Consider the following 230,686-nt stretch of genomic DNA (forward strand, 5'->3'; position numbering starts at 1 on the left):
TTTTTAGCGAAAAAAAGATATAGCGGAAAGCCCGACCCGAAGGGGAACGCCCAAATTTTGATTTTCAACGATGTTTATTTTACTATGGTTTTATTTTAATACTAAAGGCCTGATAAGTAAACTTATCAGGCCTTTACACAAACTCACTATATAAACTACTTAATTTATTTTAGTAAAAACTGTATAGTCAAAATTATATTTAGGACTTCTCATAAATAACTTTAATTTATGAATACCAGCTTCTAATTGAATATTATTATTAGCAGGTTGAAGTTTATAAGTTCCCCAGTTACCTGTACCTTCCACCTCAATAAGTGTTACTTCAATATCATCGATAAACACAGCTAATTGCCCAACCGAATTACCAGACCCTGTACTAGAACTCAACATACCGTCTACCTGATAGGTTCCTGTTTCTAGAACATTTATTGTGTAGATCATCCATTCTCCATCTGATGTGTATCCTAAGTTACTTCTACCTGTTAAACTCCCCTCTACATCTACACCTTCAGACCTCCATCCTTTACCACGGTTGGCTGTATCTGCATCATTATAAGCTATGCCCTGACCACCAATATTAAAAAATTCCGCTTCAACGATACCTGGAACTTCAATTGGCCCATTATAAGGACCGGTAATATTTACAACCTTGCTAGTTGTTTCTACTATGATATCATAGGGTCCGTCATTAATATCCAATTGTATATTATCATTTCCATCATCACTGGTTCTCATAAAATCGGCAATTGTATTAAAGAAAGAAAAACCGTATTGTTTTTCTGACGTTAATTCTTTATCATGAAAAGCTCTAATAACATCATTAGCTTTTAAATAAATATTTTCACCAAAGTATCTTCCTGGTTCAAGAGCTGAAAGTGTTACAAATGACGCTGCATCCCATCCAATAGACTCTACTAACATAAAAATAGGATCTAAAGAATAATCAGCTGGCACAAACGTTATTTCACCAGACAACGGGGTTGTATCTAAAATAACTTTATTATCTATTTGAGGACTAAAAAGCATTTTATACGTAATTGTATAAGCTCTTTCCTCTTCTAAGTTAGGCACTATAATGGATAGTTTTCCATTTTCAACATTATTACTAATGTTTGCAGGATCAATTACTAGCGCGTTACCCTGATTATCCGTCATTGTAAATTCAAGTCCATCCTTGTATTTCATAACATCATTATCTAACGCCGCCCAACTAAAAGTAAGACTATTAACATTCACCCCGTCTGTAGGTAATATTTGGGGTTTAGCAATAAACATGTTTTTACTTACCCAATCTTCAGATACAGGGAACAAATCGGCATACTGCTTTATAGACTGGTTATCCTTTGCGTCTACACTAAAAACTTCAAAGTTGTAGGTTTCACCAGAATTAAGTCCTGTGACCACTATAGTATCTATAACTGTTTCGGAAATAATACTATCTGTAGCACTATACTTTATTACCATTCTTTCGGCCTTAGCATCTGTAGGTGCATCCCAAGCTAAATAGACTTTTTCTATACCGATGTATGACCTTAAACTATCTGCTTTTCCTGGGTATACAGTTTCCGTTAGGTATTGCTTATAAATCTCGTCTTGTTCTTCGCAAGAAAAACAGAAGATCAAGAGGAGTCCTATTATTATTAAGTTATTAATTTTCATAATATTTTGTTTTTATATTGTTAAATATAACATTGTATTTTTTGAACAAAAGTTTAGTTCACAGAATTCCCAAAAATAGAAATCTCAGATCCTACACATACACTAGTTCCGCCATCAAAACGTTTAAGTCCTCTGTACTCAAGGTATCTAAATGTTTTTGTAAACTGAGGATTCTCTGGATACGCAATAAAGTGATGTCCTGCAAGTACTTCTTCTCTAGCTTCAACTTCATCAAAAGGTTTGACAATGTTGGCTCTACGTACGCGTTCCCAATTCACTTTGTCATTACTTATCCATAATTCGAATATTTCAACATTTTCACCATCATAGGCATATCCTGATTGGTCTGCGCCTGATTTTCGATAATCCCAATCGCGTTGCCATACTTTAAATCTGCTCATTTGCACTTCTTCACCTAAATCAATATAATATGAAAACGGTATAGTTCCTGTAATACCCGTACTAAAAAAGTTCTTATTTCTTAAAATACCATCATCTATAATACCATCCCAAAAAAGTTGAATTTCTCCATCTAAACTACGTTCTCTTGCATTCCAATTAATCTCATCTCCCAATTCGCCTTTATATCCGCCTTCTTTTTCTGCACGAAGCAAAGTTCGAGTCATTGTAACTTCTTGCCCAGATTCATCAAGATCAACCCAGGTTTCGTTCATGGAGTCCGGTAATAATTCATCCCTTAGAAAAGTAAACTTTGTTTTATCAAGTAATTGATCACTAAAGGGTGTAATGTCATTATACTCCTTTAAGCCTGTTACATTACCAAAATCGTCAGCTATATCTACAGTAAAATTGTATGCTTTAATATCTAAATTATCAATTAAGAAATTATCTTTCAAATCATTAGTTGCATACTTAGCAACAATAGAGTGTCCGTCTACCTCATAAGTCACCCCTATAACCATGTTTTTTCTTTGTGGATTCTCCCAAGAAACATAAACACTTGAAAAGGAAGGAATTACTATCAATCCATCTAAAACAACATCTGTAGATGGTGTTAAAGGTGTGATTTCTTGAGTTACTGGTGCCGATTCGTTACCTGTTCTGTCTACAGAAACCAACTTTACATTATAAGGTTTAACCGAGCCTAAGCCTTCTATACCCAATGAATCTGCGTAAAAACTCGATGCTCTATATATGGTTTCATTATTATCTAAGGTATAAACTGCTTTTACAAATAAAATATCCTCATCTACAGGTACGTCGTAAAAAAACGTCCCTCCTCCATTATTAGGTTTAAATGTTACATTAGCTACCTGTGTAGGCGCTGTTGTATCCGTACTGCCGTCATCATCACTATTACATGAACTAAACATGAATACTATACTTATACAAACCAATGCCAAAAAACGAATAGCACCTATTTTATAATTTAATATGTTTTTTTTCATAATTATTATTTTGTTAATTAAAAAATTATCTATCCCAACCTGGGTTTTGAATTAACTTTGGATTTAACCTTAACTCGTTTAACTCTAGGGGGAAGAAATAATCACGAGGGGTAATCCATTGACGGGTTTGCTTAGTTTGTAACGTATAAAACTCTGTACTTAAGTTTTTCTCGACATCCCAACCAAGAATTGGTAATGTAAAAAATTCAGAACCACGTTTCCATCGTCTAATATCATCATATCGATGCCCTTCAAAACTAAGCTCAATAAGTCTTTCTTGATGAATAATATCTCTTAATCCTGATTTATCTAAATGCTTACCAACCGTTTTAACTATTGTTGGATTATTATAAACAATCTCAATATCCTGCAGTCCCGCACGTCTTCTAATAACGTTCAAATCACTGTACACTTGCTGAGAAGGCCCACTATATTCATTACGAGCTTCGGCACGCATTAAATAAAGTTCTGGCAATCTCATAAGTGGTTTTGCATAATGCACCACTGTAGTCCAATGATCGGATGTTGTTTCTGGATGAACAAACTTTTTAACTCCAATACCTGAAGCATAAAAATCTGTTGCATGCGCTCTTCCTCCTGGGAATTCGGCATTTCTCATTTTTAAATTATTACGAGCACCTTGCGCTCTCCAAACTCCTCTATCTGTAGCTAACCATGCATAAAAGCGAGGCTCTCTATCTAAATGTAAATTAATGGTTCGTTCTAAAGGTTGTAAATACCCTCTATAATAATCTTCCTCTTCTGGAACTACCGTAATTGCTAATCTATTATCGTAATCAAAGGTTATATCTTCTGTTATTGGCACACCGTTTTTGGTATAAAACATTTCGGCCATACGGTAACTAGCTCCTAACCATTGCCAAGCACTTCTATTATTTGTAGTATTAACAGCACTACGCATATTAGTTGCTACTTGAAATCCGGAAGTAGATCTATCATTGATATTAGAAAGCCCCCAAATAAGTTCGCTATTCCATTCTTCTACAATTGAAAATCTATTATTATATGCATATTTCATTACTCCTGAAACATCCCAATCTTCCTCATCATAAAGTTCAGCTCCTCCCTCATAGGTATATAGTTTATATCCTACTGATGATGCTTGAGCAATAGCTTCCTCAGTTGCATCTAATGCTAATTTCCATTTTTCTGGATCTGCTGTTAAATTAAAGTAAGGCACACCCTCTGCATTTACAAATGAACCATAATATTCTGTATTACCATTATATAACGGACTAGCAGCATACATAAGCACTTTTGCTTTAACACTCATAGCAATTGTTTTATCTATTTGTCCAAGAAAAGATAAAGACCTAGTATCTTCAAGATTATCAATAGCCTCATCAAACAAATTAATGATATAATCAAAACAAACATCAACTGGTTGACGCTCTTGTCTTACCTTATCAATACCTTCGGAAGCTTCAATATTCACATCTGCAAGTATAATTGGGCCATATTTATTTAATAAATAAAAATGATAATAGCCTTTAAGGAATTTTACTTGGGCAGTCCAATCTATTTTATCTGCCTCTGTCATATCTGGCACATCATTAATATTTTCTAAAAAAGTATTACATACCCTTATTCCATCATAAAGACCTGTAGCTCCATTCCTACCAGTCCAAAAGTTTAATAGTGGATCATTAGCTGTTTGCCAACCGCCTCTCATTATTTTTGAACCTCTCAATCGACCTGATTCACCGGCATATTCTATGTCTAATCTACCAAGAAACTCATCACCAGACATTAACATACTACTGTTTACGTCATCATTATGAGGCATAAAAGAATAACATGCCGCCAAAGCTTGATAGGCTTTTATTTCTGTTTCAAATAAATTCTCTACTTCTACTGTGTTATCTGGTACTACGTCTAGGTAATCTGAACAAGAGCCACATAATAAAAGCATTACTAAAACCTTTATATAATTTATAAATTTTGTCATATTTTTATTTTTTTCTAATTTAAAAAAGCTTGCTATTACAATGAAAGTTGTAACCCTACATTAAAGACACGTTGCACTGGGTAACCTAGGCCATTTCCTCCCATTTCTATATCCCATAAATCGAACTTACTTATAGTTAATAAATTAGTTGCACTAGCATATACTCTAAATTTTTCTAAGTGAAATCTAGTTAATATCTTTTCAGGTATAGTATAACCAACTTCTAAACTTTTAAGTCTTAAAAAATCACCATCTCTTAACCACCAAGTAGATTGTTGCGTATTATTATCGACTACAGTTGTAGACAATCTTGGCCAAAAGGCTTCTGGATTTGGATTATTTAAATTCCAATAATCATCAGCTACAATATCTAAAGCATTTCGTCTACCAACAAAAGGAGCTACTTTTTGCGAATCAATAAAGAAAGAAGATTTAGCCGACCCTTGGAAAAAGAAAGACAAATCGAAAGCCTTATATCCTCCCGATAACCCAAAACCATAAATAATTTCTGGACTTGTTGGATCTCCAATAGCCACTGCATCATTACTATTAATTAAGCCATCACCATTAATATCTTTATACTTAATATCTCCTGCTTGGTAAGGACCAAATTCTTGAACTGGAGAGTTCTCTATTTCTGCTTGATCTACAAATAAACGTTCTGCAACTAATCCCCAGGCTTGTTTTATAGAAGCTCCTTTACGATCTTGGTAATCATAAAGATATTGTTTTTCATCTTCAATTATTTTACTTTTTGCAAACGTAAATGTAGAACGACCGCTTAACCATAAATCTGGAGTAAAAGAGTGATTAAAATCTAAAGAGCCATCAATCCCTTGAGAGGTTGCTTCCCCTACATTACCATAAATAGCAGCACTTAATCCAACAGAATTTGGAATAAAATCACGAGTTAAATAAACATCCGATCTGTTTTCTTTAAAGAAATCTACATTAAGATTAATAGCATTTAATATTTTCATCTCAACTCCTAAATTAAATTTTTCTGCAACCTCCCAAGTAATTAGGTTGTTTGCATAGCGCTCTACAGTATACCCACTATAACTGGTTTGATAATTACTTCCCCACGTATACCCATTTCCTGAGTTACTAATTTGAGAAAGAAAGAAAAAACGATTGCCTGCTGAAGTAATAGCATCATTCCCTACTAAACCATAAGTAAATTTTAGTTTCATGGTATTAACAACATCTTCTAGCCCTTTCCAATATTCCTCGTTAGACATTAAATAACCAAACCCAATTGCTGGAAAAAATCCGTAGCGTTCTTTTTCTGAAAATTTCTCAGACCCATTATAGCCAAAGTTCGCTTCAATTAAATATCTAGAATCATAACCATACGTAAGTCTTCCAGAAATACCATTATTTCTAGACGGTAATGTTGCATAGATACCGCTGCCAGCACTTTGATTCATTTTCTCTTCTGCACGCCCTACAAGCAAACCGCTTACAGCATGTTTTTCGTCAAAAGTTTTATTGTATAACAAACGTGCTTCAAAATAATTACGTGAATTAGAATTACGACTTACCGATGGGTTACTTAAAGCAGCAGATCCATCATCATTAATTTGCTCCAACGTATACGTATCTGTGATTTGATCGTAATCTTTATATCTATAATAAAAAGGATCATAAGATCTTGAAGACGAAAACTCACCAAACGATTGAATTGAGAAATTACCGCTAAACGTTAAATTCTTCGTTATTTCAGATTTTATTGATAATTGAGACAATACCGTTGCAGAAAAATAATCTTTAAATCCTTTTACACTTTCTGCATATGGATTTGTAAAAAGATTCTCTGAAGTTGCCGTTGAAGAATTACCAAATAAAATATGTGTTGTAAACTCATTGGCTGGATCTGCCGCATAATACTTAGGAAACTCCACTGGATTTATAGCCATGACACTATTATAAATAGCTGTTCCACTAGAAGTAGGTGTATTAGATCTATTAAAATCTGAACTAATTTTTAATCCTACCGTAGTTTTAGGGCTTAGCTTAATATTTAAATTTGAACGCAGGTTATAATTGTTAATTTGAATATTTGAATTGAAATTATTCTTTTTATCTACTCTTAATAGCCCGTTATCACTAGTATAAGAACCCGCTAAATAATAGGTTGCCACTTTACCTCCACCAGTTACATTTATATTATATCTTGAATTTACTGTTTGCGATTTAAACAATTCATCATACCAATTCACATCTGGAAATGCGTATGGATTAAGTCCGTTTTTTGTATTTTCAATACGTTGTACATTATAAAACTTAGGCAATAATGGATCATCATTAAACTGCGCTTGATTATAAAGTTCCATATACTCTACCCCGCCAACCACTTGAGGTATTTGCGTTGGTCTAGAAAAAGAAGTTTCATGTCTGAAAGAAATTTGAGCTTTCCCCTCTTTACCTTCTTTTGTTGTTATTAAAATAACACCATTTGCCCCCCTTGCTCCGTATAGGGATGTTGCTGTAGCATCTTTCATTACGGAAAAACTAGCAATATCATCTGGTTGTACTCTAGAAAGCTCATTCGCTGAAATTTCAAACCCATCCAAAAGAATTAAAGGACTAGCCCCTTGACCAAAAGTAGATATCCCACGAACAAAAAACTCCGCATTATCGGCTCCAGGTTCTCCACTACGTTGATAAGATATTAATCCGGAAACACGTCCTGCTAAAGCTGTAGTTAAATTACTAGAAGGTATTTTAAGTTCACTTGGTTTAATTGTTGTAATTGAGGCAACAACACTTTCCTTTTTTTGTTCTCCGAAGGCCACAACAACCACTTCATCCAAAGCAGCAGCATCTTCTTTTAAGGTTAAATTAATAACATCTTTATCTACAACCGTTACTCGTTGGGTTTCCATACCCACAAAACTAAACTCGATAACTTCTCCTTTATCTGCCTTAATGTTATATAGACCATCAAAATCTGTTTGTGTACCACGTTTTGTACCCACGACTAAGATATTAACACCTGGCACTGGCATGCCTCCTTCGTCTAATATAGTTCCACTTATTGTTCTTGTTTGTAAAACAGGAGCTTCGGTAACCTCAAGGGGTTTCCCTTCCCTTTTATGAATTACAACTTGCCTATCATTTATAGTGTAAGCAAACTCATCGACACTTAATATTTTATTAAGAACCTCTCTAATGTTCTTATTTTTTACTTCAAAGTTTCGGACTCTTTTATTTAAAAGCCCCCAAACTTCATCGTCGTAAATAATAACGAATTCACTTTGTTTTTCAATTTCTGAAATCACCTTTTTTAAGGAAACATCTTTAAATTGAATATTAAATGTTTTAGTCTGCGAGTAAGAGTCTGTAAAAGCGTAACAGACATTAATTAAGAGAAAAACAGCAAAACACTTCACTGATTTTTTTATACTATCCCTAATTTTGTATTCAAAATTAAAATCGAATAATTTTTGTTTCATAAAATCTTATTTTATTTAGTTGGTTATAGTTGTTTGTTTTGTATCCGCTAACTGTTAACAGATACAGCATGAGAGCTTAGTATTTCCCACGCTTAGTGTTGCTACTCTATGATATATTCATTTTTCTTAAGTTTATTAATTGTTAATTTGGAAGCTAATCCTAGATTTTTTAGTGTAGTTTCTATATCGTCATTAAGATCTAATTTACCGGTTACTTTATTTTCTTTAAATGCGTCATTCTCAATTTTAATAGAAACATTATAGTACCTATTTAATATTCTAACAATTTTCTGTAATCGGTCTCTGTTAAACGAGAGATATCCATTTATCCAAGTAAAATAAACATCTGGATTTACCTCGTATAGCTGGATAGCTTTATTTCGTTTATTCCAGTGCGCTAATTGCCCAGGTTTTAACAAGGTTTCCGAAGTAGAAAATATATTTTCTTTCTTTAGTATTTTTACCGAGCCTTCTTTTAAAACGGTTTGAATTGTATTTTCCGAAGCATAGGCCGTAACATTAAATTTGGTTCCTAAAACACTAATCTCATAATCATCATTTAAGGTTTTTACTACAAAAGGTTGTTCTTTATTAGTAGCAACTTCAAAATAAGCTTCACCTTCTAAAAACACGGTTCTACTATCTTTTCCAGCAAAACTAGAGGGGAAAATAAATTTACTTCCGGCATTTAGGTGCACAATTGTATTATCTTCTAAAACAATTTTACTTCTTTTCCCGTAGGGCACTAATAATTGGTTGAGTTCCTCTTTTTGCTTAGTTGATTTTGCGGCTTCTTTATTGTTTACAACAATATTTCCATCATTTTTATACTCTACCTCAGATTCTTTTGAATCGCTAAGCTCATCAATAACTAAGGCGTCTTTATTTCCTAAAATAAGTTGCGTATTAGAAATGGAATCTAGATTTCCAATTTTTATATCGTCATAACTTAAAAATTGATTTCTTGTGCTAAAAAACCAAAAACCAGCCACTCCAAAAATTATAACTAAAATAGCAGCGTATTTATAAATTCGAGAAAACCCATGTGGTTTATTTCGTTGTTTTGCATTCGCTTCAATTTTAAGTTTTATAGCCTCGAAAACTTCATCCTTAAAATCGGGAATAGAAATTTTGTTTTCGTCTGCTATAGCTAACAAAATTGTTTTCAGATCGTTTATTAATTGTTCGTCCTTTGGATGTTTCAACAATAAATCTTCCATACGTTTGGAATTTTCATTGTTCGGGTTATATACCCAATTAATAAAGTCTGGATTGTTTAAATATTTTTTCATTTTTATGGAGCTAACTAACCTATAGATACACGAGAAGTAATTATGTGGACATTTTTTATGATTATTTTTAAGAAATCCATAAAAAAAGACAAAATATTTTATCTAGTTAATAACAAAAGCACCATTTAGCAACATAAGCAATAATGTTGAATTTTCACAAAAACGCACATATTTAATTACAGATAGTTATAAAAAAAAAGGAAGAATCGACTATTTTTAGAGATTTAGCCGTGTATAAAGTTGTAATCAAAACAACGTTATTTTAATTTAAAAAGAATACTATATTTTTTAATAAAAAGAAGGAATTAACATCAAAATAACATCGATAGATTTTGAAAAGTCCTGACTGTTTCGAATTTTTTTAATGGCTCTATAAACTTGTTTTCTAACCGAACTTTTATCTATGCCAAGTAAGTCTCCTATTTCTTCGTAATCAAAACCACGTGAAAATCTTAAAAACAAAATTTCTTGTTGTTTCTTTGATAAATTACGGATTAAAATAGATAAAACTTCTTTTTTTCTGTCGTAAATTTCCTCGTTAAAGGTTTCGTTTTCTACAATATGTTCGGATTTATCTACTTTTAAATCTTTATATTTATTTTCGCGTTCGAGTTTTCTGTAAGCACCATTTCGAACCGATTGATATAAATAGTTTCTTAAATTCTGAGGTTTGGAGAGAAATGCTCTACGCTCGTATAAGCTTACAAACACATCTTGCACACAATCTTTAGCGAAATCTTGGTTTGGAAAAATTTTAAAACTATAGCTGTAAAGTTCTTCAAAATAAGTGATATAAAATTGCTGAAAAGCATTTGCATTCCCCGACACAAATTCCTCCCATAATTTATCGCTTAATTCGTTGTTTTTCAAAATTTATATGTCGTTATTTCTTATCCTAATCTCTCTTATTCATCACACGTTGTACACTCACTGCATGAGTATAAAGGGGAATAAAACCGAATGTTTTTTTTATAATTTTAGTCATGATAATTGAGAGTATAAGAACCATGTGAAAACGGAAAAAGTAAAAAATTAAGAGAGCTAACAAATTATAATTTCAAATATATAAAATTGATTCACTAAAGCATTAATTATAACGGATATTGTTGTTTTTTTTTCTTACAACCTTAGAATCTCTAAAAGATCTAAATTTAATATTGTAATAAAAATCAAGTAATACATAACAATCACTAATATGATAGCTGCTAAACTTTAACCTTAAACTACAACACCAACTTTGGTAGCTTGGCCCGCGTTAGGGATTGAGGCGGCATCCTTTTTTGAGTTTTTTAGCGAAAAAAAGATATAGCGGAAAGCCCGACCCGAAGGGGAACGCCCCAAATTTTATTGTTGAAAGGATATTGATTCAATTTATATGACTATATATGTTGTACGTGGGGCTTTATACTATTATCTTTGCATTCGGATTTTAATTTATTTTATGATACATATTACATTACCTGATGGCAGCGTGAAAACGTTTGATGAGCATGTGACTCCTATGGATGTTGCAAAGAGTATTAGTGAAGGATTTGCTAGAAACGTGATTTCGGCAAAATTTAATGGCACAACCATTGAAACGGTTACGCCTTTAACTACCGATGGTTCGCTAGTTTTATATACTTGGAATGATGATGAAGGAAAAACGGCGTTCTGGCATAGTTCGGCTCACGTTTTGGCCCAGGCTATTGAGGAATTGTATGATGGTGCAAAATTAACCATTGGTCCTGCCATTGAAAATGGATTTTATTATGATGTAGATTTTGGTGAACATGCCGTTTCTGAAAAGGATTTTAAGGCGATTGAAACTAAAATGATTGAGATTGCCCGTGGTAAACATGAGTTTAAAATGCGTTCGGCGTCTAAAGCTGAAGCACTTGAATTATACAAAGGGAACGAATTTAAAACGGAACTTATTGAGAATTTAGAAGATGGCACAATTACATTTTGCGATCATTCTACATTTACCGATTTGTGTCGTGGTGGTCATATACCAAATACCGGTATTATTAAAGCTGTAAAAATATTAAGTGTTGCTGGTGCATATTGGAGAGGTAATGAAAATAACCCACAATTAACGCGTGTTTATGCTATTTCGTTCCCGAAACAAAAGGAACTTACCGAGTATTTACATATGCTTGAAGAGGCTAAAAAACGTGACCATAGAAAATTAGGTAAAGAATTAGAATTATTTACTTTCTCGAAACGTGTTGGTCAAGGTTTACCCCTTTGGTTGCCTAAAGGTGCTGCATTACGCGAACGTTTAGAAAACTTTTTGAAAGCTGCCCAAAAGAAGGCTGGTTACGAAATGGTGGTTACGCCACATATTGGACAAAAGGAATTGTATGAAACTTCTGGACATTACGCGAAATATGGTGCTGATAGTTTTCAGCCTATTACAACGCCTAAAGCCGATGAGGAGTTTTTACTAAAACCAATGAATTGCCCACACCACTGTGAAATTTACAACAGTGCGCAATGGAGTTATAAAGATTTACCAAAACGTTATGCTGAATTTGGCACCGTTTATAGATATGAGCAAAGTGGTGAATTACACGGTTTAACTCGTGTTAGAGGTTTTACTCAAGATGATGCCCACTTGTTTTGTATGCCAGAACAATTGGATAAGGAATTTAAGGATGTTATAGACTTAGTGCTTTATGTATTCGGATCTTTAGGGTTTGAAAACTTTACAGCACAGGTTTCTGTAAGAGATCCAGAAAATCCCGACAAATATATTGGTGATGTAGCAAACTGGGAAAAAGCAGAACAAGCAATTATTAATGCTGCTAATGATAAAGGTTTAAATTATGTTATAGAAACTGGTGAAGCGGCTTTTTACGGTCCGAAACTAGATTTTATGGTAAAAGATGCCTTAGGAAGAAAGTGGCAATTAGGTACTATTCAAGTAGATTACAACCTTCCAGAACGTTTCGATTTAACTTACAAAGGCAGTGATAACGAGCTACACAGACCGGTAATGATACACCGTGCACCTTTTGGAAGTATGGAACGTTTTATAGCATTATTACTAGAGCATACCGGTGGAAATTTCCCATTATGGTTAATGCCAGTTCAAGTAATTATATTATCTATTAGCGAGAAATATGAAAAATACTCTGAAAAAGTTTTAAATTTGCTAGAAAATGACGAAATTCGCGCCCTTGTAGACCATAGAAATGAAACTATTGGGAAGAAGATTAGAGAATCCGAAATGCAAAAACACCCGTATATGATTATTATAGGGGAACAAGAAGAGCAAGAAGGCAAAATATCTGTACGCCAACATGGTGGAGCAGATTTAGGAATGATTTCCGTTGAAGACTTCTCGCAAATTATAAAAGATGATATTAAAAAAACGCTAAAATCGTTTTAACAACAACAACAACACAACATATAAATAAGTTTAACTTAAATACATAAGGCCATAGCAATTAGAAGAAGACATCAACCGAGAAGGGTTTCGCAAGAGGATAAACATAAGATTAACTCTAAGATAACAGCACAAAAACTACGTCTTGTAGGAGACAATGTAGAGATAGGTATTTATACCAAAGGCGACGCATTGCGTCTTGCCGATGCACAAGGATTAGATCTTGTTGAAATTTCCCCGAATGCTGAGCCCCCTGTTTGTAAGGTTATGGACTATAAAAAGTTTCTTTACGAACAAAAGAAGCGTGATAAGGCTTTAAAATCTAAAGCTACCAAAGTGATTATTAAAGAGATTCGTTTTGGACCTCAAACCGATGATCATGATTACGCATTTAAAAGGAAGCATGCTGAAAAGTTCCTTAAAGAAGGCGCAAAGCTTAAAGCTTTTGTGTTTTTTAAAGGACGTTCAATTATCTTTAAAGAACAAGGACAAATTTTGTTACTACGTTTAGCTCAAGATCTTGAAGAACTTGGAAAAGTAGAACAAATGCCAAGACTGGAAGGTAAACGTATGACTATGTTTATTGCACCAAAAAAATAACACTCTATTTTTATAGAGTTTACAATACCGTACAGAAATCGTTTCTGTACAAAAGAGATTAAGCGAAATAATTAAAATCTAGGAGAAAAAAATGCCTAAAATGAAAACAAAATCTAGTGCTAAAAAGCGTTTCAAGCTTACTGGTACTGGTAAATTAAAAAGAAAGCACGCTTTTAAAAGTCACATCTTAACAAAGAAGTCTAAAAAGCGTAAGCTAGCACTGCGTCATGATACATTAGTACATAAAGCAGACGAAAATAACATTAAAACCATGTTGCGTTTAAAATAAACACAACCTGTTTTTAACGTTGGTTAAATAAATTATAAACCCTGGAGTTAGGCTTTAATTATAAAAAGTGTCTATTTATAGGCCGCCTACTACAAAAAAACAATTAAAATTATGCCAAGATCAGTAAATTCTGTAGCAAAAAGAGCCCGTAGAAAAAAGGTTCTAAAACAAGCAAAAGGTTACTTTGGACGTCGTAAAAACGTTTGGACAGTAGCAAAAAATGCGGTTGACAAAGCGATGCAATACTCGTACAGAGACCGTAGAAACAAAAAGAGAACATTCCGTGCATTATGGATCACGCGTATTAACGCAGGAGCCCGTTTACATGGTTTATCTTATTCTCAATTTATGGGAAAATTAAAAGCTAACAATGTGGAATTAAACCGTAAGGTTTTAGCCGATTTAGCTATGAACAACCCAGAGGCTTTTAAAGCTGTAATCGAGAAAGTAAAATAAGGCGTTTCGCCTATTGTAAAACATATTATTCGCTTAATAAAAAAAATCCGATTCTTAATTGAATCGGATTTTTTATGTTTTATAATGAACCGTTTTTATGGTTTAACCCTCACCTATCAGTCAGAAAAATTAAAAATAGACCAACTTGGTAACCTGAAAAACAGAAATGCATAACAACAACACACCTATCACGCGATTAACGCGAGTTGTAATGTGTTTAGTTCTTATTTTTAGTACATCACTAAATTTACCATATCCATATAATACCATTAACTTCCCAAAGTAAGCACCTATTAAAAACAGAATAATCAAATGGTATTCAACTGCACTATTTAAGTCTACAATATTTCTATTTAAATACGCCAATATAAATATCCAATACACCAACACCGTAGGATTTACCAATCCTAAAAAGAAACCCAGCATTTGTTTAGAAATAGGCACAGCTCTTTCTTTAATAAGAATACACTCATCGTTTTCATCTTTCACACATTCTGTACGCCCAAATACAAGCACAGTTCCAATAATTATTAAAAGTCCCACAATGGTATATTGTACCCAAGTATTCATTGCAATAAACACTTCAATTTGTGCATTAAACATGATGGCTACCACTATTAAAATAACTTCTGCCAATGATGCGGTGTAAATTATTTTTAAAGCATCCTGCACACTTTCTTTTATAGTGGTGTTAATTACAGCAACATTTGTGGTTCCCAAAGGTAAAGCCCCAAGAACCGCCGCGGTAAATCCAATAAAAAAATAAACAACTAAATACATTTACTGCTTTTTATTAAGTGTTTCCCAGTTGTTATCTGCCTGTTTTCTCAAATTATCTGGAGATTCTTCTATCCAGGATTCTAAGGTATTTGTGCCCCATGAATTATAAAAAAGATAAAGTTTACCGTCTCGTATTTCGTAAGTTTCCGGATCTATAGATACTTTTTTAGATTTCACAGCAACAGCATAAGCACAATACCCGCCATATTCTGGAATATATCGCTCTGGATTTTTATTGAAAACTTCTAAATTCTTTTGATTAATAAATTTAAAGCTACCACCCTTATAAGTTGCAACGTATTTTTCACTCCCTTCTTTTGGAGCATTATTAAAGTACGAAACCACATCGAAACCTTCAACTACAAACCCTCCTTTTGTGTAATAATCTACGTCTTGGGCTTGCATGACGTAAGTTGATAATGCGAATAAAATGATGAATACATGTTTCATTTGATAAATAAATTTAATGGGCTTTGTGTTTTTAATTCTGAACTATTAATTTTCAGACTAAGCAATCTAAAATTTTATTCTGAATGACTTTAAAACAAAACTGTTTATACAATTATCAATTAAGTCGCTTTAAGTAGAACGACCTTTCACACATAAAAACATCAAATTATGAAACAGTTTTTTTTGTAGAAACCACATGTCCTGTTACAGAACAATTAAATCGTAAAAAAAGACTTTAACATCTTACAAATCGATGGTTCTAAAAGTTAAATTTATCCTCGGAAATTTCACTTTTTTAGTCGGCGGTAATCGGTGGAGCCAATGGGTTTGCGTTTCCCCTTTCATAACTAACAAACTCCCTTTTTCCAAGTAAACTTCAACGGTTTGTTTTGTTTTTTTGTGTTTAAATAAAAATTTGCGTTCAGCTCCAAAACTTAAAGAACCAATAGCACCGTTAATTTTCAAATCTTTTTCACCATCACTATGCCACCCCATACCTTCGTCTCCGTTATGATATAGATTAAGCAGGCAAGAATTAAATGTTTCTCCTGTTTTATTTTCGACAATACTTTTGAGTTCTAACAGCTCTTTTGTCCATGGTAGCCCCGATTTAGTCGTTTTAGAATACGTATAATCGAATGCTTTATCTCCATACCAGGCCACTTTACGCTTGGTAATAACCAATTTCCCAAAAATGATGGCTTTATCATTCTCCCATTCAATATAATTTAATAATCTATCGAAATAATATTGTGATTTTTCTAGGTTCATTATAGAACCATAATACCGCGCTTCACCTTCAAAAGGTAAAATATTTTCGTTTTCTGAAGTACTAAACAAATCCATGATTTACAAAAAAATTATAGTGAGAACGAAAACCGACTAAAATATCGTGATTTCATTTCCATTAATCAATAAAAGCCGGTTGCTCAACTCGCATTATAAAATATATAACAAAATTGTATTTATATATTCTGAAGTGCTTTTGACAGTTTAAACCCCAAATGCCGTTATTACAATTGCTCTTGATCCGCCATAATCACGATGTTCGCAAAGGTAAACACCTTGCCAAATCCCTAAATTTAACTGCCCTTTAGTAATGGGAATTTCAACAGAACTAGACAACAACGATGCTTTTATATGCGCAGGCATATCGTCCGGTCCTTCATAAGTATGCTTATAATAAGGCGCGTTTTCGGGAACCATTTTATTAAAATGACTTTCAAAATCCAATCTCACCGTGCTATCAGCGTTTTCGTTAATGGTTAAACTTGCCGAAGTATGCTTAATAAAAACCTGTAATTGCCCGACATTAATTTGACTGAGCTCAGGAATAGCTTCCAAAATCAAATCTGTTATTAAATGAAAACCCCGTTTATGAGGTTTCAAAGCAATTTCCTTTTGAAAAATTTTCATCTAAAATATAATTGTTGACTTCTGTTTATGAGTAGATAGTTACTAAAACTGTCTATGTTTTCTGCTTTTTCTTTTTCGCTGCAGGAAACAATACGTTGTTTAAAATAAGGCGGTACCCTGGTGATGTTGGGTGCAAATCTAATTCTGTTTTTGGATCGCCAACACGATGCTGATAATCTTCAGGATCATGACCACCATAAAAGGTAAAAAATCCTTTTCCTTTTATACCATGTATATATTTTGCTTCACCATTTAGCTTGTTTTCCCCCATCACTAAAACATTCGATTTTATTTCTTCCCGATTGAAGGATGTGGTTTGCCCCATGAATCCTTTTACTAAGGCCGTATGGTTTTGGCATAACATCGTTGGAATTGGATCCCATTTTGCTGAAAAATCCATTAGCGAAAAGTAATCGGTAGTTTTAGAAATTTGTCGTTTACTCGTCATATCAATAGAAGAAAACTCGTAAGTTGTAGGGTCTCGTTCCAAAATATAATCGGTAAATGCAAAAGTTTTATTGTAATCTATTTTGTTTTGATAGCCTGCTTCGCTCCCATCTCCATCGAACATAGGCTCGCAAATATCAACACCATCAGCCGATAATGCGATATCGAAACTATCTGTTGCGCTACACATGGCAAACATAAATCCGCCACCTACAACATAATCCCTAATTTTTAAAGCCACTGCTCTTTTTTCTTCGGAAACCTTACTGTATCCCAATTTTGTTGCCAAAGCTTCAGCTGCTTTTTTCTCTGTAATATACCATGGAGCTGCTCTATAAGCACCATAAAACTTACCAAATTGCCCCGTAAAATCCTCGTGATGTAAATGCAGCCAATCGAATAACAAGAGTCCGTCGTTTAAAACTTCTTCATCATAAACGGTTTCATAAGGAATTTCAGCATAGTTTAAAACCATAGTAACAGCATCATCCCAAGGTAATTTTCCTTCTGGCGTATAAACCGCAATTTTTGGTGCTTTCTCTAAGACTACGGCTTCCATATTTTGGCTCGGACTACTGATATCTTCGAGAATACTTTCCGCTTTATCGTTGGAAATAACGCCAAAGGAAACGCCTCGAATTTGACATTCTCGTTGAATAGCTTCCGTGTCAGGCATTAAAAATGAACCGCCTTGATAATTAAGCAACCATTTTACCTTAAGGTTTTTATTGAGCACCCAATAAGTAATACCGTATGCTTTTAAATGATTTTTCTGATTGTCCACACCCATTGGAACCAAAATGTAGGATGCGTAGGTTTTACATGCAAAACATATAAATAAAAATGTGATAATTAACTTTTTCAACTTGTAGATGGCCTAAAAATAATATCTCAGTTAATTTTTATAAAAACCAACTGAGATATAGAATTATATAAGCGAAAGATACTTAATTTTTATGGGAAATAAAATGGTAATTCCTTCTTAAAATGGGACTTCGTTATCACTATCATCATTAAAAGAACTACCAAAAGCTTGATCTGGTGTTACTTTAAAATCATCGGCTTTAAAGCTATCATCGTTTGCAGCAGCATTCATTTTAGAGTGAAATTCGAAAGGTGAATCGAAATCCTCCAAGTTATCGAACTTACCTAAATTACCGATAAATTTCAGTCTAATATTTTCTAAACCACCATTACGGTGTTTGGCGATAATAAACTCGGCTTGACCTTCGGTTGGAGAGCGTTCATCATCATCCCATTCGTCAATTTTATAGTATTCTGGTCTGTAAATAAAACTTACAATATCGGCATCTTGCTCAATCGCACCAGATTCACGTAAATCGGAAAGTAACGGACGTTTACTGCCTCCACGTGTTTCCACCGCACGTGATAACTGCGATAATGCAATTACAGGCACCATTAATTCTTTTGCTAAAGCTTTTAAGTTTCTAGAAATCATCGAGATTTCCTGTTCACGATTTCCACCATGATTAGAACCACCAGTCATTAATTGCAAATAATCAATCATGATCAATTTAATACCGTGTTGCGACGATAAACGACGTGCTTTTGCTCTTAAATCGAAAATAGATAGCGAAGGCGTATCATCAATAAATAAGGGCGCTTTTTCTAAACTTTTCACTTTTACGTTAAGCTGTTCCCACTCGTGCTTTTCTAATTTTCCGGTTCTTAACTTTTCCGAAGACAAACCTGTTTCACTAGAAATTAAACGTGTAATTAACTGTACAGAAGCCATCTCTAATGAGAAAAAGGCTACTGGCATATTTTGATCTACAGCAATATTTCGTGCCATAGATAAGGTTAATGCCGTTTTACCCATACCAGGACGTGCGGCTACAATAATTAAATCGGAAGGTTGCCATCCTGAAGTTAATTTATCCAATTTGGTAAAGCCTGTTGCAATACCACTTAAACCTTCTTGGTTTGAAATTTCTTCAATTTTCTTTTTCGCCTGAATTACTAAATCTTGAGCGGTTTCACTCGATTTTTTAATATTTCCTTGGGTAACTTCGTATAATTTTGATTCGGCAGTATCTAGTAAATCAAAAACATCTTTAGTTTCATCGTAAGCATTTTCAATAATTTCATTCGAAATTTTAATTAAGCTACGCTGAATAAATTTCTGCAAAATAATACGTGCGTGAAACTCAATATGTGCAGAAGATGATACTTTTTGGGTTAAGGATATGAGGTAAAAATCGCCTCCCGCCTGCTCTAACTTCGCGTTCTTCTTTAACTGCGTAGAAACTGTTAATAAATCGACTGGCTCACTATTTTCGAACAAAGTAAAAATAGCTTCAAATATATGTTGGTGGGCTTCTTTATAGAATGCATCGGGCGATAAAATATCAATTACTTCATCGACACCTTTTTTATCAATCATCATAGCACCTAAAACAACCTCCTCTAAATCAAGAGCTTGCGGTGGTATTTTTCCTTTTTCAAGGCTGATTATGGTACTTTTATCGACTTTATATCCCTGAACGGGGTTTGGTTGTTTCATAACTACGAAAGTAATTAAAATTGAAGTAGGTTTATAGATTTAACGGGTTAGGAATGTTAACCGTTAGTTAACAATTTAACTGTTAATAACTTAAAAATATTGTGAATAAGCATAAAAAAATCTGAAGTTATACACTTCAGATTTTTTTAAAGTATGTTTTTTGGTCGTTAGTCTTTATAAACACCCATTTGCAAGTATTTATCCATACGTTGTGCCACTAAATCTTTTGGTGATAACTTTTTTAACACCTCAAAATGTTTTATAATGGCATTGCTAACAGAATTAAAAGTTTTAGTTCTGTCGCGGTGTGCACCTCCAAGAGGTTCTTTTATAATTTCGTCAACTAATTTTAGTTTTTTCATGTCGGGAGCGGTTAATTTCAAAGCTTCAGCAGCTTGTTCTTTATATTCCCAACTACGCCATAAGATAGACGAGCAAGATTCTGGAGAAATTACAGAGTACCAAGTATTTTCAAGCATCATAACCACATCTCCAACACCTATACCTAATGCTCCACCAGAAGCTCCTTCACCAACTACAACAGTGATAATAGGCACTTTTAAGCGTGTCATTTCTAAAATATTTCTAGCAATAGCTTCGCCTTGTCCACGTTCTTCAGCTTCTAATCCTGGGTATGCCCCTGGTGTATCTAAAAGTGTTACAACAGGAATTCCGAATTTTTCAGCAGATTTCATTAAACGTAAGGCTTTACGATACCCTTCAGGGTTTGCCATTCCGAAGTTTCTATACTGTCTTGTTTTAGTATTATACCCTTTTTGTTGGCCAATAAACATAAAACTTTGATCGCCGATTTTACCTAAACCACCAATCATGGCTTTATCATCTTTAAAGTTTCTATCGCCGTGTAATTCTAAAAATGAATTTCCACAAATAGCTTTAATATAATCTAAAGTATATGGGCGCTCTGGGTGACGTGACATTTGTACACGTTGCCATGCCGTAAGGTTTTTGTATATATCTTTTTGAGCTTCTTTAAGCTTTTTTTCTATTTGAGCACATGTTTCAGTAACATCTACTTCGCTCTCTTCACCAATAATTTTACATTTCTGCAATTGGTCTTCCAGCTCTTTTATTGGAAGTTCAAATTCTAAATATTCCATAGGAAATTTGTTTTGACTATATTATAAAGTTAGTGCGCAAATATAAAAACTTTAATTTTCTTAAAGCATTATGTGTGGCTTCTTTTTAGTTTTCTACTATTTTTAAATATGGCGTTTAAAATCACCACTGCAATGATCACCATGGCTCCATAATAAAACGATGGGCTCATTTTTTCTTTTTCAGGAAATAAAATTAAGGCTATAATAATGCCATAAACAGGTTCCAAATTATAGGTAAGTACTACAGTATAAGGACTTATACTTTTCATAATATAAACCGACGCTATAAAAGCATATGCTGTACAAACCGATGCTAAGATAAATAAATACCAAAAATCTGAGGTATCTAAGTTAAAAAATTCTTTTGAAAATCCATCTCCAAAAAAGAATATATATATGGTAATAAATAAGACGCCACTAATAAATTCGTAAAATGAAATGACTGTTGCCGAATGTTTTTTCAAAAAACTTCCATTTAAAACGGCAAATAACGAGGATAAAAAGGCGGAAATAATGCCCAATATAATACCGGTTAAATATTGCATTTCACTCTGTGTGATGATGCAAACACCAACAATGGCTAGTATTCCAAATAAAATTTCGTACCATAATATGCGACGCTTATAAACAACGGGCTCTATGATTGACGCAAAAAATGTTCCTGTTGAAAAAACAGCTAAGGTTGTAGAGACATTAGATGCATCTATGGCTCCGAAAAAAGTAATCCAATGTAAAGCAATGATGACACCCGCAAAAGAGAGACGTAAAAGTGATTTGGGTGTTACAGTTAATTTCGTTTTGCTAAACAGCACATATATACCCATTAACACTCCTGCCATAAGCATTCTAAACCAAACTAAAGGAATGGCCGTTATGCTTATTAACTCGCCTAAAATCGCTGTAAAACCAGCAATTAGCACGAGAATATGTAAATGAATATAATCTTTTAGATTAGCGTTTTGCATTATACAACAGGTAAGCTGCTAAAATACCGAAAAGAATGTTTGGAAACCAAACAGCTATCAATGGGTTAAAATCGGATTGCTCGGCCATAACGCCAAATATTTTGTCGAAAAACACAAAAACCATGGCTATACAAATACCTACAGCCAGGTTAACGCCCATACCGCCACGTCGTTTTTTAGAAGAGACTGCTACCGCAATAATGGTTAGTATAAAGACAGAAACAGGCAAACTCCATTTACGATATAAAACCAGCTTAAAACGGCCCACGTTTGACGATCCTCTAGATTCCTCCTTGGCTATAAATTGTTTTAAATCACCATACATTTTAGTTTCGGCGGCGTAAATTTCAGGAATTAAATCGTCCACATCAAATGACAACAACGTATCTTTTTGTTTTAAAATATCAAGTTCATCATCATTTTCACCAACAATACGTTTCATATAATTAGATAATTGGTAAATGGAGGATGTATCAGTTTCTATATATTTAATTTTATCTGCGGAAATTTTATAAACTAGTTTATCATCTTTAAAATGTTCTAGTGTAAAGTTCCTACCAATTTTATTTTTCACATCAAAACTACTTACGAAAATAATATCGCTATCGTTAATTTGACGAAATACGTCGGTATTATCAACCTTACTCTGACCTCTTTTTAAATATTTATAATTAAAATCGTTAAAGCCTTTACTTGCATTTGGAGCCAAGTATAACCCCAAAAGAATGGATAAAATAGCTACGATTGTAGCGCCAATCATATAAGGTCTAAGAAATCTTGTAAAGGAAACTCCAGAACTTAAAAAAGCAATAACCTCGGTATTGTTGGCTAATTTTGAGGTAAACCAAATAACGGATAAGAATAAAAATAACGGAAATAATAAATGGGCAAAATATATGGTAAAATCTAAAAAGTAAATAAGCACTTCGCCAAAAGGTACATCATTCTCTAAAATTTTTCCGATTTTTTCAGCTAAATGCACTGTTATTCCGATAGGAATAAACAATAATAACATCATTGAAAATGTAAACAAATAACGTTTTAATATGTACCAATCTAATATTTTCATCCTTTTACTAGCTCACTAAATACGTGGTATTTCAATATTTATAAAGAAAAAGAACGTATTAAAAATAATACTCCTTTTTACATTCATGTTTCTATTATAGTCTATTATCCATTTGTTTCACCATTTTCTCTTTCCATTGGTAAAAATCTCCTGCTAATATATGTTTTCTAGCTTCGCGAACCAACCATAAATAAAAACCTAAATTATGAATGGTTGCAATTTGTTTTCCTAACAACTCATTTACCGTAAATAAATGACGTAAATAAGCTTTGCTATACTCGGTATCAACAAAAGTTATTCCCATCTCGTCGATTGGAGAAAAATCTTCAGCCCATTTCAAATTTTTAATATTGATACTACCATGAGCTGTAAACAACATTCCGTTTCTAGCATTTCGAGTTGGCATCACACAGTCAAACATATCTACACCTAACGCAATATTTTCTAAAATATTGATTGGTGTACCTACGCCCATTAAATATCTTGGCTTGTCTTCTGGTAAAATGGCACAAACTACATCGGTCATAGCATACATTTCTTCCGCAGGTTCCCCTACCGATAAACCACCAATAGCATTACCTACAGCTCCTGAATTTGCAATATATTCAGCCGATTGTTTACGTAAATCCTTATAAGTACTCCCTTGTACAATAGGAAAAAAGGCCTGATCGTATCCGTATTTAAGTGGTGTTTTATCTAAGTGATTTATACAACGATCTAACCAACGATGCGTCATGTGCATAGAACGTTTTGCATAATTATAATCGCAAGGATATGGTGTACATTCATCAAAAGCCATAATAATATCCGCTCCAATGGTACGTTGAATTTCCATAACATTTTCGGGTGTAAAAGTGTGGTAACTTCCGTCGATATGCGACTTAAACTTAACGCCCTCTTCTTTTATTTTTCTATTTGCTGAAAGTGAATACACTTGATAGCCTCCAGAATCGGTCAAAATATTGCGATCCCAATTCATAAATTTATGAAGTCCGCCAGCTTTTTCAAGTACATGCGTTTGTGGACGTAAATATAAATGATACGTATTTCCTAAAATAATATCCGGATTAATATCATCCTTTAATTCTCTCTGGTGCACACCTTTAACAGTTCCAACAGTTCCAACAGGCATAAAAATAGGGGTTTCAATAACACCATGATCTGTGGTTAACTTTCCAGCTCTAGCTTTGCTTAGAGGATCTTTTGCTTTTAATTCGAATTTCATCTATTTCATTATATCAGTTGGCAAAGATAATTAACTAAAAACCGATAACAATATTTATCAACAAGGAAATAAATTATCTTTGGCAACGTTTTTGTAAGTATAATTGCAAATCTTAAAACGAACATTATGAAAAATTTATTTTTAATTTTAGTAGTAGCCATTGTTGTCCCATCAGCAGCTTTTGCTCAATCAGCAAGTGGCATTGGTATCAAAGGTGGTTTAAACTATAATGCCAATGGAAAATATGTGGAATCTATAAATGATAATGCACAAAATCCTGACAGAAATGTTGGCTATCACATTGGGTTATTTGGGAAAATTGGTGACAAATTATTTTTAAGACCTGAAATAGTTTACACGAAAACAAAAAGTGATTATGAGGATGATACATTCAGTATGCAAAAACTTGATGCTCCAATTTTAGTTGGATTAAAGATTTTAGGCCCTGTTAGTGTATTTGCAGGCCCATCATTCCAATATATTTTAGACACTGATTTTGAGGGAATTACTGTAGGAGATATTAAAGATGATTTTTCGGTAGGTCTTAACTTTGGTGTTGGGCTTAACTTTAAAAAAGTAGGTATCGATTTAAGGTATGAGCGTGGATTTACAGAAAATGAAGGTACCTTTATTGGGAATAACGGAATAAATGGTGGCCGTTTAGACACTCGACCAGATCAGCTTATTTTAAGTTTGGCTATTATTTTATAGTCTAAATCATGTAAAAACAAAAAGCCCTAGTAACATATTACTAGGGCTTTTTGTTTGATTTTTTTTTTTAAGATTATCGTGTTGCTGTACCCGATAAAGTTACTAAAGGGCCTGCTTCCATATTAATTACCGTATGGTTTACAGCATCTGTTGGCACACCATGAGCCAATGGTTTTAAAGTGAATGGAGCTGCGCTATTATCTGGACTTGGCTCTACAGAAATTACAATTGTTTTTCCTTTTAAATCTGTTGGAAACGTTAATCCTGTTGGTGCATTTTGAAGAAAATCTTCACCAGGATAACCTGGTCCATTACCAGCATCTCCTTTAAATAATGTTGTTGCAGCATTATCATCTGCAGCAGCTGGATCGGTAAAAGTTCCTGTACTTATTGGCGTACCATCAAAAACAACCCATCCTTCGTATTTCCATCCGTCAGATAAAACTGGTAAATCTAAACCTGCTATTGTAGTTTCAGTTGAATTATCTAAAAACCAAACACCACTTGCTTCGTTGGTTTCATCGTCATCTGTAGGAGTTGCTAAGATGTATTTACCTGTAGCTGTTGATAAATCGCCCACAATATTATTTGAGTTTACACTAGCTGAATTTCCTGAAAAATCGCCTGCTAAAATTTTTGTTGCTGCTGGAGCTGGGTCAGAATCTACAGCAGGTTCAATAGAAAGCACAAACGTGGTTGCTGCTTCTAATTGATCGGCATCTACCGTAAAAGATTGTGGAAACGTTACTGAAGAAAATGTTCCAGTAGATACAGGAGAGCCATCTACAATAATCCATCCTTCATAAACAAAACCAGAACCTAGAGCTTCCAATCCGGTAAGGTCTACGGTTAAATCTGCTGTGGTTACTTTATTATTATCGTCGTCGTTACTGCAAGAGGTAGCAAAAATTCCTAAGGCTACGCATGCTAAAATTGTTTTTCTAATCATGATCTATTTTTTTAGTGATTGTTATACATCAAAGGTATTTCACTAAAAGAATATAAAATGTTAGCCAACTAACATTAGGCCGTTTTTTTGTAGATTCTTATTTCTTTTCGGGTATAATCGAGTACAGATTCTTCCTTTAATTCATTTAAAAGAATATTTAACGTTGGTCGAGATGTGCCAATTAGAGATGCAATGTCTTTTTGAGTATAGGGATGATGCACTACGCGGTCGCCTGTTTTATCACAATCGTAACCATAATCGGTACATAATTCATGTAAAAACTCCAGAAGTCTGGTTTTAGCATCTTTAAAAAGTAGAAGTTGTAAACGGCGTTCTAATTTTTTTAACCGGAAACCAATAATTTTATATACTTTGAAGGTAAAGGTTTGATTATCTCGCATTAAATTGTGCATAGCGTCTACACCTACAGGACAAATACTGGTTGTGTTATCTATCGATTGTGCAAATTCTTCACGTTTATCGTCTCCAAGAATAGCGGTTTCACCAAAGAGTTCGCCACGGGTTAAAATAGCTTTAACCACCTCAACACCATCTTCATTATAATAACCAATTTTCACTTTTCCCTTTTCGATTAAATAAATTTTATTGGCGAAGTCTTGTTCAAAATAAATGTAATCCTGCTTTTTGTAAGCATCAAAACTATGATCTTTCTTATAATTTTTAAATTTATGTGGACAAAGCAATTTAAAGAGATTTACATCATCGAAAAACCAAAGAGAATTCATGTATTACAAGTATTGATTAACCCAATTTAAGTCGTATTAAAATGTTAAAAATTACATTTTTAGCATAAAAAAAAGCCTCCATATTGGAGGCTTTTTCATTTATACTTTTATGTTTTTTTATTCTTCTTCGTCGGCAGCGGCGCTTTCGGCTACTTCTGCTTCTAAATTATCAATCATATTGTGTTTTATCAATAGATTGTACCATGTAAGTACTTTTTTAATATCACTTGGGTACACACGATCTTCATCGTAATCTGGTAAAATATCAAAGAAATATTCTTCTAATTTATCTTTACCGTCTTTTGGTTTTACAGAACTTTCTTGTCCGTTTTCTTTTGTTTTAATATTTAATAAAACTTGTTTCAACGGCACTTCTTCTGTTAAAGTATAAATAGCAATTTCGCTTAAAACGCTAACGTTCTGTCTTACGTTTACCGTAATACGTTTTTTATCGATTAACGATTCTGCTACAAAACCTCCTCGTGTTTGTGCTACTAACTTGTACAAACCTGGTTTTCCTGATATTGATAATACTTTATCTAAACTCATATATTATTTTTTGAAAGTGGCAAATATCAAATGTTTATTGATGCCTTGCAAATATTAACGTCTCTTTTTTTGATCTGGGAATCGCATTCTATAATCTACCTTAATTTTTCCTTTAGAAATGTTAGAAAGACGTCCTTTAATTAAACGCTTTTTTAAACTAGAAAGTTTATCGGTAAACAAAACACCTTCGATATGGTCGTACTCATGCTGAATTACACGTGCTACTAAACCTTCAAATTTTTCGGTATGTGCTTCAAAGTTTTCATCTAAATATTCAATAGTAATATTAGGTTTTCTAAATACATCTTCCCTAACATCTGGAATACTCAAGCAGCCTTCATTAAAGGCCCATTCTTCTCCTTCTTCATTAGTGATTTTCGCATTAATAAAAACACGTTTAAAACCATCTAAACTTTTCTGTTCTTCTTCCGTTAAATCTTCATCTTCAGAAAAAGGTGTGGTATCTATTAAAAATAAACGAATTGGTAAACCTATTTGTGGCGCAGCAAGCCCAACACCATAAGCGTTGTACATGGTCTCGAACATGTTTTCTAAAAGCGTATCCAGGTTTGGATAATCTTTAGAAATGTCCTTTGCTTCTTTTTTTAAAACAGGGTCGCCGTAGGCTACAATGGGTAAAATCATTCTGTATTTTTTATTAGTAATTGCAAAAGTACAATTCTATACATTTACTTAGAACATTTTACTAAAAAAATTGTGAGAAGAAGTGGAATAATACTTAAAAATAAACCCAACCAATAGGTTAAAATTAACACTAATAAATTACTGATTTTTACAACAGCACCTTGTTGTTTTCTACCTTTTAGCTGGGGTTTGACTACTAAACTTTAAATTTAACTAATAATTAAAATTTGAAATACAAAGCTAGAAAAACAGAAACCATTAAATACTATCATTAATTAACAGATTTACAAGCACTTATAACGAATACAAATAACTTTGTAAAATTAAGGTCGCGCTTATTTCGTCTACTAGAGCTTTATTTTTACGTTGTTTTTTTTTGAGTCCGCTATCTATCATGGTTTGAAATGCCATTTTTGAAGTAAAACGTTCATCGACACGCTTGACAGGAATATTCGGAAATTGCTTTTCTAATTGACTTAGAAATTTTACAATAAACACCTCACTTTCCGATGCCGTGTTATCCATTTGTTTTGGTTCGCCTACTAAGAATAATTCAACAGATTCCTTAGCTACATAGGTTTTTAAAAAACTAAAAAGTTCCTTTGTATTTACTGTGGTAAGGCCAGATGCAATTATTTGTAACTCGTCGGTAATTGCAATACCTGTGCGCTTGGTTCCGTAATCTATTGCTAAAATGCGTGCCATAAATAAATTTTATGTAAAAATAGGTTATTATATCAATTTCAACCTAATAGAAATTCTTTTAAAACAAAAAAGGCTACCTTTTCAGATAGCCTTTTTAAATGGATATAATATATTTTTAAGCTTTTACTCGTTTTGCTAAAGAAGGAAATAACAAACCAATATTGCTTACTTGTCTTTCTCTATTTAAATAACTTCTAATATCACTAGTAGATTTAGCAAGTATAGCTTCAACCTCAGCACTATCTTTAATTATAGTTTTAGTTTCTACCGTAGTAGTGGCTGCTTGTTTTTTATTGTTTTCAACAGAAATTGTTTTACTTACTTCTACAACTACATCTTCTGTTTTGTTGCTTTGCGCATGCCCTACAGAAACTGTTAGTAATAAAATTAGAAGTGTTATAAAAGTAGTTTTCATATTGTTATTTTCTTTTGCTGGGACAAATATACATTGGGCAACCAGTTTGCAAACAATAAAATAGAGTAAGGGCTTAGATTTTCGTTTAGTAGAAAACAGGTACACTTTAAACGATAAACAGTTGATTTACATCATCTCAACGATGAAATACATGTTTTTCAAATAATTCTATGATAATACTACCTAACAAAAAGATAAAGCGCACATTTAAACGCTGTATTTTATTTCATTATTCGATATTTTACGCATACAGTAATCGATAATTATACTTTAATAGTTACCTTTTTTGAATGATACCTATTATATTTGCGGAAAATAAAGATATCAATGACACAATTACAACAGATCATAGAAAAAGCTTGGGAAAATAGAGATTTATTAAGCGAAGAAACAACGACAACTGCAATTAGAAACGTAGTTGATTTACTAGATAAAGGTGAATTAAGAGTTGCTGAACCTACTGAAAACGGATGGCAAGTTAACGAATGGGTAAAAAAAGCAGTCGTTTTATATTTCCCAATTCAAAAAATGGAAACTATAGAATGTGGTCCTTTAGAATTTCATGATAAAATTCCATTAAAAACAGGTTATGCTGCAAAAGGTATTCGTGTAGTACCTCATGCTGTTGCCAGACACGGTGCTTACATTTCGGCTGGCACTATTTTAATGCCAAGTTACGTAAATATTGGTGCTTATGTAGACGAAGGTACTATGGTTGATACTTGGGCTACTGTTGGAAGTTGTGCACAAATTGGTAAAAACGTTCACCTTTCTGGTGGTGTTGGTATTGGTGGTGTATTAGAACCTTTACAAGCTGCTCCGGTAATTATTGAAGACAATGCTTTTATAGGAAGCCGTTGTATTGTTGTTGAAGGTGTACACGTAGAAACAGAAGCGGTTTTAGGTGCTGGTGTTACTTTAACTATGAGTACTAAAATTATTGATGTTACCGGTGATGAACCTGTTGAATATAAAGGACGTGTTCCTGCTCGTTCTGTAGTAATCCCAGGAAGTTATGCTAAAGAATTCCCTGCTGGAACTTACAACGTACCATGCGCTATTATTATTGGTAAACGTAAAGAAAGTACCAACAAAAAAACCTCACTTAACGATGCTTTAAGAGAGCATAGTGTTGCGGTTTAATATGTAAATATTATAATTAAAAAATCTTCAGTTATCCTGTTTTTTAAACCTGCTAACTGAAGATTTATTTTTTATCCATGCTCATGAAAGTATTAGTTATACAGCAAAAAATGATTGGAGATGTGCTTACAAGCAGTATTTTGTTTGAAGCCCTTCGCCATAAGTATCCTAATGCCCAACTGCATTACCTAATTAACGAGCACACCTACCCTGTTGTTGAAAACAATCCGTTTATAGATCACTTTATCTTCTTTACTAAAAAAGAAGAGTGGAGTAAAAAAGCATTATTCAACTTTGCTAAAAAGATAAAACAACAGCATTTTGATGTGGTTATCGATGTGTATTCCAAATTATCGAGTAACATTATTAGTGCCTATTCTGGAGCTAAAACTAAAATTTCTTATCATAAAACGTACACAACTCCTGTTTATCATCATAATATAAAACGCTTAAAAAGTACGGATGAAAAATCGGGACTAGCCATTGTTAACAGACTACAACTACTACAACCTTTAGGAATAGAAAACGCATCCATAAAACCAAAAATTTATTTAACTGACGCTGAAATTGATTCGAGTAAACAATTCTTAACTCAGCACCATGTAGATTTTAGCAAGCCCACTTACATGATTAGTGTATTAGGAAGCGGTACCAATAAAACCTACCCATTCCCGTATATGGCAAAAATTATTGATGCCATTGTAAAACAAACACAAGGACAAATTCTGTTTAATTACATCCCAAAACAAGCCGCGGATGCTCAAGCTATTTTCGATTTGTGCCTACCGGAAACACAACAACATATTCTATTTGATGTTTTTGGAAAAAGCTTGAGAGATTTCTTAGCCATAACAACACATTGCGATGCTTTGATAGGTAATGAAGGTGGCGCCGTTAACATGGCAAAAGCGCTAAACATAAAAACCTTTACTATATTTTCGCCATGGATAGATAAAGCCACTTGGAATCTTTTTGAAGATAAAAATAATGTAAGCGTACATTTAAAAGATTTTAAGCCCCAACTATACACCAAGCCCGAAAAAGCACTCAAAAAAGAAGCACTCTCGCTTTACAATCAATTTACTCCAGATTTAATTCAACCCAAGCTAAAGACATTTTTAGAATCGCTTTAATTTTTTATAGCTGTTAAAAGGTTTATTTTTACAACTTAATTGATTTAAAAATTTGAATCCATCTAAAAAGATATCGGCTTTAATAATTACCTATAATGAAGTCAACCATATAGACCACGTTATAAAAAACATCGCTTTTGCCGATGAAATAATTGTAATAGATTCCTTTAGCACCGATGGTACTTTCGAAAAACTATCTGCCTTAAAACAAGTTACAACTATACAGCGCGAATTTAAAAATTTTGCCGACCAACGTAATTTTGCCATTGCACAAGCACAACACGATTGGATTTTATTCATCGATGCTGATGAGCGTATTACCCCAAAATTAAAAACCGAAATACTAGAAACCGTAAACACTTCGGAAAACATAGCAGCTTTTATGGTAAAACGCTTGTATTTTTTCAAACAAAAACGCATTCGTTTTAGTGGTTTCCAAACCGATACCACCTATCGCCTTTTCCGACGAAATAAAGTAAAATATATTGAGGATAAAATAGTACACGAATTACCAGAAATAGATGGAACCAGCGCGCTTTTAAAAAATAACATGCTCCATTATTGCTTTGATAGTGCCGCGCATTACAAAGCCAAAATGGAACATTACGCTAAACTAAAAGCTTTAGAACTTCATCAAAAAGGAAAAAGGCCCAATGCATTTCATTTCTACATCAGACCTTTTTATAAATTTATAGTCAATTATTTTTTCCGACTCGGTTTTTTAGATGGCAAAGAAGGTTTTACGATCTGTTATTTAAGTGCCTACGGCGTTTATTTTAGATATCAAGAATTAAAACGATTAAGCTGATTTCCAAAATTTCAGTTTCTTTTTTAATCGTATTTTTCGGTGGTACTTCTCCTGAAATGCTTCGGTTTCGCTCCACATTAAATTGAATATTTTATTATAATCTTCACCCGAACATTTAGCATATTCATCACTCATCACTTCAACCATAGATTTATGCGTGGTTAATCGGGCAAAATTTTTAATGCGGGTTTCAAAATTTAAGGGTTTAAATTCCATTCGGTTTAAATCTACCAAATAAAATTTATAGTCACCACCATTCAACTCAATTAAAGTATTTCCTGGTGAATGATCTAAAAAGTGAATCCCTTTATCATGCAGCTCATAAGTAAACCTTGTAAAAGCACGAAGTATGGCTTCATGGTTGGGAATATCAAAATCTGTAGTTAACTCTCTGTAGGTTAAATCGTCATTAACTTGAGCACTTATATAATAGCTTTTTTTGAATAAAAAAGGCGTTTCAAACTCATAATATGCAATGGGTTGCGGCGTCCCAATTCCGAAGGTTTTTAATTTATTAGCGTACTCAAAAGAGCGCTGTGCTTTACTTTTTCTGAAAAACTTATACGCAATTTGATTTACCAAATTAGGAACTTTAAAAGACTTCACATTTATAGTCTGATTCTCTAATTTGAAAAGTTTTAGAGAATTCCGGTCTTGATTGCCAAATGGAATTCCTTTCGAATCAAAACCATCTATAATATCATCTAAAAAAGGTTTATCTCCTAAAAACTCATCTTGTATTACTTCAAATTGTTTCATCTTAGCTTAAAGTTAGCATTTTTGCGAGTATTATTTACATCTGTAAAATTATAAATTTAAATTCTATATTTGTTGAAATTAAAATTAAATAATAATGCAAAAAAGAGTTGTGTATATTCTTCACAAGAATGGAGCTAAAAGCCACTATACTGCGCTAGATAACCTTCTGAAAAAAAATGATACAATTCTTAAACATAGAGAATTTTCTGTTTTTGGAACTTTGTTTAAATCAATTATCTCATTAAATGGTTCTTTATTAAAAAAACAATTGATCAATTTTATTTTTTTATTAGAATTATTGCTCTCTAAAAACAAAAAAATTGTTTTAGGAATAGCTCCTTTTGATAAGAAATTAGTCATTCTTAAAACACTTTTAAAAAGCCATCAAATATACTATCATACATCATGGACTTGTTGGGACGGAAGTTTTCATCCAAAACGAAAGAAAAACACTCCTAAAGTAAAAAAAAGTTGGAAACTATTTTTAAAAAATGATGTTAAACATATCTTTACAGTTACCGAGCAAAGTAAAAAACAACTAATAGAAAATTATGATATCAAAGAAGACAAAATAGATGTGGTTTACCATGCTCTTGACTCTGTTTTTTTTAATAATCATCAAGAAATTAATAAAAAACCTCTTAGTTTCATCTATTTAGGAAGACTATTACCACAAAAAGGAATTACAGAACTTTTAGATTTCTTTTCAAAGCAGAACAAAGCAACATTAACCATTATTGGTAATGGAAAAACAGAAAAAGAAGTAGCCGATTTTGCAAGTAAGCATGAATCTATTACCCATTATCCTTTTATAAAAGATCAACAAAAAATTATTAATTTAATAAGTAATCACGAATACCTCGTTTTAAATTCTAAAAAAACAACTAAATGGGAAGAACTTTTTGGACTAGTAATTATTGAGTGTATGTCTCAAGGAACAATACCTATTGCTACAAACCATTCTGGACCAAAAGAAATTATAACTAGCGACATAGGGTATTTATCTCGTGAAGGCGAAATTCTTTCAGTAATTTCCAAACTAATAAAAAACGAAAGTTTCGATGAGGAAATGTCTAAGAATGCCCGAAAAAAAGCGCTAATATATAAAGTAGATGCCATCTCTGAAAGGTGGAAAGCAATTCTAAACTAACCCATGATAGACGTAAGCTGTATTATTATTAATTATAACACTTCAAAATATACCTTTGAAGCTGTAGAATCCATTTTAAAGAAACAGAACGAAGATATTTCTTACGAAATAATTATTGTAGATAATGCTTCTAAACAAGAGGACTACATTCAATTAAAATCGAATTTAGATGCCTTAAATCTTAGTAATATCAAATTAATTAGAAGTAAAATTAATACAGGTTTTGGAGCCGGTAATATGATAGGTGTTCAACATTCCGCTTCATGTAAATATTATGCTTTTATAAACAATGATACTTTACAAATCTCGACCAATTTTTTAAAAGATTTAAAAGATTTTATGGAGCAAAATCCAGACACAGGTATTTGCTCACCTCAAATGTTAGATGAAGAAAGAAACTTTAGAGTAACTATAGATCATTTTTCAACTATAAAAAGAGAAATTTTTAGACGTCCCATTTTAGAAAAATTATTTCCTAAAAAATATTTAAACAGAAAAACAACCTATAATAAACCAACCAAAGTTCATTATGTACAAGGATCTTTTATGTTTGTCGAAGCAAAAACATTTAACGAAATTGGAGGCTTTGACAGAAATATATTCTTGTATTATGAAGAATCAGACCTAAGTTGGAGGTTTTTAAAACAAAAGAATAAAAACACTTATTTAATACCATCCATTGAATACATTCATTATAAAGGTATTAGCACTAAAAAAAACATAGATATAAAGATAGAGCAAAAAATATCTCTGTTATACTACATAAACAAGCATTATGGGTGGCTACATCATCAAGTATTATTAAAATGGTATATCATTCGATATTTTTTCACTTCAATTATAAAACCAAAATATTGGAAACTCTTTTATGTGCTTTTAATAGGGGCCCCTTTAAGCAAGTCATTAATGCAAAAGCAACGTGTTTTAAATTTGGATAAATAATTCTATATATTTAATAGACGTATTTATAGAAAACCCCGTGCTTTTCCATTAATTATTTCAGAATAAAACCAAATGCAAAAAAAAATAAATATCATACTTCCATTTCCTACAAAACGTCCAAATGGAGGTCCAAAAATCATGTACATCTATGCTAACTTTTTAGCTGCAAAAGGTTATGATATTCAAATATACCATTCATTAAACACATCACATAAAAGATATACAAAACCTTATTTTATAAGAGCTATACTGCATAAAATAAGAAAGACAGAAAGGCCTAATTGGTTTGAATTAGACCCCATTGTAAGATCTTGTAACATAAAAAATGTTTCAGATCAATTTATTAGAGATGCAGATTATATTTTGTCAACTTGGTGGGCTACAGCTCTAGAGGTTCATGAGTTAAATGAGTCTAAAGGAAAAAAAATAAACTTCATTCAAGATTATGAAAATGGCTTAGGATATGATAACTTACTATTTAAGTCTTACCAACTAAAAAAGACGACAAACATTGCTATATCGTCGTTTGTTTACGATATCATAGCGCCTTTATCTCATAAAAAACCATACCTTATATTAAATGCTATAAATGAATCTAAATTTTATTTAAAAAAAGATATTGAAGATCGCAAACCTTCCATATTAATGATGTTTTCTAAAGGCAAGAGAAAAGGTTCTATTTATGGTATTGAAGCATTAGTTTATATTAAAGAAAAATATCCTGATGTAACTATCACTTTCTTTAGCACAAGAAAACGTCCAAAAAACCTTCATAAAGACATCATCTTTTTGCATAAACCCAAAAACCTCATTGATATCTATAACTCACATTCCATTTTCCTAACTCCAAGTATAAAAGAAGGATTCGGACTTCCTGCGTGTGAAGCTTTAGCTTGTGGCTGTTCACTTATAGCTACAGATTTAGAAGGTCATAAAGATTTTGCTTTTAATAATGAAACCGCATTAACTGTTGCGCCTAAAAACCCAAATGATATTGTGGAAAAAATAGAAATTCTTTTAAACAATGATGATTTAAGAAAGGATTTAGCGAAAAAAGGAAATAAATTTTTATTGAGTAATTTATCTTGGAAAAAAAACATGGAGCAATTAGAAGATATACTTAATGAAATCTAATATTTTAATGAGTAATTAGATATGCAAAATGAAATAAATAAAGCCATAGACGTTTTAAAAAAAGGCGGACTTATACTCTACCCTACCGATACTGTTTGGGGCATTGGCTGCGATGCGACTAACGAAGATGCCGTAAAAAAAATCTATCAGTTAAAACAACGAGAAGATAGTAAAGCGCTCATTTGCTTGGTTACCGATGATAGAATGTTGAAAAAGTATGTAAAACACATTCCCGAAGCCGCATTAAACATCATCGATATTACCGACAAACCAACCACCATAATTTACGACGATGCCCAAAACTTAGCTAAAAATTTAATTGCTGAAGATGGCTCCATTGCCATAAGGATTCCTGATGACGATTTTTGTTACGATTTATCTCGTCGACTTAATGGTGCTGTGGTATCCACATCGGCAAATATTAGTGGTTTCCCTACTCCAAAATCATTCAAAGAAATAGCGCCTGAGGTTTTAAAAGGTGTGGACTATGTTGTAAATTTGCAACGCGAAAAAATTTGCAATCAACCATCGACTATAATCAAATTGAGTAATAGCGGTATTGTAAAAGTTATTCGTAAGTAAACCTACAATATTCAACCACGAAATCAACATTTGAAAATTCGTTCTTGAGTTTTGTAATTTGAGATGTATTGAATGAATTACAAAGAAGCATTATCGCACCCTATATTTAAAGTCATTTCACAATCGGCTAAAGAACTTAATTTAGACAGTTATGTGATTGGTGGGTTTGTTCGCGATTTTATTTTAAAACGTGGCAACGCCAAAGATATTGATGTGGTTGCTATTGGCAATGGTATTAATTTAGCTAAACAAGTTGCTAAAAACTTACCCAACAAACCAAAAGTACAGGTGTTTAAAACCTACGGTACCGCCATGTTGATGTTTAATGATATCGAAATTGAATTTGTAGGTGCCAGAAAAGAATCTTACACCGAAGATAGCCGAAATCCATCGGTAGAAAATGGCACATTACAAGACGACCAAAACCGTCGCGATTTCACTATAAACGCGCTCGCTTTAAATTTAAACGAAGCCCATTTTGGCGATTTATTAGATCCTTTTGGTGGTGTTGAAGATTTGAATAAAAAAATTATTCGCACCCCTTTAAACCCAGATATAACTTATAGTGACGATCCGTTACGTATGATGCGCGCCATAAGGTTTGCAACACAATTGGAATTCACTATTGAGAAAGAATCTCTAGAAGCAATCACCAAAAATAGTGATCGTATTAAAATAATTACCAAAGAACGTATTGTAACCGAATTGAATAAAATTTTGGAAAGCAAAACGCCCTCAATTGGTTTTTTACTATTAGAACAAACAAAATTATTACCCTACATTTTACCCGAATTAACAGCCCTAAAAGGTATCGATGAAGTTGAAGGCCAACTCCATAAAGACAACTTTTATCACACCTTGGAAGTGGTAGATAATATTGCTAAAAACACCGAAAATGTTTGGTTACGTTGGGCGGCATTATTGCACGACATTGGGAAAGCGCCAACCAAACGCTTTAGCAAAAAAGTAGGTTGGACCTTTCATGCTCATGAGTTCGAAGGCTCAAAAATGGTGTATCATTTATTCAAAAGATTAAAAATGCCGTTGAATGAAAAAATGAAATTTGTTCAGAAAATGGTCTTTATGAGCTCGCGACCTATTGTTTTAGCGCAAGACGTTACAGACTCTGCCGTGCGTCGTTTAGTATTTGATGCCGGCGAATATGTAGAAGATTTAATGACGCTTTGCGAGGCCGATATCACCACAAAAAACCCGAAGAAATTCAATAAATACCACAACAATTTCAAAATTGTAAGAGAAAAAATTATTGAAGTTGAAGCACGTGATCAGGTTAGAAACTTTCAACCTCCCGTGTCTGGTGAAGAAATTATGAAAGCTTTCAATATGAAACCATCTCGTGAAATTGGTATTATAAAAGATTTTATAAAAGAAGCCATTTTAGAAGGTGAAATCCCTAATGAATATGATGCAGCTTATGCGTTAATGATTGAAAAAGGAAAAAAATTAGGACTTACAGTAGCTCCTTAAATCTAGAAAAATACTGTAAGAATAAAAAATGATGTTCAATTAATAATATTCCTAATATCTATAGGAATGAAAGACATGAAAAAAGACAACAAAGCAGTAATTTACTGGTTATTAACAGGATGCTTCCTGATTTTTATAATGGTTGTTATTGGTGGTATTACCAGGTTAACCGATTCTGGTTTATCGATTTCTAATTACCGATTAATCACAGGAACCATTCCGCCAATTGGAGATCAAGAATGGCAAGAAGCTTTCGATTTATACAAAAAACACCCCGAATTTCATGCCTATAACAATCATTTCAATATTGAAGATTTTAAAAGCATTTACTTTTGGGAATGGTTGCACCGCGTTATCGGACGCTCCATCGGAATGGTTTTCATTATCCCTTTTCTTTATTTCTTAATACGTAAACAACTCACAAAAAGCACCATAAAAAAATGTCTAATTTTACTCAGTCTTGGCGCGTTTCAAGGTTTTTTAGGTTGGTATATGGTAAAAAGTGGCTTAGTTGATATGCCAGATGTTAGTCATTATAGACTTGCAGCGCATTTAGTAACTGCATTTATAACCTTTGCAGCAACGCTTTGGGTGGCTTTAGATCTTATTTATCCAAATAGAAAACCGGCCAATAAACCCATGCGTAATCTTATTTTTGGAAGCTATATTGTTATTACTATTCAAATTATATATGGCGCATTTATTGCAGGTCTAAAAGCAGGTTTAATGCACAACCATTGGCCATTAATGAGCGAAGGTGCCTTTATTCATCATACTGTTTATGTTTTAGATCCTTTCTACAAAAACCTTATCGAAAACCCTAGCGGTATTCAATTTATACATCGAATTCTTGCTTATGTTGTCGTTTTTCTAATATTTGCTATTTGGAGAAAATCTAAAAATTTCACCTTAACAGTCCTTCAAAAACAAGGAGTTAATGCCTTACTAATTTTAGTTTTATTACAATTTACATTAGGGGTATTCACTTTAATTTATCAAGTACCGTTATGGTTAGGTGTTGCACATCAAGTAGGCGCATTTTTCTTATTAACGGGTATGACATTTACGCTGCATCGTTTCAGTAGATAATTTTAATTGTATACTTTTGCCGTTCAAAATTAAATATTCTTAATATTTAAGGTTTATCAATTAATAACATGCTTTTTGAAAAAAAAATTTTAGAAGCATATTAACAAATACCAAAGTTTTTTATAAAAAACTACAAAAAATGATTTACAGATTTAGAGTTATACTTGACAATGATACCGACGAAGATGTGTTTCGCGATTTAGAAATTCGTGAAGATGACACACTTGAAGATTTACACAATATTATCACACAATCTTTTGGATTTGATGGTAGCGAAATGGCTTCATTTTATCGTAGTGACGACCAATGGAATCAAGGTGAAGAAATATCTTTATTTGATTTAAGTGAAGACGGATCAGCGCGTTTAATGAATGAAACCTCTATTAACGATGTTACTTTTGAAATGCAACCAAAACTGATTTATGTTTATGACTTTTTAAGCATGTGGACGTTTTATGTTGAATTAGCTGAAATTGTTGAAGAAACAGAAGGTTCAGATTATCCGAACTTAATGTTTGTACAAGGTCAAGTACCAGATGATGCTCCAGATAAAATATTTAAAGCTGAAAACGATGATGATTTTAACGAATTTGACGACGATTTAGATGTGGACGATTACGACAATCTAGACTTTGATGAACACTGGAATTAATTTGCAATTTTTATAGATAATTTCAAAACTAATTATTACGTTTGCCGCCAAAATAATTCTATTATTTTAAAGTGAAAATATTACATAACATACTGTCCAAAAAACCGATAGCCTAACATGAAGGCTCGGCACCACATACTAAGAGTTCTCATACTTCTTGCTGTGTATTGTTACGGTATTTACGTACCTGCAACAGCAATGCCCGCGGCGTTTACGCAAAGTGTTGCTGAAACGAATACGCCTAAAGAATCTGTTACTACAACTTCTAAAATTCTTTATGCACACACCCAACAACTTGATAACGTATATAGTGATTTTTCAGAGTATTCATTATCACAGTTTAAGCTAGCTCAAGAAGGTTTTTGGGCTATTTCGCATACATACAACTTGCTATTTCATGCGAAATACAAGCAGTATCAAAACCATTTAAAAACCATCCTAATCAGGCACCGAAAGTCTGATCTTATTTTTCCTTTCCATAATTTTTGGTAAACCTAACGGACTAAAAAATTCCATAACGGAGTTTACATTAGGTTATTCCCATTTGAATACGCTATACCGTATCAATCATTGATTTCTTTTTTTGAATCTTCGAAATTGAAAATTCTTAGCATTTCTATATACAGAAAGCTATCCATAATGATAAGAATTTTCAATAAAAACTCATTAAAAAGAACCGATTTACATACGTCTTATATAGCCTTCATTTGGTATAACTATGCTGCGGATTGCCGCTTCATAACACACTTACTTATATCAAAAATTAAAAAATAATAAAATGAATTTAGGATCAACCATTATAGGAATTATCTGCATTACTTTATGCGCGTTACCATTTATATTAACAAGTGCAAACAGAAAGAAAAAAGAAAAACAGCTATTAAACGCCCTTAAAGAAATAGCACAAGAACACCAATCAGGCATTACACAGCACGATATTTTTGGGTACTGCGCTATTGGTTTAGATGAATTGAAAAAATCAGTCTCATTTATATTAAGAACGGATGATGCTATAAAACCACAGTTTGTAAACCTTTCTACTATTTCAAGTTGTGAAATAGCTAATATTACAAAATCAAAACATTTAGATCGTCTTTATTTAAAACTGAAACCTATTGATAAAAACCAACCAGAAATGGCTTTAGAATTTTTCAATGCCGATGTTAATTATCAACTAAATGACGAACTACAATCTATCGGAAAATGGAATACGTTAATAAATAATTTACTAAAAAGCGAGAACACTTCAGCAAATTAGGCATATTCAAGTCTTTACTATAAAATAGTCCTTACGGATAACTATCAGCCTAAACACCTCTTCAAAATAAAGCGTTAAAACTCTAGAAGTTTTGACGCTTTATTATTTCTAAAATTATTTTTGGTCTTAATGTTTGCTCTCCCAGCTTAAAACAAATAACAATCTACATCATTAAAAACCGCACACCTTAATAACACATTAGCACCTAAAAGCGTACTAGCTTAAAAAAATCACAACATAAAGTGTTAAATAATTAAAAAACACAAACGGCATTATACATAAAATCAATAACTTGAAAGCAAAAACTAATTCAACTCAAAATGATTGCTAAAAATCTATTAAAACCAGTTATTTTTTGCGCCTTAATTACAGCTGCAAGTTGTAAAGACAGCGCAAAGGAAACTACAACTTCAAAGAGTGAAAACTTACTCCTTCAAGCATGGACGGGACCTTATGACGGCGTTCCTGCCTTTGACAAAATGAATGTTACCGACATTAAAGAAGCGATGGAAATTGGCATGGAAATCAGCCTAAAAGATACCGAAGCTATTGCGAACAACCCCGCAGCACCAACCTTTGAAAACACCATTGCAGAAATGGAACGTTCTGGTGCAGAATTAGATCGCGTTTTTAAATATTATGGCATTTTCAGTAGTAATATGAGTTCGCCAGAATTTAGAGAAATACAAGGTAAATTAGCACCTAAGTTATCTGACTATCGTTCTAAAATTTCTCAAAACGAACCGTTGTTTCAACGTTTAAAAGCGGTTTATGAAGCATCGCAAATCACACCTTTAGAAGCCGACCAACAACGTGTTGTTGAGTTAGTTTATAAAGGTTTCGAAATGAATGGTGCCAACCTAGATCCTGAAAAGAAGAAACGCTACGCAGAAATAAACAAAGCATTATCGAGTCTTTATAACGATTTTTCTAATCATGTTTTACACGACGAAGAAAACTACGTAACCTATTTAAACAAAGATCAATTAGACGGTTTAAGTGACGGTTTTATAAAATCTGCTGCAAAAATTGCTTCCGATAAAGGCCAAGACGGAAAATATGCTATCACGAACACACGCTCGTCTATGGATCCGTTTTTAACCTACTCTACCGAACGCGAATTACGCAAACAAGTTTGGACAAATTACTACGCTCGTGGCGATAATAATGACGACAATGATAATAAAGAAATTATTGCCGAAATTTTAAAACTTAGAAAAGAACGTGTAGGTCTTATGGGCTATGAAAATTATGCCGCATGGAGATTGCAAGACCGTATGGCAAAAACTCCAGAAAATGCCATAGCACTTATGGATGCTGTTTGGCCGGCTGCCATTGCTCGTGTTGCCGAGGAGGTTGCAGATATGCAAGCTTTAGCAAACAGCAACGGCGATAATATTGCCATCGAACCTTGGGATTACCGATTTTATGCCGAAAAAGTACGTAAACAAAAATACGATTTAGACAGCGACGAAGTGAAACAGTATCTACAATTAGATAAATTAACCGAAGCTTTATTTTACACTGCCGGACGCTTATTTAATTATAAATTCACTCCTGTAGAGCCGGGTAGCGTACCTGTATTTCATGAAGATGTAAACGTTTGGGAAGTTACCGATAAAACGACAGGCGCACACATTGGCTTATGGTACTTAGATCCTTTTGCTCGCGAAGGTAAACGTTCTGGAGCATGGGCCACAACTTACAGAAGTCATACTACTTTTGATGGTAAAACAAATGTATTAGCTTCGAACAACTCAAATTTTGTAAAAGCTGCGCCAGGTGAAGCCGTGTTGGTCTCTTGGGACGATGCTACTACCTTTTTCCATGAATTCGGACATGCATTACACTTCTTTTCGTCTAACGTAAAGTATCCTACTTTAAATGGCGGTGTTAGAGATTACACCGAATTCCAAAGTCAGTTACTAGAGCGCTGGTTATCTACCGATGAAGTTATCAATCAATTTTTGGTTCATAATAAAACAGGAGAACCAATACCTGCAAGTTTAGTGGCTAAAATAAAAAAGGCCTCAAGTTTTAATCAAGGTTTTGGTACTACGGAATATTTAGCTTCTGCCATTATGGATATGAAATTACACCTTGCAAATCCTACAAATATTGATATCGCTACTTTTGAGCGTGAAACATTAGCTGAAATGAAAATGCCAAAGGAATTACCAATGCGCCATAGAACACCACATTTTAGCCATGTGTTTTCGGGTGAAGGTTACGCTACGGCTTACTACGGTTACATGTGGGCCGATGTATTAACAAGTGATGCTGCTGAAGCTTTTAAGGAAGCTCCGGGCGGCTTTTACGATGAAAACGTAGCTAATAAATTGGTAAAATATTTATTCGCACCAAGAAATAGCATGGATCCTGCGGAAGCTTTTCGCCAATTTAGAGGTCGAGATGCTAAAATTGAAGCCTTGTTAAGAGATCGAGGCTTTCCTGTTCCTAAAAAATAAACTCATTGAGCTCCTGATGTCTTGTTTCTAAAATAAGTTTCAGGAGCTTTTTTTTTACTACTTTATGGTCTTCGGAAAATTCTATTTTGTGCGACTGTAAATAGACATTTTGTTCAGTAATCTTTTATGCTGAATAAACCTTCGCTTTTCTAAAGGTCAAACCTTGGCAAATATACCCGCGTTAGGGATTGATGCGGTATCCTTTTTTTACTTTTGATTAAACCTGCACTTACTTAAGAATCTCTTTTTCTATGATGAAAACTGTTTGAAGTTTATACGCTCTAAAAAAAGATATAGCGGAAAGCCCGACCCTTGGGTAACGCCCAAAATAAAGAGCATAAAAAAAGTCCAACCTTTCGGCTGAACTTTATTTGTAGTGTTTTATATAATTTACCTTGAATAATTTGGAGATTCTTTGGTAATGGTTACATCGTGTGGGTGACTTTCATTGATTCCACTTGACGTGATTTTAACGAATTGTCCGGTTTCTTTTAAAGTTTCAACATCTTTAGCTCCGCAGTATCCCATTCCGGCGCGTAAACCACCGATAAATTGGTGAATACTTTCGTATAAATCGCCTTTATATGGTACGCGACCTACGATACCTTCTGGTACTAATTTTTTAATATCGTCTTCTACATCCTGGAAATAACGGTCTTTAGAACCTTCTTTCATTGCTTCTACAGAACCCATACCACGGTAAGATTTAAACTTACGACCTTCGTAAATGATAGTCTCGCCTGGAGATTCTTTAGTACCTGCTAAAAGTGATCCTAACATCACGGTATCGGCACCTGCAGCAATAGCCTTAGGGATATCTCCTGTGTAACGAATTCCACCATCGGCAATTACAGGAACTCCACTGCCTTTAATGGCTGCAGCAACTTCTAACACCGCAGAAAATTGAGGAAAACCAACTCCTGCAACTACACGTGTAGTACAAATTGATCCTGGACCAATACCAACTTTTACGGCATCGGCTCCGGCTTCTACTAAATATTTAGCAGCTGCACCAGTAGCAATATTACCTACGATAACATCGAGGTCTGGAAATTTAGCTTTTACAGCTTTTAACACATCTACCACACCTTTGGTATGTCCGTGAGCAGTATCGATAACTACGGCATCTACACCGGCATTAACTAAAGCTTCAGCACGTTCTACAGCATCGGCAGTAACACCTAACGCTGCTGCAACACGTAAACGACCGTATTGATCTTTATTAGCGTTTGGTTTCTGACTTAGTTTTGTAATATCTCTAAAAGTAATTAATCCTGATAATTTAAAATTATCGTCAACAATTAATAACTTTTCAATTTTATGTTCTTGTAGTATAAGTTCGGCATCTTTTAAAGATGTTCCTACAGATGCAGTTACTAGTTTTTCGCTCGTCATCACCTCACTAATAGCACGTTTGCCATTATGTTCGAAACGTAAATCGCGATTGGTTACTATACCTTTTAATGTGCCATCTTCTGCAACAATTGGTATACCGCCAATACTATATTCTGCCATGTATTTTTTAGCATCGCTAACAATTGCAGTTACGGGAAGTGTTACCGGATCGATAATCATACCGCTTTCGGCACGTTTTACTCGGCGTACTTTTAAAGCTTGCGCTTCAATAGACATGTTTTTGTGCAACACACCAATACCTCCTTCTTGCGCCATGGCAATAGCCATTTTACTTTCGGTAACGGTATCCATTGCGGCCGATATTATAGGCACGTTAATGGTGATGTTACGGGTAAATTTTGTTTGAATATTAACCTCTCTTGGAAGTACTTCAGAAAAAGCTGGAACTAAAAGAACGTCGTCATAAGTGAGACCTTCTCCTACTATTTTATTTTCGTGTGCAGTCATGTTGCAATTACAGTTATAATTGCGTGCAAATCTAAGCTTTTTTTTCGGTTTATATTGGGTTTATTGGCATGAAATACTTAATAAACCCAATTCTTAACATTTATTTTACTTATCAGTACGCATTATATAAGATGATGAAGGTTTATCTGCCTCGTCTTCCGCCGCCTTGACCTCTACCTCCACCGCCGCCACCTTGACGATCTGGTCTTACATTCATATTTTGGCCTGCAATTTTCCCGAATTTAAATGAAAATGTAACCATGAAATATTGCTCTAAAATCTTGTTCTCTATATCTTGAATATAGGTTTCGGTAACCGAACGACGGTAGCCATTATTTTTTCCTAAAATATCATACCCTACAAGTGTTAATGTCCCTTTATTGTTCCAAAGTTGCACACCCAATCCGGCATTCCAGAATACGGCATCGCCATCAAAATCATCGCCAACTCTACTATTATAAGTATACGCTATTTTGTTAGAGAAGAATGCATTTTTCAAGAAAAATATAGAAGAGTCGAATTTAATGTTTTGAACAAAGTACTTATTATCGTTAAAATCGCCCGTATCATATCGCGTTTCGTTTGTTGAATAACTGTAGTTTACTCCAAAATCGAGTTTATTATTATAAGAATATTTAAATCCTACAGATGGCGTATAAACGGTGTTTTTACCAGAAAACTTCACCCCATTTTGAACCGAAATATTATTGTTATAAGCTGCCGCAAACTTAGCATTCATATTAATATTTGTGTTTTGACTGAAGTAGGACTTTGAAATAGAAGCGTTTCCGTTAAGTGAATAATCGCCATTCATATTATCGTAAGTGGTATACTTTATTAAATCGTCATCTGTAATGGTTGAATTAATAATTTTATCTTCTGTAAATACCGCTTTAGCTTCACCATTAATGGTAATGTTATTGAAAGCTAAATTATTTTGATATTGGAATCGTAAATTATGACTTAAGCCTGGCTCTAAGTCTGGATTTCCAGTATAAATATGCGTTTGGTTACTTACATTTTCTACCGGTTGCAATTGATTTGCTGATGGTAAATCGACGTTTTGATTATAATCTAACGAGATATTTTTATAACCATTTTGGTCACGATAACGAATTCTACTTGAATAAGTGAAGTAATTAAAATCGGCATTAAAATTACGTTCAGCAATCAGGATATCTGTATATTTTCTGAAGGTATTTGTGTAAGCCCCTTCTACCTCAAAACGAATATCTTTCCACTCATATCTAAAGCGTAAAGCGGGTTTAAGCGTTGTGGTAACATATTTACTGTCGAAACTTTGCAAGGTATTAAAATCGGTATAATCAGCATCTGTTTCATTATAATCGAAAACCTTTTTTTCGTTTTTATTATGATAAATAGTAGCGTTATATTTAGGGATAATTCTGAAATTGGTAAACAATTCTTTAAACCAATACCCATTTAAATTGATATTAGAAGTAGTATTATCTGTTGTTCTAATTTGATCTTGAATTTGTGTTGTATTTCTTTGATAAAGCACATTTTCAGAATAATTTTTAGAATCAGTTTCTGTACCACTAAAATTAGTACTTAACTTGAAGTTGAAAAAGTCTCTTCCACTACCCGTTCTAACAATAGCTCCAATACTATTATCAATACTATTTCCTACAGAATTAGATTCACTATTAGCATTATAATCGCTAATATCTTCACCTTCTTTAGATATCGATTCCGTTGTCGATTCTGAAAAAGAATCGCTTGTATCTCGATTAAATTTTAATTCGTTAGATATTTGAATTTTATTATTAGAACTCTTGTTTTTTGAAGGAATAATGAATTTTAAATCTAAATCGCCACTGTGGTTATCACTATCTGTACTACTATTACTTTCTGTTGTGGTGGTGTAATTTAAATTAGGTAAAAAATTATCTCTATAACGAAAACTACTATTGTCTTCATTACTTGCGCTATACTTATAATTTCCATTAACTCTAGTTTCATTCCATTTTCCTTTGGAATAATTAGCCCCAATAAAATCAGATTCTACATAACCATTACTCGATCTAGCATCGGGCAGCGAGGTAAAACCTCGTCGCATATTAATGTTATTCGTACCCGAAATAAATCCAATTTGCTTTCCATCTATCATCTGAAATAAATTGGCATTTCCTTGATACTTATCGTCAGTGCCATAACCGCCATTAATATCACCAAAAAAGGCTTTATTTTTACCTTTTTTAATTTTGATGTTGATTTCCTTTGTTCCAGAATCCGACTCTTCTCCTGTGAATTTTTGTAAGTTCGTTTTATAGTCGGTTACTTGTACTTTACTAATAACATTGCTTGGTAAATTTTTAAGTGCAATATCACCCATTTTTTCTCCAAAAAATGCCATACCGTCCACATTAATCGCTTCTACTGCAACGCCATTTACGGTAATATTTCCATCGATATCAAACTCAACACCTGGTAATTTTTTAAGCAAATCTTCGGCGCGATCATTCGCAAGCGTTTTAAAACTATCCGCATTATATTCAATAGTGTCCTTTTTTATAACAATTGGAGGTGCTTTACCTATAATAGAAACAACATTTAATTCTTCTATTTGATCGGCTAAAGTAACCGTCCCCATATCAAATTTATTTTCCGCAGGCACCGCGATATCCTTTGCATAAGGTTTATAACCTAAATAAGCCACATTAAATAGCAGTTTAGGTTCTCCTTCTGAATTAATATTAATAGAAAACTCACCCGCTTTATTGGTAATACCATAAGCCATGGTAATACTATCTTTAAGGCTTTGTACGTAAACGGTGGCGCCTTCTAAGGCTACAGCCCCTTCATCTTTTACATGGCCTTCTAGCGTAAAACGTTGTGCAAATAAGGCGGAACTTGATACTAAAAAAATAACTAATAATAAATGTCTCAAAACAGTTGGTTGTTGATCCTAACATTAAGAAAAATAACGGCAAAAAAAATTCCTTTATTAATTCATTTATAGAAAATGAACAAAAAAAAGCCTCGTTTTACTGTAATTTCAATTAATAATTGGTGTTAATTGAAGGTTAGACTTAAACCTTACCAAAAGGTTTAAAGAAAAATTAAATATTTTTTAAAATTTTATTTGAAGTGTGGTATACCAATTTCTAGGCGACGACGGAATAATACCTGGTCCCGGATATCCAGTAGCGCGACGCGTGAAATAACTATTATTTAAAAGATTATTAATTCCCGTTTCTAGTTTGAAATTTTTATAACTGTACGACAGCGAAGCATCTAAAATATCGTATTCTGGAATTTCTCCAACCACACCACTATCGCTCGCTAGTACCGAGTTTGAAGCATCGGTAAACTGACTCCCCAAATAACTGTATTGAATATTTGCCATTACATTTTTGTAACCCCCGTTAAGTCCCATTTTTAAATTTAAATCGGGTACAAATTCTACTTTATTTCCTGTAACACCAGCTTTCGAAGAACTTGTATATTCCGAGGTTATTATTGAAGTATTTACAAAATAATTCAGTTTGATATTGCTATTAAAGTTTAAAATTTTCTTCAAATTAAAATCGAATAGCGATTCTACACCATACATTACAGCGTCGCCAATATTGCCGCGTTCGTTTTTTATTCGGGAATCGGAATCAACAATGGTTAAAAATCCAATACGCTCGTTATAAAATAACCCGAACACACCAACATCAAATGAAACAAAGTTTTTATAGTTTCCTCGAATTCCTAAATCGGCAGTAAAACCACTTTCGTCCGTAAGGTCTCGGCTAATTAAAAAGGCTGGATTGTCGATATTGAGATCGGAAAAAGTTACCGAACGGTAATTTTGTGAAATATTCCCATAAGCTTCAAAATTGGCATCGTGTTTATAACTTAATCCTAAACCTAATAATACAAATGAACGCTCGAAATTTTGATTATCTTCAACCGTTTCTTCAAAAATAACATTACCTGCTCCGTCAACATTTATATTTTTAGAAAACCCGTTGCTTTGTGTTTTTATATACTCGAATCTAAACCCTGGCGTTACCGAAAACTTATCGGTAACATAAAATATATTTTCACCAAAAACAGAGGCATTTAAGTTGGGTAAATCAAACTGCTTTTGGCTTTGGTAATTTGGAAATTCCTCGGTGGCAAAACTAAAATCTGCGTCCGCTCCATCAGTTCCAGGCCCTTGTTCTTGATAATTATCCGCTTTGTAAAATTTAGCTCCAATTAAAAAAGTGGCGTCTTTATTCAACACTTTGTAATTCGTTAATAAACGCGACTCGAAACCAAAATTATTAAAATCGCCTTTTATTAAATCCCGCTCTTCATTAGGGTCTATGTCACTCACTCTATTTGAACGAAACCCGAGTGCTTTTCTCGATGCATTTAGTCCAAAAGCATTAAAAGTGAAGTTTGTTTTATCAGAAAATTTATGAGACAACTTCAAACTATATAGTAACCAATCTACCTTAAACCAATTACGCGCTCTATTACTTTGAAGTGGATCGTCGTTAAACATAGCATCGGTTAAACCACCTGCCTGTTGCGCCAAATAATTTAAGTAAGTAACCTCTCCGGTAAGCTTGGTCTTCTCAGTAAATTGATACCCCAAATGAGCAAAAATATTTTTAGATTCAAATTCTGAATTTGGACGAAACCCATCTCCTTTTTTATAGTTGAAATAACTATAATAACTCCATTTATTTTTGGTGCCACTAACACTAGTGAAATTGGTATACAATCCATAACTTCCTAAAGTATTTCGAGTAATTATCTCAAAAGGTTTATTCGGATTTGGTTCCTTCATTTTAAAATTGATTAAACCTCCAAACTGCGTTCCATATTGTAAAGATGCCGCTCCACGAATAACTTGAATTTCAGATAATCCTTCGGCAGCAGGCGTATAATAACTCTCAGGATAGCCCAAAACATCGGCACTAATATCGTAACCATTTTGACGTGTATTGAAGTTGGCAGTTCGGTTAGGATCTAAACCACGACCACCAATATTAAGCTGTAAACCCGCATCATCATTTTGATAAATATTTAAACCCGCCACTTGGCTATAAATTTGTCGCGCGTTATTAGACGCTAAATTTGCCATAGACTGTTCTACTAAAACTACTTCTGTTTTTTTTCCGGCGTAAATGGCCGTTTCTTCAACATCTTTTAAACGTTGTAATTCGAAAATTCGTTGCTTTCTGGCGGTAATTTCTACTTCCGATAAATTCTGAGTTAAATCTTTTAAAGTAATTTTTAAGGTTGAAGCGTTTTCTGTTTGAATGGTGATTTCTTCAACTTCATATTCAAAAGAAAAAAACACAAGCGTGATTTCCTTTTTAGATGTCTCAAACTGAAAAAAACCTTTATTATCAGTAGTTGCAATAACACCTGTTGCTTTATCATACACCTTAACATCTTCAACAGGTTGTTTATTTTCTAAAAATGTAACTGTTCCTGAAATTTTATGTTGAGCAAAACAAGACACGCTAAAAATAAGCGCGATTATAATTTTAAAGTCCTTTAATATCATCCTTAAATGGTAAAATCCAATGTTTGGGTTTAATTGATTCCTTTTCTGCGTACAAATCTACGGTTTTATTGATATACGCCGTACTTAATCGGCCATTTAATGCCACGTAACTTTCAACAAAAACTTGTACATTTTTATGTCCTTGTGCCATAAAATGATCGCCTAAATAATGGGCATATTCTAAAATAAAATCAGGTTGAAAACTCATTTGTTTTTCCTGAAATGGAGTTAAAAAATCTTTATTATCGACATAAAAAAAACTCCCCGTTTCTTTATTTACAATTTTGAAAGTTGCAATTCCCATTTTTTCCATCAGCATGACGCGCCATGAAAACCGATAACCTTCTTCCGTCCAAAACAACTCATTTGGGTAACACAGATAGCGAAATGGAAACACCAATTGAATGCTAAAAAATAACACGAAAACAGGAATAATTAACCTTTTATTTTTAAGTTGAAATTGAGAAATCACAGCTAACTTTGGATGGTTTCCAAAATGCTTCCGAAAAGATAATTGATTCAATATTCTTTTTAGAAAGGCTATAATTTTTTGATGAAAATCGGCTTCGAAAAAGATTAAAGTTGAAACAATCATGATAAACGGAAACATGCCGATAGGAAACAAAATCCTTGTAAACACATGAAAAACAACGACAATTGCAAAAGCAAACCAGCGCGTTTTTTTATATAACAATAAAAATGGTATGCATAAATCGTACAGCATACCACTCCAACTCATGGCAAAATGAAACCAATTTTGTTGCATAAGATTTTCGCCAATAAATGGTAAATCATATTTTGAAGGCAACCATATTTTTAAAGGCATAGCTCTAAACAGCCAATCACTATTTAATTTGGCTAAACCAGCATAAAAATAAACGATTCCTAAAAGGAGTTTAATGCTATCAATGCTCCATTTTGGAATGTTTTGATATGTTTTTCTTCGGAAGATATTATCTACTGAAAAATGTGCGTTTGCCGGTAAAAAAATCATTATAAAACTTAATAAGCTTATAAAGTAGTAATGATTTAAATAGGTGGTTTTATCCATCAATTCAATGTAAGTAAAACTTAAAAAGAAAGTGATAATAGCAAGCCGATATTTAAAGCCCAAAGCAACTGCAATGGCTGAAATACCGCAAACAGCAAACAATAAATATGTATAAATACCTAACGGTTTTACAAACTCAAAACCATAATAAGAAAAATGAAATTTGGGTTGAATATAAAAACTATCAATCCAGCCATGATACCAAAACCTAACGATACTTAAACACATCATAAACCCGAAACACAGACGAAATACCGCTAATGGCGCCGCGCTAGTGGTTTGTTTCAGGTATGTTTTAATATTCAACTTCATGAATGATTACGTTTTGCAAACGCCTGTTACGCAAAAAAGGTTGCCTCTTTAATGAGACAACCTTTTTAATGTTATTTATATTTTTTTAATCGCCATCGGCATCTTTATAATCTACACTAACATTGAAGGCTTGAAGCATATCTACCTTAAGTGAAATTACCACTAGTTGCAGCGCATCATAAGCTTCTGTCATTTTAGAGTTATCTGAATTAACTTGATCGTGAAAATTATCATCTAGCAAATTAATTTTGGTTCTAGCCCCATCCATCCGTGTAGTTAAAATTGCACTTAAATCGCTACGCTCTAATGCTACTAAATAGCTTTTTAAACTTTCGCCAGTTGTACTTGAGTTATAATATTTTCCGTTAAAGGTATTTTGCACCGCTAATAAAGCTTCCAATGCTAACTCTTTAGATACTTCTTGATTATAAAAAGCTTCCACTTTTTCTGGCAATAAATTACTATCGGAAAAGACACCTGCAGGAATCCCAAATTTATTGGCGCGCAAATTCTTTTCGAAATAAAAGATATAATCGTTTACAAATTTATTTAACGAGCTGGTTGCTGTATTAGCTGTTCCTGCTACAAAAACATCGCGATAGCTAGACGTCCAATCGGTTAAAACCGTTTCTGTTAAACTAGACATTTGGTTAACAAGATCGGATAAATACGTTTTATACTTAGCGTCTTCATACTTCGTTAAAATTTCAGCATCCGTATCGGCAATACCATATAACATATAATCTACTGCCGGAAAACCTACTGCATCATTATTATTCGCATGTGTTAAATCGTAATCGCCACTATCAACATTTGCCTCAACATCTGCTGTAGAAACAGGGTAAATATTCATTTGGAAACCGTACAAAATAGATTCTGCCTTACCAATATTAAACATTTCAACATGTTGCCAAACTTTATATGCCGCCAACCAAGATACTCTTAATTGATCTAAATTACTTTGATTTGCATCGGCTATAAACGCATCTTTATCAGCTTTAAACGTGGTTAGTTTTGAAGATAAATCTTGAAACGCAGGTACAATAATATTATCGGCCAAATTGGTTAATAAGGCCCCCCTATCAAAATCGTCACTAATACCTGATGGGCTATCATCCGAAGATGATGAACTACAAGCCACGATAAACATTATCGCTACTATTGGTAAAAAAATCTTTTTAATCATACTCTGTATTTTATTCTAAAGCGCTACAAATAACGCTAAAATTTAATTAGCAGCTTGCTCGGTAGTGAAACCAAATTTTGCAGAAATTTCAGCAGAAATGGCATCTAAAGTATCAGCCGTTACATCCCAAAAACCATCACCTTCCATAAGCGTTGCTAAATAAGCATCTACTTCTGATTTAGTAAAATATGGTACTGTATCGTTTGGCTTTCTGGTAAATTGAAGGCTATAAATAAATCCGTAAGCTTCTGATAAAGCATGAAAAGCACTAGCGTTATCTACTCCTAAATTGGCTTTTCCAGATTGTAAATAATACACCGCTCTAACAGCAGGAATTTTAGAAATATTTTCCTTAATGATATTAGCTTGCGCATCACGTAAACTATACTCTTGGGCAACAATGGCAGCACGACCTAATGTAAATGCGTCGTAAATATCATCATCAATATCATCAAAATCCTCATCGCTTTCTACACGGTCTAAATATTCACTTAAAAATGAATCTACATCTAATTCAGGATCTGTAGCATCTAATTCGGCACCATATAAATAACCAAAAGCTTCATCCCATTTATGCTCCATAGAAGTGTATGTTTTACCTTCTTCTAAAACCCCATTATTATTATCAGTAACATTTGTACCTGCATCTAAAACCGCCGGGCTTAAATAGTTATTTAAAATCTGATCTATCATTAAAGCGCCAATCAACCCTTTAGCAAAAGCTTGGTTGTACTCTAGTCCTTTTTCATTGATATAACGTATTGTTCCTCCGCCACTCTGTTGTAAGTTTCCTGCAACGCCGGCAGATGCTGTAAGGCTCCAATTTGTAAAAACATTATCTACTTGACCATCAATCCAGCTATCAAAATCGGCTTTAATTTCGTTCGCTTCTGTTGTATTCGCAGCAAAATAATCGGTGGAAGCGGCTACTTTACTTTTTACACTTTTATCAGAAGCGTTTAAATCTGCATCGCTAAAATCGTTTGCATCAGCAACGTGCGCAAACATAGCATTTAACTGTTCTTTTGTACTTGAGTTATCTTTTAATGCAGACACCAATTCTTCCGCCATTAAAATTCTTGTGGTTTGACCACTGTAGCTTACTGATGAATTAGCACCTCTGAAAAACGAATAGTTTTCAGGTGTTGCTATGTTACCACTTCCGTTTCCATCATCATCACTAGAACATGATTGAAACAACGCTGATACTACAAAAAGACTTAATACTATATTTTTCATACTAACTATTGAGTTTATTTAGACTTATTACAAATAATCTATTATTTTTAAGGTGCAAATATAAAACAGATAAAAACTTTACGCAATGTTTATTTAGAATTAATTAAAATAAAGAAAAAAAAACATGTCATTAATAAGATTTTAATGACAACTAGTTAATGATACACCTTGAAAATTTTGGACGCTTCGTTATATGCACTCTCAAAACTGAGCGCATTTAAACTGTTGTTTTTTTGAGTTGTAAAATAAGATAGTAATTTCTCGGTAGGCATATTCCCCGTTAGTTCGTCTACTGCCATCGGGCACCCACCAAAACCTTGGATGGCCCCGTCGAAACGAAAACATCCCGCTTTGTATGCCGCATCAACCTTTTCGAACCAAGACGATGGCGTAGTATGTAAATGTGCCCCAAACTCGATATCTGGATATAAAGGAATTAAATTAGAAAATAAATAATCGATGCTTTCCGCGTTGGATGTGCCAACCGTATCACTTAATGAAAGTATTTTTACTCCCATTTTAGCTAATTTTTCGGTCCACTCCCCAACAATATCAACATTCCATGGATCGCCATAAGGATTTCCGAAGCCCATAGAAATATACACTACCACTTCTTTATTCGCTTTATTGGCAAGCTCTAAAATTTCAGAAAGTGCATCTACCGATTGCGCAATGGTTTTATGCGTATTTCGCATTTGAAAATTCTCCGAAATAGAAAATGGATATCCTAAATAGTCAATAACATCATGTTTACAAGCATCTTCAGCACCGCGCGTATTCGCAATAATGGACAACAGTTTACTTGTTGTTTTACTTAAATCGAGCTGCGCTAAAACTTCGGAAGTATCAACCATTTGCGGAATGGCTTTAGGCGACACAAAACTCCCTACATCTATAGTATCGAATCCAACACGTAACAACGACTGAATGTATTGCACCTTTTTGGCTGTAGGAATAAAAGTCTTTATTCCTTGCATGGCATCACGCGGACATTCAATTATTTTTACAGGTTTGGTCATGAATAATTTCTAATTACAGTTGTTAAAAATACTATTATTTTTTCTGAAAGTAAAGCAGTAAAATTTCAAGACCTAAATGAATCAAGAAATCTAAGCTCTAAAAACGTGATATATTAAAAATCTAGTTGATTTTTTAAGCGCTAACCCCAAACTATGTTTTCATAAACTACTTACAACAAGCAAAATAACATGCTTTTAAGCTGATAAATAACGCACTTCATACGGTAATCGAGTATTTTCCGGTAGATGACGTTTATTTTCTTTTAACCTATATTATAGATATACATTTGATAAAATATTTACCCCAAAATGAATGTTTCTTTAAAAAATATACCTGCTTTAGTTTTCTTCATATTAACTTTACTTTTTAGCGCAAATGGTTTTGCTCAAACTGAAGAAGTTTTAGAATGTCAAACTGTAAATTCAGCCGAAGCTTTAAACTATTTTAATGCTCATAAAAAAGAATTAAAAGCTGTTGAAAGCTTGTTTGCTCAAAAACGTTCTGCAAATTCGAAAGGCGGTGACGCTCCTATTCTTGAGGATATTCCTGTAAAAGTACATATCATTAGATATTCTAACGGCACGGGAGGTTTAAATGAATTCGATTTAACTGAAACATTCAGGCATTTGAATAATGAGTTTAACGGTGCCAGAGTGGGTTTCTCTTTATGGGAAGGCATTAATTTTATTGATAACAGTACACTAATACGTTTTAAAAAAGGAGATGAAAAAACCTTGATAGACGACCATTATGTACCTGGTATTTTAAACATTTATTTTTCTGAATATGTAACCAACGCTTCAAAAGCTTCTATTTGTGGTTATAGTGAAAATACTGAAAACCGAGATATCGTGGTTTTAAAAAATAGCTGCGCTATGAACAGCTCTACTTTGGCTCATGAAATTGGCCATATACTATCTTTAGTACATACCCATGGTATAAACAACACCTCATTAACAACCGAATTAGTTGATGGTAGCAATTGCGATACCGATGGCGACGGAATCTGTGATACGCCTGCTGACCCAGGATTATCGGATGATAACGTAAATAATTTTTGTAAATATACAGGTAAAGAAACCGATGCCAACGGAGATGCTTTTACTCCAGACACATCGAATATGATGTCTTACTCTAGAAAAGCTTGTCGTAGCTACTTTTCAACACAACAAATTATAAGAATGTACACTTATTTTATTTTGGAAAAAAATAGGTTTACTAAACCGGGTATTGTTCCCGAAGTTATTACAGAAACACCTTTGGCTCCTGAAAGCTTAAAGGCTGTAAAACTATATCCAAATCCAATACAAAACGAAAACATCCATTTAACAACTAGCGATATTTCAGCAGATATTCAATTCCAAATCAGTAATTATCAAGGGCAAATTTTAGCTTCTGGCCGTGTTAAAAACAATGAAATTGAAGTAGGTAACCTATCTTCAGGAAGTTATTTATTGTATTTAAATAACGGAAATTCCACCGTTACCCGTAAGTTTATTAAGTAATACGACTTAAATCTCCTTCAATAAAACTAGAACACAAAGTGTTGTATGCTCATTTTGACGCGTTCTTTTTTTCTGAATTATTACTTCGGAATACATTTAGCTAAACTTAAAGATAACCACGTTTCCCTAGTAATTCTTGGTGTTTTTAAAGCCAGTTAAACTACACTGCATCTTTAAAACGATAAGGAGAATTAACAGCATCAATTAACTGTTTTTTCATACATACCTCTACCTCATTTAAAATTTAACAGAAATCAGGAAGTAGTAAAATCCCCTATATTCGTAAAATAAAAGACACACTCTATTTCAGCTTAATATTGTCGGGATACTATACTCTACACTTTAAATCAAATAAGAAGCCTCTTAAAATAGCATAACTACCTTAAGAGGCTCCTTATTTATTCTTCCCGTTTATCACTACATAAACAAGTTGATATTTAGTTTTTGTGCAATGGCGCCAATATAGGCATTCCCATTTTTAGTTTTTTCAATCTCAATAAAGCTTCAACATAATAATAATCGCCATAAATAATAGAATAATCTATTTCTGAACCAGCTGGTGCATGTCCTGTTGAATGTAATAAAAGTGCTGTATTAGCATCTTTACTTTGGTAATTTGCAGACAATTCTACTAACATTTTTTCACCTTTATCCATATACATCTTAGCCGTAGCTTCGTCTTCTGTAAAAGTTGCTAACTCTAATATAGCTGATGCTACAACGGCAGCTGCAGAAGCATCTCTTGTAGTATTCGGGATGTCTGGTGAGTCAAAATCCCAGTACGGAATTAAATCTTCTGGTAATCTATCTAAATACACTTGTGTTACTTTATGTGCAAAATCTAAGTATTTTGGATCTTTTGTTTCTCTATAAACCATAGTATATCCATAAATAGCCCACGATTGTCCACGTGCCCACATACTGCTATCACTATAACCTTGGTGTGTAACTGCTTTTATTTTTTCGCCAGTATCCTTATCATAAATAACTACATGATACGATGTATAGTCTGGTCTAAATTGATTTTCCATAGTTACATCGGCATGACTAACAGCCATATCATAAAGCGCCTTATTACCGCCATTTTTTGATGCCCAGAATAACATTTCTAAATTAATCATGTTATCCATAATGGTGTTATGTTGCGGCCATTCCATATTTGGCACATCTCTAGGCCAAGACAAAATAGTCCCTACATTAGGGTTAAAAAGTGTTGCCAATGTATCGGCTGTTTTAAGAATAACATCTTTATACTCAGGGTTACCAGTTAAACGGTATCCATTTCCAAAACTATTATGAACCTGAAAGCCTAAATCGTGATCTAAGGCAGGTGTTACAGAAAGCGGTTTTAAGTATTGTGTAAATTTATCTGCTGTTTGCTCCCAACCTATTTCATTCGTGAATTCATATAAATACCAAAGTTCTCCTGGCCAAAACCCGCTGGTCCAATCTTTATAATCAACATAGCGCCAAGTTTTACTATCTGGGGCTATATTTCTTGGAATATTGCCATCTGCTGGCACCAGTTTTACTGCTTTAGACGTTTGTTCAACACAGTATGCTAATTGTGCATCGATATCAAAGCCCGTTTCAGCTTTAACTTCACTCTTTTTTTTGCCACAATTTACCATAAGTATGGTTACAAAAAATGCTCCTAGTATTTGTAATTTCATATTCATAATATTTCTTAATATATACGTTTTTATTTTTATTCAATGTCAAATTTCCTCTTCTCGTTTTTCTAAAATTCAAAAAACGAAATTGCTGTTTCCATAATTAAAAACAGACTACATAATTGGAAAACCAATATTACCAAGAATATCATTTCATTAACATAAATTATAACTTTATTAGTATAAATTATAGACATATTTCGGCCAAAACCGCTTTAAAACATGATGATTCTAATTTAATTCTCTAAAAATTGAAATATTTATCCCCGCACATCTACTTATATAAAAAGACTAAAAAGCAATCATTAATTAACATAATTACTTCAAGTTTTTCACCTCTAAATTTTGAAATAAATCAATTTACATTTTAAAAATAAAACAAAAAAAACCTCTGATTATCTCAGAGGTTTTATTGTAAGAACTAACAATTATTATATTTTAATTACTGCTAGTTCTACCTTTTTAATTTAATATTTGCTATTAATTAAGAAATCAAATAGGTGTGTTATTTAGTCGCTACTATACTGCTTTTATTTTTTTACGAAAATGTTGGTGTAATACCATCTTCCATTTTCATTTTTTTCTGCTGAAATATCAAAGTTTGTAAAATCACCTTCCATTGTTTTACGATGTCCTTCACTAGCAATCCAAGCTTTTACTAAAGTTTTTGCTGAGCTAAAACCATAGGCTACATTCTCAGAAACAGTCTCTACACCCGTATGTGTTTTTAAATATTCGCTTCTTTTAAAAAAGTTATCGTGAGAAATTTTATTATTCTCCATCATATAATCCGTATGGCTAAAAGCGACAGATTTTATAATATCCATATTATCTAAAGTCTTTAATCCTAAAGAATCTCTATATTCATTAATTAATTCTAAAGTTTCTAACTCAATACTTTTAGTAATTAGAGCTTCCGAATTGATTTGAATATCGTCAAATGTTTCGTTAGTATTCTCAGGTGAACATGAAAATGAAAAAAGGGCTAAAAGCGCAATTAAAGGTAGTTTGGTTAAGATTTTCATAAGTAGCTATTTTAAAGGTTTGATGACTTGGTGTCAACAAAGTTAAACGGCAACCTAAAAGAAAATGTTAAGGAAATGTTAAAATCGATTAAAAACATGTATTTCAACGATTTTTAATGCTTTTAATCGTTGAAATACACATTTTGAATTACATAAAGTGCATTTCAGCGATATTTTACGGAGATAAACGATCGATTTTCCATGAATAATCATTTTGAAGTTGATATCGGATTCTATCATGTAATCTATTCGGTCTGCCTTGCCAAAATTCCATTTCAACAGGCTTCACAATATACCCCCCCCAAGTATCAGGACGCACAATTGCTTTATCTTTATATTCTATTTCTAATTGAGATAATTTGTTTTCCAAAAAAGCACGATCTGGTATTACTTCACTTTGGTTTGACACCAATGCGCCCAATTGGCTGCCCGTTGGTCTCGACTCAAAATACCCATCGCTCATGTTTTTTGCAATTTTTTCAGCTTTACCTTTTATAATAACCTGACGTTCGGCACCATGCCAAAAAAAGGATAAACAAACGTTGGGGTTTTCAGCAATAGCCTTTCCCTTTTCACTCATATAATTGGTGTAAAATATAAAGCCTTCAAAAGTATAGCGTTTTAAGAGTACAACTCTACTTTTAGGATAACCATCTTTCCCTAAAGTAGAAACCGTCATCGCATTTGTTTCATTTTCAGTAAAAAACGAATCGACTTCATGAAACCATTTCTGAAATAATTCTAAAGGGTTTTCCGGTACCTCTTCTAAAAGTAACTCCCCTTTACTATATGTTTTTCTATAATTACTTAAATCGTTTTCCATAATTCAAAATAACGAAAAAAAACGATTGGTATTAACAGTTTGCTTGTACGATTTTTCGAATATTTCTTTTATAATTGATTATAAAATGAGATTTCAAGATTCAGACTACTATAAAATACTAACGTACAAACGGATAGAAAAGCCTTTTGACACCTATTACCTATGTGATAAATTTTATATTTCAGATATAAATAGAGGCATTAATTTTTCTTGGATTCATGCCCAAACAATGATTGACATTATACTTAATTTTTATGGTGAACAAGCCAAGCTCGGTTTTATTACAAACCGGGTAAATAATTATTCTGTAGATCCTCAAAATTGGGTTAAAGCACAAAAAGAACACAATTTTATGACAATAAATGCCATTGTAACCTATAGCGAACCAAGTTATAAAGTGTCCACTCTAGAAAAGCATTTTATCAAAAATACTTTAAAACGTTGTTTTTCTCTTGAAGAAGCGATTAAATGGGTACAAAACCATGATGCTCTTAAATAATAAATAATTTAGCTTATTATTTTTGAGTTTTAATATGGTTTAGCTAAAATCGAATACTTTACCATCTTCACTAAGTTCTACGTTTTCAAAAACTTCTTGAGCTTCAGCTTTAAAGGGTTCTAAACCGCCATAACGTGTAGAGAAGTGTCCTAGAACCAAAGTACCTACATTAGCTTGTTTGGCTATACTTGCAGCTTCTTTTGCTGTAGAATGCTTGGTTCGTGGACCTAAATGCGCATGTTTTTCTAAAAATGTGGATTCGTGATACAATACATCAACATCCTTTATAATAGGTACAATATCTTCTTTATAAACCGTATCGCTACAAAAGGCATAGCTCTTTGGTTTTTGGCCTGGTTTGGTAACGGATTCGTTTCTTATTAAAATACCATCTTCATTTTCTACATCGAAACCTTGTTTTAATTTTCGGTAATACGCCACATCTATATTAGCTTCTTCTGCTAAATCGACATCTAATTTACGCTCGCCTTCTTTTTCTTTAAATAAATAGCCGTTGGTATATATGCGGTGTTCTAGTGGAATGGTGTGCACTTCAACCAGCTCATCTTCATAAATTAATTCCGATTCCTTTGAAGTTAGCTCATGGAAATATAAATTATAATTGGTCCAAGAATCGGCCAATTTCATTTGTAAAGTCACAATTTCCTTAATCCCTTTTGGGCCATAAACATGCAAATCGGCTTCTCGCGTTAATAGTCTAAATGTAGAAATTAAGCCTACTAACCCAAAAAAATGATCGCCATGTAAATGAGAAATAAATACATGTTTAATTCTATTAAACTTTATTTTATGCCTACGTAAATGCACCTGTGTTCCTTCTCCACAATCTATTAGAAACATGTGATTGTTAATTTCTAAAACTTGTGCTGTGGTATTGGTTAAAGCTCGTGGAGTTGCGCTATAACAGCCTAAAATAGTGAGCTTCATAATTTAAGTTGGGGTTTATAGTTTAAAGCATCTTCCGCAGTAAATTTACTTTTAAAAGAAAACGCATAAGGAGTTTCGCCGTGTGTATTTAAATAATCTAATCGGTTTTTAGCATCTTGAAACGTAGGCTCTAGACCTTCTGGACTATACCAAAATGCCATGTGCATCATCTTCATTTTACTAAACCATTCTTTTTTGCGTTTAAAAACTTGGTTGTGTCCCGATTGGTACGTGTATGCAAAAAGAGATTCTAAATCGGTCCAAACCGACATATTAATAATTAAGCTTTCATCCTGAAAAACGTTTACCGCTTCGTCTTTATCTTCATCTTTTAATCGCCAAATAAAGCCATTACTGTTATCTGCAAGCGCATTCATTTTATCAACATGATTAATAAAATCTCGCATAATGGGGTCGTCCATTGGTGCTAAGCGCTTAGCAATATTAACTTGATTCAGGTGCCATTTAATCATATTACAACCCTAAATCGCGCTCCATTTCTTCCATTTCAATGATATCGAAAGCTTCCTGTATAGTAGGTACCACCACCAATTCTTCTGGCGCGGTATCCAAATCTATTTTACTAGATACAATAACAAACGATTGATTTGATGCTCTATGTGTTTTCGAAATGGCTAAAAATTCAACCACATCTTTTACCCCCACATCTAATAGCGGTGTTAATGCCACAACAATGTTATTGTTTTTAAATTTAGGATATAAAGCCTGTATTTTTTTTACCAACTCAATGCTTGTTGCTTTTTCTTGAGTAATGATGGATATGTTATCTCTTTTATCAATTATCATAACTATTGTTTTATTTTAGACGCTAATAAATAAATTACGGCCATTCGAACTGCTACCCCGTTTTGTACCTGATCTAAAATTATAGCCTGGTCAGAATCGGCAACATCACTCGTAATTTCCACTCCACGATTTATTGGACCGGGATGCATAATGGTAATTTCCTTATCTAAACTATTCAACAACTCTTTAGTAACCCCAAATTGTTGTGTATATTCTCGCGTAGATGGAAAATAACTAATATCCATACGTTCGTTTTGCACACGCAACATATTAGCAACATCGCACCAATTTAACGCTTTTCTTAAATCTGTCTCAACTTTAACACCTAATTTATCAATATATTTTGGTAAAAGTGTTTTTGGTCCGCAAACCATAACTTCTGCGCCTTGTAATTGTAACGCAAAAATATTAGATAAAGCCACTCTACTATGTAAAATATCGCCTACAATAACTACTTTTTTCCCTTTAACTTCACCTAACTTTTCACGAATAGAATACGAATCTAAAAGCGCTTGCGTTGGGTGTTCATGGGCGCCGTCACCGGCATTTATAATACTCGCCTTAACATGCTTAGATAAAAACACACCAGCACCAGGGTTGGGGTGGCGCATAACCACCATATCCACTTTCATTGATAAAATATTGTTAACCGTATCAATAAGTGTTTCTCCTTTTTTAACGGATGATTGTGCCGAAGAAAAATTAAGCACATCGGCAGACAGTCTTTTTTCGGCCAATTCGAACGATAGTTTAGTACGTGTCGAATTTTCAAAAAATAAATTAGCAATGGTAATATCTCGAAGCGAAGGCACCTTTTTAATCGGTCGGTTTATCACTTCTTTAAAATGATCGGCCGTTTCAAAAATAAGTTGAATATCCTTTTTGTTAAGGTATTTTATTCCTAATAAGTGATTTACACTTAATTCGCTCATGTTTTCTGTATTCAGTTAGACGCCAAAACGTCCGTTATTCTTTTAATTTAACCGCTAGGTCCTACATTCTCTTTGCATCGTTTATAACTGTTCAGTTAAAAACGCGCTACTTTTCAATCAAATAAACTGCATCCTCACCATCTTGTTCGGCCCAATTTACTTTTACTTTTTCATTATTTATCACATCTACCTGTCGGCCACGATAATCGGGCTGAATAGGCAAGTGCCTACTAAAACGTCTATCAATTAACGTTAAAAGTTCAATTTCTTTGGGTCTTCCAAACGACTGAATAGCCGTTAAAGCTGCACGAATACTACGTCCGGTATACAACACATCATCAACAAAAACCACATTTTTATCCTCTACCAAAAAATTAATTTTAGTAGCATTAGCTTCCAACGGTTTGTCGCTACGTCTAAAATCGTCACGATAAAATGTAATATCTAGGCGCCCTAAATTAATATTTTTCACCTTATAATCTTCGGTTAAAATCTTGGTAAGCCGGCTCGCTAAAAATACGCCACGCGGTTGTAGCCCAATAATAACAGTATTCGAAAAATCGTGATGTCTCTCAATAAGCTGGCAAGCCAATCGGTGAAGAATGATGTTTATGGCTTTAGCGTTAAGTAAAACTTTTTGACTCATATAGTGTTCCAAACGGATTTGGTAAACAAAGATAACGCAAAAAATTATAAGTATAAACCCTGCTAATAACTTTATTTTGGGCGCACCCCTACCGGGTCGGGCTATCCGCTTCAAGTCCGCGCTCACCCAATTCGCATTGGGTGCGCTGTGGGCTTTTCACTACTATCCCTTGCGCACTAATTGCAGCGGCAGTTATTAAACCGCTAAAGCAAGTAAAACAAACCGTTATCCAAAAATTGAAACAAAAAAAACCTCAAGAATAAACTTGAGGTTTTATTAAGTTTTAATTAATTGAGTCTATTTTAATGTAAACTCAGAACTTGATACTAAATCTTTATCGTTATATACATTAACAATATAACGTCCTTTTTCAAATTTCTTATCATCATTAGAAGCAACAAACTCACAAACATTAAGGCTTGCATTTTCGTAATTAAACTTACTAATCATACTGTAATTTAATATTTTATTACCAAACTGAACTTGTTCGTTTAAACCTAAAGTTTGGTTTAATGGGTCTACAACTTGAACATATAATTCTTGATCACCAGATTGCACCAACGTGTTTTTTGCTACCGTAAAGCATACTCTAATTTTATCGGTACGGCTAGCACGTTCTGTAGGAATTAATTTCCCAGAATTACGTTCTATAACACCAAAACCTTTTAAGCCAATAGCACCTAAAACAGATGCATTATTAACCACTTCGGCCAATGCTGTGTTTTGTATTAATAAAGAATCTGTAAAAACAGTACGTTCCTCTAATCTTACTCTTGTACTATCTAAAGATGTTGCTAAATACGCGTTCTCTACACGTAACGAATCGTTTTGTGCCATTAACACATCCATTTCTTTCTGTAACGACACATACTTTTGCTTATATCTCCACAAACTTTTAACGTTTGTTTCGGATACTTTTAAAGAATCTATTAAACCTTGAATTCTTCCTCTAGCTTCAATTAAATTATTGTTCGAAATTTGATTTTCATTAATAGCTTCATCGTACTGTTTAGCCATGGTGTTTAAATCGTTCATAACCAATTCCTTTTGTTCGGTTAATTCCTTTTGAACATCGTTACTCTTTTTATTAAGGTTCATGGCATAAAAACCTGTTGCTAAAAATAGAACTAATGCAATCCCCAAAGCAACCTTAAGTCCAGTACTACTTGTTGTATTTTCCATAATTATATATTTAATCTTATTTGTTTCTTAGTTTAAACTTTATATTTTGTTAGCACTATGTTTATATACGGTATTTGTTTTAATTTGGATGTACTTAATTGTTAAAAAACCAATAATTATGTAATCTCTTACAAGGGCTTTAAAACAGCCTAACACCTTAAAAACAAACACTTATTACTTATTACTTATGAATTTTAAAATAATACCTTTTGAAAACCAATACACTAAAGACTTTTACCATTTAAATATTGAATGGTTAGAAGCGCTTTTTAAAGTAGAAGCTTACGATAAAAAAGTTTTAAGCCAACCACAGCAATATATTATAGATACTGGCGGATATATTTTTTTAGGACGTAAAGATGATGTCATCATAGGAACTGTTGCATTAATGCCTATTATCAATTCTAATTATTTTGAGCTCACAAAAATGGCTGTTTCACCTAAGTATCGTGGACTAAAAATAGGTCAAACCATGATGGAACATGTTATTGAATTTGCAAAAACAAAGCAGATTCCAAAACTTATTATTTGTTCGAGCACCAAACTAGAAAACGCCATTTACATCTATAAAAAATATGGTTTTGTTGAAATACCTATGGAACCAAACAATCATTACGAACGATCTGATATTAAAATGGAATTATTTCTTATGCGCTCCTAGTTAAATAAAAAATCTAACAATTATTATCCTATGACTCTAACGGTATTTCTGGTAATTTATTTTTAAAACTTGCCGCATTCTCTCTGTAGGTTACATTTTTCTTTTTAGAAATAAGCACTAGCAAATCTTCCTTTAAGGTAAATAACGTTCCGCCTCTAAAAGTATCTGTTAGTAAGGTTTCTATTTCTGCAATTGCTTCCTTTAGGGTAAATTGTTTGTAAAGCTCTTCTTCAGTATAACGGTATTTTAATTGAAAAACCGTTTTTCCTTCAACTACAAACAAACGCATGTAAACATTTACTAAGCCTTCGCTTTTTCGAACGGGTTTACTTAAGGTTAGTTTTACAAACTCATCATTGATTACACTTTGCTGTAATCTTTCAAAAAATTCTTTAAATTCACTCATGTTGCAAAGATAGAAAATGCTTGAATATAGTTGGTAGTTATTAGGTATTTGTTGCTCGTTAACTATACTAAATGGACGGAAAAGTAATTTTATTAGTACACCCGCGTTAGGGATTGATGCGGCATCCTTTTTAAAATGAGATCTACACTAACTTTAGCTAGACACGAACGTTTTAAAAAACGAGAGTTTATGCTGTTTAATTAAACCTACTTTTTAAAAAGATATAGCGGAAAGCCCGACCCTTTTCGGGTAACGCCATAAAAAAACGATTGATAAACTAAGATGTCTATCAATCGTTTTTATATGATTTTTTTGAACTGTTATTAGCCTTTTAACCAAGCTGATTTTAATGTTTTTTGAGCTTCGGTTGCATCTGCTTTTTCAAAAATGCCTTCGCCCATAGTAAATGCTGGCGTGGCGGTGGTTTTAATTTCGATGTTTTTACCGGCACGCTCTAAGGTAATATTTACCTCGGAACCTGGCTCCCACATATTCATTTTTTGTAAAAGTCTGTTGGCGTTTAACATGGTTAACGGCTCCCCTTCTATGGCTTTTAAAATATCATTTCCTTGCACGCCTTGAGCTTTCCAGAAACTGTTGTTTTCTACATCGTCGATAAAAAAGACTTGTCCTTTTTGAGGGTCGGCGCCAAATAACAGGTTTCCTGCGTTTTGCACATAACCCGTTTCTACTTCTCCTTCTCCAATTTCTAACCCTACTTTACCTAAAAATTCGTTGTAGTTAATTGGAATATCGCCGATAACATGGGCATCGAAAAATTCGCGTAACGACGGGTAAGTCATGGCTACAATTTCGTCTATTAATTTATCGTCTTCGAAAGGTTTATTTTTTCCGTATTTATTAGAAAGTTCTTTCATTAGCGATAAAATACCGCGGTTTCCATTACTTTCCTCACGCATTAAAATATCGATACACATCCCTATTAACGCACCTTTTTGGTACACGTTGGTGTATTGATCTTTATACGGTGCCTTTAATACATTTTCACTCATAATGGTGAAACTCATGGCATCGTTCATATTTGAAGATGCTTGTACTTTTTCCATTATTTTATTGAAAAACTCATCTTCTGAAACTAAGTCTTCACTAACCTGAAATAAAGTTGCAAAATATTCGGTTACGCCTTCGTACATCCATAAATGTTTGGAGAATGTTGGGTTGTTGTAATCGAAATAATGCACATCTTCGGAATGTACGCTTAACGGAGTTACAATGTGGAAAAATTCGTGCGATACCACATCGGTCATGCTGCTAGCCAAACTCGCTTCGTCCATTTCTTCTGGCAATACCACTACAGTAGATGTGTGATGCTCTAAGGCTCCAAAACCTTTTGGAGAATCTTCATTTCCTTCTGATAAATACAAGTAAATATCGTAACGTGGTGTTGAATTTATATCGCCCAAAAACACTTTTTGAGCTTGCATCATTTTAAAAACAGTTTCTTTTAAAGACGCTGCAGAATGTACTTTGTTGGGAGAATATACACTTAAAACAATTTTAATATCGCCTACCATAAATTCTTCAACATCCAGATTTCCGTACATCATTGGATTATCGGTAATGTCGAAATAACGTGGCGCAAAATAACTTGTAGTTATGCTTTTACCATCATCGCTAGTTTTAGAGTCTACAGTTTGTAATGCTGAAGTACGAACAAAATCGGCTGCTCCCGTAACATCTAACTTATATTGATTGTTTTTTAAATTATCGAAATACCCAATAAAACCATGTAAATTAAGGACGTAGTTTTCGGGTTCGATATTGGTTCCCGATGGTGAAAATGGCTCTTCGCCACCAATACCACCTTTGGTTTCAATATCGAAAGTATCGTTTACTAAATATGTAATTTTATCTAATTCCTTAGCATTTTCAATAGTCCAAGTATTTTTATCTACCTTAATTACCGGCATACTTTCACCTTTGTAGTTTAGCGCTTTAAAATCGTCTACATATTTTCCAAAATCACTTACCGAATATGTCCCTTGCACTACTTTTGGTAATCTATACGTTACGCTAGATTCGGTAAAACGACCTGGGTTTATTACAACAGGCGCTTTATCGTTGGTCACTTCATTTAAATTAATTGAAGTTTCAATAGGTAAACTCACGGCCAAATCGTTACTCGTTTTTTTAGAAGCAGTACAACTTGCTAATAAAAGGCCCATCATAATAGATGTAGAAAGGAACTTGGTATTCATAATACTTTTTGTGTTAATTTATGCTTTGTTTAGGTGGCGCTTAATGCGACTTTTCAATTAAATACAACAAAAAAATAACGCAAATAGAATCCTTAATTATTGAAAATTCGAGTAGGTTATTTAGGGTGTAAATAAGTGAGCCCGAAATTACTATTATGATATATAATTATCTCCTAAGGTTTTGTTAAATTCGCATCATGCAAAAACCTTTAGTTAGTATTTTAATTCCGTTTAAAAACACAGGAGCGTATTTAGAGCCTTGTTTGTTATCCATTTTAAATCAGACCTATTCCAACTGGGAATTATTAATTATTGATGATGGATCTACCGACAATAGTTTCGGAATTGTGAACACTTTTGCTATAAAAGACGAGCGCATCAAACTTTTTAAAAATACCGGCCAAGGAATTATCGATGCTTTAAAACTGGCTTTTGAAAAAAGTACAGGCGAACTCATTACCAGAATGGATAGTGATGATGTAATGCAACCCAACAAAATTGAAGTTCTAAGCAACCATTTAATTTTGCACGGCACAAAACATGTAGCGCTTGGTTTAGTAAATTACTTTGCTGAAGGTGGTATTAAAGACGGCTATAAAAGTTATGAAACTTGGCTAAATAGCTTAACATTAAAAGGACGTAATTTTTCTGAAATTTATAAGGAATGTGTTATTCCATCGCCTTGCTGGATGGTCTATCGAAGCGATTTAATAGCTTGCGATGCCTTTAACCCCAGCCGTTACCCAGAAGATTACGACTTGGCTTTTCGTTTTTACAAACATCAATTTAAGTGCATTCCTTGCGATGTTGTTTTACATAATTGGCGCGATTATAACAACCGCACGTCGCGCACGCATGTACATTATGCCGAAAACCATTTTATAGATATCAAATTGCTTTACTTTTTAGAACTTGATTATAATCCAAGAAAAACACTAGTGGTTTGGGGCGCCGGAAATAAAGGAAAAACTATTGCAAAAAAACTGATTGCTCAAAATATCCCTTTTGAATGGATTTGCGACAATCCTAAAAAAATTGGTCGTGATATTTATGGTGTTATTCTGAAACCATTCCGCGATTTAGAATCCATTACAAACCCGCAAAGTATTATTACAGTGGCCAATAAAACCGAACAAAAAACTATTTTAAACTATATGAATGGGTTGAATTTAAAATCAATTTCTGATTATGTTTTTTTCTGTTGACAAGCCACAAACCTGCCTTTTATAAAAACAGGAATTCGTGATTAAGAAATATTTTAAAATTCAATTGCATTTTCTATCTTTGACTAATCAGAAAAAACCATGCAGTTTAAACACCCCGAACTTCTTTACGCCTTATTTTTACTGCTAATCCCTATTATTGTTCATTTATTTCAATTAAGAAAATTTGAAAAAGTAAGCTTTACAAACGTCGCTTTTTTAAAAGAAGCCAAACTCCAAGCCCGAAAAAGTTCGCAAATAAAAAAATGGTTGGTGCTTTGCACACGACTCTTATTACTCGCATGTATTGTTTTAGCTTTTGCACAACCTATTATTGCGAATAAAAACGTTTTCAAGTCGAAAAAAGAAACGGTTATTTATTTAGACAATTCCTTTAGTATGCAGGCCAAAGGCAATCAAGGCGAATTGCTAAAGCGTGCCGTACAAGATATTATTGAACAGGTTCCGGAAGACGATAATATTTCGATAATTACCAACAGTCAAGTCTTTAAAAACACCACTATAAAAAGCATAAAAAACGAATTATTACAACTTAATTATGCTGAAACACCATTAACCACAACTGCTGCTTTATTAAAAAGTAACACCTTTTTTTCTAAAGATAAAAACAGTTTAAAAAAATTAATTTTTATTTCTGATTTTCAAGAAACGGAACATCCTATTTTAGTTGACAAAGATTCGTTAAAATTGACTCATTTTGTCCAACTTCAACCTGTAAACGTTGAAAATATTTCAGTTGACAGTCTTTATATTTCTGAAAAATCAGCTTCCGAAATCACATTAAAAGTCCTTTTGAAAAATAATGGAAAAGCTATCGAGAATTTACCTGTTTCCCTTTTCAATAATGATACTTTAATCGCAAAAACATCAGTTCCTGTTAACAAAGAAGCCTTTACGGAATTTACTTTACCCTCTAATAAAATCATAAATGGTAAAGTTTCGATAAACGATATTAGTTTACAGTTTGATAACAGCCTATTTTTCAATATTAACAACACTTCAAAAGTCAATGTTTTAGCAATAAATGCGGCTGACGATGGTTTTTTAAAACGTATTTACACCAATTCTGAATTCAATTATACAGGCACCGCGCTCAATCAATTAAATTATAATATTTTAGAGTCGCAAAACTTGATTATTTTAAATGAAATTAACGCTATCCCTAATGCATTAACAGCGGCTTTAAAACAATTTACAGATGAAGGTGGCTCATTATTGATTATTCCTTCCATTAATATTTCCGTTGCGTCTTACAATGCTTTATTTCAAAATAACCAAACAACTTTCGGGCCCATAAATACTTCTGAAAAACGAATTACCAGCATCAATTATTCGCATCCTTTATATAGCAATGGTGTGTTCGAAAAACAGGTGAGTAATTTTCAATACCCCAAAGTGAACGGTTTTTATAATGTGCACTCCAACAGTATATCGTCCATTTTAAAATATGAAGATACTAAGCCATTTCTTTTTCAAAATAAAAACACCTTTGTTTTTACATCGGCTTTAAATAGTAAAAACTCAAACTTTAAAAATTCGCCGCTGATTGTGCCAACCCTTTACAATATTGGAAAATACAGTTTTAAAATTCCTGAAATATATTACAACATTGGTAAAAACAATAGTTTTGAAGTAAACACGCAACTGCAACAAGATGCGGTTTTATCGCTTGTTAACGAAACAGCAAACAACATTCCCGAACAGCGTATTTTCAATAATAAAGTTCAGATTAAAACATCAGAAACACCAAATACAGCTGGTATTTATGCGATTAAAAACAAAACAGAAACTATAAAAAACGTCAGTTATAATTACGGTAGAACAGAAAGTAAGTTGGTTTACACCAATTTATCACACACCAAAAACATGCATTTAAGTCATTCGGTTGCCGATGTTTTCGACACCATAAAAAGTGATACAAAAATTAATGCCCTATGGAAATGGTTTGTTATTTTTGCACTAGCGTTTTTACTTATTGAAATGTGCATCTTAAAATATTTTAAATGAACATACTTATAAAATCGGCCACGATAATAGATTCCAAAAGTGAATTTCATAACAGCACTCAAGATTTATTAATTGAAAATGGACTGATTACAAACATTGCTAAATCCATTAAAACCCCGGGAGATTATCAAGAAATAGAACTTGATAATTTACATATTTCACAAGGCTGGTTTGATAGTAGCGTGAGTTTTGGAGAACCTGGTTTTGAAGAACGAGACACTATTGAAAATGGACTAAAAACGGCTGCAGCATCTGGTTTTACTACCGTTGCAATGAATGCAAACAGTAACCCTGTTATTCAATCGAATGCCGATATTACTTTCGTAAATGCCAAAGCTCAAAACCATGCGGTAAAATTATTACCTATTGGAGCCTTAACTATTGGGAGTAAAGGTGAAGATTTAGCTGAGCTTTATGATATGAAATCTGCAGGAGCAGTTGCTTTCTACGATTATAAAAAATCTATTTCTAATCCGAATTTAATGAAAATTGCGCTGCAATACGCAAGTAATTTCAACGGATTAGTTTGCGCATTTCCTCAAGAAAACAAAATTGCAGGTCATGGTGTTATGAATGAAAATATAACAAGTACCACTTTAGGATTAAAAGGCATTCCTGCCTTAGCCGAAGCCTTGCATGTTGCCCGAGATTTATTCTTATTAGAATATACTGGTGGAAAATTACACTTTCCTACTATTTCTACAGCAGAATCTGTATCATTAATTCGTGAGGCTAAAAAGAAAAAACTAGACGTTACTTGTAGTGTTGCTATTCATAATTTATATTTTACCGATGCCGCTTTAACCGATTTCAATACTCATTTTAAGGTATTACCTCCTTTACGTATTCAAAGTGATGTAGATGCTTTAATTGAAGGTATAAAAGATGGTACAATCGACATGGTAACTAGTGACCATAACCCGATTGATGTAGAACATAAGAAGATTGAATTCGACCACGCCAAATATGGTACCATTGGTTTAGAATCGGCTTTTGGAGCATTACAGAGTCTATTCACAATAAAGAAAACGATTGATATTTTAACCAAAGGAAAATCAAGATTCGGGGTAGAAAATACACCTATAAACATCGGAAATAAAGTGAATATTTCACTCTTTAATCCAGATACTAAATACACGTTTTCTAGAAATAACATATTATCAAAATCGAAGAACGCCATTTTTGAAGAAGCAACTTTAAAAGGAACCGTTTACGGTATTATCGCTAATAATAAAATAGCCATTAAAAATTAATAATGAACGAACAAGATATTGAAAAAGGACGCAAAAATGCCATCATAAGTTATTTGACTTTAATTGGGGTTATCGTGGCGTACTATATGAATAATGAACCAGATAAAAAAAGTGCTTTTGCTAGTTTCCATATTAGGCAATCTTTAGGCTTATGGCTTACTTTTTTTGCTCTTGGACGCATGGCAGGAAGTTTTGATAGTTGGTTAATCTCTTCTAGCTTTTACCTTTGTTTTGCCGTACTTTTTATCTATGGATTTTCAAATGCCATCGGAAGAAAAGCGCAAACGGTGCCTTTAGTTGGGCCATTATATCAAAAATTCTTTAAAAATTTAGGAAATTAAATGTCAGCAACAACACTTTCATTACATCATATTATTCGTAAATCGAGCCTCGCAGAAAACGCACCATTACTGATATTACTGCATGGTTACGGTAGCGACGAAAACGATTTATTTTCATTTGCTAACGAATTACCAGAAGAACTTTTTATTATCTCGGTAAGAGCGCCATACCCGATGCAACCGCAAGGAAATGCTTGGTACGCCATTAATTTTGATGCTGAAAAAGGAAAATGGAGCGATAATGATCAAGCCATCCTTTCACGCGATTTAATCTCTAAATTTATTGACGAAGCTATTGAAGCTTATCCTGTAAATAAAAATTCGGTATCACTTTTAGGCTTTAGTCAAGGTTGCATTTTAAGTTATGCTGTGGCTTTAACTTATCCAGAAAAAATTAAAAACATTGTCGCTTTAAGTGGTTATGTAAATCCTGATATTTTCCCGAAACCACTTCAAAAAGAAGATTTTGCACATCTAGATTTTTACTGTTCGCACGGTAGTGTAGATCAAGTAATTCCCGTAGATTGGGCACGTCAAAATGCGCCTTATTTAAGTAAATTAAACATAAAACATAAATATTCTGAGTTTCCTGTTGGGCACGGCGTTGCACCGCAAAACTTCTACGAATTAAAAGAATGGTTGGCTGCTAGAATTTAAAATCAGACTAATCATTACTTATTTAAAACGCTAAAAAAAACCTGTCGATGTTTATAAAACATGACAGGTTTTTTAATATAATTTATGTTGAAATATTAACTATTCACAACGAGTCTAAAACCTTCTCCATGAATGTTAAGGATTTCTACTTTTGGATCTAATTTTAAATACTTACGTAATTTTGCAATGTACACATCCATACTTCTTGAGGTGAAATAATTATCATCTCTCCAAATTTTGGTAAGTGCTAATTCACGTGGCATTAAATCATTTTCATGCAAGGCCAACAAACGCAATAATTCGTTTTCTTTTGGAGATAACTTTACCGGATCGGCACCGTTATGACTTAAAAAACGAAGTTTAGAATTTAAGTCGAAACCACCTATTTTAAATTCAAACTGCTTACTATCAGAAACTGTTTCTGTAGCTTTACGTTGGATAATAGCCTTAATTTTCATTAAGAGTACTTCACTATCAAACGGTTTATTTAAATAGTCGTCTGCACCTACTTTATAGCCTTTTAAAACATCTTCCTTCATGGTTTTAGCCGTAAGGAAAACAATAGGCACATCGGTGTTTTTTTCACGTATTTCTTTCGCTAACGTAAACCCGTCTTTATAAGGCATCATGACATCAAGAATACACAAATCGAAATCGTCTTTCTTAAATTTTTCAAAACCTTCCATACCATTTTTAGCATGAGTTACGTCGTAATCATTCATCATTAAATAATCCTTAAGTACGGTTCCAAAATTCGGATCGTCTTCTACTAATAAAATTCTTTTTTTATGCTCTTCCATAATTTACGATATTAAGGGAAGTCTTACTGTAAAAGTACTTCCTTTGTCTTTTTCACTTTCTACTGTTATATAACCTTGATGGTCATCTACTATACGTTTCACGTATGCTAAGCCCAAACCATGGCCTTTAACATTATGTATATTTCCAGTATGTTCTCTATAAAATTTTTCGAACACACGTTTCACGGCAGCTTTACTCATTCCGCTACCCTGATCTTTTATTTTTATTATGATGTTGGTACCCACATTTTCTGTGTACACATCTATTTTCGGCTTTTCAGGCGAATATTTAATGGCATTATCCAAAATATTAACAATCACATTGGTAAAATGTGTTTCGTTTGCTAAAACGGTGGTGCTTTCGGCATCCAAATGCGTATTAATATAACCTTGTCTATCCTCAACAATAAGTTGTACATGCGTCATCGCATCTTCAATTAAGTCGTGTAACTCAACAGGTTCCTTACTTATATTAAGCTCATTTTTTTCAAGCTTAGAAATTCGTAATACATTTTCAACCTGAGCATGCATGCGTTTATTTTCTTCCTTAATCATATTCAGATAACGAATTACCTTTTCCTTATCGTTAATGATCTTTGGGTTTTTAATTGAATCTAAAGCCAAATTTATAGTTGCAATCGGTGTTTTAAACTCATGCGTCATGTTATTTATAAAATCGGTTTTAATTTCCGAAATCTTACGCTGTTTCATTAACTGATACAATGCACCAGAATAAGCCATAATAATAATGAGCGTAAACACTATCGATAATAAAATCATTCCGATAATTGTCGATAAAATAAATTTACCATCCTCTGGAAAATTCACCAATAATTTATAAGGACTTCCGGAATTTACACTCGAAAAAATAGGCACAGAAAATGTTGACGCTTTATCATTTTCAAAAGCTTCACTTTGAATTTTTGTTGCCAAATCGTTACTATAAATAGCGAATTCAAAATGAATATTAATGGAATCCTCTTTCAGTTTACGCGTTAACAACTCTTTAATGGTCGCCTTACTTACACGCTTATGAATAGGCTGCCTCTCCGCCATATCTTTATACAAATCTTCATATAAAATTTTATCGGTAGTCGACATTTTTTCAATAACCAACAACTTATCATTCGAACTTAAATCTAAATCAGATTCTTTATTACTATAAACCTTCGTTTGGCGCTCGTTATAAATACGCTTTACGTTTATAGTGTCCGAACCCATATCAAAGAGCGGTGAACTTAGCTTGTAATTTTCCTCCAAAATACCACTGCTATAAACAATAGTTTCATTAGAGTCGGAGTCTTCCTGAATAATATTTAAACTTCGTATGGCCGCCGAATCTACAGCTGCTCCATTTAAAACTATATTCTGTAATTTGTAAACATACTCCGCTTCTTCCCTAGTTTCAATCGTGTTAGACACATAATACAATGCCGTTTTTACAATACTTCTAAAGCGCTCCTTTTCGTTTTGAACCGAATTATTAATGTAGTAAGCCTGAATGGATATGATACCAATCAAAGACAAGCTCATTAATAAAATTAACAGGAAAATTATGCGTTTACTCATTAGTCAAAATTAACATTTTAACATTTACAAAAGTAGCTTTTAACCTTACATTAACAAAAATGTTAAAATTCTATGATTTCGATAATTTTTTAAGGATTTCCGCATGTACAGCAGTCACTTGATTTCTAGTTTTTTCAATGTCTACATTCTCAATAACAAACTGCGAAAGCTTCACTTTTTCAGCGTCTGTCCATTGATTTTTCATAATGGCTTCTATTTTTTCTTCGGAAGAATTATCGCGCACCAAAAGCCTTTCTATTCTCAACTGTTTTGGAGCCGTTACAGCAATCACATAATCACACGCTTTATGCCCTCCATTTTCAAACAAGATAGCAACTTCTTTTATAACGTATGCGCTAGTTTGTTTATTTGCCCATTTTTCAAAATGACTGGCTACTCTAGGATGCACAATAGCATTCATCTCTTGTAAAACCTGCTCGTTATTAAAAATAATATTTGCAATAAAAGGTTTATTTAAGTCGCCATTAACATACACGTTTTCGCCAAATAAAGCAATGAGTTTGCGTTTAATAACTTTGGAAGTACGCATTAGCTTTTTAGCTTCATCATCAGCAATATAAACCGGTACACCTAATGCTGAAAACATTTTTGCAACCGTAGTTTTCCCACTACCAATACCGCCTGTAAGCCCAACTATAATCATTTTGTTATGATGAATTCTATGCGTTGCTGATTAATTTTTGCATTTTTAACTTGCTTAGGAAATGCCACTAACTCCGGAGTTAAAGTCGACGTTTTTCCTACTTTATTATAATCGCAAATTATTTCAAAATCTTTTACTGTTACGCTGTTAAAGTTATTTAAACTTACGTAATAAGATACGTTTATTTCTTTCGGAAAATATTTAATTCGTAATGAATCGGGACTGTTTATTACATGAACAGGCACTTTCAATTTTCCTTCCGTAAATTTTTCAACCTTCCCCTTTAAAAGAATGCTTTTATTTGAAAACTTTAAATCGGCCGTATTCGGAAGGCTTAATGTCATCACTTTAGAAATATCGCTTTTTACATCCACTAAAGTCACTGGTTCTGTTTCTATAAAATCTAATTTAGACACTAAAATATCTGGTCCAATTATCGATATAGAATCCGGTGATATTTCAAAATCGCCAGCCACATCATAACCTAATCCAAAATTAATATCCGATTTTAATACCACGGGCACTTTCTTAACCAAGTTTGTGCCATATTTAAAATATAGCGTATCTGGCGAAATATTAAGAACTTCAACCTGATCTTCAAATTGTGTATTTTTTAAATATTTAATGGACTTATGCCAAATGTATTCGGAATCTTTTCGGTACACATCCTTCTTGAAATCGACTACAATTTCAGGCTCTTTCATATAATAATTCAGCCATTTAAAACCATGCGTTTTTAATGTGATGTACAGCAAATTAGAACTATCATTCAAAATAACATGTTCCAGAGGCACGTTGATTTTTTTTACATGAAAAACCACAGTATTCGTATATTGTTTTGATAATTTATTGAAAATTAAAATAACAAATGCAGACAACAGAAAAAGCATGAAAACATTAATTTTCTTGCTTTTAATAGAAGCTAATAAGTGTGATTTTATTTTATTTATCATTACGCTTTAAAAAATAATTTTGGAAAGTGATCTTCAGGGTTTTTATTTAAAACCGCTACGGCAATCGTAGATTTTAAAAACCCATACCCATAACCAACAAACTGAATAATTATTGCAGGAATTGCCAACACGGAAACTACAATATTTTTAGTTGAAATTAAAGCTAACAAAAAGGCTACTCCGAAATAAAACGAATAAGCTATTAAGCCTAAATTATTACTAAAAAGAAGCAATAAAACAGCAAACACAAACCCCAAACAAAACAGCGTTGGAAACCAATACGTAATTTTTTTAGTTGAAGGGTGCCAGTTGTTTAAAATAGGCCGTACCATTCCAAATTTATTTACCTGCGTATAAAAATTAGACCAAGAAATTCGGCGTTTATGATATACAAAAGCTTCAGGTATTAAAGTGGTTTTAAAACCTAAATTCCATAAACGAATAGATAAATCGGGATCTTCACCAGGATGTATACGTCCAAACCCTTTAGATGCCTGAAAAGCAGCTTGAGAAAGCCCCATATTAAAACTTCGCGGCTGAAAAGTATCTACACTATTTTTATTCCCACGAATTCCACCTGTGGTAATAAAAGAAGTCATAGAAAAGTTAATGGCTTTTTGCAAATTAGTAAACGAGGCATGCGCGGCATCTGGCCCGCCAAAACAATCTACAAAATGTTGTTCTAAAGATTGTTCTACCTTGGTTAAATACTGCTCTGGCAAAATACAATCGGAATCTAAAATAATAAAATAATTTCCTTTTGCGCGTTGCATCCCATAGTTTCTAGAATCTCCAGGACCTGAATTTTCTTTAAAATAATACGAGATATTTAATTGATTTTTAAAAGCATCAACAATAGCTTTTGATGATAACTTAGAGCCATCTTCAACAATAACAATTTCGAAGTTTGTATTGGTTTTTAAGCCTACAAAACTCTCTAAAAGTTCTTGGGTTTCATCGGGACGATTATAAACCGGAATTATAAATGAAAACTCTAATTGCATAACACAAAAGTAACAAAAAAAGCCACCTTTTTAAGGGTGGCTTTTCATTATATAAATAATATTTTTACTATTTTTCTTCTGCAGCAACAAATGCACTCATAACTTCGTCGCTAACACCCATATTGCTAAAACCTCCATCATGGAATAAGTTTTGAAGTGTTACACGTTTAGTTAAATCACTAAACATAGAAACGGTATAGTTTGCACAATCTAAAGCTGTAGCATTACCAAGTGGCGACATTTTATCTGCGTAAGCAATAAAACCATCGAAACCTTTTACACCGCTACCTGCTGTAGTTGGTGTTGGCGATTGAGAAATTGTGTTTACACGTACTTTTTTATCTCTTCCGAAGAAGTATCCAAAACTACGAGCTACACTCTCTAAATATGCTTTATTATCAGCCATATCATTATAATCAGGAAACACACGTTGTGCAGCCATATAAGTTAAAGCAACAATAGAACCCCACTCGTTCATAGCATCTGCTTTGTAAAGCGTTTGCATCACTTTATGAAAAGACATTGCAGAAACATCTGTTCCTTTTTGGGTCCATGCATAATTTTGATCGGTATAGTGCTTTCCTTTACGTACGTTAATAGACATTCCGATAGAGTGTAAAACAAAATCAATTTTACCTCCAAGAATTTCCATAGATTGCTCTACTAAATTCTGTAAATCTTCTTCCGAAGTCGCATCAGCAGGAATAATTTGAGAACCAGTTTTTTCAGCCAATTCATTAATCTGTCCCATTCTCATGGCAACTGGCGCGTTTGTTAAAACAAAAGTTCCGCCTTCTTCATGAACACGTTCTGCAGTTTTCCAAGCAATTGAATTTTCATCTAATGCTCCAAAAATAATTCCTCTTTTTCCTTTTAGTAAATTGTACATATTAATTGGTTTATTTCCCTAATTCAACAAAACGCTTATTTTGGTTTGTTTCGTTGTTATCTCCTTTTACAAGGCTATAATACAGGTCGTATTTTTAATTTATTGATTAATTTAACGCCGCAAAAATACTAAACTTTAAACTTTAAAGCTTAAAAGCTTTAGTTTTTTTAATTTAGTAACTCCTTAGCATGTGCAATGGCTGATGACGACATTTCTATTCCTCCCAACATTTGTGCAATTTCCACAATACGTTCATCGTGATTTAATTTTAACAAATTGGTTCGGGTAACATCGTCTACATCTTCCTTATAGACTTTAAAATGCGAATGGCCTTTAGCTGCAACTTGCGGTAAATGTGTAATAGAAAACACTTGCATGGTTTTACTCATGTCCTGCATAATATCTCCCATTTTGTTAGAAATTTCACCAGAAACTCCAGTATCAATTTCATCAAACATAATGGTTGGTAATTGTATGTAATTTGATAAAACAGATTTAATAGCAAGCATAATTCGGGATAACTCACCACCAGACGCTGCTTTTTTAAGCTCGTTAAATTGGCCTCCTTTATTTGCAGAAAACAGAAACGTTAGTTCGTCTTGGCCATTTGCAAAAAAGGCATCTTTTAATGTCGCTTCAATTTTAAACTGAGCATTTGGCATCCCTAAGCTCGCTAAAATAGTTTCTAATTCCTTTTTTAACTGCGGAATTACAGCAACACGTGTTTTATTTATTTCTTTTGAAATCTTATTAATTTGCTTGGTTTTAGTTAAGATTTCATTTTCTTTTTTCTGAATATTTTCATCTAAACTCTCTGTTGCGGAAACCTTTTCTTCTAATGCATTTTTAATTTGAATAAGCTCTGCTACATCTTCCGCAACGTGCTTTTGCATTAAATTGTGAATGGCTTTAAGTTTAGCATCTACAACTTCTAATCTGGCCGGATCGGCATCTAATTCCTCTTGCAAAGTATCTACCTCGCTAAAAACATCGTCCATTTCAATAAGACTGCTATTAACGCGATTAAATAAATCTTCATATTTAGAAGATATACCTGATAACTTCTGAAATACATTCTTCAAATTAGTTAAACTCCCTAGAACGCCAATTTCTTCTTCAGAAAGTAATTGATGTGCTTCCGATAGTTTTTCCTGTATGCCTTCAATATTATTTAAAGTCTCATACTCCTCCTCTAGTGTTTCCACTTCACCATCAACTAAATTAGCTTCTACCAATTCACTTAATAAAAAGGAGTTGTAATCGTGCTCTTTAATGGCTTCCGCCTGAAAGGTTAAAAGTTCTTTTAAATCCTTCTGAAGTTTTTTATAGCTTTTTAATTCAACCTTATAATCTTGTAAAATAGCATCGTTATTAGCTAAAGCATCAATTATTTGAAACTGAAAACCATTATCGGTTAACTGCATGGTTTGATGCTGAGAATGGATATCGATTAACCGTTCGCCCAAAATCTGTAACCCTTTTAAATTCACCGGAGAATCGTTTACAAAAGCTCGTGATTTGCCTGAAGGTAAAATTTCGCGACGGATAATAGTTTGCTCTTCATAATCAAAATCTTCGGCTTCAAATAAGGCTTTCAATTTATAGTTTGAAACATTAAAAACAGCTTCAATAATGCACTTTTTTGAAGTGTCTTTTAAATTACTTAAATCGGCACGTTTTCCTAAAATTAAAGATAAACCACCAAGTAAAATGGACTTTCCTGCTCCAGTTTCACCAGTAATTATAGAAAACCCATCGTTAAAATTAACTTGCAAATGATCTATTAAAGCGTAATTTTTTATTGAAAGCGATGTTAACATGTGTTAGACTTTGTATAAGCTTTTAGTGATTGTGTTTTGTGCTTTTATATGGAAAATACAACGCAAATTTAAAACGTTATACTATTCCATTTTGTGCTATGCATAGGTGCTATGCTCTGTAAATTCTCTTTTAAAGTAGCAATATTTACTTTTGGACCATCGCTAAATACTTGTACCACTTCATCTGCTTTTGCATCGAAAAACGTACGTAATAAAAAGGAATTGGGTCTACGACTATTCATTTCCTTAAATGAAGAAAGCGCTTTGGATATATTTTCTTTTCCTTCGGAAGCTTTATCAGCCATCAAATCTAATCCTGTTCTGTGATATGCATAAATTACAGATCGGTATTCTTTAAATGTTGGCGATAAAAGATTGTCGATAAGTGCAAAACGGCTTTGTAAACCATCTTCTAATTTCCATCCCGCAGCATTGCCTTGTTGAGAATAATTAGTTATAATTTGAGCTTGCTTAAAATGTGCATCTCCACCTTTTTGAGCGTAAGAATCGGCATCAATACCCAATATCATATACACATGAAATGCTAAAACAGAAACCAAATTAGACTCGTATTGCGTTGGGTTATAAATTAAATTTTGAAATTCTAAGTAATTGAAATTAAAATTTTTATCGTTAAAATTATAAATTGGTGAACTATACGACGAGCCAAAAATAGGACGCGCAGCCTGCACTTGTAGTGTGGCTTTAAACGATTCGCCACTATATTCCACCACACTAATAAACATACTACAATCTATACGTTCTTGTGGTGCAAATTTCTGGTTAGTCCATTTGGTTTTATTGACAAACTCGTTAAGTTGCTTTTCTAAAGATTTAAAAATACTAAGATTTTCGTTTCCCGTTTGTTCCGCATTAACCACAACTTTGCAGTTTAATTCTTGCGAAATTCCTGTGAAACTTACTAAAACCAATAAAACAACTAATAGTTTACGCATCTGTCTTTTCAATAATTTTGTTTAATAAATCTATAGCTACATCGGCTTTAGACTTTAGGCTGTTTTCGGTAATATTACCCGCATCATCAATAAATGTGACCTTATTAGTGTCGCCTTGAAAACCTGCACCTTTATCGTTTAACGAATTTAAAACAATTAAATTTAAATTCTTCTTTTTTAATTTTCCTTTTGCATTTTCGAGCTCGTTATTCGTTTCTAAAGCAAAACCTACTAAAAACTGATTGGTTTTAGCAGCGCCCAAAGATGCAAGAATATCTTTTGTTCGTCCCAACTCTAAAGTTAACGTATCACTCTTCTTTTTTATTTTCTGATGCGCCACTTCTTTTGGTGTAAAATCGGCTACAGCGGCAGAAAGTATAGCCACATTTGAAGTGTTAAAGTGCTCATGAACGGCCTGATACATATCTGCAGCACTTACCACAGGAATCACATTAATTAAACTATGTGATGCTTTTTGATGCGTTGGTCCAGAAACCAAAACCACTTCGGCCCCTAAGTTCGCAGCTGCTTTTGCGATCTCAAATCCCATTTTACCACTAGAATGATTACCTATAAAACGAACTGGATCTATAGCTTCATAAGTTGGCCCAGCGGTGATTAAAACTTTTTTTCCGTGTAACGGAAGATTTCCTAAAATATCATTTTCTATAAATGAAACAATATCCTCGGGTTCAGCCATACGTCCCTCGCCTACTAATCCACTTGCTAATTCGCCTGTTCCCGCAGGAATCATAATATTTCCAAAAGCTTCAAGTTTAGAAAAAGATGCTATAGATGATGGGTGCTTATACATATCTAAATCCATTGCTGGCGCAAAATACACTGGGCATTTTGCCGATAAATACGTCGCAAGTAATAAATTATCGCTATTTCCATTCGCCATTTTAGACAAGGTATTTGCCGTTGCTGGAGCTATAACAAAAACATCTGCCCATAACCCTAAATCGACATGATTATTCCAAATGGCATTATCGTCTTCCTCATTCGTGAAGGTAGAATGCACCGGATTTTTTGATAGTGTAGATAAGGTTAGCGGCGTTATAAAATCTTTGGCACTAGGCGTCATGATAACTTTTACCTGCGCTCCCGATTTCACCAATAACCTAACTAACGATGCTGTTTTATATGCAGCAATACCTCCAGTTATGCCTAATAGTATGTTTTTACCGTTTAGTATACTCATAGAAAAGGATTCTGTTTTTAAATTTAGGTAATAACCTAAGAAACTCCAAACCCATATATAGTATCGGTTTGGAGTTTAAAAAAGGTAATAAAATGCTAAAGATTACTCTTGAGTATCTTCTTCAGTATTTCTAAAATAGATTTTATCTGTTAACCATTCTTGAACGGCTAACGAGTGAGGTTTTGGTAATTTTTCGTAAAACTTAGACACCTCAATCTGCTCTTTATTTTCAAAAATCTCTTCAAGACTATCGTTGTAAGTCGCAAATTCTTCTAACTTATCGATAAGTTCTTTTTTGATCTCTGTATTTATTTGCTCTGCACGTCTTGATATAATTGAAATTGACTCATAGATGTTTTCTGTAGGCTCATCTATTTGATTTCTATCATACGTAATCGTATTTACTGGAGCATTGGTTTTCTTTAAATCCATTTGGTATCGTTATTTAACTTTTTGTGCTATAATTATTCAAAGCTTCATTTAATTCAATTGCCATATCATCTACTTCTGCAATATACTCAGAATTTACATAGCTCTTTTTAAAGCTTTCGTAATATTCTTTAGCTTGATTTAAACGGGCTTGCTTTTTACGTTCTACACTATTCATTGCCAATTTATAAGCGGCATCCAATCTGTAAAACAAAGCTTTTTCTCTTAATGAAGATCCTGGAAAATCGAAAATGAAATTATCAAACGATTTTATAGAGGCTTCATAATCGGCTATTGTATTATATTGTTTAGCAATACTGTAAGCCTTAGTTTCTAATTTTAAATCTAATTCTTGCACCAAAGCATTCGCATCGGCACTATATTCAGAATCAGGAAAAAGATTAATAAAAGTTTGTAGCTTTTCTATTGCTGAAACCGTTTCTTTTTGGTCTTTCGAATAAATAGGCGAAAGCATAGAATAACTTTTTGCGCTTAAAAAAGACGCTTCTTCTAACTTTTCACTTTTTGGGTAACTCGATGCAAAACGCTCAAACTGATAACCTGCAACATAGTAATCTTTCATTTCGTAAAACGAATTAGAGTACAAGTACATTAATTTTTCAGCCTGTGGTTTCCCTCTATAATTAGGTACAATTTGTGCAAACAAACGATTTGCTTTTGCAAACTTACCTTCATTATATAATTCTTCACCCATTTTAAATTTGGTCGCGATATCTTCAGATTTTAAAACCTTTTGATATTCGCCACAACTACTTAAAATCGTGGATGCTAGTAAAATGTAAAAAAACTTTTTCATAAACATAAAAGAGGATGCAAAATTAAGTTAATAATATGGATTTTAAAAATATAATTTTTAATCCAAACTTTTGCTAAAATAACGGCTTAAACCCAGCAATCATAAGGTTTAAGTTATATTTAACACACTTTAAACTATACGTAAGCCTTTACAAAATTGTTGATTTTTTGTTTTAAAGCGCCAGATGCAGGCACTAACGGCAACCTCACAGTATCTTCGCATAAATTTAAAGCTTGAAAAACGGCTTTAATACCAGATGGGTTGTTTTCTTCAAAAATATAATCTATCGCATCCATTAATTTAAAATGAAGTTGATACGCTTGAGTGTTTTTCCCTTGTAATCCTAAACGAATCATTTCAGAAAAATCTTTAGGAAACGCTTGCCCTATTACAGATATAACACCCGATCCGCCGGCTAAGACAATGGCTAATGCTAAATCGTCATCACCAGAAATCACTAAAAAGTCTTGTGGTTTGTTTTTTATCAATTGTAAATACTGCGCCACATTATTACCCGCTTCTTTTACTGCGATAATGTTTTTAAAATCGTTAGCCAATCTTAAAGTCGTATCTACATCCATATTTTTAGATGTTCTTCCAGGCACATTATATAGGATAATATCAACCGGACAAGCCTCTGAAATAGCTTTAAAATGCTGATAAATTCCTTCTTGAGTAGGTTTACTATAGTATGGAGACACCGATAAAATAGCATCTATACCACTTAAATCTGTGTTTTTAATTTCCTCTATAACTTGCATGGTGTTACTACCACCAATACCTAAAACTAATGGTACACGCCCATTTGCTGCTTTAGAAATAGTATCTACAATGGCTTGTTTTTCTGCTTTGGTAATGGTAACACTTTCAGCCGTCGTACCGCTAATTACTAAATATTCCACGCCGTTTTCAATATTGAAATTTACAATATTGGTTAAGGCGTTATGATCTACCGTTAAATCAGTCTTAAATGGCGTTACCAATGCAACTCCTGTCCCAAGAAACTTACTATTCATTCTTAATTTTATTTAATATTTTTAAGTATTTAAAAGCTTCGTTTTTAAACAAATCGAACTCTTTTAAGTTTGTTTTTATAATTAAATCGTTTAATCGTTCGTCGGATTGTAAAATTCCAATTTTCAATTTCGCTTTAGATTTTGCTGTAATTAGCTTTAGTTCTAACGCTTCGGTTAGATAATAACTTACTAAAACATCAAATTCAGTATCTAAAAACCGTTGTAATTCGGGATTTTTAACACTCCCTTTCCATCCAAAATCTTTTGGATTAAAGCAATCGTCCCAAGTTTTTAAATCGTCTTTTAAATTTTTAGAAAACGCAATGATTTTCAATTTATTAGACCTCACATTAAAGGCACTGGCTAAGTTTTTAAACATATCGAAATTATCAATTTCGTCTATATTTAAAATAACACCTAAACTTTCCACATCACCATCAGCAACCTCTAGCTGACGTTCCGATAACAATTTGTTCAAGTATTTTTTATTAGATTTTTCTTTAAAACCCTTTAAAATCATTTACCTTTATGCTTTGCGCAAAGGTAGCAAAAGTACATTCAAAAAATTAGTTTAATATATGAGGATTACATATTTATTTATTTTGTTAAATATTTTTGTTTTTTCGAGTTGTAAAGAACAGAATTTACACCTTTCGAAAATCGAAGGCAAGCAAATTGCAATTACAGATTCTATAGAAAATAATACCGAAATTGAAGCGTATATTAAACCTTTTAGAGACCGCATTGAAAACGATTTAGATAGTGTTTTAGCATACTCCGTTGATACTTACACAAAGAAAGACGGCGAATATAATACAGCTATAGGTAATTTTATGGCCGATGCAGTTTATAGTGAATCTAATCCTATTTTTAAAAGCCGAACAGGCCATGATATTGATATGGTTTTACTAAACCATGGTGGTATTCGTTCTATTTTATCGAAAGGTAATGTATCAAAAAGAACAGCTTTCGGATTAATGCCTTTTGAAAACAGTATTGTAGTTGTAGCCCTAAAAGGAGAACAAATGAACGCTATGATAGATTACTTATCTCAAGGAAAACGTGCACATCCCGTTTCTAATTTAAAATTAAAAATAGACAAAAACAGTAAAGTAATTGAAGCCAAGGTTAATGGTAAACCCATTGAAAAAGAAAACACCTACTATGTGGCTACAAACGATTACTTATACAATGGCGGCGACAATATGTCCTTTTTTAAAACCAACGATAGTTTATACGTTTTAAATTATAAAATTAGAACGGCATTAATTGATAAGTTTATAAAACTCGACACCATTAACCCCGTTATAGACGACAGATTCACCCAAATTAAATAAGATATGAAACGTAGAAACTTTATACAACAAGCTGCAGCAGGAACAGCATTGGTTACTTTGGGCACCACCGGATTACAATCGTTTACAACGCTTGGCAAAACAACTAAAATAACAATATTACACACCAATGATGTACACAGCCATATTGACGCCTTTGGTCCAGAAGATGGGCGAAATGCTAACAAAGGCGGTGTAGCACGTAGAGCCACTTTAATTGACACCTTCAGAAAAGAAAACCCGAACACCTTATTATTAGATGCCGGCGATATTTTTCAAGGCACGCCGTATTTTAATTATTATGGCGGTGAATTGGAGTTTAAACTGATGAGTAAGTTGAAATATGACGCAGCTACTATTGGTAATCATGATTTTGATAATGGTATCGAAGGTTTATATGCACAATTACCACATGCGGAATTTCAATTTATTACAGCTAATTACGATTTCTCGAATACCATAATGGACACCCATACTAAACCTTATACTATCTTCGTAAAGGACGGTATTAAAATTGGCGTTTTTGGCTTAGGAATTAAACTTACCGGATTGGTAGACCCAGCGATGTATAAGGAAACACAATACCTAGATCCGATTGAAACAAGCCAAGAAATGACCCGCATTTTAAAAGATGACGAACATTGCGACTTAATCATCTGCTTATCGCACTTAGGATATAATTATACGAATAGTGATAAAATTGGCGATTTAAAACTAGCCGAAGCGACAAAAGACATCGATTTAATTATTGGCGGACACACCCACACCTTTTTAAAGAAACCAACGGTGGTAAAAAATAAAGCAGGTGTTAATACTCTAGTCAATCAGGTAGGTTGCTATGGTATTAATTTAGGAAAAATTGATTTCTACTTTGATGCTGATAAAAATAAATCGGCTAACGGAACTTCTATTATTGTATAGAAGAGCAACATTACTTATCTTAAAATTCATTAGAAACACCAGTTCTCAATACTTCGAAAAACACTATAAATAGCTTATTTTTTTTTCCGAAACTCCCGACTTAAATTAGACTGTTTTGTTTGCTCATAAAAGAAATAAAATGCGCCCAAAATAAGTGTAGTTACTAAAAAGCTCAACAAGTTACTTTTAGAAATAAATATGTTTGCCACAAGAATCACTTCAGCAAAAACAATACATAATACACCACAAAACAGGAATAATGATTTTTCGTTATCGCGATAGAAGTAATTTAATAAAGAAACTGAAAGTAATAATAACATCATCACATTATAAAGACATTCAAAATAATAATCGATATTATAAATGATACCAGGCTCTTGTATCGCTTGTAAAACATATATTAAATAGACATTTAAAGCTGAAAGCACTAATAAATGTATTCTACAATGGCGTAAAACATACTTGATTGATAACGATTTTAACAACATCACCAATAACATCGCGTAAGCCGAAATAGATAAAATATTCCCTAGATAATACCTCGTTTGAAAAAACATCGATCCGCGATTAAAGTGAATGAAATGACCTGCAAACCGCACTAAATCCGAGAGGCTATAAAGCACCATAAACAATAAAAAGAAACGTTCTCGAGACTTAACATATAACAAATAACGAACAGTGATAATGGGCACTATAAAAGTCTCCAAAATACTCGCCATATCCTCATTTCCACTAAATTCAAAAAAAACAAATAAAGCATAAACGATTAATACTAAGACTACAAAAAATTTCGATTTGAACATATCCCCAACTAAAACAGTTCGCTAATATAATCAAAAATAACGAGTTAACAGATTTAATAAGCATTTAATCGATATGATTTACTCAATACTTAACATTTGTAAGAACTCACTTTCATTTATAAGATTGATATTTAATTTTTCTGCTTTTTCTTTTTTACTCGGCCCCATATTCGCTCCAGCGACTATAAAACTTGTTTTAGAAGATATAGAACTACTCACTTTTCCGCCATTATCTTCAATAAGCTTTTTAAGTTCATTTCGCGATATATTCTCAAAAACACCTGTAATTACAATAGATTTACCAACTAACAAACTCGTTTTCCCAACAAGTTCTTCAGCAGACATCTCGAGTTGCAGCCCGAAAACTTTTAAACGATTAATGGTATCCATATTTTCTTCGGAAGTAAAAAACTGACTAACGCTCTCGGCTATCTTAACACCAATTTCGTCAACGTTTACTAATTCCTCTTGCGTGGCAACACTTAAAGCATCGATACTTTTGTAATGTCTCGCCAGCTTTTTTGCAACAGTTTCACCTACATAGCGAATACCAATTGCAAAAAGTACGCGTTCAAACGGAATATTCTTTGATTGCTCTATACCGGCAATTAAATTATCTGCACTTTTTTCAGCCATACGTTCTAACGGAAGTACTTGCTCTTTGGTTAGTTGGTACAAATCGGCATAATTAGAAATTAAATTCTCGTTCACCAAAAGCGCCACCGTCTCCCCTCCTAAACCATCGATATCCATAGCTTTTCGTGAAATATAATGTTGAATTCTACCAATAATCTGAGGATTACAACCGTTATAATTTGGGCAGTAATGCTGAGCTTCACCAGCCTTACGTTCTAACAACGTATTACATTCTGGGCAATGTGTAATGTATTGCGTTGGCACAGAATTCGCTGGACGTTGCGATAAATCGACTCCTAAAACTTTTGGAATTATCTCGCCTCCTTTTTCCACGTAAACACAATCATTAACACGGATATCTAATTTCTCTATCTGATCAGCATTATGCAAAGAAGCACGTTTTACCGTAGTTCCTGCCAATTCTACAGGTTCTAAATTAGCCACTGGGGTTATAGCTCCCGTTCGCCCAACTTGATAGGTTATACTATTTAATTGCGTTGAAATTTGTTCAGATTTAAATTTATAAGCCATAGCCCAACGCGGGGCTTTCGATGTAAACCCAAGATTTTCTTGCTGCTCGAGACTATTCACTTTCACAACAACACCATCGGTTTCATAAGGTAAATCGTGACGATGCACATCCCAATAATTTATAAACTCAAAAACTTCATCTATAGAATTCACCAATTTAGCCACTTCAGGCACCTTAAAACCCCATTGTCGTGATTTTTCTAAACTTTCAAACTGACTACTCACACCTAAATTCGTCCCCGTTAAATTATATAACAAACACTCTAAAGGGCGCTTAGCAACTTCTGCACTATCTTGTAACTTTAAACTTCCTGAAGCTGTATTTCTAGGATTTCGATAAGGCTCCTCGCCTATTTCAATTCGAGCTTCATTCATTTTATGAAACCCATCAAAAGGCAATACAATTTCTCCACGAATGTCGAATTTCTGCGGAAAATCACCTTTCAACTGTAACGGCACCGATTTTATAGTTTTTATATTCGTCGTTACCACGTTACCCTGCACACCATCACCACGCGTTACTGCTTTGACCAACGCTCCGTTTTCATAAGTTAAACTGATGGATGCGCCATCGTATTTTAACTCGCAAGTGTATTGCACATCATCTTCAATTATTTTTTTAATTCGCGTTTCCCAATCAAGCAAATCTTCTTTAGAATACGAATTATCCAAAGAGTACATGCGATGTTCATGCTTTATAGTTTCAAAATTTTTAGTCACCTCGCCTCCAACACGTTTTGTTGGCGAATTAGCATCGGAAAATTCAGGATACTTAGCCTCTAATGCTTGAAGTTCTTTTAATTTTATATCGAAATCGTAATCAGAAATCGTAGCATTATCCAACACATAATAATTATGATTATGTGCACGTAATTCGTTCTGTAAATCTTGAATTTGCTTTTTAATATTACTCATTGAAAGAGGTGTACTTAATGTGAATTTTTAATTTTGATTGGGGTGTTATTTGGTAAGCTTGCATTTTAAGTTTTCAAATTTAGCAAATACAAACTAAATACAAAACCTTAAGCTGTTTTACAGACGCCTTCAGCAATGAAGACTTAGCATTTAATCAATTTTCCAAAACCCCACTAATCATTCTATCCTTTCTAAACATATCTTGTTTTAGATGAATATCTTCAAACTGATTCCTTTTTAATAATTGAATCATTTCGTTTCCTAGATATTCATTTATTTCAAAAAACAGCGCTCCATTTTTATTTAAGTTCTTTACAGCAAACTCAGTAATGGCTTTATAAAATTTTAATGGATTTTCATCTTCAACAAACAAAGCTAAATGTGGCTCGTTTTCCAAAACGTTCGCTTGCATCAGCTCTTTTTCTAAATTCCGAACATATGGCGGATTAGAAACAACAATATCAAATTTAAGAGCTATTGCCAATCCAGAATCATTAACAGATAAAATATCTTGATTAATAAAAGTAACATCAACCGAGTTCAATTCGGCATTTTGCTTGGCCATTTTTAAAGCTTCCGCACTTATATCTAAAGCAAAAACCTTAGCGTTTGGCAAATGTTTCGCAATAGAAACCGCTATACAGCCACTCCCCGTACCAATATCTAAAATGTTCAAACTTTCATTTTCGGGAGCATATCTTAATACCCAGCTCACCAACTCTTCCGTTTCTGGGCGCGGGATTAAGGTTGCTTCATTCACTTTAAAAGGTAAACCGTAAAATTCGGTTTCACCTAAAATATACTGAATGGGCTTTTGCTGTTTTAATAACTCCAACGCTTCTAAAATAAGAACCTCATTTTGGGTTTCTAAATCTAAATCCATAGCCAGCTGCAACCGCGTAACCTTATCATAAGTTTCAATTAGAATATAAAAAAAACTATCGACTTCTTCACTTTGGTATAATGCATCTAATGCTTGATGGAACGTATTTTGAATATCCTTTAACTTCATCTTATTTTTTTCAGTGCAACTAAAGTTACAAATTTTTAGTCATCCAAACACCACAAGAAAAATGCCCCGTATTACCAAGCGCTTTATCTAAATGCTTAAACCCGTTTGCTTCGTAAATATGAATAGCTGCTTTTAATTGTGTTGCCGACTCTATATAACAAGTTTTATAGCCCAAACGCTTCGCTGCTTCCAAACATTTATCAAAAAGCAATTTACCAAAACCTTTCCCTCTAATTTTAGGAGAAAAATACATTTTTTGAATTTCGCAAACCGAAGTCTCAAAATCCTTTAACGGCTTTATACCTCCTCCGCCTAACACTTCTCCATCAACATCTATAACAAAATACACATCGTTTGCGCTTTGGTACGCTTCAAACATTTGTTTTGTTTCCGGATCGGTATATGCCGTGCCTTCCAACGGAATTTTAAACTCATGAAAACAACCTCGGATAACTTGTTCAAGTTCCGCATTATCATTTGACCTAATTTCTCGAATAACTATATTATCTTTGTGTTCCATAATACCGTGCTTTTGGCAGGTGAAGATACAGTTAATCGCAAAATGTTCTCATGAAGAAACTCATAATTTTATCAACAATTCTAATCTCTTTTTTAAGCTGTACCGTAACCGAAAAACCTACTTTTATTGGAGTAGAAAACATTAAACTTCTAAAATCAACTTCTAGAAATGTTACTTTTACAGCCGATGCCCTATTTCTAAACGCTAATGATATTGGAGGCACTCTGCAAACTGATGAAATTAAAATTTTTGTAAACAATAATGAAATGGGCTACATTTCAGCCGAGAGTTTTGATGTTCCTGCTAAAAAAGAATTTTCTATTCCGTTAACTGCACAAATCCCTACCGATAGTATTTTTAGCGATAAAAGTTTAGGTGGGTTACTAGGAAGTTTATTCAGTAAAAAAGTAAAAATTCAATACACCGGGGAAATTAATTATAAAGTTTTCGGTTTTTCGCATAGTTATGCGGTTGATGAAACTGAAGATGTCAAAATAAAATTTTAAGATTGAACACTAACGAAACTTACATAAAACGCTGTTTACAAATTGCAAAAAACGGATTGGGCAGTACGCGTCCAAACCCCATGGTTGGCAGTGTTATTGTTCATAATAATAAAATTATAGGCGAAGGATACACTAGCACATACGGTGGAAATCATGCCGAAGTGAACGCTATAAATTCGGTAAAAAATAAAGCGCTTTTAAAAGAAGCTACCATTTACGTTACACTAGAACCTTGCGCACACTATGGAAAAACCCCGCCTTGTTCCGATCTTATTATTAAGCATAACATACCCAAAGTAGTCATTGGTTGCGTGGACGATTTTGAAAAAGTAGCCGGTTTAGGTATTAAAAAATTAAAAGCAGCCGGTTGCGAAGTTATAGTTGGTGTTTTAGAAAACGAATGCCGCCTGCACGACAAACGGTTTTTCACCTTTCACAATAAAAAGCGCCCTTATATTATATTAAAATGGGCCGAAAGCAGCGATAGTTTTATTGCACCGAAAACTAAGAACGAACAAAAACCGGTTTGGATAACAAATACATTTTCACGACAATTAGTGCATCAATGGCGCGGTGAAGAACATGCTATTTTAGTTGGCACCAATACCGTTTTAGCCGATAATCCATCTTTAACTACACGAGATTTCGTTGGCAAAAACCCGATTCGAATTGTTTTAGATCGATCGGAAAAATTATCTAATAAACTTGCTGTTTTTAATGACGAAGCTGAAACTATCGTTATCAGCGGAAACAATCAAAATAAGAAAAACGAATCTATTAATTGGGACTTAAAAAACGAGATTGCAAAACAAATATGCTCCGTTTTATACCACAAAAATATCAACTCTGTCATTATTGAAGGCGGCGCAAAAACGCTTCAAACCTTTATAGATGAAAACCTTTGGGACGAAGCTCGAGTTTTTACAGGCGAAACTCAATTTAAAACAGGTGTAAGAGCCCCTAAGTTTTCAGGACAAGTTATTCAACAAGAAAAAATAATATCAGACGTATTAAAAATTTACAAAAATGATTAAAACCTTAATATTCGACTTCGGAAATATATTTATAAACCTAGACATTGAAGGCGCAGCAAAATACGCTTTTGAAACTCTTGAAATTGATACCTTTTCGGAAGAAATAAGCGCTTTCAATAGTCTTTATGAGCAAGGTTTAATTTCAACTGAAGAATTTATTGAATTCTATGCCGAAAATTTTCCAAACCTTTCAGATGACGAACTTATTTACACCTGGAATTACATGCTTAAACATTTCCCAAAAGAAAGACTAGAGTTTATAAAAGCATCAGCTAAATACAAACTTATTTTATTGAGCAACACCAACGAACTTCATATTAATTGGATTAAAGAAAGTGTCTCGTTTTTCGAAGATTTCAAAAATTGTTTTGATGCCTTTTACTTGTCTCATGAAATAAACTTAAGAAAACCAAATGCAGATATTTTTGAATTTGTTTTAAAAGAAAACAAACTTAAAGCTGAAGAATGCCTCTTTATTGACGATAATAAGGATAATATTGAAACAGCAAACGCTTTGAATTTTAAAACTTGGCATATAAACCCAGAAACGGAAGACGTTTGCTCTTTGTTTGAAACCAAATCCACTTTATTTTAATTTTATTGACAAAGTTTGATTGAAAAAGACACTTATAAAACCATAACATCGGCAACCGAACCTGTTTTATTTAAAGATAAAAACAGTAAGTTTTTTGGCTACGCCTTCCCAGTTTTAGATGAAGAGACCATCAAATTTCATATTGAAACTCTAAAGAAAGAACACCACTCGGCGCGTCACTGGTGTTACGCCTACCAAATAGGCACCCAGACCATAAACTACCGCGCTAATGATGACGGAGAACCCAACAATAGCGCAGGCATGCCCATTTACGGACAAATACAATCTTTCGATGTTACTAATATTTTAATTATTGTGGTTCGGTATTTTGGAGGTGTAAAACTTGGCGTTGGCGGTTTAATAAATGCTTATAAAACTGCAGCACAACTCGCTTTAGATTCGGCTAAAATCATAGAAAAAACCATCAACATCGATTTTCTAATCACGTTCGATTACAAAAACATGAACAAGGTGATGCGGGTTATAAAAGAGCGAAAATTAAACATAACGAACCAAAAACTAGAATTGGATTGCCAAATCACGATTTCGGTTCGTATATCAGAAGCTGACTCTGTTTTCGAAGCTTTCAATCACCTTTTTGAAATAGATATTAAAAAATGTTCAGACGAAAATTAGCTCATAAGACAAAAAAACCTTCTTTTCATTCTTGATTTATCAGCAATTATTGAAATCAACTATTTTATCAAAAGATTAAAACTCTCCATCAATAATATCTAAAATATATTGAGGTGCTTTGGTAGGTCGTTGCGTTTTCATATCAACAAATACCAAAACGGTGCTTGCGGTAGATAAAAGTTCACCTTTTTCATTGGTTATTTCGTACTCAAATTCAATCTTTGCAGTAGGTCGATTTTTGAGTTGTGATTTTACATTAATTAAGTCATCATAACCTGCTGGTTTTTTATAGTTTATGTTTAAAGATACCACTGGTAACATAATTCCGTTTTCCTCCATGGTTTTATACGAAATCCCCCTTTTACGCAACCACTCAATTCGTGCCTCTTCCAAATATAATGCGTAATTACCGTGATAAACCACGCCCATTTGGTCGGTTTCCCCATATCTTACTCTTATTTGTATTTTATCACTTTTCTCGCTCATATTTGAATATTTTTTTGTAGTTTCGACATGTGCTCAACTTGCGAAAAAATTTCTAATTATTCAATAGTAAATCATTTTTTTTTTAAGAATTTTGTTCACATATTTGCCAAACATAAAAATGGAGGGATATGAGATGTTTTTCTCATCCATTAAATTAACAATCAACAAGAGTATTTAAAATGAGTGTAACTGCGCAAACGGTATGGGATAATTGTCTAAAATTCATAAAGGATAATATTCAACCGCAAGCTTATAAAACATGGTTTGAACCAATACTGGCAGTTAAACTAACTGATAATGCCTTAAGTATTCAGGTGCCAAGTAAATTCTTTTACGAATGGCTAGAGGAGCATTATGTTAAAATCTTAAAAGTATCTTTAACTAAAGAATTAGGCGAAAAAGCTAAACTGGTTTACATTATTAAAATGGAAAACACGTATGGCAACAAACAACCTTTTACAGAAAAAATACCGAGTTCTAACCGTAGTGGTTTAAAATCTCAAAATGTTGATATTCCTTTAAACAATAAAAGTCCAGAATTACGCAATCCGTTTGTTATTCCTGGAATTCGAAATGTAAAAATTGAATCGCAACTAAATCCAAATTATAGTTTTGAAAACTTTTTAGAAGGCGATTCTAATCGTTTAGCAAGAAGTGCCGGATTAGCGGTTGCTGCTAAACCAGGAGGAACCTCTTTTAACCCGTTATTAATTTTTGGTGGTGTTGGTTTAGGTAAAACGCATTTAGCTCATGCTATTGGTGTTGATATTAAAGACAAATACCCAGAGAAGACTGTTTTATATATTTCTGCTGAAAAATTTACGCAACAATATATAGATTCTGTAAAGAAAAATAATAGAAACGATTTTATTCATTTCTATCAAATTATAGATGTTTTAATTATTGATGATGTGCAATTCCTTACAGGAAAAACAGGAACACAAGATGTTTTCTTTCACATTTTTAACCACTTACACCAAAACGGAAAGCAAGTTATATTAACAAGTGATAAAGCACCTGTAGATATGCAAGATATTGAGCAACGCTTATTATCTCGTTTTAAATGGGGCCTTTCGGCGGAATTACAACATCCCGATTTTGAAACTCGTGTTTCTATTGTTAAAAACAAATTATATCGTGACGGTGTTGAAATGCCAGAAGATATTATAGATTACGTTGCTAAAAACATTAAAACTAATGTTCGCGAATTAGAAGGTGCTATTATATCTCTAATTGCGCAATCGTCTTTCAATAAAAAGGAAATCACCTTAGATTTAGCCAGAACCATTGTTGAGAAGTTTGTAAAAAACACAAAACGTGAGGTTTCTATAGATTATATTCAAAAAGTAGTATCCGATTATTTCCAAATGGACATCGATACGTTGCAATCTAAAACGAGAAAACGCCACATTGTTCAAGCGAGACAACTAGCTATGTTTTTTGCTAAAAAATTAACCAAAGCATCTTTAGCCAGTATTGGTTCTCAAATTGGTAAACGTGATCATGCTACGGTTTTACATGCTTGCAAAACGGTTGATAACTTATCTTCAACAGATAAGCAATTTAAAAAATACGTTGAGGATATCACAAAAAAACTTTCTGTTTAAACTCTTTTAAAAATGACTAAAATTCTGATGGTATGCCTGGGAAACATTTGTCGTTCTCCACTTGCCGAAGGTATTTTAAAAGCTAAATTACCCGATAATTTTATTGTTGATTCTGCTGGAACCGCAAATTACCATACGGGGAATGCTCCAGATCCACGATCGATTGCTATAGCGAAAACATACGGTTTAGACATTTCAAACTTAAAAGGAAGACAGTTTACCGTTTCAGATTTTGACACTTTTGATGTGATTTATGTGATGGACGATTCTAACTATAGAAACGTTAATAAACTGGCTCGCAACAACTCAGACACTTCTAAAGTAAAATTCATTTTAAATGAAGTCTACCCCAATGAAAACTTCGATGTTCCCGATCCGTATTACGGAGGAGACGATGGTTTTCTAAATATTTACAACATGCTAAACGAAGCATGTACCGTTATTGCAAACCATTTAACTTCAGAAAACTAATGACATCAGGCGCAGGCAAGTTATTTTTAATACCAACCACTTTAGGAGACAATAACCCTTTAGATGTTTTACCTATTACAGTAAAAAACACTATTGATAATATTGATATTTTTATTGTTGAAAACGAAAAAACAGCCCGTCGATTTATTAAGAAAATTAGTCCGGAAAAATCACAACCATCACTTCAACTATTCCTTTTAAATAAACGCACAGAAGCTAGCGAATTACCTGCTTTTTTAAATCCTTGTTTAGAAGGTCTTAATGTTGGTTTACTATCTGAAGCTGGTTGTCCTGGCGTTGCCGACCCTGGTGCCGATGTTGTAAAACTAGCCCACGGAAAAAACATAAAAGTAGTACCTCTAGTAGGACCATCGTCAATTTTAATGGCCATGATGAGTTCTGGAATGAATGGCCAAAGTTTTGCTTTTAACGGCTACTTACCTATTGATAAAGGCGAACGAAAAGCAGAATTAAAACGTCTAGAGCGTTTATCTTTTGAGCACGACCAATCTCAGCTTTTTATTGAAACACCTTATAGAAACAATAAAATGTTGGAAGATTTGTGCAACGTTTTAGAAAATAACACAGACATCTGTGTGGCTTGCGATATTACTCTAGAAACAGAGTTTATAAAAACGCAAAGCGCACAAGCTTGGAAAAAAAATAACGTTGACCTTCATAAAAGACCAACGTTATTTATTATACATAAAAGCTAATTTAAAACCCCTTTTAAATGGCTTTCGCTAATTTGTTCGGTTTAACAAACGACGTATCGTAACCAGAAAAACGTTTCATATAATACTGTACTGTAGTTCCAAAACCATCAGCAAAATTATCTAAACCGTAACTTCTTAAATACGTTTTAACACTTCCCGGTCCCGCTAAATGCGCTGCGGCTAAAATACCAGACTCTGTTACAAGCACACCATTAATTCGGCGACCCACAAAGTTTTTAATGTCACGTCTTAAAATCCATTTATTTCTTGCTGCATTAGCAATAAACGCTTTTTCTTGAAGTTTTGGATTCTTTAAAAATTGTTGGGGATTATTAATACCAATCATTTTTAAGGTTTCAGCACCAAATTGGTACTTTCCTAAATAACCGAATGTATTAACCGTGGCATAATCACCACGAGACTCTTTAAAACCTACGGCCTCTCTAAAGCCTACAAATGATTTTCCTAAATAAGGAGAAAAAACATCGTTCTCGTCATTTGACACTAGAACATCATCTTTGATGTCATCGTCAAGACTTACAGTATAAACTAACTCTAAGCCTTTTGTTGAATACTTACTTAAATCTACAATCGAATCCTTTGATGAAAACGACACACTTAACATAATTACTGCTAAAAGTGCTAAGACTAAGTAACTTGCAATATTCTTTGTCATAGTTTCTAAATTCTTCAGTAATCTACAATTTTAAATTACCTGAAATTTTGAGCGTGCAAAAGTACATGATATTTAAATACTAACCAAATTTATTATTTTTTAAGCCCTATTAGATGTAGAATATATGGAATTTAGCCCCTTTTTTACTTAATTCAAGGGTAGGAAATGGAATTTTTATCATATTAATAATACTGAAAACCATTTTTAACAAGGGCGACTTGGTTTTTAATTGATCTAAATTCAAATCTAAACTCAGAAAGATTTGTCGGTATGGATTACCATTCCTTACTAATTCACTACTAGAATCTTCCACACCATTCAACATGCCTTCACCTCCATAACCCACAGCCAAATTAAGCCATTTTGGCACTTTACTTTCCTTAAAAAAAGAATGAATGTTTGCGCTTAACCAATACGTTTGCCCGTTATAGTCTTTTAAAACCTCTTCTAAGATACCTTTACCCAACTTATTTGGATTTTGCGGCGCATACTCAGTTTGATGAAAACTGTACTTTAAAGCGATTCGTTGCTCTTTCCATAGTAATTCTTGTCCAATAAATAATCCTGTACCGGAAGCGTTTGCTAAAATATCTCCCCAAGAAAACCCCCATTCTTGCGAATAACCATCCAAAAATTCAACGGCCGTAAGAAATCCGAAGCCTAAAGTACCACCATAAATTAATTGATTTTTTTCACTAATCCCACTCCAATTTAAAAGTTGAGCGCCATGCTTTCCCATTTGATAGGCCGAAAACGCATGCCCCACTTTATCCATTTGGAGCCATTCATTATTATCATTTATAGTATGAAGTTTTGAACGTTCATAATCGGCATACCACAATTGATTTAACCCCACTAAAGTTAACCCGACGACAGCAGCTTCAGAAATAACAACGGCATTTCGTCGCGATACATTTAAAGAATCACTAGGTGTAAAAAAAGAAGGCGATTCCTTTTGAGAAAATGCGAAAGAAGACATTAACACAAAATATATCGTGTATTTTAATCCCGAAAAAGGCACTATTTATTAATGCCTTGAGAAGAAAGGTAACGTTGATATTCTCTAGCGTTTCCATTATGCTGTGCTAAAGTTTTAGCAAACTTATGGAACCCAAAACGCTTCGCATCAGCGGCAAAATATAAATAACTATGCTTTTCGTAATTCAAGACAGCATCGATAGCCGAAATATCAGGCATAGCAATTAACCCCGGAGGCAAACCACGATTCAGGTACGTATTATAAGGCGATTCAATATCTTTATGAATATTTAAAACCCGTTTTATCACTGTATTCTTATATTTAGGCAATTGATAGGCAGCAAATTTCAAAGTTGGATCCGCCTGCAAAGGCATTCCAATACGCAGTCTGTTCATGTAAACACCTGCAATTCTAGGTTGTTCGCTGGCTTGTTTAGATTCTTCATAAACAATAGATGCCAAAGCAATCACTTGATTTGCGGTTAACCCGATAGCTTCAGCTTTCTCCGTACGTTTCTCATTCCAGAAACGTTTATATTCTGTAAGCATGCGATCTCTAAAACCTTCTGCATCAGTATTCCAGAAAAACTCGTAACTATTAGGCAAATACATTCCTAAGGCTGTGGCGTTATTGAAATTATTTTCAGCTAAAAATTTTTCCTCTAACATTACTTTTAACAACGAGACGCTATCGGCTTCAATTTCATTAGAAATGCGTCCAGCCAATTTTTCTAAAGTAGACTGATTATTAAAAGACACTTTTACAGGAAGATTTCCACTACGAATGGAGTTGATGATATCATTATTCGTCATTCCCTTTTTTATCGCAAACTTTCCAGCTTTAACGTGAGTTGTGTATTTTTTCTGTTCGGCTAAATCATCAAAAGATTCAATATCTTCTAAAAGTGGTTCCAACTGACTTCGAACATCACTATAATTAGCATTTGACGGAATATAAACATAAGCCGTTTCATTGTTGAATGCCGTATTAGGTTTCAACATAGCCTTATAAACAAAATTTGCAAAAAATGCTGCTACCACAAGACCGATAACAACTATGGCCAGAATTATTTTTTTTATGTACATTTAATTTTTAATAAGCTGAAATAAATATTCGTTTTTATAAGTGCCTTGGCTATAAGTCCAATCTTTTTTTAATCCGATTTGTTTAAACCCCTGACGGCTAAACAATTTAATACTAACCTCATTATCTTCTGAAATATTACAATACAATTGATGTAAATCCAGATGTGTAAAGCTATAGTTTATCAGTAAGGCTAAAGCTTCTTTTCCTGCGCCTTTACCTCTATTTTCGTGGTCTTTGACTAAAATTCCGATGCCTGCTCTACCGTTTTTAAAATCAAAATCGAACAAATCTATTAAACCAATAGCTTCATCTTGAGTATTACAAATTACCAATCGTAATTGTTTAACTTCGTATATATCTTGATGGGCTTGTTCTAAATATTGTTTAATTAAATACCTAGAATAAGGGGTTTGTGTTTGGCTAATTTCCCAAATATTTTCGTCGTTTTCAACGGCATGAATAAATTCTAAATCTTCGGGTTCTAAAGCCCGTAAATAAATATGTTCCCCTTTTAGAGTAATCATATATCGCCTTTAAAAACAAATTTCGCAGGACCAAGAAGCCAAACATTTTTGTAGGTTTCGTTTTCAACATCAAAACTCACTTTCAACTTGCCTCCTTCTACGTTAAGCGTTATTAATTTTTTAGTGGTTTCATTTGTTGCATGCATAGCAATAGCTACTGCTGTTACACCTGTTCCACAAGATAATGTTTCATCTTCAACACCTCGCTCGTATGTACGTACGCGAAACACTTCATCATTAACTTTTTTAACGAAATTTACATTTGTTCCTTCATCAAAATACGGTGCACCGTTTCTAATTTTAGCCCCTTTATCTTTGATATCGAAATACTCAATAGCATCTTCAAATTGTACGTGGTGTGGCGATCCGGTGTTTAAAAACACATAATTATCATGTTTTTCAACCACATCAACATCCAACATTTGAAGCTTCACTATATCGCCCTCAATTTCGGCATGATGTAAACCATCAACTGCTTCAAAAACCGCTTTCGTATCAATTACACCCAACTGTTTTGCAAAAGCCACCAAACAACGGCCGCCATTTCCACACATAGTACTTTCATTTCCATCGGCATTATAATACACCATTGTAAAATCTAAAGTATTGTGGTTTTCAAGCAGAATAAGTCCGTCTGCTCCTATTCCAAAACGTCTATCGCATAAAAAAGCAATGTGTTTTGTGTCTCTTTTATTGAACGTTTGCTGACGATTATCAATCATCACAAAATCGTTCCCTGTTCCTTGGTATTTATAAAAAGTCTGTTGCATAATTTCAGCACAAATATAGGCATAAAGAATTTATTTTCCCCGTCACTATTTCAGGAAATCTTCGGAAAAACCAAGAACTTTTAAGGTTTCTATTAAAATTAAAATCTTCGCGTTTTTTTAATTTATTTCTGTTTCTTATAAAATATTTTAAAACTTCTTTTTTTCAACTTATTGGAAGTAAATAAGCCCTAATCCTTCTGTTAAATAGGCGTTAAAGTGGGCGTTAAAAATCGTTAAAACTAAAAAATCTATCCAATTATTAGCTAATTTTAATCTGTTAAATCAAATTAAACAATTCAATAACATCAATAAATACCCAAATAATAATTAATATGAAGAAGATTTTAACTTTAGTATTAGTATCTGCATTAGGAGGCGTAATGACGCTTGGTGCTTACAAACTTTTTATAGAAAAAGAAAACACAGTGGTGGTTTCTAGTCAAGATAACGCACCTACATTTTTACCAACAACCAATATAAATAAGGCTTTAAGTGCAGCGGAAAACACCGATTTTACAGCGGCTGCCGACAACACAGTACATGCTGTGGTTCACGTGAAAAACGTTACTTTAAGTAGTGGACAAATGACTTTGCAAGATTTCTTTTCTGGTAGAAGTCCCAAACGTGCGCAAATGGGTACCGGCTCTGGCGTTATCATTAATGCCGACGGCTATATTATAACCAACAACCACGTAATAAATAATGCGAGCGAACTGTCGGTAACATTAAACAATAATAAAACGTACACTGCGGAACTAGTGGGTACCGACCCAAAAACCGATATTGCGCTATTAAAAATTGATGCCGATGAAGATTTACCATATGTTACTTTCGGAGATTCGGATAGTGTACAAATTGGCGAATGGGTTTTAGCTGTTGGTAACCCATTTAACTTAACATCGACGGTAACTGCCGGAATTATAAGTGCAAAATCGAGAGATTTAACAGGGAAAAGTTCACAATCTTTCTTGCAAACTGATGCTGCTGTAAACCCAGGGAATTCTGGTGGAGCACTAGTAAACACCAATGGTGAATTAATTGGTATTAATACTGCTATTTCATCACAAACTGGTTCTTACGTTGGATATTCTTTTGCTGTACCAAGTAATATTGCACGTAAAGTGATTGAAGATATTATGGAGTTTGGTAACGTGCAAAATGGCGTTTTAGGTATTCAAGGTGGTACTTTTAATAGTAAAGTAGCACAAGAAATGGGTGTTAATTATGCCGAAGGGGTTTATGTTGCCGAAGTGGTAAAAAACTCTGGAGCAGATAAAGCCGGCATTGAAAAAGGTGATGTGATTAAAAAACTTGATAATATTGAAATTTCAAAATTTGAAGATTTAAGTGGCTACATTAAAACAAAACGACCAAATGACGTGGTTAACGTAGAATTGTATAGAAAAAACGATTTAAAAACCGTTTCTGTAACATTGACAAAAACTGAAATATTCGCGGTTAATTTTATGAAAATGGAGCTGCAAGATTTATCAGATTCATTTAAAGAAAAATACGATATCGACTATGGCGTAATGGTGAAGAAAACCGAAAACCAATGGTTATATTCTAATTTAGGAATTACGGAAGGTTATATTATTACTGGAATAAACGATACTAAAATTGAAAGTATCACCGACATTTCTAAATTAAAAGAAAAATATGGTGATGATATTTTAGACCACATTAAAAAACTGGCCTACATAAACACAAGTAAAGAAAAAAAGGAAGTGATTTTTAGATAATTTGGTATTGAATTCAAATGTAAATAACCTCTTTAAAGTGAATAGCTTTAAAGAGGTTATTTTTTTACAGCTATTTTTACATAAACAAGGCTATAAAATAAGCTCTATTTTCGGTCTCTATTTTACCCCTAGCAATTTTCAAAAAACACCATATCATATATAATACAATTACGAATATGGTTACAGCTATCAAGGAATTAAGCTTGCTAAATATATATCGAAAGTGCGACGTTTTACTTATTACTAATTTAAAACATCCAAAGCACAAACATACTCGTATATAACGCGTATAGAAATTAGCCTCATTTAGTGGGGCTTTTTAATTAATTATAATCATAGTTTTCATAACTTCGTAGACCGAATTCAACCCATTAAAAATTTCCATTAGAAATGAATTTTACAAAACAACTGCTTTCAACAGTATTTGCGCTATTACTAACGGCATCCTCTTTTTCACAAGCAACTCCAGATCAAGAAGAAGAGAAATTATCCTTAAATAGCGGTAGCATTGATAACCAATTTGAATTTGTTATTAGACGCTCAAACAGCTGGCAAGATTATAAAACCGTAAAAAAAACATGGTTATATACTCTTAAAGAACATACTTTAGACTCATTAAAGGCAGTACATAAAGATTTAGCAGATACCCAAGTCGTTGTTAAAACGCAAGTAAAAGAAATTGCCGATTTAAAGTTAAATCTATCGAATACACAAAGCGAATTAGATAAAACCAATACCGAAAAAAACAATATGGCTTTGTTTGGTTTACAAATGAGTAAATCGAGTTATAATGTATTAATGTGGTCTATTATTGGTGCTTTATTAGCCCTATTACTTTTCTTTATTTACAAATTCAAAAATAGTAATGCGGTTACGCGTGAAGCGAAAAAGAATTTAGAAGAAACGGAAGAAGAATTCGAAGAACACAGAAAAACAGCTTTAGAGCGTGAACAAAAAGTACGCAGACAATTACAAGACGAAATCAATAAGCAGAAAAAATCGAAATAATTTAGCTTTACAGATATAAAAAAATCCGCAATAAAATTGCGGATTTTTTTTTGTTTAAGACTAGACGTTAAAGTAGCGTTCATCAAGATGAATACTATTTTATAGCATCGCTTAAAAAGATCTATTTTGCATAAGCTCCCGAAGAATACGTGAGTTCGTAACTGTGGGTATAAATTTCAAAAACAATTCCGAAAGGATCTTCTACGTAACACATTTTAAAAGGTTTATCTTCTGGATAATACGCTCTAATTGGCATTCTTTGCTTTCCGCCATAAGCCACAATTTTTTCAATAAGCTCTTCTATATTCGGGTCTTGTATACAAAAATGGAATAAACCTGTATTGAAAGGATTAAACTCTGGCGCTTCTTTTACGCCATTAGGAAAAGAAAACAGTTCTACACCAACCCCATCTGAAGTTGCCAAATGTGCAATTTCGAAGGTAGTCCAATCGTCTCCGAAAACATCAATACACATTTGCCCAATGGCTGTTTCTTTTTCCTTCTTAACTGTTGAAGGCTCCATTATAACGTACCACCCCATAACTTCAGAATAAAATTTAACGGCCTCTTTTATATTAGGAACGGTAATTCCGATATGCGAAAATGATTTTGGATAATTTTTACTTGTAGACATAAGTTATATTTTAGATTGCAAAATTAACCTATATTTGCCTAAATGGCAATAACTTACCATAAAGTATTATAGTTACCCATATGAGTAAAATAATGATAATCAATAATATAAATTTAAGTTTTGTATAAAAATAATAGTTGCCCGTTACATTATACCATGAATTTAATAGGTACAAAATGGAAACCTTTGATTTTGTTTCATTTATTAGAAGGCGATTTGCGTTCAGGTATTTTACAGAAGAAAATTGCAGGTATTTCGAACAAAATGTTTACTCAAACCGTTAGAGACTTAGAAAAAGATGGATTAATCTCTCGAAAAGTATTTCCGGTAGTGCCACCAAAAGTAGAATACGGCTTAACGGAAAGAGGAAAATCTCTTGAAGATATTTTAAGACGTTTGGATAAATGGGGATTAGACGATTGTAAAAATTAATGAGTTTGATACATTTCTAACTTGTTGCAACAACAGATATCCCAAACAATTAAATTATATTTGCGGCATATAAAAATGAATTATGCGCATAGATATTATTACGGTTTTACCCGAGTTATTGAAGAGTCCGTTTGAGGCTTCTATTTTAAAACGTGCTATTGAAGCTGGTTTGGTTGAAGTTCATTTTCATAATTTACGAGATTATACCACTGATAATTACAAATCGATAGACGATACCCAGTTTGGTGGTGGCGCTGGTATGGTTATGATGGTGGAGCCTATTGATAAATGTATAACCGATTTAAAATCGCAACGTGATTACGACGAAGTGATTTACATGACACCCGATGGTGAAACCTTAAAACAAGGTATTGCCAACCAGTTATCGATGCATGAAAATATTATTATTTTATGCGGACATTATAAAGGTGTAGACCAACGTGTGCGCGACCAATTTATAACCCGTGAAATTTCTATTGGAGATTATGTGCTTTCTGGTGGTGAACTAGGAGCTGCTGTACTTTGCGATGCCGTAATTAGATTAATACCAGGGGTTTTAGGGAATGAAACATCTGCCCTAACCGATTCTTTTCAAGATAATTTATTAGCCCCTCCTATTTATACAAAACCAAGAGAATATAAAGGTTGGAAAGTTCCGGAATTATTATTTAGCGGAAATTTTCCTGAAATTGAAAAATGGAGAGAAGAGCAAGCTTACGAGCGTACTAAAAAATTGAGACCAGATTTATTAGACGAATAAAGGGTTGCGGGTATACTTTAGTTGTTCCCTATTAGAAAAATAAAAAGATATCCACTTTGCAAGTAGAAATAGAAAACCATAGAATAACATGTTACAAATGCATGAGGCCAACAAGCACTTGTATTTGCAAATACATTAGCCCTTTGCAGACTAAGACACGTTTTATTATTCTGATGCATCCCAAGGAATACAAAAAAGAAAAAAGCGGAACGGGACATATAACGAAGCTTCAACTTGAAAATTCGGAAATTATAGTTGGTGTCGATTTTACCGATAATAAGCGTGTAAATGAGATACTTGCTAAAGAAAATTGTTCTTCTTTTTTACTTTACCCGGGAAAAGATAATTTCAACTTATCGGTAAGAGAACGTTCGGAAATTAATTCTTTTATGGGTCATAATCCACACATCTTTCTTATCGACGGTACATGGCCTTGCGCCCGTAAAATGCTTAAACTAAGTAAGAATTTGCAAAAACTTAAAAGAGTGAGTTTTGATAATAAGATAAAATCGAAATTTATTATCAAACAGCAGCCAGAATCGCTTTGCTTGAGTACTATTGAGTCTGTCTACACCGTTTTAAATTTGCTTAAAGAAGGTGATTTAGAACACTGCGAGACAACCGACTTTCTTATTCCTTTTGAAAAAATGATTGAGCATCAACTTGACTATATGTTAAACCCAAATAGTCAAAGCTATGGTTCTACTAAGCACAGAGCGCTTATTCCTAAAACGATGTATAAGAAAAATACGGAAAGAAATATTATTTTTGAACAAGAATAGATGTTATTTCTCTCTAGATCGTTTTATGCCTTCCGGCTTGCTATTTGTTAGCGGATGCTTGTGTTAAGGATAGCAGCGGCATCCTTTTTGCGAAATTATAGATACTGCACTTTGGTTAATACTATAGTTTCAAAGACTAAAAAGCTCTTGAATTGAAGAACAGTTTTTGCAAAAAGATATAGCGGATAGCCTGACCTGAAAGGGAACACCATAAAAACTATAATTTTAATTGTGAGCTTTAAAATAATAACTATCTTTGCAGCCAATTTCGGGTTAACCTCTGGCGAGAATCGTGAATGTTGTTCTGAATTAATAATTAAATAAATATAAAGATATGGAATCTTTAGTAAAATTTGTTCAAGACGAATTTGTAACAAAAAAAGAGTTCCCAGAATTTGGAGCTGGAGACACAATTACTGTGTTTTACGAAATTAGAGAAGGTGAAAAAGTACGTACTCAGTTTTTTAGAGGTGTAGTTATTCAAAGAAGAGGATCTGGATCTTCTGAAACTTTTACAATTAGAAAAATGTCTGGTACTATTGGGGTAGAACGTATTTTCCCTATTAATTTGCCTGCATTACAAAAAATAGAAGTTAACAAACGTGGTAAAGTTCGTAGAGCTAGAATCTACTACTTTAGAGGTTTAACTGGTAAAAAAGCCAGAATTACTGAACGCAGACGTTAATTGTAAAACTCTGTTTTACAACAACATAAAAAGCCTTAAGATAAATCTTAAGGCTTTTTTTATTAACAAAAGTTAATAACTAAGGTTTATAACATGTTGATAACTAAAGCCTTAATTATTTGGCAAATAGATATTGTAATAGTAACTTAGCAGTAGGGATAACGACAATGAAAGTTGGTTTCACTTAAAAACTGAATTTATGTTTATACCGATTTAAGAATACGTTCTTACAAATAATTGTTTTTTTGAGATTTTACAACATCGGGTGTATACGCGGGTTTGTAAAAAATAAGGATATTATACAGTACACCTGTTAAAGGCAGGTAGACTTATAATGGAATACCCTAATAACGGATTTAATGAGAATTGAATCGACATTTAGAGTTATGCTTATTGTGGCTAAGTACAAATGCGAACAATGCGCAATGAGTATCGAAAAAAAACAGTTACATTGAAACATGAAGTAATAGGTCAATACATTTTGAAAATTGCAGACATGTTTCACTTGAGATAGAAAACTTGATTTAAACGGATTTTGATGAACTTCAAATCAAATTAGTAAAATGCTAAGTTTAAAACATGTGTTACTATTTCAAAGAAAGCCATATCAAAGGAGATTAAGTTCTGCAGTGATATGGCTTTTATTTTTTAGAACAGTTAACATCTTTTGATTTCGCTAGCTTCTGTCCTATTTACTTCTTAAAAAATCATGAATTACCCCACCTATGACGGGTTAAACACAAATTATTCTACGGAATAATAATAATAATAATAATAGAAAAACACCTTTTTCTTCACGACACATTTCACTTTTTAACCTCATATTTTAAACAAAAAAAAGTCGATGCATATACATCGACCTTTTGTTAAATTATAAAGTAAATACTATTCTTACGAGAAATAAATATAAATACCAATTACAATAACACAAATAGCTATACCAACAGTTTTTAAATGTTTCCAAGGCGTGATATCCACTTGCTTTGTAAACTCTAAAGTAAAGGCCTCGCTACGCGGTCTAAGCTTACCTATGATTAACATAATAATGACGTTAAGCACAAATAAAATAGCCATAACATGTAAGAAATGAGGGTAATTGTCGGCCCCTACAACATAAGGTTTTACAATAAACTGACTAATACTATACAATACAACTCCAGAAATAATAGCTACTTTTGCTGCAATCGCTGGCACATATTTAGTTAAATATCCAACCACAATAATGGTTAAAATAGGAATACTATAGCACCCGTTAACCTCTTGTAAATAACCAAATAAACCATCGGGAGCATTAGCTATTAAAGGTGCAATACACATCGATAAAATGGCAAGCACCACACCAAAAGATTTCCCTGCAAATACCGTTTGCTTTTCAGTAGCTTCTTTATTGATGTGAGATTTATAAATATCGATACCAAACAAGGTTACCGAACTGTTTAATGCCGAGTTAAACGAACTTAAAATAGCCCCAAACAAAACCGCTGCAAAGAACCCTACTAGAGCTGCTGGCAACACCGCTGTTACTAATCTTGGGTAAGCTTCATCTGGATTCTCTAAAGTATCTCCAAACATATGAAATGCAATAATACCTGGCAACACCACAATTAATGGCCCTAATATTTTAACGGCAGAAGCTAACAATAAACCCTTCTGCCCTTCTTTTAAGTTTTTTGCACCTAAAGCACGTTGTATTATGGCTTGGTTGGTTCCCCAATAAAACAACTGTACCAACATCATACCGGTGAAAATAGTTCCGAAAGGTATCGATGAATCGGAATCACCTAAAGCTTGAAACTTTTCTGGATTGGTCGTCATTAAAGTAGACATACCTTCTGTAATACTACCTTCTCCAATAGCTAATAAACCGAAAAACGGAATTAACAAACCGCCAATTAATAAACCAACAGCATTAATAGTATCCGAGACAGCAACTGCTTTAAGCCCGCCAAAAATAGCATAAATAGAACCTATAATACCAATACCCCAAACGGTAATCCAAAGTGCAGTGGTTTTAGAAACACCTAATAATGTAGGTACGTCAAACATAGCATTGATAGCCAAAGCTCCCGAATACAGTACAATTGGCAATAACACTATTACATAACCACTTAAGAACAAGCCTGAAGTTATGGTTTTTGTCATTTTATCGTAACGCTTTTCTAAAAACTGAGGCACGGTTGTAATCCCGCCCTTTAAATATCTAGGCAATAAAAACACGGCGGTAATTACCATAGCAATCGCGGCTAAAGTTTCCCAGGCCATTACTAAAATACCTTCTTTAAAAGCCGATCCGTTTAAACCTACTATTTGTTCTGTAGATAAATTGGTAAGCAATAAAGATCCAGCAATTACAACTCCCGTAAGACTTCTACCTCCTAAAAAATAGCCGTCGGAAGAATCCTCATTTGATTTTCGCGTCGCTAAATAAGAAATGATAGCAACCAAAGCTGTAAAGCCTAAAAATGATAAAATTTGCATAATTTATATTGGTTTAGTTTAATTGAAAAATCAAATATACCTAAATTCTATATGCAAAACATCAAAATAAATAATTAAATGTAAAAATTACATTTAATTTAATCAAACCACTTGTTAATACAAGTCTAGTTAGTATCTTTGTAAAACCAACTTTTATATACTAAACATTTTGTACACCATAAAACACATTGAAAATAGTCTTGAAATTCAAAACTCCGAACGTAGCGTTTACGCTAAAATCTGTTTGAATCAAGGTGCTAGTCTTCAAGTATTAAAACTATCAAATTCACTTTTAATTGAAGATTTGAATCCCTTACCATATAAAGACACCTACGCATCTTCCATCCTATTTCCGTTTGCCAATAGAATAAAAGATGGCACTTATACTTTTGAAGATAACATTTACAATTTTGAAATTAACGAAAAACCAAACAACAATGCCCTACACGGCTTAGTGTTTGACAAAACGTTTGATATTGTAAATTCCGAAGCTACAGAAACAAGTGCTACCGTAGAATTAGTATATAACGAAACGCAACAAAATAATGGTTTTCCGTATACATTTTCTATTGCTTTAGAATACATATTCACCGAAACCACTTTAGACTTAAAGGTAAAAGTACTAAATACAGATGTCAAAGCTTTCCCATTTACACTGGGCTGGCACCCCTATTTTTTGAGCGATAATTTATTCGAAAGTGCTTTACAATTTGAAAGCTCAAAGAAAATGGTGTTTGACAACCGTATGATAACTTCGGAAGTTATAAAAAACCCTAATCCTTCGGAAATTGAAATCAAAGACACGCCGTTAGACGATTGTTGGGAACTTGATAAAACTCACGTTACCTTCAAAACACCTCACTATACATTAACCATTGATTCTTCCGAAGAAAACAGTTTTTTACAAAGTTACACGCCGCCAAAAGCGAACACTATTGCTATAGAACCAACTACCGGAGTTTCCGATAGTTTCAATAATAAAATTGGATTAAAAACATTGGCTCCGAATGAAGATTACAGTCTTATTTGGACACTTAAACTAGACTAACATCATACCATTTACACTATGAACACCACTTTAGTATCGAAAATTAAAACAGCTTTTGTTGAAAAATTCAACAACACGCCATTGCTTGTTTTTTCACCTGGTCGTATCAACATTATTGGCGAACATACCGATTATAATGACGGTTTTGTATTTCCTGCAGCCGTAAATAAAGGTATTATTGCCGCGCTTAGCAAAAGTAACACCAACACCTCAACGGCTTGTGCTGCCGATTTTGATGATACCATTGAATTTTCGGTAAACAATATCAAGCCTATGGCTAAAGAAAGTTGGGGCAATTATGTTTTAGGTGTTATTGCTGAAATTCAGAAAGCAGGTAAAACCGTAGAGAATTTTAATATGGTTTTTGGTGGCGATATTCCGTCGGGTTCAGGTATGTCTAGTTCGGCTGCTTTAGAAAACAGTGTCGTATTTGGCTTAAATGAATTGTTTGATTTAGGATTAACCAAAACGGAAATGATCTTTATTTCACAAAAAGCAGAGCATAATTACGTTGGTGTAAACTGCGGTATTATGGACCAATACGCAAGTATGTTTGGAATTAAAAATCACGCCTTACTTTTAGATTGTCGTTCGGTGGAAGCTAAACCTTTCGAAATTAATTTTGAAAACCACGAACTAATGCTCATCAACACCAATGTGAAACACAGTTTATCTGATAGTGCTTATAACGATCGCAGATTGGTTTGCGAACATATCTCTAAACTTTTAAACATAACCGCTTTAAGAGATGCTTCGGAAGCAGATTTGGAAACTATAAAAACACAAGTTAGCGAGACAGATTATCAAAAAGCCCTGTTTGTTATACAAGAAAATAACCGTGCCGAAAAAGCATCAGCAGCCATGCAAAATGGCGATTTAAATACTTTAGGTCAACTTATTTATGGCTCGCACAACGGCCTGCAACACCAGTACAAAGTGAGTTGTGATGAACTTGATTTTTTAGTTGAAAAAGCAAAAGAAAACCAATATATTTTAGGCGCACGTATGATGGGCGGTGGCTTTGGGGGCTGTACCATTAATTTAATTGCCAAGCATGCCGTAGCCGATTTTAAAACCTCGGTTTCCGAAGCTTATAAAAATAAATTTAATACCGATTGTTCGGTTTATGCTGTTGAACTTTCCGATGGTACGCACCTTATAAAATAATTCTCAACCAAAAGACACTTTAAAATGAATACCGATTTACAAGATTTTTCACATAAACGTTATAATATTTTAACTGGCGAATGGGTTTTAGTTTCTCCTCACCGCGCTAAACGCCCTTGGCAAGGACAAAATGAAACTGTAAACAACGAAGTACGTCCATCGCACGACCCGAGCTGTTATTTATGTGCTGGAAACACCAGAATTAACGGTGAAATAAATCCGAAATACCAAGATGCTTTTGTATTTACAAACGATTTTGCCGCTTTACAAACCGATTCTAAAAAGTTTGAAGTTGAAGATGGCTTACTAAAAGCACAAAGCGAACAAGGCATTTGTAAAGTAATTTGCTTTAGTCCAGACCACTCTAAAAGTTTGGCCGATATGGATGCTAAAGACATTGAAAAGGTGGTTTTTGCATGGCAACGAGAATTTAAAGAACTTGCTGAAAACGATTTAATAAATTACGTTCAAATTTTTGAAAACAAAGGCGCTGTAATGGGTTGCAGCAATCCACATCCACATGGACAAATTTGGAGTCAAACTACGCTACCAAATGAGGTTGACAAGAAAAACACGCATCAATTAAACTATTTCAATAAAACTAAAAGCAGTCTTTTAGGCGATTATTTAGCTCAAGAATTAGAAAAACAAGAACGTATTATATTCGAAAATGATGCCTTTGTAGTGCTTATTCCGTTTTGGGCAGTTTGGCCTTTTGAAACGATGATTGTTCCTAAAAAACAACAAAAAGATATTTTAGAATTAACAGGAAATGAAACCCTGCTTTTTGGTGAAGCTATTTCGGTAATTACCAAAGCTTACGACAAATTATTCAATACCTCTTTTCCTTATTCTAGTGGTATTCATCAAGCACCAACCAATGGTGAAGATAATGCACACTGGCACTGGCACATGAGCTTTTATCCGCCATTATTACGTAGTGCATCGGTTAAGAAATTTATGGTTGGTTATGAAATGTTCGGTTCACCCCAACGTGATATTACTGCTGAAAGTGCCGTAAAAATGCTTCGCGATTTACTATAAAAATATCCTTTTTTTTATATACAAAAAGCCTTTCATTAGTTTGTAAAGGCTTTTTTTTTGCCTTATTCTGAACGTAAAATGAACCACTCTTTTTACGAACTCCCTTTAAAAAATATCCAAAAGCAACGCATATTTCTAAGTAACACCTCATAAAAACCGAATTTTTATTCCTCCAAACATAAACTTTTCAATAAGCTTAAAAGGAACAAAATCAATAACCACGAACCACAAAACAACCATTTAACGATATATTTTGCGTTTTATCGTAATTATTCAAAATAAAATGTATATTTGCGTAAGAAATTATTAACCAAGTATTATTCAAAATATGGTATCCCAAATTATATTTTATGAATAGTCTAAAACCTATAAAGTAGTCCCAAAAAGCCAAAAATAGTTTGCACCAAAGAATTTTTTAATGGCATAAAAAAATCCTACTTATGAAAAACGCTCATAAATCGTGTTGGTTAAAAACAAGTACCATGTTCCTACTAACATGGTACGCTCTAACACCAGCATTAAGTTTGTCCTCAAATAGTTTCGGTGCAACATCATCTGAACTTAGTACTACAAATCACAACTTCAGTTTTTCAAAAGACAAGCTATTACAATCTGATAATGAGGCAATGGTGCTTCCTGGTAACTCTGCTAACAATAAATTTCAACTTTACTTTAATGGTGAAACCGCATATACCAGCGAACCAACCTTAATAAACTCATGGCAAGAAACCTCTTTAATGGTTTGGATAAACATTGCTGATTTATCAAACGGTATTCAATTTATTGCAGGGCAAAACATATTCAACTTACAACTTAATGCCGACAAGAGTATTTCCGCTTATGCCAACAATCAAACTATAACAAGCAACGATATTCTAAACAACAACCAATGGTATCATATCGCGGCAACATTTAATGCCAATACCTTCAACTTATATATTAACGGCGTATTGAACGCTTCTTTAATCAATACTTCTGGATCTTTAGATGCAGATACTTCCTATTTCATCTTAGGAAAAAACCAAATAAGCGATAGTCAATACTTTCAGGGTTATATGGATGAATTACGCGTCTTTAATAAAGCGCTTACATCAAACGAACTTCAGAAAATAATTTTTCAAGAAATAGAAAATAACAACGGCATTGTAAAAGGCGCTGTTCTTCCTAAAGACATTACAGATTTCAATACAGAAACACATATATCTACGCCTTTATCATGGAACTATTTGAAACGTTATTACCGAATGGATTCCTTAAATGAAATACAACTTAACGATTTTTCGAAAGAACTTAATACCGAAAGCGCAACCCTTCATAATGTTGAAATACTAAACCAACAAACAGCTCCTTTACCTTTTGTAACCAATCAATCTGGATCGTTAGAAAACGCTATTAACCATCCTGAACACGGCATTCGCGGGACGGACGCCTTAGCTTATAATTGGTCTATAGTTCATATTAAACACAACGATGTTTATTTTTCGGGTTCGCAAGCCCATTTAGGTCTTATCATTGATGAACAAAATGCCGATTTAGAGCCTATTACATTTACCGTTCTAGATCAAGCTGAACTAAATATTAGCTGGTATTTAAACCTCAACGGCACCATTGATTTAAAAGATAACTCACAACTTATTCAAGGAGAAGAAAGCACCCTTAACACAAGTAGTTTAGGCGAAATTTCAACGAATAAAGCTATTTCAGGCGATATTTACACTTATAATTATTGGTCGTCTCCTGTTGGACAAACCAATAACTCAACAAATAATAACACTTATAAATTACCCGATGTTATTAAAAACATCAACTTTTTAAAATCGGGTTACGACGGCGGAACCAATGCTATAGCCGATTATTGGATTTGGAAATGCACTAATGCCTACAACTCCACAAACTCCATATGGCAGCACATTAGAAGCACCGGATCTATAAAAGCCGGCGAAGGTTTCACTATGAAAGGGACTACTAACGACGCTGCCCAAAACTTTAAAATTAAAGGCAAACCAAACAATGGCCCAATTGCTATTGCTATAGAAGCAGGAAACCATTATTTGGTGGGCAATCCGTATGCTTCGACTTTAGACGCCAAACAGTTTATAATTGACAATAGCTCTATCGGACAGAATAATGGAGCTATTACAGGTACTCTTTATTTCAAAGAACATGATAGTGGAAGTTCGCATCGTTCGTCTGCTTATGATGGCGGCTACGCCACATATTCGCTTGCAGGAGGAGTTCCGGCGGCACATAAAGGCAATGACAATCATGCCGCTACTTCTCATGACGTAACTTCTGAAACACCTGGACAATACATCCCGATGAGTCAGGCCTTTTTTGTTGTAGCTGAAACCTCTGGCACTATTCAATTTAATAATAACCAGCGTGCTTTTCACATAGAAGAAACACATGCTAATGACGTCGCAAAAACGGCGAACTTTAAAATTGCAGCAGTAGAAGATGAACGGCCAAAATTAAGAATTGGGTTTAATTCTGTAAATCAAATCCATAGACAACTGCTCATTACCGAAGATCCAAATGCGTCTTCAGGTTACGATTGGGGTTACGATGCCAAAGCAATCGATTCGCAAATAGATGATATGTATTGGTTAATTAATGATGAAAACTATAATATTCAAAGTACTAACCTTATTGAGGAATCGACTAAAATTCCCTTAGGTATTCATACACAATCCGAAGGAGAGAACAGCATCAGTGTTGATGGTTTTGAATATTTCCCAAAAGACTTAAACGTATATCTTCATGATAAAACACTTGGTGTTTTTCATAATTTATTAGATTCAAATTACACCATCCATTTAGCTGCTGGTAGCTACCTAGATCGTTTTGAAATTACATTTACTGATAGTACGACTTTATCAACGGATTTATACGAATCCACCCAAATTGATATGTCCTTTTTGAATTCAGAAAATAGCATTGTCATACATAATCCATCGGCCATTTATATTGAATCTGTTCAAATGTATAATATGCTTGGTCAGTGTGTGTTTAAACTTCAAAGTCAAGCAAATAAGAGTAATTTCTCACATAATGTAGAAAACCTGCATTTTGGCGTATATATTTTAAAAATAAAAACGAACGTTGGAATCTTCAGTAAAGAAATTCTAAAAAGCAAATAACAAACTCATTTAAAGATAATTACAACTAAACTCTTCTTTTATGACACATAAACCCAAAAGCTTAACCTCCATAAAATCACATATTTGCAGATAAACCGATTTTTTTATAAGAATTTATTTCATAATATTGTCAAAGCTCCCTACGGCTCTCTCAAGAATGTTACTAATAGCCCCAGAATGAAACAAAAAAACTCACTAAGGTTCCCTACGCCTTGTCTCTCAGAAAAACTGTATCTAAAAAACAACAAATACAATCCATTGTTTTTGTTAAAAACAGTGTTTGCAACATCTAAAAACCTTGTAAATTCTTATCGAAAATTGCAACAGTTAAAAGAAGCATCATGCTTTATATTTTTAATATGTTGCTTTTATTCTGTTGGCGCTTTTGCTCAAGTCCCCCTTAATAACGATTTTGCAAATGCCATTACTGTGACACATAGCACAAGCTGGTGTACTGCTGATGGTGCTTATACAACACTTAACGCTACCGCCGACGGCCCTAAAGGAATAGCATGGACGAATGGCCCAAATTACAATGTTTGGTTTAAATTTCAGGCCACAGCAACACAAGTCAATGTTCAATTAAATCTTGGAAGCCTACGTAATCCATACTTGGCACTTTGGGACAGTAATAAAGCTGAAATTAAAAGCGCCAAATACACCAACGCTTCTAGTTCAATATTCGTACAATCTAATAGTTTAACTATTGGTGAATGGTATTATATTTCTGTAGATAATTACAGTGCTCTGGGTAACCGTGGCACATTTAGCTTATGTATTGAAGACCAAGTTGATTTCGATTATAAAGAAGGAGCAATTGACGTGCCGCATACCGGAGACTGGTGCTCTCAAGATGCAGAATACACTACCGTTAACGGCTCTCCTGATGGCCCTAAAGGATCTGTATGGTCGAGTGAACCTAATGCGAATGTATGGTTTAAATTTAAAGCAACTACAACACAAGTTAATGCCGAAGTAAAGCATGGCGGTACATTTGGCAATGGCCGATACCCATTGTTAGCTCTTTGGGATTCATCTGGAAGCGAAATTACAAGTGTGAATTTTAATAATACAGCAAAAACAATTAATATACAATCAAACAATTTAACTATTGGAAATTGGTACTACATATCGGTAGATAACTATAGCCAGGCCAGTTACCGTGGAAGCTTTACATTATGTGTTGATAACAAAGTTAATTACGATTATAGAGAAGGTGCTATTCAAATACCACATACTGGAGACTGGTGTTCTACTGATGCTGAATACTCAACAATTAACGCAACCTCTGATGGTGTCAAAGGATCTGCATGGGCTACCGGACCAAACTATAATGTATGGTTTAAGTTTCAAGCCACATCTACACAAGTAAATGCTGAAGTTAAAAAAGGCGATATACATGGAGATATACGTTACGCCTATATTGCGCTTTGGAATGAGGATGGCACTGAAATTAAAAGTACAAATTACAACGACGCTTTAAGCTCTATCAATGTCCAATCGAATAGTTTAACTGTTGGAAACTGGTATTATATATCGGTAGATAACCACAATTCTATAAATTATCAAGGCACGTTTACATTCTGTTTAGATAATAAAGTTAATTATGATTATAAAGAAGCCGCTATTGAAGTACCTCACACCAGCTCTTGGTGTTCCGAAGTTGATGAATACTCTACATACCATGCATCTCCCGATGAAACAAAAGGTTCCAACTGGTTTGATGGCCCCAACTACAATGTGTGGTTTAAGTTTCAAGCCACAACAACACAAATAACCGCTCAAATAAAAATTGGAGACCCTGCTAAAAATATAAGATATCCGTTTTTAGGCCTTTGGGATCAAGCGGGAGCAGAAATTAAAAGTGTAAACTATAATAGTCCAGATGGTAATATTAGCCTACAAACTAACAATTTAACCATTGGAGATTGGTATTACATTTCCGTAGATAATCGAGAAAGCATTTATTATATAGGCGATTTCTCTTTATGTATTGAAGATAAAGTAGGTAATGATTATAAAGAAGGTGCTATTGAAGTACCACATACCACCAGTTGGTGTTCCGAAAATGCCGAGTATTCAACCTATAATGCTTCTCCCGATGAAACTAAAGGTAGCTTATGGTTCGATGGTCCTAATGACAATGTTTGGTTTAAATTTCAGGCCACAGCAAATGAAGTAAATGCACACCTAAAAATAGGCAGTCCATACGGCGATATGGCTTACCCTTATATTGCCATTTGGGATGCTGCAGGAACCGAAATTAAAAATTCAAATTATTATAACAGCTATACTTCCATTAATACACAATCTAATAATTTAACTATTGGCGATTGGTATTATATATCGGTTGATAATCGAGACAACATTAATTACCGTGGTACATTCAGTTTATGTATTGAAGATAAAGTAGATTACGATTACAAACAGGCTGCTATTGAAGTACCACACACCAGCTCTTGGTGTTCTGAAGATGCCGAGTATTCCACAATCCAAGCATCATCAGATGGAGAAAAAGGTAGCTTATGGTTCGATGGCCCCAACTACAATGTCTGGTTTAAATTTCAGGCCACAGCAACTAAAGTAAATGCCCATGTAAACATAGGTGGAGTATACGGTACTATGGACTACCCGTACATAGCGCTTTGGGATAACGCAGGAACCGAAATTAAAAGCAAAAACTACTATACCGGTTCTAGTCCCGTTAACGTACAATCAGACCTTTTAATTATTGGAGATTGGTATTACATATCCGTAGATAATAGAAATAACATTTATAACCGGGGTACATTTAGTTTATGTATTGAAGATGTATTAGATTACGATTACAAAGAGGCCGCTATTGAAGTACCACACACCAGCTCTTGGTGTTCTCAAGATGCAGCGTATTCTACCGTTCATGCCTCTCCTGATGAAGAGAAAGGTTCGGCATGGTTCGATGGACCAAACTATAACGTATGGTTTAAATTTCAAGCCACAACAACTAAAATAAATGCACACGTAAAAATAGGGGATGCATATGGCACTATGGACTATCCGTTTATAGCACTTTGGGACACCGCAGGAACCGAAATTAAAAGCTCGAATTATTATAATAGTAACACCGATATTAATGCACAATCAGACGATTTAATTATTGGAGATTGGTACTATATATCCGTAGATAATAGAAATAACACTTACAACCGTGGTACATTTAGTTTATGTATTGAAAATGCATTAGATTACGATTACAAAGAGGCCGCTATTGAAGTACCACACACCGACTCTTGGTGTTCTGAAGATGCAGCATATTCTAACATTCATGCATCTCCTGATGAGATGAAAGGCTCCGCATGGTTCGACGGCCCAAACTTTAACGTCTGGTTTAAATTTCAAGCGACTACCACGCAAATAAGTACAGAATTAAATATCGGTGGTACATACGGCACCATGGACTATCCTTATATCGGGCTTTGGGACACAGCCGGAACCGAAATTAAGAGTACAAACTATACCAACAATTCAAGTTCTATAAAACTACAGTCCGATGGCTTAATCATTGGAGACTGGTATTATATATCGGTAGATAATAGAAACAATATTTATAATCGCGGTACATTTAGCTTATGTATTCAAGATAAAGTTGGCTACGATTATAAAGAGGGCGCATTAGAAGTTCCACATACCACTAATTGGTGTTCTCAAAATGCTGAATATTCTACAGTTCAAGGAACTCCTGACGGTTTTAAAGGATCAACATGGTTCGATGGTCCGAATTACAACGTCTGGTTTAAATTTCAAGCCACCACAACACAAGTCACAGCACATTTAAATATAGGAGGCGAATTCGGTAATATGGATTATCCTTTTATTGCACTTTGGAATAATGATGGAACCGAAATTACGAGTAAAAGGTACACCACCTCGACAGGTTCTATCAATTTACAATCTCCCAATTTAACCATTGGAGACTGGTATTATATAACCGTAGACAATAGATTAAACGTAAGTTATAAAGGCACATTCAGCCTATGTGTTGAAGACAAAGTAGATTATGATTATTATGAAGGTGCTATAGATGTTACATCATTAATCAATTCATGTTCTGCTGATGCAATTTACACAACAGCAGGAGCTTCTCCAGATAGAAATAGCGGTATGGCATGGAATAATAGCGGACCGCAATACAACCGATGGTTTAAATTTACGGCGCCTCCAATCTCAGGTCAATTCAATATTCTAGTTGATATCGGCTCAGAAAAAGGCACGCAAAGAGGAACTCAAGTTGCTTTATGGAAAGACGGTGGCACGGTTGAAGTCAATAGTACTCGATATACTTCTAATACCTATGCTGACGTTACATTAACTACCGCAGGTTTAATACCTGGAGACACCTATTATATCTCTGTAGACACGTACTCTAGCAGTAGCTATACAGGTACATTCTCCCTTTGTTTAGAAAATACTTTTATAGATTTTAACGGTAAAGATTATTATGTAGACTTCGGAAACACGCAAAATTTCACAGGACAATTTTCGTTAGAATCTTGGGTTCTTCAAAAATCAAATTCTGGAACAGCTGCCATAATTTCAAAAGGAGACACTAAAGCAACAGGTCTTAGAGGATACCATTTAACCATAAAAGAAGGTTTCCCTAACATATCTTGGTATGATAACTCCGGAAATGCCATTCTAGATCTCTCGTCACCTTACCGAATTACGGATAACATCTGGCATCATGTCGCATCATCCTTTAACGGAAGTACAGCATCATTATACCTCGATGGTGTTTTAGTAGCTAGTCAAAATACGGCTGCACCTCTAAATAATGTTCAATCTTTTTTAATAGGGGCTAGTTATGATAGTAGTTCTTCTTCAGTAAAAAATAATTTCAATGGTTTTATTGATGAGGTTCGCGTTTGGAATATCGGACTAACACAACAGCAGATACAAGATATGATGAATCAGGAAATCATTCAAACTGAAGCTGCTGTTAGTGGAAAAAGAACGAATCAAAATGTTTCCGACGGCTTATCATGGACTAACTTAAGAGGTTATTATCCAATGAACGATAATACCGCAACCGACCATTCTAGTTATAACATCGATGGTTCATCAATAAATAACACCACCTCGGCGCAAGAACAAACGGCACCATTACCGTACGAATCTGCAACAAATGGAAATTGGGAATCGCCAACAACATGGTTAAATAATACAGTGCAATATCCGCCAAATAGCAGTATGTATGGCACTCAAGTAAACTGGAATATCACACAAGTAAATCATAGTATAACTAATAACACAGGCCATAGCGTTTCAGCTTTAATAGTAGATACGCCTGCCACATTAACAGTAAAAGCTTCCGATAGTTTAAGCGTTTCTAGATATTTAAAACTAGATGGTGCCATTAATTTAGAAGAAGATTCGCAACTTATACAAGGTAAATACAGCGAACTAGATGTTACAAGTTCGGGTACATTACAAAAAGCGCAACAAGGAAGTGCCGATACCTTTACTTACAACTATTGGTCGTCCCCAGTTGGCCCACAAAACACCACAAATAACAATAACAGTTATAAGTTACCAGAAATTTTCAACGGAGTTAACTTTTTAACCTCAGGTTATAATGGCAGCGTATCTCCTCTAGGCATTGCTACCGCTTGGATTTGGAAATTCAGTAATAAAACTAGTGGCGATTATGCCGAATGGCAACATGTAGGTAATACAGGATCATTACTTGCAGGCGAAGGTTTTTCTATGAAAGGCCCAGGATCTGGTACTCCGTCAGCATTGCAAAACTACTTATTAAAAGGTAAACCTAATAATGGTGATATTAACTTAACTATTACTGCTGGCAATGATTATTTAGTAGGTAATCCCTACCCTTCTGCCATAGATGCAAAAGCTTTTATATTAGATAACGGCACCACCATTGCAGGACTAGGATCTACAACCGGAACACTTTATTTCTGGGAACATTGGGGAGGGAATTCTCATAACTTGGCCAGCTACCAAGGTGGTTATGCTACATATTCGCTTTCGGGAGGTGTGCCAGCTGCCGCAAAAGGCGTAAGTCATTCCGATGTTGCTAATACTGGCGTATCTACAAAAACACCTGGCCGATATATTCCTGTTTCCCAAGGATTTTTTGTAACTGCGGAAGCATCAGGAACTATAAAGTTTAATAACGCACAACGTGTGTTTCAAACTGAAGATGGCACCAATTCTGTCTTTCTGAAGTCTGCTCCCGGTAAAAACACAGGAACTCCAGTAAACAACCATGACGATTTAAGAGAGAAGTTAAGAATTGGTTTTTACTCCACAAACACCATTAAAAGACAACTATTAACAACCGTTGACGCAAGCGCTTCCATAGGTTATGATTGGGGATATGATGCGCCACATATCGACTACCAAATTGATGATATGTATTGGTTAATTGATGATGGCATATATGCTATTCAAGGTATTGATGAAATTACAGAAGATACTGTTTTACCACTTGGTGTACATTTAAAAAACCAAGGTGTAAATATTATTTCTTTAGATGATATAGAAAATGAGGCAACGCCTTACAAAATCTATCTTCACGATAAATTAATGGATGTATATCACAACTTAAGAGAAAGCGATTATGAGGTGACGTTGATAGCAGGGAAATATTTAGATCGATTTGAAATAACCTTTTCGAACACCCGAACCACGTTAAGCACAACAGCTTCTGAATCCAGAGAGCTTCCTGTAGATATTTCTTTTTCTAATAGCAGCCAAAGTATTGTTATAAACAACCAAAATGCCATTCATATAGAATCGATAACCATGTATAATATGCAAGGACAATCGGTTTATCATTTTGACACCGACTCTAGGCAAACAACCATTGCGCATCCTGCAAAAAACTTGACTACTGGTGGTTATATTATAAAACTGGAAACAGAAAATGGTATTATGTCTAAAAAGGTGATTGTTATTTCTAATAACCAGTAATAGTATAAAAAAAGGAAAATAAAGCTCACAGAGAAACCAACAACTAAAAAGCGTCCTGAAATTAATTTCAGGACGCTTTTTTCAGTAATATACTATATGTTTTACGCTTACTTTATCTGTTTTATCAAATCAGGAAGCGACAGCTTAAGCTGCTCACCCGACACCATATTTTTTAAGGTATAAGTATCAGACTCCATTTCGTTATCGCCCACCAAAACCACAAAAGGAATAGCACGTTTATTAGCGTGATTCATTTGTTTTTTCATCTTAGCAGCATCTGGATAAAGTTCTGCATTGATATCGTTTTCACGCAAAACCTTAATAGCTTTTAAGCTGAACAACGCTTCTTTATCTCCAAAGTTGATAAATAACACTTCAATGTTTTTTGCTACCGTTTCTGGGAATAAACCAAGTTCTTCTAAAACTAAATAAATACGGTCTAATCCAAAACTAATACCAACACCGCTCATATCTTTCATACCGAAAATACCGGTTAAATCGTCGTAACGACCACCGCCTCCAATAGACCCCATGCTCACCGTTTTTGGTGCAGCCACTTCAAAAATAGCACCTGTGTAATAATTTAAACCTCTAGCCAAAGTAACATCAAGTTGCAATGCTGCCGTTTTTAAACCTAATTCTGAAATAGCTTCGTTAATAAAAGCTAATTCTTCAATACCTTTTTTTCCTTCTTCGGAAGTATCTAAAATGGATTTTAAACTTTCAATTTGAGATTCAAAATCACCTGAAAGCGTAAATAACGGTTGAAGTTTTGTAATGCCTTCTTCAGAAATTCCTTTAGAACGCATTTCTTCTTTTACCTTCTCCTCACCAATTTTATCAAGCTTATCTAACGCTACTGTAAAATCGATTAATTTATCGCTAGCCCCTATAACTTCTGCAATACCTGAAAGTATTTTTCGGTTATTAATTTTTATAGTAACGCCTTCTAGTTTTAATGCTGAAAAAACGGTATCATAAAGCTGAATAAACTCAACTTCTTGCCATAATGATGTAGAACCAACAACATCTGCATCACACTGAAAAAACTCTCTAAAACGACCTTTTTGTGGTCTATCGGCACGCCAAACCGGCTGTATTTGATAACGCTTAAAAGGAAATTCTATTTCGTTTTGATGTTGAACTACGTAACGTGCAAATGGTACGGTTAAATCGTAGCGCAATGCTTTTTCTGAAATACTAGATGTTAATTTGGTAGAGTCTTTTTCAGCGTAAGCTTGCTCGTTAGCTTTATTTAAATAATCACCAGAATTCAAGATTTTAAAAATCAAACGATCACCTTCTTCTCCATATTTCCCCATTAAGGTATCGGAGTTTTCAAAACTTGGTGTTTCTATAGGTTGAAATCCGAAAGTTTGAAAAGCACCACGAATACTATTAAAAATATAGTTTCGTTTTGCAACTTGTTCTGGATTAAAATCTCTAGTTCCTTTTGGAATACTTGGTTTTTGAGCCATATATAAACGTCCTACTCACGCAGGTTTTTCTTTTTTAATTAGTACTTTTTTAATTTCCGCGTAAGCGAAGCCTTAATTAATCAACTTATAAAAATATTTGTACAATTCGCCTTTAGTAATAGAAGCTCCTTGTTCAATCATTTTAAACTTATCTAAATTTTTATCTTCGGAATATGCTTTATCCGCTTGTAAAAACTCTACGTTTTCGTCCATTAAATTTCCACGAAGCCAATCGTAGCCTTCTTGTGTTGTAATATCAACATCATTTTTTATGTTAACGACAATAGCATGCATTTGATCTTCTTTTAAATGAAATAAATACATGTGTTTTGGAGCAAAATGCTCAAGATATTCGGCTTTATTTAAAGCACCTTCCCAAATTAAATCACTAAACACATCCAATTCCATTTCTGCTAAATCGGGCTTATTTGCTTTTAAGTTTGTCCACTCATCGGCTGTTATAGATTGGGTTGCCAAAAAGTTTATAAATTCTTGGTGTAATTCTTCGAACTGTTCTTTTGTTAATCTTGAATATTTCATTCTAATATTTTTTCCTCGAAATAACGAGAATTATATGTTTTATTTTTTAATATTTAAACTTGTTGCTGCTGCAAATGGTCGGTCGGTTGCAATAACGTCAACTCCTAAATCTACCCACGTTTTATAAAGATGATCACCCTTAGCTTCGGCTTGCTTATCTAAGTTTCCTAGAGTTCCTAACATGCACGTGATTCCTAAATCGTGTAATTTTTTATAAAATGTTTCTGATGATAACCGTGTTCCTGTAAAAGCAATCATGTTTTGTGTCGGTATTTCAGAATGTAATAACCAATCTAATTCCTCATCATTACGCGCTGAAACCGATAACAACAATCCTGGAGCGGCTTTGTATGCTGCGCTGGCTTGTTTCATATCGTAGGTAATAATTATAGAAATATCTTCGGCTTTGGTTTCTTCAATTAAAGCGACAACTTGTGTTACTGAAACACTTTTTTTAATATCAATAGTTAACACCACATTATTGGTTTTCGCCCAAATTAAAACATCTTTAAATAATGGAATTTTAAAATTGGTTTCGTTTCCAAAATCGTCCACTAAGTTAAATTTTTGCAGTTCCTTGTATGTATAATTTGTAATATCGCCTTCGCCCGTGGTAGTTCTATTTAAGCTGTTATCGTGCATTAACACTAAAACATCATCTTTTGTTTTAGCGATATCAATTTCGTAAAATGCAGGAACCGTTTTATTGATAAACGCAATAGTTTCCAAACAGTTTTCTGGATAATTCTCTATAGATTTCCCGCCACGATGCACGCTAAGAATTGGCGCACGATTAGGTTGATAAGCCAAACGTTCTATTAAAATAGATTGAACCGATTGCTCTTGTTTTTTACTGACTTCCTTACAAGAAAAACTGGCAAGAAAAAGGGTAAGTATAAATAGGTATTTCATATTAAACATAAAAAAAGCGCCCCTTAGTTAAGGAGCGCAAATTTAAGAATATATATGCTATTTTCTTAGAAAATATAGCGTAAACCTACTTGAGCTTGCCATCTTGAAGCTAAACTAGCATCGTAGCCAAAAGTTTTAGCTTCCGAACCGCCGTTAAACGTAAACATAGGCTCTGTTCCAGAAGCATCTACACCAATTGGCGAAATATTATTTGGTTGTTGAATAATACCCCAATCGGAATTTAATAAGTTTCCAAAATTCAAGATATCAATACTAAATTGAATAGTATTGGTTTTATCTTCCGATACTTTAATTCTATAATCTTGTAAAAACTTCACATCCCATTTTCCTCGCCATGGCGCAAGTGCACCGTAACGTTCTGAAATGCTACCTCTGTTTTCACTTAAATAATCGTCTTGACGAATGTAGTTTTCAAAATCGGCTGCCATTGATGCGCCACCAGAAAAATTCATTTGGTTCACTTCGGCTTCCGTTGGAATATACATTAAATCGTTATTTTGGAATGAACTATCTCCATTGATGTTCCCAGCGTACGTGTAATTATATCTTCCGCCTTGAGCGTATTCAAAAAACGTTGAAATTGTAGTAGACCATTTATCCGATCCGTAAGTCCATTTTTTACTTCCTACACCAATAAAACGGTGTGTATCTCCATATTTTGAATACGATAACACATCGTTATTTGCATTACCATAATTTGGATTAAAATCGAAAGCATCACCAGTAATTTCAGCTTCAATAGAGTTTACATCTTTAGCATTTAAATAACTATAGGCCACCATAGTGTAAAGGCCGTTACTAAACGACTTTTGAGCTTTAAATGACGCATTCCAGATGCGGCCTTTATCCGAGTTTGTAAACACATAAGCATTATTAGCGCCTTTATCAGCAGGTAGATAAATAGGTCTGTCGTCTCCAGGCGCATTTAACGTTCCTGTTGGCTCGCTTAATCCCCAGTTTTGCACATGTGCCCCGTTGATATCTTTAGTGTACGATAAATCTCCTGTTAAGATAATACCGTTATTTAATTTATAATCGGTACCAATATTAGTACGCCATACTTGTGGGAATTTAAAATCTGGATCTACCAATTGGAAAAAGCCATCATCAGCTCCACTTACTTGGTTCCCTAACCATACAAATGGTAAACGCCCTGTAAATACACCTGTACCACCACGTAATTGCAATGTTGAATCTCCATTAACATCGTAATTAAAGCCTAATCTTGGAGAAATTAACCAATCGTTACTTGGCATGGTTGTACTATCTAAAAACACGTCTTCGTTAGTGTTTGGGTTGAAGTAAGTTATAGAAGTATCGCGACCAGCCCCACCATTATCGGTATCTATGAATTTCTGAATTAAATCTGAAGTATCAAAATACAACGGCTTATCGAAACGGATACCATAGGTTAATTTGAAGTTTTCTGATACGTTCCATTCATCTTGAACATAAAAAGCCAGTTGCCCCACATTTAATTCTGATAATTTCCATCCGCCGTCAGTTCCATCTTCGTTAGCGTTAGAAGCTGTAAATACATTTTGAGCATTCGCTAAATTTGCTGCTAAACCACCGTTTGGGTTAGCTGCATCGGCTAAAAATTCTGAAACCGAACCATACGGTCTAAAATTCCCGTAATAGTTAGGACCTGCAAAATTATCGTAACCAGTTAAGTTGAATGAGTTTTTAAATTGGAATTTTTCAAAAGAAAAACCAACTGTATACGTATGATCACCACTAAAAAAGTTAAGATTATTAGTTAACTGAATTACTTTTTGATCTAACTTATTATTAATTGAAAATGGTTCGTGCCCTGCAATGATATAGTTTGATCCTGCGCCATCTTGAATGGTGATTACTGGTGCCGGAGTAGAAAACGGATTTCTATAATCGTCAAATGAGGTATAACCAAATTGAATTTTATTAGTCACTGTTTCCGATAACGTTGAGTTTAATTCTAACTGTACCGAGTTCAATTTATTAGTAATTTCGTATCCCGAATTTTGAAATTGTAAAGTAGAAAAACTTGGTCCTCTAGATGTAATTGCCGTTGGATGCGCTGGTTTTTCTTTTGAAGCATTTAAGAAATTGTAAATAATAGCAAAACGGTTGTTATCGTTAATATTCCAATCTAATTTAAAAATACCTTTTGTAGACTCAGATCCTAAAGTAAAGCCTTCGTAAGCACCAGTATCGTAACCCGCAGCAGATAATGCACTTTGAACAGCCATTAAATCGCTTTCCAAAACACGAGATTCATTTATAGCTCCCGAACCAGTGTTTGCTACCCAACCGTTGGTTCCCAAATCTGAACGTTCATCTTTTTCAAAATTGGCAAAAAAGAATAATTTATTCTTCACTATCGGTCCACCAATACTCACACCATATTGTGTTTGGTTTAAATCTGGTCGAGTTACTTCTTCTCCTCTAACCTTATCCCCTGTCATATCTTGGTTTCTAGTGAACCCATAAACAGTACCATGAAATTCGTTGGTTCCACTTTTTGTAACAGCGTTAACTGACGCACCTGTAAATCCTGATTGCGTAACATCAAAAGGCGCTGTAGACACCTGAATTTGCTCAATAGCATCTAAAGAAACTGGTTGCGAATCGGTTTGCCCACCTGGAGTTGCTGCGTCTAATCCGAAAGGATTATTAAAAATAGCTCCATCTAAAGAAAAGTTATTAAACTGATCGTTTCTACCTCCAAAAGAACCGCCACTTGCGGTGGGTTCTAATCTTGTAAAATCAGATTGCGATCTAGAAATAGTTGGCAATGTGGTTAACTCGCGTCTACCAACACTAGTTTCTGCACCAGTTCTATCACTACCAAAGGTTCCTGTTCCGCCAGTACCTTGAATAACTACGGCATCTAACTGCTCGCTATCTTCCGATAAGGTAACATCTATATTTCTTGTTTTACCTAATGTTAAATAGACCTCTGTAAAAGTTTGTTCTTTAAACCCGACATAACTAATGGTTATCGTGTATGGACCACCAACTCTTAAATTTAATAAATTGAAACGGCCATCAAAATTAGTTGCTGCTCCATACTTTGTGCCTGTTGGCGTGTGAATTGCCAATACATTTGCTCCTGGAAGTGGCTCAGACGTTTGATCTAAAACGAGTCCCTTAATATTTGATGTGGTGACTTGAGCAAATGCCATAGCCCCTACAAATAAGAAGAAGATTAAAAAGTTTGTTTTTTTCATGAGTTAAAAAAGATTGAGTTAGAATTAAAATCTATGCAAGCATAGCATTTAGTAAAAATAGGGCAAAAAAAAACCACTCCAAAGGAGTGGTTCATGATATTCTAATCTTTTATTAACTTTATGTTAACAAATTAGTTTGCTTGAGCAACAACATCAAATTCTAAATCAACATTTACATCTCTATGTAAACGTATTGCGGCAGTATATTTACCTAAACGTTTAATAGTAGTAAGTGTGATGAATTTTTTCTCGATTGCTTGACCTTCTTTTTCTAAAGCAGCAGCTAAATCAATGTTGTTTACAGAACCAAATAATTTGTCTCCTGTACCCACTTTAGCTGGTATTTTAATTTCTAATGCTCTTAAAGCTTCAGCAACAACGTTAGCGTCGTCAACTATTCTTTTTTCTTTAAATGCACGTTGCTTTAAATTTTCTGCTAATACTTTTTTAGCTGAAACAGTTGCTAATATAGCTTGTTTCTGAGGAATTAAAAAGTTTCTACCATAACCGTTCTTAACTGTTACAACATCGTCTTTAAATCCTAAATTTTCAACGTCTTGTTTTAATATAAGTTCCATTGTTATCAGTATTTTATTTTAATAAATCAGCTACGTAAGGCATTAAAGCTAAGTGACGTGCTCTTTTTACAGCAACAGACACTTTTCTTTGATACTTTAATGAAGTTCCTGTTAAACGTCTTGGTAAAATTTTACCTTGCTCATTAACAAATCTTAATAACCAGTCTGCATCTTTATAATCTACATACTTGATACCAGACTTTTTGAAACGACAATATTTCTTTTGCTTATTAGTTTCAATATTTAAAGGCGTTAAATATCTAATTTCGCCGTCTTTTTTTCCTTTAGACTGTTGTTCTATTGATGACATAATTAAGCTTTTTGTTTAAGTTTTTCTCTTCTTCTCTCTGCCCAAGAAATAGCATGTTTGTCTAACGCTACAGTTAAGTAACGCATAAAACGCTCGTCACGTCTAAACTCTACCTCTAAAGGATTGATAACCTCTCCGGCTACTTGGTACTCAAATAAGTGATAAAATCCACTTTTTTTGTTTTGAATAGGGTAAGCTAACTTTTTTAGCCCCCAGTTTTCTTTTGATACCATCTTAGCACCGTTAGAAGTAAGGAAATCTTCGTATTTCTTTACTGTCTCCTTTATCTGATCTTCAGATAAAACGGGATTTAAGATGAAAACAGTTTCATAATGATTCATAAAAATCGTTTTAATGTTAAAAATTGGGTGCAAAAATAATTCATTTATGTATATTAAACAACTTTATCGCCTCTTATTTTACAGCTTAAATTAAGAGAAATCTAAATGTTAACAAAGTGTTAAAATTAACGCTTTAACGGTGTTTTTTGGTTTTTAGCTGAAAGTTTTGTACTTTTGTCGATATCTTAACCGAAATAAAACAAATGTTATGACAATAAACTGTGTAGTAGTAGACGATTCAGCCATACAACGCCTCTCGATAGTAAAGCTAGTAGAGAATCATCCTGGCTTAAACTTGATTGCAGAGTATAGTAGTGCTTTGGAAACAAAAAATGGTTTAAACACCCACCAAGTCGATTTAATATTTTTAGATATCGAAATGCCTGTCCTTAATGGATTTGAACTTTTAGATGTTTTAAACAACAAACCGCAAATTATTTTTGTTACCGGTAAAACCGAATATGCGTTTAAAGCATTTAACTATGATGCTACCGATTATTTACACAAACCTATCACCAGAGAACGTTTTAACGTTTCTGTAGATAAAGCTTTAGAGCAACACAGATTAACTTTAGACTTTAACGAAGAAGATGGTGAACACATTTTTGTAAAAAGTAACCTTAAAAAACGTAAAGTCTATATTAAAGATATTAAATGGATTGAAGCTCTTGGAGATTACGTGAAATTAGTAACCGAAGAAAATAGCTTAGTCGTTTTATCAACTATGAAATCTTTTGAAGCAGAATTACCAGAAGGTAAGTTTTTAAGAATTCACAAATCATATATTGTAAATCTTGATAAAATAGACAGATTCAACAGTAAAAACGTTGAAGTTGGCGCTTATGAAATTCCTTTAAGTAGAAATAAGAAAACACAATTAGTAGACGCTTTAAATAATATTTAAACACCTATTGATGTTACTGATTTAATTAAAAACCCCGTTCTTAAATTAGTAATTATCAACATTTAAAATTACGCGAACCGATCTAAAATCTTTTATATTAAAGAAGCTGTTATTAATTTTAATAATAGCTTCTTTTGTTTTTGCTAACGATTGTTTCTTCGGAATTTTAACTAAAATGTTTTTATGATATTGATTACGAATTCTTGCCACAGGCGGAAATTCAGGCCCTAAAATATTATCTTTAAAAACTTGCCTTAATGATTTTGCATACCAATCTGCTGCAATCTCCACTCGATTATAATCTTTATGCTTTAATGTGAGCTTTATCTGTTTATAAATTGGTGGATACTTAAAATTATAGCGTTCATCCATTTGCTCTTTATACATGGCGCTGTAATTATTGGTAGACACCTGCTGCAAAATATTATGATACGGATTATAAGTTTGAATTAAAACCTTTCCACGCTCCTCCGTTCTTCCTGCCCTACCCGACACCTGCAACATCAGTTGAAAGCTTCGTTCATGCGCTCTAAAATCAGGAAAATTCAACATATTATCAGCATTCATAATACCAACTAACTTCACATTTCTAAAATCCAAACCTTTCGTTAGCATTTGTGTGCCCACCAAAATTTCAATTTCCTGTTGTTCTAAAGCGGTTATTATTTTTTCATAACCATATTTCCCACGTGTGGTATCCAAATCCATACGTCCTACTTTGTTTTCGGGAAACAATAATTTTACCTCAGCCTCTATTTGTTCGGTTCCAAAACCTTTATTATCCAATTCTGGGCTGCCACAAGCATCACACTTTCTAAGCATAACAATACTATAACCACAATAATGACAACGTAATTGATCGCGGTATTGATGATATGTTAAACTCACATCGCAATTCGGGCACTGTGGTGAATTCCCACAGGTACTACATTCTACAATAGGCGAAAACCCTCGGCGGTTTTGAAATAATATTATTTGATGACCATCGGCCAACGTTTGAGTCATTTCAGCAATAAGGCTATCACTAAAATGACCTTTCATGCGTTTTTTCTTCTGCTTTTCTTTAATATCAACAAGCTCAACTTCTGGCATTAACACATCATTAAACCGATGCATAAGCTCAACAAAACCATATTTATTTTGTTGCGCATTAAAATAACTTTCTAAACTAGGTGTTGCCGAGCCTAATAATACTTTAGCTTGATGTATATGCGCTGAAACCACAGCCGTATCGCGTGCATGATAACGTGGCGCAGGATCAAATTGTTTAAATGACTGCTCATGCTCTTCATCTACGATAATTAAACCCAAATTATCGAAAGGTAAAAATATCGACGAACGGGCGCCAAGTACAACTTTAGCTTTCGCGGAATTAAGCAAAACTTGGTTCCAAACCTCAACGCGTTCATGTGCTGAATACTTAGAATGAAATACCGCAACCTGATCTCCAAAATAATTTTGAAGTCGAGTAACCAACTGGGTTGTTAAAGCTATTTCAGGTAATAAATACAATACTTGCTTACCTAATTTTAAAACATCCTCAATTAACTTAACGTACACTTCGGTTTTCCCGGAAGATGTTACGCCATGCAAAAGTGTTACCTGATGATCTTTAAAAGTTGTTTGAATTTCTGCTAATGCTTGTTCTTGATGATTATTTAGTGCTTTTGAATCTTCATTCTCTTCTCCTGAATATTGTACTCTATCAATTTGAATGTAATATTCTTCAAGTATCTCTTTATCTATTAATGATTTTATAATGGATGATGATGCGCCGCTTTCCGCAGATAAATCGGAAACTTTTATAGGCTTCTTGGTTTTCGCTGAAATTGAAAATAAAGTCATTACCACATCTCGCTGTTTCGGAGCACGACTTAAATCGTTTAATAATTGATGAAGTTCCTTTTCAGTAGAATAAAAAGAATGCATTTTAACATAGCGCACTAATTTCGGTTTATATTTTTCGTAAACCTCCTCTTCAACAATAATAGCTTCCTTTTCTATTAAGCGTTTTATAACTGGTAAGACATTTTTCTTATTCAGAATATTAGAAATGTCTTGAACTTTTAATGACGATTGATGACTCAACGCTTCAAAAACCAAAAATTCATCATCTTTCAAAATCGATTCATCTATGGTTTTACTCATGTTTTTAGAAACCATCGTTTCGCTTTCTAAAATAAAAGCGTTTGGCAACGAGGCGCGCATGACATCACCTAAAGTACATAAGTAATAACTCGAAATCCAATCCCAAAGTTTTAATTGCTTTTGATTGACTACAGGCGTTTCGTCTAAAATTTGCTGAATATCTTTAGCATCGTAAGCCGTTGGCGCATCGTTATGCACCCGATAAACAATACCGGTGTAAATTTTAGATTTCCCAAAAGGAACCGCGACACGCATGCCTGGCTTGATAAAATCAAACTCGGATGCCGTAATACTATAAGTAAATAGTTTTTGAAGCGGAATGGGAATTATAACGTCTATGTAGTGCAAACTAGGTATTGATTATGAGTTACTAGTTGATGGTTAATCGTTTTTGCTAACTGAATACGCTATACTAACTATGGCGGATCCAGTATTGCGTAAGATATAGAAAGGCTATATAACCTCGAACTTGAAGCTCACCAGTTTCTTCATTTAACACAATTCTACACTTGTATTCTTTACCGTTTTCAGCATCGAAAATAGTTCCGTTTTTATACTGATCGCCATGTTTTTCAAGGTCGTTAATAATAACCATCCCTAAAATAGGTTTATCTTTTTTATCGCCTTCACAATCTTCACACAAGGTGTTTTTATCAAATGGCTCTAGTATTTCTATAACTTTCCCATACACTTTACCATTTTCTTCGTAAATATCTATAATGCATTTGTTTGAGCCCGTTTCATCATCAACTGTTTTCCATTTCCCCAAAATATCTTGAGATTGAACAGATATAGACAGCATGCAAATTGTAATTAACCAAATGTATTTTTTCATAACTAAAAGCTTTTTCTAAGTTTATTTAATGAGGCATTTAACTCGTAACCTAACAACAAAATATTGGAGTTAAGCCAGAGGTAGAATAATAAAATCAACAAAGCCCCAATGGAGCCGTATAATTTGTTGTATTGTCCGAAATTTTCAATATAAATTCCGAATAAATATGATGTTAAAATAATAAGTAAAGTTGTAAAAATAGCACCTACAGAGAAGAAACTAGAATATTTACCTTCTTTTGTTCCAAAATAATATAATGTGGCAGTTGCCAAATACACCATAAGCACAAAAAAGAGATATTTAACAACATCGGTCCAAAACACACCTTGACTTGCCACTTGGTATCCTCGATGTTCTAAAGCATCAAACAAACCTTGCACAACATACAGTTGAAAATATCCTAAAACAGCAATAGTAATAATAAGTAAAAACGCCAAAATTAAGGCGATACTCAAGGCATATAAATATTGCTTAAATACATTACGCGAAAGCTGTTCGTGATAGGAGTTTTCGAAGCCTGAAAACACCGCATTTACGCCGTTTGCCATTAAACCTATAGAAAGTACAAACACTGAAGACAGCAATCCACCACGTTGAGACTGGTCGATGTTTTCGAAAATGTTTTCAAAGAAAAAATCGGAGGTACTTGGTGGTAAAAACGATTCTAGAAACACTAAAAACTCTATTTTAAAATCATCAATAGGGACATATGGTATAATGATTAAGACAAATAATAAAAACGGAAAAATAGCCATAAAAAAGCTAAAGGCAATAGCACTTGCCCGTGAGGTCAACGCGCCTCGTGCAATACCTATAATGTAAAGCTCTAATAAATCGTAAGATGAGAGCCCTTCTAAGCCCGGTAATTTTATTTGTTTAAAAAAACGCACCAAGACATTAATGACAGGAATTTTATTGAGTTTGTCTTCTATGGGTTTTGTCATTAATTAAAAATTTGTATCTCATACAAAGTTAACAAAGTATTTACCGAAAGCAAGACATAAAAAAAGAGTGTTTTAAATAAAAACACTCTTTTTAATATTTTATAAAAATAAAAATTTACTTCATTGCTTTTAAGCTCAAATCCATATTGTGTACAGAGTGTGTTAATGCGCCACAAGAAATAAAATTAACGCCACATTCGGCATAATGACGAATTGTGGTTTCGTTAATGTTTCCAGAAGATTCTGTTAAACATTTATTTCCTATTAATTTTACGGCTTTTCGAGTATCTTCATAATCGAAATTATCGATAAGTATGCGGTAAATACCATCACTTTGTAGAATCTCTTCAATTTCGCTTAAGTCTCTAGCTTCAACCATAATTTTTAAATCTTTTCCGGTTTCTTCTAAATAATCTTTAGCCATTGTAATAGCTTTTGTAATACCTCCTGCAAAATCAATATGATTATCTTTTAGCATAATCATATCATAAAGGGCAAATCTATGATTTTCGCCTCCTCCAATTTTAACCGCCCATTTTTCTAATACACGAATACCTGGTGTGGTTTTTCTAGTATCTAAAATTTTGGTTTTTGTACCTTCAACTAAATCTACAAACATTCTAGTTTTAGTTGCAATAGCACTCATACGTTGCATAGCATTTAATACCGTACGTTCCGCTTTTAAGATAGACTGTGACGAACCTTCGACATACATAACAATATCGCCGTAGGTTACCTCTGTGCCATCTTCAATAAGAACATCTAATTTTAAATTCTTATCAACGTAAGCAAATACTTTTTTAGCAAAATTTACGCCACCAATAATACCTTTATCTTTTACTAAAAGTTTGGCTTTACCTCTTGCATTTTCAGGGATACAGGCTAGAGAGCTATGATCACCATCTCCAACATCTTCTCGGATTGCGTTGGAAATAATCATCTTTAATTCTGTATCAAATTGCTCCTGTGTTATCATATTAGTCTTTTGGTTTTCACAAAAGTAACAAAATGATGGACAAAAATAAATTTTACATTTACGAAATTTTAGTTTTTTTCTTATTTAAATACATTATTCATAAATTGTAAATAGTAATTTTGCTTTTATGACTATCAAACTTATTGCCATAGGAAAAACGGATAACAAGCAACTTTTGCAGTTAATGGATGATTACCAAAAACGCTTAGGGTTCTATATTAAGTTTTCGTTAGAAATTATTCCTGACATTAAAAATGCTAAAAATTTAAGCGAAGATTTACAGAAACAGAAAGAAGGTGAGCTTATTATAAAAAAGCTTTCTAACACCGATGTTTTAATTTTATTAGATGAAAACGGGAAGCAATTTACTTCGGTTGGCTTTTCTGGGTATTTACAAAAACACATGAACTCTGGTATTAAGCAGCTTGTGTTTGTTATTGGTGGGCCTTATGGTTTTTCTGATGCTATTTACCAAAAAGCGAATGGAAAAATATCTTTATCTAAAATGACATTCTCGCATCAAATGATTCGTTTATTCTTTATTGAACAGCTTTATCGTGGATTTACCATTTTAAGGAACGAACCTTACCATCATAGGTAGTATTTACTCTAAAGCGAATCGTTTCTTTTTGTTCGCTATAATTAATACTTATTCTTGCGAAAGAAATAGCCTTATTTTTTTTTCTAATTTCTATCGTTTAGTTTCTTTCTCTATTTTCTCGTTTCCCACATTAGGAAACAAAAAAAGATGATTAAAACTTAATTCAACCATCTTTTTAAATTTCTATTATTTAATTTTTTTAATGTGTTTTATATACTTCTTTTCTTTTTTTAAGTTGACGCTCTAAATCGTTAATGGTCTCGCGAACGGACACTTCGTAATTGGCTTCGTTTGAGGTAGCAAAAATTCTAGGTCCTGGTAAACTCAACTCAATATTACAAATTTTACCTGTTTTATAATCTTTATCATCATGCTTAAAATGTACGGTAGCACTTATTAAAAACTCATATCTATTAAATAGTTTCTCTAATTTTTCTTTTGTGAAGCCTGATAATGTTTCACTAACATCTACGCCTACGTATTCAAAATTTATCTTCATAATATGCTCTTTTTATTATTTATTTTCAGTTTAGAAATATTCTTAATCTATTATCTAAATTTAAAAAATAATTCAGAGAAAATGCCATAAATTGATAACTTATTTTAAATGTTCACCAAGCATATTTTCCATAATTTTCTTTAATTCGCTTGGTGCTATAGGCTTAACTACATAATCGGATACATCGTTTAACTTTTCAACTTTTTCAATATCTACAGGGTCTACAGATGAAGACACCATATATATTATTGTTTTTTTAGCTAACGTACTTTTAATTTCACTATAAGCTTCCATAAATTGAAACCCATCCATAACAGGCATATTGATATCTAGAAAAATAACATCGGGTAACTTCTTTTTTTCGTTATGATGATTCATTATAAATTCCATAGCTTCTTCACCATCATAAAAACTTATTATCTTTTTCTTAAACTTAAGAAGCTCAAGAGTTTTAACTACCGTAAATTGATAGATATCATCATCATCAATAATACATATATTTACTGGGGCAACCATAAATTACATTTTATTAAAATTAATACTAAAAACCGAACCTTTATCAACTTCACTAGTCGCACTTACCACTCCTCCTAAAGCTTCTACTTGGGCTTTAACCATAAACAAACCAACACCTTTAGCTTCTGGATGTCTATGAAAAACCTTATTTAAACCAAATAACTTATGTCCATGTCTTTCTAAATCGATTCCCAAACCATTATCCTTAAACTGCAATATTACATTTCCATCTATAATTTCGGATTGAATAGATATTTCAGGGGTACGATATGGCGATCTATACTTTATAGAATTCCCAACTAAGTTAAGAAAAATACTTTCTATATAAATTCTATTATATCGTATTTTATTTACTTTTGAGAAATCATTACTAAAAATAACATTATTTTTAATAATTTCTCCCGAAAGAATCTCTTTTGTTTTATTTAAAACTTCCTCAAAAGCTATATCTTCAAGCTCTATTGGGGTATTGTTTTTAATTCGAACAGCATCAACTAAAGTGTTTAACGTTAGCGTCAAGTGATTTATAACTTTTTCGAACTTAGCAAATAACAATGTTTTTTCTTCTGTGCTTTCTGAGGCATTATAAAAACCTAGCAATGAATTAAGGTTACTCACCGGGGCTCGTAAATTATGAGACGTTATATGAGTGAAATCGGCTAACTGTTTGTTATTAAAAGTTAATTTTTGCGCTAAATTCTCTAAATTATTTTTAGCTTCAATTATTTTATCTTGCTCTTCTTTTTTCTCTGTGATATCTTGACAAGTACCCACCAACTCTAAAATTTCTCCCGAATCATTTGTATTTACTACTCCTAAAAGATGAATAAATTTCACTTTCCCGTCTGACGCGATAATGCGATGCTCGAAATTGTTATAAAATTTCTTTTCTTCAATTGATTTTCGAACATAAAAGGTTACCGCCTCTTTATCTGCTGGATGCACAAAACTAAAATAAGTTTCATAACTTAAATCGGTCTTATTTTCATCTAAACCAAAAATTCCATATAAATTAGACGACCACTTTAGTTCATCATTGACAATATCCCATTGCCAATTTCCCATCACATTTATTTTTTCTGCAAAAGTAAGCAATTGGTTTTTTCTTACAAGTTCTGCCTGTGCTAATTTTTGAGCCGAAATATCGCGTATAGCTGCAGAAACCAAAACGCCTTCCTCGGTTTCTAATGGGCTTAAATTTATTTGAACAGGAAACTCTTCTCCTTTCTTGTTCATAGCTTTTAATTCCTCATCACCAGACGACTCGGTTCCCATTAAATCTCCTAATACGGTATTGACTTTAGACTCACATCCTGTTAAAAACCGTTTTGGTAAAAGTAAATCGACAGACTTATTAAATAACTCTTCAATTTTATAACCAAACATTTTTTCTGCTTGCTTATTTATCATTTGAATTTTAGAGTTTTCATCTGTAATCACCATAGCATCTGGTGCTGATTCCAATAAACCTCTAAACTTATTTTCGGCCATTTTTTGCTCAGTAATATCTTGACAGGTTCCAATCATCTCAATAACACTTCCCGAGTCATTAGTACCCACTTCCCCTAAAAGCTGTACCGTTTTTACTTTTCCGTTTGTTAAAATTCGATGTGAAAAATTTGTAAATCCTCCTCCTTTGGCTGCATTATCAAAATACTCACTTACTAAATCTTTATCTTCTGGATGAACAAAGCTGAAATATGTATTAAAGCGCAAATCGACTTCTTCTTTCTCAAGCTCGAAAATATTGTAGAGGTTACTAGACCATTCTACCCTATCCTCAAGAATATTCCAAATCCAATGCCCCATAAGGGTGATTTCTTCGGCAAAGTTAAGCAGTTGATTTTTACGCAAAAGCTCATTTTTAGCTAATTTTTGCTCCGTAATATCTCGTATTGCTGCAGAGACTAAAACGCCTTGTTCGGTTTCTAATGGGCTTAAACTAATTTGTATTGGTATTTCTTTTCCGGCTTTATTAATACCGTACAACTCTTTCCCGTCACCAATAGATCTTACTCGAGGTGTGTTAAAAAATCCAACACGATGCGTCTCATGCGTACCTAAAAACCTTTTAGGTATAAGTATTTCTACCGATTCGCCTATTAATTCATCAATATGATAGCCAAATAATTTTTCTGCTTGTTTGTTTATAAGTTGTATTTTGCCTTGCTCATTGGTTATTACCATAGCATCTGGAGCAGACTCCAATAAGCCTCTAAACTTATTTTCTTCCATTTTCTGTTCGGTAACATCTTGACAGGTTCCTATCATTTCAAGAACTTCGCCTTGATCATCAAGAATGACCTCTCCCATAAAATGAACTGTTTTTATAGTTCCATTACCAGTAATAATACGATGAATAAAATTTTCTGGGAATTTTTTTTCGATAAAAGCATCTTCAACATAACGAGTTATAAAGGCTTTATCATCGGGATGCACATAACTAAAAAATGTATCGTACTTTAAGTTCACCTCTTTTACATCATGTTCAAAAATGCCATACAAATTAGCTGACCAGGTTAGTGTATCTGTAACTACTTCCCATTGCCAATTTCCCATCTTGGTTATTCTTTCGGCAAAACTTAAAAAATGATTTTTGCGCAACAGTTCAGCTTCTTTCATTTTCTGTTCGGTAATGTCTTGACAAGCACCTATAATTTCAATAACTTCTCCTACTTCATTTGTAATTACCTTTCCTAAAAGCTGAACTATTTTCACATTTCCTTTGGCTGTAATAATACGATGTAAAAAATTATTTTCAAAAGCTTTTTCTTCTACTGAACCTTTTACATGAAGTGCTACTTTTTCTTTATCATCGGGATGAACAAAATTAAAAAATTCATCAAACCCCATAGTAGAGTCACTACTATCTATCTCATAAATCTCGCACATTCCTGCCGATATTTTCCCTGTATTATTAATAATGTCCCATTGCCAGCTCCCCATCATTGTGATTTTCTCGGCAAATGTTAATAACTGATTTTTTCTTAAAAGCTCATTTTCTGCAATTCGCTTTTCCGAGACATCGGTTGACACTCCTAAATACCCAATAAGGTTATTCTGTTCATCTTTAATTGAAGTTAGCGTTAACTGTACTGGCAGCGTTGTTCCATCTTTTCTTAAATACGTCCATTCACGGGTATCATGAGCATTAGTTTTTGAGAGTTCTAACTGCGCCCTAAAGCCCTCTAGAGACTTGCCATATCGTTTTGCTATATCAATTCTAAAATTCTCTATTTCATCCTCTAAATGATAAAAAATTGGTCTTTTTATTCCTACTATTTCAGATGCAGAATAGCCCGTTAGAATTTCTGCTCCGTGGTTAAAGTGATTAATAATTCCTTCTGTATCGGTAGATACAATAGCTATTGTTCCAGAGTTAAAAATAGCTTTTAACTCTGTGTGTGCTTTATTTAAAGCTAACTCAGACTTTTTTATTATATCAATATCTTGAAAAACACCAAAAAGACGAATACAATTACCATCGACAAACTCAGCCTGGCCAATTGCACGTGTCCAAACGGTGTTTCCTTTAGCTGTTATTAATTCTAACTCCAAGTCATAAGAAGTTCCAAGTTCCATTGCCCTTTTAACAGCCTCTTCAATGGCATCTCTACTTTCTCCTTCTTTAAAAAATGCAATTGCTGTTTCTAAATCTGGCTCATAATTTTCAGGTACTTCGTGTATTTCAAAAACAACTTTACTCCAAAATATTGTGCCTTTTATTAAATCTATATCCCAAGTTCCAATACGGGCTATTTCATTCGTTTTATCTAATATTTTTTCTATGCGCTCTTTTTCTTCTTCTTTCTCTTTTAAATGGGTAATATCTCCAGTATGCATTATTAGCCCACCAACAACTCCTTCAGAGATATACCAAGGTCTTACATCCCAATAAATCCATTGCACTGTGCCATCTTTGCGTACAAAAGGAGCTTCGTCACATTTATCAATTGCTCCATTCAAACATTTTTGATGATTTGCTTTCCAGTCTTCTCCTATTTCAGGGAAAAGATCATAATGACAACGACCAATTACCTCTTCATCTTCCATCTTATAATCTAAAATCCATTCTTTAGAAGCAGCTATATAACACATATTTGTGTCTAACATAGCAATAGCTGTGGGCGCTTGCTCTATAAAAATTTTATTATAAGTGTCTTTAATTTCTAAATCTGCTTTAAGAATTTCAAGCTCTAAAACATTTTTCTTGATTCGTTCTTCCGATGCGCTTAACTCTTCATTAATAGCAATAAGTTCTTTGCTTTTCAAAGAAAACGCTTTTAATGAAGGAAATAAAATGAATAAATAACTACCAAGCATTAACAAAAAAACGCTTATTGCAAAAGCATATATTACAATTTTCAAATTTCGAAGTTTGCGTGTTTCGGCTTTTTGATAACTACTAAGTAAAGTATCAATATGTTGCAAGTAATGTTTTTCAGCTTCGGAAATTTTTTCTACTTCAATTTTTAAAAGTTCCACATTTGAAGCATCAATAATACGAGCACTAGACAATCTTAAACTTTTAAAATAATCTTTATTAAATTCAATAAGAGAATCTAAAGCGCTATTATTTCCGTTTTGATTATTCCCACTTTTTAAGGAATCGTCTAAATCATGCCACGAATCTATCAACGCTTCTAAAGCGCTAACCGTATTTTTATTGGCAAAATTTCGACCACCAAAACCAATATCATGCACAATTCTATTAAATCGTTGGCTTAGGGCACGTTGTTCTGTAATTATATTAATTACATTCGCATTTGAAATTTGTGAATTAATACCACTGTGAATTATAAATAACACCGCAGCTATAATTATTGCTATTGTAAGTAATAATAGCTTATATCTGTATTTAATCGATCTCTTTAAATTTTTCATCAATAATTATATAAACCAATTAAAAAAGATTGATTTTAATTAAACAAAATTATATTTCAAAATAAATTATTAAAAATTTTGGATACACCATAAGCCACTTGATTGTATACTTGTAAGAAAAAGATATCCTAAATATTTTAATTAAGAGAATGTATAAATCATTATTTGGGACAAATATATTTAGACGTGCGCAAAGTACGAAAATTCCACGTAATCCTTTTGTTTTTTTCTTGCTTTGTTATATAATATACGTAAAATAAACTAAAACTAGACCAACATGCATATTGTTTTCGCTACCAACAACTTAAATAAAATTAAAGAGGTACAAGCCCTAATGCCAGAGCATATCACACTTTTGAGCCTAAAAGACATTGGTTGCACCGAAGATATCCCTGAAAACCAGCCGACTATCGAAGGAAATGCAATGCAAAAAGCCAACTACATAAAAACGAACTATAACCACGACTGTTTTGCTGATGATACCGGACTGGAAGTTACTGCATTAAACGGCGAACCAGGAGTGTATTCGGCACGTTATGCTGGAGAACAACGTAGCGATAACGATAACATGGATAAACTACTCCATAACTTACAAGATAAAACAGACCGCAGTGCGCAATTTAAAACCGTAATCGCACTTCATATTAACGGCCTTACGCATACTTTTACAGGTATTTGCAAAGGCGAAATAACCACCAAAAAACAAGGCGAAAAAGGTTTTGGATACGATCCCATTTTTAGTCCCACGACCTTCAATATGACATTTGCAGAAATGGACTTAGTTGAAAAAAACAAAATTGGTCACCGCGGCAAAGCTGTAAGACAATTAGTCGGTTTTTTAAGCGAATAAAAAACAACTAAAAAGCGTAAAAAAAAATTCTTTTTCCGGTTGACTATTACAATTGTTTTATTACTTTTAGTCTATGACAGATGAAGAGATAGAAAAAGAAAACGCAACCATTGCTAAAGCTTATAAAGAACTTTTAAAAGTTAGTTATACCACACTTTCTGATGAAGATAAAAAGCTAATACGGAAGGCATTTGAAGTTGCTGTAGACGGCCATAAAGACCAACGCCGTAAATCGGGTGAAGCCTATATTTTTCATCCCATTGCTGTGGCCAAAATAGTAGCTCAAGAAATAGGTCTAGATGCGACATCTATTGCCGCTGCCCTACTTCATGATGTTGTGGAAGATAGCCCAGATTATGACATTAAAGATATCGAAAATCTATTCGGTAAAACCATTGCTACCATTGTTGCCGGCTTAACTAAAATTTCCTCGTTAAGTAAAGATCAAGATATGGATGTTTCGCTTCAAGCTGAAAATTTCCGTAAAATGTTATTAACCTTAAATGATGATGTACGCGTTATCATCATTAAAATTGCCGATAGATTGCACAACATGCAAACTATGGACTCTATGCGGCCCGATAAGCAAGTTAAAATCGCTTCGGAAACCTTATACATTTACGCTCCATTAGCCCATAGAATAGGGCTTTATAACATAAAAACAGAGCTTGAAGATTTAGGCTTAAAATATCTAGAACCTACAGATTATTACGATATTTTAAATAAAACCAAAGAAAGCAAAAAGGATCAAGACTTATATATTGAACAATTTAGCGGCGTTATACAAAACTCTCTTGATAAAGAAAAACTGAATTATACCATTAAAGGACGCCCTAAATCTATTTTTTCTATTCGAAAAAAGATGATAAATCAAGGTGTTTCCTTTGATGAGGTTTACGATAAATTTGCTATTCGAATTATTTATAAATGCGATGCCGATCCGCAGAATGAAAAATTTCTCGCTTGGAAAATATATTCCATCGTTACCGATCATTTTAGACCAAACCCTATTCGCCTTCGCGATTGGATTTCGTCACCAAAAAGCACAGGTTATGAAGCACTTCATATTACCGTTATGGGGCCAAAAGGCCGTTGGGTAGAAGTACAAATACGTAGTGAACGCATGAATGAAATAGCCGAAAAAGGTTATGCTGCTCACTATAAATATAAGCAAGGAGGCGAAAAAGAAGATAATTTAGAAAGTTGGATTAACAGATTACAAGAAGCTTTAGAGAACCCACATACCAATGCTGTCGATTTTGTAGAGCAATTCAAACTAAATCTATATTCAAAAGAAATATTTGTTTTTACTCCAAAGGGCGATTTAAAATCGCTCCCAAAAGGAGCAACAACACTCGATTTTGCTTTCAGCATACATACCCAAGTCGGGATGAAAACCCGTGGAGCCAAGGTAAACGGAAAATTAGTACCACTTAGTTATGAACTTAAAAGTGGCGATCAGGTCGATATTTTAACTTCAGAAAATGCAAAACCCAATCCAAACTGGTTAGACTATGCTACCACAGCAAGATCGCGCAGTAAAATTAAATCGGCCTTAAAAGAAGACCGTAAATTAATTGGTGAAGAAGGAAAAGAAATTTTACGTAGAAAATTAAAACAGCTTAAAATTAACTTAAACGAGGCGTCTATTAACGAAATGGTTAGCTATTTTAAGTTAAAAACTAGTTTAGATTTATTTTACCGAGTAGGCTTAGGCACTATAGACAATACTATGTTAAAGGCTTATGCTGCTTCTAGAAGCAATGCTTTAATGAGTTTTCTGAAAAGTAAAATGACTCGAAAAGCCAACTTACCTAATGACGATTTAGAGAAAGATGAAATTACCACTAAATTTGACTCTCTAGTTTTTGGCAAGGAAGAGGATAAACTCGATTACAAACTAGCAAGCTGTTGTAACCCAATTCCTGGCGATGATGTTTTTGGTTTTTTAACCGCTTCAGATGGTTTAAAGGTGCATAAAAAGAATTGTCCAAATGCGCTAAGTCTTCAAGCTAACTACGCCTATCGCGTCATGTTAGCTAAATGGGTGGACTCGTCGCAACAAGAATTTTTGGCACATATCTCGCTATCAGGTATCGACCACATTGGTTTGGTAAGCGACATTACAACTATCATTTCAGAAAACATGCACGTTAATATGAAGAGCATTAGCTTTGAAAGCGACGATGGCCTTTTTGCAGGTAAAATACATGTTGTAGTTAAGAATAAAACACTGTTAAAAAAACTTTTAGACCGCCTTGAGAAAATTAATGGCATAGATAAGGTTACTAGAGTGTAAAAAATGTGTAAATTTGCCACGCAATTATGAATACAAAAGTAGATAATAAGAATCAAGACATAGTAAAAAGCGTATTTACAAGCTTTTTAGAAAACAAGGGACACCGAAAAACCCCTGAACGCTACGCTATACTTCAAGAAATTTATAATAACAACGAACATTTCGATATAGAATCTCTATATCTGAACATGAAAAATAAAAAGTATCGCGTTTCTAGAGCTACACTTTATAATACTATAGAGTTACTTTTAGAATGTAAATTGGTTAGAAAACATCAATTTGGACAAAACCAGGCGCATTACGAAAAATCGTATTTCGATAGACAGCACGATCATGTGATATTAACAGATACGGGTGAAGTTATCGAATTTTGCGATCCGCGAATTCAATCTATAAAAAAAACTATCGAAGAAGTTTTCGATATTGAAATCAATAATCATTCACTTTATTTCTACGGGACTAGAAAAACTCCTGATAGCAATAAGGACAACTAACTAATTTTACAATGGCAGTAGATTTACTACTTGGATTACAATGGGGAGACGAAGGCAAAGGAAAAATTGTTGACGTACTTACCTCAAACTACAACATTATTGCTCGTTTTCAAGGCGGACCAAATGCAGGACACACTTTAGTTTTCAACGGAAAAAAACATGTATTACATACCATACCATCAGGTATTTTCCATGATGACGCCACTAATTTAGTAGGAAATGGTGTTGTTATAGATCCTGTTATTTTCAAAGGAGAACTTGATAAGCTTGAAGCACAAGGTGTAGATTACAGAAAATCTCTTGTAATTTCGCGTAAAGCTCATATTATTTTACCAACGCACCGATTACTAGATGCGGCAAGTGAAACATCTAAAGGAAAAGCCAAAATTGGATCAACCTTAAAAGGTATTGGACCAACTTACATGGACAAAACGGGTAGAAACGGGATTCGTGTTGGCGATTTAGAATTAAGCGATTGGAAAGATAAATATAGAGCTCTAGCTGATAAGCATGAGTCAATGATTTCTTTTTACAATGTTGATATTGAATACGATTTAAAAGAACTTGAAACTGAATTCTTTAAGGCTATTGAAGTTTTAAAATCTCTAAAATTCATCGATTCTGAAGAATACATTTATCAAGCACAAAAATCTGGTCAAACGATCTTAGCCGAAGGCGCTCAAGGTTCTTTATTAGATATCGATTTTGGAACATATCCATTCGTAACTTCTAGTAACACCACTGCTGCTGGAGCTTGTACTGGCTTAGGTGTATCTCCAGGACAAATTGGTGAGGTATTCGGAATTTTCAAAGCCTATACAACTCGTGTTGGTTCTGGCCCATTCCCTACTGAACTATTTGACGTAGATGGTGAAACCATGGCTAAAGTTGGTAACGAATTTGGTGCTACTACAGGTAGAGCAAGACGTTGCGGTTGGTTAGATTTAATTGCGCTTAAATATGCTTGTCAAGTAAATGGTGTTACGCAATTAATGATGATGAAAGGTGATGTACTTTCAGGGTTTAAAACCTTAAAAGTATGTACAGCTTACAAATATAAAGGAGAAGTTATCGAGCATTTCCCTTACAACATTGAACCAGAAAATGTAGAACCTATCTATACTGATTTCAGTGGTTGGAATGAAGATTTAACAGGCATGTCTGAAGCGTCACAACTTCCGAAGTCATTAAACGAATACATTGAGTTTTTAGAAAAAGAATTAGAAATTCCGATTACTATCGTTTCTGTTGGACCAGATAGAAAACAAACAATTTTCAGAAATAAATAAAACCTATTTCTAAATAATATTTTAAGACCTGATATGTTTCTCGAAACCATCAGGTCTTTTTTTGTTGCTTATTTCTTAACTATTAGTTAAACTAAATGCTTTCAATAAAATTCATTTTACAGTTACATTTGTTTGTATGCTGTAATTATGAAACGACCACTCAAAAACTCTTCTAACGAACAACTTCAAATCCTTCTAAAAAAAGGTAATGAGAGTGCTTTCAACGAAATATACATTCGCTATTGGAAAATTTTATACACCTATGCATACCGAATTTATACTGAAGAAAAAATTTGCGAAGATATTGTTCAAGAGGTATTTATAAGCCTCTGGCACAAATCTAAAACCATAGAAATAGTAAACCTTGAGGGTTATCTTTTTAGAGCCATTAAATACAAAATAACAACCTATATCCGCGATTTAAAATTTACTTCTACCCATTTTGAAGCACTAGAAAACATTTTCATTTCTAGTCCGTCAGAAAAAAACTTAGAGTACCAAGAGCTAGAAGAAAGCCTGTTCTTAGAAATTGACAAACTAACTCCTAAATGCAAAAGAGTATTTATTTTAAGTAGGGTTGAACAATTATCTAATACCGAAATTTCTCAAAAACTAGACATCTCTATTCGAACAGTAGAAAAGCACATTAGTGATGCGCTTAAAAAATTAAAATCTTCTCTAAAAACAAATCATATTATTGGTTTTGTTATCACAATGTTTCTATAAAGTAAACATGAGCCTACTCATATTAAGAAACCATTAACCTCCACTTTTCTTCTACGTGTTATACTTAAAAATTGAGACTTGTAAATAAACAAGACCATTTTGAAAGACAAACATTTTATTTCCATAGCTAAAAATTACATTAATAACGTTGCGACTAAAGATGAAAAAAGGCAAGTCGATAATTTTTACGACGCTATGCAAGAAAAGCATAAATCGATTCCCGTTAATTTAAGCTTCCGGAAAGAAATAAAAATTAAAAACGCTATAGACAGCGCTATTCATAAAAAAGCACATCCATTTAACTACAAAAATCTTTCCATTGCAGCTTCCATTTTACTCCTTATAGGTATCACCTTTTCATATTCACTTCTAAGTATAAACCCCATAACTATTAAAACTCAAATGGGTGAACGAAGAGAAGTATTACTTCCAGATAGCAGTCATGTGTTCTTAAATTCAAACAGTAGTATAACTTATCATGATAATTTTACAGATGAAAGACATATTACATTAACAGGTGAAGCTTTTTTTAAAGTAACCAGAAACCTAAAGAAGCCATTTGTTATATCTTCTAATAATACAGAAACCAAGGTTTTAGGAACGTCCTTTAATGTTAACGCTACCAACAATAATAAAACTATCGTTAGTGTAAATACCGGTAAAGTACTTGTTCGCTCTAAAGTATCTCCTAAAAACAAAGTGATTTTAACCAAAAATCAACAAGTTACCTTTTTAAATCAAACACCTATTATTCTGAATAATGCTAATAGTGATGATTTAATTGCTTGGACCAAAAATATTATTGTTTTGAATAACGAAACACTCGAAAACACAGCCAAGATTTTGGAAAACTGGTATAATGTTTCAATAGAATTTAAAGATGAAAAAACAAAACAAGAAACCATTACCGGAAAATTTAATAATGAAACCTTAAAAAACGTCATGACAAGTATCGAGCTACTTAAAGATTTAAAAATAGATTACTTAACACCAAACCATATTATTATAAGAAAGAACACAAAGAAAAATTAATAATAAAAAAACCCATTTCCGCTGCAACGAAAATGGGCTGAATAACAAATAACATTAAATTAATTAACGTTAATCATTTAAAATGAATACTAAATTACACTTTTTTAAAAATTATTTAACTCTTAAAAATTTTTATTTAATATGTATGCTATTAACAACAACGATAGCCACTGCAAAATCTAATAACATAACCAATACTCAAGTCTCTTTAAATTTAAAAAATGCTTTAGTAACAGATGTGTTTTCCGCTATTGAAAACCAAACTGCTTATACTTTTATTTTTGATAATTCAATAACAGAAATACCTCAAAAAGTTTCTATTAATTCTACAAATGAAGATTTACAAACTATTTTAAATAAAATAACAAAACAAAGTGGATTTCAATTTAAAATCTTAAACCATACCATTACCGTTTTAAATTCTGGAGAACAAAAACTTGTTAAAGGTAAAATTGTGGATGAAGCAGGATTACCGTTACCTGGCGCCACTGTAATGGAAACAGGGACTAAAAATGGCACCTCAACTAATTTTGATGGTATGTTTAGTTTGGCGTTAACTGAAGAAAATGCAGAACTAACTATTTCTTTTATGGGCTATATTTCTAAAACCATAAAAGCAAAACCTGGCACTTTATTAGAAATTGTTTTACAAGAAAACATAAATAGCCTAAACGAAGTCGTTGTTACCGCTTTAGGTATAAAACGAGAGGAAAAAAAACTAGGTTTCTCGCAAGCCACCGTTGAAAGTGAAAGTTTAGCACAAACAGCACCTAACAACTGGTCGTCTGGATTAAAAGGAAAAGTTGCTGGCTTAAATATTGTATCGTCGGGTTCTGGCCCAATGAATTCACAGCAAATAACACTTAGAGGTAACAACTCTTTAAATGCTAATGGCAACAATGCACTTATTGTGGTTGATGGCGTACCTGTTAATAGTGAAATGACAACTTCAGGCTCATCAAATGCTTATATAGGCGAAGATTCTCCAATAGATTACGGTAATGGAATATCAGATCTAAATTTAGATGATATTGAAAACGTAACTGTTTTAAAAGGCCCAGGTGCAACAGCGCTTTACGGAAGTCGTGCTGCTAATGGTGCTTTAATTATTACTACAAAATCTGGTAAAAAAACAAAAGGGTTGGGTGTAACCTATAACTCAAGTATAAGCTTAGATGTTATACAACGTTGGCCAGATTGGCAATATAAATATGGACAAGGAACAGGTAAAAGTTTTAATACTGAAGGTATTCCTTATTATTCTTATGGTTCTTCGGAAGATGGTAATAGTACTGGCGGAACAAGTAGTGCTTGGGGGCCTGAATTTAACAATCAATATTACTACCAATACGATCCGAATTTAGAAGGCCAATCTGCTCAGAGAGAGGTTTGGCAGCCTTACGAAGATAATAGGAAAGATTATTGGCGTACCGGTGTAACAACCACCAATAATATATCTATTCAAGGAGGGAATCAAGAAGGCTCAATGCGACTTTCTGTTGGACATTCTAAAAACGAATGGATTATGCCTAACACTGGTTTTGAAAGAGTAACAGCGTCTTTAAACGCTAATTATCAAGTTTCAGATCATGTAAAAATAGGTTCTGTTGTAAACTATAATAATAGAACTAGTGACAATTTACCAAGTACAGGCTACAACAACGGTTCTATAGCTTACTTTATGATTTTTCAAAACCCTAATGTTAATTTAGATTGGTATCGTAATATTTGGAAACAAGGTCAGGATCAAATTCAACAAATTCAACCATTTAGTTCTTACATAGACAATCCATACGCCATAGCTTATGAAGCAACAAATGCGCTGGCAAGTAATCAAATCGTAGGAAATATTTTTAGTGACATTCAATTAGCTCCACAATTAAAATTAATGCTGAGAACATCATTAAACACCTATTACCAAGAAAGAGAACAAAAAAGACCATACAGTATCAACCGATACAAACAAGGTTTTTACGAAACACAAGACGTTTGGAAGCAAGAAGTTAATACCGATTTCCTGTTAAGCTATGACAATGAACTTAGTGATAAATTTTCATTTTCTGCTTCTTTAGGAGGAAACTCTATGGATTATAAATATAGAAGAACAGATGCTTCTGTTGATGGTTTAGTTGTTCCAGGCGTTTATAAATTAGCTAACGGCGTAAACAATCCGCTAATTCAAACCTATGACAAAAACAAAAGAGTAAACAGCTTATATGGTTTGTTTTCAGTGGCTTTCGACAATAAAATATTTTTAGATTTAACTGGAAGAAACGATTGGTCTAGCACCTTACCTATAGAAAATAATTCATTTTTCTACCCATCGGCAAATGCTAGTTTTATCATGTCTGAAATATTCGATTTACCCGATGCGATGGATTACTTAAAATATCGTTTTTCATACGCGCAAGTTGGTAACGACACCGATCCTTATAAAACGAGTAAATATTATAGTCAAAGTGCGTTTGCTAGTTCGGCATCTGTAGCTACCAACTTGTTCAATGCCAATTTCAAACCTGAAATAACAACAAGTTATGAAACAGGTATCGAAGCTCGCTTATTAAACAACAGAATAAACTTAGACGCAACTGTTTACGAAACAACCACTAAAAACCAAATTATTTCAGTGCCTTTAGATATCACTACAGGTTATAGCTCTGGGGTTTTAAACTCTGGTGAAGTGCGTAACCGAGGCGTAGAATTGACACTTCGCGGAAAAATAATAAAAAGAGAGAAGTTTAATTGGAAAAGCACACTAACGTGGTCTAAAAACTGGAATAAAGTATTAAAACTTGCAGATGGAGTTGATGGTCAACAAGAAATAGGCTCTGGTGGTAATGCCACATTATTAGCTAAAATAGGCGGTACAACAACTGCTATTTACGGGTTTGGTTTTGAACGTTCGCCAGAAGGTGCAATTGTTTATGATAATGCAGGGCTTCCAGCATACCCAGACGAAATTCAATACATAGGAGACGCTAGTCCAGATTGGAAAGCTGGTTTAAATAACAGTTTTAGCTTTGGAAATATAACGCTTAATGTTATGGTCGACGGCCAGTACGGTGGCATTGTGTACTCTCAATCTAATCACAAACTTATCCAACAAGGTAAATTAATATCTACTTATGAAGGACGAGAAACAGGTTTTATAACAGGAGACGGTGTTGTATTAAATACAGATGGCACATATTCTCCCAATACTACTGCTGCAATAACTCCAGACTGGTACAATCGTTACTACCGTCGTGCCAATGTAGAATCGAACTCTTTTGATGCTTCATTCTTAAAATTAAGAGAAGTGAGTTTGCAATACAACTTTCCTAAAAAATCTTTAAAAAACACAGGAATTACAGGTTTAAGCATTTCCGCCTTTGGAAGAAATTTAGCTACCGTTTCTGATTTTCCAATTTACGACCCTGAAACAGCTGCCTTAAATGGAGACACTATTTTACCAGGAATTGAAATGGGACAAATGCCTTCACCAGCCAACTATGGTTTTAACTTAAAAGTAAATTTATAAAATCTATAAAAATGAAAACACTAAAATATTTATTTTGTACACTACTTTGCTTCACTATTGTAGTATCATGTACAAATGATTTTGCAGAAATTAACGAAGACCCAAATCGTATTAATGAAATTAGTCCTGGCACGTTAATAAACCCAATTATCTATGGGTTAGCAGCCCATAACGCCGGCAGAAGTGCCAGTGTTACGTTCGATTTAATGCAGGTATCTGTACCACTACCTAGTGTTTCTGGTGGTTTACATCGTTATGATGTAAGTCAGAGTGCCGGTAATTCATCATGGAATAATTATTACAAATGGCTTAATAATATCAAGGAAATGCATTCTGCAGCCCTAATATTAGAAGACAAAAATTACGAAGCCATCGCTTTAACACTTAACGCTATGGTATATGCCAACCTTACCGATATATTTGGGCCTGTACCAATGACAGAAGCAGTAAAAGGTGATGAAGGAAACTTCTACCCTGCTTTCGACTCTCAAGAGCTTATTTATGAAACTATTCTTGCTGACCTTGAAAAAGCCAATAGCATTTATGATGTTAATAAAGGTATGGCTTACGCCGATGACATTCTCTTTTTTAATGATGTTGAAAAGTGGCAAAAATTCACAAACTCATTACATTTAAGGTTATTGCTTCGTATTTCCAATAGAACAGAAACCAACGCGTTTCAGAAAATGACGGCCATAGTCAACAATCCTACAACCTATCCTGTATTTGAAAACAATGAAGAATCTGCTATTTTACAAGTTACTGGTGTTACTCCAAATGTATCTCCTTGGGGTAGGCCACAAGATTTTAGTTTATTCACTAAAATAGCTTCTTTTTTTATTGATAATTTAAATGATTTTGAAGACCCAAGACGCGCTTATATATCAACCATTGCAAGAGACTTGAATAATGTAGAAATAGGATATAAAGGAATACCTAGTGCTTTCGATGGTCCAGAATCTCAGTTTACCTATAACGCTTCTGCTCTCAATACAGCCCAAGCAAACAACCCTATGCAAATTTTCCTATTAACTTATGCAGAGGTTGAGTTTATTAAAGCAGAATTAGCACAGCGTGGCTATACTTCTAATGCAGAAACACATTATAACAATGGTGTTACGGCCGCAATCGAACAGTTTAATATTGAAATGCCGTCAACTTATTTTGATAATTCTAATGCAAAATATGATGGTACCTTAGATAAAATCATGCTACAAAAATATTACGCCCTCTATTTTGTCGATTATCAACAATGGTTTGAATATAGACGTACTGGTTTGCCTGTATTACCAACTACAGAAGCCATGTTAAATGATAAAATAATGCCTGTTCGTTTTTACTATCCAACTGATGTGCAAATTAACAATGCTTCTAATTACAAAAAAGCAGTTGAAATGCTAGGTGGCCCAGATGATATAAACACACCTGTTTGGTGGGAAAACAAATAATTGAGATACTATGAAAAAAACAACATTTATTCTAACATGTGCAACCTTATTAACATTAGGAGTAACAGCACAAAACAAGATAACAGGTTATGTTTACAACGACCTGAACCAGAACAATAAAAAAGAAAGAAAAGAACAAGGCGTTAAAGATGTAGCCGTTAGTAACGGAGAACAAGTGGTTTTAACCGATAAAAACGGAAAATACGAACTCCCAATTGGTACCGATCATATTATTTCTGTAATAAAACCTTCTGGGTACAACGTTACTACAGATGCCAATAACCTACCCCAATTCTTCTACAACCACAAACCTCAGGGTTCTCCAGAATTAGAGTTTAAAGGAGTAGCACCCACAGGCAAACTTCCTAAATCGATTAATTTCGGATTAATTAAAACAGAAGAAACCACTAAATTTACAGCACTAGTATTTGGAGATCCGCAAGCTTATACTTTAGAAGAAATAGAATACTTTAAAAGAGGTATCGTTTCTGAAGTTGAAGCCATCAAAAATGTACCTTTTGGATTAAGTTTGGGCGATTTAGTCGGTGATGATTTAAGTTTATTTAATCCATATATTGATGCTGTAAAAGAAATTGGTGTACCATGGTATAATGTTATGGGAAACCATGATATGAACTTTGATGCTAAAACAGATACTATTAGCGATGAAACATACGAAGCTCATTTTGGACCAGCAAATTATGCTTTTAACTTTGGTAAAGTGCACTTTATTATTTTAGATAATATTCTTTATCCAGATCCAAGAGATGGCAAAGGCTATTGGGGTGGATTTCGAAAAGATCAATTAAATTTTGTAGCCAACGATTTAAAGTTTGTTCCAAAAGATCACCTTATTGTTTTGGCTTTTCATATTCCTCTAAGCGAACCAAATGGCGATGCTTTTAAAGATGAAGATCGTGAAAAGCTATTTAGTCTATTAAAAGATTATCCTAATACACTGTCACTTTCAGCACATACACACATTCAAAAACAAACCTTTTTTGATGCTTCACAAGGTTGGTTAAGAGCAAAACCACATCATGAATATAATGTAGGTACTACTTCTGGCGATTGGTATTCAGGCAAATTAAACGAAGCTGGCATCCCTATTTCAACCATGAGAGATGGTACGCCAAAAGGTTACGCTTTTTTACATTTTGATGAAAATAAATACAACATAGAATATAAAGTAGCTGGAAAACCAAAAGATTTTCAGATAGAAATTTTTGCTCCAAAAGTAGTTGCGCAAGGAAGAAAAACAAGGGCGGGAATTTATGCCAACTTCTTTATGGGTAGTGAAAAAGACACGGTTTTATATCGTATTGATAATGGCGAATGGCAGCCTATGAAGCATGTTCAAGATTACGATCCCTCCTACGTATCACAGGTTAATGAATGGGATACCAAAACAGAATTAATGGCTGGCAGACGTTCGTCAAATCCAATTATCAGCAATCATTTATGGCGTGGTTCCATACCGACTAAATTAGAAATTGGAGTCCATAAAATTGAAATTAAAGCTACAGATATGTTTGGAAACGAGTATACCGAAACGAGTTCTTACAGATTAGAAACTCCAAAACAATAAATTTAAACCAAAAGCTTGTTTGTCCGTAAAATGATAAACAAGCTTTTTAATTGTAAACAGATGAAAATATTGAAAACCTTAATAGTTATCTTACTCATATTAACCGTGAGTTGTAAATCAGAAACTAAAGAACCAATTACAAAACATAACATTGAAGTTCAAGGACATCGTGGTGACCGTGGCAACTTTCCAGAAAACTCAATTAAAGGTTTTTTAAGCGCACTTCATAAAGGCGCAAATGTTCTTGAGCTAGACCTAATTATATCAAAAGATAATCAAGTCGTGGTATCGCATGAGCCTTACATGTCTTCTTTGTATATGTCTAAACCATCAGGTGAACCTATTTTAAAATCCGAAGAGAAAAATTATAATTTATACCAAATGACGTATGATAGCATTAAAACATTTGATGGAGGTTCTAGAGGAAATCAAAATTTCCCGAATCAAAAAAAACTAAAAACTTACAAACCCTTGTTAAGCGAAGTGTTTGATGTTATTGAAAAAGAAATTAAAGAGCATAAATTATCTTCCGTAAAATACAATATAGAAATAAAATCAATTGCGGAAGTTTATGGAATCTATCAACCTCAACCAGATATCTTTGTTGACTTAGTTATGCAAATTATTCAAGAAAAACAAATGGAAGACAAAGTGAATATCCAATCTTTCGATACTACACCCCTTAATATTTTACATCAAAAATATCCCAAAATTGAAATCGCTTATTTGGTTTCAAAGGGAAGCATTCAAAGTAATTTGAACCAATTAGATTTTAAACCTCAAATTTATGGAGCAAATTTCAAACTCATAGAAAACAAAACAACAGTTGATTCTCTAAGAGATTTGAATATAAAATTAATTCCATGGACTGTTAATAACGAGGAAGACATAAAACGAATGATTGAACTAAAGGTAGATGGCATCATTACTGATTACCCAGAACGTGTATTAAATTTGTTAGATTAATTATTAAAAATAAAGTCAAATATTTTAATGCTTGAGAAACGCTTCAAAAATTATTGAAGCGTTTTTTACATCAATACAATTATACTGTTTAATAATCGTTATTTTTGTCCCAAACATTTTCATTTTGATAAGAATCAAATTTATATACACATTCCTATTTTTTCTATTGGCCACATCCACACTAGTGCAGGCACAAGGCAAAAAGAAAATAATTATTGAATATGCGGGACGATTAAATGTTTCTGAAGAAAATTATCCCGGCGCAAGAGTATTAACAAGAAATAGCCAGCAACAAGTGCATATTACTCATGCTGGAAGTAATATGTGGTGCGATAAAGCTATTTATTACAGTGCTGATAATTTTGTTGAAGCCTACGGAAATGTCATTATAAAACAAGGCGATACCATTACCATGACCTCCAAATACGTGGAATATAGTGGTGCCACGCAATTGGCATTTGCTCACGGAGAGGTTATACTGAAAAGTCCAAATTCAACAATTTCAACAGATACTTTATATTTCGATAGAATAAAACAACAATCTTTTTACCGTAGTGGCGGTAATGTCGTTAAGGATTCATCAGGTACGATCACTAGTAAAATTGGGAGGTACTATATGAGTGATCAAAAATTTCAGTTTGTTGAAGATGTAGTTTTAACCAATGAAGATGCCGTCATTAAATCAAATTATTTCGATTTTTATGAAGACACGGGGCTTGCCTATTTATTCGGCCCTTCAACTATAACTACAGAAGAGAGTGAAACCTATTGTGAAAAAGGCTTTTATGATACTAAAAACAAATTCGGATATGCCTTAAAAAACTCAAAAATACATTACGATGATCGCATTATTGAAGGTGATAGTTTATATTTTGACAATACCAGAAGTTTTTCCTCGGCTACAAACAACATTAAAGTTACCGATACTATAAATAACAGTATTGTTACAGGCCATTATGCCGAGGTTTATAAAGATAAAGATTCACTTTTTATTACAAAACGTGCTTTAGTAACCACTGTACAAGAGAAAGACTCGGTGTATTTACATGCCGATAAAATTATGGTAACTGGCAAACCTGAAAACAGAATTACTCGTGCCTACTACAATGCTAAGCTTTATAAATCAGACATTAGTGCTAAAGCCGATTCTATTCACACCGACCAAAAAACGGGTATTACAGAACTTATTAATCTAGATCGCTTTGCTTCAACCGATGCCTTTTCTACAAAGCGCCGCCCTATTCTTTGGAACAATGAAAACCAAATGACTGGCGATACCATTCATTTATTTGCAAATTCTAAAACTGAAAAATTAGATTCTTTGGCCGTTTTCAATAATGCCTTCATTATTAGTAAGGATACTATAAGCGAAAACGGATATAACCAAATCTTCGGAATAAAACTTGTTGGTTATTTTAATGAAGCTAACGAATTACGAGAAGTAAACATCAACAAAAATGCGGAGTCTATTTTCTATACAAGAGATGAAAAACAAGAATTAATAGGCATTGACAAAGCCAAATCGGGTAGTATTAGAATGCTATTTGCGAATAGCGACATTGAAGAATACACTAGGTTAAACGTTGTTGATGGCACCTTATATCCTGAAGAAGACTATAAAGAAAAAGACAAATTCTTGAAAGGTTTCGATTGGCGAGAAGACGAACGTCCACAATCTGTTGAAGACATATTTAAAGAAGATGAACCTTTCGAGCTAGCCGTTATAAAAGGTTTAGAAGATTATGTACCACAAGAAAACTTTTTTGATGAGGAATTGCTGGATCGGATTAATGAGAGAAACAATATTCTAGAGTCTGGCAAAAATTTTGATTCTAATGATTGGAAAGGCACACATATTGTTGTTGAACCAAACATAATCAATTCTCCTAATGAAGAAAAGACAGCTGACAAATTAACTCATGATGGAAGTAGTTTTGGGTGGATTACTCAAAAGTTTAAAATTAATGAAGGTCACTATAACTTTTCCGTATGGTTAAAAGGTAAAGGCTCAATCTATATAGAACTTAAAGTAGTAATAGGAGATGCGTCAAAACGAAAAACTTCGCAAATTATCCTTACTCCTGAATGGAAAAAACATACCATAAGTTTTGAAAAAGACGATAACCCTGCGGAATCTGCTGTTACTTTCAGCTTAATTAAAAACACAGACGATGTCTACGCATGGGGAGCATCATTATTAAAAGTTTCCGCAGAATAACTTACTGTAACTATGAAACCACATTTCCTAAACCACCAAGCGCAAACTACACCTCACCCTTTAGCCATGGAGATTTCTCATGCCGAAGGCTCTTATATTTACGATATTAACAACAAACCGTATTTGGACTTTGTTGCAGGTGTTTCTGCCTGCCCTTTAGGGCACAGACATCCTAAAGTTGTAGAAGCTATTAAAAAACAAGTTGATAAATATTTACACGTTATGGTTTATGGCGAATACATCCAAAAACCAGCCGTGGAGCTCACCACGCTTCTAGCAAAACACTTACCAAGCTCGTTACAATCCACTTATTTAACTAACTCAGGAACCGAAGCCATTGAAGGCGCTTTAAAATTAGCCAAACGCACCACTGGCCGAAGTGAAATTATTGCAGCAAATAAAGCATACCATGGCAATACCATGGGCGCCATGAGTGTTATGGGCTTTGAAGAACGTAAACAAGCCTTCCGACCTTTATTGCCAGATGTTAAGTTTATCGATTTCAATAATGAAGATCACTTAAATAACATCACAAATAAAACGGCCTGTGTTATTTTAGAAACCATTCAAGGTGGTGCCGGTTTTATAGAACCTAAAAACGGCTATTTAGAAAAAGTAAGAAAACAATGCGATTTAGTTGGTGCCCTTCTTATTTTAGATGAAATTCAACCTGGATTCGGAAGAACAGGAAAACTCTTTGGTTTTCAACATTACAATTGCATACCCGACATTTTAGTAACCGGAAAAGGTTTAGGAGGCGGCATGCCCATTGGCGCATTTACGGCTTCGTTAGAGTTAATGACACTCTTACAAGACAATCCCAAATTAGGGCACATAACTACCTTTGGCGGACATCCAGTAATTGCAGCTTCAGCCTTAGCAACTTTAAAAGAAATTACAGAAACTAATTTGATGCCAGAAGTTATTGAAAAAGAGCAACTTTTTAGGACGTTATTAGTGCATCCGCTCATAACAGAAATTAGAGGTATCGGTCTTATGTTAGCTATAATAACACCTTCTGATGAGGTTACGAATAACCTGATTCTAAAATGCCAGGACGCAGGATTAATACTATTTTGGCTACTATTTGAGGCAAAAGCCGTAAGAATATCACCACCTTTAACCATTTCAAATGAAGAAATAGAAAAAGGATGTACTATTATTCTGGAAATTCTAGATCAATTACACACTTCAAAAAACCAGTCTAAATAACTAAAAATCAAATAACTACAGTCAACATGATTTGTTTTAAAAAAATATGTTCATTACTTTGTTAAAAACATTTTCAACAATTTTAGCATAAACAAGATATAGAATGCTAACTTTATTAAAGTAGAAACCTTACAAATGCGCTTATGGAGTTAGGTCACAACGACAATAATAATTTAACACTTTCCAAATTTGAATCGATGCTTAAAACAAATCATGTTTTGTTTTTCGACTCCGAGGAATTTGAAAACATCATACATCACTATCTTAACTTGGGAAAAATTGCTTTAGCGAAAAAAGCAATTAAGCTAGGTTTAGACCAACATCCTACATCCGTAAATCTAAAATTATTTAAAGTTGAAGTTTACGTTTTTGAGGACAAACTTACCGATGCCAACGACCTGTTAGATGAATTATATAGTATTGACCCCATGAATGAAGAAATCTACATTCAAAAAGCCAATATCTTTTCAAAAAAAGACAACCACATTAAAGCTATTGAAGTTTTAAAACAAGCGCTTGAATTAACCGATGATGTTATCGATTTATACTCGCTAATTGGTATGGAATATTTATTTCTAGACCAGTTTGAAAATGCTAAAATCAATTTCATGAAATGTCTTGAAAGTGATACAGAAGATTATTCAGCATTATACAACATCATTTATTGCTTTGAATATTTGAATGAAAACGAAGAAGCAATTACGTATTTAAATCTATTCTTAGACAAAAACCCTTACAGTGAGGTTGCTTGGCATCAATTAGGTATACAATATTATGCCTTAAAAAAGAACAAAAAAGCCTTAGCTGCTTTTGATTTTGCTATTATTTCCGATGATACTTTTGTTGGTGCTTATATTGAACGAGGTAAAGTACTAGAAAAACTTGGTCGTTATGAAGATGCCATAGAAAACTACACCCTTACTTTAACTTTAGACGATCCAACTTCATTTGCTTTATTACATATTGGTTATTGTTATGAAAAGTTAGGAAACGACGAATTAGCACTTCAGTATTATGATAGAACCGTACATGAAGACCCGTTACTAGATAAGGGATGGATTGCAATTACAAAATTTTATAACCGAAGAAAAAACTATCAACGTGCCCTTTATTTTATAAATAAAGCCATCAATATAGATTCGGAAAATGTAACTTATTGGAAACTTTACTCTCAAATAAATCAACGTTTAAGCTTTTTTGAAGAAGCCGAACGCGGATTTAAAAAAACCTTAGAATTAGGGAATTACGAACTAAACACCTGGCTCTCTCGCGGTGATTTACTAATAAAATTAGGAGAACCTGATGCCGCTATTGATAATTTTGAACAAGCCGTGGAATTTCATCCAGATACCGCAGAGTTAGAATACAGATTAGCTGGTTTATATTTAGCCTTAAACGAAAGTAATAAAGCGGAATTCCATCTAAAAAATGCCTTTAAATTAAATGAAGATTATAGCTTTATCTTAGAGGAACTTTTTCCGGAGGTTTACCACATGGTTTCAGTACAAAGTTTAATCAAACAAAATTCTAAGTAAGTTTTACAAATTATAATCCTTTTTCATTAAAATACATACCTTTGGTTTTTGATTAAACAACCAAAAACATGCAAAGACGATTTAAAGATTATTTAATTATTTCGCTTAAAGGACTCGCTATGGGTGCTGCCGATGCCGTCCCAGGCGTTTCTGGAGGAACCATCGCTTTTATTTCAGGTATCTACGAAGAGTTAATTAATAGTATTAGCAACATCAATGCTTCCTTAATTAAAACCCTTTTCAGTAAAGGCATTAAACCATTTTGGCAACAACTTAACGGTAACTTTTTACTGTCGCTTTTAGCTGGTATTATGGTGAGTTTTATGTCGGTGATGCGTTTGGCTAAATATCTTTTAGAAAATCATCCAGTGCTTATCTGGTCTTTCTTTTTCGGTCTCATTGTGGCCAGTATATTTTTCGTTGGAAAACAAATTCAGAAATGGAATATCCCAGTTATTATCAGTTTAATAGCCGGAGCATTTATAGCTTTTTACATTACAACACTTCCAGCTTCAACCAATAATGATAATCCTTGGTTTCTATTTATTGCAGGAGCTATAGCTATTTGTGCTATGATTTTACCTGGTATTTCAGGTGCCTTTATTTTAATTATTCTAGGGGCTTATAAAGCTTTAAGCGATGCTTTTCATGATTTCGATATAAAAAAAATATTCATTTTTGCCGGTGGTGCTTTAGTTGGACTGCTTAGTTTTAGTCATTTATTAAAATGGCTTTTCAAACATTACCATAACATTACTCTAGCTGTGCTTACAGGATTTATTTTTGGGTCCTTGAACAAAGTTTGGCCATGGAAAAAAACCTTAACTTGGCATACCAACTCCGAAGGTATTAAATCGGCTGTGCTGCAAGAAAGCATCTCGCCGTTTTCATTCGATGGAAATAATCAATTAGTTTTTTCAATAATCTTAATGATTCTAGGTTTTTTAACTATTTTTATTCTTGAAAAAGTAGGGAACAAAAAACAATAATGGAAAGTACCAGAACACTTACCGATAAAATTTTTCTAATCTTAAAAGGATTAGGAATGGGCGCTGCCAATAAAGTGCCTGGTATTTCTGGTGGTGTTGTGGCCTTTGTAGCAGGTTTTTACGAAGAGTTTATTTATTCGCTAAAAAAGGTTAATGGTAAAGCCTTTAAATTACTAATCAACGGTAGGTTTAAAAGTTTTTTCAACTACATTAACGGCCGATTTTTAAGTTTGCTTTTCTTTGGAATGATAGTGAGCTATTTTAGCGTTTCTAAACTACTCGACTATCTTATTAAACACTACGAGCTCTTTGTTTGGAGCGTATTCTTCGGGATGATTATCGGCTCTATTTATTACATCAATAAAGATTTTAAAGATTGGAACTACCAAACCTATCTGGTTTTAGCTCTTGGAATTGCTCTTGGCGTCGGTATTAGTTTTTTAAATCCCGCCAAGGAAAATGACAACCTTTGGTTTGTGTTTTTTTGTGGTATTATTAGTGTTTCGGGGATGACACTTCCTGGCTTTTCAGGATCATTCATTCTTATTCTATTGGGGAATTATGTACTTCTTTTAGTCGATTCGGTAAATGCTTTAAATGACACCTTCGTTGATATTATTAACGGAAATTTTAATTTCATCAGCAATCCCAAACGTGTAAGAATGTTGCAAGTTCTAGCCATTTTCACCTTAGGTTCTATTACTGGCTTAGTTACTTTTTCGCACGTATTAAGTTATATACTCGATCGCTATAAAAGCATTACAACATCGGCCATTATAGGGTTTATTGTTGGCTCTTTAGGCGTGGTATGGCCATGGAAAAAAACCATTTACAAACTCACAGAAAATGGCAGTTTTATATTCGATTCAACAGGATCTAAAGTGGTACTAAACTACCAACGTTTTATTCCCGATTTAACAACAAATACTTTTATAGCCATAGGCTTCGTTCTATTCGGCATAGCACTTGTTTTAGGTTTAGAATGGTATGGTAACCGCACACGATATTCAAAATAATAAATTTAAAAAAATCAATCAAGTGAATAAATTAGGGCTTTTAGGAAAAAACATTTCATATTCATTTTCAAAAAATTATTTTAAAGAAAAGTTTGAAAACGAAAAAATTACGGATACTACATACGAGAATTTCGACTTAGAAAGCATCGATCTCTTTCCTTCAATTATAGAAAACACAAAGAACATCAAAGGCATAAACGTAACTATACCTTACAAAGAAGCCGTGATGCCTTTTCTTGACAAAATCAATAAAAAAGCAAAAGCTATTGGCGCTGTAAACACGATTAAGGTGACTAAAAAAGGTAAACTTGTGGGTTACAATACCGACTGTTATGGCTTCAAAAATACGTTAAAACCTTTTTTGAAATCGCAGCATAAAAAAGCATTAATATTAGGTACTGGCGGCGCAAGTAAAGCTGTTGCTTATAGTCTAGGCGAATTAGGTATCGATTACAAATATGTATCTCGAAAACAATCTGAAGGTGTTGGTTTTACATACAGTAACCTTTCCGAAGCTATAATTTCCGAACATCAAGTTATTGTAAACTGTACACCTTTAGGCACGTTTCCCGACGTTGACCAATGTGCAGATATTCCGTATAACGGGATTACAAATGAGCATATTTTGTTCGATTTAATTTACAATCCCGATCAAACTAAATTCTTAAAACACGGTAAAGATCGCGGTGCAACAACCATTAACGGGCTAAACATGCTAAAACTACAAGCCGAAAAATCTTGGTCTATTTGGGATTTATAAAAAATATCACCAACTAAGCCTTTGTAAATAATAGACTTGTTAGTATCTTTAAAGTCTAGAGTATAAACAACGAACCTAAACATTTTAAAATGTCTGAATTAAACAAGCTTAACGCGGAAGATGCCGAAAATGCAAATCCGATAGAAAGTTCCCCTCAATCTTCTGAAACCGTAACTCCTGAAAACACACCTTCGGAAGAAACTTCGGTTACAGAAAGTACCGCTACTGAAACACCAGAACTAGTGGCTGTTGATACTCCAGAGGTATCAAATGAAGATGATGAAGTGCTTAACGAGATTGAAGAATCTAACGCGGAAGACGCCGAAGATGAAGGCAATAAGGACAGACATAGCATTGAAGTTAAGGAATACGATAGCATGTCGTTAGAAGGCTTAGCTATAGAGTTGGAAAAATTGGTGCAATCGCAAAAAGTTCAGGCTATAAAATCTCATGTAGATGGTATAAATGCTGAATTTAAAACCCAATATCAAGCTTTAGTTGATGAAAAAAAGGAAGAATTTTTAAATGATGGCGGTAATGAAATTGATTTTTATTATTCGTCACCAGTAGAAAAACGCTATAAAGCCGCTTATCGGGAATATCGCAATAAGTTAAACGACCATTATAAAAGTTTAGAAAAAAACTTAAAGCAAAATCTAACCGATAAATTAGAAATTATCGAGGAGCTTAAAGGGTTAATTAATGTTGAAGAAAACATAAACACGACTTACAAACACTTCAAGGAATTGCAAGAACGTTGGAGAACAACAGGGCCAATTCCGCGTGATAAATACAATAATGCTTGGAATAGTTACCACCACCATACGGAGTTATTTTACGATTTTTTACACCTAAACAGAGATTTACGTGATTTAGATTTCAAACATAATTTAGAGAAAAAATTATTAATTATTGAGCGTGCCGAAGAACTAACCAAAGACGATAACGTGATGCGATCGTTTAGAGAGTTACAAGAATTGCACAAAATGTGGAAGGAAGAACTTGGACCAGTAGGCAAAGAACATCGTGAAGTTATATGGGACCGTTTTAAAGCAGCCACTAAAATAATTAATGATAAACGCCAAGTTTATTACAAAGAAATTGATAAAGTTTACGAGGTTAACTTAGAAACCAAACTTGAAATTATTGCTCAAATAAATAATATTGCTCAAAAAACAGGTGGTTCGCATAGCGAATGGCAAAAGCGTATAAAATATATTGAAGAATTACGCAACCTATTTTTCAAAGCAGGAAAAGTGCCATTGAAAGTTAACGAGGAAACTTGGGCCAAGTTTAAAGATGGCGTTAGAACTTTCAACAGAAACAAAAACGCTTATTATAAAGATCTAAAAAAGGAGCAATATACAAACTTACAAAAGAAGCTTGATTTAATAAAAATAGCCGAAGACAATAAGGATAGTGAAGATACCGCTGTAACCACACCGTTGATGAAAAAAATTCAGAACGAGTGGAAAAAAATTGGTCATGTACCAAGAAAAGATAGCGACAAAATTTGGAAACAATTTAAAGGCGCTTGTAACCATTATTTTGATAAAATACACGCTAAACGTAACGCGGTAAGCCAAGAACATGTAGAGGCTTTCAACAAAAAAGCAGCGCTAATCGAAACGCTTAAAGCGGTTGAACCTACAGATGATAAAGATGCCGATATTGCAGTAATTAAAGCGCATATTAACACCTGGAAAGATTTAGGACGTGTACCAAACGACAAACGCTATATTGAAGATAAGTTTCAGAAAACCATTGACGATTTATTATCCAATTTAAAAATGGATAAAAATGAAATTGAAATGATTAAGTATGAAAATAAGCTAGATAGCCTAACATCTGCCGATGGTGACACTAGAAACTTAGATAACGAACGCTCTTTTATCCGTAAAAAAATGGATGAAGTTAAAGCACAAATTAATCAATTAGAAAACAATTTACAGTTTTTTACTAATGTTGATGAGGATAATCCGCTTGTAAAAGACGTTCATAATAATATAAAAGCTCACAGATCATCTTTAGAACTTTTAAAAACGAAACTAGTAAAAATCAAAAACATGTATTAACATTTTTTGATTCCGTTTTTTATAAACGTAACTCCATAAAAAAAACTCCGATTGGCTTATACCATCGGAGTTTTTTGTTTTATATATTTTAGGACTTACCTTAAATTAAATGTTGGTTTCTAAACACGAACCTGTCCATCACCAAAAACATAATATTTATTGGTTACCAATTCTTTTAAACCTAATGGTCCACGGTGGTGCAACTTATCGGTACTAATAGCAAGCTCTGCACCTACACCAATTTGTCCGCCATCGGTAAAACGCGTTGATGCATTTTGATACACCACAGCACAATCTACCTGTTCCATGAATTTTTTAGCAATATCAGTGTTTGTCGTCATCACTGTAGCCGAATGTCCACCAGAATATTCGTTTATTTTATCAATAGCTTCAAAAACAGAATTTACTGTACCAATACAGCATTTCATTTCTAAAAATTCTTGATACCAAATCGAATTATCGGTTATAAGTTCTTCATTAGTTAAAATGTTTTTTGTTTCTTCATCAACTAAAACCTCTACGCCGCTATCCTTTAAAATTTCATTTAAATTTAAAATTCTACCTGCATAATCAGGCAATTTTTTACTCACTAAAATTTTATCTAAAGCATTACAAGCCGATATTTTCTGAGTTTTAGCATTTAAAATGACTTCAATAGTTTGTTTCCAATCGGCAGCTTCATCCACATATAAAAAGTTATTACCGCGTCCGCTTACTAAAACAGCACACTTAGCATGCTCGTTTACAAACTTAATAAGTTGCTCGCCACCTCGAGGTACAATTAAATCGAGTTGCTCGGTAGGGTTTCTTAAAAACTCCTGAGTTTCCGTTCTATTCATGGTCAACATTTGAATATAATCGGTGCTCAAATCATGTTCTTCTAATGCCATGTGCCAAAGTTTTACAATGGCTGTATTACTGTGTACGGCTTCTTTACCGCCTTTAAGCAGTATTTTGTTATTGGCTTTAAAAGCAAGTACTGTAGCTTCTACGGTTACGTCTGGTCTAGATTCGTAAATAATCATAATAGTTCCAAACGGCGCTGTTTTATTAATAACATCTAAACCATTATCAAACTCTTTTCTACTGATTATTTTATTCACAGGATCCTCTTGTGCGCGAACCACTTGTATTGCCGTAATCATACCATCAACCTTATCTTTATTCAAAATTAGGCGATCGTACATGGCTTGATCTTCTTGATTAAAAGCCTCTATATCTTTTTTATTCGCATTTAGTAAAGCATCTTGATGTTCCTTTAAAAGAACCTCCATACTTTTTAATACGCTATTTTTTATTTTTTCTGATAATAATTCCATTTTCTCTTTTTTTTAAAGTGACACTTTTGTGCCTACAGCTTTTCCATCTATAATATCGATAATGGTGTTATCACTTTTTCCATTAGCAATATAAGTTGGAATGTTGTTGGCAGCAGTTTGTTGGGCATAATCTAATTTAGAACCCATTCCGCCACGGCCTTCTCCTTCACCTTTATTATTGTCCTGAATGTATTTATCGAGATCGTCTCCCGGGTCTACATTTTTAATTAAATCACTACTTGCAGATTCTGGATGCCCTGTATAAAGCCCATCTATATCGGTTAAAATAATAAGTTTATCTGCATTGATTAGCTGTGCGATTAAACTCGCTAACTCATCATTATCGGAAAACATAGACATGGTTACCGATACAGCATCATCTTCATTAGCTATAGGAATAACGCCTTCTGAAAGTAAACCTTCGCAACAGTTAATCATGTTTTGTCTGTGAACTCCTGGGCTAAAATCCCGTTTTGTAGGTAGTACTTGCGCACATTTCATTCCATAATCATGAAAAATATCATAATAAAGACGCATCATTCTTGGTTGCCCAATGGATGAATAGACTTGGCGTCGTACTGTTTTATCTTTGATTTTAGATTTTCCTAAAACCTCTTTTCCTGCAATAGCTGAACCTGAAGACACTAATATCGTCATGATATCACGTTCATAAAGTTCTGCTATCTGTTTTACTAATCGTCTTAAAACTGGTCTTACAATTCTATTATCTTTGTTGGTCATTACATTTGTACCAACCTTAATAACTATTCTTTGTTTGTGCATTTTAGTTTTCTTTACCTAACTCTACTGCACGACTAAATGCAGCAAAAGCGGCTTCTTTAATTAATTCGTTTACATTATTATCTTCCATAGAATCTAACGCAGCTCTTGTGGTACCTCCTTTAGAAGCTACTTTATCCATCCAAGATGCTGGCGATAAATTAGACTGATTAAAAAGTTCTACAGCGCCAATAAAAGTTTGACTTACCAAAACCGTAGAATCGTTCTTTGAAAACCCCATTTGTAAGGCAGCCTCCATCATACTTTGCATAAAATAGAAAACATAAGCTGGACCACTACCTGAAATACCGGTAGATGCATCAATTAGATTTTCGTTTGATACACGAATGGATTTTCCTGTGGTGTCCAATAAACTTTCTACCGTTAACATTTCAATTCTAGACACCTCTGGAGAGGTTACATAAGATGTTAAGCCTCTACCTATTTGTGCTGGCAAATTAGGCATAGCACGAACTACTTTTTGCAATCCAGTAATACTTGTGATGGTTTCAATAGTGACACCAGCCATTATTGAAATAATAACTTGTTGTGGTTTTACCAATGACTTGATCGCTTTAAAAACGCCCTCGGCATGGTATGGTTTAACGGCGACAAATATAATATCGGCCTGTGGCACGCAGTCTTCTAATTCCTTGAAGGCGTCAAAATGAGCTATTTGGTTTAGTTCTTCCAATTTCTCTTCAGACTTATCCAAAACCATGATGTTTTTCTTTTTAAGTAGTCTTGATTTCGACATACCTTCGGCATACGTTAGCCCCATGTTTCCGGCTCCAATTACTAGTACTTTCATTTATTATATTTTTTTATTAATGTTTAATTATTTTTATACAAAAAGCATACAATCTTTATCATCCTTGATCTCGCCGTAATACGTTTCTCTATATTTATGAAGCGTTTTTATAGGCAACCCGAACAAATATTTTTTGATATAAATAACTTTCGAGGTTAATTCTCCCATTTTTACAGTGTGTATTTTTTCATAAGTTGTATTTCGTTTTACTTGTATAATTTTCATATATTTTGTTTTTACTAAAATGGATTATCGTACCAATCGCATTTCTATATTTCTTGACTTAAACCCTTGTTTTTCAAATAATGCTATAACAGGGTTATCTTTATTAACGTGTATAGCGATATCGCCATCACAATATTTTATGGTATGTGCTATTAACTTCTGTGCAATCCCTTTACCTCTATATTCGGTTTTAACAGCCATATATACCAATATGTTTTCTGCTAAATACTCGTTCATACCTGTTCTGTTGACAACTATGGCTCCTAAAATATCATGTTCATTTTCCATCACAAAAACGTAACCGCCAAGGCCTGCAACTTCTTTTGCTGCATACATAATCGATTTTCTGATTGCACTTTTGGTGTCAGTAAATTCACCTGAATGCTCATGTAAAAATCTTGAAATTCGTGATATATCATTAATTGATAACCTCGAAAAGGCATCAAAAGTTGTAATAGTCATTAAATGATATTATTTGTGATTACACCTAATTTTAGGTAAATTGAAAAATGCATAAACGCAAAAATTTATTCACTTATAAACTAATAAGTAAATAATTAACGTTTAAAAATTGGGTAAGAAAATTGGTTGGGCGCTAAACTGCAGGAGGGATGAATTTCTCCGACTGATTTCTAAAAACTAGAAAGTTGAAGTTAAAGATTCTGATATTTCTTTTCTCATGTATGCCTTTTACCATGGTGCAAATATAAGAAAAACAAGCCCTAATGGCAAATTATCCATGTTAAGATAATCAGAAATAAAAAAACCAAGCTATTAAATCAGGCTTATTTTGGCATTAAAAAACGCGACTCAACACCTTTAAAACCGAGCTTAATTACGTTTAAAAATTTGATAATAACTTTCCTCTTTATATAAAGTATAATTATTTTGAATAAACGCAATAACATCTGTACTGTACTTCGTGTTTTCTAAAGCAGGCAAAGTTTCTTTTAAAAGAAACACTGGGGGTTTCTCTTTTAACTCACGACTTAGAACTTGATTGCTTTGCTCACTATTTATAAAAATAGAATGAAAATACTGACTAGAAGAACGTCTTTTAGAAAAATAGAGCGCTTTAATCAATATCTGATCATTGCTTAAAACATAGATGTAATCTGATTCTTTTGTTTCACTTTCAAGCCACGCCCCTAATGTTCTTGACGGCTCTACATCTCCCTTTACAAAAGCACTTGCTATATTTTTGAATTGAAGGTATGGAAAAAACAAAACGACAAGAACCGCAATGTACACATGGTCTTTATAATTAAAATACTTTTTCTTTTCTACAAAACTGGCGATTCCTATTGCTGAAAGTATAACTATAGGCGCAAAAATTTGTTTTATTTGATGCCCATAATAATAGCCAGATGCGTTAACCCCGATAAAATCGAAGGCCAACCATATTAAAATACCGACAATATATTTATTTTTCAACTCAATATACTGCAGTTTAAACAAGTACAGGAACAGATAAAACAGAATAAAACGAGAGCTTATAAAAACTCTGAAAAAATTAAGCATGCGTGTTTTTAAATCTGGAGCAGCACTTCCCGAATCTAACAAAATATACCAAGCACCGCTTAGGTAATCTTGGACTGAAACCCCGTAAAAGGACATCACCAAAAACAAACTAGCCACACCAATAACAATACCTATAATAAAGTATAACGTTCCCAACACACGCTTAGAAACACCTTTATCTTCTGATAAATTAATAAAATAAAACAGAAAAAAGGCTGCTGAAGTGGTTATTGCTATTTGTTTAAATGAAATGGCCAACCCCAAAAAACACCAGCCATAAAAACTCTAGTGTTTAACGTATATTTTGAGTTTTCTTGTATTAAAATATAAAATGAAATAATACTAAAAAACACCATAAACGTTTCCGTTTGCGCTAAAGAGAACCCGTCCATAACACGCCAACACGAGGTTAATGTAAATAAACACATTGCGATAATTCCGGCAAATTCACTGTGCAACCGTTTACATATTTTATACAAATAGTATGATGAAAAAATTACTGCAAGCGCCCCAATAAACCGTTCTATGATAAAATTTCCGGTAGTAAAATATTCTGATATTGCATATAAAATCAAAATACCAGGTGTTTTATTTTCTACAGTACCTAAATAAGGAACTAGCCCGTTTACCGTCCAAGCTCTTCCAATATAGCCCCACAAGGCTTCATCATAAGCAATATAAGGATGGAGCACTAAAACAAGAAGCACCAAACATAAAAAAGCACCTATAAATAAGGGATTAAAACATAAATAAGTCCAACTACTTTTCTTCATGATATTCATCCTCAAGGTTAATATTCCAAATATTATCTTTTGTTTTTACACCATTAATAATATTGTTTACAGCTGTAATTGCGGTTAACATAGAATGATCTTGATTGTTATATTTATGCATCCCGTTACGTCCAATTAAAAAGAGATTTTCAATCCCATTGGTAAAGCTTTTTATACTATCAAATTTGGAGTACGTTCCAAAATAAGCTGGATACGCTTTTGGCACTTTTATTATCGTGCTATCCACAACATCTTCGGAGTTTATAATATTGATACGATCTAGTTCCTCAATGGCAAACCGAATAAATTCATCATTATCTTTAATCCATAAATCGTCACCTTCGTCACAAAAATATTCCAGACCCAACCATGTTTTATTATCGTCGGCAACTAGATAAGGCGACCAATTATTAAACACCTGCAGACGTCCGATTTTAACTTCTTTCTCTTGAATATAAATCCAATTATCTCTAACCTCTCCTTCACTTTTGTTCAATTTAAATTTATCAAGAAGTAAGCCTACCGTAATAAAATCACGATATTTCAAACCTTCTGCAACATCTAAAATTTCCGAAGACACATCGGCTTTCATACTTCTTATTAAATGCTTTACAGGCATGGTCGAAAAAAAGTAATCACCTTTGATTTCTTTAACTGTTCCTGTGATTTTATCAGAATAACTAACGTAATCTATGGTATTATTTGCTGTTTTTATTTGATTGACTTCTGCATTAAAAATAACATCTCCGCCTGCTTTTTTTATAATATCCGTTACGGTTTCCCACATTTGACCTGGGCCCAATTTTGGATACATAAATTGTTCAATAAGGCTGGTGTCTATATTTTTTTGTTCAATCGATTTATTTTTAATGAAAATCGATTTTATAATATGAAGAATTGTTCGCGACATCGATAGTTTTTTGATACGCTGTGCTCCCCAATCGGCATCAATTTCGGAACATGGTACACCCCAAACTTTTTCTGTATAATCTTTAAAAAACGTTTGATAAAGTTCTTTCCCAAAACGACTAATAAAAAATTCTTCAAGTGTTGTTATATTTTTTATGGGGAATAGTCTCACTAAAACATAAGTCCATCCAATTTTAACAATTTTCAAAAAACCTAATGATGACAACGTATTCCAGTTGATAGCTATTGGGTAATCGAAAAATTTACGTAGAAAGAAAATACGCGATAACCGAGATCGGATAAGCATAACCTTATCTACCTTTTCCGGATCGGGACCTCCCGTAACCAATTTCTCTAGCAGTCTGCTTTTTAGTTTTTCGCTACTTGTATTAATTTCATCGCTAGACAGTGCGCCTTGAACGGGGAGTATATTCTGCCACCATTTCATCACAACTTCCGATTTTGAAAAAAACCGATGACCGCCAATATCTATTCTATTGCCTTTATAAACTTCGGTTCTGGAAATCCCCCCTATTTTATCGGACATTTCTAAAACAATAGGTTTTATATCTGTACGCGTAATAAGTTCGTATGCCGCCGTTAATCCTGCGGGACCAGCACCTATAATTATAGCATATTTCTGCATCAATTATTTTTTAATTAGCTCTTAAGATTGACGAAAATACAACTTTGCTTCTTCCCAAAAGACATCCATTTCTGCCAAAGTCATATCTTTTAACGGTTTATTTAAGTCTTTCGCCTTTTCTTCAAGATACTGAAAGCGTTTTGTAAACTTTTTATTGGTGCGTTCCAATGCATTCTCAGGATTAATATTTTTAAAACGCGCGTAATTTACTAATGAAAATAAAACATCACCAAACTCGCTTTCCATGGCGTCTTGGTCGTTGGCTTCAACTTCAGCTTTAAACTCACTTAACTCCTCCTCTACTTTTTCCCAAACTTGATTTGGTGCTTCCCAATCGAAACCTACACCTGTTACTTTTTCTTGAATCCTACCTGCTTTTACAAGTGCTGGCAAACTTTTTGGAACACCTTCTAAAACACTAGATTTGCCTTCTTTAAGTTTTAAGTTTTCCCAATTTCGTTTTACATCTTCTTCATTTTCTACTTTTACATCGCTGTAAATATGCGGATGTCTATGTATTAATTTTTCGCAAATAGAATTACAGACATCAGCAATATCGAAATCCTTGGTTTCACTTCCTATTTTTGAATAAAAGACAATATGCAACAACACGTCTCCCAATTCCTTTTTAACTTCTTCTAAATCATTATCTAGAATAGCATCTCCTAATTCGTAGGTTTCCTCTATCGTTAAATGACGAAGCGTTTCCATGGTTTGCTTTTTGTCCCACGGACACTGCTCACGCAATTCATCCATTATAGTTAATAATCTATCGAATGCTTTTAATTGATTTGCTCTAGAATTCATTGAAAAATTAAAATTGAGGTTCTTTTTGGTAAAAATACTGTTTCTCAATTTATCTTTGCTCGAAATACTGCTATAACCAAGAACTATTAATATAAAAATTGCTTTAATCCAATATTATATTGCATACAATTATGCTCCTTAAAAAATAAATTCGATAAGAGGTAAACACTTATTATTTAATTAAAAAAACTATAGCAAACTCCAACACCATAATACCTTTATTTTCTAAAAAGTCTTCGTATAGTTGATAAAAGCTTAGACCAAAGCATAATCTTTCCTACACGATACCGCTTTCCCCGCTACTTAAAAAACTAATTTTATAATTAAAAATATTAAACGAAACATCTTACTTGTAATCTAATGACTACTAACTATTTGTGTTTTGTCTGTTTATTATTACTTTTAACCTAATAGACTCCCTAAGTCAACTATTAACCTAAAACAATTCACCATGTTCAAATTTTTTATTTTACTACTTTTAATTCTATTCTCAATTCTATCAACAGCACAAGTAGGAATTGGCACAACAAACCCACAAGCCACTTTAGACGTAAATGGCACACTCAAAATAGACAATACGTTACAAGAAACAGAACTAGGAGTCATAAAAGATTCTATTTTGGTTATCTCTAGATCTGGAATAATTAATACCCTTCCGGCAACAGAAATTTTAAAAGCAGCATTGCCCACCACTGTAAAAGCTTCTTTTTCTACTGGAGGCTCAAAAACATTAGCAATTGCACTTGGAGGAAAGTCTAAACTAACATTTAATAGTGAAGAAATAGACAGTAATGATGAATTTGATTTAACCACAAATACATTTACCGCTAAACAAGATGGCATTTATATTGTTAGTGCACAAATAAAAATTGGATCAGCCATATCTGCCAGTACAAACTTTGGATTAGGCATTGAAAAAAACGGAACGTTAATTACGGAAGAAAACTATCTCAGTGTAAGCGTTCTATCTACAAGTGTGTCTTCACCTTATAGAAGACTTTCAACCGCTGTAGAGTTAGTGAAAGATGACACAATTACATTTATAGTAACCACCGGATTATTAAGCGTAGACGTTTTGGGAGATAAAAAAGACAGTTTTTGCTCTATTTATCAAATAAGATAATTCCATATTAAATCTATAAAAAAGCGATTAAATTCAATGAATTTAATCGCTTTTTTTTATCCCCAAAAAAAATTAGAATTCCATGAAAAAACCAACAGATTGTTCTAATTTTGAACTACACATGCTAAAACGTACTGATACACTCTTTATAATTAGTACTGAAAACAGTTTGCACAAAGAAATAATATAAAATGATAGAGTTATTATTCGTAATTAAATTATTAGTAGCTATCGCCTTTGTTATCGGCTTATCAATACTTGCTGAAAATGTAAGTCCGAAGGTTGCCGGTATTTTATCGGGATACCCAACGGGTTCTGCTATCACTTTATTTTTCTTTGGCTTAGAAGTGAGTCCTGATTTTGCCGCAAAAAGCGCTGTCTATAATATGATGGGGTTATCAGCTGCCTTAACATTTGTTTATGTGTATTACATAGCCTCTAGATACTTTAAAAGGTTTAATATTCTATTATCTTCTTTATCGGCTATAACGGCTTACTTTGCTGTAGTGTCATTATTGCATCTTATTGAAGTTAATAAATATATAGCCATATTAATACCTATAGCTTTTTCGTTTTTATTTATCCATCTTTTTAAAAGTATTGAAAATATTAACATTAAAACTAAGGCTAAACTTAATTATAAAATTCTATTTGTACGCGCTTTTTTTGCTGCTTTAATTATTTTAGTAATTACGAGTGTCCCAAAATTTGTTGGTCCAACTTGGGCTGGTCTTTTCTCTGCATTTCCGACAACTTTGTTTCCGCTTATGCTAATTATTCATTTTACATATTCTAAAGAACATGTGCATACGGTTATAAAAAATGTTCCTATTGGTATGTTTTCATTAATAATTTATTCGCTTGTTATTTCTATAGTTTATCCGCTTTTTGGTATTTATACCGGCACTCTTATTTCGTTTGGAGCAGCTACAGTTTATCTTCTTGTTTATAAGAAAATAAGAAGTATTTTGGATAAGCGTGAATTGAATTAATATTAAATTTTTAAATTATGATATTTTAGTGATAAACTTTAATTCATTAAATTTAATACATAACTAAATATTTCTAACAAATTATCGTGGAGAAAAAAGAATACTATGTTTACGGATTAATCGACCCAAGAAATAATGAATATTTTTATATTGGTAAAGGAAAAGGTAATAGATATGACTCTCATTTTAAAGAACTCCCTAAAGACATAAAAAATATTTTCAAATATAATAGAATAAAAGAAATCGTATCCGAAAACCTACAAGTTAAAGTTGATTTTTTATTTTTACACCTAACAGAAAGCACTGCATTTCATCTTGAAAAAATAATTATTTATAAAATTGGTCGAGAATCCTTTAAAGAAGGAAATCTATTAAACTTCACACCTGGAGGTCTCTGGAGTCCTGGTAAAAGTCTGTTTTATGAAACTAAACCTAATATAGATTTTGATTTAACTTCCTTAGATTTTTTAGCTCAAGTAAAATTCAATTCAATAAAAAAAACGTCTTCTATTATTCATCTTGATGAAATAACACCTAAGTATCTTATACACAAATATGACTTAGATGGGGTTCTTGTTTTTATTAAACCTATTATTGAATTTTATAAAGACAAAAATATGATAGACTTATTTTTCGAAATTAATAATGAAAATATTCCTATCTACTATGCTGGCTTCATATATAGTAAAAAACCTATCATAGATTTTTATTTCTCACTGGGTTTTATATCCTTGAATAACACCATCTCTGACTCTTTTTTTTTGGAAGAAGTAAAGGATAAGCTTTCTAAAAAAAATGATTTCTCCTTAACTTTAAAACAAAATGGTTTTTCTAAAATCAAAGTAATCTTTGAAAATAAAATATTAAAAATAAAAACCTTTTTTCCAAATAACAATATACAAAACATCCAATACCTGAAAAATGGAAAACCATTGGGGAAATGGATTGAATACTATGAAAATAGTAAAACAAAAACACTAAAAAAATATAACACAAATGGCTCCATTTCTTTCTCTAAAAGTTATAGCCTAAACGGTTCAATATCATTAAAAAGCGAATATTTTGAAAACGGTATAATTAAAAAAAACTGGAGTTTTTATAATGATAATTCAATATACTATTTAGAAGAACATAGTAAAGACTCAAAAAAGGTTTCAAAAAAACTTTATTATGCAAATGGGCAGAAAAAATATTCTTACAATAATTTCAACAATACCATTGAATACTCGTATTATCATGAATGTGGTAGATTAATTGAAGAATTTATTACCAATAAAGGATTTATCAAATATAATTTGGAAGGGGAAATAATTAGTATAAGTAGCTCTAAACACATGAAGTTTGTAGATACACTTAATGTTTTATCAACGAAAAAGTCTGATAAAAATATAATCAGTCAAGAAAAAAAAGATGCAGATAAAGATTGGGAATCTTATAATAAATTTTTAAATGACCATCAATAATTTCCTGATTTAAATTATAAACTGACTAACGAACCAAATATTATCAAAAAGCAATATTTATTCAAATACGCCCGCGTTAGGGATTGCAGAGAAAAGCCCACAGCCTGACGAAGGAAGTGCGAGGACTTGCAACGGAAAGCCCGACCTAGGTACTGATTTTTTCAGTACCTAGATAACGCCCAAATACCAATTCTAAAATAAGAAACAGTTTTAAAACAAAAAATCCAGCTCGAAAGCCGGATTTTTATTTATTATGATTTTAGAAAACTATGCTCCGTTTTCTTTTTTAATTAAGTTTAAGGCAGAACCTTCGTTATACCAATCGATTTGCGCATCGTTATAAGTGTGATTCAATTTAATAACATCTTTACTGCCATCGGCATGAACTACCTCTAAGGTTAATTGCTTGTCTGGTGCAAAGGCGTTTAAATCTGTGAAGTTGAACGTATCATCTTCTTGAATTAAATCGTAATCGCTTTCGTTAGCAAATGTTAAACCTAACATCCCTTGCTTTTTAAGGTTTGTTTCGTGAATACGTGCAAACGATTTTACAATTACAGCGGCAACACCTAAATGTCTTGGCTCCATGGCTGCATGCTCGCGAGATGATCCTTCTCCGTAATTATGGTCGCCCACAACAACAGTTTTAATTCCCGCGGCTTTGTAAGCACGTGCTGTATCTGGCACGCCACCATAATCTCCTGTTATTTGATTTTTAACAAAGTTTGTTTTTTGACCAAATGCGTTAACGGCTCCAATTAAGCAGTTGTTTGAAATATTATCTAAGTGCCCACGAAAACGTAACCATGGTCCTGCCATAGAAATATGGTCGGTGGTACATTTGCCAAAGGCTTTTATTAATAGTTTTGCTCCCGAAATATCGTTACCAAGCGGTGTAAATGGAGTTAGTAATTGTAAACGCTCCGAATCTTCGGCTACTTTTACTTGTACGTGGCTACCATCGGCTTCTGGTGCTAGGTATCCATTATCTTTTACCTCGAATCCTTTTGGTGGTAATTCCCATCCTGTTGGCTCATCGAACATCACTTCTTCACCATTCTCATTGATCAATTTATCTGTCATTGGATTGAAGTCTAAACGACCTGCAATGGCAATGGCTGCAGTAATTTCTGGAGAAGCTACAAAGGCGTGTGTATTTGGATTTCCATCGGCACGCTTAGCAAAGTTTCGGTTAAACGAGTGTACAATGCTGTTTTTTGGTGCGTTTTTTGGATCGCTATATCTTGCCCATTGTCCAATACATGGTCCGCAGGCATTTGTAAATATTTTTGCGTCTAGATTTTCGAAAATCCCTAAAATCCCATCACGATCTGCTGTATAACGTACTTGTTCTGATCCTGGGTTAATACCTAGTTCCGATTTCATTTTTAAACCTTTATCTAAGGCTTGTTGTGCTATGGATGATGCACGAGATAAATCTTCGTAAGATGAGTTGGTACAAGAACCTATTAAACCCCATTCTACTTTTAAAGGCCACTCGTTAGCGGTTGCTTTCTCGTTCATATCCTTACCAACTGGCGTAGATAAATCTGGCGTGAAAGGTCCGTTTAACAATGGACTTAATTCTGATAAATTAATTTCAATAAGTTCATCGAAATATTGTTCTGGGTTTGCGTATACTTCAGCATCTCCCGTTAAATGTTCTTTAACGGCGTTTGCAGCATCTGCAACATCGCTTCTATCGGTTGCACGTAAATAACGTTCCATAGACTCATCGTATCCAAAAGTAGAGGTTGTAGCGCCTATTTCGGCTCCCATATTACAAATGGTTCCTTTACCTGTACACGACATTGACGTTGCTCCAGGTCCGAAGTATTCTACAATAGCTCCAGTTCCTCCTTTTGCAGTAAGAATTCCAGCTACTTTTAAAATAACATCTTTTGGTGCTGTCCAGCCTGATAATTTACCAGTTAACTTAACACCTATTAATTTAGGGAATTTAAGTTCCCAAGCCATTCCGGCCATAACGTCTACTGCATCGGCTCCACCAACACCAATAGCTACCATACCTAAACCACCAGCGTTTACTGTGTGAGAATCGGTACCAATCATCATCCCTCCTGGGAATGCATAATTTTCTAAAACGACCTGGTGAATAATTCCTGCGCCTGGTTTCCAGAAACCAATACCGTATTTATTTGATACAGACTCTAAGAAATTAAAAACTTCGCTACTCACAGAGTTGGCGTGTTTTAAATCGGTTGCTGCGCCATCTTTAGCTTGTATTAAGTGATCGCAATGCACCGTTGTTGGGACTGCTACTTGTGGTTTTCCTGCTTGCATAAACTGCAATAATGCCATTTGTGCTGTTGCATCTTGGCAAGCAATTCTATCTGGCGCAAAATCTACATAATCCTTTCCTCGCGAGAATGCTTTGGTAGGGTTTCCGTCCCACAAGTGAGAATATAAAATCTTTTCAGAAAGTGTTAATGGTTTACCTACAATGCTTCGTGCTTTGTCTACACGTTGAGCCATATTGGTATAAACCTCCTTAATCATGTCGATGTCAAATGCCATAAAATATTTGTTTTTTTTGTTATTTGAATTTTAATTACTACAATGTACAAAATATTGAATTATTATAATCATATTTTCACATTTTGATAACGTTTAATAATTTCTAAGACCATCTTCGCTGTTCTAATATTTAATTTCAAGAATTAATAAATACAGAGTGATATACGGTCTTTTGCCATAATTTCGAAATTAACACATTTGTTTTTTTGAACTTAACTTTAAAAAAAATATAATTGACTGTATTAAACAAAAAAATCCCGAGCCTAAAGACTCGGGATTTTAATATATTATAATAAAACCTTTTAGTTAGCTTACTAATTGCTTTTGAGAAGGTTTGAACTTCGTTAATACAATACCGTCAACCGCAGCTTCATACTCTGCCATAGTTGGTGTTCTCCCTAAAATTGTAGATAATACTACAACTGGTGTAGATGATAATAAAGATTCACCTTTTTTCTCGCCAGTATCTTTTACAACACGACCTTGGAATAAACGCGTAGATGTTGCCATTACCGTATCTCCTGGTTCTGCTTTTTCTTGGTTACCCATACAAAGGTTACAACCTGGACGCTCTAAATACAACATGTTTTCGTACTTCGTACGTGCTAAACCTTTTGGTGCACTATCGTCAAACTCAAATCCTGAGTATTTTACTAAAACATCCCAATCGCCTTCAGCTTTCAACTCATCAACAATATTATATGTTGGAGGTGCCACTACTAAAGGTGCTTTAAATTCAACTTTTCCGTGTTGTGCTTCAATGTTTTTCAACATTTGAGCTAATATCTTCATATCGCCTTTGTGTACCATACAAGACCCTACGAAACCTAAATCTACTTGTTTAGTTCCTCCGTAGAAAGATAATGGACGAATAGTATCGTGTGTATAACGTTTAGATACATCATCATTATTTACATCTGGATCGGCAATCATTGGTTCAGCAATTTCATCTAAATCAATAACAACATCAGCATAATAATTAGCGTCAGCATCTGGTTTTAAAGCTGGTTTAATACCTGTCTTTAATTCTTGAATTCTAGCATTTGCTTTATCAACTAAACCTTGAAGTACTTTATTATCATTATCCATACCCTTATCAATCATGATTTGGATACGACCTTTTGAAATTTCTAATGATTCAATTAATGTTTCTTCTTCTGAAATACAAATAGAAGCCTTAGCTTTCATCTCTGCAGTCCAGTCTGTAAATGTAAAGGCTTGATCGGCAGTAAGCGTTCCAATATGAACCTCAATGATTCTTCCTTGGAATACGTTTTCACCACCAAATTGTTTTAACATTTGTTGTTGTGTAGCATGTACCACATCACGGAAATCCATGAAGCTTCTCATTTCACCTTTAAAAGTAACCTTTACAGACTCTGGAATTGGCATAGTAGCCTCACCTGTAGCTAATGCTAAGGCAACAGTTCCTGAATCGGCTCCAAAAGCAACACCTTTAGACATACGTGTGTGAGAATCTCCACCAATAATAATATCCCAATCATCAACAGTAATATCATTTAATACTTTATGAATTACATCGGTCATCGCGTGATATTGTCCTTTAGGATCACGTGCAGTAATTAAACCAAAATCGTTCATAAAACTCATTAATCTAGGAATGTTAGCCTTAGACCTATCATCCCAAACAGAAGCTGTATGACAACCCGATTGGTAACCCGCATCAACAATTGGAGAAATAATAGTCGCTGCCATCATCTCTAATTCTTGAGACGTCATTAAACCTGTAGTATCTTGAGACCCTACAATGTTTACTTCAACACGTACATTAGAACCTGCATGTAATGTTTTTCCTGGAGTATTTCCAACAGCATTTTTATTGAATATTTTTTCAACAGCTGTTAAACCTTGTCCTTCAACAGATACTTCTTTAGAAGGTGCATATACTTGAGGAATTTCGATTTCTAATATTTTACAAGCTAAAGTTTGTAATTTTTTACCGAAAACAACAGCGTAAGATCCTCCTGCTTTGATAAACTCCATTTTTGGTGGCGTTAATGCAGCTGAGATATCTTTTAACTCTTTATCTCCGTTATATAATTTTTTTGTTTTTGTATTAATGGTTAATACCGTACCTGTTTCTACAGAATAAACTTCTTCTAAAACTGGTTCTCCATCTGCATCTACAACAGTATTACCATCTGCATCTTTCTTTTGTACCCAGTTTTTTAAATCTATACCAATACCACCAGTTACTCCAACAGTTGTTAAGAAAATTGGTGCAATACCATTTGTTCCAGCAATTACTGGAGCAAAATTGATAAAAGGAACATAAGGACTAAAAGGAACACCGGTCCATAACGCTACGTTATTTACACCAGACATTCTAGAAGATCCAACTCCCATAGTACCTTTTTCTGCAATTAACATCACACGTTTATCTGGGTGTTGCTCTTTTAAAGCTAACAATTCGTTTTGCATGTCTTTGTTATGCTCAAACATACACTGACCGTGTAATTCACGATCTGATCTTGAGTGTGCATCTGCACCAGGAGATAATAAATCTGTAGAGATGTCACCTACACCTGCGATATAAGTTACTATTTCTATTTTTTCTTCAACATCTGGTAGTTTTGTAAAAAACTCAGCTTTCGAATAACTTTCTAATAATTCTTTGGCAATTGGATTTCCTGCTTTGAAAGCATTCTCTAAAAGCGCCATGTCTGCCTCGTATAAAAACACTTGTGTCTTTAAAACTTTTGCAGCATCTGCAGCAATAGCAGCATCTTCACCTAAAGCTAAATCAAGTAAAACTTCAATAGAAGGTCCACCTTTCATGTGTGATAATTGTTCAAGAGCAAAAGCTGGTGTAATTTCTTCTACAACAGATTCACCAAGAATAATTTCTTTTAAAAACTTAGCTTTTACAGCGGCAGCACTCGTGGTTCCAGGTAAAACATTATAAATAAAGAAGTTTAGAGAATCTGCTCTGTTTTCATTATTTACATCTTTAATTTGCGCAATAATTTCGCTAAGTAATTCAGCGCCATCTATTGGCTGTGGGTTAAGCCCTTGACCTTTTCGTTCTTCGATCTGCTTAATGTAATCCTTATAAGTATTCATGAAAGAAATATTTACGGTGTTAATTTAGGCTTGAATTACCAAATTCAGAGCCCGATAGTTTATTTAAGTTTAATTTTTTAAGTCTTGCAAACTTAAAAAATTTAAAGCAAAGTTTTAAAAAGAAACAACGTAATACAACAACTAATTATAGTTTATTATTATAATGCCATTTTAAATTAATATGACTATTTATATTTCACGTTTTTAATAAAAAAAATCGCAATATCTTAAGTAATTAACAAAAATACTTATTAATAAATCGCGAATCCCTAAAACTCATTATTGGTTTTTCGAAATACTTGTGAAGTAAGTGCGAAAAAAAGAGTTTAACAGTTTTTTTTAGTGAAAGTCTATCTAAACAGGTTTTAAGAATCGCATACTAATTAGAACTTTATTATTTTTTGGAAATGGTTTTATTTTGCCAAAAATATAAATAGGCTCACTAAATCTGAAATGTTGTAAATTGAATTTGAGATTATTCAGAAAATGATAAAAACGTCAAAAATTAGAACAAACTCTTAATAATATCACTTTCTGAAATACCTTCGGCTTCTGCTTTGTAGTTTTTGATAATACGATGTGTTAGAATACCTTCGGCTACCGCTTGTACATTTTCGATATCTGGAGAAAATTTGCCATTTACAGCTGCATGCGTTTTGGCTGCTAAAATTAAATTTTGAGAAGCTCTTGGTCCTGCACCCCAATCGAGATAATTCTTAACAATTTCTGGAGCCTGATCACTATTTGGTCTTGTTTTACCCACCATAGAAACGGCATATTCTATAACGTTATCCGCTACAGGAATACGACGTATTAAATGTTGAAACTCAACAATTTCTTTAGCAGAAAATAAAGCGTTTACTTTTACTTTATTATCATTTGTAGTGGCTTTTACTACCTGAACTTCTTCTTCAAAAGTGGGATAATCTAAATTGATAGCAAACATAAAACGATCTAATTGTGCTTCCGGCAACGGATAAGTTCCTTCTTGCTCAATAGGATTTTGCGTAGCTAACACAAAATAAGGTAAGTCTAATTTATAATGATGTCCGGCAACCGTAACGGCGCGTTCTTGCATGGCTTCTAAAAGTGCAGCTTGTGTTTTTGGAGGGGTTCTATTTATTTCATCGGCTAAAATAATATTAGAAAAAATTGGCCCTTTTATAAATTTAAAACGGCGGTCTTCGTCTAAAATTTCCGAACCTAAAATATCACTAGGCATTAAATCTGGTGTAAACTGAATACGTTTAAAATCTAATCCTAACGCTTGGGCAATAGTATTTACCATTAAGGTTTTGGCCAACCCGGGAACACCAATAAGAAGGGCATGCCCACCAGAAAATACTGAAATTAAAATTTGATTTACAACGGCATCTTGACCAACAATAACTTTGGCTACTTCTGTTTTTAAATCTTTAAATTGTTTTACAAAATTTTCAATGGCAGCAACGTCCGACATAGGCTTAGTTTTTTAACCAGTTACTAGAAAATTCGCAGTCTCTGTATTTCGTACCAATTTTAATGTAGGTATCTGCTATTTTTTCCTTTTGCCAATCTTCAATAGCTTTAATTTTCTTTTCGTCTAAGGCAAGATCTCTAATTTTCAAGTAATCTCTTGCGTAATCGGCCTCATGCTCGTCAATTCTATCGGTAATTCTTAATAATTTAAATTTAATATTACCCGATCTATCTTGCTCACTTAACACCATACTCATCTCGCCATCTTTTAAATTTTGAATTTGAGAATACAACTCCGGATCCATTTTTGTTAACTCAAAATTATAATCTTGAGTTGCTGGGTTTATCAATTGTCCGCCATCATTTCTAGTTTCTTTTTCATCACTAGCTTCACGTGCTGCTTCAGCAAAAGTAATATCACCACTTTCAATACGTGCTCTTACTTTTTCTAAACGTTCTTGTGCTTCAGTAATCGCTTCTTGAGATACTTTTGGAGTTAATAAAATATGACTCACATCATACTCTTGACCTCTAATTTTATCAACTGTAATAATATGGTAACCAAAATCAGATTTAAACGGCTCAGAAATTTCACCTTCTTGAAGCGCAAAAGCCACCTGTCTGAATTCTTTTACCATTCTAGGTTGCTTCTTATTCAAAGTATATTTACCACCGCGACTTGCAGACCCTGGATCTTCTGAATACAAAACCGCTTTAGAACGGAAACTAGCACCATTTTCAATAATGTCAGCTTTAAATTCTTTCAACCTGTCAATTACTTTTTGTTCCGCTTCGTCAGACACTTTAGGTTCTGAAACAATTTGGGCTACTTTAAGTTCGGTTCCAAATGTTGGACGTTCTTCTTTAGGTATTTTTGTAAAGTACAATCTCACCTCTTCTGGTGTTACTTCTACTTCTTCAACAATTTTAGCTTGCATATCTTTAGCTAACTTATTCTTTTTGTTGATTTCGAACATTTCCTCACGAACCGATTTTTCATCGTCCTTTTCATAAAGTGCTAATAAACGGTTCATATCCCCTTTCAGTTCAGCTAAAAACTGTTCCATTTGATAATCTACCATACTGCGAATTTCAGCATCTGAAACGATTATACTATCTTGAATGGCGTGGTGCGCATATAATTTATCTTCTAGTAATTTCCCGAATAACTGGCACGATTCAATATCTTTTATATTAACCCCTTGCGCTTCTAACTGCAAGTAAGTTTTATCAACATCAGATTCTAATACAATAAAATCACCTACTACAGCCGCAACAGCATCTACTTTTTGCTTATTGTATGATGCTTTTGTTACCGTTGCCACATTTTCCGCTACAGTAGTCGAGTCTGTTTTAGCTTCAACAGCATCTTCAATAATTTCTTGTGCAAACGCTCCGTTTCCTATGAATAATAGGGCTACAGAAACAAACTTTAGGCTATTTATAAATTTCAAATTCTTTATTTTTAATCGCATCTTTGGTAATGTCTTTTTCTAATTTTTTAATAAGTTCTAATTTCCGCTTATTGATTACAATTTGATTAATTGTAGGCGTTACAAATTCTAACGGCGCTGTATCGTTTCTCAAAAGAACATCATTAATTTGCATCAAATATACTCCTAATGAATCTTTGAGCTGTACAAAATTAGATTTTTTTAACAGTTGATTTTTATTTTCGGGTGTAATCGCTGGAATTTTACTAATTACCTGGCTCACTTTTATCCAAATAGAATCGTTTAACGAATAGGAATTGAACTGAATAGACATAGAATCTAACTCTTTTTTATCCTTTTCGTTAAAACGTTCAAATTTTTTCACAATACCCTTATAATCAATAATATTTTCGTCTATATTAATGTATCTGAATTTCACTAACTCTTCATTCAATTTAAATACATCTTTATTAAGCTCGTAATATTTTTCAGCTTCAGTAGTATTTACCATTGTATCCATACTACGTTTTACCAGCGCTTCTAAATATCCTTTGGTGTATAAATCGGTTTTATACTGTTCTATCAATTTATTAAAACTAGCTTGCTTTTCTTCACTTAGGTTAAGTAAAGCACCATCTAAAAAAAGCTGTTGTGTGGCCCAACGGGTTATAAAGTTCTGAACTAAAACGGCACTATCTTCTGGGGTTGTAGCTTCGGAAACTAAATCCTTAATATCTTCTTGATATAAATAAGACTCATTAACGCGTGCCACAGGAATACGACCATCCTCTTCCTTAAAAAAGAAGTCGCACGAGACCATAGCCGATGATAAAACTAATAGGATAATTATTTTTCGCATTTATTGTTTTTCAATTTGAGATTTCACCTTTTCTAAAGCCTCATTATTAATTTCAACTTTATACTTACTAGCCAAAGTTGCTACCCATTTTTCTTCTTTATCATTTTGGTAATCGGAAACTACAGCGCCTTGAGATTCCTCTAACGTCTTTTGTGTTTCAGGAAGCACCGTTTTAACCTCAACAATTTCAAAAGCATTGTTGTGTTTAAATATTTTAGAAATTCCTTTTTTAAATTTAAAATCCTTCGGAAGTGCTTGGTGATTGGCATCCATAATACCTGTTGTAAAAATAACATCTACAGCATCGTTACTATTTACTAGGTTTTTTATTTGCTCTAAAGCCATTCCTTTTGATAGTAATTTAGATACTTTTTTAAGTGTTTTTTGTTTCGAGGAAGATGCCACAACTGCATCTATACGTTCTGGTAAAACATAATTGTTTTTATGGGTATCGTAGAAATTTTGAATGTCTAAAGAATCGGTTTTTGAAGCATTCCAAATGGTATTTTCCATTAAGTCGAATAATAACAATCCGTCGCGATATTCTGTAACAATATTTGCAAATTCAGGATCGTAATTTTCTAAATTGCCTTCGTGATAAGCTATTAAACTTGCATTGAAAAAATCTTGAAATTTAGTTTCTACAATAGTTTTAAATCCGGTTGTACTTCTAACGGTATGTTGTGTTTTAATTAAATAACTACCAAAATCATTATACGTGAATGGTTTTCCATTAATTTCAAATAAGATTTTTTCTGATTGAAAGTCCTCTGGGAATGCCCATTTACGACTGTAATAATCTTTATTCAAAATAGAAACAAAATAATCGAGATTTGGAGGCGTATCACTAACCTTATAAATGCCTTTAATTTTATTATAAAGCGCATCGTCTATTAATTTAGAGCGCTCGTCGCGTTTTACTTTTACCGCAAGTTCTGCTTTCAACGCATCATAAGATGCCACAGGTATTTTCTCGTACAATTTAACAATATGCCAACCGTATTGGGTTTCAAATGGTTTTGAAACATCGCCAACTTCCTGTAAGCCAAAAACAACATCTTCAAATTCTAAAGCACTTATTTGTCCGCTAGAAATAGGCGGCATAACACCTCCTTTAGATGCCGAACTTTTATCGTCTGAAAACTGTTTTGCTAGGCTTTCAAAATCTTCACCTTGATTTATCTTTTTATAAATATCTTGAATTCGAACTTCAGGATCTTCGTTAGATGAGCCCTCTTCGTTTTCCATAATCATAATATGAGCAATGGTACGCTCGCCTCTAGATTCACGCTTATCAATAACATTTAAAACATGATATCCAAAACGGGTTCTAAAAGGATCTGAAACTCCTCCAACCGGCGTATTATAAGCTGCATTCTCAAAAGCATAAACCATTTTAAAACCGCCAAACCAGCCTAAATATTCACCTAAAATATTTTTTCCGTCAACATCATTTTTCATCACTTTTTCAAAACCTTCCCTTAATGCTTTTTCCTTTAATGCTTTAATTTTATTAAACGCCACCAAAGTATCTTTTGGGCTTGCTGTTTCGTCTATTCTTACTAAAAGGTGCTGCGCCTTTACTTCGTTGGAAATTCTATGATAAGCTTCTTCCATTAAAGCTTCGGTTACGGTATTGTCTGCCATGAAGTTTTTAGCTAACTGACTTCTGTAACTTTGTAACTCGCGTTTGTACGCTGGTTTTTCATCAAAACCAAGAGTTTTGGCTTCTTTCAGCTTCAACTTATAATTAATGAAAAGTTCCAAATAAGCATCCACATTTTTTTGTGATTCGTCTTGTACTAAATCTAAATTTTTATTATAAACTTTCAAGAAATCGGATACATAAACCGGATCGCCACCAACCTCTAATAACACCTCTCTATCTGCTGTTTGAGCATGCAATAAAAAACAAAAAAAGAATGATATTTGAATAAAAAAAGATTTAAACTTCATTTGAAAATATAAATTTTTAATAAAAACAAAAATAGTAATATAAAGCTATAAAGCAAGTTGCTTTAACAAACGTTTAAAAAAGATAAATATTACACTTTTTGAAGTATATTTGACACTACAAAACCACAACAATTAGCATGCGTAAACTTAAACTTATCTGGGATTTTAGAGGGCCAAATGGTCAAAGAACGGCAGAACATCACCTGATTCATTTAAAAGAATATATTGCCCTAGAAAAACTAGATATTAGCATTACCGGTGTTGAAATTTTAAGCGAAATGCACGCTATTGCTTTTTTAGTTGTTGATGAAACTGATATGAAACCTATTCGCGATGCGCTAAAACCACACCGAGGACAGGTTTACACAGCCTAACAAAACCTTTAATTGTTGTAAAACCCTTTTGGATTAACGTTCTCGTAATTATGGGTTAAAAATCGAAGCGTATTTTTTAGAATATCGCCCATGTTTTTACAGTTTTTAAACTCTATATCTTGTGTGTAATCGAATATTTTCGACTTTAATAAAGCGATATTCTCTTCGTTTGAAATAGTATCTTCATACATACAAGTTAGCAACTCATCAATTCTATCTTTAAAACTTTTTAATCGTTTTACTAAAATAGAACGCTCTTCTATTTTATATTGATCTATAGAGAATTTCTGTACGCGCTCGGTAACTAACTCAACCATTTTAAAGTTTTCTTTAAAAAACTGGGGTCTATATATATTCAACTTTCCTTCGTAAGATTGTTGATCGAAATCTATGGCGCGAATTTTATACACGACATGATCAAAATCGTGCGTAGGTACAATAACGTAATTATACGATCGCATATCGCCTAAAAGCCTAATCATACAACGTTCATTGAACTTTACAAACTCTTTAGCAATCTGTGTTTTTTCTGAATGGCTGCATTTTGGCAAAAAGTTTTTTATAAACTCATCGCCAGGAATTCCTGCAATATGTTCTTCTATTAATGTGTTTTCGTAAACTAGAAAATTCAAATTATAAGGCGAAAGCATATGCTCTAATTCTAGACCATAAACACGAGAAGCATCGGCTGTTTTAATATAAAAATAGGTGTAATTATCGTTTAAAACATTACGGATTTTTATACGAAAAGGTTTTGAGTTTCCGAAGGTGCAAAAATCAATAGCATCAACACTTAGGAATTGAAAAATATTTTCATTTCCATCAGAATGCAAAATGGTATATACTTTTTTTAAAGATTGATCAATTTCTTTACGCTCATACTCATTATAATATACTCGAATCCATAGCGTATCATTATCATCCTTATCATAAACAACTATCGACCCTTGAAAACGCAACAAATCATCATAAAAAATGGGGATTTTAGTGTTTCTGTTATACTCCAAAAGGTAATTATGTAATTTTTCTGTAATCGGAAACGAGGGTTTCCTTTTAGATATTTTTAAATCTTCCATAGCTTGTAAATATATCTAAAAATAAAATATTTTCTGTAAATTAAAATAATCTACTCACTTATTATTCATATTAAAAATTTAAATTTAATAATGATAATACGATTCTATATATTTTAATCTTTTATTTCTTTTCTTGTAACAAATTAGAAAACGCGTCGTCGAACTAAAAAAACTAACACATGCCCGCGCTTAAAACGCGGGTATTAAAAACCACATAGCTTGGAAACGATACTTACTATAAAGCATCTTACTAAAAAATTCGGGTATTTAACAGCCGTTAAAGATTTATCCTTCACTATAAAAAAAGGCAATGTTTACGGCATTTTAGGACCAAATGGCAGTGGTAAATCGACCACTTTAGGTATTGTTTTAAATGTGGTAAATAAAACCTCTGGCGATTTTCAATGGTTTGATGGAAACATCTCAACACATAACGCTTTAAAAAAGGTGGGGGCCATTATTGAGCGTCCTAACTTTTATCCATACATGACGGCTGCACAAAACTTAAAATTAGTGTGTAAAATTAAAGATGTGCCGTTAACTAAAATTGAAGAAAAATTAGAAGTCGTGGGCCTTTTGGATCGAAAAGATCATAAATTCAGTACCTATTCCTTAGGAATGAAACAACGTTTAGCCATTGCTTCTGCCTTATTGAACGACCCCGAAATATTAATTTTAGATGAACCTACAAACGGCTTAGACCCCCAAGGAATTCATCAAATTAGAGAAATTATTAAAGATATCGCATCCAAAGGCACTACTATTTTATTAGCATCACATTTATTGGACGAAGTAGAAAAAGTATGTTCGCATGTCGTAGTATTGCGTAAGGGTGTAAAATTATATTCTGGCCGCGTAGACGAGATGATTTCTAGTCATGGTTTTTTCGAATTAAAATGTAACAAAGAAACTGAGTTGATCGATTTTATTAGCAACCACAGTGCTTTTTCGAGTTCTAAAATCGAAAACAACTTAATTACAGCCTTTTTAAATACGCCTTTAAGTTCGGAAGACTTCAACAAACAACTTTTTGCAAAAGGTATTATTCTCACTCATTTAGTGCAGCGTAAAGAAAGTTTAGAAGAACAATTTTTACAGCTAACCGACAACTAATAATACACTCAAAACAAAGCACATGTTACGACTTTTAAATTTAGAATTACAAAAGCTTTTATTAAACCGAACCAGCAAAATTTTAATTTTTGTTTCGTTTATACTTCCGTTTTTCGTTATTCTTTTATCCTCTATAAAAATAAATGTTTTCGGTTTTTTCACTTTAGAACTCGGTGAATTAGGCGTTTTCAACTTTCCAATAATTTGGCATTTAACTACCTTTTTTGCTTCACAATTCAAATTCTTTTTCGCTATTGTGGTAGTAAGCATGATTGGTAACGAATACAGTAACAAAACTATAAAACAAAACCTTATTGACGGACTTAGCAAAAAGGAATTTATTTTATCTAAATTCTATGCCATAGCCTTCTTTTCGTTAGTTTCTACAGTGCTTATCGGACTCATTTCATTATGTATTGGCCTTTACTATTCTAGCTATAACGAGTTTGGTATCATTATTAGAGAAACCAACTTTTTACTCGCTTACTTTGTTAAACTTTTAGGCTTTTTCAGTTTGTGTTTATTTTTAGGTATGTTGGTAAAACGTTCGGCCTTTGCATTAGCGTTTCTGTTTATTTTATTCATTTCAGAATGGATTATTTTCGGACTTCTTACTTGGCAATTCAATCATAATTTGGCTGGTCAAATTCAAAACTTTTTCCCGCTACAATCTATGTACAACCTTATAGAGCAACCGTTTCAACGTGTAGCTATGTCGAAGTTCCCTGAAAAAGCAGAATTGGCTTACGATTATGCCGTACATTGGTACGAAATAGCTATTGTTTTAGGCTGGACAGCGGTGTTTGTCTTTTTATCGTTAAAATTATTAAAAAAGCGTGATTTGTGATATATTTGGTAGCGATTGCTATTCTTTTAGATGAAAAAACACATATTACTCAGCTTATTTTGCTTGGCCTCACTTTCTCTCATTGCGCAAAGTGAAGCTTCCACTTGGTATTTCGGTTATAATAGTGGTATTAAATTTAATCAACGAACCAATACCATTACCACGTTAACCGATGGAAACATAAATACTTTCGAAGGTTGCGCTACAATTTCGGACGATTTGGGCGACTTATTATTTTACACCGATGGCTCCACAATTTGGAATAAAACTCACGCCGTAATGGCTAATGGTTTTGGACTGTATGGCGACTCGTCTAGTACGCAATCGGCTATTATTGTCCCGAAGCCAGGTGATGAAAACATCTATTACGTTTTCACGGTAGACGACCACAATAATAATGAAGCGCATTTAGGTTTAAATTATTCTGAAGTAGATATTACCTTAAATGGCGGACTTGGAGGGGTTACTTCTAAAAACATAAATTTACTGCCTGAATGTTCCGAAAAAATTACTGCGGTACTTAAAGATTGTGTTACGAAATCGATTTGGGTGATTTCTTTTGCTTCGGCCCACGGCACACTTAATGAGTACGATACGTTTCATGCATTTGAAGTTACCGATTTAGGCGTGCAAACCACATCAACTAAATCGCGTTTTACTTTCCCTTTTGGATCGGTTACAGATTATCGCGGTTATTTAAAACTTGCTCCAGATGGCACTAAAATGGCATCGGCAAACGTTACAAATGGTATGTTCCTTTACGATTTTGATACCGATACTGGGCTTGTTAGCAATCAACAAAGTTTAATTATAACCGGAGAAGCGAGCTTTGCATATGGTGTGGAATTTTCACCAGATAGCCAACTACTTTACGTAAACGCTTCAAATGATTTTTCAGACAGAGTTAACCCCATCAACAACGAAGATCCAGCGAATCATAAATCACAACTAATTCAATATAATTTAGGAGCAGCAAACATATCTACCTCAGCCGTGGTTATTGATAACCGATCGCTATATCGTGGTGGTTTACAACTGGCTCCTAACGGAAAAATTTACAGAGCTCTAAGTGCTACATACACCCAAGGGTTACCTTATTTAGGCGCTATCAATAATCCAAACGACATAGGCACTGCCAGTAATTATCAACACAACGCGGTAAGTTTGGCGCCAAATGCATCATCACAAGGATTACCGCCTTTTATCCAGTCTTTTTTCAATACCACAATTGACATTATAAACGACACTAAAAGCACCACAAATTTAGATCTTTGCGATAACGACACCTATACGCTTACGGCTGAAAACATTCCTAACGCCACTTATACTTGGACTCTTGATGGTTTACCTTTAGCGGAAAAAAGCCACGAACTATTCATTACCAAAGGTGGTCATTACGAAGTTTACATTACCCCTAATAATGGCGATTGCGCTCTCGAAGGTGAAGCGTACGTAAACTATAACACCAACCCCGAAGCTTTTGATTACGTACTCCTACAATGTGATGAAGATGGCATAACCGATGGTATTACCTCGTTTAATTTAGATGAAGCTCACAAGGCTTTAACAGGTAATGTTACCGAGTTGGAAACTAAATTCTTTGTGGATAGCGCAAGAACTTCAGAGATAAGCACCAGCACCTATACTAATATAAAAAACCCGCAAACCGTTTATGTTGAAGTGTATAATCCCAACACAACATGTTCTGATTTTTCTGAATTAACACTAGCCGTAAGCTCTACCAGTTCTAAAGATGCAGCTTTAATGCTTTGTGATGACGATGGTACCGAAGATGGTTTCCAATCTTTCAATTTAAACGATGCCGATACTCAGATAACAGTAGGACTTTCGTTAAGTTTAAGTATTTCATATTATGAAAATTATAATGATGCCTTATTGGAAGAAAACAACCTAAACACTATTTACACAAACACAACCCCTTATAAACAAACGCTTTATGCCCGTGTAGAAAACGCCAATAATTGTTATGGTATAAGCGAGGTTATATTAACCGTGAATAAGCTTCCGGAAATTGAAACCGAAGCACTTAATTATTATTGCATAAACAAATTTCCTGAAACAATAAATCTGAATCCAGGACTACTTAACGGTGTCCCGAACGACTATACCTACAGTTGGTCTACAGGAGAAAACACGTATGCCATAGAGGTGAATAGTATCGGCGATTTTGATGTTACCGTAACCAATGCTAACGGATGTTCTAAAATGAGAACCATTACTATTGAAGGTTCAAATATTGCGACCATAGATAATATTGAAGTAAAAGATGTCTCAGAAAACAATAGCATAACCGTAGTCGCATCGGGAGAAGGGGTGTATGAATATAGACTGATAAACAGTGACAACGTAGTTGTTACCGATTATCAAAGTGAACCCATTTTTAATGATGTTTTCCCGGGGGTTTATACTGTTTCGGTAAAAGACACTAAATTGGATTGTGGGGTTTCAAACCAAAAAGTTTATGTTATCGGGTTTCCTAAATTTTTCACACCAAATAACGATGGGTATCACGATACTTGGCAAGTTTATGGTATTTCTAGTAACAACCAACCAAACTCCAAAATACATATTTACGACCGCTACGGAAAACTAGTAAAACAATTAAGAGCTAATGAGAATGGTTGGAACGGTCTTTTTAATGGCGTAAAACTACCTGCCGATGATTATTGGTTTGTTATTTATCTCGAAGACGGCCGTGTGTACAAAAATCATTTCACCCTTAAGTATTAATTTTTTGGAACTACACAAGCTATTTTACCTCGTCTTAATAAGTATCATTTTTCAAACAAAACTCCATGCCCAAAACCCAACCGATTGTAGTGATGCCGTTATTGTTTGCGGAAACTCCAACATTAATCTCGATGTTAATGGTATTGGTAAACAAGAACTAGGCTTTGGCATAAATTGCAGCAGTCAAGAAAACAATAGTGTTTGGCTAAAAGTAGCTCCTATTACAGATGGCACACTCGGTTTTACCTTAAAACCTGGAAGTAGTTCGATAAATGAGGATTATGATTTTTTTGTATTTGGCCCTAACGCAAATTGTAATAATATTGGACAAGCCATTAGATGCTCGACAACCAATCCTGCTTCTGCGGGATTAACTAGTAATCATACCGGAATGAATGGCACAGCAACCGACACTTCGGAAGGGCCAGGTCCCAATGGAAATAGTTTTGTTAGTTGGCTAAATGTTTTGGCTGGCGAAACTTATTTTATTGTTATCGACAGACCAATCGGGAATAGCGATTTTTCTTTAGAATGGACAGGAACGGCTACCTTTTCAGATCCTCCTGTAGACTCTTCCGTTAACAATTCCTTTTCTAAAAACATTGAAACTTGCGATGTAGACTTACCATATAACGATGGTTTTTCATCCTTCAATTTAGAAACAAACACACCTATAATACTAGGCACTCAAACCGATGCAACCATTAGTTACCATGACTCTGAAAGTGACGCTATAATTAACACTAAACCACTTACTTCCCCATATACAAACACAAAAAACCCGCAAACTATTTATGCCCGTATCACCAACAAATCAACAGGGTGTTTTGAAGTTTCAGAATTTAATTTATCGGTAAATAGTGGCCCCAGTTTCACTGTACCGTCAGATTATGTGCTATGTGATAATTTAGATGATGGCGATGATAAAAACGGGCGGACCACTTTCAACTTAGCTACTAAAAATAGTGACATTCTTAAAGGTAACGATCCTAATAACGTCAACATTACTTATTATAAATCTACTAATGATGCTGAAACAAAAACTAACCCGCATCCCAATTTATATTATAACAACACACCTTTTTCCGAAGAAATATTTTTTCGTATTGAAGATAAAACAAACCCATTATGTCGAAGTATTTCATCGTTTAGATTAATCAGCAATCCTAATCCTGATGCCTATAATCACACTTTACTGCAATGTGATGAAGATGGCGTATCTGACGGTTTCACCACCTTCAACCTGAATGAATCCCATGCTGATTTAACGGGAAATCTAAAAGATAGAACCACTCGCTTTTTTACCGATATATCTAGAACTTCGGAAGTAAACGGCGATTCTTTTTTGAACACCACGAACCCACAAATTATTTATGTTGAAGTTGAAAATACGCTAACCCAATGTTATAGCCTTTCAGAATTAACACTAGCAGTAAGCACAACAGATTCTAATAATGCCACACTCGCATTATGTGATTATGATGGCGTAGAAGATGGCTTCCATGAATTTCTTTTAAGCGAAGCTGATACCCAAATTACAAACGGACTTCCCACTGGATTACAAATTTCTTATTATGAAACTTATAATGACGCCTTATTAGAAACCAACATCTTAGGGAATACATTTATCAATACAATAGCCCATTCTCAAACCATATACGCACGTGTAGAAAATGCTAATAATTGTTATGGCATTAGCGATGTAAATCTCATAGTTTATAAATTGCCAGAACTTGAATCCGACGAAATATCATACTATTGTTTAAATGCATTTCCTGAGGAAAAAGCTCTAACTGCTGGCATTAAAAACGATTCACCTAGCAATTACACCTATAGCTGGTCTACCGCAGAAACCAGTTACCAAATTAATATTAACACCATTGGCAACTACACCGTTACTGCCACAAATGCTAATGGTTGTTCTAAAAGCAGAACGATTACTATTGAAGCGTCTAACGTAGCCATAATTAATAATATTGAAGTTCAAGATGCTTCTGCAAACAATAACATTACAGTTTTTGCTTCAGGAGAAGGCACTTATGAATACCGTTTACTAAACAGTAATAATGTGATTATTGCGCCATACCAAAGCAGTCCTGTTTTTAATAATATACCGCCAGGCGTTTACACGGTTTCGGTAAAAGATATTAAAAATGATTGCGGTATAGTAAACCAAAAGGTATTTGTTATTGGATTTCCTAAATTTTTCACACCAAACCATGATGGCCATCATGATACTTGGCAAGTTTATGGCGTTTCAAGTTTAAATCAGTCCAATTCGAAAATATTTATTTACGATCGTTACGGCAAATTACTGAAACAGCTTAGTCCTTCTGAAAACGGTTGGAACGGCTTATATGGTGGTAAAAAACTTCCTGCCGACGACTACTGGTTTACAATAAACCTTGAAGATGGTAGAATATTTAAAGACCATTTTACGTTAAAGTATTAGGAGTGAAACCCTAAAACCTTATTAAACTGCATTTGGACTTAATTTTTTACATTCTAAAGGAAAAACAGATACTTTTGGTACAGCATTTCGATCTCCAATCGAGTGCGAAATTACAACATAAAAAAAGCGGCTAATAACCTACCAGCTATGAGATTACTGTACTCCCTATTAATTCTACTCATTTGTAGTTGCTCCTCTGCTTATGCGCAAAAAATATCTGTAGATGGCGGCATGGGTTTACAGGCTTTAGTGGAAGATAATTTGGTTGATGGATGTGTGGATATTTCTAATGTGCAATCGGCTATAAACGGTTCGGCTTATGGCTTTCAAAGTTATGGGTATTTTGAGCGTGCAGGATCTAATTTTCCATTTGAAACAGGTATTATGCTTTCCACCGGAGCTGCAGAATCTGGAGGTAATGGCGAAATATCAATTCCGCTAAGCGAAGGTTCAACCGTTTGGGGCACCGATCCAGATTTAGAAGCTGCTTTGGGCACTAGCAATACACTAAATGCTACTTCAATTGAGTTTGACATTGTATCAATTTCTAGCCAATTTCAGTTTAACTATTTATTTGCTTCCGAAGATTATGATGGAGTTAACCCATGTCAAGTTTCCGATGGTTTTGTTTTTCTAATTAAAGAAACAGGAAGCGCAGGTCCCTACGAAAATATAGCAATTATACCCGGTACCACAACACCGGTGAATACAAGTACGGTACACCCAAACTTACTTCCAGCTTGTGCTGCCGAAAACGACGAATATTTCGCAGGCTACAATAATGGAGACACAAACTATATTGGAAGAACAACTGTTTTAACAGCCTCTACCACCATTACCCCTTACGTATCTTACCACGTAAAACTTATTATTGCCGACCAAACTGATGGTACTTTTGATTCCGCTGTGTTCATTGAAGGAGATAGTTTTAAAATATTAGATTTAGGTGAAGATATTACAAGTTGCGAAAGCGCTGCGCTTTTGGATGGAAACATCAATAACCCATATGCAAATTATCAATGGTTTAGAAATAACACGCCAATATCTGGAGCTACTAACCCAACATATACAGCAACTACCAGCGGCCTTTACCGCATAGAAGTTACGGTTACTTTAAACGGTAGCGATTGCGTAGAATCTGACGAGATTGACATTCTATTAAATATTGAAGAAGACATCACGCCTATTCCTGATTATGAATTATGTGATGATAGCAGAGGTGATGAAATTGAAATATTTGATTTATCAACCCAAAGTGATGCTTTAAGAGCTAATATTCCTTTTACAAATTACACGTTTTCTTATCATTATAACGAAACTGAAGCTCGCGCCAATATCAACCCTATTTTAACGCCCATTCCAAATACGCTTTCCAATCCGCAAAATATATTTGTACGTATTGAAGATTTAAATACAGGTTGTTTTACTTACACTAATTTTAATTTGTATGTTAACCCGTTACCACTAATTGACACCCCAACAACACTTGAAGCTTGTGACACAGACGATTTACCTGATGGCAAAGCCATTATCGATTTAACACAAAAGGATGATGAAATTACACGTGGCCAAACCGATTTACTGGTTAGCTACCACTATAGCCAACCCGACGCTGATACTGGTGCCAACCCGATACCGTCTCCATATCAAAATATAAATACTACAAATGAGCGTGTCTTTGTTCGAGTTGAAGATCCTGATACAGGTTGTATAAACTATACCGAACTTGCCGTGAACATCACCATAAGTCCTATTGTAAATAGAGACACGCAATTTATGGATGCTTGTGATAGCGATCAAGATGGCGCAGCAAGCTTCGATTTAACACAGTCTATAGACGATATTCTTCAAGGGTTAACCAATGTTACCGTCACTTTTCACGAAAGTATAAATGATGCTCAAAATGGAACGAATCCCATAGCAAACCAAACCAACTATGAATATATTAATCCGGACGGAGAGCCTGGATTTAGACCATTATATGTGCGTATTGAAGATGACAATACCGGTTGCCCCACTATTGTTCCTTTAGAAGTGCATACCAACTTACTACTTACAGGAACCGACACTGGTTTTTTTGCGCTTTGCGACACTAATGAAGATCCGGATGATGTTGAACAATTCAACTTAAATTCTGTTGAAACTTATATTGCGAACGATTTACCAGACCCTATTGAAATCAACTTTTTTGAAAGTGAAGATGATAGAAATGCAAACATAAACCCCATTAATAAATCGGTTTTATACACAGCGCAAAGTCCAACGAGATTATTTATTGCTTTAGAAAACACACTAACAGGTTGCGCTGAAGTTTCTGATATTACATTAGTGGTTAACCCCATATTACTATTCAATCCAGCGGTACCACTACCCTATTGCTCTCCTGACGAAAATCCTGAGGTTAGTATTGATTTACATTCCTTAGATCCAACCGTACTAAATAATCATACTGAATTTTCTGTAACTTATTTTGGCGAATTGGTAGATGCAGAAAATAACACAAACCAATTGCCTCCATTCTATACAAACACCAGCAGCATAGAAACTATTTATGCGCGTATAGAGCATGAATCTACAGGCTGCTCTACCATCAACCCATTTCAAATTGAAATTAAGACCGCTCCCGCTGCAACGCCTCCAGACGATATTAAAGTTTGTGATAGTGATTTAGACGGTTTTGCTATTATAAATTTAGAAGATAATCAAGCTGAGATTGTTGCTGATCCATCCATTGTAACCTTTAGTTATTTCACCGATTTAGACGATGCCAACAATGCCATAAACCCTATAGTTACACCAACAGCCTACAATGCAAATACTCAAACTATTTTTGTTAGAATAGAAAGTAGCGGCAATACCTCGGGGTGCTACAACATTGTAGAACAACAAATTATTGTAAACACAGAACCTGTTTTCGACACCATTTCTAACTTTCAAATTTGTGAAGTAGATGGCGATAGTACAGCCGATTTTTTATTGGTTGAAAAAGATTCTGATATTTTAAATGGACAAACGGGTAAAGAAGTTTTCTATTTTGAAGATGCTTCATTTACTATTCCTATTGACAAAAATGTGATTTACAACAATACAGCTCCAATGCAAACCATTTATGTTCGGGTAGAAAACGTAACCGATACCGATTGCTTTGCAACAAGCTCTTTTACTTTAGAGGTAGCTCCCGAACCTATTTACAACAAACCATCTCTATATTTAATTTGTGATGATATTACCAATGATGAAATTGCAGACTTCGATTTAAACTCGAAAACCATTGAAATTAAAGCGGGCGTTGTCAACCCTATTAATGTTACTTATCACCTTACTGAATTAGAAGCTGAGCGTAATAACAACCCTTTATCAACCACCAATTACACCAATAGAGTAAACCCACAAACGCTTTATGTGCGTATAGAAAGTAGTAATTCATTGTGCTATGTTGTTGAAACGTTGAGCTTAAATATTATTGCGGCTCCAGACATTTCGGAAGTTACCGCAGGTTTAACCAGTTGTGATAACGATTATGATGGGATTACAAATTTCAATTTAGAAGATGCTGAATTTGAAATATATGATAGAATTCAATCTAACTTAAGTATTAATTATTTCGAAAATTTTGATGACATCAATACCGATGATGGCTTTGATAACTCAGGGGAAATAACCGACCCAACCAATTTCAGTTCAGCAACGCAAACCGTTTATATTAAGGTAACCAATACATTAACGGGCTGTTACAGTGTTATACCCCTCGATTTAACTGTTAATTTACCACCGATTACATTACCTATACAACCTATAGAAATTTGTGATAACGACAGCGATAGTTATGATTTATCACAAATAGACCTACTTATTGTGGATGATGCAAGTACCGTAACAATTACCTACCACAGCTCCATGAATAATGCAGAAAACAACATGTTTCCTCTGCCCGATATCTTTACATATAGTAATTTAAATCATACATTTTACATTAGAGTTACATCTATTTCTAATGGTTGCCATATTGTGGTTCCTGTTAACTTAACCATTCATATTAAACCTCGTATAGCTTCAACTCCTGCAGATTTAATTGCTTGCGATGATGATGCAGATGGCTTATTTGAATTCGACCTTACTGATGCAAACCCCGCTATTCTAAATGGTCAAAATGCTAGCTCTCATCAAATTACTTATTACACCAATATTACCGATGCGGAATCGGGTACAAATGCACTAAACCCTTTATATACTTCGGAAAATGGCGAAACCATATATGTTAGGTTAGAATCGAATGTAACATCTTGCTACTCGTTTACGCAATTTAACACCTATATCAACCCATTACCTATTGTTGACTTAAACAAAATTATTCCAATTTGTAACGATTCCGCGATTACCATTAGCGCAGAAACCTTTGTACCAGGAGACCAATACTTATGGTCTACTGGCGCTACTACACCTGAAATACTTGTACAACCCGATGCTGACGGACCATATAGTGTTACCGTAACCCGACCTTACCCTTCTGGTCCTAGTTGCGAATATTCTCATGATTTTATAGTAGAAAAATCCGATGCTGCTATTATTGATATCGCTCCTCCAACCGTACATTTTGCAGATCCTAATAGTATTACTGTAAATATCCGTTCCGGAAGCATAGGCGATTATGTTTATATTTTAGACAACGGAGAACCACAAACGTCCAACTTCTTCGCAGATGTTCCATTTGGAGAACATTTGATAACCGTGAGAGATTTAAATGGATGTATGGATGCTACTAGAAGCGTATTTGTATTTGATATTCCGAAGTACTTTACACCAAACAACGATTTATATAACGACACCTGGCATGTTATTGGAGCGAACCAATTGCCTGGCACGGTAGTCTATATTTATAACCGCTACGGAAAACTATTAAAAACCTTAACTCATGCTTCAGACGGATGGGATGGCACTTTTAATGGACAAAACTTACCCGCAGATGACTATTGGTATCTAGCAAAAATAGTACAAGATGGTAATGCTTTTGATTTAAGAGGGCATTTCTCACTGAAACGATAACAGTGTAAATTAAGTTGCGCTCTTTCAAAAAGGATAAGTCAATATTATTCTTTATTTTAAAACGAAAAAAAGCCTTTCGGATATAAATTATATATCTGAAAGGCTTTTGTTTATATACTATCCTTCGCTTTACTGTTTTGTGTTACACATTAGTTTTTAAACTCCAATCTATGAACACAAATGAGTTACTGATGGATAGTTAAAACCGGGTTTTTATGAAGTTTTTCTAAGGTAGAAATAACTTTAGATTTACATAACCCAATTTTTCTAAGTAGATCTGGTTTTTTATCGACTACACACATAATATTATTAAGATGAGAAGTTGCATATTTTTTTAAATTACTAGATTTTTCCGTAAACTCTACGATAACAGCTTTATCTGTTTGATTTTCTAAATGGGTGCACAGTAATTTAATATTCCTACTAGTTTCTTCTGGCATATTTTCCTCACTAGTAAGTGCTAAAACGGTCACTTTAAAATTAGTGTTTTTAAAGGTTTCTAAAAAGCTATCAATTTCTCTAGTTTGCACTTCTTCGGTAAAATTTGACGCTATAGTTAGATTGATTTTTTTATTCATAGAAGCGTATGGAGGAACAACCAAAACGGGGCAAGTTCTAATTTTTCCAACAATAGCTTCTATATTTTTACTGATTTTCGCATCACCTTTCAAGACTATTAAATCCACATTTACACTTTCAATATGCTTCTCTATAGCTTTCACTAGAGATAATCCTTCAGAAATAACATGATATTCATGCTTCTCATTATTCCTATTTACAGCGTATTCTTCGAGTAAATCGCCTAAGCGTTGTAAAGATTCTTCTTTAGGTTTTTCAAACCATTCATCATCTGCCTGCAGCATTTCTATAGCACTTAAACCGCCTGCTCCATAATTATAAACATTAAGAAAATAAAACGCGCAGTCCTCATTTTTAAAGAGCTCTGTAATATAATTGATAGCCTTGTAACTATTTGTAGAGAAGTCTGTGGGAATTAAAATCTTTTTCATGTTTTCTAATTATTTAAGTTTATACCGCATTAACAATTTATAAATATGTGTTTCAAAATCAGTGAACTCTTTCAATATGAGCTTATACTGTTCTCTTCTTTTATCGTGCAACTTAGCCCGTGCTTCATTGTACTCTGTTTTACCGTATTCAAATTCAATTTTCAAATCCTGACTATACTTACAAAATGCTCCTGTAAGTAAAACATTTTTTCGACGGAGTGCTTTAATTAGATTTTCAACCGACGGATTTTGAATAAGCCGTTTTTCTAAAACAATAAAGCAATCTAATTTGTTGTTAAATTGTTCTAATGTATAGAGCCAAAGATTTAATTCTTTTAAATCTTTTTGAATACAAAGTCGCCTTTGATTGTCTATTCTATGTAATAAAATATGGTCCAAAAATTTTTATTAATTAAGTACTATTCTTTTTTTACAGTGTTAGTTTAGTATGTATAACACTAAACACTTCATCTTTTAATCGTCTGTATTTATCAATATGGTAGAGGTAACTTCTTCTATAACTTTCATGTTCTGTTATGTATACCATATCGCATTGCATGTCATCACATTCAATTAAGTTCGAGCGTAATAACACATATTTATTAAGTGCATTGAGTAAGATTTGATTTTCTGCTTGCTTTTTTGATAACTTATCTAAGACATCATCTGCTTCTACTTTTTGACTTACAGCATTATATATACCTGTTATATTATCCAATTCTTTTTGAATATATTTAACATGGTTAATCCAATTCCCCAGTTCACTGGTGTTGATTTTATGTGTAATATCAACATCAGAATCATGATCGTAAATTTCTAAATGTTCTGTTTTCATTTTTAAAGATTTTTTAAATTACTAGATTTAAACCTTTAGCGGTTTCTTCTTGATTTACTTGGGCTATTTTTAAATGATGCCTTCCTCCCGGAAAATCCCAAATAATTGTATCACCTTCGGCATAACCAATTAGCGCTGCACCCATAGGTGCTAAAATTGAAACTTTATTTTGATGCACATTTCTCTCGGTTGGAATAACCAATTGCAATGTTTTTTCTATGCCATTCTCAAAAATTAAAGTAGCCTTGCTATTAAAGCGGATAACGTCGCTTGGCATTTTTTCATTATCCATTATTTGAGCTTCTTTGAGCTCATCACTTAGTTTTTGCAAAGAATTTTGAGTCTCAAAATCGCCCGCATAACCAGACACATTAAGTATACGCTTTAAATAAACGTATTCTTTTTTCTCTAATATTAAGCTACCGTACTTCATTTTTATTTTATTTTTATCAATTCTCTTTATGGAAATATCCCTCTTAACACATAGGCTTTCTCTATGCGTTCTATAGCAATACAATAGGCTGCTGTGCGCATATCCAAAGATTCTTTTATAGAATATTCATAAACTTTATTAAACGATTCTTTTAATTTTTTATCAAGTTTTGCAACCACTTCATCCAACTGCCAAAGCTCTCCATTTCTGTTTTGCAACCATTCAAAATAACTTCCAATAACACCTCCTGAATTACATAAAATATCAGGTATTATAGTCACTCCTTTTTCAATTAAAATCTGTTCGCCTTCTACATTTGTAGGCCCATTAGCTCCTTCAGCAATAAGGCTTGCTTTTATGTGTGGCGCATTTTCTTTTGTAATTTGATTCCCCAAGGCTGCAGGAATTAAAATGTCGCAATCTATTCCGAAAAACGTATCATTAGCGGTATCATTAGCAACAGGAAAACCTACAATACTGCCCGCATTAGATTTAGCATAATTAAACAAGTTTTCTACACCAATACCTTTTTGGTTTTCAATGCTACCAAAAGCATCTTGTACCGCTACAAGAATAGCGCCTTCTTTTTCTAAAAAATAAGATGCCCAATACCCAACATTACCAAATCCTTGCACAATAAACTTTTTACCTTCAAGATTAGTTTCATTCTTGTCGGCCCAAAATTTAATAGTTAAAAAAACACCGTAACCCGTTGCGCGATCGCGACCTTCTAAACCTCCACTTCCGGCAGGTTTACCAGTAACAACGTGTAAATTTGCTGAACGTTCTGCTGGCGGACGCGTACTCATATAAGTGTCCGAAATCCATGCCATAGTTTGGCTATTGGTATTCACATCTGGAGCAGGAATATCATGTTCTGGCCCAATATTATCGGCTAAAGCAAAAGTGAAACGTCTTGTTATACGTTCTAATTCTGATGTTGAATATTTAGAAGGGTCTAACTGAATTCCCCCTTTACCTCCACCGTAAGGCAAACCAGCCAAAGATGTTTTCCATGTCATCCACATGGCAAGCGCTCTCGCGGCATCGATATCTACCGTTGGGTGATAACGTAAACCACCTTTATATGGGCCTAATGCGTTATTGTGTTGTACACGATAACCGGTAAAAATCTCAACCTCGCCATTATCCATTTTTACAGGAAAATGAACAATAATTTCGTTATTGGTAATACTTAAGATCTTGCGAATATTAGGATGAAGGTTAATTTTATCAGCCGCACTGTTAAACTGATTTAAAACATTTTCCATCATCCCTCGCAATGGTTTTTTTACTACTTTTTTATTTAATTCTGCTTCTGCAATCATCTTTTCTGTTTTTAATATTTTTCACTTTAAACAACATTTATTGGGGTTGTTTTATCTGTTTAAACTTTCCTCTATTTTCAGATACTATAACTGCCTTCGCATCTTTTTTTCTAAGGTTAAAACGGGTGGAACAAATCGAGAACTTAACTCCTCCATATCATACTCACTACACGACCAAACTTTTTCCTTTTGAGATGTTAGCACACAAACGTCCTTGTGTATACAACTTGGGCATATATTAAATTGATTTGTATTCATTTTATAATATTTTTTATTCTTATACCATAAAAGGCAACTCTTGTGCCATGCGGAATGACGCTAGGTATAGAAACACGAAAACCCTTTATGAATAAAGGGTTTTGCTTATACTTAAAGAAATGAATTGTTTTTTTAAACCGGTACAAAATTACCCGGTTGGGAGAAAATGTCTCAACAAAAAGAAGTTATTCTGAAAGCTTTTGACGAATGGTTTTTCTATCTATTTGAAGAATTTCGGCGGCCTTAGTTTTGTTATTACCTGTGGCTCTCAATACTTTTTCTATATATTTTTTTTCGACAACTTTTAGAGGTTCAAAGGCATTATCGTTAAATTCAAAAGTATATTTTAAATGTTCGGGTAAATTGGCCACATTTATAATTTTATCGCACATAATTACAGCACGTTGCACTACATTTTCTAACTCTCGAATATTCCCTGGCCAATTATATCGATGCAATATAGCCAAAGCTTCGGGTGTTATTTTTATAAATCGATCTTTATATTCTACGCCATATTTAAACAGAAATTTATCAACCAAAACCGGAATATCCTCCTTACGTTCTCGCAATGGAGCTACATGAATTTCCACAACTGTTAATCTGTAAAACAAATCTTCTCGAAAGGTTTGCTTCCTAATCATATCGCGCAAATCGCTATTAGTTGCTGCTATAATTCGAATATCAATTTTCTCAGGCTTTTGTGCACCCACTTTAATCACTTCCTTTTCTTGCAACACACGTAATAAGCGTAACTGCACAGCTACCGGAGCATTACCTATTTCATCTAAAAAAATAGTACCACCATGAGCCGCCTGAAAAAAGCCATCTCTATTAGTATCCGCTCCCGTGAAAGCCCCTTTTACGTAACCAAATAACTCTGCTTCCAACAAATTTTCGGGTATGGCACCGCAGTTTACCACAATAAAAGGTGCTCTAGCAAATTTACCTTGGTAATGTATCGCACGAGCTACGAGTTCTTTTCCTGTACCACTTTCTCCGTTAATAAATACAGTGGCTTTGTTATCTTTTATCCGTTCGATAATTTGAATAACACTCTGTATTTCTTCAGATTCTCCAATAATATCGCCGTAAGCTTTATTTTTTTCTTCGGAAGGTTGAATCGTTTTTTGATTGTTTTCGTTAGAAATGGCCAACGATTTATTAACCGCATTTTGAAGTTCCTCTCTCGTGAATGGTTTCGTTAAATAATCGACCACACGAGATTTTATAAACGTGAGCGAATCTTGAACCGAAGGATAACCTGTAACTACTAATTTTGGTAATTTAGGATAATGTTCTGAAACAAATTTGATGAGTTCTGCTCCATCAATTTCGGGCATTTTTAAATCTGTAATAAGTAAATCTATTTTAGTATCTCGTAAAATAGTAACCGCTTCTTTTACAGAAATAGCCTTATAAGTATGATAATTCCACGACTGTAAATGCCGTTGTAATAGTTCTAGAATATGAACATCATCATCAACAATTAATATATTTTCTTTACGTAATGGCATGCTTTAGTTTTTTGGTAAAGTAATTGTAAATATAGCGCCTTTATGTGGTCTATTCTCTGCTTTTATAGTGCCTTTATGAGACGCTACAATACCATGCACCACACTTAAGCCAAGTCCTGAACCATCTTCCATAGGTTTTGTAGTATAAAACGGCTGAAATACTTTTTCTAAAGCTTCGGGTGTAAATCCAGAACCTTCATCTAGAATTTTTAAAATAATATCCGTTTCTGTTTGCAAAGCTTCCATGGTTACCAAACCGCCTTTTGGCGAAAAATAAATAGCATTCATGAGTAAATTGAACATAATTTGAGTGAGCTGAATTGGATCGGCCTTTAGCCACAGTGTTTCATCTTCAATTTTCACTAAATATTTAACCTCTTCTTTTCTAAAAGAAGCGTCGAGTAAATCGATAGCACTTTTTATAGTTGGTACCAGGTTAACCCGTTTCATTTCTTGCGGCATTTCACATGCGAAAAACATTAACTTTTTTAAAACTTCTCTAGAGAAAATGGCATTATCAATAATTTTATTTAAATCGCCCGATACTTTTTTATCATCTTCAAAATCAGATTTCAGTAATTCGGCAAAACCTAAAATATTGGCTAATGGCGTATTAAGCTCGTGTGCTATTCCGGCAGTTATCTCTCCAAGTATGCCTAATCTATCGGCATGTTCCATGCGTTTTTTTAAGGCGGCTTCACTATTCTGAATTTCAATACGCTCAAATAAATCACCAATTTTTAAAGCCACATTATCAAGTAGCAGTTGTTCCTCATTTAAAAAATCTTCGGCTTTAAAATTAGCCGCATTTAAACTACAAAGAACATAGCCTTTTACTTCATTAAAAATCTTGATTTCCGACTGAATTGAAGCCACATTTTTCGGGTCTTTTCCGGTTTGCACTGCTAAGTTTTTTACCTGAATGCTAATCCCTATTTTTTTGGGATACAAAAATGCTTTTTGCAAACTTTTTGCAATGGCTTCTAGAGCGGCTTCAATGCGCTCCGGGTCGGCATTACTAATGCTCGATGACACTTCGTAAAGGCAGGTAAGCTCTTTTATACGTTCTTTTAATGCTTCATCGGTTACTTTACTCATCGCTCTATTTTTCTTTAGAAAACGCCTGTAATTCTACTTATTTATAAACGTCATTTTAATGTATTAAAATACAAAAATTAAAACCTTCCATAAAATAATATCGACTTGAAATTTTCTTTAATTATTTCGCGTCAATAAAACTTATTTAAATGAATTTCAGCTTATAAAATGAAACGTCCTCTATTCTATTAAACAAAAAAAGACCGCTTTTTCAAGCAGTCTTTTCTTCATATTAAAAAAAATATTTTATAACACTCTTAGTTATAGTTTGAAGTGCTTACCTCAAAAGAAGAGTCTTTAGCAGCTAAATAACGTTCTGCATCTAAAGCAGCCATACATCCTGTACCTGCAGCTGTAACAGCTTGACGGTATACATGATCTGCAGCATCTCCACAAACAAATACACCTTCAACATTTGTTAAAGCACGACCTGGTACATTTTTAATGTATCCTGTTTCGTCCATATCAATAAAATCTTTAAAGATATCTGTATTTGGTTTATGCCCAATAGCTACAAAAAATCCTGTGGCAGGAATATCTTGAGTTTCTTTCGTTTTATTATTTAAAACTCTTACTCCTGTAACAACTTGGCCATCACCTAAAACTTCTTCTGTTTCCGTATTGAATAAAATTTCAATATTTTCTGTGTTTTGAACACGAGCAGCCATAATTTTAGACGCTCTAAATTCATCTCGACGCACTAACATGGTCACCTTTTTACAAAGTTTAGATAAATAGTGAGCTTCTTCACAAGCAGAATCTCCTGCTCCTACAATAACAACCTCATGGTTTCTATAGAAAAAGCCGTCGCAAACTGCACAAGCAGAAACACCACCACCTAGTTTTAAATATTTTTGTTCAGATTCTATACCTAGATATTTAGCAGAAGCCCCTGTTGAAATAATTACAGTATCACAGTGAATTTCTTTAGTATCATTTACCCAAACTTTATGTACATCACCAGAGAAATCAACTTTAGTAATCCAACCGTCACGTACATCAGTTTCAAAACGTTCTGCTTGTTTTTGTAATTCCATCATCATTTGAGGTCCTGTAACTCCCTCTGGATAACCTGGAAAATTTTCAACTTCATTGGTTGTTGTTAATTGTCCGCCTGGTTGTATTCCTTGATATAAAACAGGACTCATATTGGCTCTTGCCGCATAAATCGCTGCAGTATAACCTGCTGGTCCAGATCCTATAATTAAGCATTTTAATTTTTCAATTGTATCAGACATAATTGCTTTTAGATTTTTATTAAGCCCAATTTAACTATGAAATTGGTATAACAAAAGTAGAATTTTTGTGCGAATCCTTACATATAAGTTATCAACAGTTTTTATAACACAATAGCTTGCCCTTATAAAACAACTTGTAGTGTTATCTCTAAAATGTCCACGCAAAAAGCGATATCTATTAAATTATTAGCAACAATTGTAATATTTAACGGCACATTAAACAAACTATGACTGCTACTTAGAATCACAATTAACAAAACAATAGCAATATTATTATTGCCGTATTAAACCTTTTTTATTATTTTGGGTCTATTAACTACCAACTATACTAACTTAAAAAATGAAACTGCACCTTTTAGATCGTAGCAACCTAACCAACAGCTCGTTCACCACAAAAATTAACGAATACCCTTATTTTTTAAAAATATGGCATTACCATCCAGAGTTAGAATTGGTAGTGGTTTTAAAAAGTGAAGGCACTTGTTTTATTGGTGATAGTGTTGAAAAATTCGGTATTGGCGATGTGGTATTAATGGGTAAAAACCTACCACACATGTGGCTTAACGACGATGGTTACTTTGAACAAACTTCGAAACAAACGGCAAAAGCGATTGCTATTCATTTTAAAGAAAACTACTTAGGGCCAAAGTTTTTCGAAACGCCAGAAATGGTTCATATCTTAGAATTATTCAAGCGTGCTTCCTTCGGAATTAAATTTTTAAATGTTAATAAAAAACTGATTAACGATATTGAACACATGCTAGAGCTCAAAGGTTTTGAAAAAACCATGGCTTTTTTAAATATTTTACATGCCTTAGCGAAACATACGGACACTAAAAAACTTTCAAGTCAAGGCTTTATTAATTCGTTTAAAGCCTCGAAAAGTGATACCCAAGATAATGTGCAGGCGTACATTTTTAAAAACTTCAATTTAGATATTACTTTAAACAAGGCCGCCGAAATAGCACACATGAACCCATCTGCCTTTAGCCGCTATTTTAAACGTGTTAACAAGAAAACATTCTCTAGATATGTGGCAGAAATCCGTATAGGTTATGCTTGTAAATTGTTGCTAGAAAACCGATTTAACATCTCAAAGATTTGTTATGAATCGGGCTTTAACAACATATCCAATTTCAATAGACAATTTAAAATTGTGATGAATTATACACCTTCGGAATATTTAGAAAAGCACAAAAGAAAGCACAACTAAAATTGCCTTAAAAGTCAATTTCATCGAGAATCAGCAAAAAAAGTATCAACACCAGTCAAATTTTAGGAAGTTTAGTGTCATTATTCCTCTTAACTTTGCCTCATCTTATTATAGGTCGTAAAACAACAGGAATACATTTTTATTTCCGTTAAAGCCTTATAATTACACAAACGAGACGTTCGATTTTTTATAAAACTTAATTATTAATTTATGAAAGTAGGTTTATTTATTCCGTGTTACATCAATCAACTCTACCCTCAGGTAGGCAAAGCTACTTTAGAGGTTTTGGAAAAACTTAATGTAGATGTGGCGTATCCTTCGGGACAAACCTGCTGCGGACAACCCATGGCTAACTCTGGTTACGAGCGCGAATCGGTTGGTGCTTGCAATAATTTTGTTGATAATTTTAAAGATTTCGATTACATCGTTACGCCTTCCGGAAGTTGTGCTTATCATGTAAAAAAACATTATAACATTATTCCACAAACCGAAGATGTTACCAACGTTAGAAATAATGTTTACGAACTTTGTGATTTCATTGTAAATATTTTAAAAGTGAAAGATTTAGGTGCATCATTCCCGTTTAAGGTGGGTGTTCATAAAAGCTGTCATGGATTACGTGGTTTGCGTTTGGGCTCATGTTCTGAAGTCGTTGGACCTCGATTTTCTTACTTAGAAGATTTACTAAAAGAAGTTAAAGGCGTTGAATTAACTCCCGTTAAACGAAGCGATGAATGTTGCGGATTTGGAGGCACATTTGCTGTATCCGAAGAAGCTGTTTCTGTAAAAATGGGAAAAGATAAAATTAAAGACCATTTAGATAGTGGTGCGCAAGTAATAACTGCCACCGACACCTCGTGCTTAATGCATTTAGAAGGTTTAGTTAACCGTAATAAGCAGCCGTTAAAAATTCTTCATATTGCCGAAATTTTAAACAGTTCACTTTAATTTAACAGCCAAAACTTTCATAAATTTAAAACATTATGAGCCATCCTAAACTAGCTAGTATATTTAATAAAGACGAAAAAAAAGTCGATTGGCACGATAAAGCCTTATGGTTTGTGCGCCATAAACGTGACAAATCTGTACACCATGTACAAGGTTGGGAAGAACTCCGAAACTTAGGGCATGGTATAAAAGCCCACATGCTTTCTAATCTAGATATTTATTTACGTGAATTTGAAGCCAACGCTAATAAAAACGGTGTAGAGGTACATTGGGCTGCAAATGGAGAAGAACACAACCAAATTGTTCATAAAATATTAAAGGATAACAACGCAAAAAAAGTAGTAAAAAGTAAGTCGATGTTAACCGAAGAGTGCCACTTAAATCCATATTTGGAAGCTGATGGTATTGAAGTTATTGACACCGATTTAGGTGAACGTATTGTGCAATTGGCCAAAGAGCCGCCGAGTCATATTGTATTGCCAGCCATCCACAAAAACAAACATGAAGTAGACGAGTTGTTCCAGGAACATTTAGGCACAAAACCTTGCGATGGAGACCCACAATATCTAACACAAGAAGCCCGAAAACATTTAAGACAAAAATTTATTGAAGCCGATGCTGCCATTACAGGCGTTAATTTTGCCATTGCAGATACTGGTGGTTTTGTAGTGTGTACCAACGAAGGTAATGCTGATATGGGTGCCCATTTAGCACCTGTACATATTGCTTGCATGGGTGTTGAAAAAATAATTCCAAAACAAGAACATCTTGCGGTGTTTTTACGTTTATTGGCACGTTCGGCTACAGGCCAACCTGTAACCACATATTCGTCTCATTTTAAAAAGCCAAGCGATGGTAGAAAAATGCACATCGTAATTGTAGATAACGGAAGATCTGAGCAGTTAAGTCGTCCTGATTTTAGAGCCTCTTTACATTGTATTCGTTGTGGTGCTTGTATGAATACTTGTCCAATTTACAGACGTAGCGGCGGACATAGTTACGACGCCACTATTCCCGGACCAATCGGTTCTATTTTATCACCTGGAAAAGATTTAAAAAAACACAGCACTTTACCCTTTGCCTCTACCCTTTGCGGATCTTGTTCCGATGTTTGTCCGGTGAAAATCGACATCCATTCGCAACTTTATAAATGGCGCCAAATTATTACCAAAGAAACGCCACAGCCTTTTATAAAAAAGAAGTCTATGGAAATTATGGGCACCGTTTTTGCCAAACCAATGCAGTTTGAAAAGGTTGGAAAAATAGCACGTTGGTCACTTCGGAATTTACCAAAATCGGTAATAAACTCAAAACCGAACGCTTGGGGAAAAGCACGTGATTTACCAACAGGTCCAAAAGAAAGTTTTGATGATTGGTACAAAAAGAGAGAAGAAAATAAAGGTAAAAAAGATTAAACAATGAGCAGCAGAGACCATATATTAAGTAGAATAGAAGCTAATAAACCAGAAGCACTTCCGCTTCCAAACATAGATTTATCTCTTTTTAATGAAGGATTAGATTTGGTAAAAGAATTTACAAAGAAAGTTGAAGTTGTTGGTGGAAACGTGATAGAAACCACAACTAACGACGCCGTAATTTCTCAAATAGAAGGTTTATTTCCTGATGCAAAAGTGAAGTTTTCAGCTTTAGAAAACTCCGCAGCGTTTAATACCGTTGATTTATCCAAAATAAAAAAACCACAAGATTTAGAAGACTTAGATATTTTAATTATTGAAAGCGATTTGGCTGTTGCCGAAAACGGATCGGTTTGGGTAACCGATAAGCAACTGCCTATGCGCGTACTTCCATTTATAACCAAACACTTGGTTATTGTGGTTTCTCGAGAAAATATTCTGCCATATATGCATCAAGCTTACGAGAAGATTAGCGCAGGCGGTGAAAATGATTATGGTGTATTTATAGCGGGCCCTTCTAAAACCGCTGATATCGAACAATCCTTAGTAATTGGTGCTCACGGTGCTTTAAGTTTAACCTTATTTTTGAAGTAGGAAATCGGCTTAGAAATAACCTTTAACCTTATTTTAAAACAGCTTTAATCTCGTTTAAATTGCCATCAATATCGTTTGGAATTTTTAAACCTAACAACGCACACATTAAAGGGTAAACATTTACATTCTTTATTGTAGGTATGCTGTAGCCTTTTTTGAAATCGGGTCCGTTTGCATAAAAAATGCCTTGCATATCTTTATATTCAGGGTCGAAACCATGGACTCCCACATGTGAAATCCCTTCAGATTTCAGAGATATTATACGTGCCGCCTTGGAAAAATAGTATCCAAAACCTGGAATAATTTGAACGCTTCCCCAATCTTTATTTTTAGGTACGTACTCAAAACCTGGTGTGTTTTCCGTTTTATAAACCTTGAAATTATTTTCTAAAGGTTTTAAATATTCTAAAACATTAGCTATTGAAACGTCTTTTTTAGGATGGATATTTAAAATAGCACCATTATCAATTACCCTAAATAAATCACTATTTTCAATGCTTTCCGTAGAGATAAAATTCTCCGTTTTAAGCTCCGTCATCCCATGATCTGAAACAATAATAATGTTTACCGGCAAATTTGTTGCTGCAGCTCCTGAAAATAAAGCCCCTAAATTTTCATCCAAATCAAACAACGCTTTTTTTAATTTCTCATCATTATTAGGGCCGTATTTGTGCCCAATATCATCCATATCTGAAAAATACATGGTGATGATGTGTGGACGTTCTTCTTCGGGTAAATCTAGCCATTTTAAACTTTCTGCAACCCGAACTTCATTTTTGACTTTTCCGTCGTACTTATGATAATACGTTGGCTTTACACCCTGGATATCTGCTTCAGATCCTACAAAAAAGTAGCTTGCCGAAACCATTTTATGGTTATCAGCATGCACCCAAATTGGCGTTCCGTTATAAAACGTACCATCTTCAACTACAGCTCTATTCCCTATAGAATAGATGGCTTCCTTTTTATAATTGTAATACGAATTCCCAATCAAACCATGTTTATCGGGGTACATACCCGTAGCAATACTGTAATGATTCGGAAAAGTTTTCGAAGGGAAAGACGACAATAACGACGTTGCTTTAACCCCATTATTAACGAAATTTGTAAGATGTGGAGGTTTAAAACGCTCTACATAATCCCAACGAAAACCATCTAGAGATACTAATATAACATATGGTTTTTCAAGTGATGCTTTTGAATTTTTGGTTAACACAAGTTCCGAAGGCTCTACAATATTAGACCTTGACTTACAAGCTGACAAACTAGCCAAGCCTAACATTACAATGAAGATGTATATAAACTTATTTTTTTTCATGTTGGTACCTTAGAATTTGCTAAACGTTAGATATTGAAAAAAAACGTCTTACTCAATAATTAAAACCCAAATTTATAAAATAAATTTATTAACCAGCACTATTCATCTAAAGCATTGAAGTACTTTGCCAAAGTCGCGCCCATACTAAAACAACCTTGTAGTAAATATCCTCCTGTGGGCGCATACCAATCTAGCATTTCCCCGATAATATAAGTATTCGGTATTTTTTTTAATAGAAAATTGGCGTCTATTTCATCTAAAGCAACACCACCTAAAGTGGAAATAGCCTCGTCTAACACTCCTGCAGATTTAATAACCACAGGAACAGCTTTTATGGTTTCAACTAGCAAATTGGGGTTTGAAAATGTGTTTTTGTCGGTAAATTGTTTTAGTACGCCAACGGCTGTTCGGTCGAGATTTAAATCGTGTTTTAAAATATCTGTAACCTTAGAACGGGTGGACTTTTTATACTTCGATTTTAACACCTCCAAAGTGGTTTTTGGTTTCAAATCTAAATGAATAACAACCTCTTTTTTAGTTAATAATTGATCTTGGATTTTCCTGCTTAAGGCATAAATAGCGTTGCCTTCTAGTCCGAATTCGGAAACAACCAACTCGCCTTTGGCGAACAATCCATTAAAACTAAGCGCTATGTTTTTCAAAGGTTTCCCTTGATGAATCTTTATAAAATCGGAATTCCACGGCACTTCAAAAGCGCAATTGGCTGCTCGAAAAGGTTTCACATTTATTCCTTTATTTTCAAAAGCGCTTTTCCAATGACCATCGGAACCTGTAACTTTCCAACTAGCTCCTCCTAATGCAAAAACAACAATATCGGACTTTACAATTTCTGAAGTTTTACCTGTTTTTTCAAAAGTCACTTGTCCGTCGGTATTCCACCCCGTCCAAGTCGTATTTAATTGAAATTGAATACCACGTGAAGCGACATGATCAACCATCGTTTTAAGGACTTCAATAGGCTTTACACCGCGTTCTGGAAACACCCGATTACTCGACCCAACAAATGTTGAAACACCACGCTTATTAAGCCAATTTATAAAATCCTGATTGGTAAACTCACGTAGACTTGGCTCCATAAATGCACTGGGATGATATTGTGCTATAAGCGCTTCTAAAGACGCGTTAAAGGTTAGATTTAAACCACCTTCACCAGCCACTAGAAACTTCCGGCCTACCGTATTTTTCTTTTCACACAAAGTAACCTCATATTTTGTGGTATCTATTTGAGCCGCGAGCATAAGTGCCGCTGGCCCAGCACCAATAATAGTTAGTTTTTTCATCTAAAAATTAAGTATTTTAAATGAAAAGAGCCCTTTTGGAATATCGTATTATTCTGTGTCATATTTCGAAAAACTGAAAACTAAAAACCGAAACTTAAGCATATAAATTGATTCTTAAAAATTAAGTTCGTTGAATATTGCATTAATTCATCTTTTAGATAGCGTCTTTTCTCTTTAATTCTTATAAATTTCATAAAAAAAATAAGCTCAAAAACATTTCTATTTTTGAGCTTTATAATATTATTTTTTCCGTGTAAACGAAAACAAATTAAGTATTTTTCTATAACTGGAAAATCTTTTCCATAAGCATCCATTTCTCGCCTTCTTTAGCCATAGGAAGCGCTTGTTGGTATTTCCACATTAGCGTTTCCCATTCTTGAACTGTCGGATTATTGGCATCCATATCGTTCTTCTTTTCAAATGAAAAACTTTCGTTTACTTTCATAATCATAAATAAACGATTGCCTACTAAATAAATTTCTAAATCTTCTATACCAGCGTCTTTAATACTTTTGATGATTTCTGGCCAAACCTTTTGATGAGCTATCTTATAATCTTCGATTAACTTTGCATCATCAACTAAATCTAAAGCGAAACAATATTTTTTCATATGTGCTATTTTTCTAATTTATACCGTTTTTGATTCGTGCTTTTTGAACACGTGCATACCATACCAAGCGATATAACAAAAACATACTAATGGTAAAATAAAGGAGAAATTAACTTCGGCAACACCCATAATTTTAGTATCGGCAACACCGCTTCCGCCAGCATCGATTATCATACCTTGCAACATTGGTAATAAAGCACCACCAACAATAGCCATAACTAATCCGGCTGAACCTACTTTAGATTGTTCTTCCGTTAAATCGTTTAATGCTATTCCGTAAATTGTTGGGAACATTAACGACATACAAAATGAAATACCAACTACGCAATATAGGCCAACAATGCTTTCAATAAAAATAGCGCCCGCAACAAATGCACCGGCTAACAGAGCGAAGGTCATTAATAATTTGCCTGGGCTCATAATACGCAACATCGCTGTACCTACAATTCTACCTACTGTAAATAATACAAAGGCTACAAATTGGTATGCAAAAACATCTATTTTTTCGTAACCAGCAACGTTTATGTTGGCTAAATCGATAGCTTCGGCATATTGATAAATGTACGTCCACGTCATAATTTGTGCACCTACATATAATATTTGAGCTACAACACCTAAAACGTATTTACTATTGGCCGTTAATTTCTTAAAAGTTTCACCCAAACTTGGCATCACGCCGTCCTCTTTAGATTGAGGCATTTTATTGACTAAAAACAATACAAATACAGCTAAAATTACCAGACCTAAAACCACATACGGATCGCGAATTACAGCTAAATCGGCCACTTTAATCATGGCTCTTTTTGCATCGTCTAAGGCGCTAAAATCTGCAATATCATCAGATTGTAGTTTATCGTAAACAAAGTATTTTGCTACCAATAAACCAGCTGTTAACCCAATTGGATTTACCGATTGCGCTAAATTTAAACGTTGGGTTGCTGTTTCTTTGGCTCCCATAGCAAGTATATATGGATTTGCCGCTGTTTCTAAAAATGCTAATCCGAAGGTTAACACATATAACGCTAAACAGAAAAACCAAAATTGCTCGGTAATCGCTGCTGGATAAAACAATAATGCACCACCTGCATACAAACCTAAACCAATTAAAACACCCACTTTATACGAGTATTTACGCATAAACATTGCGGCTGGTAAAGCCATACAAAAATACCCACCGTAAAATGCCATTTGTACCCAAGATGCTTGCGTGTTTGTTAATTCTAACACCTTTTTAAAGGCATTTACCATTGGGTCGGTTACTGCGTTTGCAAACCCCCAAAGGGCGAATAAAGACGTGACAAGTATGAATGGAATAAGTACCTTTTTAGATACTACTGGTATTTTTTGAGTCGTGTTCATGCTAATTAATTAGTTGGTTTAGTGTGATGTATTTTGTTTTGAAAAGTCGTGATTATATAGAACGGTCTAAATGTGTGTAACCACCATCGACATACAATAATTGCCCTGTAGTATGCCCCGATTTACTAGACAATAAAAAGGCCACAGTATCGCCAATTTCTTCAGCGGTGGTCATACGATTTTCAAAAGGAATATTTTTAGTAATAGCCGCCAATTTTTCTTCCTTATCAGGGAATGTGCTAATCCATTTTTCGTATAGTGGCGTGTAACATTCAGCAACAATTAAGGCGTTTACACGGATGCTATATGGCAATAATTCTACTGCCCATTCTCTGGTTAAAGCATTTCGTCCACCATTTGCAGCTGCATAACCTGATGTTCCACCTTGCCCCGTATCGGCTGTTTTGGAACCAATATTTACAATAGCGCCTTTACTCTTTTTAAGCTCCGGAAGTGCATAATGTGCCATTAAATAATAGTGTACCACATTACGTTTTAAAGACTCCATGAAGCCTTCGTAATTCCCGCTTTCTAGACCAACACTATCGTTAACACCTGCATTATTTACAAGCCCATCAATTTGTCCATACTTCTCAACTACAGCGGCTACAGCATTTTCACATTGTACAGCGTCGGTAAGTTCCGCAAGGGCATAAAAAATATCGATCCCTTGTTTTTCAAAAGTCTCGATAACCTCGTCTACGCTCGCTTTATTTCTTGTTATTATTACAGGTTTAGCACCTTCACGAATTAAAGATTCTACAATCCCTAACCCGATGCCTTTTGAGCCTCCTGTTACTATAATAACTTTATCTTTTAAATTTAAATCCATAATTTGAATTTTAGTTTTAGTTGTCGTTCTTCTTTTACAAATTGTAAATTTTTACCGCATTTCCTCCCATAACTTGGCGTTGTTCTTCTTCCGAGAAATCGATAAAATAATTTTCAATAATTTGTAAAACACTTTTATATTCTGCTGCTAAAAGGCATACTGGCCAATCGGACCCAAACAATAATCTTTCGGTTCCAAAAGCATTCACCATAACATCTAAAAATGGCGTAAATTCTTCGGGTTGAAAATTAAAATTTTCGGTTTCGGTAACCATACCAGAAATTTTACAAGCTACATTTTTACAAGCTCCCAATTGGTTTATATATTTTACCCAATTTTCATCTAATCCTTTTGAAATTTGTGGTTTCGCCATGTGATCGATTACAAATTGTTGCTTCGGAAATGCCTGAACTAACTTCACCACATTTTCTAAATGCTTTGGAAAAATTAGAACGTCGAAAGTTAAGTTAAATTGGTTTAATTTACTAATACCATTCTGAAAGGCTTCTCCTAAAACAAAATCTTCATTTTCTACCTGCAATAAAGCACGAACACCTTTAAATTTTTTATTTTCAGCAAAATATTTTAAACGTTCTTCAACATTATCCGCACATAAATCAACCCAACCAACAACACCTTTTATTAAGTTGTTTTCATCAGCCAATTGTAACAAAAATTGTGTTTCAGCTTCCGATGGATTGGCTTCAACAGCAATACAGCCATCGATTCTATTGTTTTCTAAAATGGGTTTTAAATGCTTAGGAAGAAAATCTTTTTGAAGTATTTCCATAGAACCATCAATCCAGCTATCTCTAACTGGATTGAAATTCCAAAAATGCTGATGTGCATCAATTTTCATTATTTGTAAGCCTTTACTAATTGCTTTGAAACACCTAATCCTTCGATACCTAATTCCATAACATCGCCAGGTTTTAAGTACGTTGGAGGTGTTAAACCTAAGCCCACACCAAACGGCGTACCTGTTGAAATAATATCTCCAGGAAGCAACGTCATGAATTGACTGATATGACTTACCACGTGTTGTACGTTAAAAATAAAATCGGATGTTGAGCTATTTTGCATCATTTCTCCGTTAATTTTCAACCAAAGATTTAAGTTATTAGGATCTTCAATTTCGTCTGTTGTTGCTATAAAAGGACCAACTGGCGCGAATGTATCACAACCTTTTCCTTTACACCATTGTCCAGATTTTTCAATTTGAAAAGCACGTTCGCTTACATCGTTATGTAAAACGTAACCTGCAATATGGTCAATCGCATCTGCCTCTTCTACATAAGATGCTTTTTTACCAATAACGATAGCTAATTCTACTTCCCAGTCAGATTTTTCACTGTTCTTCGGAATGATTACATCATCATTAGGCCCCACTAAAGCGGTAGTCGATTTAAAAAACAATACCGGTTCTTTAGGAATATCCATACCAGCTTCCGCTGCGTGTTGTGCGTAATTTAATCCAACACAAACAATTTTTGATGGTCTTGTTAATGGCACACCTAAACGTACATCGTCTGCTACTGTTGGGCAACTTGCTTGGTTTGTTTCTAACCATGTTTTTAGTTTTCCAATACCATCATTTCCAAAAAACTCTTCATTATAATCGCTACCAAATGCCGATACGTCGATTATAGTTCCATCTTCTAACTGCACTCCTGGTTGCTCGCTTCCTACTGCTCCAAATCTTATTAATTTCATCTTATTTGTATTTTATATTTGTAAAAGTATCGTTTTTTTTAATTTCCGTTTAATGTTACAAAACCACCGTCGATGGCATAGTTTGAACCGGTGATAAACCCTGCCTCATCTGAACATAAAAACAGCACTAAATCGGCCATTTCTTGAGGTTTCCCCATACGCCCAATAGGTTGAGTTGCCGATAATTTCTCAAACATCTCTTCTTCTTTACCTGGATAGTTATTTTTAATAAACCCATCAACAAAAGGTGTATGTACACGTCCTGGTGCAATACAGTTGCAACGAATACCATCTTTTATAAAGTCTTTCGCAATAGAATACGTCATGGTTAATACGGCTCCTTTTGTCATAGAATATGCAAAACGATCGTTAATACCAACTGTAGATGCAATAGATGCAATGTTTAAAATAACACCATTTCCGGTTTTCTTTAATGCCGGCAAACATGCTTTAATACAATTGTAAACTCCTTTGATATTTACGTTGTAAAGACGATCTAAATCGGCTTCCTCACATACTTCAACATTACCAACATGGGCAATACCTGCATTGTTAATTAAAATATCAATAGCTCCGTTTTCGGTAATTGTTTTTACAATACTATCCACATTAGCTTGGTTCGAAACATCACATTTATGAGCCGTTGCTTTTTCACCTAAATCTTCAATTTCTTTAACTGTTTGTTCCGCAGCTTCAAGATTAAAATCTAGAATATGTACTTCTGCACCTTGCCCAGCAAACGTTAAAGATATGGCTTTACCAATTCCGCTACCGCCACCTGTTATAAGAGCCACTTTATTTTTTAAACTGAATTTTGTCATTTTTATATGCTTAATTTATGTAATATAATTTTTAAAGAGACATACCACGTTTCCACGGAATAAAATCGTCTTGTCTTAATTGTCTTGCTTTTGTTTGTTTACCACTAGCCACCTCGATAACAAAGTCTAAAAGTTCTTCACCAGCTTGTTCGATAGTTTTAGAACCTTCGATTATTGATCCCGTATTAAAATCGATAATATCATTCATTTTATTAAAAAGAGATGAATTGGTTGATACTTTTACAACCGGTGTTATTGGGTTTCCTGTTGGCGTACCTAAACCTGTAGTAAACAGAATAACATTACAACCAGAACCTGCCAAACCTGTTGTAGATTCTACATCGTTCCCTGGTGTGCATAATAAATTTAAACCAGAAGTTACAACCTGCTCCGTATAATCTAAAACATCTTGTACTGGCGATGTACCACCTTTTTTGGCCGCTCCTGCAGATTTTATGGCATCGGTAATTAAACCATCTTTTATATTTCCAGGTGAAGGATTCATTGAAAATGCCGCACCTAAAGCTTCTGCTTTTGAGTTGTAAGTAGACATAATATGCGAGAATTTTTTAGCCTTTTCTGTACTTGTACAACGGTTAATTAACTCCTGCTCTACGCCATTAAGTTCTGGAAATTCTGATAAAACCGTTGCTCCACCTAATCCTACGATTAAATCGGAAACATAACCTAAAGTTGGGTTTGCTGAAATTCCAGAGAATCCATCCGATCCACCACATTCTAAACCAATCACTAATTTAGATAGGTTTGCTGGTTTACGTTCAATTTTATTAGCTTCCATTAAACCAACAAAGGTTTTCTTAACAGCTTCGGCCAATAATTCTTTTTCAGATACACTTTGTTGTTGTTCTAAAATATAAACAGGCTTGTTATTAGCATCGGCCATTTTACCTAAAGCATCTTGCAAAATACTTGCTTGTGCATGTTGACAACCTAAGCTTAAAACCGTTGCTCCAGCAACATTCGGGTTGTTAATATAACCTGCTAAAAGGTTACAAAGCGTTATCGCATCTGATGTTGCACCGCCACACCCACCATCGTGAGTTAAAAACTTAACACCATCTACATTCGGGAATAACAAGTTTTTGCTTGTGTCTTCACCGTCTTTCAATATATTTTTCTCTAGCATCGCTTCCGCGGAAACGCCAGATTTATAATCATTAATTAAGGCATCAACATCTAATCCTAAATGTTGCTTTTTACCATACCCTAATTTTTCAACTAAAGCTTGTTTTAAAACTTCAACATTTCTGTTTTGGCAGAATACCAAAGGAATAATTAACCAATTATTTTCAGTCCCCACTTTACCATCGGCTCTGTGATAACCATTAAACGTTTTATTTACAAATTTTGAAACATCTGGTGCTTGCCAAACTTCTTTTTCTTCCGAAGAATTAACACCGTACTTTTCCGTATCATGAATAAGGTTAGTGGTACTAATGATATCACCTTTTAAAATCTCTTTTTTAGCTTTTCCAACCAACACACCGTACATATAAACGGGATCGCCTTCTGCTAGAGTTTCTGTAACAAATTTATGCTTCGCTGAAATATCATTTTGAAGTTCGTACACTTGATTTTCAAAAGTGATTTTATCTCCTTTTTTTAAATCTGCTAGTGCGACAATTACATTGTCTTTTTCATGTATTTTAAGTACGTTTTGTTTTGTTTCCATAAATACTGGTAAAATAATTTGTAGTTTTTACTACTATAAAAAAATGTAGCCTACAATAGTACTATAACTTCCTATTGAAGTCTTCCAAAAATTTGACTATTACTAATACTATTATTGCACTTTAAGTCTTTAAGATTCTTAAAATGCAATCTTAAGATCTATTTTAGTTCTTTTCATCTTAAATTGAAATTCTAAAAAGACTCGAATCTAAGTTAGAAAAAACATAATAACCCCTTACTTAATTGGCTCAATAGCAAACGTTTCTTGCAACTTAATATCTACGGAAGACGCTCCTATTAAAACTTCAAAATCACCAGGTTCTACCGTCCAATTCATATTAATATCTAGAATTTCCAAATCCTCGGGAGTTATGGTAAAGTTAACCGTTTTGGTTTCATTTGCCTTTAAATGTACCCGATTAAAACCACGTAAAATGGACTCGTAAGTGGTAACGCTGCTCACTTTATCCTTTATATACATTTGCACAACCTCATCACCTTCTCGTTTTCCTGTATTCTTAATTTTGAATGACACATCAATATTAGCCTGAGCTTTTAATGATGTTCTAGAAATAACCAAATCGCTATATTCAAAAGACGTATAACTCAATCCGTAACCAAAAGGATACAAAGGCCCTAACACACGGGTGTTGCCATAACCGTTTGGTCCTGCTCCTGGCTGACCTGCTTGAGAGCCCGGTTTGTACGGAAAGTTTAAAGGAATTTGCCCAACCGATTTTGGAAAAGTTACCGATAGTTTCCCTCCTGGATTATAGTCTCCAAACAAGGTTTCAGCAATCACTTCACCAGCTGCTGTACTTGGAAACCAAGCTTCTAAAATGGCAGGTAAAAATTTATTCTCCCAGTTTATAGTTAATGGTTGACCATTAATTAACACCAAAACAACAGGTTTACCTGTGGCATAAAGCGCTTGTACGAGTTGGAACTGACGTCCCGGAAGCCCTAAACTGGTTCTCGATTTTGTTTCGCCTACACGTTTTTCATCTTCACCAACTACAGCAATAATAATATCAGATTTTTTTGCTTGTTCTACCGCGGCATCAATATCAGCTTGCTCTTCTGCCGATAATGGTGTTTGAATAATTTCACTTCCTGGCCAATCGGGATCTACAATATCACATCCTTTTACAAAATTGACATTCGCTTTGTTCCCTGCATAATTTTTCACACCCTGAAACACTGAAGTCGAAGGGTTAAATGCCGGACCATATCTACTGAACGTAAAACTAACCTCATCAGCCAATGGCCCTGTTACCAATATATTATCGATTTTATCAACATCTAACGGTAATAGATTATTTTCATTCTTCAGAAGCACTAAAGACTCTCTATTTATTTGTTTTGAAAACGCTTCGTCCTCAGCTGTGTGTACTGTTTTATCGGCATCTTGAGGATTTTCAACATACGGACTATCAAAAAGGCCTAACCTGAATTTAACTCTTAAAACATCAGCAACTCTAGCATCAATAGTTTGCATAGAAATAGCACCTTCTTTAATTAATTCGCGTAAAGGTTCCACAAAAGATTCTGGTGTTCTAAACGTGGTTCTTACATTTAAACCTGCCTCAATAACCTGACGTACCGCTTCTTTATAATCTTCAGCAACATGATGTTTTTCCGAAACATATTCTACCGCCTCACTATCGGAGACCACATAGCCATTAAAGCCGTATTGCTCACGAAGTAATTCGGTTAAAAAATAAGGACTTGCTGTAACTGGAACGCCATCGTAATCATTATAACTACTCATAACACCCATAGGTGCAGCTTCTTTAATTACTTTTTTAAAAGGATATAAATGCAGTTGAAACATTTCGCGAGGCGCCACATGCGGATCGGTTCTAGCATCGCCATCTCTGGCGCCTTTTGGCACACTATAAACCGCAAAATGTTTTAAGGTAGATGCTACACCTTCCGACTGAATACCTAAAACCATTTGTTTTCCCATTTCTGAAATATGAAATGGCTCTTCACCATAACATTCCAAAACACGCCCCCAACGCTGATCGCGAGCCACATCTAAAATAGGTGCGTAAACATTGGTATACCCTAAAGCTTTTGCCTCACGCCCTACAATAGTTCCTGCTTTATAAACCAAATCTTTATTCCATGTACTACCAATCCCGATAGGTGCTGGCAATGGCGTTGCTTTTTCGTGACATAAACCATGTACACCTTCATTGGTAAAATCGACAGGAATCCCCATTCTAGTTTCCTCAATAAACCATTTTTGAACCGTATTTATCGCTTCGGCATGTGTACTGTATGGAAACGCATATTTTGTATGTGTTTTTTCCTGATTCCAAATGGTATTTAAATGTTCGTCGATATTTGCAATACCATCTTTCCAAACTCTATTTTTCCATTTTTCGTTTGGCATTTCGTCTTCTAAAACACGAGAATAACCATATAAAGTCACTAATTGACACGTTTTCTCGTTAACATTCATCAACGAAATCAGGTTATTAACACGAGCTTCTAAAGGCGCTTTAGAATCTTCAAAAACATCTTTAGTATTGTTTTTATTAAAATCGATCCAACCTTTATGATAAATATTTTTTTTATCAGTTTTCATTCCTGTAAATAGAAATGAAACCGCTAACGCTAACGTTATTTTATAATACTTCATTAATTAATTTTATTAGTTTTTTATTCTGAAGTTAATTGGTAAACTCTGAAATTATCGGCTGTCATATGATTTTTCACAGTTCTAAACCCGAAGTACCCTGAAGTATATGGATTTTCATCTACAAAATCAGAAATTAAAACATCGTCTCTAAAATACTGAACAACACCGTGGTTTGCCACTATTTTTATATGATATGTTTGATTTGGTTTCAGCATGAATTCAGCTTCACTTAAATCGTGTTCTGGTAATAGAGGACGTTCGCCATTACCCACGTAACGTCTAAATCGTGTCGTTTTGTTATGGTTACCACCAAGTCCCATGTAGTATAATTTTAAGCCATCGTAGTTTGAAAACTTCCCGCCACGCTGACTTGAATTCGCGAATAAATCGGTTGGATTTTCAGGATCACTAGCCATCCAAAAACAATTTAAATCGGAAACGCGATCATTGGCACCACCGTCTTGAATAACAAAAACATCATATTCGATAATAATTGGACCTTCAAACTTCTGGTTTAGCCAAACCGTACATCCCGAAACATCATTGATTTCTAGTTTACTATTTTTGACTTCGACCGTTCCTTCAGGCATTTGCTCTACCACCCAATTGTCTAATCCTTTATCAAAATTTTCCTTAAAAATTAACTTCGCCTTAAATGTGTTTCCTTTTATTTCAACATTTTTAGTAACATTAAAACAGGACACCAATACAAATAGAGACAGCATTATCAATCCGGAATAAACGTAGGCTCTCTTCTTTTTTATGCTCTTCATAAGTAAGTATTTTTTAGTTGATTTGTTTGATTAAAACTAAACTCCATGGGGTAATGCTACGGTTTATAG

Annotated in this window: 194 protein-coding genes (1 of these 194 running past the window's edge); 78 read left to right on the plus strand and 116 right to left on the minus strand. The window is 33.8% G+C overall.

Features of this window, described 5'->3' with window-relative positions; translation table 11 throughout:
- Positions 1–159 precede the first annotated feature (159 nt).
- The 6 genes from QWY92_RS08040 to QWY92_RS08065 all read right to left on the minus strand — a co-directional run bounded on the left by QWY92_RS08040 (position 160) and on the right by QWY92_RS08065 (position 10,657).
- Positions 160–1,659 carry a carbohydrate-binding protein gene (locus tag QWY92_RS08040; protein WP_290270101.1) on the minus strand — a complete coding sequence of 500 codons (1,500 nt, stop codon included), beginning with the start codon at positions 1,657–1,659 and terminating at the stop codon, positions 160–162.
- Positions 1,660–1,712: 53 nt separating this feature from the next.
- On the minus strand, positions 1,713–3,068 hold the full coding sequence (locus QWY92_RS08045) for a DUF4959 domain-containing protein (RefSeq protein WP_290270103.1): 1,356 nt from the start codon (positions 3,066–3,068) through the stop codon (positions 1,713–1,715).
- A gap of 25 nt (positions 3,069–3,093) precedes the next feature.
- Positions 3,094–5,037: a RagB/SusD family nutrient uptake outer membrane protein gene (locus QWY92_RS08050; RefSeq protein WP_290270104.1), complete on the minus strand. Its 1,944-nt coding sequence runs from the start codon at positions 5,035–5,037 to the stop codon at positions 3,094–3,096.
- Between the two features lie 35 nt (positions 5,038–5,072).
- On the minus strand, positions 5,073–8,495 hold the full coding sequence (locus QWY92_RS08055; RefSeq protein ID WP_290270105.1) for a SusC/RagA family TonB-linked outer membrane protein: 3,423 nt from the start codon (positions 8,493–8,495) through the stop codon (positions 5,073–5,075).
- Between the two features lie 101 nt (positions 8,496–8,596).
- Positions 8,597–9,787, minus strand: coding sequence for a FecR family protein (locus tag QWY92_RS08060; RefSeq protein ID WP_290270107.1), 1,191 nt, complete (start codon positions 9,785–9,787; stop codon positions 8,597–8,599).
- A 288-nt stretch (positions 9,788–10,075) separates the two neighbouring features.
- Positions 10,076–10,657: an RNA polymerase sigma factor gene (locus tag QWY92_RS08065; RefSeq protein WP_290270111.1), complete on the minus strand. Its 582-nt coding sequence runs from the start codon at positions 10,655–10,657 to the stop codon at positions 10,076–10,078.
- 571 nt (positions 10,658–11,228) lie between these two features.
- On the opposite strand from QWY92_RS08065, the gene thrS reads away from it, so the two are divergent.
- The 4 genes from thrS to rplT all read left to right on the plus strand — a co-directional run bounded on the left by thrS (position 11,229) and on the right by rplT (position 14,505).
- The gene (thrS, locus tag QWY92_RS08070; RefSeq protein WP_290270112.1) at positions 11,229–13,163 is read left to right on the plus strand and encodes a threonine--tRNA ligase; all 1,935 of its coding nucleotides are present in this window, start codon (positions 11,229–11,231) and stop codon (positions 13,161–13,163) included.
- A gap of 51 nt (positions 13,164–13,214) precedes the next feature.
- Positions 13,215–13,760 (plus strand): translation initiation factor IF-3, encoded by a 546-nt coding sequence (gene infC / locus QWY92_RS08075; protein WP_290271574.1) that lies wholly within the window; start codon positions 13,215–13,217, stop codon positions 13,758–13,760.
- A gap of 91 nt (positions 13,761–13,851) precedes the next feature.
- On the plus strand, positions 13,852–14,049 hold the full coding sequence (rpmI, locus tag QWY92_RS08080; protein WP_042495462.1) for a 50S ribosomal protein L35: 198 nt from the start codon (positions 13,852–13,854) through the stop codon (positions 14,047–14,049).
- Positions 14,050–14,160: 111 nt separating this feature from the next.
- Complete coding sequence (rplT, locus tag QWY92_RS08085; RefSeq protein WP_290270116.1) at positions 14,161–14,505, plus strand: 50S ribosomal protein L20; 345 nt, start codon at positions 14,161–14,163, stop codon at positions 14,503–14,505.
- A gap of 129 nt (positions 14,506–14,634) precedes the next feature.
- Here rplT and QWY92_RS08090 read toward each other — a convergent pair whose 3' ends face one another.
- The 10 genes from QWY92_RS08090 to tgt all read right to left on the minus strand — a co-directional run bounded on the left by QWY92_RS08090 (position 14,635) and on the right by tgt (position 24,502).
- Positions 14,635–15,285, minus strand: coding sequence for a hypothetical protein (locus QWY92_RS08090; protein ID WP_290270119.1), 651 nt, complete (start codon positions 15,283–15,285; stop codon positions 14,635–14,637).
- On the minus strand, positions 15,286–15,735 hold the full coding sequence (locus QWY92_RS08095; RefSeq protein WP_290270121.1) for a YHS domain-containing (seleno)protein: 450 nt from the start codon (positions 15,733–15,735) through the stop codon (positions 15,286–15,288).
- Between the two features lie 243 nt (positions 15,736–15,978).
- Positions 15,979–16,581 carry an alpha-ketoglutarate-dependent dioxygenase AlkB family protein gene (locus tag QWY92_RS08100; protein WP_290270122.1) on the minus strand — a complete coding sequence of 201 codons (603 nt, stop codon included), beginning with the start codon at positions 16,579–16,581 and terminating at the stop codon, positions 15,979–15,981.
- A gap of 147 nt (positions 16,582–16,728) precedes the next feature.
- Positions 16,729–17,151 (minus strand): secondary thiamine-phosphate synthase enzyme YjbQ, encoded by a 423-nt coding sequence (locus QWY92_RS08105; protein ID WP_290270123.1) that lies wholly within the window; start codon positions 17,149–17,151, stop codon positions 16,729–16,731.
- A gap of 52 nt (positions 17,152–17,203) precedes the next feature.
- Complete coding sequence (locus tag QWY92_RS08110) at positions 17,204–18,388, minus strand: asparagine synthetase B (protein WP_290271576.1); 1,185 nt, start codon at positions 18,386–18,388, stop codon at positions 17,204–17,206.
- A gap of 192 nt (positions 18,389–18,580) precedes the next feature.
- A complete protein-coding gene (gene dnaB, locus QWY92_RS08115) occupies positions 18,581–20,122 on the minus strand; it encodes a replicative DNA helicase (RefSeq protein ID WP_290270125.1) in 1,542 nt (513 codons plus the stop codon).
- Between the two features lie 167 nt (positions 20,123–20,289).
- Positions 20,290–21,243: an acetyl-CoA carboxylase carboxyltransferase subunit alpha gene (locus QWY92_RS08120; RefSeq protein ID WP_290270127.1), complete on the minus strand. Its 954-nt coding sequence runs from the start codon at positions 21,241–21,243 to the stop codon at positions 20,290–20,292.
- 68 nt (positions 21,244–21,311) lie between these two features.
- Positions 21,312–22,208, minus strand: coding sequence for a DMT family transporter (locus QWY92_RS08125; RefSeq protein WP_290270129.1), 897 nt, complete (start codon positions 22,206–22,208; stop codon positions 21,312–21,314).
- A complete protein-coding gene (locus tag QWY92_RS08130; RefSeq protein ID WP_290270131.1) occupies positions 22,195–23,277 on the minus strand; it encodes an LptF/LptG family permease in 1,083 nt (360 codons plus the stop codon). Before QWY92_RS08130 ends, QWY92_RS08125 begins: the two co-directional genes overlap by 14 nt.
- Before the next feature lie 94 nt (positions 23,278–23,371).
- On the minus strand, positions 23,372–24,502 hold the full coding sequence (gene tgt, locus QWY92_RS08135) for a tRNA guanosine(34) transglycosylase Tgt (RefSeq protein WP_290270133.1): 1,131 nt from the start codon (positions 24,500–24,502) through the stop codon (positions 23,372–23,374).
- Between the two features lie 126 nt (positions 24,503–24,628).
- On the opposite strand from tgt, the gene QWY92_RS08140 reads away from it, so the two are divergent.
- Positions 24,629–25,213, plus strand: a complete 585-nt coding sequence (locus QWY92_RS08140) for an outer membrane beta-barrel protein (protein ID WP_290270134.1) — start codon at positions 24,629–24,631, stop codon at positions 25,211–25,213.
- Between the two features lie 73 nt (positions 25,214–25,286).
- Here QWY92_RS08140 and QWY92_RS08145 read toward each other — a convergent pair whose 3' ends face one another.
- The 6 genes from QWY92_RS08145 to QWY92_RS08170 all read right to left on the minus strand — a co-directional run bounded on the left by QWY92_RS08145 (position 25,287) and on the right by QWY92_RS08170 (position 29,222).
- The gene (locus tag QWY92_RS08145) at positions 25,287–26,162 is read right to left on the minus strand and encodes an anti-sigma factor (protein WP_290270136.1); all 876 of its coding nucleotides are present in this window, start codon (positions 26,160–26,162) and stop codon (positions 25,287–25,289) included.
- A gap of 74 nt (positions 26,163–26,236) precedes the next feature.
- The gene (locus QWY92_RS08150) at positions 26,237–26,908 is read right to left on the minus strand and encodes a Crp/Fnr family transcriptional regulator (protein ID WP_290270138.1); all 672 of its coding nucleotides are present in this window, start codon (positions 26,906–26,908) and stop codon (positions 26,237–26,239) included.
- A 117-nt stretch (positions 26,909–27,025) separates the two neighbouring features.
- On the minus strand, positions 27,026–27,457 hold the full coding sequence (locus QWY92_RS08155; RefSeq protein WP_290270139.1) for a DUF5606 family protein: 432 nt from the start codon (positions 27,455–27,457) through the stop codon (positions 27,026–27,028).
- Positions 27,458–27,511: 54 nt separating this feature from the next.
- Complete coding sequence (gene def, locus QWY92_RS08160) at positions 27,512–28,102, minus strand: peptide deformylase (protein ID WP_290270140.1); 591 nt, start codon at positions 28,100–28,102, stop codon at positions 27,512–27,514.
- A gap of 294 nt (positions 28,103–28,396) precedes the next feature.
- On the minus strand, positions 28,397–28,807 hold the full coding sequence (ruvX, locus tag QWY92_RS08165) for a Holliday junction resolvase RuvX (protein WP_290270142.1): 411 nt from the start codon (positions 28,805–28,807) through the stop codon (positions 28,397–28,399).
- 115 nt (positions 28,808–28,922) lie between these two features.
- The gene (locus QWY92_RS08170) at positions 28,923–29,222 is read right to left on the minus strand and encodes a hypothetical protein (protein WP_290270143.1); all 300 of its coding nucleotides are present in this window, start codon (positions 29,220–29,222) and stop codon (positions 28,923–28,925) included.
- 327 nt (positions 29,223–29,549) lie between these two features.
- Here QWY92_RS08170 and QWY92_RS08175 point away from each other — a divergent pair, with 327 nt between their 5' ends.
- The 3 genes from QWY92_RS08175 (at position 29,550) to QWY92_RS08185 (ending at position 32,306) form a co-directional block, all read left to right on the plus strand.
- Positions 29,550–30,365 (plus strand): 2,3,4,5-tetrahydropyridine-2,6-dicarboxylate N-succinyltransferase, encoded by an 816-nt coding sequence (locus tag QWY92_RS08175; protein WP_290270145.1) that lies wholly within the window; start codon positions 29,550–29,552, stop codon positions 30,363–30,365.
- An 83-nt stretch (positions 30,366–30,448) separates the two neighbouring features.
- Positions 30,449–31,498, plus strand: a complete 1,050-nt coding sequence (locus QWY92_RS08180; protein WP_290270146.1) for a glycosyltransferase family 9 protein — start codon at positions 30,449–30,451, stop codon at positions 31,496–31,498.
- A 52-nt stretch (positions 31,499–31,550) separates the two neighbouring features.
- The gene (locus tag QWY92_RS08185) at positions 31,551–32,306 is read left to right on the plus strand and encodes a glycosyltransferase family 2 protein (RefSeq protein WP_290270147.1); all 756 of its coding nucleotides are present in this window, start codon (positions 31,551–31,553) and stop codon (positions 32,304–32,306) included.
- Here the strand turns inward: QWY92_RS08185 and QWY92_RS08190 are convergent.
- Positions 32,298–33,065 carry a lipopolysaccharide kinase InaA family protein gene (locus tag QWY92_RS08190; protein ID WP_290270150.1) on the minus strand — a complete coding sequence of 256 codons (768 nt, stop codon included), beginning with the start codon at positions 33,063–33,065 and terminating at the stop codon, positions 32,298–32,300. The genes QWY92_RS08185 and QWY92_RS08190 overlap by 9 nt on opposite strands.
- A 94-nt stretch (positions 33,066–33,159) precedes the next feature.
- On the opposite strand from QWY92_RS08190, the gene QWY92_RS08195 reads away from it, so the two are divergent.
- From QWY92_RS08195 to QWY92_RS08240, 10 genes are all read left to right on the plus strand, one after another.
- A complete protein-coding gene (locus tag QWY92_RS08195) occupies positions 33,160–34,215 on the plus strand; it encodes a glycosyltransferase (protein ID WP_290270151.1) in 1,056 nt (351 codons plus the stop codon).
- 3 nt (positions 34,216–34,218) lie between these two features.
- Positions 34,219–35,157, plus strand: a complete 939-nt coding sequence (locus tag QWY92_RS08200; protein WP_290270153.1) for a glycosyltransferase family 2 protein — start codon at positions 34,219–34,221, stop codon at positions 35,155–35,157.
- A 72-nt stretch (positions 35,158–35,229) separates the two neighbouring features.
- Positions 35,230–36,291, plus strand: coding sequence for a glycosyltransferase family 4 protein (locus QWY92_RS08205; RefSeq protein ID WP_290270155.1), 1,062 nt, complete (start codon positions 35,230–35,232; stop codon positions 36,289–36,291).
- Positions 36,292–36,312: 21 nt separating this feature from the next.
- Positions 36,313–36,873, plus strand: coding sequence for an L-threonylcarbamoyladenylate synthase (locus QWY92_RS08210; RefSeq protein ID WP_290270157.1), 561 nt, complete (start codon positions 36,313–36,315; stop codon positions 36,871–36,873).
- A 72-nt stretch (positions 36,874–36,945) separates the two neighbouring features.
- A complete protein-coding gene (locus QWY92_RS08215; protein ID WP_290270159.1) occupies positions 36,946–38,361 on the plus strand; it encodes a CCA tRNA nucleotidyltransferase in 1,416 nt (471 codons plus the stop codon).
- Between the two features lie 75 nt (positions 38,362–38,436).
- A complete protein-coding gene (locus tag QWY92_RS08220; RefSeq protein WP_290270161.1) occupies positions 38,437–39,450 on the plus strand; it encodes a COX15/CtaA family protein in 1,014 nt (337 codons plus the stop codon).
- Positions 39,451–39,589: 139 nt separating this feature from the next.
- The gene (locus tag QWY92_RS08225; RefSeq protein ID WP_290270163.1) at positions 39,590–40,102 is read left to right on the plus strand and encodes an IS1096 element passenger TnpR family protein; all 513 of its coding nucleotides are present in this window, start codon (positions 39,590–39,592) and stop codon (positions 40,100–40,102) included.
- A gap of 117 nt (positions 40,103–40,219) precedes the next feature.
- The gene (locus tag QWY92_RS08230; protein ID WP_290270165.1) at positions 40,220–40,594 is read left to right on the plus strand and encodes a hypothetical protein; all 375 of its coding nucleotides are present in this window, start codon (positions 40,220–40,222) and stop codon (positions 40,592–40,594) included.
- Positions 40,595–40,880: 286 nt separating this feature from the next.
- Entirely contained in the window at positions 40,881–41,360 is a 480-nt protein-coding gene (locus QWY92_RS08235) for a hypothetical protein (protein ID WP_290270167.1), read from the plus strand.
- Between the two features lie 320 nt (positions 41,361–41,680).
- The gene (locus QWY92_RS08240) at positions 41,681–43,828 is read left to right on the plus strand and encodes a M3 family metallopeptidase (RefSeq protein WP_290270169.1); all 2,148 of its coding nucleotides are present in this window, start codon (positions 41,681–41,683) and stop codon (positions 43,826–43,828) included.
- A 390-nt stretch (positions 43,829–44,218) separates the two neighbouring features.
- Here the strand turns inward: QWY92_RS08240 and guaB are convergent, their stop codons facing one another.
- From guaB to QWY92_RS08275, 7 genes are all read right to left on the minus strand, one after another.
- Positions 44,219–45,691 (minus strand): IMP dehydrogenase, encoded by a 1,473-nt coding sequence (guaB, locus tag QWY92_RS08245; RefSeq protein WP_290270171.1) that lies wholly within the window; start codon positions 45,689–45,691, stop codon positions 44,219–44,221.
- Positions 45,692–45,833: 142 nt separating this feature from the next.
- Entirely contained in the window at positions 45,834–48,602 is a 2,769-nt protein-coding gene (locus QWY92_RS08250; RefSeq protein WP_290270173.1) for an outer membrane beta-barrel protein, read from the minus strand.
- A gap of 183 nt (positions 48,603–48,785) precedes the next feature.
- Entirely contained in the window at positions 48,786–51,209 is a 2,424-nt protein-coding gene (locus QWY92_RS08255) for a TonB-dependent receptor domain-containing protein (protein ID WP_290270175.1), read from the minus strand.
- Positions 51,190–52,572, minus strand: coding sequence for an HTTM domain-containing protein (locus QWY92_RS08260; protein WP_290270177.1), 1,383 nt, complete (start codon positions 52,570–52,572; stop codon positions 51,190–51,192). Before QWY92_RS08260 ends, QWY92_RS08255 begins: the two co-directional genes overlap by 20 nt.
- A gap of 85 nt (positions 52,573–52,657) precedes the next feature.
- Complete coding sequence (locus QWY92_RS08265; protein ID WP_290270179.1) at positions 52,658–53,758, minus strand: imelysin family protein; 1,101 nt, start codon at positions 53,756–53,758, stop codon at positions 52,658–52,660.
- Between the two features lie 42 nt (positions 53,759–53,800).
- The gene (locus tag QWY92_RS08270) at positions 53,801–54,997 is read right to left on the minus strand and encodes a DUF4856 domain-containing protein (RefSeq protein WP_290270181.1); all 1,197 of its coding nucleotides are present in this window, start codon (positions 54,995–54,997) and stop codon (positions 53,801–53,803) included.
- Between the two features lie 155 nt (positions 54,998–55,152).
- Entirely contained in the window at positions 55,153–56,016 is an 864-nt protein-coding gene (locus QWY92_RS08275; RefSeq protein WP_290270183.1) for a hydroxymethylglutaryl-CoA lyase, read from the minus strand.
- A gap of 309 nt (positions 56,017–56,325) precedes the next feature.
- Here QWY92_RS08275 and QWY92_RS08280 point away from each other — a divergent pair, with 309 nt between their 5' ends.
- On the plus strand, positions 56,326–57,522 hold the full coding sequence (locus QWY92_RS08280; protein ID WP_290270184.1) for a zinc-dependent metalloprotease: 1,197 nt from the start codon (positions 56,326–56,328) through the stop codon (positions 57,520–57,522).
- 437 nt (positions 57,523–57,959) lie between these two features.
- Here the strand turns inward: QWY92_RS08280 and QWY92_RS08285 are convergent, their stop codons facing one another.
- From QWY92_RS08285 to pdxH, 3 genes are all read right to left on the minus strand, one after another.
- The gene (locus QWY92_RS08285) at positions 57,960–59,195 is read right to left on the minus strand and encodes a glycoside hydrolase family 88 protein (protein ID WP_290270186.1); all 1,236 of its coding nucleotides are present in this window, start codon (positions 59,193–59,195) and stop codon (positions 57,960–57,962) included.
- Positions 59,196–59,725: 530 nt separating this feature from the next.
- Positions 59,726–60,220, minus strand: coding sequence for a CAP domain-containing protein (locus tag QWY92_RS08290; protein ID WP_290270187.1), 495 nt, complete (start codon positions 60,218–60,220; stop codon positions 59,726–59,728).
- Positions 60,221–60,395: 175 nt separating this feature from the next.
- Entirely contained in the window at positions 60,396–61,043 is a 648-nt protein-coding gene (gene pdxH / locus QWY92_RS08295; RefSeq protein WP_290270189.1) for a pyridoxamine 5'-phosphate oxidase, read from the minus strand.
- An 85-nt stretch (positions 61,044–61,128) separates the two neighbouring features.
- Between pdxH and QWY92_RS08300 the strand changes: the two genes are divergently transcribed.
- Entirely contained in the window at positions 61,129–61,542 is a 414-nt protein-coding gene (locus QWY92_RS08300) for a hypothetical protein (protein ID WP_290270191.1), read from the plus strand.
- Positions 61,543–61,581: 39 nt separating this feature from the next.
- Here QWY92_RS08300 and QWY92_RS08305 read toward each other — a convergent pair whose 3' ends face one another.
- The 6 genes from QWY92_RS08305 to QWY92_RS08330 form a co-directional block, all read right to left on the minus strand.
- A complete protein-coding gene (locus QWY92_RS08305; protein WP_290270193.1) occupies positions 61,582–62,490 on the minus strand; it encodes a ribonuclease Z in 909 nt (302 codons plus the stop codon).
- The gene (locus tag QWY92_RS08310; protein WP_290270196.1) at positions 62,487–62,963 is read right to left on the minus strand and encodes a DUF3291 domain-containing protein; all 477 of its coding nucleotides are present in this window, start codon (positions 62,961–62,963) and stop codon (positions 62,487–62,489) included. Before QWY92_RS08310 ends, QWY92_RS08305 begins: the two co-directional genes overlap by 4 nt.
- Before the next feature lies 1 nt (position 62,964).
- A complete protein-coding gene (locus tag QWY92_RS08315; RefSeq protein WP_290270197.1) occupies positions 62,965–63,297 on the minus strand; it encodes a ribonuclease Z in 333 nt (110 codons plus the stop codon).
- A gap of 2 nt (positions 63,298–63,299) precedes the next feature.
- Positions 63,300–64,229: an aspartate carbamoyltransferase catalytic subunit gene (locus QWY92_RS08320; protein ID WP_290270199.1), complete on the minus strand. Its 930-nt coding sequence runs from the start codon at positions 64,227–64,229 to the stop codon at positions 63,300–63,302.
- A gap of 106 nt (positions 64,230–64,335) precedes the next feature.
- Positions 64,336–64,875: a bifunctional pyr operon transcriptional regulator/uracil phosphoribosyltransferase PyrR gene (gene pyrR, locus QWY92_RS08325; protein WP_290270201.1), complete on the minus strand. Its 540-nt coding sequence runs from the start codon at positions 64,873–64,875 to the stop codon at positions 64,336–64,338.
- Positions 64,876–65,172: 297 nt separating this feature from the next.
- On the minus strand, positions 65,173–66,057 hold the full coding sequence (locus QWY92_RS08330; RefSeq protein WP_290270203.1) for a DUF8428 domain-containing protein: 885 nt from the start codon (positions 66,055–66,057) through the stop codon (positions 65,173–65,175).
- A 187-nt stretch (positions 66,058–66,244) separates the two neighbouring features.
- Between QWY92_RS08330 and QWY92_RS08335 the strand changes: the two genes are divergently transcribed.
- On the plus strand, positions 66,245–66,718 hold the full coding sequence (locus QWY92_RS08335; RefSeq protein ID WP_290270205.1) for a GNAT family N-acetyltransferase: 474 nt from the start codon (positions 66,245–66,247) through the stop codon (positions 66,716–66,718).
- Positions 66,719–66,746: 28 nt separating this feature from the next.
- On the opposite strand, the gene QWY92_RS08340 is transcribed toward QWY92_RS08335, so the two are convergent.
- Together QWY92_RS08340 and QWY92_RS08345 are read right to left on the minus strand one after the other, a co-directional pair.
- Positions 66,747–67,124, minus strand: coding sequence for a hypothetical protein (locus QWY92_RS08340; protein WP_290270207.1), 378 nt, complete (start codon positions 67,122–67,124; stop codon positions 66,747–66,749).
- Between the two features lie 323 nt (positions 67,125–67,447).
- Positions 67,448–69,343, minus strand: a complete 1,896-nt coding sequence (locus QWY92_RS08345) for a M61 family metallopeptidase (protein ID WP_290270208.1) — start codon at positions 69,341–69,343, stop codon at positions 67,448–67,450.
- A gap of 197 nt (positions 69,344–69,540) precedes the next feature.
- On the opposite strand from QWY92_RS08345, the gene QWY92_RS08350 reads away from it, so the two are divergent.
- The 5 genes from QWY92_RS08350 to QWY92_RS08370 all read left to right on the plus strand — a co-directional run bounded on the left by QWY92_RS08350 (position 69,541) and on the right by QWY92_RS08370 (position 74,824).
- Entirely contained in the window at positions 69,541–70,548 is a 1,008-nt protein-coding gene (locus tag QWY92_RS08350; protein ID WP_290270210.1) for a glycosyltransferase family 2 protein, read from the plus strand.
- 99 nt (positions 70,549–70,647) lie between these two features.
- Complete coding sequence (locus QWY92_RS08355) at positions 70,648–72,573, plus strand: vWA domain-containing protein (protein ID WP_290270212.1); 1,926 nt, start codon at positions 70,648–70,650, stop codon at positions 72,571–72,573.
- Complete coding sequence (locus QWY92_RS08360) at positions 72,570–73,826, plus strand: dihydroorotase (RefSeq protein WP_290270213.1); 1,257 nt, start codon at positions 72,570–72,572, stop codon at positions 73,824–73,826. Before QWY92_RS08355 ends, QWY92_RS08360 begins: the two co-directional genes overlap by 4 nt.
- 2 nt (positions 73,827–73,828) lie before the next feature.
- Entirely contained in the window at positions 73,829–74,167 is a 339-nt protein-coding gene (locus QWY92_RS08365; RefSeq protein WP_290270215.1) for a hypothetical protein, read from the plus strand.
- On the plus strand, positions 74,168–74,824 hold the full coding sequence (locus tag QWY92_RS08370) for an alpha/beta hydrolase (RefSeq protein WP_290270217.1): 657 nt from the start codon (positions 74,168–74,170) through the stop codon (positions 74,822–74,824). It abuts the gene before it with no gap.
- Between the two features lie 95 nt (positions 74,825–74,919).
- Here the strand turns inward: QWY92_RS08370 and QWY92_RS08375 are convergent, their stop codons facing one another.
- From QWY92_RS08375 to QWY92_RS08435, 13 genes are all read right to left on the minus strand, one after another.
- Positions 74,920–75,624, minus strand: coding sequence for a response regulator transcription factor (locus QWY92_RS08375; RefSeq protein WP_290270219.1), 705 nt, complete (start codon positions 75,622–75,624; stop codon positions 74,920–74,922).
- 3 nt (positions 75,625–75,627) lie between these two features.
- A complete protein-coding gene (locus QWY92_RS08380; protein WP_290270221.1) occupies positions 75,628–77,193 on the minus strand; it encodes a sensor histidine kinase in 1,566 nt (521 codons plus the stop codon).
- Between the two features lie 70 nt (positions 77,194–77,263).
- Positions 77,264–77,857, minus strand: coding sequence for a dephospho-CoA kinase (gene coaE, locus QWY92_RS08385; RefSeq protein WP_290270223.1), 594 nt, complete (start codon positions 77,855–77,857; stop codon positions 77,264–77,266).
- On the minus strand, positions 77,854–78,651 hold the full coding sequence (locus tag QWY92_RS08390) for a YbbR-like domain-containing protein (RefSeq protein ID WP_290270225.1): 798 nt from the start codon (positions 78,649–78,651) through the stop codon (positions 77,854–77,856). Before QWY92_RS08390 ends, coaE begins: the two co-directional genes overlap by 4 nt.
- A gap of 158 nt (positions 78,652–78,809) precedes the next feature.
- Complete coding sequence (locus QWY92_RS08395; protein ID WP_290270227.1) at positions 78,810–79,814, minus strand: glycosyltransferase family 2 protein; 1,005 nt, start codon at positions 79,812–79,814, stop codon at positions 78,810–78,812.
- 67 nt (positions 79,815–79,881) lie between these two features.
- Positions 79,882–80,703 carry an enoyl-ACP reductase FabI gene (locus QWY92_RS08400; RefSeq protein ID WP_290270230.1) on the minus strand — a complete coding sequence of 274 codons (822 nt, stop codon included), beginning with the start codon at positions 80,701–80,703 and terminating at the stop codon, positions 79,882–79,884.
- Positions 80,704–80,870: 167 nt separating this feature from the next.
- Positions 80,871–82,523 carry a DNA repair protein RecN gene (gene recN / locus QWY92_RS08405; protein WP_290270231.1) on the minus strand — a complete coding sequence of 551 codons (1,653 nt, stop codon included), beginning with the start codon at positions 82,521–82,523 and terminating at the stop codon, positions 80,871–80,873.
- Positions 82,524–82,591: 68 nt separating this feature from the next.
- Positions 82,592–83,479, minus strand: coding sequence for a type IX secretion system protein PorD (gene porD / locus QWY92_RS08410; RefSeq protein ID WP_290270234.1), 888 nt, complete (start codon positions 83,477–83,479; stop codon positions 82,592–82,594).
- Positions 83,472–84,683: a bifunctional phosphopantothenoylcysteine decarboxylase/phosphopantothenate--cysteine ligase CoaBC gene (gene coaBC / locus QWY92_RS08415; protein ID WP_290270237.1), complete on the minus strand. Its 1,212-nt coding sequence runs from the start codon at positions 84,681–84,683 to the stop codon at positions 83,472–83,474. Before coaBC ends, porD begins: the two co-directional genes overlap by 8 nt.
- Positions 84,684–84,785: 102 nt before the next feature.
- The gene (locus QWY92_RS08420; protein WP_042498299.1) at positions 84,786–85,115 is read right to left on the minus strand and encodes a DNA-directed RNA polymerase subunit omega; all 330 of its coding nucleotides are present in this window, start codon (positions 85,113–85,115) and stop codon (positions 84,786–84,788) included.
- 13 nt (positions 85,116–85,128) lie between these two features.
- Entirely contained in the window at positions 85,129–85,929 is an 801-nt protein-coding gene (locus QWY92_RS08425; RefSeq protein WP_290270243.1) for an outer membrane protein assembly factor BamD, read from the minus strand.
- Positions 85,930–86,063: 134 nt separating this feature from the next.
- Positions 86,064–86,945, minus strand: coding sequence for a 4-hydroxy-tetrahydrodipicolinate synthase (dapA, locus tag QWY92_RS08430; protein WP_290270245.1), 882 nt, complete (start codon positions 86,943–86,945; stop codon positions 86,064–86,066).
- Positions 86,938–87,465: a DUF6913 domain-containing protein gene (locus QWY92_RS08435; RefSeq protein WP_377879549.1), complete on the minus strand. Its 528-nt coding sequence runs from the start codon at positions 87,463–87,465 to the stop codon at positions 86,938–86,940. Before QWY92_RS08435 ends, dapA begins: the two co-directional genes overlap by 8 nt.
- Before the next feature lie 58 nt (positions 87,466–87,523).
- On the opposite strand from QWY92_RS08435, the gene QWY92_RS08440 reads away from it, so the two are divergent.
- Together QWY92_RS08440 and QWY92_RS08445 are read left to right on the plus strand one after the other, a co-directional pair.
- Positions 87,524–88,282 (plus strand): 5'-nucleotidase C-terminal domain-containing protein, encoded by a 759-nt coding sequence (locus QWY92_RS08440; protein ID WP_290270250.1) that lies wholly within the window; start codon positions 87,524–87,526, stop codon positions 88,280–88,282.
- 3 nt (positions 88,283–88,285) lie between these two features.
- Positions 88,286–89,200, plus strand: coding sequence for a bifunctional metallophosphatase/5'-nucleotidase (locus QWY92_RS08445; RefSeq protein WP_290270252.1), 915 nt, complete (start codon positions 88,286–88,288; stop codon positions 89,198–89,200).
- A 74-nt stretch (positions 89,201–89,274) separates the two neighbouring features.
- Here the strand turns inward: QWY92_RS08445 and QWY92_RS08450 are convergent, their stop codons facing one another.
- The 4 genes from QWY92_RS08450 to QWY92_RS08465 all read right to left on the minus strand — a co-directional run bounded on the left by QWY92_RS08450 (position 89,275) and on the right by QWY92_RS08465 (position 93,617).
- On the minus strand, positions 89,275–90,003 hold the full coding sequence (locus tag QWY92_RS08450) for a hypothetical protein (protein WP_290270253.1): 729 nt from the start codon (positions 90,001–90,003) through the stop codon (positions 89,275–89,277).
- Positions 90,004–90,081: 78 nt separating this feature from the next.
- Complete coding sequence (ligA, locus tag QWY92_RS08455) at positions 90,082–92,085, minus strand: NAD-dependent DNA ligase LigA (protein ID WP_290270255.1); 2,004 nt, start codon at positions 92,083–92,085, stop codon at positions 90,082–90,084.
- Positions 92,086–92,239: 154 nt separating this feature from the next.
- On the minus strand, positions 92,240–93,097 hold the full coding sequence (gene prmC, locus QWY92_RS08460; RefSeq protein ID WP_290270258.1) for a peptide chain release factor N(5)-glutamine methyltransferase: 858 nt from the start codon (positions 93,095–93,097) through the stop codon (positions 92,240–92,242).
- A gap of 25 nt (positions 93,098–93,122) precedes the next feature.
- Positions 93,123–93,617 carry a GNAT family N-acetyltransferase gene (locus tag QWY92_RS08465; RefSeq protein WP_290270261.1) on the minus strand — a complete coding sequence of 165 codons (495 nt, stop codon included), beginning with the start codon at positions 93,615–93,617 and terminating at the stop codon, positions 93,123–93,125.
- Between the two features lie 50 nt (positions 93,618–93,667).
- Here QWY92_RS08465 and QWY92_RS08470 point away from each other — a divergent pair, with 50 nt between their 5' ends.
- Genes QWY92_RS08470 through QWY92_RS08485 form a run of 4 tightly spaced genes read left to right on the plus strand, consistent with a single transcriptional unit; the run spans position 93,668 to position 96,388 of the window.
- Positions 93,668–94,123 carry a hypothetical protein gene (locus QWY92_RS08470; RefSeq protein ID WP_290270263.1) on the plus strand — a complete coding sequence of 152 codons (456 nt, stop codon included), beginning with the start codon at positions 93,668–93,670 and terminating at the stop codon, positions 94,121–94,123.
- A 2-nt stretch (positions 94,124–94,125) separates the two neighbouring features.
- The gene (gene ribD, locus QWY92_RS08475) at positions 94,126–95,157 is read left to right on the plus strand and encodes a bifunctional diaminohydroxyphosphoribosylaminopyrimidine deaminase/5-amino-6-(5-phosphoribosylamino)uracil reductase RibD (protein ID WP_290270264.1); all 1,032 of its coding nucleotides are present in this window, start codon (positions 94,126–94,128) and stop codon (positions 95,155–95,157) included.
- Positions 95,150–95,752: an HAD family hydrolase gene (locus QWY92_RS08480; RefSeq protein WP_290270265.1), complete on the plus strand. Its 603-nt coding sequence runs from the start codon at positions 95,150–95,152 to the stop codon at positions 95,750–95,752. The genes ribD and QWY92_RS08480 overlap by 8 nt, the downstream gene beginning before the upstream one ends.
- A 15-nt stretch (positions 95,753–95,767) precedes the next feature.
- A complete protein-coding gene (locus QWY92_RS08485; RefSeq protein WP_290270267.1) occupies positions 95,768–96,388 on the plus strand; it encodes an IMPACT family protein in 621 nt (206 codons plus the stop codon).
- Positions 96,389–96,463: 75 nt separating this feature from the next.
- Here QWY92_RS08485 and QWY92_RS08490 read toward each other — a convergent pair whose 3' ends face one another.
- Complete coding sequence (locus QWY92_RS08490) at positions 96,464–96,874, minus strand: acyl-CoA thioesterase (protein WP_290270268.1); 411 nt, start codon at positions 96,872–96,874, stop codon at positions 96,464–96,466.
- A 179-nt stretch (positions 96,875–97,053) separates the two neighbouring features.
- Between QWY92_RS08490 and dnaA the strand changes: the two genes are divergently transcribed.
- Genes dnaA through QWY92_RS08505 form a run of 3 tightly spaced genes read left to right on the plus strand, consistent with a single transcriptional unit; the run spans position 97,054 to position 99,668 of the window.
- On the plus strand, positions 97,054–98,481 hold the full coding sequence (gene dnaA / locus QWY92_RS08495; RefSeq protein WP_290270269.1) for a chromosomal replication initiator protein DnaA: 1,428 nt from the start codon (positions 97,054–97,056) through the stop codon (positions 98,479–98,481).
- Between the two features lie 12 nt (positions 98,482–98,493).
- Positions 98,494–98,952: a low molecular weight protein-tyrosine-phosphatase gene (locus QWY92_RS08500; RefSeq protein ID WP_290270270.1), complete on the plus strand. Its 459-nt coding sequence runs from the start codon at positions 98,494–98,496 to the stop codon at positions 98,950–98,952.
- The gene (locus tag QWY92_RS08505; RefSeq protein WP_290270271.1) at positions 98,952–99,668 is read left to right on the plus strand and encodes an SAM-dependent methyltransferase; all 717 of its coding nucleotides are present in this window, start codon (positions 98,952–98,954) and stop codon (positions 99,666–99,668) included. The genes QWY92_RS08500 and QWY92_RS08505 overlap by 1 nt, the downstream gene beginning before the upstream one ends.
- 13 nt (positions 99,669–99,681) lie before the next feature.
- On the opposite strand, the gene QWY92_RS08510 is transcribed toward QWY92_RS08505, so the two are convergent.
- The 5 genes from QWY92_RS08510 to dapF all read right to left on the minus strand — a co-directional run bounded on the left by QWY92_RS08510 (position 99,682) and on the right by dapF (position 103,703).
- Positions 99,682–100,344, minus strand: coding sequence for a peptidoglycan-binding protein LysM (locus QWY92_RS08510; RefSeq protein ID WP_290270273.1), 663 nt, complete (start codon positions 100,342–100,344; stop codon positions 99,682–99,684).
- Positions 100,345–100,453: 109 nt separating this feature from the next.
- On the minus strand, positions 100,454–101,323 hold the full coding sequence (locus QWY92_RS08515; protein ID WP_290270275.1) for a DUF2279 domain-containing protein: 870 nt from the start codon (positions 101,321–101,323) through the stop codon (positions 100,454–100,456).
- 41 nt (positions 101,324–101,364) lie between these two features.
- A complete protein-coding gene (gene mltG, locus QWY92_RS08520) occupies positions 101,365–102,408 on the minus strand; it encodes an endolytic transglycosylase MltG (protein WP_290270278.1) in 1,044 nt (347 codons plus the stop codon).
- Positions 102,409–102,933 (minus strand): GNAT family N-acetyltransferase, encoded by a 525-nt coding sequence (locus tag QWY92_RS08525; RefSeq protein ID WP_290270280.1) that lies wholly within the window; start codon positions 102,931–102,933, stop codon positions 102,409–102,411.
- The gene (gene dapF, locus QWY92_RS08530) at positions 102,930–103,703 is read right to left on the minus strand and encodes a diaminopimelate epimerase (protein WP_290270282.1); all 774 of its coding nucleotides are present in this window, start codon (positions 103,701–103,703) and stop codon (positions 102,930–102,932) included. The genes QWY92_RS08525 and dapF overlap by 4 nt, the downstream gene beginning before the upstream one ends.
- 332 nt (positions 103,704–104,035) lie before the next feature.
- Between dapF and QWY92_RS08535 the strand changes: the two genes are divergently transcribed.
- Positions 104,036–105,445, plus strand: a complete 1,410-nt coding sequence (locus QWY92_RS08535) for a trypsin-like peptidase domain-containing protein (protein ID WP_290270284.1) — start codon at positions 104,036–104,038, stop codon at positions 105,443–105,445.
- Between the two features lie 390 nt (positions 105,446–105,835).
- Positions 105,836–106,453, plus strand: coding sequence for a tRNA (guanine-N1)-methyltransferase (locus QWY92_RS08540; protein WP_290270286.1), 618 nt, complete (start codon positions 105,836–105,838; stop codon positions 106,451–106,453).
- A gap of 121 nt (positions 106,454–106,574) precedes the next feature.
- Here QWY92_RS08540 and QWY92_RS08545 read toward each other — a convergent pair whose 3' ends face one another.
- The gene (locus QWY92_RS08545; protein WP_290270288.1) at positions 106,575–107,087 is read right to left on the minus strand and encodes a VOC family protein; all 513 of its coding nucleotides are present in this window, start codon (positions 107,085–107,087) and stop codon (positions 106,575–106,577) included.
- Between the two features lie 156 nt (positions 107,088–107,243).
- Between QWY92_RS08545 and QWY92_RS08550 the strand changes: the two genes are divergently transcribed.
- From QWY92_RS08550 to rplS, 4 genes are all read left to right on the plus strand, one after another.
- Positions 107,244–107,519: a winged helix-turn-helix transcriptional regulator gene (locus QWY92_RS08550; RefSeq protein WP_290270290.1), complete on the plus strand. Its 276-nt coding sequence runs from the start codon at positions 107,244–107,246 to the stop codon at positions 107,517–107,519.
- A gap of 82 nt (positions 107,520–107,601) precedes the next feature.
- Positions 107,602–108,279 carry a tRNA (guanosine(37)-N1)-methyltransferase TrmD gene (gene trmD / locus QWY92_RS08555; protein ID WP_290270293.1) on the plus strand — a complete coding sequence of 226 codons (678 nt, stop codon included), beginning with the start codon at positions 107,602–107,604 and terminating at the stop codon, positions 108,277–108,279.
- A 56-nt stretch (positions 108,280–108,335) separates the two neighbouring features.
- Entirely contained in the window at positions 108,336–109,061 is a 726-nt protein-coding gene (locus QWY92_RS08560; protein WP_290270295.1) for a tRNA-uridine aminocarboxypropyltransferase, read from the plus strand.
- A 334-nt stretch (positions 109,062–109,395) separates the two neighbouring features.
- A complete protein-coding gene (gene rplS / locus QWY92_RS08565; protein WP_290270296.1) occupies positions 109,396–109,746 on the plus strand; it encodes a 50S ribosomal protein L19 in 351 nt (116 codons plus the stop codon).
- A gap of 891 nt (positions 109,747–110,637) precedes the next feature.
- On the opposite strand, the gene QWY92_RS08570 is transcribed toward rplS, so the two are convergent.
- A complete protein-coding gene (locus tag QWY92_RS08570) occupies positions 110,638–112,224 on the minus strand; it encodes a solute:sodium symporter family transporter (protein ID WP_290270297.1) in 1,587 nt (528 codons plus the stop codon).
- Between the two features lie 169 nt (positions 112,225–112,393).
- Between QWY92_RS08570 and QWY92_RS08575 the strand changes: the two genes are divergently transcribed.
- The 5 genes from QWY92_RS08575 (at position 112,394) to QWY92_RS08595 (ending at position 125,595) form a co-directional block, all read left to right on the plus strand.
- On the plus strand, positions 112,394–113,272 hold the full coding sequence (locus tag QWY92_RS08575; protein WP_290270299.1) for an aldose 1-epimerase: 879 nt from the start codon (positions 112,394–112,396) through the stop codon (positions 113,270–113,272).
- Between the two features lie 18 nt (positions 113,273–113,290).
- On the plus strand, positions 113,291–114,439 hold the full coding sequence (gene galK / locus QWY92_RS08580) for a galactokinase (protein ID WP_290270301.1): 1,149 nt from the start codon (positions 113,291–113,293) through the stop codon (positions 114,437–114,439).
- Between the two features lie 24 nt (positions 114,440–114,463).
- A complete protein-coding gene (locus tag QWY92_RS08585) occupies positions 114,464–115,483 on the plus strand; it encodes a UDP-glucose--hexose-1-phosphate uridylyltransferase (protein ID WP_290270302.1) in 1,020 nt (339 codons plus the stop codon).
- 440 nt (positions 115,484–115,923) lie between these two features.
- Entirely contained in the window at positions 115,924–118,623 is a 2,700-nt protein-coding gene (locus QWY92_RS08590) for a DUF8693 domain-containing protein (RefSeq protein WP_290270304.1), read from the plus strand.
- A gap of 318 nt (positions 118,624–118,941) precedes the next feature.
- Positions 118,942–125,595: a DUF8693 domain-containing protein gene (locus QWY92_RS08595; RefSeq protein WP_290270306.1), complete on the plus strand. Its 6,654-nt coding sequence runs from the start codon at positions 118,942–118,944 to the stop codon at positions 125,593–125,595.
- A 107-nt stretch (positions 125,596–125,702) separates the two neighbouring features.
- Here QWY92_RS08595 and hisS read toward each other — a convergent pair whose 3' ends face one another.
- From hisS to rpsF, 7 genes are all read right to left on the minus strand, one after another.
- Positions 125,703–127,073, minus strand: a complete 1,371-nt coding sequence (gene hisS, locus QWY92_RS08600; protein WP_290270308.1) for a histidine--tRNA ligase — start codon at positions 127,071–127,073, stop codon at positions 125,703–125,705.
- A 72-nt stretch (positions 127,074–127,145) separates the two neighbouring features.
- Positions 127,146–127,613 (minus strand): DUF6495 family protein, encoded by a 468-nt coding sequence (locus QWY92_RS08605; protein ID WP_290270310.1) that lies wholly within the window; start codon positions 127,611–127,613, stop codon positions 127,146–127,148.
- Between the two features lie 39 nt (positions 127,614–127,652).
- Positions 127,653–128,525, minus strand: a complete 873-nt coding sequence (locus QWY92_RS08610) for a glycerophosphodiester phosphodiesterase family protein (protein WP_290270312.1) — start codon at positions 128,523–128,525, stop codon at positions 127,653–127,655.
- 65 nt (positions 128,526–128,590) lie between these two features.
- Complete coding sequence (locus tag QWY92_RS08615) at positions 128,591–131,758, minus strand: TonB-dependent receptor (RefSeq protein WP_290270315.1); 3,168 nt, start codon at positions 131,756–131,758, stop codon at positions 128,591–128,593.
- A gap of 131 nt (positions 131,759–131,889) precedes the next feature.
- On the minus strand, positions 131,890–132,336 hold the full coding sequence (gene rplI / locus QWY92_RS08620; RefSeq protein ID WP_290270317.1) for a 50S ribosomal protein L9: 447 nt from the start codon (positions 132,334–132,336) through the stop codon (positions 131,890–131,892).
- Positions 132,337–132,349: 13 nt separating this feature from the next.
- The gene (gene rpsR / locus QWY92_RS08625; RefSeq protein WP_042498218.1) at positions 132,350–132,646 is read right to left on the minus strand and encodes a 30S ribosomal protein S18; all 297 of its coding nucleotides are present in this window, start codon (positions 132,644–132,646) and stop codon (positions 132,350–132,352) included.
- A 2-nt stretch (positions 132,647–132,648) separates the two neighbouring features.
- Complete coding sequence (rpsF, locus tag QWY92_RS08630) at positions 132,649–132,987, minus strand: 30S ribosomal protein S6 (protein WP_290270322.1); 339 nt, start codon at positions 132,985–132,987, stop codon at positions 132,649–132,651.
- Positions 132,988–133,195: 208 nt separating this feature from the next.
- Between rpsF and QWY92_RS08635 the strand changes: the two genes are divergently transcribed.
- On the plus strand, positions 133,196–133,891 hold the full coding sequence (locus QWY92_RS08635; RefSeq protein ID WP_290270324.1) for a LytR/AlgR family response regulator transcription factor: 696 nt from the start codon (positions 133,196–133,198) through the stop codon (positions 133,889–133,891).
- A gap of 45 nt (positions 133,892–133,936) precedes the next feature.
- On the opposite strand, the gene priA is transcribed toward QWY92_RS08635, so the two are convergent.
- From priA to nadC, 4 genes are all read right to left on the minus strand, one after another.
- Positions 133,937–136,387, minus strand: a complete 2,451-nt coding sequence (priA, locus tag QWY92_RS08640; protein WP_290270327.1) for a replication restart helicase PriA — start codon at positions 136,385–136,387, stop codon at positions 133,937–133,939.
- A gap of 64 nt (positions 136,388–136,451) precedes the next feature.
- Positions 136,452–136,874: a DUF2147 domain-containing protein gene (locus QWY92_RS08645; RefSeq protein WP_290270329.1), complete on the minus strand. Its 423-nt coding sequence runs from the start codon at positions 136,872–136,874 to the stop codon at positions 136,452–136,454.
- 2 nt (positions 136,875–136,876) lie between these two features.
- Positions 136,877–137,818, minus strand: coding sequence for a YihY/virulence factor BrkB family protein (locus QWY92_RS08650; protein WP_290270332.1), 942 nt, complete (start codon positions 137,816–137,818; stop codon positions 136,877–136,879).
- A 115-nt stretch (positions 137,819–137,933) separates the two neighbouring features.
- Positions 137,934–138,794, minus strand: coding sequence for a carboxylating nicotinate-nucleotide diphosphorylase (nadC, locus tag QWY92_RS08655; RefSeq protein ID WP_290270333.1), 861 nt, complete (start codon positions 138,792–138,794; stop codon positions 137,934–137,936).
- A 127-nt stretch (positions 138,795–138,921) separates the two neighbouring features.
- On the opposite strand from nadC, the gene rlmH reads away from it, so the two are divergent.
- Positions 138,922–139,395: a 23S rRNA (pseudouridine(1915)-N(3))-methyltransferase RlmH gene (gene rlmH / locus QWY92_RS08660; protein WP_290270335.1), complete on the plus strand. Its 474-nt coding sequence runs from the start codon at positions 138,922–138,924 to the stop codon at positions 139,393–139,395.
- A gap of 199 nt (positions 139,396–139,594) precedes the next feature.
- On the opposite strand, the gene QWY92_RS08665 is transcribed toward rlmH, so the two are convergent.
- The 3 genes from QWY92_RS08665 to QWY92_RS08675 all read right to left on the minus strand — a co-directional run bounded on the left by QWY92_RS08665 (position 139,595) and on the right by QWY92_RS08675 (position 145,294).
- Positions 139,595–139,894 (minus strand): HPF/RaiA family ribosome-associated protein, encoded by a 300-nt coding sequence (locus QWY92_RS08665; protein ID WP_290270337.1) that lies wholly within the window; start codon positions 139,892–139,894, stop codon positions 139,595–139,597.
- 99 nt (positions 139,895–139,993) lie between these two features.
- Positions 139,994–140,410, minus strand: coding sequence for a response regulator (locus QWY92_RS08670; protein ID WP_290270339.1), 417 nt, complete (start codon positions 140,408–140,410; stop codon positions 139,994–139,996).
- 3 nt (positions 140,411–140,413) lie between these two features.
- The gene (locus QWY92_RS08675) at positions 140,414–145,294 is read right to left on the minus strand and encodes a PAS domain S-box protein (protein WP_290270341.1); all 4,881 of its coding nucleotides are present in this window, start codon (positions 145,292–145,294) and stop codon (positions 140,414–140,416) included.
- A gap of 277 nt (positions 145,295–145,571) precedes the next feature.
- Between QWY92_RS08675 and QWY92_RS08680 the strand changes: the two genes are divergently transcribed.
- The 17 genes from QWY92_RS08680 to QWY92_RS08760 all read left to right on the plus strand — a co-directional run bounded on the left by QWY92_RS08680 (position 145,572) and on the right by QWY92_RS08760 (position 169,311).
- Positions 145,572–146,144 carry a non-canonical purine NTP diphosphatase gene (locus tag QWY92_RS08680; RefSeq protein WP_290270343.1) on the plus strand — a complete coding sequence of 191 codons (573 nt, stop codon included), beginning with the start codon at positions 145,572–145,574 and terminating at the stop codon, positions 146,142–146,144.
- A 73-nt stretch (positions 146,145–146,217) separates the two neighbouring features.
- On the plus strand, positions 146,218–148,443 hold the full coding sequence (locus tag QWY92_RS08685) for a RelA/SpoT family protein (protein ID WP_290270344.1): 2,226 nt from the start codon (positions 146,218–146,220) through the stop codon (positions 148,441–148,443).
- 26 nt (positions 148,444–148,469) lie between these two features.
- Positions 148,470–148,937, plus strand: coding sequence for a Fur family transcriptional regulator (locus QWY92_RS08690; RefSeq protein WP_290270346.1), 468 nt, complete (start codon positions 148,470–148,472; stop codon positions 148,935–148,937).
- Between the two features lie 11 nt (positions 148,938–148,948).
- A complete protein-coding gene (locus QWY92_RS08695) occupies positions 148,949–150,226 on the plus strand; it encodes an adenylosuccinate synthase (RefSeq protein ID WP_290270348.1) in 1,278 nt (425 codons plus the stop codon).
- 147 nt (positions 150,227–150,373) lie between these two features.
- The gene (locus QWY92_RS08700) at positions 150,374–150,952 is read left to right on the plus strand and encodes an RNA polymerase sigma factor (protein WP_042502899.1); all 579 of its coding nucleotides are present in this window, start codon (positions 150,374–150,376) and stop codon (positions 150,950–150,952) included.
- Between the two features lie 99 nt (positions 150,953–151,051).
- The gene (locus QWY92_RS08705) at positions 151,052–151,984 is read left to right on the plus strand and encodes a FecR family protein (protein WP_290270351.1); all 933 of its coding nucleotides are present in this window, start codon (positions 151,052–151,054) and stop codon (positions 151,982–151,984) included.
- Positions 151,985–152,129: 145 nt separating this feature from the next.
- Positions 152,130–155,504, plus strand: coding sequence for a SusC/RagA family TonB-linked outer membrane protein (locus QWY92_RS08710; RefSeq protein ID WP_336622091.1), 3,375 nt, complete (start codon positions 152,130–152,132; stop codon positions 155,502–155,504).
- An 11-nt stretch (positions 155,505–155,515) separates the two neighbouring features.
- Positions 155,516–156,952: a SusD/RagB family nutrient-binding outer membrane lipoprotein gene (locus QWY92_RS08715; RefSeq protein WP_290270353.1), complete on the plus strand. Its 1,437-nt coding sequence runs from the start codon at positions 155,516–155,518 to the stop codon at positions 156,950–156,952.
- 10 nt (positions 156,953–156,962) lie between these two features.
- Positions 156,963–158,540 (plus strand): calcineurin-like phosphoesterase C-terminal domain-containing protein, encoded by a 1,578-nt coding sequence (locus QWY92_RS08720; RefSeq protein ID WP_290270354.1) that lies wholly within the window; start codon positions 156,963–156,965, stop codon positions 158,538–158,540.
- A 60-nt stretch (positions 158,541–158,600) separates the two neighbouring features.
- A complete protein-coding gene (locus QWY92_RS08725; RefSeq protein ID WP_290270355.1) occupies positions 158,601–159,506 on the plus strand; it encodes a glycerophosphodiester phosphodiesterase family protein in 906 nt (301 codons plus the stop codon).
- A 124-nt stretch (positions 159,507–159,630) separates the two neighbouring features.
- The gene (locus QWY92_RS08730; RefSeq protein WP_290270357.1) at positions 159,631–161,724 is read left to right on the plus strand and encodes an OstA-like protein; all 2,094 of its coding nucleotides are present in this window, start codon (positions 159,631–159,633) and stop codon (positions 161,722–161,724) included.
- A gap of 12 nt (positions 161,725–161,736) precedes the next feature.
- Positions 161,737–162,936 (plus strand): aspartate aminotransferase family protein, encoded by a 1,200-nt coding sequence (locus tag QWY92_RS08735; protein ID WP_290270359.1) that lies wholly within the window; start codon positions 161,737–161,739, stop codon positions 162,934–162,936.
- A gap of 143 nt (positions 162,937–163,079) precedes the next feature.
- Positions 163,080–164,471, plus strand: a complete 1,392-nt coding sequence (locus QWY92_RS08740) for a tetratricopeptide repeat protein (protein ID WP_290270361.1) — start codon at positions 163,080–163,082, stop codon at positions 164,469–164,471.
- A 68-nt stretch (positions 164,472–164,539) separates the two neighbouring features.
- Positions 164,540–165,460, plus strand: coding sequence for a polyprenyl-phosphate transporter (locus QWY92_RS08745; RefSeq protein ID WP_290270363.1), 921 nt, complete (start codon positions 164,540–164,542; stop codon positions 165,458–165,460).
- Complete coding sequence (locus QWY92_RS08750) at positions 165,460–166,476, plus strand: DUF368 domain-containing protein (RefSeq protein WP_290270365.1); 1,017 nt, start codon at positions 165,460–165,462, stop codon at positions 166,474–166,476. Before QWY92_RS08745 ends, QWY92_RS08750 begins: the two co-directional genes overlap by 1 nt.
- A gap of 22 nt (positions 166,477–166,498) precedes the next feature.
- Positions 166,499–167,236, plus strand: coding sequence for a shikimate dehydrogenase family protein (locus tag QWY92_RS08755; RefSeq protein WP_290270367.1), 738 nt, complete (start codon positions 166,499–166,501; stop codon positions 167,234–167,236).
- Positions 167,237–167,325: 89 nt separating this feature from the next.
- Positions 167,326–169,311: a DUF349 domain-containing protein gene (locus tag QWY92_RS08760; RefSeq protein ID WP_290270368.1), complete on the plus strand. Its 1,986-nt coding sequence runs from the start codon at positions 167,326–167,328 to the stop codon at positions 169,309–169,311.
- Between the two features lie 119 nt (positions 169,312–169,430).
- On the opposite strand, the gene QWY92_RS08765 is transcribed toward QWY92_RS08760, so the two are convergent.
- From QWY92_RS08765 to mazG, 9 genes are all read right to left on the minus strand, one after another.
- Positions 169,431–170,630: a glutamate-5-semialdehyde dehydrogenase gene (locus tag QWY92_RS08765; RefSeq protein WP_290270370.1), complete on the minus strand. Its 1,200-nt coding sequence runs from the start codon at positions 170,628–170,630 to the stop codon at positions 169,431–169,433.
- A gap of 12 nt (positions 170,631–170,642) precedes the next feature.
- A complete protein-coding gene (proB, locus tag QWY92_RS08770) occupies positions 170,643–171,413 on the minus strand; it encodes a glutamate 5-kinase (protein ID WP_290270372.1) in 771 nt (256 codons plus the stop codon).
- 1 nt (position 171,414) lies between these two features.
- On the minus strand, positions 171,415–172,221 hold the full coding sequence (gene proC, locus QWY92_RS08775) for a pyrroline-5-carboxylate reductase (protein ID WP_290270374.1): 807 nt from the start codon (positions 172,219–172,221) through the stop codon (positions 171,415–171,417).
- 33 nt (positions 172,222–172,254) lie between these two features.
- On the minus strand, positions 172,255–172,446 hold the full coding sequence (locus tag QWY92_RS08780) for a hypothetical protein (RefSeq protein WP_290270377.1): 192 nt from the start codon (positions 172,444–172,446) through the stop codon (positions 172,255–172,257).
- 24 nt (positions 172,447–172,470) lie between these two features.
- A complete protein-coding gene (locus tag QWY92_RS08785; RefSeq protein WP_290270379.1) occupies positions 172,471–172,908 on the minus strand; it encodes a GNAT family N-acetyltransferase in 438 nt (145 codons plus the stop codon).
- A 369-nt stretch (positions 172,909–173,277) separates the two neighbouring features.
- Complete coding sequence (locus tag QWY92_RS08790) at positions 173,278–174,231, minus strand: hypothetical protein (protein WP_290270381.1); 954 nt, start codon at positions 174,229–174,231, stop codon at positions 173,278–173,280.
- Positions 174,201–174,740: a glycosyltransferase family 39 protein gene (locus QWY92_RS08795; RefSeq protein ID WP_290270384.1), complete on the minus strand. Its 540-nt coding sequence runs from the start codon at positions 174,738–174,740 to the stop codon at positions 174,201–174,203. The genes QWY92_RS08790 and QWY92_RS08795 overlap by 31 nt, the downstream gene beginning before the upstream one ends.
- Positions 174,727–176,295 carry an NAD(P)/FAD-dependent oxidoreductase gene (locus tag QWY92_RS08800; RefSeq protein ID WP_290270386.1) on the minus strand — a complete coding sequence of 523 codons (1,569 nt, stop codon included), beginning with the start codon at positions 176,293–176,295 and terminating at the stop codon, positions 174,727–174,729. Before QWY92_RS08800 ends, QWY92_RS08795 begins: the two co-directional genes overlap by 14 nt.
- A gap of 21 nt (positions 176,296–176,316) precedes the next feature.
- A complete protein-coding gene (mazG, locus tag QWY92_RS08805) occupies positions 176,317–177,102 on the minus strand; it encodes a nucleoside triphosphate pyrophosphohydrolase (RefSeq protein WP_290270388.1) in 786 nt (261 codons plus the stop codon).
- Positions 177,103–177,553: 451 nt separating this feature from the next.
- Here mazG and QWY92_RS08810 point away from each other — a divergent pair, with 451 nt between their 5' ends.
- The 3 genes from QWY92_RS08810 to QWY92_RS08820 all read left to right on the plus strand — a co-directional run bounded on the left by QWY92_RS08810 (position 177,554) and on the right by QWY92_RS08820 (position 180,680).
- Positions 177,554–178,225, plus strand: a complete 672-nt coding sequence (locus tag QWY92_RS08810; protein WP_290270390.1) for a hypothetical protein — start codon at positions 177,554–177,556, stop codon at positions 178,223–178,225.
- Positions 178,226–178,416: 191 nt separating this feature from the next.
- A complete protein-coding gene (locus tag QWY92_RS08815; protein ID WP_290270392.1) occupies positions 178,417–179,217 on the plus strand; it encodes a hypothetical protein in 801 nt (266 codons plus the stop codon).
- Between the two features lie 86 nt (positions 179,218–179,303).
- The gene (locus tag QWY92_RS08820) at positions 179,304–180,680 is read left to right on the plus strand and encodes an LEM-3-like GIY-YIG domain-containing protein (protein WP_290270393.1); all 1,377 of its coding nucleotides are present in this window, start codon (positions 179,304–179,306) and stop codon (positions 180,678–180,680) included.
- 267 nt (positions 180,681–180,947) lie between these two features.
- Here QWY92_RS08820 and QWY92_RS08825 read toward each other — a convergent pair whose 3' ends face one another.
- From QWY92_RS08825 to QWY92_RS08850, 6 genes are all read right to left on the minus strand, one after another.
- The gene (locus QWY92_RS08825; protein ID WP_290270395.1) at positions 180,948–183,218 is read right to left on the minus strand and encodes an aconitate hydratase; all 2,271 of its coding nucleotides are present in this window, start codon (positions 183,216–183,218) and stop codon (positions 180,948–180,950) included.
- A gap of 306 nt (positions 183,219–183,524) precedes the next feature.
- The gene (locus QWY92_RS08830; RefSeq protein ID WP_290270397.1) at positions 183,525–186,302 is read right to left on the minus strand and encodes a bifunctional aconitate hydratase 2/2-methylisocitrate dehydratase; all 2,778 of its coding nucleotides are present in this window, start codon (positions 186,300–186,302) and stop codon (positions 183,525–183,527) included.
- 505 nt (positions 186,303–186,807) lie between these two features.
- Positions 186,808–187,761 carry an AAA family ATPase gene (locus QWY92_RS08835; protein WP_290270398.1) on the minus strand — a complete coding sequence of 318 codons (954 nt, stop codon included), beginning with the start codon at positions 187,759–187,761 and terminating at the stop codon, positions 186,808–186,810.
- A gap of 4 nt (positions 187,762–187,765) precedes the next feature.
- Positions 187,766–189,214: a peptidylprolyl isomerase gene (locus QWY92_RS08840; RefSeq protein WP_336622092.1), complete on the minus strand. Its 1,449-nt coding sequence runs from the start codon at positions 189,212–189,214 to the stop codon at positions 187,766–187,768.
- Positions 189,198–190,052, minus strand: coding sequence for a peptidyl-prolyl cis-trans isomerase (locus QWY92_RS08845; protein ID WP_290270402.1), 855 nt, complete (start codon positions 190,050–190,052; stop codon positions 189,198–189,200). Before QWY92_RS08845 ends, QWY92_RS08840 begins: the two co-directional genes overlap by 17 nt.
- Positions 190,053–192,008 (minus strand): peptidylprolyl isomerase, encoded by a 1,956-nt coding sequence (locus QWY92_RS08850; protein WP_290270404.1) that lies wholly within the window; start codon positions 192,006–192,008, stop codon positions 190,053–190,055.
- A 137-nt stretch (positions 192,009–192,145) separates the two neighbouring features.
- On the opposite strand from QWY92_RS08850, the gene QWY92_RS08855 reads away from it, so the two are divergent.
- Positions 192,146–192,382 (plus strand): hypothetical protein, encoded by a 237-nt coding sequence (locus QWY92_RS08855; protein WP_290270406.1) that lies wholly within the window; start codon positions 192,146–192,148, stop codon positions 192,380–192,382.
- Between the two features lie 8 nt (positions 192,383–192,390).
- On the opposite strand, the gene QWY92_RS08860 is transcribed toward QWY92_RS08855, so the two are convergent.
- Positions 192,391–193,458: a hypothetical protein gene (locus tag QWY92_RS08860; RefSeq protein WP_290270407.1), complete on the minus strand. Its 1,068-nt coding sequence runs from the start codon at positions 193,456–193,458 to the stop codon at positions 192,391–192,393.
- 219 nt (positions 193,459–193,677) lie between these two features.
- Here QWY92_RS08860 and QWY92_RS08865 point away from each other — a divergent pair, with 219 nt between their 5' ends.
- From QWY92_RS08865 to QWY92_RS08885, 5 genes are all read left to right on the plus strand, one after another.
- Complete coding sequence (locus QWY92_RS08865) at positions 193,678–194,571, plus strand: ABC transporter ATP-binding protein (protein ID WP_290270409.1); 894 nt, start codon at positions 193,678–193,680, stop codon at positions 194,569–194,571.
- Between the two features lie 22 nt (positions 194,572–194,593).
- Entirely contained in the window at positions 194,594–195,418 is an 825-nt protein-coding gene (locus tag QWY92_RS08870; RefSeq protein ID WP_290270411.1) for an ABC transporter permease, read from the plus strand.
- Between the two features lie 30 nt (positions 195,419–195,448).
- Positions 195,449–198,169 carry a T9SS type B sorting domain-containing protein gene (locus tag QWY92_RS08875; RefSeq protein WP_290270412.1) on the plus strand — a complete coding sequence of 907 codons (2,721 nt, stop codon included), beginning with the start codon at positions 195,449–195,451 and terminating at the stop codon, positions 198,167–198,169.
- A 4-nt stretch (positions 198,170–198,173) separates the two neighbouring features.
- Positions 198,174–200,621: a T9SS type B sorting domain-containing protein gene (locus QWY92_RS08880; protein WP_290270413.1), complete on the plus strand. Its 2,448-nt coding sequence runs from the start codon at positions 198,174–198,176 to the stop codon at positions 200,619–200,621.
- 147 nt (positions 200,622–200,768) lie between these two features.
- The gene (locus QWY92_RS08885) at positions 200,769–205,664 is read left to right on the plus strand and encodes a T9SS type B sorting domain-containing protein (RefSeq protein ID WP_290270414.1); all 4,896 of its coding nucleotides are present in this window, start codon (positions 200,769–200,771) and stop codon (positions 205,662–205,664) included.
- Positions 205,665–205,849: 185 nt separating this feature from the next.
- On the opposite strand, the gene QWY92_RS08890 is transcribed toward QWY92_RS08885, so the two are convergent.
- The 8 genes from QWY92_RS08890 to trxB all read right to left on the minus strand — a co-directional run bounded on the left by QWY92_RS08890 (position 205,850) and on the right by trxB (position 213,378).
- Positions 205,850–206,674: a universal stress protein gene (locus QWY92_RS08890; RefSeq protein WP_290270415.1), complete on the minus strand. Its 825-nt coding sequence runs from the start codon at positions 206,672–206,674 to the stop codon at positions 205,850–205,852.
- A 9-nt stretch (positions 206,675–206,683) separates the two neighbouring features.
- Positions 206,684–207,073: a hypothetical protein gene (locus tag QWY92_RS08895; protein WP_290270416.1), complete on the minus strand. Its 390-nt coding sequence runs from the start codon at positions 207,071–207,073 to the stop codon at positions 206,684–206,686.
- A 31-nt stretch (positions 207,074–207,104) separates the two neighbouring features.
- On the minus strand, positions 207,105–207,509 hold the full coding sequence (locus tag QWY92_RS08900; RefSeq protein ID WP_290270418.1) for a hypothetical protein: 405 nt from the start codon (positions 207,507–207,509) through the stop codon (positions 207,105–207,107).
- A 13-nt stretch (positions 207,510–207,522) separates the two neighbouring features.
- Entirely contained in the window at positions 207,523–207,942 is a 420-nt protein-coding gene (locus tag QWY92_RS08905; RefSeq protein WP_290270420.1) for a GreA/GreB family elongation factor, read from the minus strand.
- A gap of 26 nt (positions 207,943–207,968) precedes the next feature.
- The gene (locus tag QWY92_RS08910) at positions 207,969–209,270 is read right to left on the minus strand and encodes a Glu/Leu/Phe/Val family dehydrogenase (protein WP_290270431.1); all 1,302 of its coding nucleotides are present in this window, start codon (positions 209,268–209,270) and stop codon (positions 207,969–207,971) included.
- 443 nt (positions 209,271–209,713) lie between these two features.
- Positions 209,714–211,042: a sigma-54-dependent transcriptional regulator gene (locus QWY92_RS08915; RefSeq protein WP_290270433.1), complete on the minus strand. Its 1,329-nt coding sequence runs from the start codon at positions 211,040–211,042 to the stop codon at positions 209,714–209,716.
- 3 nt (positions 211,043–211,045) lie between these two features.
- Positions 211,046–212,140 (minus strand): sensor histidine kinase, encoded by a 1,095-nt coding sequence (locus QWY92_RS08920; RefSeq protein WP_290270435.1) that lies wholly within the window; start codon positions 212,138–212,140, stop codon positions 211,046–211,048.
- 257 nt (positions 212,141–212,397) lie between these two features.
- Positions 212,398–213,378, minus strand: coding sequence for a thioredoxin-disulfide reductase (trxB, locus tag QWY92_RS08925; protein WP_290270437.1), 981 nt, complete (start codon positions 213,376–213,378; stop codon positions 212,398–212,400).
- A 340-nt stretch (positions 213,379–213,718) separates the two neighbouring features.
- Here trxB and QWY92_RS08930 point away from each other — a divergent pair, with 340 nt between their 5' ends.
- The 4 genes from QWY92_RS08930 (at position 213,719) to QWY92_RS08945 (ending at position 217,548) form a co-directional block, all read left to right on the plus strand.
- A complete protein-coding gene (locus QWY92_RS08930; protein ID WP_290270439.1) occupies positions 213,719–214,591 on the plus strand; it encodes an AraC family transcriptional regulator in 873 nt (290 codons plus the stop codon).
- Positions 214,592–214,801: 210 nt separating this feature from the next.
- Entirely contained in the window at positions 214,802–215,539 is a 738-nt protein-coding gene (locus QWY92_RS08935) for a (Fe-S)-binding protein (RefSeq protein WP_290270441.1), read from the plus strand.
- 35 nt (positions 215,540–215,574) lie between these two features.
- Positions 215,575–216,954, plus strand: a complete 1,380-nt coding sequence (locus tag QWY92_RS08940) for a lactate utilization protein B (RefSeq protein ID WP_290270442.1) — start codon at positions 215,575–215,577, stop codon at positions 216,952–216,954.
- A gap of 3 nt (positions 216,955–216,957) precedes the next feature.
- A complete protein-coding gene (locus QWY92_RS08945) occupies positions 216,958–217,548 on the plus strand; it encodes a LutC/YkgG family protein (RefSeq protein WP_290270443.1) in 591 nt (196 codons plus the stop codon).
- Positions 217,549–217,576: 28 nt separating this feature from the next.
- On the opposite strand, the gene QWY92_RS08950 is transcribed toward QWY92_RS08945, so the two are convergent.
- The 12 genes from QWY92_RS08950 to QWY92_RS09005 all read right to left on the minus strand — a co-directional run.
- Positions 217,577–218,866: an alkaline phosphatase family protein gene (locus tag QWY92_RS08950; RefSeq protein ID WP_290270445.1), complete on the minus strand. Its 1,290-nt coding sequence runs from the start codon at positions 218,864–218,866 to the stop codon at positions 217,577–217,579.
- Between the two features lie 98 nt (positions 218,867–218,964).
- Positions 218,965–220,167 carry a BaiN/RdsA family NAD(P)/FAD-dependent oxidoreductase gene (locus tag QWY92_RS08955; protein ID WP_290270447.1) on the minus strand — a complete coding sequence of 401 codons (1,203 nt, stop codon included), beginning with the start codon at positions 220,165–220,167 and terminating at the stop codon, positions 218,965–218,967.
- Positions 220,168–220,447: 280 nt separating this feature from the next.
- Entirely contained in the window at positions 220,448–220,777 is a 330-nt protein-coding gene (locus QWY92_RS08960; RefSeq protein WP_290270449.1) for an L-rhamnose mutarotase, read from the minus strand.
- 18 nt (positions 220,778–220,795) lie between these two features.
- Complete coding sequence (gene fucP, locus QWY92_RS08965; protein ID WP_290270451.1) at positions 220,796–222,136, minus strand: L-fucose:H+ symporter permease; 1,341 nt, start codon at positions 222,134–222,136, stop codon at positions 220,796–220,798.
- Positions 222,137–222,188: 52 nt separating this feature from the next.
- Complete coding sequence (locus QWY92_RS08970) at positions 222,189–222,968, minus strand: SDR family oxidoreductase (RefSeq protein WP_290270453.1); 780 nt, start codon at positions 222,966–222,968, stop codon at positions 222,189–222,191.
- A 34-nt stretch (positions 222,969–223,002) separates the two neighbouring features.
- Complete coding sequence (locus QWY92_RS08975; protein WP_290270456.1) at positions 223,003–223,827, minus strand: amidohydrolase family protein; 825 nt, start codon at positions 223,825–223,827, stop codon at positions 223,003–223,005.
- Positions 223,827–224,681, minus strand: coding sequence for a fumarylacetoacetate hydrolase family protein (locus tag QWY92_RS08980; RefSeq protein ID WP_290270458.1), 855 nt, complete (start codon positions 224,679–224,681; stop codon positions 223,827–223,829). The genes QWY92_RS08975 and QWY92_RS08980 overlap by 1 nt, the downstream gene beginning before the upstream one ends.
- Positions 224,682–224,719: 38 nt before the next feature.
- Positions 224,720–225,502, minus strand: coding sequence for an SDR family NAD(P)-dependent oxidoreductase (locus QWY92_RS08985; protein WP_290270460.1), 783 nt, complete (start codon positions 225,500–225,502; stop codon positions 224,720–224,722).
- A gap of 31 nt (positions 225,503–225,533) precedes the next feature.
- Positions 225,534–227,195, minus strand: coding sequence for a UxaA family hydrolase (locus QWY92_RS08990; RefSeq protein ID WP_290270463.1), 1,662 nt, complete (start codon positions 227,193–227,195; stop codon positions 225,534–225,536).
- Between the two features lie 234 nt (positions 227,196–227,429).
- Complete coding sequence (locus QWY92_RS08995) at positions 227,430–229,844, minus strand: glycoside hydrolase family 3 N-terminal domain-containing protein (RefSeq protein WP_290270465.1); 2,415 nt, start codon at positions 229,842–229,844, stop codon at positions 227,430–227,432.
- A 20-nt stretch (positions 229,845–229,864) separates the two neighbouring features.
- On the minus strand, positions 229,865–230,617 hold the full coding sequence (locus tag QWY92_RS09000) for a DUF6250 domain-containing protein (protein WP_290270467.1): 753 nt from the start codon (positions 230,615–230,617) through the stop codon (positions 229,865–229,867).
- Positions 230,618–230,630: 13 nt separating this feature from the next.
- A protein-coding gene (locus QWY92_RS09005) for a GH39 family glycosyl hydrolase (RefSeq protein WP_290270470.1) crosses the window boundary here: on the minus strand, positions 230,631–230,686 show its 3' end. 1,579 nt of this gene lie beyond the right edge of the window; the window shows 56 of its 1,635 coding nt (coding positions 1,580–1,635); the start codon falls outside the window, past its right edge; it ends in the stop codon at positions 230,631–230,633.

It is taken from the genome of Algibacter miyuki, from assembly GCF_030409805.1.
Classification (GTDB): domain Bacteria; phylum Bacteroidota; class Bacteroidia; order Flavobacteriales; family Flavobacteriaceae; genus Algibacter; species Algibacter miyuki.

Bases quoted from the DNA above. Each gene is read 5' to 3' on its own strand.
- QWY92_RS08875 (WP_290270412.1), top strand. From the start codon at position 195,449: ATGAAAAAACACATATTACTCAGCTTATTTTGCTTGGCCTCACTTTCT.
- QWY92_RS08240 (WP_290270169.1), top strand. From the start codon at position 41,681: ATGATTGCTAAAAATCTATTAAAACCAGTTATTTTTTGCGCCTTAATT.
- QWY92_RS08290 (WP_290270187.1), bottom strand. From the start codon at position 60,220: ATGAAAATCTTAACCAAACTACCTTTAATTGCGCTTTTAGCCCTTTTT.
- QWY92_RS08375 (WP_290270219.1), bottom strand. From the start codon at position 75,624: ATGGAAGAGCATAAAAAAAGAATTTTATTAGTAGAAGACGATCCGAAT.
- QWY92_RS08740 (WP_290270361.1), top strand. From the start codon at position 163,080: ATGGAGTTAGGTCACAACGACAATAATAATTTAACACTTTCCAAATTT.
- QWY92_RS08210 (WP_290270157.1), top strand. From the start codon at position 36,313: ATGCAAAATGAAATAAATAAAGCCATAGACGTTTTAAAAAAAGGCGGA.
- QWY92_RS08055 (WP_290270105.1), bottom strand. From the start codon at position 8,495: ATGAAACAAAAATTATTCGATTTTAATTTTGAATACAAAATTAGGGAT.
- QWY92_RS08750 (WP_290270365.1), top strand. From the start codon at position 165,460: ATGGAAAGTACCAGAACACTTACCGATAAAATTTTTCTAATCTTAAAA.
- QWY92_RS08465 (WP_290270261.1), bottom strand. From the start codon at position 93,617: ATGGAACACAAAGATAATATAGTTATTCGAGAAATTAGGTCAAATGAT.
- QWY92_RS08355 (WP_290270212.1), top strand. From the start codon at position 70,648: ATGCAGTTTAAACACCCCGAACTTCTTTACGCCTTATTTTTACTGCTA.
- QWY92_RS08685 (WP_290270344.1), top strand. From the start codon at position 146,218: ATGACAGATGAAGAGATAGAAAAAGAAAACGCAACCATTGCTAAAGCT.
- QWY92_RS08975 (WP_290270456.1), bottom strand. From the start codon at position 223,827: ATGAAAATTGATGCACATCAGCATTTTTGGAATTTCAATCCAGTTAGA.
- QWY92_RS08395 (WP_290270227.1), bottom strand. From the start codon at position 79,814: ATGCAATTAGAGTTTTCATTTATAATTCCGGTTTATAATCGTCCCGAT.
- QWY92_RS08270 (WP_290270181.1), bottom strand. From the start codon at position 54,997: ATGAAAAATATAGTATTAAGTCTTTTTGTAGTATCAGCGTTGTTTCAA.
- QWY92_RS08500 (WP_290270270.1), top strand. From the start codon at position 98,494: ATGACTAAAATTCTGATGGTATGCCTGGGAAACATTTGTCGTTCTCCA.
- tgt (WP_290270133.1), bottom strand. From the start codon at position 24,502: ATGAAATTCGAATTAAAAGCAAAAGATCCTCTAAGCAAAGCTAGAGCT.
- QWY92_RS08265 (WP_290270179.1), bottom strand. From the start codon at position 53,758: ATGATTAAAAAGATTTTTTTACCAATAGTAGCGATAATGTTTATCGTG.
- QWY92_RS08330 (WP_290270203.1), bottom strand. From the start codon at position 66,057: ATGGAAAATACAACAAGTAGTACTGGACTTAAGGTTGCTTTGGGGATT.
- QWY92_RS08400 (WP_290270230.1), bottom strand. From the start codon at position 80,703: ATGTACAATTTACTAAAAGGAAAAAGAGGAATTATTTTTGGAGCATTA.
- QWY92_RS08200 (WP_290270153.1), top strand. From the start codon at position 34,219: ATGATAGACGTAAGCTGTATTATTATTAATTATAACACTTCAAAATAT.
- QWY92_RS08885 (WP_290270414.1), top strand. From the start codon at position 200,769: ATGAGATTACTGTACTCCCTATTAATTCTACTCATTTGTAGTTGCTCC.
- thrS (WP_290270112.1), top strand. From the start codon at position 11,229: ATGATACATATTACATTACCTGATGGCAGCGTGAAAACGTTTGATGAG.
- QWY92_RS08710 (WP_336622091.1), top strand. From the start codon at position 152,130: ATGCTATTAACAACAACGATAGCCACTGCAAAATCTAATAACATAACC.
- QWY92_RS08490 (WP_290270268.1), bottom strand. From the start codon at position 96,874: ATGAGCGAGAAAAGTGATAAAATACAAATAAGAGTAAGATATGGGGAA.
- QWY92_RS08830 (WP_290270397.1), bottom strand. From the start codon at position 186,302: ATGAATACTTATAAGGATTACATTAAGCAGATCGAAGAACGAAAAGGT.
- QWY92_RS08220 (WP_290270161.1), top strand. From the start codon at position 38,437: ATGAAAAAAGACAACAAAGCAGTAATTTACTGGTTATTAACAGGATGC.
- QWY92_RS08720 (WP_290270354.1), top strand. From the start codon at position 156,963: ATGAAAAAAACAACATTTATTCTAACATGTGCAACCTTATTAACATTA.
- QWY92_RS08215 (WP_290270159.1), top strand. From the start codon at position 36,946: ATGAATTACAAAGAAGCATTATCGCACCCTATATTTAAAGTCATTTCA.
- QWY92_RS08715 (WP_290270353.1), top strand. From the start codon at position 155,516: ATGAAAACACTAAAATATTTATTTTGTACACTACTTTGCTTCACTATT.
- QWY92_RS08510 (WP_290270273.1), bottom strand. From the start codon at position 100,344: ATGACAAAGAATATTGCAAGTTACTTAGTCTTAGCACTTTTAGCAGTA.
- QWY92_RS08105 (WP_290270123.1), bottom strand. From the start codon at position 17,151: ATGAAAATTTTTCAAAAGGAAATTGCTTTGAAACCTCATAAACGGGGT.
- QWY92_RS08340 (WP_290270207.1), bottom strand. From the start codon at position 67,124: ATGAGTGAATTTAAAGAATTTTTTGAAAGATTACAGCAAAGTGTAATC.
- QWY92_RS08170 (WP_290270143.1), bottom strand. From the start codon at position 29,222: ATGAAAACTACTTTTATAACACTTCTAATTTTATTACTAACAGTTTCT.
- QWY92_RS08365 (WP_290270215.1), top strand. From the start codon at position 73,829: ATGAACGAACAAGATATTGAAAAAGGACGCAAAAATGCCATCATAAGT.
- QWY92_RS08955 (WP_290270447.1), bottom strand. From the start codon at position 220,167: ATGAAAAAACTAACTATTATTGGTGCTGGGCCAGCGGCACTTATGCTC.
- QWY92_RS08525 (WP_290270280.1), bottom strand. From the start codon at position 102,933: ATGATTACTCTAAAAGGGGAACATATTTATTTACGGGCTTTAGAACCC.
- QWY92_RS08795 (WP_290270384.1), bottom strand. From the start codon at position 174,740: ATGAAGAAAAGTAGTTGGACTTATTTATGTTTTAATCCCTTATTTATA.
- QWY92_RS08675 (WP_290270341.1), bottom strand. From the start codon at position 145,294: ATGAAAAATTTAAAGAGATCGATTAAATACAGATATAAGCTATTATTA.
- pdxH (WP_290270189.1), bottom strand. From the start codon at position 61,043: ATGGAAAACGATTTAAGTAATTATAGAAAAACATATAGTAAAGGGGAG.
- QWY92_RS08745 (WP_290270363.1), top strand. From the start codon at position 164,540: ATGCAAAGACGATTTAAAGATTATTTAATTATTTCGCTTAAAGGACTC.
- QWY92_RS08855 (WP_290270406.1), top strand. From the start codon at position 192,146: ATGCGTAAACTTAAACTTATCTGGGATTTTAGAGGGCCAAATGGTCAA.
- QWY92_RS08635 (WP_290270324.1), top strand. From the start codon at position 133,196: ATGACAATAAACTGTGTAGTAGTAGACGATTCAGCCATACAACGCCTC.
- prmC (WP_290270258.1), bottom strand. From the start codon at position 93,097: ATGAAGTTAAAGGATATTCAAAATACGTTCCATCAAGCATTAGATGCA.
- QWY92_RS08590 (WP_290270304.1), top strand. From the start codon at position 115,924: ATGAAAAACGCTCATAAATCGTGTTGGTTAAAAACAAGTACCATGTTC.
- QWY92_RS08645 (WP_290270329.1), bottom strand. From the start codon at position 136,874: ATGAAAAAATACATTTGGTTAATTACAATTTGCATGCTGTCTATATCT.
- QWY92_RS08420 (WP_042498299.1), bottom strand. From the start codon at position 85,115: ATGGATTTAAAGAAAACCAATGCTCCAGTAAATACGATTACGTATGAT.
- QWY92_RS08140 (WP_290270134.1), top strand. From the start codon at position 24,629: ATGAAAAATTTATTTTTAATTTTAGTAGTAGCCATTGTTGTCCCATCA.
- dnaA (WP_290270269.1), top strand. From the start codon at position 97,054: ATGAGTGTAACTGCGCAAACGGTATGGGATAATTGTCTAAAATTCATA.
- QWY92_RS08935 (WP_290270441.1), top strand. From the start codon at position 214,802: ATGAAAGTAGGTTTATTTATTCCGTGTTACATCAATCAACTCTACCCT.
- def (WP_290270140.1), bottom strand. From the start codon at position 28,102: ATGATTTTACCCATTGTAGCCTACGGCGACCCTGTTTTAAAAAAAGAA.
- QWY92_RS08370 (WP_290270217.1), top strand. From the start codon at position 74,168: ATGTCAGCAACAACACTTTCATTACATCATATTATTCGTAAATCGAGC.
- nadC (WP_290270333.1), bottom strand. From the start codon at position 138,794: ATGATAACACAGGAGCAATTTGATACAGAATTAAAGATGATTATTTCC.
- QWY92_RS08940 (WP_290270442.1), top strand. From the start codon at position 215,575: ATGAGCCATCCTAAACTAGCTAGTATATTTAATAAAGACGAAAAAAAA.
- rlmH (WP_290270335.1), top strand. From the start codon at position 138,922: ATGACTATCAAACTTATTGCCATAGGAAAAACGGATAACAAGCAACTT.
- QWY92_RS08970 (WP_290270453.1), bottom strand. From the start codon at position 222,968: ATGGATTTAAATTTAAAAGATAAAGTTATTATAGTAACAGGAGGCTCA.
- trmD (WP_290270293.1), top strand. From the start codon at position 107,602: ATGCGCATAGATATTATTACGGTTTTACCCGAGTTATTGAAGAGTCCG.
- QWY92_RS08060 (WP_290270107.1), bottom strand. From the start codon at position 9,787: ATGAAAAAATATTTAAACAATCCAGACTTTATTAATTGGGTATATAAC.
- QWY92_RS08540 (WP_290270286.1), top strand. From the start codon at position 105,836: ATGAATTTTACAAAACAACTGCTTTCAACAGTATTTGCGCTATTACTA.
- QWY92_RS08870 (WP_290270411.1), top strand. From the start codon at position 194,594: ATGTTACGACTTTTAAATTTAGAATTACAAAAGCTTTTATTAAACCGA.
- QWY92_RS08445 (WP_290270252.1), top strand. From the start codon at position 88,286: ATGAAACGTAGAAACTTTATACAACAAGCTGCAGCAGGAACAGCATTG.
- proC (WP_290270374.1), bottom strand. From the start codon at position 172,221: ATGAAAGTACTAGTAATTGGAGCCGGAAACATGGGGCTAACGTATGCC.
- QWY92_RS08100 (WP_290270122.1), bottom strand. From the start codon at position 16,581: ATGGATTTGTTTAGTACTTCAGAAAACGAAAATATTTTACCTTTTGAA.
- QWY92_RS08505 (WP_290270271.1), top strand. From the start codon at position 98,952: ATGACATCAGGCGCAGGCAAGTTATTTTTAATACCAACCACTTTAGGA.
- QWY92_RS08780 (WP_290270377.1), bottom strand. From the start codon at position 172,446: ATGAAAATTATACAAGTAAAACGAAATACAACTTATGAAAAAATACAC.
- QWY92_RS08835 (WP_290270398.1), bottom strand. From the start codon at position 187,761: ATGTCGGACGTTGCTGCCATTGAAAATTTTGTAAAACAATTTAAAGAT.
- QWY92_RS08310 (WP_290270196.1), bottom strand. From the start codon at position 62,963: ATGATTAAATGGCACCTGAATCAAGTTAATATTGCTAAGCGCTTAGCA.
- QWY92_RS08605 (WP_290270310.1), bottom strand. From the start codon at position 127,613: ATGAAATATTCAAGATTAACAAAAGAACAGTTCGAAGAATTACACCAA.
- rplS (WP_290270296.1), top strand. From the start codon at position 109,396: ATGGAATCTTTAGTAAAATTTGTTCAAGACGAATTTGTAACAAAAAAA.
- QWY92_RS08145 (WP_290270136.1), bottom strand. From the start codon at position 26,162: ATGATTAGAAAAACAATTTTAGCATGCGTAGCCTTAGGAATTTTTGCT.
- QWY92_RS08900 (WP_290270418.1), bottom strand. From the start codon at position 207,509: ATGAAAACAGAACATTTAGAAATTTACGATCATGATTCTGATGTTGAT.
- QWY92_RS08150 (WP_290270138.1), bottom strand. From the start codon at position 26,908: ATGAATTCTCTTTGGTTTTTCGATGATGTAAATCTCTTTAAATTGCTT.
- QWY92_RS08825 (WP_290270395.1), bottom strand. From the start codon at position 183,218: ATGGCATTTGACATCGACATGATTAAGGAGGTTTATACCAATATGGCT.
- QWY92_RS08585 (WP_290270302.1), top strand. From the start codon at position 114,464: ATGAATACCGATTTACAAGATTTTTCACATAAACGTTATAATATTTTA.
- QWY92_RS08130 (WP_290270131.1), bottom strand. From the start codon at position 23,277: ATGAAAATATTAGATTGGTACATATTAAAACGTTATTTGTTTACATTT.
- proB (WP_290270372.1), bottom strand. From the start codon at position 171,413: ATGCACAAACAAAGAATAGTTATTAAGGTTGGTACAAATGTAATGACC.
- fucP (WP_290270451.1), bottom strand. From the start codon at position 222,136: ATGAACACGACTCAAAAAATACCAGTAGTATCTAAAAAGGTACTTATT.
- QWY92_RS08670 (WP_290270339.1), bottom strand. From the start codon at position 140,410: ATGGTTGCCCCAGTAAATATATGTATTATTGATGATGATGATATCTAT.
- QWY92_RS08280 (WP_290270184.1), top strand. From the start codon at position 56,326: ATGAATGTTTCTTTAAAAAATATACCTGCTTTAGTTTTCTTCATATTA.
- QWY92_RS08550 (WP_290270290.1), top strand. From the start codon at position 107,244: ATGAATTTAATAGGTACAAAATGGAAACCTTTGATTTTGTTTCATTTA.
- QWY92_RS08650 (WP_290270332.1), bottom strand. From the start codon at position 137,818: ATGACAAAACCCATAGAAGACAAACTCAATAAAATTCCTGTCATTAAT.
- QWY92_RS08960 (WP_290270449.1), bottom strand. From the start codon at position 220,777: ATGAAAAAATATTGTTTCGCTTTAGATTTAGTTGATGATGCAAAGTTA.
- QWY92_RS08945 (WP_290270443.1), top strand. From the start codon at position 216,958: ATGAGCAGCAGAGACCATATATTAAGTAGAATAGAAGCTAATAAACCA.
- QWY92_RS08980 (WP_290270458.1), bottom strand. From the start codon at position 224,681: ATGAAATTAATAAGATTTGGAGCAGTAGGAAGCGAGCAACCAGGAGTG.
- QWY92_RS08045 (WP_290270103.1), bottom strand. From the start codon at position 3,068: ATGAAAAAAAACATATTAAATTATAAAATAGGTGCTATTCGTTTTTTG.
- QWY92_RS08190 (WP_290270150.1), bottom strand. From the start codon at position 33,065: ATGAAACAATTTGAAGTAATACAAGATGAGTTTTTAGGAGATAAACCT.
- QWY92_RS08180 (WP_290270146.1), top strand. From the start codon at position 30,449: ATGAAAGTATTAGTTATACAGCAAAAAATGATTGGAGATGTGCTTACA.
- QWY92_RS09000 (WP_290270467.1), bottom strand. From the start codon at position 230,617: ATGAAGAGCATAAAAAAGAAGAGAGCCTACGTTTATTCCGGATTGATA.
- QWY92_RS08125 (WP_290270129.1), bottom strand. From the start codon at position 22,208: ATGCAAAACGCTAATCTAAAAGATTATATTCATTTACATATTCTCGTG.
- QWY92_RS08435 (WP_377879549.1), bottom strand. From the start codon at position 87,465: ATGATTTTAAAGGGTTTTAAAGAAAAATCTAATAAAAAATACTTGAAC.
- QWY92_RS08800 (WP_290270386.1), bottom strand. From the start codon at position 176,295: ATGCAGAAATATGCTATAATTATAGGTGCTGGTCCCGCAGGATTAACG.
- QWY92_RS08260 (WP_290270177.1), bottom strand. From the start codon at position 52,572: ATGAAGTTGAATATTAAAACATACCTGAAACAAACCACTAGCGCGGCG.
- hisS (WP_290270308.1), bottom strand. From the start codon at position 127,073: ATGGCTCAAAAACCAAGTATTCCAAAAGGAACTAGAGATTTTAATCCA.
- QWY92_RS08300 (WP_290270191.1), top strand. From the start codon at position 61,129: ATGAGATTTCAAGATTCAGACTACTATAAAATACTAACGTACAAACGG.
- QWY92_RS08230 (WP_290270165.1), top strand. From the start codon at position 40,220: ATGAAGGCTCGGCACCACATACTAAGAGTTCTCATACTTCTTGCTGTG.
- QWY92_RS08535 (WP_290270284.1), top strand. From the start codon at position 104,036: ATGAAGAAGATTTTAACTTTAGTATTAGTATCTGCATTAGGAGGCGTA.
- QWY92_RS08950 (WP_290270445.1), bottom strand. From the start codon at position 218,866: ATGAAAAAAAATAAGTTTATATACATCTTCATTGTAATGTTAGGCTTG.
- QWY92_RS08155 (WP_290270139.1), bottom strand. From the start codon at position 27,457: ATGAGTTTAGATAAAGTATTATCAATATCAGGAAAACCAGGTTTGTAC.
- QWY92_RS08700 (WP_042502899.1), top strand. From the start codon at position 150,374: ATGAAACGACCACTCAAAAACTCTTCTAACGAACAACTTCAAATCCTT.
- QWY92_RS08815 (WP_290270392.1), top strand. From the start codon at position 178,417: ATGATAGAGTTATTATTCGTAATTAAATTATTAGTAGCTATCGCCTTT.
- dnaB (WP_290270125.1), bottom strand. From the start codon at position 20,122: ATGAAACAACCAAACCCCGTTCAGGGATATAAAGTCGATAAAAGTACC.
- rplI (WP_290270317.1), bottom strand. From the start codon at position 132,336: ATGGAACTTATATTAAAACAAGACGTTGAAAATTTAGGATTTAAAGAC.
- recN (WP_290270231.1), bottom strand. From the start codon at position 82,523: ATGTTAACATCGCTTTCAATAAAAAATTACGCTTTAATAGATCATTTG.
- QWY92_RS08915 (WP_290270433.1), bottom strand. From the start codon at position 211,042: ATGCCATTACGTAAAGAAAATATATTAATTGTTGATGATGATGTTCAT.
- rplT (WP_290270116.1), top strand. From the start codon at position 14,161: ATGCCAAGATCAGTAAATTCTGTAGCAAAAAGAGCCCGTAGAAAAAAG.
- dapA (WP_290270245.1), bottom strand. From the start codon at position 86,945: ATGAATAGTAAGTTTCTTGGGACAGGAGTTGCATTGGTAACGCCATTT.
- QWY92_RS08615 (WP_290270315.1), bottom strand. From the start codon at position 131,758: ATGAAAAAAACAAACTTTTTAATCTTCTTCTTATTTGTAGGGGCTATG.
- coaBC (WP_290270237.1), bottom strand. From the start codon at position 84,683: ATGAGTATACTAAACGGTAAAAACATACTATTAGGCATAACTGGAGGT.
- QWY92_RS08175 (WP_290270145.1), top strand. From the start codon at position 29,550: ATGACACAATTACAACAGATCATAGAAAAAGCTTGGGAAAATAGAGAT.
- galK (WP_290270301.1), top strand. From the start codon at position 113,291: ATGAACACCACTTTAGTATCGAAAATTAAAACAGCTTTTGTTGAAAAA.
- mltG (WP_290270278.1), bottom strand. From the start codon at position 102,408: ATGTACATAAAAAAAATAATTCTGGCCATAGTTGTTATCGGTCTTGTG.
- QWY92_RS08275 (WP_290270183.1), bottom strand. From the start codon at position 56,016: ATGACCAAACCTGTAAAAATAATTGAATGTCCGCGTGATGCCATGCAA.
- QWY92_RS08110 (WP_290271576.1), bottom strand. From the start codon at position 18,388: ATGGGTGTGGACAATCAGAAAAATCATTTAAAAGCATACGGTATTACT.
- QWY92_RS08450 (WP_290270253.1), bottom strand. From the start codon at position 90,003: ATGTTCAAATCGAAATTTTTTGTAGTCTTAGTATTAATCGTTTATGCT.
- QWY92_RS08305 (WP_290270193.1), bottom strand. From the start codon at position 62,490: ATGAAGCTCACTATTTTAGGCTGTTATAGCGCAACTCCACGAGCTTTA.
- QWY92_RS08350 (WP_290270210.1), top strand. From the start codon at position 69,541: ATGCAAAAACCTTTAGTTAGTATTTTAATTCCGTTTAAAAACACAGGA.
- QWY92_RS08255 (WP_290270175.1), bottom strand. From the start codon at position 51,209: ATGATATTAAAGGACTTTAAAATTATAATCGCGCTTATTTTTAGCGTG.
- QWY92_RS08570 (WP_290270297.1), bottom strand. From the start codon at position 112,224: ATGCAAATTTTATCATTTTTAGGCTTTACAGCTTTGGTTGCTATCATT.
- QWY92_RS08515 (WP_290270275.1), bottom strand. From the start codon at position 101,323: ATGTCTTCTTTCGCATTTTCTCAAAAGGAATCGCCTTCTTTTTTTACA.
- guaB (WP_290270171.1), bottom strand. From the start codon at position 45,691: ATGACTGCACACGAAAATAAAATAGTAGGAGAAGGTCTCACTTATGAC.
- QWY92_RS08910 (WP_290270431.1), bottom strand. From the start codon at position 209,270: ATGATTGCAGAAGCAGAATTAAATAAAAAAGTAGTAAAAAAACCATTG.
- QWY92_RS08095 (WP_290270121.1), bottom strand. From the start codon at position 15,735: ATGAAACATGTATTCATCATTTTATTCGCATTATCAACTTACGTCATG.
- QWY92_RS08285 (WP_290270186.1), bottom strand. From the start codon at position 59,195: ATGAAATTACAAATACTAGGAGCATTTTTTGTAACCATACTTATGGTA.
- QWY92_RS08735 (WP_290270359.1), top strand. From the start codon at position 161,737: ATGAAACCACATTTCCTAAACCACCAAGCGCAAACTACACCTCACCCT.
- QWY92_RS08890 (WP_290270415.1), bottom strand. From the start codon at position 206,674: ATGAAAAAGATTTTAATTCCCACAGACTTCTCTACAAATAGTTACAAG.
- QWY92_RS08690 (WP_290270346.1), top strand. From the start codon at position 148,470: ATGAATACAAAAGTAGATAATAAGAATCAAGACATAGTAAAAAGCGTA.
- QWY92_RS08225 (WP_290270163.1), top strand. From the start codon at position 39,590: ATGATTTACAGATTTAGAGTTATACTTGACAATGATACCGACGAAGAT.
- QWY92_RS08785 (WP_290270379.1), bottom strand. From the start codon at position 172,908: ATGACTATTACAACTTTTGATGCCTTTTCGAGGTTATCAATTAATGAT.
- QWY92_RS08480 (WP_290270265.1), top strand. From the start codon at position 95,150: ATGATTAAAACCTTAATATTCGACTTCGGAAATATATTTATAAACCTA.
- QWY92_RS08195 (WP_290270151.1), top strand. From the start codon at position 33,160: ATGCAAAAAAGAGTTGTGTATATTCTTCACAAGAATGGAGCTAAAAGC.
- QWY92_RS08930 (WP_290270439.1), top strand. From the start codon at position 213,719: ATGAAACTGCACCTTTTAGATCGTAGCAACCTAACCAACAGCTCGTTC.
- QWY92_RS08440 (WP_290270250.1), top strand. From the start codon at position 87,524: ATGAGGATTACATATTTATTTATTTTGTTAAATATTTTTGTTTTTTCG.
- QWY92_RS08665 (WP_290270337.1), bottom strand. From the start codon at position 139,894: ATGAAGATAAATTTTGAATACGTAGGCGTAGATGTTAGTGAAACATTA.
- QWY92_RS08335 (WP_290270205.1), top strand. From the start codon at position 66,245: ATGAATTTTAAAATAATACCTTTTGAAAACCAATACACTAAAGACTTT.
- QWY92_RS08810 (WP_290270390.1), top strand. From the start codon at position 177,554: ATGTTCAAATTTTTTATTTTACTACTTTTAATTCTATTCTCAATTCTA.
- rpmI (WP_042495462.1), top strand. From the start codon at position 13,852: ATGCCTAAAATGAAAACAAAATCTAGTGCTAAAAAGCGTTTCAAGCTT.
- QWY92_RS08120 (WP_290270127.1), bottom strand. From the start codon at position 21,243: ATGGAATATTTAGAATTTGAACTTCCAATAAAAGAGCTGGAAGACCAA.
- QWY92_RS08050 (WP_290270104.1), bottom strand. From the start codon at position 5,037: ATGACAAAATTTATAAATTATATAAAGGTTTTAGTAATGCTTTTATTA.
- QWY92_RS08315 (WP_290270197.1), bottom strand. From the start codon at position 63,297: ATGATAATTGATAAAAGAGATAACATATCCATCATTACTCAAGAAAAA.
- QWY92_RS08545 (WP_290270288.1), bottom strand. From the start codon at position 107,087: ATGTCTACAAGTAAAAATTATCCAAAATCATTTTCGCATATCGGAATT.
- QWY92_RS08725 (WP_290270355.1), top strand. From the start codon at position 158,601: ATGAAAATATTGAAAACCTTAATAGTTATCTTACTCATATTAACCGTG.
- QWY92_RS08040 (WP_290270101.1), bottom strand. From the start codon at position 1,659: ATGAAAATTAATAACTTAATAATAATAGGACTCCTCTTGATCTTCTGT.
- QWY92_RS08845 (WP_290270402.1), bottom strand. From the start codon at position 190,052: ATGCGAAAAATAATTATCCTATTAGTTTTATCATCGGCTATGGTCTCG.
- rpsR (WP_042498218.1), bottom strand. From the start codon at position 132,646: ATGTCATCAATAGAACAACAGTCTAAAGGAAAAAAAGACGGCGAAATT.
- QWY92_RS08995 (WP_290270465.1), bottom strand. From the start codon at position 229,844: ATGAAGTATTATAAAATAACGTTAGCGTTAGCGGTTTCATTTCTATTT.
- QWY92_RS08680 (WP_290270343.1), top strand. From the start codon at position 145,572: ATGCATATTGTTTTCGCTACCAACAACTTAAATAAAATTAAAGAGGTA.
- mazG (WP_290270388.1), bottom strand. From the start codon at position 177,102: ATGAATTCTAGAGCAAATCAATTAAAAGCATTCGATAGATTATTAACT.
- QWY92_RS08760 (WP_290270368.1), top strand. From the start codon at position 167,326: ATGTCTGAATTAAACAAGCTTAACGCGGAAGATGCCGAAAATGCAAAT.
- QWY92_RS08470 (WP_290270263.1), top strand. From the start codon at position 93,668: ATGAAGAAACTCATAATTTTATCAACAATTCTAATCTCTTTTTTAAGC.
- porD (WP_290270234.1), bottom strand. From the start codon at position 83,479: ATGCGTAAACTATTAGTTGTTTTATTGGTTTTAGTAAGTTTCACAGGA.
- QWY92_RS08920 (WP_290270435.1), bottom strand. From the start codon at position 212,140: ATGAGTAAAGTAACCGATGAAGCATTAAAAGAACGTATAAAAGAGCTT.
- QWY92_RS08985 (WP_290270460.1), bottom strand. From the start codon at position 225,502: ATGACAAAATTCAGTTTAAAAAATAAAGTGGCTCTTATAACAGGTGGC.
- ligA (WP_290270255.1), bottom strand. From the start codon at position 92,085: ATGAGTAATATTAAAAAGCAAATTCAAGATTTACAGAACGAATTACGT.
- QWY92_RS08425 (WP_290270243.1), bottom strand. From the start codon at position 85,929: ATGAAAAAGTTTTTTTACATTTTACTAGCATCCACGATTTTAAGTAGT.
- QWY92_RS08860 (WP_290270407.1), bottom strand. From the start codon at position 193,458: ATGGAAGATTTAAAAATATCTAAAAGGAAACCCTCGTTTCCGATTACA.
- trxB (WP_290270437.1), bottom strand. From the start codon at position 213,378: ATGTCTGATACAATTGAAAAATTAAAATGCTTAATTATAGGATCTGGA.
- QWY92_RS08360 (WP_290270213.1), top strand. From the start codon at position 72,570: ATGAACATACTTATAAAATCGGCCACGATAATAGATTCCAAAAGTGAA.
- QWY92_RS08765 (WP_290270370.1), bottom strand. From the start codon at position 170,630: ATGGAATTATTATCAGAAAAAATAAAAAATAGCGTATTAAAAAGTATG.
- ruvX (WP_290270142.1), bottom strand. From the start codon at position 28,807: ATGGCACGCATTTTAGCAATAGATTACGGAACCAAGCGCACAGGTATT.
- QWY92_RS08345 (WP_290270208.1), bottom strand. From the start codon at position 69,343: ATGAATACCAAGTTCCTTTCTACATCTATTATGATGGGCCTTTTATTA.
- QWY92_RS08205 (WP_290270155.1), top strand. From the start codon at position 35,230: ATGCAAAAAAAAATAAATATCATACTTCCATTTCCTACAAAACGTCCA.
- QWY92_RS08695 (WP_290270348.1), top strand. From the start codon at position 148,949: ATGGCAGTAGATTTACTACTTGGATTACAATGGGGAGACGAAGGCAAA.
- rpsF (WP_290270322.1), bottom strand. From the start codon at position 132,987: ATGAATCATTATGAAACTGTTTTCATCTTAAATCCCGTTTTATCTGAA.
- pyrR (WP_290270201.1), bottom strand. From the start codon at position 64,875: ATGAGTCAAAAAGTTTTACTTAACGCTAAAGCCATAAACATCATTCTT.
- QWY92_RS08610 (WP_290270312.1), bottom strand. From the start codon at position 128,525: ATGAAATACCTATTTATACTTACCCTTTTTCTTGCCAGTTTTTCTTGT.
- QWY92_RS08090 (WP_290270119.1), bottom strand. From the start codon at position 15,285: ATGTATTTAGTTGTTTATTTTTTTATTGGATTTACCGCGGCGGTTCTT.
- QWY92_RS08235 (WP_290270167.1), top strand. From the start codon at position 40,881: ATGAATTTAGGATCAACCATTATAGGAATTATCTGCATTACTTTATGC.
- QWY92_RS08905 (WP_290270420.1), bottom strand. From the start codon at position 207,942: ATGAAGTACGGTAGCTTAATATTAGAGAAAAAAGAATACGTTTATTTA.
- coaE (WP_290270223.1), bottom strand. From the start codon at position 77,857: ATGATTATAGTTGGGCTTACAGGCGGTATTGGTAGTGGGAAAACTACG.
- QWY92_RS08320 (WP_290270199.1), bottom strand. From the start codon at position 64,229: ATGAGCGAATTAAGTGTAAATCACTTATTAGGAATAAAATACCTTAAC.
- QWY92_RS08850 (WP_290270404.1), bottom strand. From the start codon at position 192,008: ATGAAGTTTAAATCTTTTTTTATTCAAATATCATTCTTTTTTTGTTTT.
- QWY92_RS08990 (WP_290270463.1), bottom strand. From the start codon at position 227,195: ATGGAAACAAAACAAAACGTACTTAAAATACATGAAAAAGACAATGTA.
- dapF (WP_290270282.1), bottom strand. From the start codon at position 103,703: ATGCAACAGACTTTTTATAAATACCAAGGAACAGGGAACGATTTTGTG.
- QWY92_RS08380 (WP_290270221.1), bottom strand. From the start codon at position 77,193: ATGAGTAAACGCATAATTTTCCTGTTAATTTTATTAATGAGCTTGTCT.